The sequence below is a fragment of the Pseudomonas sp. FP1742 genome (assembly GCF_030687145.1).
GTDB lineage: Bacteria > Pseudomonadota > Gammaproteobacteria > Pseudomonadales > Pseudomonadaceae > Aquipseudomonas > Aquipseudomonas frederiksbergensis_D.
The window spans coordinates 2,010,755-2,241,440 of the sequence record NZ_CP117460.1 but is presented as its reverse complement, the minus strand read 5'-3'; the positions used below and the strand labels follow the sequence as shown (position 1 = coordinate 2,241,440).

Sequence of the window (230,686 nt, the reverse complement as noted above, 5' to 3'; positions counted from 1 at the left end):
TTGCAACGCCTGAAACGCAGCAGCCTGGTCACGCAAATCATCATCGGCCTGATCGCCGGGATTGCCCTGGCCCTGTTCGCGCCTGAGTTGGCCAAATCCACCGCCTTCATTGGCAAAGTATTCGTCTCGGCGCTCAAGGCTGTCGCGCCGATTCTGGTGTTCGTGCTGGTCATGGCTTCGATTGCCAACCATAAGCACGGCCAGGAAACCCACATCCGGCCCATTCTGTTTCTGTACCTGCTGGGCACCTTCGCCGCGGCCGTGGTGGCGGTGATCGCCAGTACGTTGTTTCCGTCGAGCCTGGTGCTGTCGACCCAGGACGTCGCGGTGACTGCCCCGGGTGGCATCAGCGAGGTGCTGCAAAGCCTGGCACTGAGCGTGGTGGATAACCCGGTCAGCGCACTGATGAACGCCAACTTCATCGGCATTCTGGCGTGGGCGATCGGCATGGGCATTGCGATCCGCCATGCCGGCGAGACGACGCGCGAAGTGCTGGGCGACCTGTCTAATGGCGTGACCGTGATCGTGCGCCTGGTGATCCGCTTTGCGCCACTGGGGATCTTCGGCCTGGTGGCTTCGACTCTGGCCACTTCCGGTTTCGGTGCGTTGATCGGCTACATGCATCTATTGGCCGTGCTGCTGGGCTGCATGCTGTTCGTGGCGTTGGTGATGAACCCGGTCATCGTGTTCTGGAAGCTGCGCCGCAACCCGTATCCGCTGGTGCTCACCTGCCTGCGCGAGAGCGGTATCACTGCCTTCTTCACCCGCAGTTCGGCGGCGAACATTCCGGTCAATCTGGAATTGAGCAAGCGTCTGGGCCTGCACGAAGACACGTATTCGGTATCGATCCCCCTCGGCGCCACCATCAACATGGCCGGTGCCGCGATCACCATCACCGTGCTGACCCTGGCCGCCGTGCACACCCTGGGCATCGCCGTGGATATTCCGACGGCCATCCTGCTCAGCATCGTCGCGGCGATCTGTGCCTGTGGCGCTTCGGGCGTGGCGGGTGGTTCGTTGCTGTTGATTCCGCTGGCGTGCAGCCTGTTCGGCATCCCGAGCGAAATCGCCATGCAGGTGGTGGCGGTCGGCTTCATCATCGGCGTGTTGCAGGACTCGGCGGAAACCGCGCTGAATTCCTCCACCGACGTGCTGTTCACCGCGGCGGCGTGCCAGGGTGAGGAACAGAAGACCCAGAAAGCCCGGGAAGCCCAGCGTCTGGCATAAAAACGCACCTGTAGGAGCCAGACTGGCGCGCAACCTGTGGGAGCGGGCTTGCTCGCGAAGACGGAGTGTCAGTCGACATCATCGTTGCCTGATACACCGCCTTCGCGAGCAAGCCCGCTCCCACATTTCGCCGACAAGCCTGGCTCCTACAGAGGGCGAGACGAAAAAAGCCCGCCAAGGCTTACACCTTGGCGGGCTTTTTTGTACCTGGGAGGTTAGAACGCGCCCATGTAGTCGCGCTTGCCCACTTCCACACCGTTGTGACGCAGCAGCGCATAAGCGGTCGTGACGTGGAAGAAGAACTGCGGCAGGCCATAGCTCAGCAGGTAAGCCTGACCGGTGAAGCGCTTCTCTTTAGGAGTGCCTGGACGGGTCACGATCTCGATGCCTTCCTTGCCGTTGATCTGCTCCGGCTTGATCTCGCCGATGAAGGCCAGGACCTTGGCGATCAATGCTTGCAGTTCAGCGAAGGTGGTTTCGGTGTCGTCGTATTTCGGCAGTTCGACTTCAGCCAGACGCGCCGAAACGCCTTTGGCGAAATCAACGGCGATCTGCACCTGACGCACCAGCGGGAACATGTCCGGGTACAGACGGGCCTGCAGGAACGCGTTCGGGTCGATGTTTTTTGCAGTGGCGTGGGCTTCGGCCTTGCTCAGGTTGTTGCTCAAAGCGTTGAGCATTTGCTGGAAAACCGGAACGGAAGCGGCGTACAGGGAAATAGTCATGGCAGTCTCGTGTGGTGACAGGAGTAAAAAACGTGGAGCGATTATAGCCATGCCGGCGCGCCCTGCGACTTGTCTTTTATCCAGCAAGGATTAGGCTAGGCGGCTCGACTGCCTAGGGAAAAGCGCGATGAGCACTGAACAAGAGACGACCTTCGACGAACCGCGGCTCAATAGCACGGAAATCCGCATTCTGGGCTCGTTGATCGAAAAACAGGCCACCAGCCCGGAAACCTATCCGCTGACCCTCAATGCCCTGGTGATTGCCTGCAACCAGAAAACCAGCCGCGAACCGGTGATGAACCTCAGCCAGGGCCAGGTCGGCCAGAGCCTGCGGGCCCTTGAAGGTCGCGGCTTCACCCGGCTGGTGATGGGCAGCCGTGCCGACCGCTGGGAACATCGGGTCGACAAGGCGCTGGAACTGGTGCCGGCCCAGGTGATTCTGACGGGGCTGTTGTTCCTGCGCGGTCCGCAGACGGTCAACGAACTGCTGACCCGCAGCGGCCGCATGCATGACTTCGAAGATGCCGAACAGGTGGTGCATCAACTGGAGCGCTTGATCGCCAGAGGCCTGGCACTGTTGATCCCGCGCCAGGCCGGCCAGCGTGAAGACCGGTACATGCATGCACTGGGCGATCCGGCGGATATCGAAGCGATCCTGGCTGCCCGGCAGAACCCGGTGGAGCGTGGTGCCAGCAGCGGTGTGTCGGTTGAGCGAATCGAAGAGCTTGAAGCACGGATCGCGGCGCTGGAAGAACGCCTGGCGCGCCTCGAATAGATCGGTCGCGAAAATCTGAATGTGGGAGCGGGCTTGCTCGCGAAGGCGGCGTGTCAGTCAACATCAATGTTGAATGTGATGGCCCCTTCGCGAGCAAGCCCGCTCCCACATTGGATCTTCAGTGGTCACAAGAGCCATTAAGACTGCTGCTCCCGCGTCAACATTGTGATGCGTCTACTCCCCGTCCCAATAATCCACGCCATCGGCTTGCCTGGCGACAACAGCGAAACCTGATGCGTTGCCCTGGGCATCAACCTTGAAGTCGTCCATCACCACGTATTTGCCGGAGTCCGGGTATTCGCAAATGTCCGGTGATTGCTGGCTGCTGACCGCCAGATATCGCAATTCGCCGTTGCTGTTATTAATGATCTGATGCGCGGTTTCAGGACCGCCCGCCGGGCAGGCGATCACGTCCCCGGCGCGGATCGGAAAGCGTTCGGCGCCAAGGCGAACCTCCCCTTCCCCGGCCACGATGTAGAACATCTCTTCGTTGACCCGATGGCTATGAAACGGACTGCCACGCATGCCGGGCTCCAGGGCATACAACCGATAACCGAGCTTTTGCGCGCCCAATTGCTGGCCAATGCGGGCCAGGCGTTGCTGATAGCGGCCGGCAGCGTCACCGGTGGGGGCAAAACCTTCGGGCAGCGGCACTAGATCGACCTGATCCAGGTTGAGAATGGCGGGATGCATGAGAACCTCGGTGGCGGTAGCTGGAGAGCAAGTCTTCGCTTGCTGGCGAGCAGTATAGGCCGGGATATTCGCGGCAATGACTGGAGACCGAGTCGCAGCAATCGCGAGCAAGCCCGCTCCCGCAAAGTCAGCGCAGAACCTGTGGGAGCGGGCTTGCCCGCGAAGGGGCCGGTACGGGCAACCAATAGTCGCAATTCAGCCCCGGGCAAACGCCACGGCTTTTTGGAACTGCTCATCGGTCGGCCGCACGCCGGTGTACAACACAAACTGTTCCAGCGCCTGGATGGCAATCACTTCCAGCCCGGTGATCACCCGCTTGCCTTCGGCACGAGCGCGCACGATCAGCGGTGTTTCCGAGGGAATCGCCACCACATCGAAGACTGTTTCGGCGGCAGCGATGGCGTCAGGGGCGAACGCCAGTTGATCGGCTTCCGGGCCGCCGGTCATGCCGATCGGCGTGACGTTGATCAGCATCTGCGGGCGTTGAGCGCCCAGTTCCGCCTGCCATTGGTAGCCCAGCGATTCGGCCAGGGCACGCCCGGCGCGCTCGTTGCGGGCCACGATCAGCCCGTTGTTGTAGCCGCCATCGCGCAAGGCGCTGGCCACGGCTTTGGCCATGCCGCCGCTGCCGCGCAACGCAAAGGTCGACTCCTTGGGCACCTGGTGGGTTTCGAGCAATTGGGCGATGGCAATGTAGTCGGTGTTGTAGGCCTTGAGGTGGCCGTTGGTGTTGACGATAGTATTGATCGATTGGATAGCCTCAGCTGATGCATCCAGCTCATCGACCAGCGCGATACAGGCCTCCTTGAACGGCATCGACACGCCGCAACCCCGAATGCCCAACGCACGAATGCCGCTGACAGCCCCCGTCAGGTCCTGGCTGCTGAAGGCCTTATAGTAAAAATTCAGCCCCAGTTGTTCGTACAGATGATTGTGAAACCGCAAGCCGAAATTACCGGGGCGCCCCGAGAGTGACATGCACAACTGGGTGTCTTTGTTGGGGTTCATCTGCATCCGAATCTCCTTCAATAGCACTTTCAGATGGACGGAATTAACAATTCCACCCGATTGTGGTCGATCATAAGGGTATGTCTGTACCAGACAGCACCGTAAAGAAACCGGTACAGACCTTACACAAAATTTACCCAACGGCTGTGCTGATTTTCAAAAAATCGCTGTCTTAGAAGTATCCCCGCGACAACTTGTGTCTATTGCAGACGCAAGCGCCGGGTCGAAGAACCGAGGACTTATCATGATCCGTAAAATCCCCACAGTAGCCTTGCTGATCGGTGCTCTCGCTATCGCAGGGCAGGCAGAAGCAGGTGGTCGTGGCTGGGAAGGTCCGGCTGTGTTTGGTGCGATCGTCGGCTCGGCAATCATCGGCTCGGCAATCATTGGTCGCGACCGGCCGGTGTATGTAGAACAGCCGGTTTACGTTCAACCTCAACCGGTATATGTACAGCCACCGCCTGTCTATTACCAGCCGGCGCCGGTCTATGTGCAACAACCGATGTACTACCGCCCGGCACCGATTTATTACGGTCCACCACGCGGCTACTATGGCCCACCGCGCGGCTATTACGGCCCTCCCCATGGTTATTACCGTGGCGACCGCTGGTAACTGACTCATCAGGCCCCGCCTCAACAGCGGGGCCTTTTTTGTGGCCGCTGGGCGGGCGAAGTCTGAATAAATCTCGCCAAGGTCGCTGTCGGGACAGTACCGACCGATAAAGTCAGTCATATTTATGTCATGACAGGCCCGCAAGCTTGGATCTGTCCGTAAACAACAGGTTGATAAAAACAAGGACGACCTCATGCCCACACAAAACCCGCACCGCATTGTCGGCTTGTGCACTTCCAGCAAGGTGTACAACGCACTGACCGAGCTCAAACACCTGGAAGGCCATCGCAGCGCCAAGTTTCTCTCGCTGCTGGCGCAAAACCTGGTGCGCAAAGGCCTGCTCAATGAGCAGGAAGTCATGCATATGCTCGATCAAGTAGTGGAATGACCGCTGCAACACTCACTGGCGTCAATGACGACTATCGAAAGTGTTGATTGTCCGTCCAAGCGTCCGATCCGTAAGGTAGCCCCATAGATTGATGGAGGCACTTATGGCTCAGGTTCAGATTATGTCCGTTATCGGCAGCGCCGTTCCCGCACCGCTCAGAGCACTGGGATTGCTCGCCTGTTGGTATCTGGTGCAGGACGGCGAACCGATCAGCGGTCCGCTCACTTCGCTTCCCGACGCCCAGGCCCTGTCGCAACGTATTGGCTCGGGCCAACTCAGCGCTTAGGGCAACTGAACCCGCGGTTTGGTATCGACGAAAATCGCCCAGCTCGACATGAACAACGCGGCGATCAACGGCCCGATGACAAAACCGTTCAGGCCAAAAATCGCCAGGCCGCCCAGGGTCGAGATGAGGATCAAGTAATCGGGCATTTTGGTGTCCTTGCCTACCAGGATCGGGCGCAGGACGTTGTCTACCAGGCCGATCACGAATACTCCGAACAACGCGAGCACCGTGCCCTGCCAGATCGCCCCGCTAAGCAGGAAATACCCCGCCACCGGCACCCAGACAATACCCGCCCCCACTGCCGGCAACAGCGACAGGAACGCCATCAACACCGCCCACAGTAACGCGCTCGGAATATCCAGAAACCAGAAAATCAACCCGCCCAATGCCCCTTGCGTGATCGCCACCAACAGGTTGCCCTTCACCGTGGCTCGCACCACGCGATTGAACTTCAGCTGCAGGCGGCGCTTCTGGTTGTCTTCCAACGGTATGGATGCGCGGACTTTGCGCGCCAATTCAGAACCATCGCGCAGAAAGAAAAACAGCAAATACAACATGACGAAAAAGCCCACCACGAATTCGAACGTACCCTGACCAAAACTGAACGCCTGGGTCGCGAGAAACTGGCTGCCTTGCATCATGCTCTTGATGATTTTCTCCCGAAGACCGCTCAACTCCCCCATGCCGAATCGATCGAGCAAATACTGGATGTACGGCGGCAGGCTGTGCTTGAACTGCGACACATGCGCGGCAATGTCCAGTTCGCCGCTTTCGATTCTGCCGTAAAGCGCCGCGCCTTCCTGAACCAGCAAGGTACTGATGATGATCACCGGCAGAATCGCGATCAACACACAGACACTCAAGGTGCACAGGGCCGTCAGGTTGCGCGGCCAACCGTACTGCAAGTGCAGTTGATGCTGCAGGGGCGCAAACAGAATGGCGAGGATGACCGCCCAGAATACAGCGCCATAGAACGGCAACAGAATCCAGACGAAGGCAATGGTCACTATGGCCAGCAAGACCATCAGCGAGGTGTTCTGGAGCTTGGTTTCGTTCATGTCCGATCCATATCAGTACGCCCACAAATTGGCGTCCTGATGCTTAGTCCGCCACGGTTGACGCGAGTGCCATCTGTTTGTTGATCAAGCATAGATCCAGATCAATAAACCCCGCAGGCAGGCCGTTTACCCTTGCCGGCTTTTGCGATCGACACTGCCATGACCCGCGCCATGACACTCATACCCCCGGAACTGCTCGCCCCTGCCGGCACCCTGAAAAACATGCGTTATGCCTTCGCCTACGGCGCCGACGCGGTGTACGCCGGCCAGCCGCGCTACAGCCTGCGGGTGCGCAATAACGAATTCGATCACGCCAACCTCGCGCTCGGTATCAGCGAGGCACAGGCTCAAGGCAAGCGCTTTTATGTGGTGGTAAACATCGCCCCGCACAACGCCAAACTGAAAACCTTCCTCAAGGATCTGGAACCGGTGATCGGCATGGCGCCGGACGCGCTGATCATGTCCGACCCCGGCCTGATCATGCTGGTGCGCCGGCACTTCCCGCAGATGCCGATCCACCTGTCGGTACAGGCCAACACGGTGAACTGGGCCAGTGTCGAGTTCTGGCAGCAACAGGGCTTGAGCCGGATCATCCTGTCCCGTGAACTTTCGCTGGAAGAAATCGCCGAGATCCGCCAGCACGTCCCGGCCATGGAGCTGGAAGTGTTTGTGCACGGCGCGTTGTGCATGGCCTATTCCGGGCGCTGCCTGTTGTCGGGCTACATGAACAAACGCGACGCCAATCAGGGCAGCTGCACCAATGCCTGTCGCTGGAAATACTCGGCGACACCGGCCAGCGAAAATCAGCTCGGCGAGATCGTTCAGCAGTTCCAGCCAGAACCGACCCTGGGCCTCGGCGCGCCAACCGATCAGGTGTTCCTGTTGCAAGAAGCCAATCGTCCCGGCGAACTGATGCCGGCCTTCGAGGATGAACACGGCACGTACATCATGAACGCCAAGGACCTGCGCGCGGTCCAGCACGTCGAGCGCCTGACGCAAATGGGCGTGCACTCACTGAAGATCGAAGGGCGGACCAAGTCGCACTTCTATTGCGCGCGCACCACCCAGGTTTACCGCCGCGCGATCGATGATGCGGTGGCTGGCCGGGTGTTCGATCGCAGCTTGATGACCGACCTGGAGTCCCTGGCCCAGCGCGGCTACACCGAAGGTTTCCTGCGCCGGCATGTGCATGACGAATACCAGAACTACCAGAACGGCAGCTCGGTCTCGGAGCGTCAACAATTCGTGGGCGAACTGACCGGCGAACGCCGGGATCGGTTGGCCGAGGTACGGGTGAAGAATCGTTTCGGCCTGGGCGATCACATGGAACTGATGACCCCCAAGGGCAACTTCCACTTCGATCTGCATCAGTTGCAGAACGTCAAAGGCGAGGCAATTGAAGTGGCACCCGGGGATGGGCACACGGTGTATTTGCCGATTCCGGATGCGGTGGATTTGCGTTATGGATTGCTGATGCGCGATGTGGGTGTGAGCTAAAAATCATCAAGGGCACGACGCCGAATCTGTGGGAGCGGGCTTGCTCGCGAAGGCGGTGCGTCAGGCAACATCCACGCAAACTGACACGGCCTCTTCGCGAGCAAGCCCGCTGCCACAGGTCACTGGCGAATCAGCTGCCGCCCGCCGAAAAGCGGTCGCGACTGTTGGTCAGGTGCAACCACATGGCCGCCCGCGCCGCATCCGGATCCTGGCGTTTGATGGCGTTGAGAATCGCCTCGTGTTCGAGGTTGGCGAGTTGCCCGAGTTTGCTCAAGTCCGCCGAACCGCGCTCGGCGGCATTGACGCGGGTGCGGGGGATCATGGCATTGCCCAAGTGCTGCATGATCTCGGTGAAGCACACGTTGCCGGTGGCTTCGGCAATCAGCAGGTGGAAACGTTTGTCGGCCTCGACGCAGCTGTCGTTGTTGGCCAGCAAACTTTGATAGTCATCCAGTGCTTCACGCATCTGCGCCAATTGCTGATCGGTGCGCCGCACCGCTGCCAGCGCGGCGGCCTGGGTTTCCAGGCCCATGCGCAACTCCAGAATGCTGCGCACGCCCAGCGCGGTATCGACATTCAGCCGCAACCCCTGCTCCGGCGCCCGCTCGATGACAAAGGTGCCGATGCCGTGGCGGGTTTCCACCAACCCCGAAGCCTGTAATTTCGAAATCGCCTCGCGCACCACCGTACGACTGACCCCGTGTTCCTGAACAATCGAGTTCTCCGACGGCAGCTTGTCCCCCGGCAACATCTGGCCGAGCAAAATGCCCTGGGTCAGCTTGGCCACCAAATCATGGGCCAGGTTGTGGGCACGCTTGCGGCCAGGTGCGTCGATGTCTTCTTGCATGGTGATTATCCATAAGGCGGGGCTCTCCGGATCGTAGCACCGGGATCGACTGGAATCTTCAGGAAATAGCACTCAACTTGTATGACAACACTCAACAATTTGACCCATAAACCGCCATCACACCCCCACACCCGACTAAAAAAAGCATAGTAACTCTCAAATAAATAGCCATTTTATTGGACTACAGCGCTTGCCGGATGAAAAAAACCAGTTGTATGATGTCTATCAACATCGCAACACCCAGCCATACCCCGCATAAAAATAACGAGTGGGAGAAAACGAAGTGAATACATCCATACCCGGGATGAACGATGGCGCCGATTCGGTCCTGAAGTCCGCCATCTCAAAAGTGAAACGCCACGTCCTGCCGCTGTTCGTGATCATGTTCATCGTCAACTACATCGACCGTGTAAACATCGGCTTCGTCCGCGCCCACATGGAACATGACTTAGGGATTGGCGCTGCCGCCTACGGTCTCGGTGCCGGTCTGTTCTTCATCGGCTACGCGCTGTTCGAAGTCCCCTCCAACATCCTCCTGCAAAAAGTCGGCGCACGAATCTGGCTGACCCGCATCATGCTGACCTGGGGCCTGGTGGCCGCTTGCATGGCGTTCATCCAGAACGAGACCCACTTCTACATCCTGCGGTTTCTGCTCGGCGTGGCGGAAGCCGGGTTCTTTCCCGGAGTGATTTATTACTTCACTCGCTGGCTGCCCGGCGTGGAGCGTGGCAAAGCGATTGCGATCTTCCTCAGCGGTTCGGCCATTGCTTCGCTGATCTCCGGTCCGCTGTCGGGGCTGCTGCTGCAAATCAACGGTTTGGGCATGCACGGTTGGCAGTGGATGTACTTCATCGAGGGCATGTTCTCGGTCGGGTTGTGCGTGTTCGTCTGGTGCTGGCTGGACTCCAAACCCCACGACGCCAAATGGCTGACCCTTGCTGAACAGGACGCGCTGGTCAAAGCCATCGATGACGAACAACTGGCCCGCGAAGCCGCGACGCCGATCAAACCGTCACTGGGCACGCTGCTCAAGGACCGCCAGATCATCCTGTTCTGCCTGATCTACTTCTTCATTCAATTGACCATCTATGCCGCGACTTTCTGGCTGCCGAGCATCATCAAGAAGATGGGCGACCTGAGCGACATTCAGGTCGGCTTGTTCAACTCGATTCCGTGGCTGCTGTCGATCGTCGGCATGTACGCCTTCGCTTCGCTGTCGGCCAAGTGGAAACATCAGCAGGCCTGGGTCGCCGCGGCCCTGCTGATCGCTGCGGCGGGGATGTTCATGTCCACCACCGGCGGGCCGATCTTCGCCTTCGTCGCCATTTGCTTCGCCGCATTGGGCTTCAAGTCCGCCTCGTCGCTGTTCTGGCCGATTCCCCAGGCCTACCTGGATGCGCGGATCGCCGCTGGCGTGATTGCGCTGATCAACTCGGTGGGCAACCTCGGCGGCTTCGTTGCGCCGACCACCTTCGGTTTGCTGGAAGAGCACACCGGTTCGATTCAGGGTGGACTGTACGGTCTGGCCGCCACTTCGATCATCGCCGCGATCATCGTTTTCGCCGCGCGCAATAAACCGAAACCCGCACCGGCCGTTGCACTGGGCAAACCAGCGCCGAATCACGCTTGAACATTGGTTTAAAGGACAAAAAAATGAACCCACAAGAAGCCGCCAAAGCCCCGATCATCACCAGCATGCAGGTTGTGCCGGTGGCCGGCCACGATGGCATGCTGCTCAATCTGAGCGGCGCCCATGGCCCGTTCTTCACCCGCAATATCGTGATCCTCAAGGACAACGCCGGTCACACCGGCGTCGGCGAAGTACCCGGTGGCGAGCGCATTCGCCAAACCCTGGAAGATGCACGCTCTCTGGTGGTCGGCAGCCCCATCGGCACCTACCAGAAGATCCTCAATCAGGTGCGCCAGACTTTCGCCGATCGCGATGCCGGCGGGCGTGGCCTGCAGACCTTCGACCTGCGCATCACCATTCATGCCGTCACTGGCCTGGAAGCGGCCCTGCTCGACCTGCTCGGCCAGCACCTGGATGTACCGGTCGCCGCCCTGCTCGGCGAAGGCCAGCAGCGCGACGAAGTGAAGATGCTCGGCTACCTGTTTTACGTCGGTGATCGCAACGAAACCGATCTGGCCTATCGCGATGAACCGGACGCCGACAATGACTGGTTCCGCGTGCGCCATGAAAAAGCCATGAGCGCCGACGCCGTGGTACGCCTGGCGGTCGCCGCCCACGCCCGTTATGGCTTCAAGGACTTCAAACTCAAGGGCGGCGTGTTGCGCGGCGACGAGGAAATCGAAGCGGTCACCGCACTCGCCGAACGCTTTCCCGATGCGCGCATTACCCTCGACCCGAATGGCGCCTGGTCGCTGAAAGAAGCGATCCGCCTGTGCCGGGATCAGCATCACGTTCTGGCTTATGCCGAAGACCCCTGCGGGGCGGAAAACGGTTACTCGGGCCGTGAAGTCATGGCTGAGTTTCGTCGGGCCACGGGCCTGAAAACCGCGACCAACATGATCGCCACCGACTGGCGGGAAATGGGCCACGCGATCCAGTTGCAGTCAGTGGACATTCCGTTGGCCGACCCGCACTTCTGGACCATGCAGGGCTCGGTGCGAGTAGCGCAGATGTGTCACGAGTGGGGCCTGACCTGGGGCTCGCATTCCAACAACCACTTCGATATTTCCCTGGCCATGTTCACCCACGTCGCGGCCGCCGCACCCGGCGAAATTACCGCCATCGACACCCACTGGATCTGGCAGGACGGCCAGCGCCTGACCAAGGCGCCGCTGCAAATCGTCGACGGTTGCGTGCAGGTGCCGAAGAAACCGGGCCTGGGGGTTGAGCTGGACGTGGACCAACTGGCCAAGGCCCATGAGCTGTACAAAGGCATGGGATTGGGCGCACGGGATGACAGCGTGGCGATGCAGTTTCTGATTCCGGGATGGAAGTTCGATAACAAGCGGCCGTGCCTGGTGCGCTAGGCTTTTGAAAGCACCGCAATCCCTGTGGGAGCGGGCTTGCTCGCGAAGGCGGCGTGTCAGTCAACATCAATGTTGAATGTGATGGCCCCTTCGCGAGCAAGCCCGCTCCCACAGGTTTTTGTACTAAAGCGAAGCTTGCAGCAACCAATCCTTGAACGCCGCCATCGCTGAGGTTTCAGGGCGCGACTGCAAGCGAGTCAGCCAATAGCTGCCCGTAGTGATCCCAATGGGGAAAGGTTGCTGGATGACATCGGCGGCCAGTTGCCGGGCAAACATCAACGGTGGCGCCAAGGCCACGCCTGCACCTTGCAACGCCGCTTCCATCATCGCCAACGAGGAGTCGAAGACGATGCTTCGGGACAGTGCTGTATGGGTTGAGAGTCCTGCAGCCTGAAGCCACTCCGGCCACTCATCCGTGCGATAGGAACGCAACAGGGTTTGCTGCAACAGATCGGCTGGCGTCTGCAATTGCCGGGCGATCTCTGGCACGCAAAGGACCGACAACGGCGCCTCGATCAACCGCAGCGCCTCAATCCCGTGCCACGCCCCCGCACCAAAGCGGATGGCATAATCCAGGCCTTCAGCGGCCACATCCACCCGGTTGTTGTTGGTCGACAGGCGTAAATCTATGAACGGATGTTTCGCCTGGAAATCCGCCAACCGCGGCAACAGCCAACCCACCGCGAAAGTCCCCACGGCTCCTACCGTCAGCACTTCGCGAAAATGCCCGCCCTCGAAACGTTCCAGGGTTTCGGCGATCCGGTCGAAGGATTCGCGCAACACCGGCAACAGGGTTTCACCTTCGCTGGTCAGCATCAGGCCGCGCGGCAGGCGTTTGAACAAGGTCACGTTAAGCTGGGCCTCAAGGCTTTTGACCTGATGACTCACCGCCGCCTGCGTAACGCACAACTCCACTGCCGCCCGGGTGAAGCTCAAATGGCGCGCCGAAGCCTCGAAAGCACGTAGCGCATTCAGCGGCAGATGAGGTCGAATCATGCCCACTCCCAAGATTTTCTAATGGCTCATCCGAAATATCGTCGTTTGTCGGTCTTCGCCAAACTGCCTAGATTTAGCTCGCCCAATAGTGGACCGGCTTGAAAAACCGCTCGGAGTGTAGCGGCTAACACCCCCTGAAATCATGGAAAGTAACTCAATCATGCCCACAAACAATCAAAAAAGACTCTTGTCCTACAGCGTTTTCTCACTCCTCCTGGGTGCCAGCCACAGCTTTGCTGACGAGCGCATCGAAACCATCGTGAAAGCCGCCGTCGAACCGGTGATGCAGCAACAGCAGATCCCCGGCGTCGCGGTCGCGATCACCGTCAACGGCCAGCCGCATTACTTTAACTACGGCGTGGCGTCGAAAGAGAACGGCAAAGCCGTCACCGAAAACACCCTGTTCGAAATCGGTTCGGTGAGCAAAACCTTCACCGCCACCCTCGCCGCCTACGCCCAGGCCACCGGCAAACTGTCTTTGTCGGACAGCGCCAGTCAGGTGCTGCCGGCCTTGCGTGGCAGCGCGTTCGACAACATCAGCGTGCTGCAACTCGGCACCTACACCGCCGGCGGCCTGCCCCTGCAATTCCCCAGCGAGGCAGACCATCAGGAGAAGATGCTCGGCTATTTCAAGCAATGGAAACCGACCTACGCCGCCGGTACTCATCGCCTGTATTCAAACCCCAGCCTCGGACTGTTCGGCTATCTGGCGGCCCACAGCATGGGGACGCCGTTCGATGAGCTGATGGAAAAAACCGTGCTGCCGAAACTCGGCCTGAAACACAGCTACCTCAAGGTGCCGCGGGATCAAATGGCGCTTTACGCCCAGGGTTACGCCAAGGACGACAAACCTGTACGGGTCGAGCCGGGCGCGCTGGATTCCGAAGCGTATGGCGTGAAAACCAGCGCCGCGGACCTGCTTCGCTATGTTGAGGCGAACATGAATCCCGCTTCGCTGGAAAAGCCCTTGCAACAAGCCATCGCCAGCACTCACACCGGTTATTACCGGGTGGGTGAGATGACTCAAGGGTTGGGATGGGAGTTCTACAACTACCCCGTCACGCTCGACACATTACTGGCCGGCAACTCGTCGCAGATGGCGTTCGAGCCCCATGAAGTCCAGTGGCTGACCCCGCCGCAACCTCAACGCGACGATGTGCTGATCAACAAAACCGGCTCAACCGGCGGCTTTGGTGCCTACGTCGCCTTTATCCCGGCCAAAGACATCGGCATCGTGATCCTGGCCAACAAAAACTACCCGAACCCGGAGCGAGTCAAAATTGCTCACGAGATTCTGAGTGCGCTAATCAGATAGCCGAGGGTAACGTTCGGGGGATAAACGAAAAATGGTCAAGGCGCAGAACCTGTGGGAGCGTGGCTTGCCCGCGAAGAACGATGACGCGGAACACCTGAAAAACCGCGGTGCATTCTTCGCGGGCAAGCCACGCTCCCACAGGATTTTCGTCGCTCAGGTTTCTTGATTTACCCGCGAAAAATCAATCATCCGGCATTTCAGGCGGCTTGGCGGGTTTCGCCGGTTTGCCTTTGGCGCCTTTGGCCGGTGCAACTTCAGCCACCGGCGCGGGCGTCGGTACCGTCGCTTCTTTCTCGGCGGTCGGCAGCTGGTCGACAGTGTTGAAAATCTCTTTCAGGTCGACCGCCTCCGATTGCTCAAGCTTCTTTTCGCCATCCTTGCCGATCAGGATGACTTTGCTCTTCGCCCCGGCACCCAGCTTGAGCGAGCGGATCAGCGCCATCGTCGATTGTGGGTCGAGGTCTTTGCCGTCCCGTTGGCCCATCGTATTGATCACGGTGTACAGCACCATGTTTCGATCGGTGAAGCCCTTGCGGTTGGCAGATTCATCCAGCGACTTTTTCAGGTTGACCCAGGTGGGGTCGACCGAACTGGGCGCGATGACAATCAGGGGGCGGGCCCTGCCCACGTCTTTAACCAGCGGGGAATCGTCATCGGCGGCGAATGAAGGACCGACGAAAGCCAACAGAGTAGCCAGGGTCAAAGACCTGATGAGCATGCGCATCTCCTTTTGATATCCACGCTCTAATGATTGCGCATCGCGGTGATCGTTCCGGGCGATGCACCGCGATTGTGTTCGCCTTGCCCAAGCTTAGGTCAGGGCGGTCATTGCGCAACAGCCTGAGCTAATCTCATAGCTGATTCACCGCGAGGGTTTCTCCATGAGCGCTCAGTTGAACCACACCATCGTCTGGTGCCGTGACAAACAGGTGTCGGCACGCTACCTGACCGACCTGCTCGGTCTACCCGATCCCGAGCCGTTCGGGCCGATGCTGGTGGTCAAGTTCGATAACGGGGTGTCGCTGGATTTCTACAACAACGACCCGCCCATCGCGTCACAGCACTATGCGTTCTTGATTGGCGACGACGACTTCGATGCGGCCTTCGCTCGCCTGCAGGCGCTCAAGCAGCCGTGGTGGGCCGACCCCGGTAAGCAGCGGCCCAACGAGATCAACGATTACGCCGGTGGCCGGCGGGTGTATTTCGATGACCCGGACGGGCATCTGCTGGAGATTTTTACTCGGGAAGCGGTATCGGATCAGAACGCCAGTTTATAGCCGATCAGCACCAGCATGGTGGCCAGGCACGGACGCAGCAGTTCGTCGGAGATGCGCCCGGTCAAATGGCTGCCCAGGTAAATCCCAGGCAGCGAACCGACCAGCAGGAAGCCCAACACGTGCCAATCCATGTTGCCCATGCTCGCGTGGCCGAGGCCGGCGACCAGGGTCAGGGGCACCGCATGAGCGATTTCGGTGCCTACCAGGCGACGGGTGGGCAGCAGCGGATACAGGATGAACAGCGCGACGGTGCCCAGGGCGCCAGCGCCGATGGAAGTCAGGGCCACCATGGTGCCTAGCACCAGACCGGTGATCACGGTCAGTGCATTCAACCGGGAACCGCTGGGGTTGTAGTGGCCGCCCGCCCGTTTGTGAGCGAAATCGAGCAAGCGTTTCTTGAAGAAAATCGCTAGCGCCGTGGCGAACAATACGAAGCCCAGCGCCTGTTTGATGACGGCGTTCATCGCCTCGGGCGAGGTTTGCAAAGTGCTCAGGAACCACAGCGTCAGGGCTACCGCCGGCACACTGCCGAGGGTCAGCCAACCGGTGATCGCCCAGTCGATGTTCTTGTTCTTGCGATGAACCAGCACACCACTGGACTTGGTAATGGCCGCGTACAGCAAATCCGTGCCCACCGCCGTGGCCGGGTTAACGCCGAACCACAGCAGGATTGGCGTCATCAACGAACCGCCCCCGACCCCGGTCATGCCGACAATAAAGCCGACCACCAGACCTGCCACGACCAACCCGAAACTACCGAAATCCATGAATACGCCCAGAAATTCGCAGGAAACAAACCGGTCAGCAGCATAGCGATTTTTCTTATAACCACATATATCGATGCGGTCTATCGTTATGCCAATTCACCGATCTGGAACAGCGCTCTCCTCCTCAACCGCATTCCCTTGTGGGAGCGGGCTTGCTCGCGAAAGCGTCGTGTCAGTCACCACGAATGTCGACTGATACACCGCTTTCGCGAGCAAGCCCGCTCCCACAGGGAATGCGTTTTATCCGACGTCTCACTGTACCGGCAAAAAATTCAAAAACAGCAGACTCTGGGCGTAGTTGAGGCCGATCCGCCGGTAGCGTTCGTCGAGCATCTGGGTCAGCAGGTCCAGCCGCGCGACGATCTTGCCGAACTCCACGGCAAAACTCAGGTTGCTGCCCTCCTCCGAGATTTCGTTGGAGAACAGCAAGGGCTCGCCCTGCTTGTTTTGCCGCTGGCTCAAGATCCAGGTGGCTTTCTCGATGTTGCGCGCGGCATTGCTGACGAAGGTCGGGTTGATCGCATCCGTCATGTAGAACTCCAGCTGATTGCCGTGGGCGGTCACCAGCATGCTACCGATGGCATAGATGAACGCGCCGACCCGGTCGCCGAGAAACTCCGGGCTCATGGCGTAGCTCAGTGCAGCGAGGTCTTTTTTGCCGCCGAGGGTGGGCAGCGGCTCTTGCTGTTCGATGGCCATGCGCACTTGTTTTTCGGCGGTACCGACATCGAGGAAGCCGGATTTTTTCAGCTCCTGGGGGTTGCGCAGGTAGAGCTTGTTCATCAGCAGGTAGAGGCTTTCGAGGTTGTCGCGCATCGTCAGGGTCGCCATGCGGTCGACGCTGGTCTGGAGGAATTCCTGGGGTTTGCCATCGCGAAACTGGCTGATGACATCGTTGCCCGGCTGATGGCTGCAACCACTGGCGAGGAGCATCGACAGGCTAATCAGCAGCAAGCAATGACGGCGAATGTGCAGGGTAAAACGGGGTAAAACTCGAGCCATGGGTTCTTGAACTTGGGCATGGGCCGGCGGTGGGGATCGCCGCGGGCTGGCCAAGGATAGAACCGTGAAAGCTGAAAAAGTGCAGTGCCGGTGGTCCGTAAGCGCGAATCATCGCGAAAGCGCTCACAAATTAGTCATACTTTATAATTGCAATACTCGATGCATAAGCTATAAATCCTTCCTTGATCGCGTAAAAACACGATCATTAGTATGACTACTTCTTAAAAACAACAAAAAGGAAGGTCAACCATGCTTCAATCCCGACACCTGCTCTCCGGCCTCGGACTGTCCCTGATGATCGCCACCCTCTCCGCTCACGCCACTGGCTTGTCCAGCGAACAGAAAGCCTTCGGCAAAACCAATGACGGCACGCCCGTCGAACAATACATTTTGCGCAACAGCCATGGCCTGCAGGCCACGGTCATTACTTACGGCGGGATTCTCCAGTCGCTGAAAGTGCCGGATAAAAACGGCAAGCTCGACGATGTGGTGCTCGGTTTCGACGACGTGCAGGGTTATCAAAGTGGCACGGCGTTTTTCGGCGCGACCATCGGCCGCTTCGGCAATCGCTTGGCCAACGGCGCCTTCGAGCTGGATGGCAAGCGCTTTCAAGTGCCGCTCAACGACGGCAGCAATTCGCTGCACGGCGGGGCTCAAGGTTTCGACAAGCGGGTGTGGAAAGCCGAACCGAGCAAGGGCAAGGATTCGGTGGGCGTGACGCTGACGTACCTGTCGGCGGACGGTGAAATGGGTTTCCCCGGCAACCTGAAAACCGAGGTCACCTACAGCCTCACCGAGAACAATGAGCTGCGCATCGACTACAAGGCCAGCACCGATAAACCCACGGTGCTGAACCTGACCAACCACAGCTATTTCAACCTGGCCGGCGCGGGTAACGGCGATGTGCTGAAGCAGCTGGCGACCTTGCACGCCGCCCGTTACACACCAGTCACCGGCAAACTGATCCCTACCGGCGAACTGGCCCCGGTCGCCGGCACGCCCATGGACTTCACCCAACCGACCGCCATTGGTCAACACATCAAGGCCGATCACCCGCAGTTGAAATTCGCCGAGCCGAAACAAGGCGGTTTCGACTTCAACTGGGTGCTGGATGCCAAGGGCGACGTGGGTAAACTCGCCGCCGACGTCAGCGACCCGCAATCCGGACGTCGCCTGCAGCTCTACACCACTGAACCCGGCGTGCAGTTCTACACCAGCAACTTCCTCGACGGCACGGTCAAGGGCAAGGCCGGCAAGATTTACCCGCATTGGGGTGCCTTTACTCTGGAAACCCAGCATTATCCGGACTCGCCGAACCAGCCGAACTTCCCGTCCACACGGCTGGATCCGGGCAAGACCTATGCCCAGACCACGGTGTTCAGGTTCTCCGCCCGGTAAGGTCAAAGGATCGCAGCCTGCGGCAGCTGCTACGCCACCCCCAATATCGCGGGGACACCCCGCCCCGGCAGGCTGCGATCTTTCATGATGACGACGGAACCACCGTGTTATTTTGCTGCCCACTGTAGTATCGATCGGGCTTCGGAAGGAGGATTCATGCGCACTCTTGAGCTGGCCGGCAGCCATGTGCCGGTCATCGGCCAAGGCACCTGGCACATGGGGGAGGAGCGCTCCCGACACACCAAGGAAGTTGCAGCGCTGCGCCTGGGCATCGAGTTGGGCATGACCCTGATCGACACCGCTGAAATGTACGCCGAAGGGGGCGCCGAAGAGGTAGTGGGTGAAGCTATCACCGGTCTGCGTGACCAGGTTTTCCTGGTCAGCAAGGTCTACCCCCACAACGCCAGCCGCAGAGGTATCCCCCAGGCCTGCGAACGCAGCCTACGCCGGCTGAACACCGATTACATCGATCTTTATCTGTTGCACTGGCGCGGCGAGTATCCCCTTGAGGAAACCGTCGAAGCCTTCGAACGCCTGCGTGAAGACGGCAAGATCAGCCGTTGGGGCGTGTCCAACTTCGACCTGGACGACCTGGATGAACTGGCCTCACCGGCCTGCGCCACCAATCAGGTGCTGTATAACCTGGAAGAACGCGGCATCGAATTCGATCTGCTGCCCTGGAGCCAACGGCAAAAGATGCCGGTGATGGCCTACTGTCCGATCGGCCAGGGCGGGTACATGCTGGCCAATCCAATACTCAAACAGGTTGCCGCCCGTCACGAGGCGACACCTGCGCAGGTAGCGCTGGCATGGATTCTGCGTCAGAACGGGGTGATCGCCATCCCCAAAGCGGTCCACCCCGAGCATGTGCGGCTCAACGCACAAGCGGCGCATTTGCGCCTGGAGGCTGGGGATCTGGAGGCGCTGGACCAAGCGTTTCGCGCGCCACAACGCAAGCAGCGGTTGGCCATGGTCTGAGCCATCGCGGTTCTATCAGAGGGCATCGGCATGAGAAGTACCGATCAGCTCGACGCTTTCAATTTGCCACGCTTCGTCCAGGCGCAGGATCCTGTGTTCGAGTGGGTGCAGGAGGAACTGCGCGCCGGCCAGAAACGTCGGCACTGGATGTGGTTCATCTTTCCGCAGTTTGCCGGGTTGGGTGATAGCGAAATGTCCCGCTACTTTGCCATTCGCTCCAGTGAAGAAGCCACGGCGTACCTGGAGCATCCGTTGCTGGGTCCACGCTTGCGCATGTGCACGCAACTGGTTCTGGACATCCCGCAAAGCTCGATCACCAGGATTTTCGGTCACCCCGACAACCTCAAGTTCCACTCATCGATGACGCTGTTCGCCCAGGTTTCGCCAAAAGGCAGCCTGTTCCATCAGGCGCTGGATCAATATTTTCACGGCATACCGGACGACTGGACGCTGTCGCTGCTGGACTCAAAACAGGCCCAGTTGCCCCCCAATCAGCGTTGAAAAATCGTCATCCACGAACGGCAGGATAGCGTCCGCCACCGGTTGCAGCTGCCGGGTGACGTAATGGTCGTAGTCGATGGGCGCGCTGCGGATTTCCAGCGGCTCGGGGCCGGCGACAGTGATCACGTAGCTGATCCAGCCGCCGTTGTGATACTGCCGTGGGCGCCCCTGTTGGTCGTTGTAGTCATCGGCGATCCGCGCGGCCCGCACATGGGGCGGCACGTTGCGCTGATAATCATCGAGGGGACGACGCAGGCGTTTGCGGTAGATCAGGCGCTCGTCGAACTCACCGGCCAGAGTCTTGCGCACATAGTCACGCACGTAATCCTGATAGGGCTTGCGGTTGAAAATGCGCAGATACAGTTCCTGCTGGAACTGCCGGGCCAACGGCGACCAGTCGGTGCGCACGGTTTCCAGGCCTTTGTAGACCATCTCGTCGGTGCCGTCGGCGCGGGTGACCAACCCGGCATAGCGCTTCTTGCTGCCCTCCTCGGCGCCGCGAATGGTCGGCATCAGAAAGCGTTTGTAGTGGGTTTCGAACTGCAACTCCAGGGCACTTTCCAGCCCATATTCCTGTTTCACATGCTCGCGCCACCACTGGTTGACGTGGTCCACCAGCGCGTGGCCGATCTGCGCGGCTTCGGCCTGACCATGGGGGCGGCGCAGCCAGACGAAAGTCGAGTCGGTATCGCCGTAGATCACCGCGTGGCCCTGCGCTTCGATGAGTTGGCGGGTACGCAGCATGATCTCGTGCCCGCGCAAGGTGATGGACGAAGCCAACCGGGTATCGAAGAAGCGACAACCGCTGGAACCCAGTACCCCGTAAAACGCATTCATGATGATTTTCAGCGCCTGGGACAGCGGCGCATTGTGTTCACGCTTGGCGGTTTCGCGGCCTTCGGCGACCCGGGCGATGATGGCTGGCAGGCAATGCCGGGTACGGGAGAAACGGGCACCGCGAAAGCCTGGCACCGACTCGCTGTCGTCGGGGTGCTTGAGCCCTTCGATCAAACCCACCGGGTCGATCAGGAAGGTGCGGATGATCGACGGATAGAGGCTTTTGTAGTCGAGCACCAGCACCGATTCGTACAGACCAGGCTGCGAGTCCATGACAAAACCGCCGGGGCTGGCCTGCGGTGGTTTATTGCCAAGGTTCGGCGCAACGAAGCCCTGACGATGCATCAACGGCATATACAGGTGCGTGAATGCCGCCACCGAACCACCGCTGCGGTCCGCCGGCAAACCGGTGACGCTGGCGCGTTCGAGGAGGAAGGTTAGTAACTCGGTCTTGGCGAAGATCCGCGTCACCAGTTCGCAGTCCTTGAGGTTGTACTTGGCCAGGGCCGGTTTGTCCTCAGCGAACATGCGGTTGATTTCGTCCATGCGCTGGTACGGGTTGTCGATCGACTTGCCCTCACCCAACAGCGTTTGCGCAACGTTTTCCAGGCTGAACGAGGGAAAGCTCCAGGTCGCCGAACGCAGCGCCTCGATGCCGTCGATGATCAACCGGCCGGCGGCCGAGGCGAAATAATGATTGCCGCTGCCGTGCTCGCGCCACTGCATTTCTTCGCCGCCACGCCCCAGCTTCAACGGCACCGCCAGGCGGCGGGCATGTTCGTGCAGGACGCGCAGGTCGAACTGCACGACGTTCCAGCCAATGATGGCGTCGGGGTCGTGCCGGGCGAACCATTCATTGAGTTTTTTCAGCAGCAGGGTTCGCGAATCGCAGTATTCGAGCTGGAAATCCACCCCGCTGTCATCGCCATTGGGCGACCCGAGCATGTACACCTGACGCTCACCGCAGCCTTCCAGGGCGATGGAATACAACTCGCCCTGCGCGGTGGTTTCGATGTCCAGCGAGACCAGCCGCAGGTTCGGCCGGTAGCCGGGGGCGGGTTTCATTTGCGCGTCGAGCAGCAGGCCTTCGGCGCCGGGGGTACCGCCGAACAAAACCGGCGCGGTGATGAAACGCTCCATCATGTAGCGTTCCGGCGGGCGGATGTCGGCTTCGAATACCTCGACGCCCGATTTGCGCAGGGCGGTTTCCAGACGCATCAATTGGCCGTGCTGCTGGCAATACAGGCCGAGCACCGGGCGGTGCTCGAAATCCTGAAGGGCCAACGATCGCAGTTCGACGTTCTTTTCGCCACGCAATACCGTTTCGGCTTGCTCGCGCTGGGTTGCCGGAATGAACGCGACCGACGGTTGATGGGGCAGGCGGATGCGCCGGGGACCGGCATCGGTCGCCAGCCAGAACTCGACTTCGGTGCCGGCCGGGGTATCGCGCCAATGCCGGGTCAGGACGAAGCCCTGCTGTAAATCCACCACTGCAACCTCAACGATTTGATTCAAGGGGTGATTCTACGCGTGATCGACCTGTGGGAGCGGGCTTGCTCGCGAAAGCGGTGTGTCAGTCGACATTAATGTTGCCTGACGCACCGCTTTCGCGAGCAAGCCCGCTCCCACAGGTTCCATACCTTGACTGACACCGGGCTTTTACAAAGAAAAATCCCTGAATGACGCTATTTGCGTGTTATCTGCCGCTTTCTCCCTTGCTCTGTGAGCCTGTCTCTACGATTCTTCAAGAACAACGACAACACCCGAGAAGCCGTCATGAAAACCGTCGCCCAACTGCTCAAGTTAAAGGCCCAACAGAATCAGGCAGTCCACACCATTGCGCCTCATCAAATGGTGCTGGAAGCGCTGATGCTGATGGCCGCAAAAAACGTCGGCGCGTTGCCGGTCCTGAAAGAGGGAAAGGTGGTCGGCATCATCAGTGAGCGGGACTATGCGCGCAAACTGGTGCTCAAGGGGCGCTCCTCCGTCGGCACACCGGTCAGCGACATCATGGTGTCGCCGGTGATTACCGTGGACACCCATCAAACCGTCGAAACCTGCATGGGCATCATGTCCGACAAACGCCTGCGGCACTTGCCGGTAGTGGAAAACGGCGAGTTGCTGGGCTTGTTGTCGATCGGCGACCTGGTCAAGGAAGCCATTGCCGAGCAGGCTGAACTGATTCGGCAGCTGGAGCAGTACATTCGCGGCGAGTGATTGCGCGACACACCACAATTCCCCCAGTGGGAGCCGGGCTTGCTCCGAAGACGGTATGTCAGTCGACACTTATGGTGACTGACACACCGTCTTCGCGAGCAAGCCCGCTCCCACATTTGTTTGGCGGTGTTCCTATGGCCAATGCCGTGAAAAGACCGGCGCCAATGCAGGGTGCCGGTCGAAGCGTTCGAGCCAGGCGAAGAACCCCGGCCGTGCAACACGCAAGTGCTCCCGCGTACCGGCCCACCGTGTCACCACCGCCGCCAGAATATCCAGCGCGCCCGGCTTCCCATCGTCCAGGTACAACTTGCCGGCGAACTGATCGGCAAACACCTCCCAATGCCAATGCAAGCGCCGGCGGGCTCCGGCCATGAGGTTTTGCCGGGACGACTCGTCCGCCTCGGCCAGCCAGCGCTCGGGGTAATCGATGATGCCGATGGCGGCATAGCAATTGCTGACGATGTACACCAGGCCATGAATCACCTGATCGCGCTTGAGCGGGTTTTCCGGCAGCAGGTTCGACTCCGGGAATGTGAGGCCCAGATGGATGAGGATGGCCGCACTCTCGGTGAGCACACCACCATCGGGCATTTGCAGCGTGGGAACCTGCTTGAGCGGGTTGAGCTTCTCCAACGCCTGCACCGCCTCCGGGGACGATGAAACGTCGATGAAGCGATAAGGAACCTCGCACAGTTCCAGCGCGGCTTCGATGGCAGCCGCACCCGAATTCTGATGCCCATAGAGCTGGTACATGACTAAATCTCCTCTGCGACTCTCTCTTTGTAGCAGCTGCCGAAGATTGTGCTCGAATGCCTTATCAACCCAATACCCATCAGTCAGAGCGCAATCCCTGTGGGAGCGGGCTTGCTCGCGAAGACGGTGTGTCAGGCGACGTCAATGTTGAGTGTGCCGCCGCCTTCGCGAGCAAGTCCGCTCCCACAATTTGCGCGCCTTGACTGACAGGTTTTGGCCTGGCTCGTTACTTCCCCGCGCGCGTCATGCAACGCCGATAACGCTCATCGACCCGCTTGGCGAACCACGCCGTGGTGAGCTTGCGGGTGATTTTCGGGCTTTGCAGCACGATCCCCGGCAACACCGCCCGGGGTAATGGCCGGCCTTCGGCCTGTTCAGCCAGGGCGAAGACACGCCGATAGAGCCGTGTGTCCTCGAATTCGAGACCTTTACCCTCCTCCAGCTGATCCCGAATGGTCGGGTTGCGCATGTCCAATTGCTTGCCGAGGGTGCGCACTGCCAATTCCGTGGTGCCGGGCATGATCGAGTCGTAGCGCACCAGATCGCCATCCAGCGCCAGCGGGATGCCGGTGGCACGACTGACCGCATTCTGAAACGCCGCATTGCGGCTGGCGTACCAACCGGCGTTGAAATCGGCGAAGCGATACAGCGGCTGCTCGTAACTCACCGGGTAACCGAGCAAGTGGGCAATACCGAAGTACATACCGCCGCGACGGGTGAACACTTCACGGCGAATCGAGCCGGACACCGGGTAGGGATAATCCCGCGCCTGCTGCTCGGCGAAGTCGATGCTGACCTGCATCGGCCCGCCGGTGTGCACCGGGTTGAACCCGCCGAACAAGGTCCGGCCCATGGGCACCATGCCGATGAAGTCATCGAAAATCGCGCTGAGTTCTTTTTCGCTGCGCGCGGCGTTCAGCCGGTCGCTGTAGCTTTTGCCGTTAGGCGAACGCACCTGCAAGGCACCGCTGACCAACAGGCTGGGGATATGGGCCTTGTCGGCGCGGCGGTCGATTTCGTCCCGGGCGATCTTGCCCAGGCCCGGCACCGGTGGATCAGCCTGAAATGTCGACTCCTGTTCAGTGACCGCGAGTACCGAACACAGGTTTTGTGTGGTTGGCGAAATCTTTTGCGCGGCAAACGCCGCGTAAATGTCCGTGGCCCAGCCCTGAGGGTCGACTGTCTTGGTCGGCAGCAGGCGCACGATCTCGGCCTTGACCTCGGCAGGCTTGCGGGCCGGCGGCTCCTGAGTGCGCTGAGTGCCGCAACCGGCCAGTACCGACAGCGCGGCCATCGTCATGATCAATCGATTGGCTTGCATGGTGCTCCATCAAATCCGTTGAGCCGGGTTAACCATACGACCAATGGCATGGCGCAGGCTATGACTGTCGCCGGCCTCTCACTGTTCCGTGAACACTCCGGCGTTTTCCGTTGAGCAGTCGGCCCGCGAGTGCACTTCGGTTGAACCATACTTGATCCACACACCGAGGAGGACAGGCCCATGAACCGTAGCGACGTGCTGATCATCGGCGCCGGCCCGACCGGGCTGGTCCTGGCGCTATGGCTGAGCAAACTGGGGATCAGGGTGCGGATTATCGACAAGACTTCCGCCCCCGGCACCACCTCACGCGCGTTGGCGGTACAGGCCAGGACGCTGGAACTGTATCGCCAGCTCGACCTCAGCGAAGCCGTGGTCCAGAACGGCCATAAAGTGTGCGCAGCGAATTTCTGGGTCAAGGGCGAACCGGTCGCACGCCTGCCGTTGAGCACCATCGGCGAGGGTTTGACGCCCTATGCATTTCTGGAAATCTATCCGCAAGACGAGCACGAACAACTGCTGATCGAACGCCTGGAAACCTTCGGAGTTACGGTGGAGCGCAACACCGAACTGCAAAGCTTCGAAGAGGCCGGCGACGGCATCAGCGCCCGGTTGCGCTTGCCGGATGGCCAGCAGGAAACCTGCCAGGCCTGTTACCTCGCAGGCTGCGATGGCGCCCGCTCGATTGTGCGCAAGACCCTGGACACCGATTTTCCGGGGGGCACCTACCAGCAGATTTTCTACGTAGCGGATGTGCAGGCCCGCGGCCCGACGTTCAACGGTGAACTGCACGTGGACCTCGACGAAGCCGACTTCCTCGCCATTTTTCCTTTGTCCAGCGAAGGTCGCGCCCGGCTGATCGGCACGGTTCGCGACGAACGCGCCGACCGCGCCGAAACCCTCCAGTTTGCAGATGTCAGCAGTCGGGCCATCGAGCATTTAAAAGTGCAGATCGATCAGGTGAACTGGTTCTCGACCTACCGCGTGCATCACCGGGTAGCGGATCACTTTCGCACCGGGCGCGCGTTTCTATTGGGTGACGCCGCCCATGTCCACAGCCCGGCGGGTGGCCAGGGCATGAACACCGGGATTGGCGACGCAATCAATCTGGCCTGGAAACTCGCGGCGGTGTTAAGCGGTAGCGCCACGACCAAACTGCTCGACAGTTATGAAACCGAACGCATCGCCTTCGCCCGGCGCCTGGTGGCCACCACTGACCGGGTGTTCAATTTCGTCACCGCCGATGGGCCAATTGCCGACGTGATCCGCATGCGTGTGGCACCGTTTTTGATCCCGAAAATGATCTCGTTCGAGGCGGCCCGGGAGTTCATGTTTCGCACGGTGTCGCAGACCACGCTCAACTATCGCGGCATGCCGTTGAGTGAGGGCGTTACCGGCCATATTCACGGCGGTGATCGCCTGCCCTGGGCCCACGACGATGAAGGGGACAACTTCGAATCGCTGAAATACCTGACCTGGCAGGTGCATGTGTATGGCGAAACCAGCGACGAGATGATCGCTTGGTGCAGCGCGCATCACCTGCCGTTGCAGGTGTTCGACTGGCGGCCGGTGTTTGACACCGTGGGGCTGGCGCGCAACGGGTTTTACCTGCTGCGCCCGGATACCTATGTGGCGATCGCCGACTACAGCGCCGATCCGAAGGTGATCGAACGGTATTTCCGCGATCATGGGATACGGCCTTTCATCAGCTGACCCCGAGGCCGCCGAAGATCAAATGTGGGAGCGGGCTTGCTCGCGAAGGCGGTGTGCCAGTCGATACTTATGGTGACTGATACACCGCCTTCGTGGGCAAGCCCGCTCCCACAGGGTTATGGGATGATCTTTAGATCCCGGCCAGGGCCAGGTCCATCGCGAAGTAAGTGAAGATCAAATCCGCCCCCGCCCGCTTGATCGCCCCAAGGCTTTCACGCACGACGCGATCTTCATCGATCGCCCCGGCCTGGGCGGCGAATTTGATCATCGCGTATTCGCCGCTCACCTGATACGCCGACAACGGCAGGCGCGAGGCTTCACGGATGTCGCGAATAATGTCCAGGTACGCGCCGGCCGGCTTGACCATCAGCGCGTCGGCGCCTTCCTGTTCGTCCAGCAACGATTCACGCACCGCTTCGCGGCGGTTCATCGGGTTCATCTGATAGCTTTTGCGGTCGCCCTTGAGCGCACTGCCGCCGGCTTCGCGGAACGGGCCATAGAGCGCCGAGGCGAACTTGGTCGAATAGGCCATGATCGCGGTCTGGCTGAACCCCGCTGCGTCGAGCGCCCGGCGAATGGCCTGGACCTGCCCGTCCATGGCCGCCGACGGCGCGATCACATCGGCACCGGCCCGAGCGGCGGCCACGGCTTGCTTGCCGAGGTTGATCAGGGTCTGGTCGTTGTCGACTTCGTGCCGGTGCAAAACGCCGCAATGGCCGTGGTCGGTGTACTCACAAAAACAGGTGTCGGACATCACGATCATTTCCGGCACGGCGTCTTTGGCAATGCGCGACATGCGCGACACCAGGCCATTGTCGTTCCAGGTGTCGCTGCCGCTGCTGTCCAGATGGTGAGACACGCCAAACGTCATCACCGACTTGATCCCGGCCCGGGCATACCGCTCGATCTCACCGGCCAGTTTCGACTCGGGAATGCGCATCATCCCGGGCATGCTTTTGATCGGCACGAAATCATCGATTTCTTCCTCGACGAAAATCGGCAACACCAGATCGTTCAAGGTGAATTCGGTTTCCTGGAACAGGCTGCGCAGGCTCGCATTGCGGCGCAGACGGCGTGGACGTGCTTCGGGGAACTGACTGGACATGGGCCTTCCTGAAAAACGGCGAATGAGACAAAGGTCGTAGGGGGCGAAGCTTATGCCCTGCAAGGCGTGGGGTACAAACCTCAGACACGGAACAAAGCGTTACCGGTTCGGCAACAATCCCCGCAGCCAGCACAGAACCCTGTGGGATCGGCAGTACGGCGGTCCGACTTGCTCGCAAAGGCTGACTATCATTCAACATTAATGTCGACTGACCCACCGCATTCGCGAGCAAGCCCGCTCCCACAGGTTAAAGCGTCAGTATGCCGCTGATGCAGGTCACCACCGCGCCACCCACCCAAATCTCATCCCCCACCTGCTCCACCCGAATCCGTCCGGCGCGGCCCATGCTCAGGCCCTGGCTGACGACGTAGGACGTCGGGGCCAGCCCTTCACCGAGCAACCATTGAGCGATCCCGGCGTTCAGGCTGCCGGTGGCCGGGTCTTCCGGCATGCCGTCGCCGGAGATGAACGCCCGCACTTCGAACTGCGCGTCAGTGCCGTCGCGCTCGGGGTGCCACGGCGCAATGATACCGACGGCGAGGCCGAGCAGCTGCGAATGATCCGGTTGCAAGTCCAGCACCTGCTGCCGATCCTCGACCATCACCGCCAACCAGCCGGCGCCATTGTCGACCCATTGCGTACGCACAATCGCCCACGGTGCCAAGCCGAGGCCCCGCCGCACGCGCTCGACCAGCTCGGCGTCCACCGGGCCGGACTTGAGCAACGGTGGTGCGAGAAACGCCAGCTCCGCGCCCTGTCGACGCACTCGCACCAACCCGACACCGCACTCCTGAATGATCTCCTCGCCCTTGGGCACCCCACCGGCCTCGAGCCAGGCATGGCAGGTGCCCAGCGTCGGATGACCGGCGAACGGCAACTCTTGCTGAGTGGTGAAGATACGTACCCGATAGTCGGCCCTGGGGTCTCGAGGCTCGAGCACGAAAGTGGTTTCGCTGAGGTTGGTCCAGGTCGCGAATGCCGCCATGCGCTCATCGCTCAGCCTGTCTGCGCCGAACACCACCGCCAGCGCATTGCCCTTGAGCGCCACACGGCTGAAGACATCTACTTGCTTGAAATCGAATGAGCTCATTGCCTGCCTTGGTGATGAGGGGTTCAAAGGAGTTGCTTGGGGATTTCCAGCCCGCGAATCACCGCCGGCCTTGCCAGGAAACGCTCCAGCACGCGAGTGACATTGGGGAAATTCTGGATGCCGACCAGATCACCCGCTTCGTAGAAGCCGATCAGGTTGCGCACCCATGGAAAGATCGCGATGTCGGCGATGGTGTAGCGCTCGCCCATGATCCAGTCGCGCCCTTGCAAGCGGCCATCAAGGACCTTGAGCAAGCGTTTGCTTTCGTCGACGTAACGATCACGGGGACGCTTGTCTTCGTAGTCCTTGCCGGCGAATTTGTTGAAGAAACCGAGCTGGCCGAACATCGGCCCGATACCGCCCATCTGAAACATCAACCACTGAATGGTCTCATAACGCGCCGCCGATTCCTGGGCCAGCAGTTGCCCGCTCTTGTCGGCGAGGTAGATCAAAATCGCCCCCGACTCGAACAGTGCCAGCGGTTGATCGTCCGGACCGTGGGGGTCGATGATCGCCGGAATCTTGTTATTGGGGTTCAGCGACAGAAACTCGGGAGACAGCTGATCGTTGGTTTCGAAGCCCACACGATGCGGTTCGTAGGGCAGCCCGATCTCTTCGAGCATGATCGAAACCTTGACACCATTGGGCGTGGGCAAGGAATAGAGCTGGATCCACTCCGGGTACTGGGCCGGCCATTTTCGGGTGATGGGGAATGCAGACAAATTGGTCATAAAGGGCATCCATGGGAAAAACGGAGTGAAGATCATAAGGGGGACGGGGATACGATGTGTACTGTGTCCATAAAACCGAAACATCCTGTCAATAACCTTTCCGCAAATCTGCTCAAGGTTACCGCTAAAGTGCCAGGCACTTCGCTCGGATCGAAGCTCGAATCGAACCAAAAGGGCTTCAGTTGACTCTGAGCATTGCCCTGTTAGAAATGGACCGGGTCAACGACATGGAAAACACCCTATGCTCGGAGCTTGCGGTGTCAAGGTTTGTCAGCCTTAACCGAATGCGCTGAAGATCACCTATTCGATGATGAATCCTTTGAAAATCACCAATCGCTTCAACCATCGTGCTTATATCTTCCTACCCACTCTATTGGCGGCCGGCGCGTTGTTTTTGTCGCTGGAATCCAGTGAAAGTCGCGCCCAACCAGCGGACGGTACACAGACGCTAGTGTTTTTACGCCACGCGGAAAAGCCGGCCGGCGGCCTGGGTCAGCTCAATTGCCAGGGACTGAACCGCTCCATCGACCTGGCCACCTTGTTGCCGGAAAAATTCGGCAAGGCCAACTACGTGTTTGCCGCCAACCCGACGCGCAATGTCGAGGAAGGCGAGCTGGACAACTCCTACAGTTACATCCGCCCCCTGATGACCATCAACCCCAGCGCGATCAAGCTCGGCTTGCCGGTAAACATCGAGTTTGCGGCCAACGACACCAGCGACCTGGCCGATGAACTGCTTCGGGACAAATATCACAACTCGATCATCTATACCGCCTGGTCCCATGGCTACCTGCCCGAGCTGATCAACAAGGTCGCCGGGGAAGCCGTCGGCTCAAAACAGAACATCGCCAATGACTGGGCCTCCAACGACTATGACTCGCTGTACGTGCTCACCCTGACCTGGCACAACGGCAAGGCCAGCCTGCAGAGCCACAGTTACAAGCAAGGGCTGAATAACGGTCAGGAAGCTTGTCCGATGTAAGGTCGGGGTGGCTGTGTTTCAAGAAATGGGTGCCTGTCAGGGCCCCTTCGCGAGCAAGCCCGCTCCCACATTGGGTCTCTGTTATGCACAAAGTCTGTGTTCACTGAAGATCCAATGTGGGAGCGGGCTTGCTCGCGAAGAGACCGGCAAAAACAACATCACCCCCGCTGATTACCCCGCTCCCGCAGGTACTCAAGCACCGCCCCCCGCTCCCCGACAAACTCGATCCGCGCGCCCTTCTTCTCCCGCTGAAACACATACATCGGGTCGTAATACTCGCGCAGCAGCCCTTCGATCCAGCCCCGGTGCAAGTCCACCGCACCGCTGTTGGCCTGTTCCGCCAGCGCGTCTTCCATCAAGGTCAGGATCCGCTGGTGACGTTCGCCACCCAGGCGTTTCTGGACATTGTTCAGGCTCGCCAACATCCGCTCGGAAAACAGCGTGAAGCCTTCATCGCCATACACCTCGGTGAATTCGGCGCATAAATCCACCACGTAATCGCGCAGGATCCGCTCGACGCGCCCTTCCAGGCTGTCTTCAAGCCAGACCATCGGAAACTGCTGCATGCCCTGATACAGCGGTAACGGCAGCGCGCAACTGCCGATCGCGCGGCTCTCGTCTTCGAGCACAAACTGCTCGATACCGTTGGCGCGTTTTTTCAGCACGTCCACGGCCAGGCGGTTTTCAAAGTCGATGTTGGAGGGCTGGCCGGTGGCGCGCTTGCCGAAACTGGAGCCGCGATGATGGGCGTGACCTTCAAGGTCCAGCGCGTTGCCCAATTGCGTGAGCACCTCGGTCTTGCCGGTGCCGGTCATGCCACCCAGCAAGACGAAATCACACTGGGCAACGGCCTGGTCGAGCGTGTCGAGCAAGAAGGTGCGCATGGCCTTGTAGCCGCCACCGACCCGCGGATAGTCGATGCCCGCTTCGTCCTTGAGCCACTGCTGGGTGATCTGCGAACGCAGTCCGCCGCGAAAACAATACAAATAACCATCCGGATGCGCCCGGGCAAAATCGGCCCAGGCCTGGATGCGCTCGGCCTTGATCTGGCCGGCCACCAACTGATGCCCCAGCGTGATCGCCGCTTGCTGGCCGTGTTGTTTGTAGCAAGTGCCGACCCGTTGCCGCTCGTGGTCATTCATCAGCGGCAGGTTGACCACGCCGGGGAATGAGCCCTTGAGGAATTCGACCGGCGCGCGCACATCCATCATCGGCCGGTCGTTGAGGAAGATGTCGCGGTAATCGGTGAAGTCTCTGGACATCAAACCACCTCAACCGCGTAGGTCTGTCGCTCTACCAGTTCGCCGATCGGCTCAAGGTTCAGGCCAAGCTCGGCGGCAGCGTTGAGGAACTGTTCGTTGCCTTCAGGGGTGACTGCAATCAGCAGGCCACCACTGGTCTGCGGGTCGCAGAGCACACGTTTGTGCAACTCCTGGAGCCGGCCGACCTTGCTGGCGTAGCTGTCGAAATTGCGCAGCGTGCCGCCGGGCACGCAGCCCTGGTCGAGGTAATACTCGACGCCCGGCAGGCGCGGCACACGGTCATAGCCGATGCGGGCGGTCACGTTGCTGCCATCGGCCATTTCCACCAAGTGCCCGAGCAGGCCGAAACCGGTGACGTCGGTCATCGCGGTCACGCCATCGAGCTTGCCGAAACGGCTGCCGGGTTTGTTCAGGGTGCACATCCAGTCGCGGGCCAGGCCGATGTCGGCATGACGTAACTTGCCCTTCTTCTCGGCGGTGGTGAGGATGCCGATACCCAAGGGTTTGGTGAGATAGAGCAGGCATCCGGCGGTGGCGGTGTCGTTGCGCTTCATGTGGCGCTTTTCCACCAGTCCGGTCACGGCCAGGCCGAAGATCGGCTCAGGCGCGTCGATGGAATGGCCGCCGGCCAGGGGGATTCCCGCTTCATCGCAGACCGAACGCCCGCCGCGAATCACTTCCCGGGCGATCTCCGGCGCCAGCACATTGACCGGCCAGCCGAGGATCGCAATCGCCATCAACGGATCGCCGCCCATGGCGTAAATGTCGCTGATGGCGTTGGTGGCGGCGATACGGCCGAAATCGAACGGGTCGTCGACGATCGGCATAAAGAAGTCAGTGGTCGACACCACGCCACGTTCTTCGTCGATGGCATACACCGCCGCGTCATCGCGCGAGGCATTGCCGACCCAGAGTTTCGGGTCCAGATTCTGCGCGCCGCTACCGGCCAGAATCACCTCCAGCACCTGGGGCGAAATCTTGCAGCCGCAACCTGCGCCGTGGCTGTATTGGGTCAGACGAATCGGCTCGCTCATGGGATGCACCTTGTGAAGTCAATGCCCAGGATTCTACAGCAACCCCCATTTGTAGGAGGGCGCGTAAGTACGATCTTTGTGCAACGACACTCGCTTTGGTGCACTCAGGTAAGTCTCCTTTCCCCCACCGTCCGAAATCCTTGACCAAAAGGACAGCAAAACCGCCAATTCCTCCGGCTTTTCAGCGCTTTGAGAAAATTGGTATAGCTTGTGCAAACGTTTGCGAGTCGCCGATACCGGCCTGTTCGCCACTTAACCGCACAAGCCCGCACCACCGGGGCTTCGATCCGCACGAAAAGGGACTTTTAATGCATTGCACCTCCAGTCGCGTGACTTGCTCGCGCACGTTTGCTGTTTCCTTGCTGTTGGCCAGCGTTACAGGACTACTCAGCAGCTCCGCGTTGGCCCAACCGGCCGCCACCGAAGAATCCGCCCAGGGCGAAGCCCTCAGCCCTGAAGCCCACCCGCCGAAAAAAGGTGCGTACCTGTCGGACTGGTTCAATCAGGACCTGACCGTCATCGGCAGCAAGGACATCAGTTTCGGCCCGCAACCGGCCGACGATATTTACCTGGAATACGAATACTTCGGCCGCAAGGGGCCGTTCGAGTTGTACGGCTACATCGACATTCCGAAGATCTTCGACATCGGCAACAGCCATGACAAAGGCGTATGGGACCACGGCTCGCCAGTGTTCATGGAGCACGAACCGCGGATTTCCATCGACTACCTCGCCGGCCGCAGCCTGGCCGTCGGGCCGTTCAAGGAATGGTACGTGGCGTTCGACTGGATCTACGACCACGGCAGCAACAGCGCCAACCGTGCCAACACGCTGTACAGCGGCCTCGGCACCGACATCGATACCCATTCGCGGGTCAACCTGTCGGCCAACTTCTACGGTCGCTACCAGTGGGAAAACTACGGCGCCAGCAACGAGTATTCGTGGGACGGCTACCGCGCCCAACTCAAATACATCGTGCCCATCAGCAGTTTCAGCAACGGCGCTTCGCTGACCTACATCGGCTTCACCAACTTCGACTTCGGCTCCGACCTGCACAAGGACAACCCAGCCCGCACCGCCAACGCCACCGTGGCCACCAACGTGTTGCTCTACGCCTTCACCCACTTGCGTTTCACCCTGGTCGGCCGTTACTTCCACAACGGCGGCAACTGGGAGGACGGCAGTGAGTTGAATTTCGGCGACGGCGACTTCCGCGCCCGTTCCAACGGCTGGGGTTACTACGCCGGTGTCGGCTATCAGTTTTAAGGCTCATTTGAATCAGGAGGTTTTATGAAGGCAATGACGCGTCTTTCCCTGTCTGTCGGTTTTGCACTAGGTACCCTGCTCCCTTGCGCTGCATGGGCAACTGAAGCACCAATCCAGCCGAAAGTGATGCTGATCACCATGTTCGCCCCCGAGGCGCAAAACTGGATCGATCGCCTGGAACTCAAGCAAGAGGTGCGCGTACCGGGGCTGGCCGCCGAGTACCCGAACATTCGCTGCAACACCCAACAGGTGTGCCTGATGGTCACCGGCATGGGCCAGACCAACGCGGCGGCCTCAACCCTGGCCCTGGCGCTGTCGCCGAAATTCGACTTGCGCAAAAGTTATTTCCTGATCGCCGGGATTGCCGGCATCAGCCCGAAACACGGGACCATCGGCACCACCGCGTGGGCGCACTATCTGGTGGAATTCGGCACCCAGTGGGAACTCGATTCCCGGGACGCGCCGAAAGACTGGCCGACCGGCTACCTGGGCATCAACACCAAAGGCCCGAACGAAAAACCGCCGCTGGATTACAAGACCGAAGTGTTCGAGCTCAATCCGAAGCTGCAGGCCAAGGCGTTCGCCCTGAGCCACAAAGTCGAGCTGAGCGAGAGCAAGGAATCGGCGGCGTGGCGCTTGAAGTATCCGTCGGCCCCGGCCAATCAGCCGCCGGTGGTGACTCAGTGCGACACGCTGGCGGGCAATACCTGGTTTTCCGGGACGCGCTTGAGTGAGCGCGCGGAAGTCTGGACCCAGCTGCTGACCAACAATGAAGGGGTCTATTGCACGACTCAGCAGGAAGACAACTCCACCTACGAAGCGCTGCTACGGGCCAGCCGCGAGGGCCTGGTGGATGTCCGGCGACTGGCGGTGGTGCGCGCCGGTTCCGACTTCGACCGGCCGGCGCCGGGCCAGAGCGAGGTGGATAACCTGCTCAAATACGCCGATCAGGGCGGCTTTGTGCCGGCACTGGAGAACCTGTACCGCACAGGGAATCCGTTGGTGCAGGAAATTTTAAACAATTGGTCAGTTTGGGAAAAAGGCGTGCCTGAGGTCTGATCCGACACTACACATCCCATGTGGGAGCGGGCTTGCCCGCGAAGGCGGCAGCACATCCAGCATTAATGCGACTGACAGAGCGCTTTCGCGAGCAAGCCCGCTCCCACATGGGTATTTCAAGGCAACAAAATCACCTTGTCGCCGCTGCCCTGATTCACCTCGGCATACCGCTCCAGCCCTTCGGCCAATGGCGATTCAACCAACCCGTCCGGCAATGGCAACAGGCCCTGATCGAAAAACGCGCCGAATTGCTCAAGCATCGCGGCACACGCCTGAACCCCGTACAGCAACGAATTGATCCCCACCACCGAACCGCCCTTGCGATACAGCGCCAGGGCCGGCAATTGTACATGCCCATCGGCCGGCGCGGCGATGATTGCGATGCGGCCGAACGCGGCCAGCGCCGGGACCGAGGCCGGCAGCCAGAAACCGGTGGTGTCGAAAATCACGTCGGCACCGCCGGCATATACGGCACTGACCTGTGCGCCCAGGTCCTCAGGCTTATCCAGTTGCAGCGTCTGATAACCCTGCGCCTGCAAATCCTTGACCTGCTCCGGCCGCCGCGCCGCCGCCAGCACTTGGGCACCCCGGACTTTTGCCAGCGCCAGTGCCGCACTGCCCACCGCCCCGCCGCCGATCACCAACAGCCGCGTTCCGGTCGTCACAAGGCTGCGTTCCAGCGCATCCCACGCCGTGGTGTACGGCACGCCAAGGCTGGCGGCCTGGGCAAAACTCAAGTGCGTCGGCTTCAAGGCCACGCCATTGGCCGGCAGTTTGACGAATTGCGCGTGGGAGCCGTCGGCAAAGAAGCCCAGCTCCCGGCCGGTGCCCCAGACTTCCTGGCCGATCAGCGCCTGCGGACCCTCGACGACGATGCCGGCGAAATCACGGCCAGGGATCCGTGGCAACGTGGTGTAGGGAAACCGTCCCAGTACGTTTTTCACATCGCTGGGATTGAGGCCCGCCGCCTTGATCTGGACCAGTACTTCATCGGTGCCGGGGATGGGGGTAGGAACCTCAACGTAGCGCAGGGCCGAGAGGTCGCCGGTTTTGTCGAATTGCAGTGCTTTCATGGAAGTTTCCACCGAATGGATAAAGGGTTTCAGGAGATCCAGCCCGCCACCAGTTGTCGACCCAAGGGCCACAACTGTTCACCGGCGAGCATGCCCAGCAGGCCCACCAGCGCAATGGCCGGCGGTGCGGGGGAACGAAAATCCAGCGCGCCGTAGAGCAGACCGACGCCCAGGCCGATACCCAACGAGATGAGGTAATTCATGGCAGACTCCGTGGCATAAGGGGTATGCACAGAGTCTAGAGAGAGGTCGCCACGGACATCGGCCAAGTGCTTCTGAATGTCGGCCAAAACGCTTTTACGCGCCTGAGCCTCCACGCGGGCTCGCGCAAAACTGCGAGGGCGCGACGCCCAGTTCCCGGCGGAACATGTCGCTGAAGCTGCTCGGCGAATAACCCAGCTCCCGGGCAATGGTGCTGACCGCCACCCCCTGAATCAATTCGGCCGCCGCAGTCGCCAGTTGCACCTGCCGCCGCCACTCGGCGAAACCCATGCCCAATCCATCCTTGAACAGCCGCGCCAGGGTGCGCACGCTGGCACCGGCGTTTTCGGCGTGTTGCTCGAAAGAAATGTCCAGCGACGGCGCCGCCATGACCGCCTGGCACAGGTTCATCAGGCGCCGGTCGGAGTCATCCGGCAACGGGATTTTCAGCAATGAACGCCGGGCGCGCTTGAGTTCCAGCAAGGCCAGGCCGACCAACGCGTCGTAGTAATCCGGGGCCCCGTTGTCGCCCTGCTCCACCAGCCCGACGATCAGTTCGCGCAGCAAGCCGCCGACTTCAATCACTTGCACACTGTCGTCCAGCGTCGCCGCCAATGACGGGCGCAGGTAGATGTTGCGCATCTGCAAGTCAGAGACCACGCGAATCCCGTGCGGCACACCCGGCGGCAGCCAGACCGCCCGTTGCGGCGGCACCACCAGCGCTTCATGGGGCGTCTCGACCCACATCACGCCGCTCATCGCGTACAGCAACTGGCCCCAGACGTGCTCATGAGGCTCGATATACAACCCACGCGGGTAAGTACGTGCCAGCGGTTGCACGGGCACATCGGTATCGCTCAAATCAGGCGGCGCGGCCTTGGCCATAGGCTAGGATCATTGGGGGGCGGGAAGGTCCCATGGTAGCGAGGCATGCGGCGTGTTGCCAGTCACTGTAACCGCCTGACAATCCGACTGAATTTTTCGCGCGCCTCGCGATCCTTCTATTACAACAGGGAGGAATACAGGCTTTATGAACAACGCAAAACTTTTCGTCATTGAATACACCCTTCACGGCCAGCCCAAGTCTTTCATTATTCGCCTGGACAAAATGGACAATGCAGAGGCCTGGCACTGGGCAAGTTGCGACGCCGGAGTCGGCCGGATCCCGCGCTTTGGCCGTGAGAGGGTGCAAAAGACCAGTAAACCGCTGGCGGAGAAATTCGGCGTCGAGAACGTTACCTGGCGACCGGCGAAATGAGCTTTGAAAGGGAGGGTGATTATTCAAACTGAAAGTGGAGCCGCTGAGGCTCCACTTTTTTGGGTGAGCGGTCAGGGCTTAGCGCACTTGCAGCCTTTGGTGGAGCATTCTTCGCCGTGTTGGTGATGGTGGGCGCAGGCTTCACAGCAATAGTGCTTGCCGTGACGCACGATGGGGTGATCGCCCAGTTTGCAGGAGCATTTCGGGCAGTCGCAGGTACCGTCGTTCATGAGTCTGACTCCATGGTTAGGGTCGTCCGGGTGCCGCGGGTGCGCGGCACCTGAAGCAAATGACCGCCCGTTGCAGAAACCGGTTCAAACAGATGCCTGGACGGAGTTTGCTTACTATTGAGGGTAGTCGCGATGTTGCCACTCATGGGCGAACACTGCCCTGTGGCGAGGGGCAAGCCCTAATGCCGGTCAATCAAGCCACACTCCCACAGGATTTTCGTCGCTCAAATCTCTTGATTTGCCGCCATCGGGGCAACAATCAAATACGGAATTGCCCGACCAGTTGCCCCAGGCGCTGACCGAGATCGGCCAGGCTGCGCGAGGTTTGGGCGCCGAGTTGGGTTTCGTCGGCAACGCTGTCCACGGCCACGGCGATCTGGTGTACGCTGCGGTTGATCTCCTCGGCCACGGCGGTTTGCTCTTCGGCGGCGCTGGCGATCTGCGCGTTCATCGAGTTGATCGTGCCGATCAGCTGGGCCATGGCGTCCAGCGACGCCCCGGCCTCGTTGGCCTGGGCCGAGGTGCCGTCGCCGGCTTCGCTGGAGCGGCGCATGGACTCGACCGCCGATTGGGTGCCGGCCTGCAAGCGGTCGATCATGCCCTGGATTTCCTGGGTACTGATTTGCGTGCGGCTGGCCAGCGCCCGCACTTCGTCGGCGACCACCGCAAAACCACGCCCGGCCTCACCGGCGCGGGCCGCTTCAATGGCGGCGTTGAGCGCCAGCAGGTTGGTCTGTTCGGCAATCGAACGGATCACCCCGAGCACGCTGACAATCGACGACACGTCTTTCTGCAGGCTGTCGAGGGACACGCCGCTGCTGCGAATATCGTTCACCAACGCATGAATCTTCACGATACTGCCGGCCACCACGCGCTTGGCCGCCTGGCCTTCTTCGTCGGTCTGCTGGGCAGCGACCGCCGCGTTTTGCGCGCTTTTGGCCACTTCCTGGGCCGCCGCCGACATTTGGTTGATCGCCGTGGCCACCTGATCGGTTTCGTGACGCTGGCGCTCCATGGCCTGATCCGAGCGCTGGGCCTGTTCGGACACCTGATTCACCAGCCCGGTCAACTGCGAGGTCATTTCAGTGATCTGACGTACCAGGCCGTGGATCTTGTCGACAAAACGGTTGAACGAGCCGGCCAGTTCGCCGAGTTCATCCTGGCTGGTGATGGTCAGGCGCCGGGTCAGGTCGCCCTCGCCCGCCGCGATGTCGTCGAGGTTGGCTTTCATCAGGTTCAGCGGACGCAGAATCGTGTTGGCCAACAACATCCCGGCAGCGGCAATCACCAGCAGCACCACCACGGCAATCCCGACAATGCTCAGCACCACGCCTTGCATGCGTTCCTGGACCTTGGCCTCGACCACCGCCACTTGAGCTTCGATGCCGTCCAGGTTGACCGAGGTGCCGACCGCCATGTCCCACTTGGCCAGGTATTCGGTGTAGCCGAGCTTGGGCACCAGCACTTGAGTGTTACCGGGCAGCGGCGAGCTGTATTGCAGGTAGTGGGTACCGTCCTTGGCGACTTTCACCAGGTCGCGGTTGACGTAGACGCCGTTCGGGTCGCGGTTGTCCTTGAAGCTCTGGCCCACGCCTTCGGGGCTGTTGGCCTTGAACAGGCGCACGGTGTTGGAGTCGTAGCCGAAGAAGTAGCCGTCCTTGCCGTAGGTGATACTCGACAGCAACTTGATCACCTGCGCCCGCGCCGCGTCATCGCCGGGAGCGGCGGCGTCGTAGAGCGGTTTGATCGTGGTCATGGCCACGGCAACGTAACTTTGCAGGGTCGCCTTGGCATCGCTGAGCAGGCGCTGACGGGTTTCCTCGACTTCCTTGCGGGCCTGTTCCTGCAGAATGAACAGCGTGGTCAGGCTGATGACCAGCGCAAAGAGCAACACCGGGAGGACGGCAAGGGACAGGACTTTGGCCTTCAGGCTCATGCGCATGACGTTCACTCTTTTGATTTTATTGGCGTGGTTAAAGGCTTTAACGGCCGGCCAATTCAAAAGTTGAGTGAAGGGCACAGCAATCAAGTGTGGGAGCGGGCTTGCTCGCGAAGGCGGCGGCGCATCCAGCATTGATGTGTCTGACCGATCGCTTTCGCGAGCAAGCCCGCTCCCACATTTGATCCGGGGTGTTTTACAGGACCATCGCGGCCACCCAACCGAACGCCAGCAACGGCAGGTTGTAGTGCAGGAAGGTCGGGACCACGGTGTCCCAGATGTGGTGATGCTGGCCGTCGATGTTCAGACCGGAGGTCGGGCCCAGGGTCGAGTCCGAGGCGGGTGAACCGGCATCGCCCAGCGCGCCGGCGGTGCCGACGATGCAAACGATGGCGATCGGGCTGAAGCCCAGTTGCACGCACAATGGCACAAAAATCGCCGCCAGAATCGGTACCGTGGAAAACGACGAGCCGATGCCCATGGTCACCAACAGCCCTACCAGCAACATCAACAGCGCACCGATGCCTTTGCTGTGGTCGATCCACGAGGCCGAGGACTCCACCAGCGTCTGCACATGACCGGTGGCTTTCATCACTTCGGCAAACCCGGACGCCGCGATCATGATGAAGCCGATCATCGCCATCATCTTCATGCCTTCGGTGAACAGGTCGTCGGTTTCACGCCACTTGACGATGCCCGACGCCGAAAAGATCAGGAAACCCGCCAGCGCTCCGATAATCATCGAGTCCAGCAGCAGCTGAATAATGAACGCGGCGGCAATTGCCAGGCCGGCGACCATCAGGCTCAACGGGTTGTACTGCACCGCGACCTGCTCGACTTGCTCGATCTTTTCCAGGTCGTAGACACGTTTCTTGCGGTAGCTGATGAACGCTGCCCCGAGGCCGAACACCATGCCCAGCGCCGGAATGCCCATGGCATGGGTGACGTTGATACCGCTGATGTCCACCCCGCTGCGGGCGACGTTGGCCAGCAGGATTTCATTAAGGAAGATGTTGCCGAAGCCCACGGGCAGGAACATGTATGGCGTGATCAAACCGAAGGTGATAACACAGGCGATCAACCGACGATCCAGTTGCAGTTTGGTCAGCACATATAAAAGAGGCGGCACCAGCAACGGGATAAAAGCGATATGAATCGGCAAAATGTTCTGCGAAGCGATGGCCACCACCCACAGCAAACCGATCAGCAGCCATTTGACATTGCCGCCGCCGTTGGCGTGCTGGCGATCGACCATGGCCAGGGCTTTGTCGGCCAGGGCATGGGCCAGGCCGGATTTGGCGATGGCCACGGCAAACGCGCCGAGCAAGGCGTAGGACAACGCCACCGTCGCCCCACCGCCGAGACCGCTGTTGAAGGCTTTGAGCGTCGCTTCGATGCCCAGGCCACCGGTCAAGCCACCGACCAGCGCGCCCACGATCAGCGCGATCACCACATGCACGCGGGACAGGCTGAGTATCAGCATGATGCCGACCGCGGCAATTACTGCATTAATCATCGTTACCTCAAGGCAAACGGAAAGAGTCCGGCCGGCAGTCTGCGTGAGCCGCCAGCGGAATAAAGGAAGGGTTTTATTAGAGGGCGCGCACTGTGCCGCAGCATCGGCCCCTTGTCAAAGCGAACGGCCATTGCCGATGTATAACGGATTGCGATAACTCTGTGGGAGCGGGCTTGCTCGCGAAGGCGTTGTATCAGGCGACATCGATTGTTGACTGTACCGCCGTTTTCGCGAGCAAGCCCGCTTCCACAGGTTCTCCAGGGTCCTTCAAAGTGGTGTCAGCGCTTGGGCAGTTCGATGGTCACCTTCAACCCGCCCCACTCGCTTTCCTCCAGCCGCAACACCCCGCCCCATGTATCGACAATATCGCGCACGATGCCCAGCCCCAGCCCATGCCCATCGGTCTGTTCATCGAGCCGGGTGCCGCGGCTGAACACCTGAGCGCGCTGGTCGTCGGGAATCCCCGGACCATCATCTTCCACGCTCAACTCAAATCTTTGCGTCGTTTCGACCACGCTCAACCGGACCTCGGCATCCGCCCATTTGCAGGCGTTGTCCAGCAGGTTGCCCAGCAACTCCAGCAGATCTTCGCGATCCCACGGCAATTGCAAAGCGGCCGGTGCGCGGTAACTCAGGTCGAGGTGTTCGCCGTGAATCATGTTCAGGGTGGCCAGCAATCCCGGCAGCTCGGCATCGCAATCGAACAATGCCCCCGGTAGCGCATCGCCTGACAATCGGGCACGGTTGAGTTCGCGATTGAGTCGTTGCTGGACCTGCTCAAGTTGCGCCTGCATGACTTTGCGCAGTTCCGGGTAAGCATCGAGCTTTTCGTTTGAAGCCAGGCTCAACAACACCGCTAACGGGGTTTTCAATGCATGACCTAGGTTGCCCAGGGCATTGCGCGAGCGCTTGAGGCTGTCTTCGGTGTGGGCCAGCAAATGGTTGATCTGCGCCACCAGCGGTTCCAGCTCAACCGGCACGGCGTCATCAAGTTGCGAGCGCTGGCCCTGCTGCAACTGGGCGATTTGTTCGCGGGCCTTTTCCAGCGGGCGCAAGGCGCGGCGCACGGTGAGCCGTTGCAACAGCAAAATCAGCAACAACCCCGCCAACCCCAGCCCCAGGCCGACCTGTTGCATACGCCGGAAGCTCTCGCGCACGGGCGTGTAGTCCTGGGCAACGCTGATGGAAATCGCCTGGCCCAACCGGCGGTAATCCGAACGCAGCACCAGCAGCTGCTGCCCCTCAGGCCCCAATTGCAGGTTGCTGTGCAGGCCTGGATGCTCAAGCCGCGGCAGGTCCTGATCCCATAACGAGCGAGAGCGCCAATGGCTGTCGGCAAAGTCGATGCGAAAGTAATGCCCGGAAAACGGCCGCTGATAGGCCGGCGCCAAGTGCCGCTCATCCAGTTGCAACCCCTGCGGACCGCGCACCAGTGCCACCAGCAGGTTTTCACTGTCGTTGCGCAGCCCGGCTTCGAAGTAGCGCTGCAATCCCATTTCGAACAACCACAGACTGGTTTGCGCCAGCACCAGGCCAACGATCACCATCACGCTGATCAGGCCCAGGCTCAAGCGGCGCTGGATCGACCTCACTGCGCTTGCCCGCCGAACAGGTAACCCTGACCGCGACGGGTTTCGATCACGCTCCGGCCGAGCTTGCGGCGCAGATGGTTGACGTGGACTTCCAGCACGTTGGAGTCACGCTCGGTTTCACCGTCGTAGAGGTGTTCGGCGAGGTGGCTTTTGGAAAGGATCTGTTCGGGGTGCAGCATGAAATAGCGCAACAAGCGGAATTCGGCGGCGGTGAGCTGGATGTCGACATCGTCGCGGGTTACGCATTGGCGCCCTTCATCCAGATGCAAACCTGCAGCTTTGAGCGTTGGCTGATTGGCCTGGCCATGGGAGCGGCGCAACAATGCCTGAATGCGCAGGTGCAGTTCTTCCGGGTGGAAGGGTTTGCTCAGGTAATCGTCGGCGCCGGCCTTGAGGCCTTCGATCCGCTCGGCCCAGGAACCGCGCGCGGTGAGGATCAGCACCGGCGTGACCAGGCCACCGGCCCGCCACTGCGCCAGCACCTCGAGCCCCGGCAACCCCGGCAAGCCGAGGTCGAGGACGATCAGGTCATACGGCTCACTGCTGCCCTGGTACACCGCATCGCGGCCATCGGCCAGCCAGTCCACGGCGTAACCTTGGCGGTTGAGGCCGGCCATCAACTCGTCGGCCAGCGGCACGTGGTCTTCCACCAGAAGCAAACGCATCGGTCAATCTTCCTTGTCTTTCAGTAAGTGCCCGGTGATGGCGTCGACGTCCAGTTCGCGCACTACGCCTTCGGTGGTCAGCAACTCGACCTCATAAACATAAACGTCGCGTTTTTCTTCAAGCTCGGCTTCCAGCAGCTTGGCCCCCGGATAGCGGTCCAGCGCTTGCTGCAAGAGCTGCTCCAGCGGCAGGATCACGCCTTGTTGGCGCAGGCGCAGGGCTTCGTCCTGATCCAGATCGCGGGCCATGACCACCGAGCAAAAAACCAGAAGCGCCAGCCCCATGCCTGAAAATGAAAGCACCTTCATTACGTATCCTGATGATCCTTGAGAACCTGCCCGCTGACAGCATCCAATTCCAGGTCCCACTCAAGGCCCTGCGGGTCGCGCAACTCCACCTGGTAGATGTACTTGCCGTACTCTTCTTCGAGCTCGGTTCCGGTGACGGTCGAGCCGGGGTGTTTGACCAGCGCGGCGGCGTTGAGCTGCTCGAAAGACACAATGGTACCAGCGTCGCGCAGTCTCAGGGCTTCGTCGGGACCCAGGTCGCGGGCATGGCCGAGGCTGGCGGTCATGCCGATGATGGATGCGGTGAACAGGGCAGTCAGGATTTTCATGGGCATCTCCGTATTTTTTATGTGTTGCCTACGGGAGGTGACCTTAGCGATTCGAACTTAATTGAAACTGAATTGCCATCATTGATGACCTCAATGCGCCATCACCGACAAGCGCAAAACCTGTGGGAGCGGCGGTGCGGCGATCCGACTTCTCGCGAAGGCTGCTTAACATTCAACAAAAATGTCGACTGTCATACCGCTTTCGCGAGCAAGCCCGCTCCCACATAATCCCCGTTCGCCAGACATCGAGCCCGGTATGACTGCTATCCACATCAAGTTCCCTTCCCTGACGCTCAAGGCCGGCCCGCGCGCCCTGGCGCGCATCCGTGCCAACGGCTTGAGCGCCGCCGATGTGGGCACGTTGCCGGGTGCCGCCGGTGGCCCGAAAGCGTTGGGGATTCAGGGGCTGGATCTGGCACTGTTCGGCGAATGGCTGCCGGCGGCGCCCCGGGAGCGTTCGCTGATCGGCGCCTCGGTGGGTTCCTGGCGGTTCGCCAGCGCCTGCCTGCCGGATGCCGCCGAAGGCATCCGCCGCCTCGGTCATCTGTACACCGAGCAGAACTTCGCCAAGGGCGTGACCATGGCGCAGATCAGCCAGAGTTCCCGGCGCATGCTCGATGACTTGCTCGACGGCCGCGATGCCTCGATTCTGGCTAACGCCGACTACCGACTGAACATCATGGTGGTCAAAAGCCACGGCCTGTTGGCGGACGATCATCGTGGCCGACTGGGGCTGGGCCTGTCGTCGGTGATCGCCGACAACCTGCGCGGTCGGGCGCGGCTGTCGCGGCATTTCGAGCGGCTGATCATCCACGACCCGCGCCTGGCGCCACCGGTCAACGCGCTGAACGACTTCCCGTCGCGCTTCATCTCACTGAATGCCGGCAACCTGCGCCAGGCCCTGCTTGCCTCGGGTTCGATCCCGATGGTCATGCAAGGCGTGCGCGACCTGCCGGGCGCAGGCGCGGGGACGTTCCGCGATGGCGGTCTGCTGGACTATCACCTCGACCTGCCCTACAGCGGCAACGACATCGTGTTGTATCCGCATTTCACCGACCGGGTGATCCCCGGCTGGTTCGACAAGACGCTGCCATGGCGCCGCGCCTGCCCCGAGCGCCTGCAGGATGTTCTGCTGCTGGCGCCGTCGAAGGAGTACCTGGCACGCCTGCCCTACGGCAAACTGCCGGACCGCAACGACTTCAAGCGCTTCATGGGCGATGCCCCGAGCCGGCAGAAGTACTGGCGCGCGACGATGGATGAAAGCCGTCGTCTGGGCGATGAGTTCCTCGAACTGACCGCCAACGGTCGCCTCGGCGAGCGCTTGCTGACCCTTTAGTCAGTGTTTTGCCCGGAGCTCTGGTAAACTCGCCACCTGCCCACATCGCCGCGGCGATCGCCACCTGAAAGAGCTGAACATCACTGTGGAAATATTCAAAGAGTTTACCTTCGAATCCGCCCATCGCCTGCCCCACGTACCGGACGGCCACAAGTGCGGCCGCCTGCACGGTCATTCGTTCAAAGTGGCGATTCACCTGAGCGGCGACCTCGATCCGCACACCGGCTGGATCCGCGATTTCTCTGAAATCAAAGAGATCTTCAAGCCGCTCTACGAGCGCCTCGATCACAATTACCTGAACGACATTCCCGGCCTGGAAAACCCGACCAGCGAAGTGCTGGCCAAGTGGATCTGGAATGAGTTGAAGCCGTTGTTACCGGAACTCAGCGCGATCCGCATCCACGAGACCTGCACCAGCGGTTGCATCTATCGCGGTGAGTAAACCGATCTAAAGACACCGAAAATCCCCTGTGGGAGCGGGCTTGCTCGCGAAGGCGGCGGCACAGTCAATATCGATATCGCCTGACACGACGCCTTCGCGAGCAAGCCCGCTCCCACAAAGGGCAACTGCGTTTCGTCAGTGATATGAAAAACAGCCTTCAATGGCTGTTTTTTTATGCCTATGCTTTTGGCCTTGCACACGCCAAGAGGACGCACCCATGACTGACTGGCCGCTGGCTCAAACCTATCGTTTCAACGGGCACTCCGTCCGCTACGCCGTACGGGGTGACGGCCCTCCTCTGGTGTTTGTGCACGGCACGCCCTTCTCCTCTTATGTGTGGCGCCGGATTGCCCCGCACTTCATCACCACGCACCGGGTGTACTACTTCGATTTGCTGGGTTACGGGCAATCCGCACAGCCGGACGGCGATGTGTCGCTGGGCGTGCAAAACCAACTGTTGGCGCAATTGCTGGAGCACTGGGGGCTGGAGCGGCCAGACGTGGTGGCCCACGATTTCGGCGGTGCCACGGCGTTGCGTGCACACCTGCTCAATGGCAAGGATTACCGCAGCCTGACGCTGATCGACCCGGTGGCGCTGTCGCCCTGGGGCTCGCCGTTCGTGCAGCATGTGCGTCAGCATGAGGCGGCGTTCAGCGGATTACCCGATTACATTCAGCGAGCAATCGTGCCGACCTACATTCGTGGCGCGATCAAGCGCGAGATTCCCGATCATGAACTGGCGCCCTATGTGCAGCCCTGGCTGGGCGATCCGGGGCAAGCAGCGTTCTATCGACAGATCGCGCAGATGGATGAGCGTTATACCCGCGAGGTCGAAACGCTGTACCCGACGATTCGCTGCCCGGTGCAGATTCTCTGGGGGGAAGACGATCAGTGGATTCCCATTGAACGCGGGCGGGCGTTGCATCAGATGATTGCGGGGTCGCAGTTTCATCCCGTTGCGAATGCCGGGCATCTGGTACAGGAGGATGCACCGGAGGCGATCATGACGGCGATATTGCGGTTTCTGCCGTTGGCACAGAACGCCTGATCGACGGAGACCCTGTGGCGAGGGGGCTTGTCGGAACGCCGCATCGCCCCGTTGGGTCGCGAAGCGGCCCCAAAATCTCTGATATACCAAAGATCTCGTGAGCGCTACGCACTCAAACGGGGGCAAGCCCCCTCGCCACAGGACTTTGTGACTACCTGATTGCTGCGTCCCAATTTGAACCATAGCCGCACTGCTTTCGTGCCCCTCTTCAGGCCAAATCCGCCTGCTCGGCTATAAATAACAGCACCCTCGCGCCATTGGCACGAGCACTGCAACACCCTCGCGTCCCCATCCAGCAAGGAACGCCACATGACGCAGAACGATCCGGGCAACGATTACCCTTTAAGCGAAGTCCCGATGCATGCCCGCAAGGGGCTCGCCTCCACGGCCATGGTGCTGCTGGGTTTTACCTTCTTCACGGCGACCATGTTTGCCGGCGGCAAACTGGGGGTGGCGTTCAGTTTCAGCGAGATGCTGGCGGTGATCATCGCCGGCAATCTGCTGTTGGGAATCTACGCAGCCGGGCTTGGCTACATCGCCTTCAAAAGCGGCCTCAATTCGGTGTTGATGGGCCGTTTCTGCTTCGGCGAAGTGGGCAGCAAGCTCAGCGACCTGATCCTCGGCTTCACCCAGATCGGCTGGTACGCCTGGGGCACCGCGACCGCCGCCGTGGTCCTCGGCAAATATTTCGAACTGGGCGAAGGCACCGTTCTGGGGCTGATGGTGCTGTTCGGCCTAGGCTTCTGCGCCACGGCGTATATCGGCTATCGCGGGCTGGAGATTCTGTCGTACATCGCCGTACCCGCCATGATGTTGCTGCTGATGCTGTCGATGTGGGTCGCGACGGTGAAGGTCGGCGGGCTCGAGGGTTTGCTCGCGGTGGCGCCGACGGCAACACTGGACTGGTCGACCGCGATTACCCTGGTGTTCGGCACCTTCGTCAGTGGCGCGACCCAGGCGACCAACTGGACACGCTTCTCCCGTTCGGCGCGGGTGGCGGTACTGGCGAGCCTGATCGGATTTTTCATCGGCAATGGTCTGATGGTGCTGATCGGTGCCTATGGCGCCATCGTCTATCAGCAACCGGACGTGGTCGAAGTGCTGTTGCTGCAAGGTTTCGCCATGGCCGCGATGGCGATGTTGCTGCTCAACATCTGGAGCACTCAGGACAACACCATCTACAACTTCGCGGTCGCCGGTTGCAACCTGCTGCGCACCGGCCGCCGTAAAACCGTGACCCTGGCCGGCGCGGTGATCGGCACGCTGCTGGCGCTGCTGGGCATGTACGACATGCTGGTGCCCTACCTGATTCTGTTGGGTACGGTGATTCCGCCGATTGGCGGGGTGATCATGGCGGACTTCTTCTTTCGCCATCGTGGTCAATATCCACGCCTGGCCGATGCACGGCTGCCGGCGTTCAACTGGTGCGGCTTGAGCGCCTATGCGGTCGGCACGGTCGCGGCATTCAGTTCGCCGTGGGTCGCGCCGCTGGTAGGGATTGCCGCCGCCGCGCTAACGTATGTGCTATTGACCGGCGTACTCGGCGCTCGAACCGCCAACGCACCACTACAAGATCTCTAAAAGGACTCGCCTGATGCACATCATCAACGCCCGCCTGCGCAACCAAGAAGGCCTGCATGAGTTGCACCTGGAAAACGGCCTGATTCACAGCATTGCCCGACAAACCGAAGCCCCGTCCCTGGGACCTGACGATCTGGATGCCGGCGGCAATCTGGTGATACCGCCCTTCGTTGAGCCGCACATTCACCTCGATGCCACACTCACCGCCGGCGAACCACGCTGGAACATGAGCGGCACGCTGTTCGAAGGCATCGAGTGCTGGGGCGAGCGCAAGGCCACCATTACCCAGGAAGACACCAAGACCCGCGCCCAAAAAACCATCCAGACCCTCGCCGCCCACGGCATCCAGCATGTGCGCACCCACGTCGACGTTACAGACCCGGAACTGACGGCGCTCAAGGCGATGCTCGAAGTGCGCGAGGAAAGCCGCCACCTGATCGACCTGCAAATCGTCGCGTTCCCCCAGGAAGGTATCGAGTCGTACCGCAATGGCCGGGAGTTGATGGAAGAAGCGATCCGCCTGGGCGCCGATGTGGTCGGGGGCATTCCGCATTTCGAATACACCCGGGACCAGGGCGTGAGCTCGGTGAAGTTCCTGATGGACCTGGCCGAACGCACCGGTTGTCTGGTGGACGTGCATTGCGACGAAACCGACGACCCGCACTCACGCTTCCTTGAAGTGCTGGCCGAAGAAGCCCGCAGCCGCGACATGGGTTCGCGCGTCACCGCCAGCCACACCACGGCGATGGGCTCCTACGACAACGCCTACTGCGCGAAACTGTTTCGCCTGCTCGGGCACTCGGGGATCAGTTTTGTTTCTTGCCCCACCGAAAGCATTCACCTGCAAGGCCGCTTCGACAACTTCCCGAAACGCCGTGGCGTGACCCGGGTGAACGAGTTGCTCGAAGCGGGGATGAACGTGTGTTTCGGCCAGGATTCTATCGTCGACCCGTGGTATCCGTTGGGCAATGGCAACATCCTGCGGGTGCTCGAGGCCGGGTTGCACATCTGTCACATGCTCGGTTATCGCAATTTGCAGAGCGCACTGGACCTGGTCACGGACAACAGTGCCAAGGCCATGGCGTTGGGAGATCGGTATGGGCTGGAACCGGGGCGGCCGGCGAATTTGCTGATTCTGTCGGCGGACAGCGATTACGAGGTGATCCGTAGTCAGGGGCTACCGCTGTATTCGATTCGCGAGGGCAAGGTGTTGATGAAGCGGCAGATGCCGGTGGTGGAATGGGCGGATCGGCTCTAGAAAGTCGCTGACCAGACGGGCCTCTTCACGGGCAAGCCCGCTCCCACGGGTTCAGCGTGCTCCCTGTGGGAGCGGGCTTGCCCGCGATGGCGATCTTGAATTCACCCCATCGACCGCGCCGTACCAAACAACCTGACCCGACTCAATTCGCCCTCCACTTCTTCCAGCAGAATCGGCGCCGTGCCGCCGGGCATGACCACTTGCACTTCCCCTGCCGCCACCCACCCTACGCGCCACGCCGCACACGCCACCGCACTGGCGCTGGTGCCCGACGACGCGGTCGGCCCTTCGCCGCGCTCGAACACCCGCGCAACGATTCGCCCTTCGGATTCAAGCATCGCCCATTGCAGGTTCACCCCGGCCACGCATGGCTGCCCTGCCCCGGGCGGCGTGGCGTAAGCGATGCGGGTCAACCCTCCAGACAACTCCGGCTCACGCATTTGCGCGTTGCTCGGCAACGCATCGGTGCCTGTCACTAACGTCACACAATGGGGATTACCGATGCGCACGAACTGACTGCGGTGCCAGGCGGGGTCGAGCGCAGACAATGCTCGCACATGGCTGACATCACGCCCGTTCAACACCCCGGCTTCGACCCCTTGCGCACCCACCGCTTCAGGCCCGAACGAAGGCTGCCCCAAGTCCAGCCAGAACCCTTGCACGCCATCTATTTCGGCGGGTTTCACCGAAGTCTCCACCGGCGAAACCGCATCGCTCTTGTCGTGATGCACCCTGAGCAGGCAGGCCTCCTCCCTCGGCATCAGCCCTTGCTCACTCAGGGCCTGGGAAAAAATCGTCAGGCCATTGCCACTGCGCTCGGCCAGGCTGCCGTCGGTGTTGACGATCAGCAGGTCAAACGGCGGCGACGATTGAAACGGCCCCACCAGCAAGCCATCGCAACGATGCGCCTTGCTGCCGGGCGGTTGTGTCCCAGGCGCCCAGCCGCAGAATGCCTCGATGGCTGACACGGCCCAGGTCTCACGGGTTTGCGCGGCCTGGCTGGCGTGGTCAGGCAGGTCGATACCACTACCGCACAGGACGGCTGGCGCCACGACTGCGTAGATATTGCCTCGAGCATCGTAAAACGGCGTCATGGTTCGTTCCTGAAGTCAGCCAGAAAAAGACACCGTACTTTAGACGCTGACAAGAAAAACAACACCTGTCGAAACCTGGCTAAGGTCAGATCGACGTTCGAACCATCAATACGCCATCTCCGTGCAAGGACTGCTGGATCGCCCGATGAAAATGCCGGAGGGCAGGTTCGTTCCTGCCGAAAGTCAGGTGTTGCTGTGCGCCAGAGTGAAACCCCTGTTGTATCTGTTCGCTGACCTTGAAGTCCTCCTCAACGACCGTTTCAAGGAGCAAGGCCATGTTTTTATCCCAATGTGCACGCTCCCGGGTCGAGGTCGCGGCATGTCGCGTATAAAGAGCGACTTCGGCCAGACATTGGCCAGGCTTGTCCGGCACTGGATACACCCGCCAGACCTCCAGGTGATCGCCCTGCCAGAGCAAGAGTGTGTTGGGGAACAACAGATAAATGACCAGGGAGTGCTTGAGCAAATCCCACTTTTCCTGCGGTTGGTCACGCAAGGTCAACAGTGATCGGCGCGGCATGATCAGCCGGGCATCGTGGCCAAACGGTTCAAACTGACTGATGGCCGGAAGGAAAATCGACAATACCGTCTGGCGATGCAAAAACGGGAAATGCCAATTTTCAAGAAAGGTTTCAATCACGATCTTCCAGTTGAATGACTTGCGCAGGAGTCGCGTTTCGTAATGAGAAAAGCTCTGGAAGCCATAATGGCCAATTTCATCCGCAAGCGCGCCTGACAGGCACGGAGATGCAATACGTTGACCGGGTACGGGATGCACCCAGATCAGACCGTCCTGTTCAAGCACCGAAAGGCGCACCAGATTACGCTCGGCGCACTGCAGGCCCTGGAAACTGTCGTTTGGCAGCAACTGCCTGAGTCTGCCGTGCAGGTCGTAGACCCAGCCGTGGTAAGGGCATGACAAGGTGGCCTTCAACGTACCTCGCCCATCGAGCAACCGGGCACCGCGATGTCGGCAGACGTTGATGAAGGCACTCAGCCCTCCTTCGGATGTTCGCACAATAGCGATGGGCACCCCGCTCAGATCATCGGTGAGGTAATCGCCAGGCCCGGCCAATTGGCAGCTCAGTCCAATCATCAAGGCGCTTGAACGAAACAAGCGGGCTTGCTCCAGTTCCAAATGTTCTGGGCAGGTGTAGGACGACACTGGATTCAGGAAAATCGATTCGGCCAGACTGGTGCTGCCCTGTTCCAGCAAATCCAGGATTTTTCGTGTGAGTGAAACTTGTGTGTGATGATCCATCATCGCCTCCGAACGCTGATCAGGCAGAGACACAGCGGGAGTCTTTGCAGTGTGAAGCAGCCTCCGTTTTAGGCGCAATTTCCAACGCCGTAAACTGTAATAACTAACAGGTCCAATGGCTTTTCAATGCCCCCGACAGGACCGAATCGAGAACATCGAGGTCGCTGCACTGCCATTGATATGCAACGATGTTGCCCTGCCTGTCGTCAGCAACCCGCAACACCAAGGACTTTTCATGACTGCCTTCAATACTCCCGCGCCCGTCGTCCCCGGACGTCTGGAACAGATGTCCACGCGCATCGCCTTCTTCATCGCCGGGTTCGGCATCGCGGCCTGGGCGCCGCTGGTGCCTTATGCCAAGGCGCGGGCCGGGCTGGATGAAGGCACCCTCGGGCTGTTGCTGTTGTGCCTGGGCGTGGGTTCGATTCTGGCGATGCCGATGGCCGGGATTCTGGCGACGCGCTTCGGCTGCCGCCGGGTGTTGAGCGGCGGCACCTTGTTGATCTGCGCGGCGCTGCCGCTGTTGGCGACGGTGTCTTCGATTCCGGCGTTGATCGCGGCGTTGTTCATGTTCGGCGCCGGCCTGGGCACGGTGGATTCGACGGTGAACCTGCAAGCGGTGATCGTCGAGCGGGCCAGCGGCAAGACCATGATGTCGGGTTTTCATGGGCTGTTCAGCCTCGGCGGGATCGTCGGCGCGGCGGGTGTCAGCGGCCTGCTCGGTCTGGGTTTTTCGCCGCTGGGGGCGATGTGCGTGGTGATCGTGGTGCTGGTGCTGGCATTGCTTAAAGCCGCTCCGCACCTGTTGCCTTACGGCAGTGAAAGCTCCGGCCCGGCGTTTGCCGTGCCCCATGGCATCGTGCTGTTTATCGGCGGGATGTGCTTCATCGTGTTCCTGGCTGAAGGCGCGGCGCTCGACTGGAGCGCGGTGTTCCTGGCGCAGGAGCGCGGCATCGACACGGCGTATGCAGGCCTGGGTTATGCGGCGTTTGCGCTGACCATGACGCTCGGGCGCTTGACCGGCGACAGGATTGTTCGGCGTCTTGGTTATACGCGAGTGATTGTGTTCGGTGGCTTGATGGCCGCATCGGGCCTGGCGCTGGCGACATTCGCACCGGCATGGGAAGCGGCGCTGGTGGGTTATGCGTTGTTGGGGGCTGGCTGTTCGAACATTGTGCCGGTGCTCTATACCGCTGTCGGCAAACAGACCGTCATGCCCGAAAGCATTGCCGTGCCGGCTATTACCACATTGGGCTATGCCGGGATTCTCGCCGGGCCGGCGGTGATCGGCTTTATCGCCCATGGCAGCAGTTTGAGTTTTGCCTTTGGGTTGATGGCGGTGTTGCTGGTGGCGGTGGCGATTGGTGGCAAGGTGTTGAAGGTTTAAAAGCTTCGCGGGCAAGCCCGCTCCCACAGGATCGTTGGCGTACACAAAATCTGTGTTCACTGAAGATCCATGTGGGAGCGGGCTTGCCCGCGATAAAGTTAACTCGGTCGATCAGAACCCAACGCTGGCCTGCACAAAGAACGTGCGTGGCGCGCCGACGTACATCCCCGAGTTGTTGTCGCTGGAACGGGTGAAATACTGCTTGTCGAAAATGTTTTTCACCCCGGCGCCAACTTTCAGGTTCGACAGCTGCGAACCGAAGTCATAACCGCCGCGCACGTTCCAGGTCACGTAACCCGGAATATCGCCGTACTGACCGTCTGCGGAACCTTCGGTGATGTAGTTGCCGCTGAAGCTGCCATCGGCATTCACACCGGTCCCCGGCGAACGCTGTTTGGACTGGGCAAAGGCATCGAGGTTGTAGGTCCAGCGGTTGATGTCGTAACGCAGCCCGGCGGTGGCCACCTGACGCGAGTAGAACGGCAGATCACGGCCCTTGAAGCCCGGGATCTCGCCTTCGTAGGTGGCGCGGGTGTAGGTGAAACCGGCGTTGGCGGTCAGGCCGTCAAGCATCGGGTTGAGCGCCGACAGGTCGTAATGCACCGACGCTTCAAGGCCCTGGTGCTTGGTGGCGCCAAGGTTGGTCCAGCCCACGTCGTTGCTGATGTATTGCAGTTCGTCATCGAAGTCGATGTAGAACAGCGTCACTTCCCCGCCCCACACGTCATCGTTGTAGCGCGTACCGAGCTCGTAGGTCTTGGCCTTTTCCGGGCTCAAGCCATTGGCGGTGTTGTCACCCGAACCACCCTGGCCGAGCTGGAAATATTGCAGGCTGCCGAACGAGGTTTCGTAGTTGGCGAACAGTTTCCAGGCCTCGGACAGGTGATACATCACGCTCAGGGCCGGCAGCGGCTCGTTGCTGTCGATGCTGCGGCGTTTTTCCTGTACAGGTTTGCCGGCGGTGTCGAGCACCGGTCTGTCGTGCCATTCGGTGCTGATGCTTTCAAAACGGATGCCGGGGGTCACGGTCCAGTTGCCGACGTCGATCTTGTCATCGAGGTAAACGGCGTGGGCTTCGGTGCCCCCGGTGCGGTCCTGGAACACATGACCATCGGAAGTTTTGCTGACCACCGGCTGATTGTTCACCAGTGCCAGACGGCTCGACTCTTCGTGCATGCCTTCTTTGAGGTAGCGATAACCGACGCTGGCTTCCTGCGTGGTCGGGCCCAGGTCGAACACATGGGACACCCGCGGTTCGATACCGAAGGTGTAGTACGTGCGTGGATAAGAGCTGAGGGTTTTCTGGTCGCGCGCGGCGATGGTGCTGCCACGGAAGCTGTCGGAATAGTAGGTCAGCACTTCGGCCTGGGTACGGTCGTCGATCTGCCGCGCCCACTTGAACGACACGTCCTTGCGGCGGCCGCTGAAGTTGTCATGGTCGCGGTCGGACTGGAACGGATCGGCGTCGTACTGCTTCTGCGTCAGGCCGCCGGGCATGTCGGCGCTGGCATCGTAGTAATGGAAGTTGAGGCTGAAATCGTCCTGATCAGTGGGCGCCCAGTGAGTCTTGAGGATCACGTCGTCGATGTCATTGCCGTTGTTGCTTTTGCGATAACCGTTGCCGTTCACCCCGGAATACAACAGCGCCACGCCCATGCCGTTATCAGCAGTGCCGCCGAGAAACGCGGTGTCGATGTGTTTCCAGCCACCGCGCTGGGTGGTTTCCAGGGTGGTGCCGATTTCACCGGTGGCTTTCTCCGGAATCGCGCGGGTGACGAAGTTGATCACGCCACCGACGTTCTGCGGCCCATAACGCACCGAACCGGCACCGCGCACCACATCGATGCTGTCGAGGTTGCCGGAGGAAATCGGCGCCATCGACAGCTGTGGCTGGCCGTAAGGGGCGAAGGCAGCCGGCACGCCGTCGATCAGCACGGTGGAGCGTGGCGACAGGCGCGAGGTCAGGCCGCGCACGCCGACGTTCAGGGAAATGTCGCTGCCGCCGGTGCCGTTGGCGTCCTGCACTTGCACGCCGGGTACACGCCGCAATACGTCGCCGACGTTCATGGCGCCCTGCTCGACCATCGCTTCACGGCGAATCACCGTGCGCGCGCCAGGATGGTTTTGCACCACGGCGGCATCGGCGTCACCGAGCCAGTCACCAACTACCTTGATGTCGGTCACACCCAGTTCCAGCGGGCCATTTGAGGCGGAAGTCGGTGCCGGCGTCAGCGTGACCGAACCTTCATCGATCTGGTATTGCAGACCGCTGCCTTGCAGCAATTGGCGCAAAGCCTGTTCCGGCGAGAGGTTACCGTCCACTGCCGGGGCCTGTTTGCCGGCCACCAGTTCCGGGCTGAAAAAAACCTGCAGCGAGGTTTGCTGGCCCAACTGACTCAAGGCCTGGCCCAATGGCTGCGCCTGAATATGAATGGCGTCGGCGGCGAATGCCTGAGGCAGCGCCGAGCTGACCGCCAGGGCGAGCGCGAGGGGCAGCCAGGATGATTTGTTATTTTTAGCGGTGGTTTTCTTCACGTCGAACGTTGTCCTGTGGATCGCAAGAGTGTGCGTCTGTTAATGCAAACCAGTTGCAGTTGGACAAGAAGACGAAGAACTCGAAAAAAACCTGAATCTATCGGGCAACTATTTCCTGGCTGCCGTCATCGAGGGTGCGGATGGCCACCGGCAGAATGCTCGGCAAGGCCTTGAGCAGCGCGTCGGTGTTGTCGGATTTGAACACGCTGGTCAGGCGCAGGTTGCCCACGTTGGCGCTGCCGACCGTCAGCGGTTTCTCCCGATAGCGCGACACTTCCTCGGCCACATCGCTGAGGCTGGCGTTGTTGAACACCAGTTTGCCGCTGCGCCATGCGGTCAGTTCCGCCGGGTTGACCGCATAGGCGGCGGCCACCTTGCCCTGGGCATTGATGCGAGTGCCGAAGCCGGCGGTGAGGCTGACGAAATCATCGCCGCCCCCTTGAACCCTGACCGTGCCCTGCTCCACCGCGACCCTGGTTTCGGCGCTGTCGCGGCGCACATCGAACCGGGTGCCGGTGACCGTGACCTTGCCGCTGCCCGCCTCGACCACGAACGGTCGACTGCTGTCGTGCTCGACGCTGAACATCGCCTCGCCTTGCGTCAACTCGATGCCGCGACGATCCTTTTCATAGCGCACCTGCACCCGGCTGCGGCTGTTCAGGTCGATCACCGAACCGTCCGGCAACGCCACATGACGACGCTCGCCAAGGGCCGTGGAATATTCAGCCGTGTAGGTCGCCGGAGGGTTCAAGCCGCTGAACAGCCCCAGGCCGAGCGCCACCGCCAACACGCTGGCGGCTACCGCGTAACGCACCAGCGGACGACGTTTACGGAGTGCCACCGGGGTTTCACACAAGGCGTGCAGGCGCTTGGCCGGCAATCGATCGGCCGCCGCCCACAGGTTCTGCAGTATCTGATATTCGTTGCGATGCTGAGGATGTTCGTCCAGCCAGATCTCGAAGCGGCGCTGCTCTTCGGCGCTGACGGCAGGTTCCTGCAAACGCACAAACCACCGCGCCGCGTCGTCGCGAACCGTTGTTTGCCCGCACGCACAATCACGAGTATCCATCATGGAAAGTCCTGCTTGGCTGGGGATGAGAAGCCGGCGATCTGTTCGGGACGACGCAACATCATGGCTGTGACCCGTCCAGACGATCACGCAGATGCCGCAGGGTGCGGATCATATACTTTTCCACCATGTTCCTGGACAGCCCCAGTCGCTCGGCGATTTCGGCCTGGGTCAGGCCTTCGATCTTCTGCCAGACGAACACTTTGCGGCAGTTGAGCGGCAACTCGGTGAGCGCCCGTTCGATGGAATCGGCCAACTGGATCGCGTGCATGAAATGCTCCGGGTCGCCGGACGACGACACACTGTGATCGATCGCCTCCGACTCCATGGCGCCCCGCCGATCCTCACGCCGATAACCGTCCACCGCAATGTTGCGCGCAGTCTGGTGCAAATACGCCCGAGGTTGCTGCACCGCCGCCGAATCGGACTCGAGCACCCGCACGAAGGTGTCATGGGCCAGGTCCTCGGCCTGCTGACGATTTCGCAGGCGACGGGTCCAGGTGCCGATCAACTCTTCGTAATGCTCGAAAAAGCCGGGTCTGCGGGGCAGTTTGGGGGTCATTGCGGCGTGCTGTAGGGATAAGGTGCGAATAGTAATGCTTCCTATTAACTGGAAGCAATGGATTCCACTTGGGAGGAGCACCAGACGACCGGTAACAAAAACCCATTGTCACAAAATATTACCTGCGTCATATTACACGCATAATAAAGCCTCGTTTCCCATAGGTATTTCTCCATGACCAGCATGCCCAGCCTCGAACCCGACCTTGCCGTCGCAGCGACCCCACCCAAGCCTCCCCTGCTGAGACGGCTGGTGCTGCTGACGGCAACCATCGCTGCCCTGATGTTTATCGGGCTGTACGCGAACCATTGGTGGACTGCCGGACGCTTCATCGAAGAAACCGACGATGCCTACATTGGTGGCGACGTCACGGTGATCGGCCCGAAGGTTGCCGGCTATATCGAAGAAGTGCTGGTGACCGACAACCAGAGGGTCAAGGCCGGCGATGTGCTGATCCGGCTCGACGCCCGTGACTATCGCGCCAACCTGGCCAAGGCCGAAGGCGCGGTGGCCGCTGAAGAAGCGTTGCTCGCCAACCTCGACGCCACCGAACAACTGCAACACGCGGTGATCGGCCAGGCCCGCGCCGGTATCGATGCCGCGGGCGCCGAAACCGCGCGCTCGCGGGACGATAACGCCCGCTACAAACGCCTGGTGGGCAGCAATGCCGTCTCGGTGGAAAGCGCGCAACGGGCCGACGCCACCTTCAAGACGGCCCAGGCGCAGAGTGCCCGGGCCCAGGCCGAACTGCTGGCCGCGCAACGCCAGTTGAACGTGATCGAAACCCAGAAACAACAAGCCCGTGCCGCATTGGTACAGGCGCGGGCCGAGCGTGATCTGGCGCAGTTGAACGTCGGCTACACCGAGTTGAAAGCCCCCGTCGATGGCGTGATCGGCAATCGTCGGGCGCGGGTCGGCGCTTACGCCCAGGCCGGTTCGCAGTTGTTATCGGTGGTGCCGGCCAGCGGGCTGTGGGTCGATGCCAATTTCAAGGAGGATCAGCTAGCGCGGATGACGCCGGGCCAACGTGTGATCGTGCATGCCGACGTGCTCAAGGGGCGTGAATTCCACGGGCATCTGGACAGCCTGGCGCCGGCCAGCGGTTCGCAGTTCAGCGTGCTGCCACCGGAAAACGCCACCGGTAACTTCACCAAAATCGTCCAGCGGGTGCCGGTGCGGATCCTGCTCGACCCGGCGGATGGCGTACTCGGTCATCTGCGTCCAGGCCTGTCGGTGACGGCCGAAGTGGACACCCGCGCCGAGCCTGAAGCACAAACCCCAACCGTGGCCAGCGCGCCATGAGCCGCGCCCTCGCCGCCCCCGCGCAACCGTTCAACGCCGCCAACATGGCGACGGCGACCAAGGTGTTCGCCTTCGCCACGATGTGCATCGGCATGTTCATTGCGCTGCTGGATATCCAGATCGTCTCGGCGTCGCTGCGTGACATCGGCGGCGGGCTCTCGGCCGGCACCGACGAAACCGCCTGGGTGCAGACCAGTTACCTGATCGCCGAAATCATCGTGATTCCGCTGTCGGGCTGGTTGTCCCGGGTGTTCTCGACCCGTTGGCTGTTCTGCGCCTCGGCGATTGGCTTCACCCTGGCCAGCCTGCTCTGCGGCGTGGCCTGGAACATCCAGAGCATGATCGCCTTCCGCGCCCTGCAAGGGTTTCTCGGTGGCTCGATGATCCCGTTGGTGTTCACCACCGCGTTCTTTTTCTTCACCGGCAAGCAACGGGTGATCGCCGCCGCGACCATCGGCGCCGTGGCCTCGCTGGCACCGACGCTGGGGCCGGTCATCGGTGGCTGGATCACTGACATTTCGTCCTGGCACTGGCTGTTCTACATCAACTTGGTGCCGGGGATTTTCGTCGCGGTGGCGGTGCCAATGCTGGTGAAAATCGACCAACCGGAACTGTCGTTGCTCAAAGGCGCCGACTACCTGAGCATGCTGTTCCTGGCGGTGTTTCTCGGCTGCCTGGAGTACACCCTCGAAGAAGGCCCGCGCTGGAACTGGTTCAGCGACAGCACGATTCTGACCACCGCGTGGGTCAGCGGCCTGGCCGGACTGGCCTTCATCGGTCGAACCTTGCATGTGGCCAACCCGATCGTCGATCTGCGCGCCTTGAAGGACCGCAACTTCGCCCTCGGCTGCTTTTTTTCGTTCGTCACCGGGATCGGCCTGTTCGCGACGATTTACCTGACGCCGCTGTTTCTCGGCCGGGTGCGTGGCTACAGCGCACTGGACATTGGCCTGGCGGTGTTTTCCACCGGGGTATTCCAGATTATGGCGATTCCGCTGTACGCCTTTCTGGCCAATCGCATCGACCTGCGCTGGATCATGATGACCGGCCTGGGGCTGTTCGCTCTGTCGATGTGGGATTTCAGCCCGATCACCCATGACTGGGGCGCCAGGGAATTGATGCTGCCGCAAGCCTTGCGCGGGATCGCGCAGCAACTGGCGGTGCCGCCAGCGGTGACCCTGACCCTGGGGGGACTGGCGCCAGCGCGGCTTAAACATGCTTCGGGGTTGTTCAACCTGATGCGCAACCTTGGCGGTGCGATGGGCATCGCCGCCTGCGCGACGATTCTCAATGACCGCACCAACCTGCACTTCACCCGGTTGGCGGAGAATCTCAACAGCACCAACGAGGCGTTGAATCAGTGGCTGTCCCAGGTCGGCCATAACTTCGCCGCCCTCGGCCAGAGCGGTGACATCGGCGTCACCGCCAGCCTGCGTCAGCTGTGGCTGCTGACGTACCGCGAAGCGCAGACGCAAACCTACGGCGACGCGTTCCTGATGATCATGGTCTGCTTCATTCTCGCCACGGCGATGGTGCCCTTGATGCGCAAGGTACAACCACCGGCCGCGCCGAGTGCCGATGCTCATTGAGCCAGCTTGTTACTCCTGAGGCATCTTGCGGAAACCCACGGCCAGGCGGTTCCAGCTGTTGATGGTGGAAATCGCCACGGTCAGGTCGATCATTTCCTTGGGGCTGAACTCGGCGCTGAGCTGCGCATAGTCTTCGTCCGGCGCGTGGGTCAAGCTCAGTTGGGTCAAGGACTCGGTCCAGGCCAGCGCGGCGCGCTCACGATTGGTGAAGAACGGCGCCTCGCGCCAGGCTGTCACGGCGAACAACCGGCGTGGCGTTTCCCCGTCCTTGATGGCATCGGCAGTGTGCATGTCGATGCAGAAGGCGCAGCCGTTGATCTGCGAGGCGCGCAGCTTGACCAGTTCGATCAGCGACTTTTCCAGCGGCAGTTTCGAGACAGCGGTTTCCAGGGCCATCATGGCTTTGAGGGCGTCCGGGGAAGCGGTGTAGAAATCGATACGGGTTTGCATGGCGAGCTCCAATCACAGTGGGTGTTGGCGCTACGTTAATGCGGCCCCGAGGTTGAACAAATAGCCAATTATTGGGAAGTTGAGGATGCCAATAGACCAGAAGAATTTCAGTGATGGTGCCGCCTTCGCGAGCAAGCCCGCTCCCACATATGATCTTTGCCGAACACAGAACTTGTGTTTCTGAAGATCTAATGTGGGAGCGGGCTTGCTCGCGAAGAGGCCGGAACAGGCAACCAACACATCAGCCGCTACGCTTGCGCAACCACTGCAAAAACCCTTTCTTCTGCACCACCTTGGGTGTTTCCTGAATCAGCGCCTGCGCCTTGTTCAAGCGGAAATCCAGTAACGCCTTCATCGCTTCGCCAATGTCATGCCGCGCATCCAGGCATGGTTGGAGGTATTCCTTTTCGATCCGGTACAAGCTGCAGGTCGTCTTGGCTTTAAAGTCCGCCGGCATCGCCATATCGGACAAAATCCCGCCCTCGCCGATCACCTCTCCCGGCCCCATGCGCCCGCTTTCGATCTTGACCCCGCCGCGGCTCAGCTCCACCGACACGACGCCGGATTCGATAATGAACAAATGATCGCTGACCTCCCCCGCCGGCAGGATCATTTCTCCGGCGCGGAAGGTTTGCAGTTTCATGTTCTGGCTGAAGGTTTCTTTCTCTTCCTGACGCAGGGTCGAGAAGATGCTCGAGCTGTCCAGCAACGCCCGTTGCCGTGACAAGGCCGCAGGAGCGTTGGGCTCGACGTTCGACAACAGGATGACGCCGGACGCCTGCAAGTGCCGGAACGCCAGGTCGAACAGCAGATTGCGCACCATGCGCTTCTGATCCATGGAGACCACGAAGCCGCTGATTTCATATTCCACGCCGGTGCTGCCGGAGCTTTTCAACGCCACGCACGGTGCCGGTTGGTCCAACAGAAAGCGGCACCCCTGCATGGCCCGCTCCAGGGCATCGATCACCGTTTGCGGACGCGCATGGGGGCTCACTTGCAAACTGATCGAGACGCCGAAAATGTCGCTGGGCCGGCTGAAATTGATGATCTTGGCCTTGGCCGCCAGGGAGTTGGGGATTACCGCCATGCTGCCTTGGGAGGTTTGCAGGCGTGTGGCGCGCCAATCGATGTCGGTGACCCGACCTTCGGTGCCATCGATGGAGATCCAGTCACCCAGTTGATAGGGTTTGGTGGTGTTCAGGACGATCCCGGAAAACACGTCGCTGAGGGTACTTTGCAAGGCCAGGCCGACGACGATCGCCAACGCGCCGGATGTCGCCAGCACGCCCTTGACCGGCAATTCGAGCACGTACGCCAGGGCAGCAATGACCGCGATCAGGAAAATCACCGCGCCGAGCAAGTCCTGCAACAAGCGCCCGGTGTGCCCGACCCGTTGCATCATCACCGCGCCGAGCAATACCGTCAGGGTGCGCGCCGCGTATAGCCACCAGCCGATCTGCAAACCGGTTGCCGCCAGGTGCAACGGCACGTTGTCGGCCCATGGCGCCGGCGCCATGGGGTTCAAGCCTTCGTTGAACAGCAGCACGCTGAACAACGCGAAAATCACCACTCGCGCGGCCAGTTTCCAGTTGCTGCTACTGGCCGTGATCAAACGCCACAACACCAGATCGATCAGGATCAGGATCAGCGCGCTAAGCAACGGGTGATTGGTGAGCAGTGACAGCATCAAGCAACTCCAACAAAGGCCAATGGCGTGAAGATCTCACAGATTGTAGGAGCTGGCGAAGCCTGCGATCTGCAAAACACCACAAAACCAATGTGGGAGTACCAGGTTGCAGAGCAACCCACTACTGCGTTGAATTCAACCGCTCATCCGGCCGAACCGGCCCGACTGGAAGTCGCTGAAGGCCTGATGGATTTCCTGCTCGGTGTTCATTACAAACGGGCCGTGGCCGACGATGGGCTCGTCGATCGGCTCGCCACTGAGCAGCAGCACGACTGCATCGTTGTCGGCTTCGAGGCTGAGCTGATCACCGTTGCGTTCGAACAATGCCAACTGCCCGTCACGCACCAGTTCCTGACCATTGACCTGAACCGTACCGCGCAGCACCACCAGTGCGGTGTTGCGTCCTTCATGCAGATCCAGGGTCAGCAACTTGCCGGCGTTCAAGCGCACATCCCACACGTCGATCGGCGTGAAGGTCCGCGCCGGGCCTTTGTGGCCGTCGAACTCACCGGAGATCAAGCGCAGGCTGCCGGCATTGTCTTTCAGCGGGATACGCGCAATGTCGCCGTCGAGAATCGTCTGGTAACCGGGCTCGGCCATCTTGTCCCTGGCCGGCAAGTTGACCCACAGCTGCACCATTTCCAGGGTGCCGCCGGTTTTGGCGAAACCTTCGGAGTGAAACTCCTCATGAATGATCCCCGAGGCCGCGGTCATCCATTGCACATCGCCGGGGCCGATCTTGCCGCCGCTGCCGGTGGAGTCACGGTGCTCCAGTTCGCCCTTGTAGACGATCGTCACGGTCTCGAACCCGCGGTGCGGATGCTGACCCACGCCACGACGCTCGGTGGTCGGAGTGAATTCGGCGGGACCTGCGTGATCCAGCAGCAGGAACGGGCTGATGTGTTTGCCCAGGTTGTCGTAGGAAAACAGCGTGCGAACCGGAAAACCGTCGCCGACCCAATGAGGTCGTGGACTGGTGTAGATACCGATGATGTTTTTCATCTTTGCCTCTGAATCTGTTGTGTGACGCGATGGATAAAGCTTAAAACCGTGACCTTTGGTGCACTAGACTGCAAAAATCAGCCTCATCGTTCTATCTGGAGAACGATGGAGGAAGATTTTTTGATCTTCCAACAGCCCATTCATGACTTGCGGTAAACAGTGCTTTGCCAAACCAGCGGTTTTTCTCAAGGGTGCAGCCGGGGATACTCCCGCCCATTCCCACTGCAACCCCTGGAGTCATTGATGTCTATTCCCGCATTCGGTCTTGGTACGTTTCGCCTGCAAGGCCAAGTGGTCATCGATTCGGTAAGCACCGGTCTTGAACTGGGTTACCGGGTCATCGACACCGCGCAAATCTACGAAAACGAAGCCGAGGTTGGCCAGGCTATCGCTGCCAGCGGCATTGCCCGTGAAGAGCTGTTCATCACCAGCAAAATCTGGGTCGCCAATTTTGCCAAAGACCGGTTGATCGACAGCCTCAAAGAGAGCCTGGATAAGCTGCAAACCGACTATCTGGACCTGACGCTGATCCACTGGCCATCGCCGGAAGATCAGGTGCCGGTCGAAGAGTTCATGGGGGCGCTGCTCGAGGCCAAACGACTGGGCCTGACCCGTCGGATCGGCGTGTCCAACTTCACGGTCGACCTGATGAAGCAAGCCATCGCTGCGGTCGGCGCCGAGAACATCGCCACCAACCAGATCGAGCTGCACCCGTACCTGCAAAACCGCAAGGTCGTCGAATTTGCGCAAAGCCAGGGCATCCAGATCACCTCTTACATGACCCTGGCCTATGGCGAAGTGCTGAAAGATCCGCTCATCCAGCAGATCGCCGATCGCCTGCAGGCAACACCGGCCCAAGTTACCCTGGCCTGGGCCATGCAACTGGGGTACGCGGTGATCCCCTCTTCCACCAAACGCGCCAACCTGCAAAGCAATCTGCAAGCCTGCGCCCTGACCCTGAGCGACGCCGACATGGCGCTGATCGCAGGCCTGGATCGCGGCCAGCGGCTGACCAGCCCCAACGGCATTGCACCACAGTGGGATTGAGTTTCAGCCTTGTTTCAAGTGTTCTTCCAGCGATGACATCGCGCGCTGCAATTGATCGACGGCTTCCTTGAGCAGCTCCGGATCTCCCCCGTTGATGACGAGCTCCAGCTGCTCGCAGCCCTCGATCAAACGCTGCGCCCGAACCATGCGCGCACCGCCCTTGATGCGGTGCGCCAGGTCGCGCAGCACACGGTGATTGCCATTGGCGTGCGCCTGGAGCAGATCATCCCGATCCACCCGGTTGGTCACCGTCAGTTCGCGCACTAGGCGATCAATCAACGTGCGGTCCGCACCGACGTATTGCTCCAGGCCACTCAAGTCCATCTCCGGCGTTGAGGGTTCTGCGACAGGTTCTGGCGCCTGGTTCAAAAACCTGGACGCCAGCCAAGCGTGCAAATCCGCCAGCAGGATGGGTTTGAACAAGCAATCGTCCATGCCCGCCTCCAGGCAGCGGGCCTTCTCCTCGGGCCGTGCATTGGCGGTAAACCCCAGAATCAACGTCGGCGGCAATCCCTGGGCGCGCTCCTCATCGCGTATTGCACCCGCCAGTTCATAACCGCTGAGTCTGGGCATATTGCAGTCGGTAACCACCAGATCGAACTCATGTTTGCGCCACAGCTTAAGCGCCCGTGCGCCCTCTTCGGCCTCCAGAACACAATGCCCCAAGTGGCTCAATTGCCGTGAAAGCAACAGTCGATTGGCCGGGTGATCATCGACCACCAGAATAGTCAGTGGCCGTGTCGGCGCCTGCAACCCGCTATCCACCCCGCCACTGGAAGGTAACGGTGACAAGGCGGTCAGCTCAAGGTCAATGTCCACTCGCGTGCCTTGTCCAAGGACGCTGTCGAGTTGCAACCGCCCGCCCATCATTTCGCACAGCGTGCGGCTGATCACCAACCCCAGGCCAGAGCCGCTTCGGGCTGACTGTCGGCCGTTATCGGCCTGGATGAACGGGCTGAACAACCGCCGTCGGTCGACGGTGCTGATGCCAATGCCGGTGTCTTCAATGTGCACGCTGACCGCCAGATGTCCTGACATGACGGCCGCCACTCGCAGCGTCAGGCTCACTTCACCCTCATGGGTGAACTTGATGGCATTGCTCAGCAGATTGGACAGCACCTGTTTGAAGCGGGTGGGATCGATCAACACATCACAGTCACTGTGTTCGTCCAGATAGATTCGCCACGCCAGCTCTTTCTGCCGCGCAAGGCCTTCGAAAACCCGACACACCGACTCCACCAGCCCCCGCAGATTGGCGCGCTCAGGGGTCAGGGATAAATGCCCTGACTCGATCCGCGCGATATCCAGAATGTCGCCGATCAGCGCCAGCAATTGTTGTGCGGCGCTGGACGCCACCTCAATGGCGCTACGGTCGGTGACGCCCTCGTCCGCACGCTTCAAGGCCAGTTCGAGCATGCCGATCAGGGCGTACAACGGTGTGCGTAGCTCGTGGCTCATGGTTGCCAGAAAAGTGGTTTTGGCGCCATTGGCATCCTCCGCCTCAGCCTTGGCGTCCTGCAATTGCCGCAACCATTGCTGGCGCTGGCGGATCTGCCGACGCTGCCAGGCGATCCAGCCCAAGGCGAGCAACAGCAAGGCTCCCGCCACGGCAAACGCTTGAACAATGCCTTGGCGATGACGCAACCAATAGCTGTCATCCACCACCACGTCATTGCTCCAGCGGGCCACCAGATCGTCCATCTCCTGGGGCGAGATGCTCAGCAATGCCTTGTTCAGTATCGAGTGCAGCTCCAGCGCATCACTTCCGGTCGCCAGAGCGATGCGTGCCGGTTCATCGCCCACGGTACTGCTGATGCGCAGACGCCCGCTGTAATACCGGGCAATCAGGTAGCGGGTCATGAACAATGAACTGAGCGCGGCATCGGCTTCCCCCTTCATGACCATTTCCAGGCCTTGGGCCGGGCTTTGCACATCCAGCATCCGCACCTGCGGTGCCCTGGCAAGAATGAATGCGCGCATGGGATGACTGTGATAAATCGCCAGGCGTTTGCCGGCCAGATCATCCAGAGTTCTCGGGCTGCCGGGGGTGACTGCACTGACCAGCGTGTATGGATTGGTGACGTAAGGGCTGGTAAAACGCAGCCCGGCCACACCTTCAGTCGTGGGGATGAGCGCCGGCAATATGTCGATCTCGCCAGCCTTGAGTCGCTGGATCTGCTCGTCCAGGGATTGGCCCCGCTGCACGTCAAAGTTCAAACCGCTACGCTGGCTGATCAGCGTCAACAATTGCGCGGTCAACCCGCTGAATCGCCTTTCGGCATCATAGAAAGTCAAAGGCGCAAAATCCCCGACCACTCCGACCCTCACCGTCGGATGCTGATCCCGCCAGTGCTGTTCACTGGCGCTCAGACTCACCCGCTGCAGACCCAGTCGATTGGCGCGGCCGGCACTCCATCGTTGCTCGATGGCAGAGCGTTGCTCCATCGGGATCGCCGCCAGTGCCTGGTCGACGATGTTTTTCAGGCGCGTATTGTCCCGCACCAATGCGAAACCGAACGGGTTGGCGTCAAGGCCGGATGGCCCCATCAACTGAACGTTATTGTGGTAGTTGTTGTTGATCAGGTAATTGGCACTGATAAGGTCGCCGAGATACACATCATCCTGCCTGTATGCCACGGCTCCGAGTGCATCGAGCGCCGACGGGTAACGTTGCAGATCAGCCTTGGGATAGAAGGCTTTGACGGTCTGCTCCGGCAGATAGTCGGCGACCATGGCGATGCGTTTACCCTCCAGATCCTCGGGCATGCGCTCGTCCAGTCTGGTGACCAGCATCGGCTGATCTTCGGCATAGGCGCTGGTTCGATTCAGTTCGGGATCGGCGGCCTCGAAGCTGTTGGAGGTTCCCAGCAGATCCAGGTCTTTGCGTTTGAGTGCCTCCATCGCCGACTCGCGTGTGCCATAGCGCAGCACCTCGACGTTGACGTGCAGCAGTTGCGCAAGCAACTCGACGTAATCGGCGGTAATGCCCTCCAGCTCATCGTGATTGCGCGTCAATTCGAAGGGCGGGTAGTCCGGCCCCGTTACTCCGACGCGCAACACCCTTTTGCTGACCAGCCAATTGCGATCATCCATACCCAGCTGGACGGCATAGCCCTCCACCGTGGAGCGCCCCAGCAGGCGCAATGGCTTAGGCTCGTCGGCTACCGCGACCAGGGCCTGCGATACAAGACATAGCATCAAGCCCCACTGGAAGATGCGCACGGTCGAGTTCACTCAGAGATCAGAAGATTACGCTTGGCGAAATCGCGCAGGTGTACCGCAGCGTTCACGCCCAGTTTTTCGATCAAGCGGGTCTTGTAGGTGCTGACGGTCTTGTGACTCAGGTGCATACGTTCGGCGATCGCCTTGTTGCTCATGCCCTGGGCCAAATACCGCAGGATTGTCAGCTCGCGGTTGGAAAGTTTATCGATCATCTCTTTTTCGCTGCGTTGCCGGGGGTCCTGCGATCCCGCAGGCAACCGCGCGAAAAAGGTGTAACCGGCCATGACGGCGTGCACGGCTTTTTGCAATTGACTCAGGACATTGGTCTTGGCGACATACGCCATGGCCCCGGCGCGCATGCAACGCTCTTGAAAAAACAGCGGATCCAGGGAAGTGAAAACCAGTACCAGACATAGCCAACCATTGGCCCTGATCCGGTCCAGCAGCTCCAGCCCATCGCCACCGGGCATAACCAGATCCAGTATCACCAGATCGACTGCATGCTCACGAAGTATCGATAAGGCCTCGCCAACACTGGACGCCTCAAAAATGAGTTTGAAGCCTTCCCGCTCCAGTACAAGTGTGACTGCGGCACGTACCACCGGATGATCGTCCACAATCAGCGCTTTCTTCATGGCAATTCCTTTGCAAAAACTCAACGATTGCCCGCCGGTAACCGCCGGGATAGACGCAGCGGCTGCGCAATGACTTTTGCACGTAAAGCAGGAGAAATGTACCTATCAGAAATGATAGTACCGACGAACGGTAACCCTGGACTCAACCGATCCGTTGTCGATTCCGCGCCTGATCCAGTGGCGATGCAGCTTCATACTCAGGCGGATCGATGAGCTCCATCAGCCGTCGAATGGCGGCTAAATCCGGCAGCGCGTCGTCGTCGTAGATCAAGGCGTGGTGAACCTGGCGGTTATCGCGCAAGAACCCGGACAGATCCAATGCCCCTGCCGCCAGAGAGGCATTGATGATCACCAGGTCGAACGGCTCGCATCCGTACTCGACCAGATTCAGCATGTCGGCAAGACTTTGCACCGGCGCCACTCGGTAATAACCGAGCTGGTTGAACAACCGCTCGGTTCTCATCCGGTGAAAATGCTGTTCGTCGGCGATCAGAATGCGCAAGGCTTTATTTGGCAAAACAGGTCCCCTGGGGGTGCGGATTCGTGGGGAAGCAAGGCTACGGAAGACATGTCGTACTTTCTGTAGGACTTTTCCTAAAGTTAAGTGCCTCTCTTAAAAATCAGGCCCGAGGAGCTGGCAGCATTACTGCCAGCCAAACCGCCGAATATAGAAACCTTTCACCGCCTGGGTCAGTGCCATGTACGCCAGCAGAATCACCGGCAGGAACACGAAATACAGCGACGGCAGCGCCTGCAGTTTGAAGTAATGCGCCAGCGGCCCCATCGGCAGGAAAATCCCCACGGCCATGATCACCCCGGTCATCACCAGCAGCGGCATGGCGGCGCGGCTTTGCAGGAACGGCACCTTCGGCGTGCGGATCATGTGCACGATCAGTGTCTGGGTCAGCAACCCGACCACGAACCAGCCGGACTGGAACAGGGTCTGGTGGTCCGGGGTGTTGGCATCGAACACGTACCACATCAACGCAAAGGTGCTGATGTCGAAGATCGAACTGATCGGGCCGAAAAACAGCATGAAGCGTCCGACGTCCGCTGGCTGCCAGCGTTGGGGCTGTTTCAGCATGTCTTCATCGACGTTATCGAACGGGATGGCGATCTGCGAAATGTCGTAGAGCAGGTTCTGCACCAGCAGGTGCATCGGCAGCATCGGCAGGAACGGAATGAACGCACTGGCCACCAGCACCGAGAACACGTTGCCGAAGTTCGAGCTGGCGGTCATTTTGATGTACTTGAGCATGTTGGCGAAGGTCCGTCGCCCTTCCAGCACGCCCTCCTCCAGCACCATCAGGCTCTTTTCCAGGAGGATGATGTCCGCCGCTTCCTTGGCGATGTCCACCGCGCTGTCCACAGAAATACCGATGTCGGCGGTGCGCAGGGCCGGCGCATCGTTGATGCCGTCGCCCATGAAGCCGACCACATGACCGTTACCCTTGAGCAAACGGACGATGCGTTCCTTGTGCGACGGCGTGAGTTTGGCGAAGACGTTGGTGGTCTCCACCGCCACCGCCAGCTCGGCGTCGCTCATGCGTTCGATGTCGTTGCCCATCAGCAGGCCTTGCTGCTCCAGCCCGACTTCACGGCAGATTTTCGCGGTCACCAGTTCGTTGTCGCCAGTCAGCACTTTCACCGCCACACCGTGCGCGGCCAGGGCCTTGAGTGCCGGCGCGGTGCTTTCCTTCGGTGGATCGAGGAAAGCCACATAACCGATCAGCGTCAGCGCCTGTTCATCGGCCAGACTGTAAGTGTCGCGGCCCTCGATCATCGGCCGCGCCGCCACCGCCACCACCCGCAGGCCTTCGGCATTGAAGGTGGCGGTGACCTGGCGAATCCGCGCCAGCAATTCATCGCTCAGCGCCTCGTCGGCATCGCCGTGGCGCACCCGGGTGCACACCGCCAGCACTTCCTCCACCGCACCTTTGCAGATCAGCAAGTGCGGCTGATCACGCTCGGCCACCACCACCGACATGCGTCGACGGGTGAAGTCGAACGGAATCTCGTCGACCTTGCGAAACGCCGTGCCGACTTTCAGCTCGCGGTGGATTTCCACGTGCTCCAGCACGGCCACGTCCAGCAGGTTTTTCAGGCCGGTCTGGTAGTAGCTGTTGAGGTAGGCCATTTCCAGCACGTCATCGGAATCGTTGCCCCAGACATCGACGTTGCGCGCGAGGAAGATTTTGTCCTGGGTCAGCGTGCCGGTCTTGTCGGTGCAGAGCACGTCCATGGCGCCGAAGTTCTGGATCGCATCAAGGCGTTTGACGATGACTTTTTTGCGCGACAGGAACACCGCGCCCTTGGCCAGGGTCGAGGTGACAATCATCGGCAGCATTTCCGGGGTCAGGCCCACGGCGATCGACAGCGCGAACAGCAATGCTTCGGTCCAGTCACCCTTGGTGAAACCGTTGATGAACAACACCAGCGGCGCCATGACGAACATGAAGCGGATCAGCAACCAGCTGACTTTGTTGACCCCGGTCTGGAACGAGGTCGGTGCGCGATCGGTGGCACCGACCCGCTGCGCCAGCGCGCCGAAATAGGTGTTGTTGCCGGTGGTGAGAATCAGCGCCATCGCCGTGCCGGACACCACGTTGGTGCCCATGAACAGGATGTTGTCGAGGTCCAGCGGGTTGTGGGTGTGGTTGTCCTGCTGACGGGGAAACTTCTCCACCGGCATCGATTCACCGGTCATCGCGGCCTGGCTGACGAACAGGTCCTTGGCGTTGGCCACCCGGCAATCGGCGGGAATCATGTCGCCGGCCGAGAGCACGATCAGGTCCCCCGGCACCAGTTGTTTGATCGGCAATTCGAGGCGTTGCGCACCGTTGTTCACCACCTCCCGACGCATCACCGTGGCGGTGTTGCTGACCATCGCCTTGAGCGCGTCGGCGGCCTGGTTGGATTTGGTTTCCTGCCAGAAACGCAGCAAGGTCGAGAGCACCACCATCGAGAAAATCACGATGGCGGCTTTCATGTCTTCGGTCAGCCAGGAGATCACCGCCAGCAAGGTCAGCAGCAGGTTGAACGGGTTTTTGTAGCAGTGCCACAGGTGCGTCCACCATGGCAGCGGCTGCTCGTGCTCGACTTCATTGAGGCCATGTTGCTCGCGCAGGGCATCGGCCTCGGGTTCAGTCAGGCCGTCAGGGTGGCTGCCGAGGTTATCCAGCAATTGGCCGGTGTCGCTGTTGGCAGCGGCGACCAGGGTTTGCGCGAGCGTCGGCGGGACTTCGCGGCTGACGGTGGTGTCGGTGAAGCTTTCCAGCAGCGCCAGTCGACGGAAGTGCCGGGCGATGTGACGGTTTCGCAGGAATCCGGCGAAGAATTCTTTCAGCCAGGTCAGGTTCATGGCAGTGCCCCCCAGGGTCAGCCGGGAAACCGTCGAGCAGGCGAGTCGAGGCGCTGCGATGACGACACGGGGTCGAACATCACACGCTGTTCAGCGTCGATGAGAGAGACGTCGGGAGTCGGGCCGGAACCGGCCACGATCGGGATGCCGCTGCTCGCTTTACGGCGAGACAACGGCACAAAAGGCTGCGCGTTATCTTGCCGGGAAAATGCCGGTTACCGAGACCGGCCGACAACTGTCACTCGAACAAGTACCCACTGTGGGTCTCCGCTAATTGATGAAAACGCGCGAAGCTTACGCCGCGATTTCCAGAGAGTAAACGCTGCGCAGGGGTGTTGTGGGGGGAATCGCGGGGTTCTTCAGGAAGGGTTCAGCTTTCAGGATTTTTGGTGTTCTTTCGGCCCTTTCGCGAGCAAGCCCGCTCCCACATTAGTCCTGCAAACACAGGTTAAATGTGGGAGCGGGCTTGCTCGCGAAAGCGGCTTAACAGACGCCGAAAATCTCAGCTGGCAGTTGCCAACAACACGTCCCTCACCGATCGGCCACGGGATTTGCCATGGTCATACAACGAGCCGGCAATTTCATCGGCGCGGATCGGCAGGATCGACAGCAAGGTGTCGCTCAAGCCGTGGCTGGCCTGGCAGAAACCCTGCATGTAGATCCCGGCCTTGCAGCGCTCGTCGGTGATCAGCCTGTAGTTGCGATCGACCTCAAAATCGCCGAGGTATTGCTCCAGCGGCGCCAACAGTTTGCGGTGCATCTGCCGCTCGTAACCGGTGGCCAGTACCACGGCGTCGTAACGCCGAACCGTGACTTCACCGGTAGCATTATTGCGCACCGTCAATTCGATACCGTGCTCGGTGGCGGTGGCTTTTTCGACGGTGGTCAGGGTACGGAACGCATGGCGCGCGACGCCCGAGACTTTCTGCCGGTAGAAAATCCCGTAGATACGTTCGATCAGGTCGATGTCCACCACCGAATAGTTGGTGTTGTGGTACTCGTTGACCAGACGCTCGCGTTCGCTGCTGGCCTGCTGGAACACCAGGTCGGTGAATTCCGGCGAGAACACTTCGTTGACGAAGGGGCTGTCATCGGCCGGCTTCAGGGCCGAGCCGCGCAGGATCATGTCCACCTGCACCGTCGGGAAGCTGTCGTTGAGGTCGATGAAGGCCTCCGCCGCGCTCTGCCCACCGCCGATGATTGCGATGTTCATCGGTTGGTTGTTCACGCACGGTTGCCTGGCCATGCGCTCCAGGTACTGGGAATGGTGGAACACCCGACCGTCATCCTTCAGTGCCTTGAACGCTTCGGGAATGCGCGGTGTACCGCCGGCGCTGACCACCACCGAACGGGTGGTGCGCACATGCTGCAACCCCTGAGTGTCCCGCGAGATCACCCGCAGCGCCTCGACCTGCTGGTTGTGCAGCACCGGCTCGATGGTCAGCACTTCCTCGCCGTAGCGGCTCTGCCCGGTGAATTGCCCGGCGACCCAGCGCAGGTAGTCGTTGTACTCCATGCGGCACGGATAGAAGGTGCCGAGGTTGATGAAGTCCACCAGACGACCATGATGCTTGAGGTAATTGACGAAGGAGTACGGACTGGTCGGGTTGCGCAGGGTCACCAGATCCTTGAGAAACGAGATCTGCAGTTCGCTCTGGGTGACCAGGGTATTGCCGTGCCAGCGGTAGTCCGCCTGCTTGTCGAGAAACAGCACATCCAGCTCGCCCTGGCTCGGCCCGCGCTCTTGCAGGGCGATGGCCAGGGCCAGGTTGGAAGGGCCGAAACCGACGCCGATCAGGTCGTGAACGATGGGCGATGCAATTGCCTGTGTCATTTCCAGTGTCCTCTGGATAAACCCCGCAGCTGCGGGGATAAAGCCTGGGTGACCTGACCGGCCTTTTGCGGCGGCAGATCGTCTGTTGAATAGGAACGAGGACAATGAAAAAAAATTTAACGAGGCCGACTCAAGCGACGTCCCACTGGCGCATGCGCATGCGGCAATGCTTCATGGCGTTGACGATGTGCTTTTCCACCAGCGCCTTGGAAATACCCAGGTGCTCGGCGATTTGCGGGTGGGACAGGCCTTCGATCTTGCGCAGCAGGAAACTCTCGCGACACAGCCGTGGCAATTCCGCCAGCGCGCGCTGCAGCATGTCCAGGCGCTGACCATGATCGAGGCTGTTGTGGGGCGATGGGATGAAGTAGCGCTCTTCGCTGTCGAGCACCTCCAGGGGTTCGACCTGACGCAAGACATTGCGACGGTGATCGTCGATCACCAGGTTGAGCGCGGTGCGATAAAGGAACGCCCGGGGTTGCTCGATCGGCGTGTCGCTGGAACGCTCCAGCACCCGCAGATACGCGTCATGCACCACATCTTCGGCCACCTGGCGGTTGCCTAGCTTGGCGTTCAGGAAACACACCAGCTCGCGATAGTAGTTTTCCAACATGACTCCCGGCCGCACGGGGGGCGGTTTCTATCCTTGAGCCAGATCCGCGACCGCCAGGCAGGCAGGCAGTGGCACGATGATGGCGATTTCGAGTGTGTAATTTATAGTAATTCTCATATAGATTTAAAGTGCTGTTTCTATTTGCCTGCTAAATAGTGCTGTCCTATACCTATAACTTTGTCTGTGACTCAAAGCCTCAACGCTTAAATTCCCCGCCCCTTCCCTCGTCTACAGGACAGCTCCCCGTGTCTGTCGGTCCTCCGACAGCGTTCAGCCGTCGGCAGATATTGCGCGCCCACTGAACGACGGGCCGAATCCCATTGGCCGGAACCCTGCATGAAACGTCCCCGTCACACCCGACGCGCCCTGCTTGTAGCCCTTTGTCTGATCCCCGTTATCGCCGTCGCGGCCTGGCAGGTTTTGCCGCCCGGTCGTGATCGGTTCGCCACGGTCCAGGTCGCGCGCGGCGACATCGAAAGCAGCGTCACGGCGCTGGGAACCCTGCAGCCGCGACGCTATGTCGATGTCGGCGCCCAGGCCTCCGGGCAGATCCACAAGATCCATGTGGAAGTCGGTGACGTGGTCAAGGAAGGCCAGTTGCTGGTGGAAATAGACCCGTCCACGCAACAAGCAAAACTCGACGCCGGACGTTTCTCGATCGACAACCTCAAGGCGCAGCTGCAGGAGCAACGGGCACAGCACGACCTGGCCCGGCAGAAATATCAGCGTCAACAGAACCTCGCCGCCGGCGGCGCGACACGGGACGAAGATGTGCAAACGGCCCAGGCCGAACTGCGCACCACCCAGGCGCGCATCGACATGTTCGAGGCGCAGATCCGTCAGGCCCAGGCCAGTCTGCGCAGCGATCAGGCCGAACTCGGCTATACGCGCATTTACGCACCGATGAGCGGAACGGTCGTGGCCCTCGATGCCCGCGAAGGCCAGACCCTCAACGCGCAGCAGCAAACGCCGCTGATCCTGCGCATCGCCAAACTGTCGCCGATGACGGTCTGGGCCGAGGTCTCGGAGGCTGACATCGGTCACGTCAGACCCGGCATGAGCGCCTGGTTCACCACGCTCAGCGGCGGTAACCGGCGCTGGAGCAGCACGGTGCGGCAGATTTTGCCGATACCGCCCAAACCGCTGGACCAGGCCAGCCAGGGCGGTGGCAGCCCGGCCAGTTCCAATAAAAGCGGCACGGGTCGCGTGGTGCTGTACACGGTGCTGCTGGACGTCGACAACGCCGACAACGCATTAATGGCGGAAATGACCACCCAAGTATTTTTCGTCTCCCATCAGGCAAAAAACGTCCTGACCGCGCCGATCGCGGCCTTGCAGGATGGCCCGTTGGCCGACCGTCAAACGGCTCGGGTCGTTGCCCAAAACGGTGACATCGAGCAAAGGACCGTGCGCACCGGCATCAGCGATCGCCTGAAGGTGCAGATCCTCGACGGACTGGCCGAAGGCGATCACCTGTTGATCGGCCCCGCCGACGGCAGCGGAGACTGAATGCAAACGCCCCTGATCGACCTGCAGGACATTCGTAAATCCTACGGCGGCGGCGACGCGCCTGAAGTTCATGTGTTGCGCGGCATCGACCTGTCGATCCACGCCGGGGAGTTCGTAGCGATCGTCGGCGCTTCCGGCTCCGGCAAATCGACGCTGATGAACATCCTCGGCTGCCTCGACCGGCCCACGTCCGGCGAATATCGGTTCGCCGGCGAAAACGTCGCAGCACTCGACAGCGATGAACTGGCCTGGCTGCGCCGCGAGGCCTTCGGTTTCGTGTTTCAGGGGTATCACCTGATTCCGTCCGGCTCGGCCCAGGAAAACGTCGAGATGCCGGCGATCTATGCCGGCACCCCAGCGGCCGAACGCCACGCCCGCGCCGCCGCCCTGCTCGACCGCCTCGGCCTGGCTTCACGCACCGGCAACCGTCCGCACCAGCTCTCCGGTGGTCAGCAGCAACGGGTGTCCATCGCTCGCGCATTAATGAATGGCGGCCACATCATCCTCGCCGACGAACCCACCGGCGCCCTCGACAGCCACAGCGGCGCCGAGGTCATGGCGCTGCTCGACGAACTGGCGAGCCAGGGCCATGTGGTGATCCTCATCACCCACGACCGCGACGTGGCGGCGCGGGCCAAACGCGTGATCGAAATCCGTGACGGCCTGATCATCAGCGACAGCGCCCGCGACAACCCCGCCGTGCAGGCCTCGGCCAATCCCGGTGCGTTGCAAGCGGTGGATTTGCGCAAGCGGCTGAGCGAAGGCAGCGAAGCCACCGGTGCCTGGAAAGGCGAATTGGTGGATGCCATGCACGCGGCCTGGCGGGTGATGTGGATCAACCGCTTCCGCACCGCCCTGACGCTGCTGGGGATCATCATCGGCGTCGCCTCGGTGGTGGTGATGCTGGCGGTCGGCGAAGGCAGCAAGCGTCAGGTCATGGCGCAGATGGGCGCGTTCGGTTCGAACATCATTTACCTCAGCGGCTCCGCCCCCAACCCGCGCACGCCGCCCGGTATCGTGACCCTGGATGACGTCGCGGCGCTGGCCAGTTTGCCGCAAGTCATGCGAATCATGCCGGTCAACGGCGCCGAAGCCGGGGTGCGCTTCGGCAACCTCGACCATCTGAGCTACGTCGGCGGCAACGACACCAACTTTCCGGCGATCTTCAACTGGCCGGTGGTCGAGGGCAGTTACTTCACTGAGGCCGATGAGCGCAACGCCGCAGCGGTCGCGGTGATCGGTCACAAGGTGCGCACCAAGTTGCTCAAGGATGTTGCCAACCCCATCGGCCAATACATCTTGATCGAAAACGTGCCCTTTCAGGTCGTCGGTGTGCTCGCAGAAAAAGGCGCCAGCTCCGGCGACTCCGACAGCGACAACCGGATTGCCGTGCCCTACTCGGCGGCCAGTGTCCGGCTGTTCGGCACCCACAACCCCGAATACGTGGCCATTGCCGCAGCCGATGCGCGCAAGGTCAAAGAGACCGAAAAGGCCATCGAGCAGTTGATGCTGCGCCTGCACAACGGCAAACACGATTTCGAACTGACCAACAATGCCGCGATGATTCAGGCCGAGGCGCGCACGCAAAATACGCTGTCGCTGATGCTCGGTTCGATTGCGGCGATCTCGCTGCTGGTGGGCGGCATCGGCGTGATGAACATCATGCTCATGACCGTGCGCGAACGGACCCGCGAGATCGGTATCCGCATGGCCACCGGCGCCCGTCAGCGCGACATTTTGCGCCAGTTCCTCACTGAAGCGGTGATGCTCTCGGTGGTCGGCGGGATCGCCGGCATCGCCTTGGCGCTGATCGTCGGCGGCGTATTGGTGCTCAGCAAAGTCGCGGTGGCCTTTTCCCTGGCGGCGGTCATCGGCGCCTTCGCCTGCGCACTGATCACCGGCGTTGTCTTCGGCTTCATGCCGGCCCGCAAAGCTGCCCGGCTCGACCCGGTCACGGCCCTTACCAGTGAATGATCGATCTATGAAACCGCAACTGAGCCTGTTGACCCTTTGCCTGCTGCTCGGCGCCTGCAGCCACCCGGCTCCGCGCCCGGACAGCGGCATTCAACCACCGTCGGCCTGGCAATCGCCATACGATGAAAGCGCCTCCCGGACGAGTCGGCAATGGTGGACGCAGTTCGGCAGCCCGCAGCTTGATCGCTTGATCGAACAGGCCCGCGTCGGCAGTTATGACCTGGCCGCCGCCATCGCTCGGGTGCACCAGGCCCGGGCCGACACAGTGATTGCCGGCGGCTCGCAGTTGCCGGAGATCAAGGCCGGCATGAACGCCAACCGCCAGAAATTGCTGCGCGGCGACGGCTATAGCCAACTCGATGCCGACAGCAGCAACAAGGCCGTGGACTACTTTGACGCCAACCTCAGCGCCAGTTACGAAATCGACTTCTGGGGCGGCAAACGCGCGTCCCGGGACAATGCGCAATTCGGGCTGCGCGCCAGCGAGTTCGATCAGGCCACGGTCGAATTGACCTTGCTCAGCGGCGTGGCCAACAGCTACGCGCAAGCCTTGTCGCTGGATGAACAAAGTCGCATTGCCGCGCTGAACCTGGCCAACGCACAGAACGTTTTGAAACTGGTGCAGACCCGTTTCGACTCAGGCTCGGCCACCGCACTGGAACTGGCTCAACAGAAAAGCCTGGTGGCGGCGCAACAACGGCAACTGCCGCTGATTCGCCAGCAAGCCGAGGACGCCCGGATCAGCCTCGCCGCCCTGCTCGGCCGACCGGTCCAGCAACTGCCGCCCAGCCACGAATCCTTCGATCAACTGCAATGGCCTGCCATCGATGCCGGATTGCCCAGCGAACTGCTCAGCCGCCGCCCGGACATCGCCCGCGCCGAAGCGCAACTGGCCGCCGCCCAGGCCAACGTCACGGTCGCACGCGCGGCCATGTTGCCCGCCGTGACCCTGAGCGCCAGCATCGGCTCGGGCGCCAACACGGCCAACGATATTCTGCGCAGCCCGTTCTACAACCTCACCGCCGGGCTGGTCGCGCCGATCTTCAATAACGGCCGCCTCGGCGCCGAGCGCGACAAGGCCACGGCCCGGCAACAAGAACTGCTGGAAGCCTACCGAGGCGCGATCATCAATGGCTTTGCCGACGTCGAAAAAGCCCTCAACAGCATTCGCGGCCTGGATGAGCAGCGGCAATGGCAACGCGAAGAGCTGGACCAGGCCCAGGCCGCGTTCAACATTGCGCAAAGCCGCTATCAGGCTGGGGCCGAGGATTGGCTGACGGTGCTGGAGACACAGCGCACACTGTATGCGGCGCAGGATGCGAATGTGCAACTGCGGTTGTCGCGGTTGCAGGCGAGCATCGCGTTGTACAAGGCGTTGGGTGGGGGGTGGCAGGCGTTGTAACAGTGGTGACCGTTAAACCGCTTTCGCGAGCAAGCCCGCTCCCACATTTGATCGGCGTCGAACACACATTCTAAGTTCGCTGAAGATTAAATGTGGGAGCGGGCTTGCTCGCGAATGAACGATAACGTGGTCTTAACGGGTAATCGGCTTGACCTTCAGATTCCGCGCATACCATGGCCGTTGCGGCACCCGCCGGAACAAATCCGCGAGTTTCTTTTCGTCAGTGCCGAAGGTGATGCGCAGCGCCAGCTTCATGGTTTCCGGGTCCATTTCCACCGATTTGCCGACCTGCAATCCCGGCGTGGTGCTGCAACCGTGGGTGCTCGGGCCGAGCCATGGATCATCGACTTCAACCCAGCGCCCCGGGGCGAACCAGGGCACGCCGTTGACCTCAAGCCGACTGACTTCCCCCGGATGAAAACGCTCGTGGGCGCGGAACCAGTCTTCCAGGCGATCGTCGATCCAGCCATGGAAGTGCCAGAACACCGGGTTCACGTGGGATGAAAACGGGTCACCGAGGAAGTCGTTTTCCGGCGCATACCAACGCGCGGAAAAGTCCGCCGGATCCCGGGCGAAAGGCACCGGCTGACCGTTGGAAGGATCCCGTGGCACCGAGGCCCAGCGCATGTGCAGCCAGTCGTGCAAGCCCAGTTCGATTTCCGAACCGAACTGCCCCAGGGTCAACTTCGACAGATAACGCGGGTCGCGGTAACGGGATTCCCATACCTGAAAATTGCTGTGGTAGGTCTCGGCAGTCTTGATGTCGCTGACCCACTGGGTGTACTCGGTGTCTTCGGCGGCCAGCCAGGTGGGCGGCAGCGCCGTGCCATCGTGATTGTCGAAATAGCGGGCGAAGCCCTGACGGTCGCGCTCAAGCTCCGGCTGCGGCATCGGAAAGCTCGACCAGGACGGCAGGTCCTGCATCGAACGCGCCGTGCCGAGCATGTGCCGGTGCATGAAGAAAAAGTCGATTCCCGAACCATTACGGTCTTTGCGCGGCCCCCGGGCATCGCGCTCGTTACCCCGTGGGCCCGGCTGCCAGCCGATGCCGCGCAAGGCACCTTGTTGGTCCATAGAGAGTTTGTGCCATTTGTCCCGCGTGGCGTGCCAGAGCTGGTGGAACAAGCGGTGCTCGGGGGAAATCAGCCACGCCAGCAACGGCGGATTCAACCCCACACGCTCACGGGCTTCGGGAAACAGCCGTTTGCGCGCGACAAAGCGATTGTCCAGTTCCAGCAAACCGAGCGGGCGATCCAGACGCAGGATCCGCCCGCTGAGGGTGCCACTGCCGGCATTGCCGAAATCGGCCCAGACCTCATCGAGCGTGACCGCCAGCTCATAAGCCGGCGCGCCGTTGGCCGATTGCCGATCGATCAGGCGCCAGTACAGCTGGCTGGCGTCCGGCGACACCAGGTCGCCGATCACCCGGTAACGCGGCTCGGCTTCACCGCGTAACTGCTGCGCGGTATCGAGGCAGCCACGCAGGCCACGGCCGCGCTGGGCGATGTCGAGAAACAGCTCCAGCCCGTGCTGCGGTAAACCGTCGAGGCCCGCTTGCGAACCTTCGAAGCGGATATCCCAGATGCCGCGCAGCGAGTTGGCCAACTGCTGACCCGCAGTGTCCGCCAGGTCGACGGTCGCCTCGCCGGGGGTAATCGTCGGGTCCGGCTTCGTCCATTCGCGATGCCCATAATAAGCCGCAGGCACGGCAGCGCCAGTCAGCGCCAGGCCTGCCATGAACCATCGTCGAGAAATCGTCATTGCCCTACCTGTGTCAGCCATGAAGCAGGCTTTATCCAAGCTAGAACGTTTGTTGCCTCTACAAATTTAAAAGCTTCGCGAGCAAGCCCGCTCCCACAAGGACAGCGCAATACCTGTGGGAGCGGGCTTGCTCGCGAAGAGGCCCGCAAGGCCACCTAAATTTCCCTGCCAGCCACTCGTTCCTCCCAGATAGCAAAGGCCCCTGCGCCTGCACCGGGGCGGCGAACCTGACAGAGATGGCAATGACAAAACCACGTTCGAAAAAGGCTCTTTACATCGGCCTGCCGCTGGCCCTGGCGATCAGCGCCGGCGCGGGCTTCGCAGTCTGGTATTACGGGTTCAAGGACAACCCCGGTTACCCGATCAAGGTCATGCAACAGGCCGACGAGTTGCACGAGCGCATGCTCTCCTTCGATAGCCACATCAGCCTGATGCAGAACTTCGGCACCCAGGGCAATGAAGCCGACAAGGATGGCGAGGGCCAGTTCGACCTGGTCAAGGCCAACCGCGGACGCCTGTCCGGCGCGGCCCTGACGATTTTCGGCTGGCCGGAACTGTGGAATGGCGCCAACGCGCCGCACAAGCCCACCGCCGGTTTTGTCGAAGAGGCGCGCAACCAACAGGAGATCCGCTACAAGATTATTTCCGGGATGGTCCGCGACTTTCCCAATCAGGTCGCCATTGCCTACACCCCCGACGATTTCCGTCGTTTGCACGGCGAAGGCAAGTTCGCGATTTTCATCAGCATGCTCAATGCCTACCCGCTGGGCCACGACCTGAACCTGCTGGACCTGTGGACGGCACGCGGCATGCGCATGTTCGGCTTCAGCTATATCGGCAATAACGACTGGGCCGACTCCTCGCGCCCCTTGCCGTTCTTCAACGATTCGCCGGATGCCCTCGACGGCCTCTCGGACCTGGGCAAGCAAGCGGTACATCGCTTGAATGATCTGGGCGTGATCATCGACGTGTCGCAAATGTCGACCAAGGCCCTGGAGCAAGTCGCGCAATTGAGCCGCACACCGATGGTCGCCTCGCACTCGGCGCCGCGAGCGATGGTCGATATCCCGCGCAATCTCAGCGACAAGGAAATGCAGCTGATCAAGAACAGCGGTGGCGTGGTGCAGGTGGTCGGTTTCTCCCAATACCTGCGCCCGCTGACCCAGACCACCCAGGACAAACTCAACGAACTGCGCAAAGCGTTCGACCTGCCGCCCCTGCCGAACCTCGCCATGGCATTGATGCCGGGCGATCCGGTCATCGCTGCCTGGCCCGAGAAAAAATTCGGCCAGTACGCCAGCCGTCTCTACGCGATTCTCGAAGAAGAACCCAAAGCCAGCCTCAAGAACCTCGGCGACGCCATCGATTACACGGTGCGCAAAATCGGCGTTGACCATGTCGGCATCAGCTCCGACTTCAACGAAGGGGGCGGCGTCAAAGGCTGGGAAAACGTCGGTGACATTCGCAATGTCACGGCGGAACTGATCTCGCGCGGCTACTCCGAAGCAGACATCGCCAAGCTCTGGGGCGGCAACTTCCTGCGAGTCTGGGATCAGGTGCAGAAAGCCGCCAAGCCAGCGCTGATTTCACAACAAGGCACGAGCACACCATGAGCGATCGTCGCACCTTTCTGAAACAGGCCGGAATCCTCGCCGCCGGCCTGCCGTTGACTGCCGGCCTGGACAACGTCGCCAACGCCACGCCAGTGCCCTCGCTGCCTGGGGACAAATGGGCACAACTGCGGCAGCTGTTCGACCAGGATCCGGATTACCTGCATTTCTCCAATTTCCTGATCACCTCGCACCCCAAGCCTGTGCGTGAAGCGATCGAGATGCACCGTGCCGCCCTCGATAAAAACCCCGGGTTGGCGATGGACTGGGACCTGGGCGTGATCGAGCAGCGTGAAGAAGAGGTGCGTGTCTGGGCCGGCCGTTACCTGCAAGCCAATGCCAGACAGATCGCCTTGACCGGCAGCACCACCGAAGGCCTGGCGATGATTTACGGCGGCGTTCATGTACGCCCCGACCAGGAAATCCTCACCACCGCCCACGAGCACTACGCGACCCACACCATTCTCGATCTGCGCACCCAACGGGACGGCACCCGGGTGCGCAAGATCAGGTTATTCAAGGATCCGCAGACGGTCTCCAAAGCGGAGATCCTGGCCTCGATCGAGCAGAACATCAAACCGCAAACCCGTGTGCTCGGCATGACCTGGGTGCACTCCGGCAGTGGCGTGAAACTGCCGATCGCTGACATCGGCGCGCTGGTGGACAAGCACAACCGCAATCGCGCCGACCACGACCGCATTATTTACCTGGTCGACGGCGTGCACGGCTTTGGTGTCGAGGACTTGAGTTTTCCCGCCATGAACTGCGACTTCTTCATCGCCGGCACCCACAAATGGCTGTTCGGCCCCCGTGGCACCGGCATCGTTTGCAGCCGCAGTGAACAGGTCAAATACGTCACGCCAATCATCCCGACCTTCTCCGAAGCCACGGCGTTCTCCACCACCATGACACCGGGCGGCTACCACTCGTTCGAGCACCGCTGGGCACTGAACGAAGCCTTCAAGCTGCATTTGCAATGGGGCAAGGCCGATGTTCAGGCGCGTATCCATGCGCTGAACAGCTATATGAAAAAACGCCTGCAAGCGCACCCGCAGATCGAACTGGTCACACCCCTGAGTCCCGAGCTGTCATCGGGTTTCAGCTTCTTCCGGGTCAAGGGCCAAAGCAGCGACAAGATCGCCGCCTGGCTGATGCAGAACCGCGTGATCGCCGATGCCGTGGAGCGCGACGTGGGCCCGGTGATTCGCACGGCGCCGGGGCTGCTCAACAACGAAGCTGAAGTCGACCGCTTCATCGCGTTGCTCGGCAAACAGCTCTGATCGCCAGCCCCATGGTTAATGTCAGTCAGTTAAGTCGTAACGCGATCTGTAGCAGCTGGCGAAGCCTGCGTTCGGCTGCGAAGCAGTCGTGAATCCGACTGACTCGGTCTGCCTGACACACCGTAATCTCTGGTTTTACGACTGCTTCGCAGCCGAACGCAGGCTTCGCCAGCTGCTACAGAGATTGCGGCGTGGCGGAAGTTGCCCCCCCTGATTCCCTTTAACTTTTTATCGAGAGCAATGATGAACAGTGAGCTGCGTAGTTTTTCCTTGAAGACGCTCCCCGCACTGGCCTTCGCCGCCGTGGTTGCAGGCCTGCTGCCCGGCGCTGCTCAGGCCGCAGCACCCGCCCAGCCCGGCAAAGTATTCAAGGACTGCAAGGACTGCCCGGAAATGGTCGTGCTGCCCACCGGCACCTTCACCATGGGCACTCCGGACAATGAGGTGGGCCGCGAGCCCGACGAAGGTCCGTTGCACCCGGTGACCTTCGCCAAACCGCTGGCCATCAGCCGCTTTCAAGTGCTGGCCGGCGAGTGGGACGCGTACCTGCGCGACAGCGGTTACGTCATGCCCGACGGCGACACCCGGCCGGGCCGCGAGTGCAAGGCCGGCGTGCCGCGCTATGAACGCACGGCCCGGCATCCGGCGGTGTGCATGAACTTCCCCGAGGTCAATGCCTATGTGGCCTGGCTCTCGAAGAAGACCGGCAAGCACTATCGGTTGGTCAGCGAATCGCTGCGTGAGTATGCCGCCCGCGCGGGCAGCAGCGGCCCGTTCCCCTTCCCGTTCGATGAAGGCAAGGAATACGGCATCGCCAAACACGCCAACACCTACGGTGCCGCCGATGGCTACAACTTCACCTCACCGGCGGGCAGTTTCCCGGCCAACGCCTTCGGCGTGTACGACATGCACGGCAACGTCTATGAGTGGACCGCCGATTGCTACAACGACAACTACGTCGGCGCACCGAGCGATGGCAGCGCCTGGTTGACCGGCGAATGCACCGCCCGGCGCATTCGCGGCAATGACTGGGGCGAAGCTCCGGTGTTTTCGCGTTCGGGCAACCGTAATGCCACCTACCCCGATACCCGTGGCGACTGGCTCGGTTTTCGCGTCGCGCGGGATCTTTGAGGCTCCCACCTCCTGTCGCATGACCTGCAACAAACCCGTGCGCGGCTAAATCGCCGCCCACGGGTTTCGTCTTTTAAGCAGCCAAACTCTTGAACCTTTGCCCTTTAGCGGCACTTGAAGCGGAAACTTCCATGACCTCAAAATCCCGCGGAGCCTTCAGTGAAGTCCTCGGCCTGCTCAGGCCTTTCCGGGTCATCGTTGTGGTGTCGATCATGCTCGGCATGCTCGGTGGCCTCAGCATCACCGCGCTACTGGCGACCATCAATGACGCGCTGAACGCCGCCGACACCCCGTCGACCCGGGTGTTGGCAACGTTTATCGGCCTGTGCGCAGTGGCGTTGCTGACGTCGATCCTGTCGGACATCGGCACCAACCATGTCGGGCAGCACATCATTGCCGGGCTGCGTAAATCCCTGGGGGAAAAAGTCCTGTTGGCACCGATCGAACAGATCGAGCGCTTCCGCAGTTATCGGCTGATTCCGGTGCTGACCCATGACGTCGACACCGTCAGTGATTTCGCCTTTTCCTTCGCGCCGCTGGCCATTGCGTTCACCGTCACCCTCGGTTGCCTGAGCTACCTGGCCTACCTGTCGTTGCCGATGTTTGCCTTGCTGCTGGTGGCCCTGGTGATCGGCACCGCGCTGCAATACGTGGCCCGGACCAAGGGCATCAAGGGTTTCCAGGCGGCTCGCGAAGCCGAGGACGAACTGCAAAAGCATTACAGCGCGATTGCCGCCGGCGCCAAGGAACTGCGCATCCATCGTCCGCGCCGCCAACGCATGTTCAGCCAACGCATCGAAGGCACCGCTGATTTCATCTGCAACACGCACATCCGCGCGGTCAACACCTTCGTGGTGGCCAAGACCCTTGGCTCGATGCTGTTTTTCGTGGTGATCGGCCTGGCGCTGGCCCTGCAATCGCTGTGGCTGGGCACCGATAAAGCGGTGCTCAGCGGGTTCGTGCTGGTGCTGCTGTACATGAAGGGCCCGATGGAATACCTGGTCACCACCCTGCCGGTGGTCAGCCGCGCCAACATTGCGTTCAAGCGCATCGCCGACCTGGCGGAGCAGTTTTCCTCGCCGGAACCGCACCTGCTGCTCAGTGACAAAGACGCGCCGAAACCGGTGGTCGAACACCTTGAAATGCGCGACGTGCATTTCGCCTTCCCGACGGTGGACGGCAGCAAGCCCTTCGCCCTCGGGCCGGTCAACCTGTCCATCGCCCAGGGCGAGATCGTGTTTATCGTCGGCGAGAATGGCGGCGGCAAGACCACGCTGATCAAGTTGTTGCTGGGGTTGTATGCGCCCCAGGGTGGGGAAATCATCCTTAACGGCAAGCCGGTCCTGGCGCATAACCGCGACGACTATCGCCAGTTGTTCACCACGATTTTCGCCGACTACTACCTGTTCGACGAATTGGTACAAGGCGAGCAGAACGTTCCCGAAGACGCCAACCGTTACCTGGAACGCCTGGAAATCTCGCACAAGGTCAGCATCCGCGATGGCGCCTTCAGCACCACCGACCTCTCCACCGGTCAGCGCAAACGCCTGGCCCTGTTGAACGCCTGGCTGGAAGAACGCCCGGTGCTGGTGTTCGACGAGTGGGCGGCCGACCAGGACCCGGCCTTCCGGCGCATCTTCTACACCGAGCTGTTGCCGGAACTCAAATACCTGGGCAAGACCATCATCGTCATTTCCCACGACGACCGTTACTTCGATGTCGCCGACCAATTGGTGCGGATGGAAGGCGGCAAGCTCGTCGCACAAAAAAAACCGTTGGCGACCGCCTGAACGATCCACCGCCGACTACGAGAGCCCCGATGAACGACTTGATCGATGATGATGTACTGGCGCTGTTGCTGGCCGATGCCGGTGATCAACCCCAAGGGATAACCGCCCGCGCCAACCAGCGTCCGGCGCCGCTGTCTTTCGCCCAGCAGCGGCTGTGGTTTCTCCAGCAACTGTCACCGGACAACGCCGCCTACAACCTGCCCCGTGTCATGCGCATCACCGGCCCCCTGGCGCCCCGGCGGCTGGAAACAGCCCTGAACAAGGTGCTTGAGCGTCACGATATCTTGCGCAGTGCCTTCGTCGAAATCGATGGTTGCGCAATGCAGGTGGTCGATGCGCAGGCAATACTGGTGCTCGACCATGAAGACCTGTCGGGTCTGTCGGACGAGGCCCGCGCCAAGCGGATCGCGCTACGTATCGAGGCCCAGGCCGGCACGCCGTTCGATCTGCGTCAGGCACCGCTGATGCGGGCGACGCTGCTGCAGATTTCGGCCGACGAGCATCTGTTGCTGATGAACATGCACCATATCGTTTCCGATGCCTGGTCCAATGCCATTCTGATGCAAGACCTGACACGGGCCTTTGCCCAGGCCGGCAGCGGCGATACATCACCCTTGCCTCGCCCGGCCATCCAGTACGCCGACTATGCCGCCTGGCAGCGTGGCGAATACCTGCACAGCGCAACCTGCGCCAGCAGCGCCGAATACTGGCAAGAGTATCTGGGGCAAACATTGCCGGCCCTCGATCTGCCGGTGGACTTCCCACGAAATGCCCAGCACAGCCACCCTGCCGGGCAGTATGACTTCAGTGTGCCAGCGCCCCTCGCGCAAGCCCTGAACCGCTTCTGCCAGCAGCAAAAACTGACGCCTTTCGTCGTGACCCTCGGGGCCTGGCAATTGTTATTGAGCCGCTACAGTGGCCAATACGACTTTACCGTCGGCGTACCCAACGCCACCCGCAATCGCAGCGAAACCCAGGGTCTGGTCGGCTTTTTCGTCAGCTCCCAGGTGTACCGGGCGCGCATTGATCCGCTGCTGTCCTGCGCAGACTTTCTCCAGCGGCTGCGGCGCGAATCGTTGGCGGCGCTGGACCATGGCGATTACCCGCTGGAATTGAGTTTCGACGCGTTGCGATTGCATGCCAGCGAACACGCCAATCCGTTGTTCCAGGTGCTGTTCAACTGGCGCACTGACACCGGGCAACCGGACCGGATCGACCTGGACGGACTGGCGCTGGAGTTCCTCGGCGCGGGTCCCGGCCAGGCCAAATTCGATCTGTCCCTGGACGTCGGCTATTCGCTCGATGGCATCAGCGCGAGTCTCGAATACAGCCGGGACCTCTACGCCCCCGCCACCCTCGAACGCCTGGCCCGGCACTGGCTGAACCTGCTCCATGCACTCACGGAAGATCCGCTGCGTGCGCTCGGCGAATTGCCGTTGCTGGCAAGCGACGAACGCCAGGTTCAGTTGCAGCAGTGGAATCCGCCCGCGTCGGCCATGCCTGAGGACGGCGTGCATCAGTTGTTCGAACGCCAGGCGCTGGCAACCCCCGACTCGGTGGCCCTGATCTTCAACGACCTTGAGCTCAGTTATGCCCAGCTCAACGCCGCCGCCAATGGCCTGGCCCACTCGTTGATTGCACAGGGTGTCGGACCGGAAGTGCTGGTGGGCATTGCCGTGGAGCGTTCGGCGCAGATGATTGTCAGCCTGCTGGCGGTGCTCAAGGCCGGCGGCGCTTATGTGCCACTGGACCCCGATTATCCGCAGGAACGCCTGGCCTGGATGATTGAAGACAGTGGCCTGAGCGTGTTGCTGAGCCAGCGTTCGCTGCTTGATCGGCTGCCATCGATGCCCGGCGTTCAGCAACGCTGCGTCGACGACATCGATGTCCGGGGGACGCTGCCCGCACTTGACCCGCCCTGCCGCACCACCGGCCAAAACCTCGCCTATGTGATGTTCACGTCCGGCTCTACCGGTCGCCCCAAAGGGGTCGGCATCACCCAGGCGGCGTTAACCCGTCACGCCCAGGTGGCGCTGGAGTTTCTCGGCCTGAGCGCACAGGACCGGTCCCTGCAGTTCGCCACGTTCAACTTCGATGCCTTTGTCGAGCAGCTTTACCCGGCGTTGATCTGCGGCGCCTCGGTGGTGCTGCGCGGGCCGGATATCTGGGACAGTGAAACCTGGTACCGCGAACTGCTCGACAAACAGTTCAGCGTCAGCGACCTGACCACCACCTACTGGAACATGCTGGCCAAGGACTTCGCCGCAGCCGGTCAGCGCGACTACGGTGCACTGCGGCAAGTGATCGTCGGTGGCGAAGCGATGCCACCGGAGGGCGTGGCGGCCTGGGGCAAGGCCGGCCTCGGGCACGTGAAGCTGCTGAACACCTACGGGCCGACGGAAACGACAGTCAGCGCCACGGTGCTGGATTGCAGCGACTACGTGACAGGGCAAATCGCCCTCCCCAAAAGCATGCCGATCGGCCAGCCTCTGGCCGGACGGGCGATTTACCTGCTCGATGCCGGCGGCCAGCCAGTGCCAGTGGGTGTCGTCGGTGAACTGATGATTGCCGGCGACCTGCTCGCACGCGGCTACTTCAAGCGACCTGAGCTCACGGCCGAGCGCTTCATCCCCGACCCGTTCGATGTTCAGGGCGGCGGTCGTCTCTACCGCACCGGCGATCTGGCGCGCTATCGCGCCGACGGCGTGATCGAGTATGCAGGCCGGCTGGATCACCAGGTGAAGATCCGCGGCTTCCGCATCGAACTCGGGGAAATCGAGTCATGCCTGCTGCGATCGCCGCAGGTCCGCGAGACGTTAGTGGTTGCCCGGGAAGGCGCAGTGGGTTTGCAGTTGGTCGGCTATGTCGTGGCCCAAAGCGACTCGCTGAGCGAGCAGCAACAATTCGACCTGCGCGAAACCCTCAAGGCTGAGCTCAAGGCCAATCTGCCAGACTACATGGTGCCCAGTCATCTGCTGGTACTGGCCGCCATGCCGTTGAGCCCCAACGGCAAGCTCGACCGCAAGGCCCTGCCGCAGCCCGACCTCAGCCAGACGCAGCGCCACTTCATTGCCCCCGAAACGCCACTGGAAAAGGCGCTCGCCGAACTCTGGCAAGAAGCGTTGCAGGTCGAGCGTGTCAGCCTGGACGACAACTTTTTCGAACTCGGTGGCCACTCGATTCTGGCCATTCAATTCATCTCGACCCTTAACGCGCGCCTGGGCATCAAACTGGCGTTGCAACACATGCTGGCTCACCCCAATGTCCAGGCACTGGCCAGATTCATCGCCCTGGAGCATCAGCAGCATGTGCAATGCGTGGTCGAACTCAATGCCTCGACAGCGTCGGCGCCGCCGCTGTTCTGCCTGCACCCCAGCGGCGGTATCGTGTTCTGTTATCAGCCGCTGGCGAAAAAACTCAGTGCCCATGCCCGGACCTTCGGCGTGATGCACAAGGGCTTTGCCGACAAAGACTCGAACGCTCAGACATGGGCCGAGATGATTGCCGACTACAGCGCACAGATCGTCGAGAAGCAGCCCCACGGCCCCTACCGATTGATGGGCTGGTCATTGGGCGGCGCCATTGCCATGGACGTCGCCGCCCACCTGGAGCGCCAGGGCAAGGAAGTGACCTTCCTCGGCCTCGTCGACACCACTCTGCCGGAACGTGACCTGCCCGCCGACCTGCCGCGCAAGCCTCTGGAAAAAGACAACCCGAACCACCTCAGCGCGGAAAACGAACTGCTGGCAGCACTCGAAGTCTTCAACCTGATGTTCGCGCATCTGGAACCGGCGGCGGCGAACTTCATCGCCCGGAACCCGACGGCCGACCTTAAGGCCTTCTATCGCTGGGCCAGCGAACAGACGGCCACCGGCGAGCAAGAGATGATCGCGACCCTGGAAGGCATCAAGCAGGAAGTCATGAACGCCCAGGCCTATGCGATTCATGATCGCCTGGTGGACGCGTTCAATGCCTTCTCGCTGCCGCTGCTCAAGGTCAAGGCCAGTTGCTGGTGGTCGCTGTCGCATAAAACCCTGAAACAAGTGCTGTATTCGGAACAACTGCTCAGGGCCCACAATGTGACAGGCCAATTGCACACCTCGATCCACTCACCACTGCCGCACCGCAGCATGATCTACAGCGAGTCGCTACTGGAGTCGTTTACCGAAGTGCTCCTCGGCTGCCAGGGCGAGTCATGTAGCTGACCGGGTGACGGCAAAAAAAACGCAGAAGCCATGGCTTCTGCGTTTTTGTTTGTGCTTCAGGCAATACCGTAGCAGCTGCCGAGCAGCGCGAGGCTGCGTTCGGCTGCGCAGCAGTCGTAGACCCTAAATGCACGGTGTATCTGACAGACTGCAGTGCCTGATTTCACGACTGCTTCGCAGCCGAACGCAGCCTCGCGCTGCTCGGCAGCTGCTACAAGATTAGCCCGCGCCCCTGGTAAAAGGGCGCGGGCCGGGACTTTGACGCTAGTGCAAAGGGCTCAGAACTGCGGTGTGTATTTCACGCTGAACATCACGTTGCGTGGATCACCGTAGTTGTTGTTGCCGTTAATCTGGTTGTAGGCCGCTGCGAAGTAGGTCTTGTCAAACAGGTTGTTGGCATTCATCGCCAGCTCGATTTCCGGGGTGAGCTGGTAACCGACGCGGGCATTCCACACGGTGTATCCCGGAACGTTGACGGAGTGGTCGAAACCTACTGTGTGGGTTTGTGCGGTAAAGCCCAGGCCGGTACTCACACGACTCCAGTCGCCGGTCATCTGATAATTGCCCCACACACGCAGCATGTGTTTAGGCGTCCACCAGCTGAAGATCTTGCCTTCGTTGTCAGGGTCGTCGAGGTATTTGGTGGTGTTGTAGGTGTAGCCGGCAAACAGTTGCAGATTGTCGATCACTTCGCCGCTGATTTCAGCGTCCAGACCCTGGCTGCGCACTTTGCCCGATGCCGTCGAGCAATACCAACCGTCACAGGTTTGCGCACCCTGCGTATCGAGAACGGCACGGTTTTCCTGGTCGTAACGGAACAGGGCCACGGAGGTATTGATCCGGCCATCCATCAACTCGCCCTTGAGGCCAATCTCGTAGTTACTGCCGACAATCGGTTTGAGTACCGCGCCGGCGGTATCGCGTTCGGTTTGCGGTGTATATACGTCGGTGTAACTGGCGTAGACAGCCCATTCGCGGCTCAGGTCATAGACGATACCGGCATAGGGCGTGACTTCTCCGGTTTCAGTGGCGGTGCTTTTTGGATCTTCTGTAATGCCGGTCGCGGTCTGGGTCGAAGACTTGTAATTGTAGTCGTACCAACTGACGCGCGAGCCGAGCACCAGGGTCAGGTCTTCAACAGGCTTGACCCTCCAGCTGCCGTACAGGCCTTTCTGGCGGATGTCGTATTGGCTGGGAGTCCCACGGCCACCGGGGCTATTGATCAAGCCTTCGTAGCTGATCTCCGGACGGTTGTGATCAATGTCGAAGATGTTGTCGGAGCTGTCATTGAAGGTTCGGGCGTATTTGTCGTCCGAGGTGTATTTGGAATAGTTGCCGCCCACCATGATTTCCTGCGGCATGGACAAGGCTTCGAACTTGCCGGTGAGGTTCATGTCCAGCGCGACTTTGGTGGAGTCCATGTCCGTCACGAAGTCAGCGTATTGCACGCCGCTGCCATCGGGATTGATGCCATCGCCGGTGGATTGCACCCGCTGGTTCTTCGCCTTGTTGGTTTCCGTCATGCGCACGGCGCCGACCTTGAAGGCCCAGTCGTCGTTGAAACGGTGTTCCAGGTCGGTATAGAGCGTAGTGACGTCGATATCCGAATGGTTCCACTTCGCCCCGGTGTACGTGCTGCGCGGCAGGTCGATGGGTTTACTGTCGGAGTAACGCGGGAAGCCGCGGACATTCGAGCGCGATTCGCCGTCGGACTGGCTGACCGCCACGCCCACGGTGGTGGCTTCGCTCAGGTCGAAGTCCAGCGCGCCGTACAGCGAGGTGGTCTTGTACCATTCGGAATCAACGAACGTGTGGGTGTCGTCCTGGTCGGCAAGGAAACGTCCACGGATGGTGCCGTTCTGGTTCAACGGCCCGCCGGCGTCCAGTTGCAGACCGTAGTGATCCCAGGAGCCAGCCTTGCCGGTCAGGGTCACGGTCGGTGTGGCCTGACCGCGCTTGCGCACCAGGTTGACCGCGCCACCCGGGCTGCCGGTGCCTTGCAGCAAGCCCGACGCACCACGCAGCACCTCCATGCGATCGAAGAAAATCAAGTCCTGCGTGGCCCAGTTGCCCAGCGCGTAAGTGTTGCGCGGGATCGGCACACCGTCGTACTGCCAGTCATCGATCTGGAAACCGCGCGAAGAGAGGATCAAACCTCTGCCGACGCCTTGGGCACCGACCAGTCCGGTGGTCTTGTTGGCCGCGTCCTTGAGATCGACGATATCCTGATCATCCATTTGCTTGCGGGTCATCACCGTGACCGACTGCGGAATTTCCTTGAGGGTGTGGGTGCCCTTGCCGATGGTCACGGCATTCGAGGTGTAGGAATTCGAACCTTCGGTGGTCGCGCCCACCTGTTGCGCATTGATGGTGGTGGCGCCCAGTTCCAGACCCTCGGTCGAACTGCCGCGTACCAGCATCAGCGTGTTGCCTTCAAAGCTGTAGTGCACGCCCGTGCCCTTGAGCAGTTGGGCAATCGCCGCTTCGCTGCTCAACTTGCCGCTGACGCGTGTGCTGCGCAGGCCGGCCATGTCATCGGCGTTGTAGATCACCTGCTGATTGGTCTGCGTGCCAAACGCCTGCAGCGCCTGGGGCAAAGGCTGGGCAGGAATGTCGAGGGTGAAGTCTTCGGCGTGGACCTGCGCGCTGAGCGGCAGCAGGCAAGCCATGCCCAGACCGGCCAACGAGCGACGCGAGCGCAGGGTTCGGGCAATGACCAAGGCCTTGAACAGAGGTTTCAACTCATGAATTGCTGACATCGTGCTCTCTATTTTTAATTGAAATGGATAGGATCCATGGGCAACCGAGTGCCCTGCCGCTGCCTGGACCTGTGAACCGCCTGGATCGGCTGCCCTCTCGGGCAACACGTCGCAAGTCGATGACCGGCCCCTCCCCGGGCTCGATCGTTTGTCCGGGCAGCGGTAAAAATGTGTACGGCTGGGAAAAACTGAGCCCTGTGGCTACCCTGCCCGGCTCGATTTATCTGCTTACGTAAGTAAGACGCAGCACCGTGCAAAAACCGGAATGAGTTTATTTATCATTTGCGCAAAAATTCAAAAAAAAGGCCGACGCATTGGGCGTCGGCCTTTTTTTCTGCTACTTCAACCGTTTTGTGCAGCCTTGGCGTTTTGCAGTTGCCGGGCTTTTTCGGTGAGCAACGCTTTTTCTTCGGGGCTCATATTGTCCAGACGCAACCGCGCCTGGGCGATTTTCTCCAACTGACCCGGACTGCTTTCCCGAGAGCGCAACGCCGCCGCCAGCCCCGCCACGGTCGGATGGTCAAACACCACACCCGGCTGGATTTCGCACTGCAACAACTTGCGAATGCCGGCCACCAGTTTGATCACCAGCAAGGAATGGCCCCCGGCGGCGAAAAAGTCCCGGTCGATGCCCAGACGCTCAACCCCCAGCAACTGCGCCATGCGCGTCACCAGCAGTTGCTCAAGAGCATCGCGGGGCTGCATGGCTTCATCGTCAGCCGAAGTGGACGCGAGTTGTTGCAAGGCCTTGCGGTCAACCTTGCCGTTGGCCAGTCGCGGGAAGCTGTCGATCAACTGCAAGTGCTGCGGCAGCATCACACTGGGCAGGCGCAGCGCCAGTTCGTCGCGAACGGCATCGAGCAACGTCGCCGAAGGCGCCTGATGCGGCACGATGAACGCGAGCATCCCGTCTTGCGCGGACGGCCCCGGCAACACCAGTGCTTGCGCGACCTGTGGCACACGCAGTAACTCGGCTTCGATCTCTGCCAGTTCGATACGGAAACCCCGCACCTTGATTTGCTGATCGCGCCGACCGTGCAACGTAATCGCCAGATCCGGGCGATAGCGGGCCAGGTCGCCGGTGCGGTACAGGCGATCCTGCGGATTGAACGGGCTCTGGATAAACACTTGCGAATCGGCCTCGACATTCACGTAGCCGCGACACAACTGCGCGCCGCCGAGGTACAACTCGCCCAGCACACCGACCGGCGTCAGTTCCAGGTTATCGTCGAGTACAAACACCTGATTGTTGCCCAACACCCGGGACAGCACGCCGGCGTCAGGCACAGCCGCCTCCAGATCCAGCGGATGAACCAGCACGCCGACCGTGGCCTCGGTCGGGCCGTAGTGATTGAACACCCGGCAATCACTGCGCAAACCGGCGATCCGTTGCACCAATGCCTGGGCAATCGGCTCGCCGCCCAGCACCAGCGTGCGCGGCAGTTGCGCGCGCTCACTGTCGAGCAGCGCGGCCAGGTGCGACGGAACGATCTTCAGGCAATCGATGGCCTGCCGTTGCAGGAAATCGGCAAACAAATTGCCGTCCTGCATGTGCTCATCGCTGGCCACATGCAGCGCGGCGCCGTTGAACAAGGCGCCGAACAGCGCCGTGTTGCCCAGGTCCGCCGCCACCGTGGAGGTGAAACCGAACTGCTGGCATTGATCCAGCCCCAGGGCCTGGCTGACGTGAGCGGTGTAATTGAGCAATTGCCGGTGCTCGATGACCACGCCTTTCGGCATACCGGTGGAGCCGGAGGTGAACAACACGTACGCCGCCTGATCGCCCTGTGTGTCGTGGGTGATGGCCGACGTGCTCGCCGGGGCCGACTGCAGCACACGATCCACGGTCGCCAGAGGCAACGGATAATCGTGCCATTGCGCGATGTGCCCGGCGTCGACCAGCAGCAACGCAGCGCCGGCCTGTTCCAGCATCAAGGCTTGACGGGCTTGCGGCCATTGCGGGTCCAGCGGCAGGTACGCGGCGCCGATGCGCCACGCCGCGAGCATGGCGATCACCAGCTCCGCCGAGCGTGGCAAGGCCAGCGCGACAATAGCCCCCGGCCCGATGCCCTGGGCTTTTAATGCCTGGGCCAACACCTCGACCTTCGCCTGCAACTGCCCGTAACTCAGGCGTCGATCGCCGTCAGTCAGGGCGATGGCTTGCGGCGTGGTCCGGGCCCAGTCGGCAATGCGTTGCGGCAAGAACCGGCTATCGCCCCGTGCTCGCACTGGCGGGTTGATCGCCAGCAAGCGCTGTTGTTCGGCGGCTCCCAACACGTTCAGTTGACCGAGTTCGGCGTGACGATTGGCAACGATGTTTTCGAGCAATACGCGCAACTGCTCCAGCAACCCTTCCATCGCCTGAACCGAGTAGCGGGACGGGTTGTAATGCAGGTGGAACCCGTGGGCGTTGCCCGCCTCGTCCGTTTCCAGTTCAAGCATTAATTCAAACAGCGCTTCGCGCACTGCCGAACGCGGAGTCCATTGCAGATCAGCGGACGTCGCGGCTTGCATGGCCCGGCACACGGCAAAACCATACGCCGGGCGAGCCGCCGTCGGCGCCAGTTCAGGCGCCCAGTATTCCTGCCACGTACGATGCTCATCCAGACGCGCCGCCAACTCCGCCACCCAAGTGCTGAACCCTGCATTCGCCGTCAGTGACAAGTTCAGCGGCAGGGTTTTCTCGAACACGCCCACGGCATCGCTGAAGTATTGGTAATCTTCGCGACTGTCATGCCGCACACCGACCAGCACCTGTTGATGCCCGCTGAGCCGACCCAGCAACAGCCACCAGGCCGCTTGCAGCACCACACTCGGCGATTGCTCCAACGCCCCGGCCACTTGCTGCAAACCGCTGCGCAGCGCCGGATCGAGCGTGAGCGCCAGCGATTCAGTGGCCGACGACAATCCAGGATTCCCGTTGCGATAGGCCAGCCACGGAGTACTCAAATCGGGATCGGCGCCTTGCAGGTGTTCCTGCCAGTAAGTACGTGCGCCGGCCGCGTCTTCGTCGAGCACCACTTCACTGTGCCATTCCAGGTACTGGGTGAATTCACCGGTCTCTTCGTCGTCCGCCGCCGCTGGTTGCCCATAGGCCCGCACCAACTGCTGATACAACAACCGCACGCCGCTTTGATCGAGGCTGTGCCGGGCCAGGCCCAAGACCAATTGCCATTGATCATCGGCCAGGCGATAGAGCACCGCTTGCGCGCCCTCGGACTCACCGACGACAAAAGCACGTTCCGCCCATTCGCTGAGCTGAGCCTGAATACCGGCCGGGGTATCGACCCGCGCCTGCACGCTCAGCGGGAAGCGCTCAGCCTCCCCGACGAACTGCCGGACACCATGGAAACCCGGCGCCTTGCCCAGCCGCCCAACCAGCATCGGCTGTTGCGCCAGCAAGCGATCCAGTGCGTTTTGCACCCGCTGCGGATCGAGGGCGCCGCGGAGCTCGACCTCCAGGAAATGCAGCGCATCACCACAGGCCGGGGCCTTGGGCAACTGCTCCAGCAACCGTTGCTGTTCAGGCGTCAAGGCGTAACCCAGGTCCTGCTGGTCCATCGATACCTCGTTCATGCTCCGGTTTCCTCGGTGTTCATTACGCGTTCAAGGGCGCTGCGGTCGAACATGTCGCCCATGGCCACGACAATCTTGCGCGGGCCTTCGAACGGATCACGGGCATGGGCCACCAGCATGTTGTCGAGCAGGATGGCGTCGCCTTTTTGCCAGTCGAAACGCACCGCGCATTCTTCGTACAAGTCACCGATGCGTTGCATCACTTCGTCTTCGATCGGCGTGCCGTCGCCGTAGAACACGTGGCGCGGCAAGCGGTCCAGGCCGAACATCGACAACAGGTCTTCCCGCACGTCCGGCTCCAGCCAATAGATGTGATGCAGTTGCACCTGGTTGAAGAACGATTTGGCGCCGGTCACCGGGTGACGAATGATGGCCGGCCCTGGGGTGCGGGTTTGCAATTCGTTGTTGTCGAGCCAGCGCCATTCGATGCCGCCGGCCCGGCAGCGGGCCTCGACTTCGGCACGATCTTCAGTCTTGAAGAAGTGCTGCCAGGACACGTCGAGGTTGTCGGTGAAGGTGCGCACGTAAAGCAGGCCTTTTTCCTCGAACTTGTCGCGCAGGTCCGCCGGCAGTTTTTCGTACATCAACCGGCAATCCACCACCGGAGTCGCTCCGCCAATTGGCGCGGCTTGCTCGCAATAGAACATCTGCTTGCGCGGCCAGCGGTCCTGATGGGAGCTCTCGTTGTGGAACAGGATCATCTTGCGTTCCGGGTACGGCGTGGAGCGGTAGGTGTTCTTGCCGCCCTCTTTCTTCGGCAGATCGCCGTACTGGCCGTAGAGCCCTGGCTGGATCGCTTCGGCAAACGCCTCGAAGCCCTGAATGCCATCCAGCTCGAAACCACGGAACAGAATCCCGGCATGCCTGGCGAGTTTTTCTTCGATCAGCGGCCGGTTATTGTTGATCCACTCGATCAAGTCCAGGTGCGGCTCGTTCGGTTCCAGCAGCAGCGGGAACGGCTGTGGCGCGGCGATCAGCGATTCGCGGATCGGCGCCGGTCGGGCCTTGGCCGCCGGGACGGCGCCGCGCTTGAGGAACTTGCCGAGTTTGTCGGCCTTGGGTCCGGGGACGGCAGGCTTGGCGGCCACCGCTAAATTGTCGACTGGCATGCTGATAGCTCCCAATAGAATGTCCTGATCAGCGACGATCTGTTCCAACAGGGCTATCCAGGCCTTCACCAGGTGCTGAATGCGCTCGTGTCCGAACAAGGTTGTGGCGAATTGCCAATTACCCAGCAATTGCCCTGCTTCATCGTCAACGAACAACGCCATGTCGAATTTAGAATGGGTCTCCAGCGCCGGCAGCGATTCCACGCTCAAACCGCCCAGGGCCTGGGTGCGTCCCGGCAGGTTGTTCATCACGAACAACACTTGCACCAACGGGTTCATGCCCTTGTGCCGCGGCACGTCCGAGGCGTCGACGATCATGTCGAACGGCAGGTCCTGATGCTCCAGGGCACTGAGCAGGGATTCCTGGGTCTGGCCCAGGAATCGGGCGAACGGCGTGGCGGCGTCGAACTGCGAACGCAACGGCAAGACGTTGACGAAGAAGCCGATCAACCGTTCAAGCTCCGGCTGTTCACGCCCGGCCACGTCGGCACCGACCAACACATCCGCAACGCCACTGACCCGGTGCAACAACACCTGGAACGAGGCCAGCAGCGTGCTGTACAGCGTGACGCCCGCGTCCATCGACAACTGGCGCAAGGCCGTGCTGAGTGGCGTGGTGAGCTGGAACTGCACCGAGTCACCCGCATAGGACGGTGTCAAACCACGGGGGTTATCCGATGGCAACTTCAGTTGCCCGTCATAGCCCGCGAGCCGCGCTTTCCAGTACTCGGCCTGACGCGCCAGCACGCCTTGCTGTTCCAGTTCCTGCTGCCACAGCGCGAAGTCGGAATACTGCACCTCCAGCGCCGGCAACGGGGTCAGGTCACCGGCCTTGGTGCGGTGGTAAATCTCCACCAGTTCGTTGATCAGCAAGCCCATCGACCAACCATCGGAAATGATGTGGTGCATCGCATAAAGCATCACATGCTCGGTCGGCCCCAGGTGCAGGATCCGCCCACGCAACAGTGGCGCGTGTTCCATATCAATCGGCGTGCGCGCGTTTTCCAGTGCCGCTTGTGCCACCCATTCTTCCTGGGCACTGCGGGACAGACCGGACAAATCGATCACCGGGAAATCCAGTTCAACCTGCTCGGCGATCACGGCTATCGGGTCACCTTCATCGTCCTGGGTATACGCGGTGCGCAGCACTTCATGGCGGCGCACCACCTCGGCGAAACTGCTGATCAGTCGTTCCACCGACAACTCACCACGCAAACGCAAGGCCATCGGCATGCCATAGGCCGCGGTGCCGCCGGACAATTGCTCGGCGATCCACAAGCGACGCTGCACCAGCGACAACGGTGCGCTGTGCCGGGTGCCATGGGCCTTGAGCACCACACCGTGATGGCCGTTCGGCTCAGGTGTGCCCTGCTGCCGCGCGATCCACGCCGCCAGGTCCTTGAGTCGCGGATGGCTGAACAGGTCGCGCAGGCTCAACGTACAGGCCGTGAGTTTGCGCAGGCGCGACACCGCTTGCGTCGCGAGCAGAGAATGCCCGCCCAGTTCGAAAAAGTGATCGTCGCGGCCGACCTGTTGCAGTTCCAGCACGTCCTGCCAGACCGTAGCGATCTGCTGTTCCAATGCACCTTCAGGCGCGACAAAGTCCAACGCCACCAGATTGGCATCGACGCCCGGCAAGGCCTTGCGATCGATCTTGCCATTCGGGCTCAGGGGCAGGCATTCGAGGAACAGCACATGGGCCGGAACCATGTAATCCGGCAGGCTGGCCTTCAGGCGTGCCTTGATGTCATTGCGCAACGCCGCCAGCATAGATGAATCGGCGCTGGCTTGCGCCGGATCGTCGAACACCACGTACGCCACCAATTGCTGACCGATGGCGCCCGGTTGCGCCACCACCAGTGCCTGACGCACCGCAGGAACCCGCAGCAGATGGGTTTCAATTTCACCGAGTTCGATGCGCAAACCACGAATCTTCACTTGATGATCGACCCGCCCGACGTACTCAATCACGCCGTCGGCGCGATAACGCGCGAGGTCACCGGTGCGGTACACGCGGCCACCGCCCAGTGGATCGAACGGGTCGGGAATGAAGCGTTCGGCGGTCAATTCCGGGCACTGGAAGTAGCCCCGTGCGAGCAGCTCACCGCCAATCACCAGTTCACCGACCACACCGGCCGGCGCCGGTTGGCCCAGGGTGTCGAGTACATGAATCGCCCGGCCGCCCAACGCCCGGCCAATCGGCATGGTCACCGGCAACGGGTCGCGGCCGGACACGTAGTCGCTGCAATCGAGCAGCGTGGCGCTGACCGTGGCTTCGGTCGGGCCGTAGGTGTTCAGCAGGCGCACATGGCCCAGCCCGGCCTGGCCCCAGGCGGCAACACCTTCCGGCGGCATGGCTTCGCCACCGACAATCACCTGGCGCAACGCGCCATAGTCACGATGACCCGTCGCCGCGAGGTCCTTGGCCAACATATTCCAGTAGGCGGTGGTCAGGTCGCTGACGCTGAACTGCTTGTCGCGCAATTCGCGATACCAGGTCTCGCTGTCCCAGATGTCCGGCCCGCGCAGCACCACCGAGGCACCGCAAATCAGTGCCGGGTAAAGCTGCTCGACAAAGGCATCGAAGTTGAACGTGGCAAATTGCAGCGAGCGGTCCTGTGGTGTGAGGCCGAGGAAATCCAGGGCCACCCGGGCATGACGGGTCAGCGCCGATTGAGTGATGCCGACCCCTTTCGGGCGCCCGGTGGAGCCCGAGGTGAACATCACATACGCCAGGTTTTGCGGGCCGCTGCGCTGCGGCAGATTGTCGGTCTGGGTCGGGTAAGCCAGTTGATCCAGGCTCAGGACGGTCACGCCCGCAGCTTCTGGCAACTTCGGCGCGAGGTGGCTTTGGGTCAACAGCACACGCAGACCGCTGTCCTCGATCATCGCGCCCAGTCGCTCGGCCGGGTACTCCGGGTCCAGCGGCACGTAGGCGCCACCGGCCTTGAGCACTGCCAGCAGGCTGATGATCATCTGCGTCGAACGCTCGACCGCAATGCCCACCAGCACTTCGGGGCCGACGCCGTGTTGCAGCAGCACCCGGGCCAATTGGTTGGCCTGGGCATTGAGCTGGGCATAACTCAGGCGTTGCTCGTCGAAAATCAGCGCCAGCGCTTGCGGTGTGCGCTCGGCTTGCCGTTCAAACAAACGCTGCACGCACACCTCATCGACCGGCAGCGCCAGCGGCTCGCGCGCAGCGGTCGAGACCAGGGCCAGATCGCCCACGGCACTGGCGGCAGGTGCCTCGACCATCTGCAACAGCAGGTGCGCGAGATGCCCGGCCAGTTGTTCAATCGCAGCGTCATCGAACTGCTGACGATCGAAACTCAGTTGAAACGACAACTCGGCGCCGAGGTTCGCCGACAAGGTCAACGGGTAATTGGTTTGCTCGAAGTTACCCACTTCACCGAAGCGCAGATCTTGTGGCGCACCCTGTTGCAGGGCTTCGGAGATCGGGTAGTTCTCGAACACCAGAATGTTGTCGAACAGGGCTTCGCCGCCCTGCCCGGCCCAACGCTGGATGTCGAACAGCGCGGTGTGTTCTTGCTCACGCAAGGCCAGGTTCTGCGCCTGCACCTGTTGCAGCCACTGCGCCAACGGCTGTTCGGCCCGTGGGCTGGCGACCACCGGTAAGGTGTTGATGAACAGGCCGATCTGCTGCTCGACCCCGGTCAGTTGCGCCGGACGTCCGGACACCGTGGCGCCGAAGCTGACCGTGTCCAGCCCGGTATAGCGTTGCAACAGCAGCAGCCAGGCTGCCTGCACCAGGGTGTTGAGGGTGACTTTCTGTTCCCGCGCAAAGCCATTGAGCCCGGCGGTCTGCGCCTGGTCCAGGGTCAGGAAGTGCTCGCCCTGGGCGGCGTTGGCCGCTTCGCTTCCGGTCCACACCAGCGCCTTGGCCAACCGGGTCGGCTCATCGAACGCGGCCAACTGGCCCTTCCAGAAACCTTCGGTGACCTGCGCGTCCCGTTGCGTCAGCCATTCGATATAGTCGCGATAACGCCCCGCTGTGTTCGCCGGAACCTGGCCGCTGTAGCGTTGCAGCACTTCCCCAAGCAGCTGCGAATTGCTCCAGCCGTCCATCAAGATGTGATGGCTGGTGTAGATCAGGTGAAAACGCGCGGTGTCGAGACGCACCACCGTCAGGTTCAGCAACGGTGCGGCGGCAAGGTCAAAACCCTGCTGGCGCTGCGCGGCCGCCAGTTCACTGAGCGCCAGGGCCACATCACTCTGGTCGCGCCAGTCATGGAAGGTGAACGGCACGGCCAGTTGCTTGTGAATCACCTGCAACGGACGCTTGAACTCGCCGTCCCAGACAAAACTGCTGCGCAGCACATCGTGCGCATCCATTGCCGCTTGCCAGGCCTCGCGGAAACGTTCGACGTTCAAGCCTTCGACATCCACGCACAGCTGATTGATGTAATCGCCGGCCTGCTGCTCGTAGAGGGTATGGAACAGCATGCCTTGCTGCATCGGTGACAGCGGGTAAATGTCTTCGACCTGGCGTGGCGTCACGGGCAATGAATCAAGCTGGCGTTGCGTCAACCCGGCCAGCGGGAAGTCCGACGGCGTCAGCCCCTGATGCCGAGCCTCACAGCAGTGCTCGATCAACAGCCCCAGTTCCTGCGCATAAGCCTGCGCCAATCGTTCGATGGTCGACGGATCGAACATCTGCCCGCTGAACGTCCAGCCGATACTCAATTCGCCGCCATACACCCGGCCATTGAGGGTCAGCCAGTTGTCCAGCGGCGCCAGCGGACTTTGCTCCGCCCCCGCCGATTCGCTGGCCGGGGTGAACAGTGCACCCGCCTCGTCGCCGAACCCGGCATCGAACTGGCCCAGGTAGTTGAAGGTAATGCGCGGCACGGGCAAGGCTTGCAGCGCCTGGCGGGTGCGGTCGTTGCCCAGGTAGCGCAGCGCGCCAAAGCCCAGGCCTTTATCGGGGATCGCCCGCAGTTGCTCCTTGATCGTCTTGATCGAGTCCTGCGGCGTGCTCGCCGGGGTCAGCCGAACCGGGAACAGGCTGGTGAACCAACCCACGCTGCGGCTCAAATCGAGTTCGTCGAACAGCGCCTCGCGGCCATGGCCTTCGAGCTGGATCAGGGTCGATGGGTCGCCCGTCCAGTCCGCAATCACCCGCGCAAGCGCCGTCAGCAACAGGTCATTGACCTGCGTGCGATAGGCCGCCGGTGCCTCCTGCAGCAGCTGGCGGGTTTGCTGTTTGTCCAGACGGGTGTGCGCATGCAAGGCGTGGCGGTTATGCAACTCGCCCTGGGGTCGATCGCAGGGCAAGTCATTGCGTGCATCCTGCAACTGTTCTTGCCAGAACCTCAGCTGAGCCTGCATCGCCGAGCTGTCGGCATGTTGTTGCAAGCGTCGCGCCCAGGCCTGGGTGGCGCTGGTCTTGGCCGGCAATTTGAGCGTTTGGCCGGCCTGCAACTGCTCGTAGGCCTGTTGCAGGTCTTCGAGCAGAATCCGCCAGGACACGCCGTCGACCACCAGGTGATGGATCACCAGCAACAGTCGCTGACTGCCATCGTCCATGTTCGCCAGCACCGCGCGCAGCAGATTACCGCTCGCCAGTTCGAGGCTACGCTGTGCCTGTTCGCCCAACTGTTCGAGTGCCGCCGCATCGGCAACCTCGGCGGTCCACAGCAGCGGCGACTGTTGCCAGAGTGCCTGTTGCGCGGCCAGGGAGCGATGCTGCGCGGTCCAGTTATCGCCCTGACGGGTGAAGGCCAGACGCAACGCGTCGTGATGGCTGACCAGTGCCTGCAACGCACGCTCCAGGTGTTGGGCGTGCAGCGGTTTGGCGGGCTTGAGCAGCACCGACTGGTTCCAGTGGTGCGGCTCGGCCATCTCGCGTTCAAAGAACAACTGCTGGAATGGCAGCAGCGGCGTGTCGCCAGTGACCGGGCCCTGGTCGATGCGCAAGTCGCTGTCGCCGACCTTCGCCACCGCCGCGAGGCTTTGCACGTTCTGGTGCAGGAACAGGTCTTTGGGGCTGAAATGTATCCCCGCCTGACGCGCCCGGCTGACCACCTGGATCGAGATGATCGAATCGCCGCCCAGCTCAAAGAAGTTGTCGCTGATTCCCACCTGCGGCCGCCCTAGCACGCTTTGCCAGATCTCCACCAATGCTTGTTCGATGGCGCTGGCCGGGGCGACGTAAGCCTTGTTGCTGACCGTGGTGTCGGTCTTGGGCAACGCCTTGCGTTCCAGTTTGCCGTTGGGGCTGACCGGCATTTTTTCCAGCCACAGCCAATGCTGCGGGACCATGTAGTCCGGCAAGGTCTGGCTCAGGTGTTCCTTGAGACGGCGCTGCAAGGCGCTGCGAGTTTCATCGTCGGCCTGCAGCAATGCGTCGCGGGCCGGCACCACATACGCCACCAACAGCGTGCCGTCCTGGGCGATGACCACGGTTTCCCGGACTTCGTCGTGTTCGGCCAAGCGCGCTTCGATCTCGCCCAATTCGATGCGCAGGCCACGGATTTTCACCTGATGGTCCATGCGCCCGGCGTATTCGATCACCCCGTCGGCGCGATAACGCGCCAGGTCGCCGGTGCGGTACAGACGCTGGCCGTCACCGAACGGGCTGGTCGCGAAGCGCTCTGCTGTGAGCGACGGGCGACGGTGATAACCCCGGGCCAGGCCTTCGCCGCCCAGGTACAACTCGCCAATCACGCCCACCGGCACCGGCGACAACTCATGATCGAGAATGTAAGTGCCCAGGTTGGCGATCGGCTGGCCGATCGGCACGCTGTCGCGCCCTTCGTCGATGCACGTCCAGTGCGTGACGTCGATGGCCGCTTCGGTCGGGCCGTAGAGGTTGTACAGCCCGGCATTCGGCAGCTTGGCAAACACTTGCTGCTGCGCGTCCACTGGCAGGGCTTCGCCACTGCAGACGATCCGGGTCAAGCTGGCGCATTGGTGCACCGCAGGGTCTTGCAGGAATGCCTGCAACATCGACGGCACGAAATGCAGCGTGGTGATGCGTTGCGCGGTGATCAGCTCGATCAACTGCGCCGGATCACGATGAATACCCGGCGCGGCCACCACCAGGGTCGAACCGGTCAGCAGCGGCCAGAAGAACTCCCAGACCGACACGTCGAAACTGAACGGCGTTTTTTGCAACACGCTGTCCGTGGCGTCGAGCCGATAGGCCTGCTGCATCCAGCACAGGCGATTGACCAGTGCCGAATGACGGTTGCCCGCGCCTTTCGGTTTACCGGTGGAGCCCGAGGTGTAGATCACATAGGCAAGGTTTTCCCCGTCGAGATCAACGCCAGGGTTGGCATCGCTGCGGCCTTCCAGCCAGTCGCCGTCCTGATCCAGCACCAGGCTGCGAATGCCGGCCGGAATCGGTAATTGCTCAAGCAAATGGCTCTGGGTCAGCAGCCATTGGATGCCGCTGTCTTCAAACATGTAGGCCAGGCGTTCCTGCGGGTATTCCGGGTCCAACGGCAAATAGGCACCGCCGGCCTTGAGAATCGCCAGCAGGCCCACGACCATTTCCACCGACCGCTCGACCGCGATGCCCACCAGTACATCCGGGCCGACGCCCTGCTCGATCAGCACGTGAGCCAGTTGATTGGCGCGGCCATTGAGCTCGGCGTAGCTCAAGCGTTGCTCGGCAAACACCAGCGCACACGCCTGCGGGGTTTTACCGACCTGTTCTTCGATCAGCGCCTGCACGCTGCGATGCAACGGGTAGTCGACAGCGGTGGCGTTCCAATCGACGACCGTCATTTGCCGCTCGCGGTCATCGAGCAACGCCAATTGCCCGACCGGACGGTGGATGTCCTCGACCAGGCCCTGCAACAGATTCAGCCAGTGCCGGCCCATGCGTTCGATGGTCGACGGCTCGAACAAATCAGTGGCGTAGGTCAGCGACGCGTGCAGGCCTTGCGGGTTATCGCTGGTGTCCAGGGTCAAGTCGAACTGCGCGGTGCGGTGTTCCCAACTGAGGTTTGCCATCTCGATGCCCGGCAACGATTCGGCCAGCGTTGAGGCCGCTTCGCTGCGATGGTTGAACATCGCCTGGAACAGCGGGCTGTGACTCAGGTTGCGTTGTGGTTGCAGCGCATCGACCAGTTGCTCGAACGGCAGGTCTTGATGCATCTGCGCCGCCATGGCCGTCTGCTTCGCCTGTTGCAGCAGTTGAGCCCCCGTCAGCTGGACGTCGAACTCGGCGCGCAGCACTTGGGTATTGACGAAGAAACCGATCAGACGCTCGGTTTCCAGACGGTTGCGGTTGGCAATCGGCACGCCGACGCGGATATCCGCCTGGCCGCTGTAGCGATGCAGCAAGGTCTGGAACGAGCCGAGCAACAGCATGAACAGCGTGACGTTTTCGCGCCGGGCCAAGGCCTTCAGGGCATTGCCCAGGGATTCGTCGAGGGTGATCGGCAGACGCGCCCCGCGAAAACTTTGCTGCGCCGGACGCGGATGATCCAGTGGCAGCTCCAGCAGCGGCTGTTCGCTGCCCAGTTTTTCGCGCCAGTAGGCCAATTGCCGATCCCGTTCGCCGGCGACCATCCACTGACGCTGCCACACCGCGTAGTCGGCGTACTGCACCGGCAATGGCGGCAGCTCGGCCGGCCGGCCTTGGCTGATCGCCGCATACAGGGCCATCAAATCATCGATCATCACCTGCAACGACCAGGCATCGGAGACGATGTGGTGCAGGGTCAGAATCAGCACGTGATCCTGCTCGCCCACCTGCAACAGAACGAAGCGCACCAACGAGCCGTCGAGCACATCGAACGGGCGTTGCGTCTCCTGTTCGACGAAGGCCTTGATGCTCGCTTCATCGCTGGCAGCCAGACGTTGCTCGACAAAGCTCACGCGACCTTGCGGGCGGATCACCTGCCAGGTGCGGCCATCTTCCTCGACGAATGCCGTGCGCAAACTTTCGTGACGCTCCACCAACGCCTCGAAGCTGCGTTGCAGGGCGTTTTTGTCCAGCGCGCCGCGCATCCGTAGCGCGGTCGGGATGTTGTAGGCGGCGCTGTCGGGGTCCATTTTCCACAGGAACCATTGGCGCTCCTGGGCAAAGGACAGCGCCAGCGGTTGGTCACGGTCGACCCGGGTCATCGGCGATGACTGTTCGCCCGGTTCGGCGCCCAATGCCTGGACGAAATCCTTCAGGGTGCTGTGCTCGAACAGGCTGCGCAGCGGCACCTGAATGTCCAGCACCCGCCGCACCCGGGACACCACTTGGGTCACCAGCAGGGAGTGCCCGCCCAGCTCGAAGAAGTTGTCGGTCAGACCCACGCGCTCCAGCTTCAGTACGTCCTGCCAGATGGCAGCGATTTGCCGTTGCCGTTCGCTCTGCGGCGCGACATAACGCGCCTGCAACTGGCTCGAGTCCACCGCCGGCAAAGCCTTGCGATTGAGTTTGCCGTTAGGTGTCAGCGGCAGGCTGGCGAGAAACAGCAGGTGCGCCGGGACCATGAATTCCGGCAGGCACTCCTTGAGCCGCGCCTTGAGTTCATCGCGCAGGCGCAGTTGCTCGTCAGCGGCATCGAGGTCCAGTTGCGGCGCGACTACATAGGCCACCAGTTGCTGGCTGCCCAGGGCTTCCTGCGCCAGCACCGCCACTTCGCGGACCGCTGGCTGCTCCAGCAGACGCGCTTCGATTTCACCCAGTTCGATGCGGAAACCGCGGATCTTCACTTGATGATCGATGCGCCCCATGTATTCGAGCACGCCGTCGTGACGATGGCGCGCCAGGTCGCCGGTGCGGTACAGCCGCGCGCCGTTGCCGAACGGGTCGGGCAGGAAGCGCTCGGCGGTCATCGCCGCTCGGTCGTGATACCCACGGGCCAGGCCGTCGCCGCCGATCAGCAGTTCGCCAATCGAGCCCGCCGGGTTCGGTGCCAGGTCATCGCCCAAAATGTACAGCGTGGTGTTGGCAATCGGTTTGCCCAGGTACGGCTGGCGCTGCTCGCGGGTCAGCTGCCAGGCCGCCGACCAGATGGTGGTTTCGGTCGGGCCATAAAGGTTCCAGACCTGCCCCGCCAGACCGAGCATGCGTTGGGCCAGGTCATCGGCCAGCGCTTCGCCGCCGCAGAGGAATTTACAACCCTGAAGGGTGGGCGCCTGCTCGTGGTCGAGCAACATGCGCCAGGTCGACGGCGTGGCTTGCACCACCGTGACTTGCTGTTGCCGGATCATCTCCAGCAGCGCTTGCGGATCCTGGGCGGTGTGCTTGTCCACCAGCACCACACGGGCACCGCTGAGCAGCGGGCCGTAGATTTCCAGGCCGAAAATATCGAACGAAAACGTGGTCAGCGACAGCATGCGGTCCTGGGCCTCGATGCCCGGCGCTTTGACCATGCTCACCACGAAGTTCACCAGCGCCTGATGGCGCACCATCACCCCTTTGGGCTTGCCGGTGGAACCGGAGGTGTAAATCGCATACGCCAGGTGTTCACCGCTGAGCGCTACCTGCGGATCGGCCTCGCTGTAACCACGGGCGTGTTCGCCTTGCGGGTCGAGCAACAGGGTCTGCACGCCGGCCGGAATCGGCAATTGCCCGATCAAATGCGCCTGGGTCAGCAGCAGTTGCAAGCCACTGTCTTCGATCATGTGCGCCAGACGGTCTTCAGGGTATTGCGGGTCCAGCGGCACGTAGGCACCGCCCGCCTTGAGAATCGCCAACAGCCCGATCAGCATTTCCAGGCTACGGTCGATGGCGATACCGACCAACTGATCCGGGCCGACGCCCCATTCGATCAGCCGATGGGCCAACTGGTTGGCCTGGCGATTGAGTTGTGCATAACTCAGGGATTGCCCGTCGAACACCAACGCCGTGGCCTCTGGCGTGCGCCGGGCCTGGGCTTCGATCAATTGATGAATGCAGCGGTCGGTCGGGTATTCGGCGGCGCTGCGGTTCCAATCGACCAGCACCCGCTGTTGTTCGGTTTCGTCGAGCAGTGCCAGTTCGCCCACCCGTTGCTGCGGATCGGCAACCAGGCTGCCGAGCAGGTTTTGCCAATGCCGTGCCAGACGCTCGATGGTCGCGCCGTCAAACAGGTCGGTGGCGTAGGTCAGTTGTGCGCCGAGGCCCTCGGGGCCGTCGAAGGTTTCCAGGGTCAGGTCGAATTGCGCGGTGCGCGAGGGCTGATGCAAGTGGCGGATCGTCAGCGCTGGCTCGCCGGTGCCCTGGCGGCTTTGGCTGGCGCCGGTGCTCTGGTGGTTGTACATGACCTGGAACAGCGGGCTGTAACTCAGGCTGCGTTCCGGCTGCAGAGCCTCGACCAGTTGTTCGAAAGGCAGGTCCTGATGCGCCTGGGCGGCCATCGCGGTCTGTTTGACCTGGGCCAGCAGCGTGGTGAACGTGGCCTGAGCGTCGAACTCGGTCTTGAGCACCTGGGTGTTGACGAAGAAGCCGATCAGCCGCTCGGTCTCGACCCGGTTGCGGTTAGCGGTTGGCACGCCGATGCGAATCTCGGCCTGGCCACTGTAGCGATGCAACAAGGTCTGGAACGACGCCAGCAACAGCATGAACAGGGTGACGTTTTCGCTTTTGGCCAAGGCCCTCAGGCGCTCGCCCAGTGCTGGCGGCAACGCCAGCTCATGACGGGCGCCACGCAGGCTCTGCACCGCCGGACGCGGGTAATCGGTGGGCAACTCCAGCACCGGATGTTCGCCGCCCAAGTGCGCCTGCCAATACTCCAGCTGCCGCTCGCGCTCCCCGGCTTCCATCCAGTGCCGTTGCCAGATGCCATAGTCGGCGTACTGGATCGACAGTGGCGGCAAAGCGAGTTCCTGGCCCTGGCGGTAAGCGCCGTACAGTTGCAGCAACTCATCGACCATGACCCGCATCGACGCGCCATCCGAGGCGATGTGGTGCTGGGTCAGGGTCAGCACGTGCTCCTGCGCGCCAAGGCGCAGCAGGCTGACGCGCAACAGCGGCCCGTTGATCAGGTCGAACGGCTGCCCGGTCTGTTCGGCGACGAACGCTTGAATCTGCGCCTCTGGCGGCAGGGCATCGGGGCTTTCATCCAGTTCATGCACGGCGACGGCCAGGTTCATGTGCGGATGAATCACCTGCACCGCTTGCTCATCCTGCTGCCGGAATGTGGTGCGCAGGCTTTGATGACGGGCAATCAGCGCATTGAAACCGCGTTCGAGTGCTGCTACGTCAAGTTCGCCCTGCAAATGCATGGCACTGGGGATGTTGTAGGCGGCGCTGTCGGGGTCCATCTGCCAGAGGAACCACTGGCGTTCCTGAGCAAAGGACAATGGCACCGGATCGAACTGCGACCGGGTTTCGGGAATCGGCAGGTTCGCCGGCGAAACGCCCTCCTCGAGCATCTTCTGCAGATAGACCCTGCGCTTGTCGAGCGGCAAAGTAATGAAGCGCCGGGCGATCTTCAAAGCGACATTGGTATCCATCAAGCTTCCTCCATTTCGTCAAGCAGGGCGTCCAGCTTGCTCAGTTTCAACGTATCGACCTGCTCACCCGCGGTGGCCAGACGGCTGACGAAATCCGTGAGTACGGGGTGTTGAAAAATCAGTTGTGGGGTCAGTTTCAGGCCCAGTTCCAGTTGCAGGCGTGAAACCACATTGACGGCCAGCAACGAGTGGCCGCCCAGTTCGAAAAAGTGATCCAGCAGGCCGACACGCTCGACTTTCAGTACGTGCTGCCAGATCGCCGCGACCTGTTGCTCGCGCTCGCTCTGCGGGGCGAGATAACGCACCTGCAAATGACCGCCCTCCACCGTCGGCAACGCCTTGCGGTCGAGTTTGCCGTTGGGCGTCAGCGGCAATTGTTCGAGGAACAGCAGGTGCGCCGGGACCATGAACTCCGGCAAAGACTCCCTGAGCCGTGCCTTGAGTTCATCGCGCAGGGACTGCTGATCATCGAGCTCCAGTGGTGAAGCGACCACGTAGGCCACCAGTTGCTGATTGCCCAGGGCTTCCTGCGCCAGCACCGCCACTTCGCGAACCGCTGGCTGCTCCAGCAGGCGCGCTTCGATTTCACCCAGCTCGATGCGGAAACCGCGGATCTTCACCTGATGATCGATTCGGCCTCGGTACTCGAGCACGCCATCGGCCTGATAACGGGTCAAATCGCCGGTGCGGTACAGGCGCTCGCCGTTGCTGGCGAACGGATTCGGCACGTACTTCTCGGCGGTCATGCCCGGCCGCCCCAGGTAACCCCAGGTGATGCCGGCACCGGCCAGGTACAACTCGGCCGATACGCCCTGTGGCACCGGGTGCAGATCGGCGTCGAGCAAATAGCTGGCGGTGTGTTTGAGCGGGCGACCAATGTTCGCCGTGCCACCCGCCTCGCGACGGGTCCAGGTGGAATAGGTGGTGTCTTCCGACGGGCCGTAAAGGTCGTAGACGTGCTCGATGGTCGGCTGCTGATACAGCGCTTCGACCAGCGACTGTTTAAGCGGCTCACCGGCGAGGTTGATGATGCGCACACTCGGCGGAATCTGCCCGGCACTGTGCAGCGCATTGATTGCCGACGGCACGCTGTTGATCAGGCGCACCTGATCGCGGGCCGGCAATTGCGGTAACTCCAGGGCGTTGCGGGCGATGATCAGCGAGCCGCCGTTGGCCAGGGTGACAAACAGCTCCCACACCGACAGGTCGAAACACACCGATGTCGAGGCCAACACGCCCTGAATATCGTCGCGGCTGTACACCGATTGCGACCAGTCGATCAGCGCCAGCACGTTGCGATGGGCGATGGCCACGCCTTTGGGCTTGCCGGTGGAACCAGAGGTGTAGATCACGTAGGCCAGGTTATCCGGCGTGACGCCGGTCACCGGTGCGCTGCTTGGGTAAGTGGCCAGCCATGGCTCGGCGCTGTCCATCAACAACACTTGTGTCTCGGCAGCGATACTCAATGTTGCCGCAACAGCCTGCTCGGTCAGCAGCACCAACGCGCGGCTGTCGTCGAGCATGTAGGCCACGCGGTCGGCCGGGTAATCCGGGTCCAACGGCACATAGGCACCGCCGGCCTTGAGCACCGCCAGCAACGCCACCAGCAGACTGTCGGAACGCTGCATCGCCACGCCGACCCGCACTTCCGGGCCCACGCCCAACTCGATCAGCTTGTGGGCGAATTGGTTGGCGCGGCTGTCGAGTTCGGCGTAAGTCAATTGCTTGGTTGCGAAGGTCACCGCCAGCGCATCCGGCATGGCCGCGACCTGCCTGGCGATCAGCTCATGGATGCACAGATCATCGGAGAAACCTTCGTCAGCAGGGTTCCAATCCAGCAACACTTGTTGCTGCTCGGTTTCATCCAGCAGCAACAACTCGCCGAGACAGCGTTCACCGGCGTCGATCATCTGGCTCAACAAGTGCTGCAAATGAGCCGCCAATCGCCTCACCGTCGCCGGCGCAAAACTGCCGCGCTGATAACTGAAGTGCAGCGACAGTTGCGCGTCGAGGCTCACCAGCAGGGTCAGCGGATAGTTGGTCTGCTCCTGACTGGCCACCGGACCAAAACGCAGCCCTTGCGGGGCGCCCTGCTCCAGGGCCTGGGCAATCGGGTAGTTCTCGAACACCAGAATGTTGTCGAACAGCGCTTCACCGCCCTGCCCGGCCCAGCGCTGGATATCGAACAGCGCGGTGTGTTCGAACTCGCGCAAGGCCAGGTTTTGCGCCTGCACCGCTTGCAGCCAACCAGTAAGCGATTGCTCGGCCCGTGGACTGGCGATCACCGGCAAGGTGTTGATGAACAGCCCGATCTGCTGCTCGACACCCGGCAAGTCCGCCGGACGACCAGCGACCGTCGCGCCGAAGGCCACAGTGGTTTTGCCGGTGTAGCGTTGCAGCAACAGCAACCAGGCCGCCTGCACCAGCGTATTGACGGTGACTTTCGCGGCCCGGGCGAACTCGCCCAGACGCAGGGTTTGATCGGCCTCCAGCACCTGGAAGTGATCGCCGTAACCTTGGGTTTCGGTAGACGCTTGCGGCACTGCGACGGTCTGGGCCAGGCGCGTCGGCTCTTCCAGCGCCAGCAGCGCCGGGGTCCAGAACGCTTCGCTGGCGGCCGAGTCCTGGCGTTGCAGCCAGGCGATGTAATCGCGGTAACGTCCGCTGTGAGCGCCGTTGAACTGGCCGCTGTAACGCTGCAGCACTTCGCCGAGCAACTGCGAGTTGCTCCAGCCGTCCATCAGGATGTGATGGTTGGTGTAGATCAGGTGATGACGGTGGTCGTCGATGCGCGCAATCACCAGTCGCAACAAGGTCGGTGCGCTCAAGTTGAGGGCTTGGCGTTCCGTGTCGGCGAGCGTCTGCAAGGCCTGATCGCGCTGCGGATGGGCGCGTAAATCATGCAGGCTGTAAGGCATCTGCGCGTGTTTGCCGACCACCTGCACCGGGTTTTCCAGTTCGCCCTGCCAGACAAAGCGTGTGCGCAGAATGTCGTGGGCATCCACCGCTGCTTGCCAGGCCTGATGGAAACGCTCGGGGTCGAGCCCTTCCACATCCAGGCGAATCTGGTTGACGTAATCGCCGGTGGTTTCCTGGTACACGGCATGGAACAACATGCCCTGCTGCATCGGCGACAGCGGATACAGGTCTTCGATCGACTGCGGTGCCAGCGGCAAGCCGTCCAGTTGCGCCTGGCTCAAGCGCGCCAGCGGGAAGTCCGACGGGGTGACGCCGTGCTGCCCGGCCCGGCAGCAATGGGCGATCAGCGCTTGTAGTTCCTGAGCGTAATCGTCGGCCAGCGCCTGAATGGTCGACTCATTGAACCGTTCGCGGCTGAAGGTCCAGCCCAGGTTCAGTTCACCGCCATACACCTGACCATTGAGGGCCAACTGGTTGGCCAATGGCGCACGAGCATCCAGTTCATCACCGGCCGCGTCACTGCACGGTACGAACAAGGCGCCGTCGGCTTCGGTGAAGCTACCGTCAAACTGGCCCAGGTAGTTGAAGGTCAGGCACGGCACCGGCAATTGGCTGAGGATTTGACGTGCAGCGTCGTCACCCAGATGGGCCAGCGCGCCAAAACCGAGGCCCTTGTTCGGGACCGCGCGCAGCTGTTCCTTGATCTGTTTCAGCGAGCCGCCCAGGTCAGCGACCGGCGTCAGTTTCGCCGGGTACAGGCTGGTGAACCAGCCGACGGTGCGGGTCAGGTCAACGCCGTCGAACAGCTCTTCACGGCCATGACCTTCGAGCTGGATCAACGCGCTGTCGGTCCCGGTCCAGCGCACCATGACGCGGGCCAGAGCGGTCAGCAGCAGGTCGTTGACCTGCGTGCGATACGCCGCCGGGGCGTCTTGCAGCAGTTGCCGGGTCACTTCCTTGTTCAGTTGCGTGCGCACCGTCAGTGCATGCTTGTTCTGCTGCCCGCCCTCGGGATTGTCCACCGGCAACGCCACGTCGGCGCCGTGTAACTGCTGTTGCCACCAGGCCAGTTCGCTGCGCAATTCAGCACTGCGGGCGTAGGTTTGCAGGTGCTCGGCCCAGACCTTGGCCGCACTGGTTTTGGCCGGCAATTGCAGGGGCTCGCCGCTCAACAGCTGACGGTAAGCGGTTTGCAGATCGTCAAACAGAATCCGCCACGACACGCCGTCCACCACCAGATGGTGGATCGCCAGCAACAGGCGCTGAGTGCCGTCATCGAGGTTCGCCAGCACCGCGCGCAGCAGCGGCCCGTGTTGCAGGTCCAGGCTGCGTTGCGCTTCATTGGCCACCGCTTCCAGTGCCGTGGCGTCAGCGACGTCGACCGCCCAGAGCAACGCCTCGGTCTGGCTGCCCGGCGCACGGTACTGCGCCCGCCAGCCCTCGGCCTGTTCGACGAAGCTCAAGCGCAAGCCATCGTGGTGCGTAACCAGCGCGCCCAACGCCTGCTCAAGTAGCGCAGCGTCGAGGGTTTGCGTCGGCTTGAGCATCACCGCCTGGTTCCAGTGCTGACGCTCGGGGATGGTCTGTTCGAAGAACACCTGTTGCACCGGCAACAACACCAATTCGCCGGTCACCGGCCCTTGATCGATGACCTGAGCCTGCTCACCCAACCGCGCCACCGTGGCCAGTGCCTGGATGGTCTGGTGCTGGAACAGGTCTTTTGGGGTGAAGCGGATGCCGGCCTGACGGGCGCGGCTGACCACTTGGATCGAGATGATCGAATCGCCGCCCAGTTCGAAGAAGTTGTCGCTCAAACCAACCTGATCGAGTTTCAGCACGTCTTGCCAGATCGTCGCCAGTTGCTGCTCCAGTACGCTTTGCGGCGCCACATAGGCTTGCTGCAATTGGCTGACGTCTGGCTTGGGCAGGTTCTTGCGGTCGAGTTTGCCGTTGGGGGTCAGCGGCAGATGCTCAAGCAGCAGCAAATACGCCGGGACCATGTGCGCCGGCAGCGCGACTTTGAGTTGCTCGCGCAGGCTGTCGGCGAAATCAGCACGCTCGGCGTTGAGTGCATCGGCGACCACATAAGCCACCAGACGCTTGCCGCTGCCAGCGGTGCCTTCCTGGGCGACCACCACCGCTTCGCGTACCCCGTCGAGGGTTTGCAAGCGCGCTTCGATTTCCCCCAGTTCGATGCGGAAACCGCGAATTTTCACCTGATTGTCGATGCGATCCAGGTAATCGAACGTGCCATCGGCACGCTGCCGCACCAGGTCGCCGGTGCGGTACAGCAAGCCACCGACCGCGCTGAACGGATCGGCGACAAAGCGCTCCGCCGTCAGCCCGGGACGGTTCAGGTAACCCCGGGCCAGGCCGGTGCCGCCCAGGTACAGCTCACCGGCCATGCCTTGGGGCAGCAGGTTCAGGTCGGCGTCCAGCACGTAAGCGCTGCGGTCACCGATGCGACTGCCGATCGGCGCGTAGGCCGCGCCGCACTCTACGTCGCGCCCGGCCTTCCAGATCAGCGGCGTGACCACGGTTTCGGTCGGGCCGTAGCCGTTGATGATGTAGTCCGGATCGAGCGCACGCTTGACCCGTTCGAAACTGGCGTTGGGCACGGCATCACCGCCGAAGCAGTAGATCCGCACCTTCGGCGGGTGGCCTTCACGCTCGGCGTGTTCGGCCAGTTGTTGCAGGTAGACCGGCGGGAACGCCACCACCGTCACGCCGTGTTCGCGCATGGCGTTGTAGGTCTGTTCCGGGGTCCACAGGCTGTCGTCGCGAATCAGCAGCGAGGCGCCGTGGGTCAGGCTGGTCAGCCAACGCTCATGGGCGCCGTCGAAGGCGAAGGACATGAAGTGGAATTCGCAGTCGCTGTCACGCATTTCATAGCGTTGGCCGATGGCCTGGCAATGCATCGCCAGCGGGCCATGGGCGACGCTCACGCCTTTGGGGTTACCGGTGGAGCCGGAGGTGTAAATGACGTAAGCGAGGTTCTGCGGATCGAGCGGCACCTTGGGTGCGGTAAGGGATTGGCTGCGCAGATCGAGACGGTCGAGCTCCAGCACCGGGACCGCATCATCCACCGGCAACTGCGCAGAAACCGACGAATCGCTGAGCAACAACGCCAGCCCCGAATCCTCGATCAGATAAGCCAGACGCTCGCGCGGGTAACTGGTGTCCAGCGGCACATAGGCACCGCCGGCCTTGAGCACCGCCAGCAGCGCGACGATCACCCCTTCACTGCGCGGCAAGGCCACGCCGACCCGGCTTTCCGGGCCGACACCCCGCGCGATCAAAGCGTGGGCCAACTGATTGGCGCGTTGGTCGATGTCGCCATAGCTGAACCGCTGACCGGCGAAGATCACTGCTGTGCGCTCGGGGCGTTGGGCGGCGAGTTCGGCGATGCGTTGGTGCACGGCGACATTCACCGGATACGGCTGCGGCTGGTTATTGGCCTGTTGCTGCGCCCGTTCGGCGGCGCTGGCCAGGGCGATTTCACCGAGGTTGCGTGCGGCCGACTCGGCGAACTGCTCCAGCAGTTGCAGCAGGTGTGCACCGATGCGTTCGATCGCAGGTGTGGAGAAATGCGCCCGGTCGAAGCTGTAATGCAGCGCCAGGGTCTGGCCCAATGTCACGGCCACGCTCAACGGATAATGGGTTTGCTCAAGGTTGGCGACGTCGCCGAACACCACGCCTTGCTCCGCGCCCTGTTGCAGCGCCTGGGCAATCGGGTAGTTCTCGAACACCAGAATGTTGTCGAACAGGGCTTCGCCGCCCTGCCCGGCCCAGCGTTGAATGTCCGCCAACGGCGTGTTCTCGAACTCGCGCAGGCTGAGGTTTTGCGCCTGTACCGCTTGCAACCAGCGGCCGACGCTCTGGTCCGGACGCGGCGTGCCGATCACCGGCAAGGTATTGATGAACAAGCCGACCGCTTGCTCGATGCCGGACAAGTCTGCCGGTCGCCCGGCCACCGTGGCGCCGAACACCACGGTTGGGTGACCGGTGTAGCGTTGCAACAACAGCAGCCACGCGGCTTGCACCAGGGTGTTGAGGGTGACTTTCTGTTGCCGGGCAAAGGCTTCAAGGCCTTGGGTGCGACTGATGTCCAGGGTCTGGAAGTGATCGCCATGCCCGCTCAGGGTTTCGTTGCCGGACAGCACACGCGCCAGTCGGGTCGGCTCTTGCAAGGAGGCCAATGGCTCGCGCCAGAAATCCTGGCTCAGTTGTACATCCTGACGCTGCAACCAACCGATGTAATCGCGATAGCGCCCGCCGGTGGCCATCGGTACGCGACCGCTGTAACGCTGCAAGACTTCGCCGAGCAACTGCGAGTTGCTCCAGCCATCCATCAGGATGTGGTGATGGGTGTAAATCAGCTGCCAGCGATCGGCTGCGGTGTGCACCAGCACCAGTCGCAGCAATGGCGCCTGGCTCAGGTCGAACCCTTGTTGGCGCTCGGCATCGGCCAGTTCACTCAAGGCCTGAAGCTGATCGTCACGCTCACGCCAGTCGAGCACGGTGAACGGCAACTGCACCTGCTTGTGGACGATCTGCACCGGATGTTCCAGCTCGCCTTGCCAGACAAAACCTGTGCGCAAGATGTCCTGAGCATCGACCGTGGCCTGCCAAGCGGTGCGGAAACGCTCCGGTTCGAGGCCTTGCACATCCACCCGCAACTGATTGATGTATTCACCCGCCGCCTGTTCATACAGGGTGTGGAACAACAGCCCCTGTTGCATCGGCGACAGCGGATAGAGGTCGTCGAGTTGGCCGATGGCCACCGGCAATGCATCGAGTTGCGCCTGGGTGATGCGCGCCAGCGGGAAGTCCGACGGTGTGGCCTGTGGCACCTCAAGGGTGCAGCAATGCTCGATCAATGCGTTGAGTTCAACAGCGTATTGATCAACCAGCTGCTGGATGGTCACGGTGTCGAACATCTCGCGGCTGAAGCCCCAGCTCATCGACAGCTCGCCGCCGTACACCTGGCCTTCGACCGTCAGCCAGTTGGCCAACGGTGCCGACGGATCCTGGGCCGCGCCGCTGCCTTCGCTGGACGGCACAAACAACGCCGCTTCGTCGAACTGACGGTCGAACTGCCCCAGGTAGTTGAAGGTGATGCGCGGTTGCGGCATGGCTGCCAGTGCGGCGCCAACCTGCGAGTCGGCCAAATAGCGCAGCACGCCGTAGCCCAGTCCTTTGTCCGGCACCGCGCGCAGTTGCTCCTTGACCGTTTTGATCGATGCGCCGAGGTCGCCGGCCGGGCTCAGGTTGACCGGGAACAGACTGGTGAACCAGCCCACGGTGCGGGTCAAATCGATGTCGTCGAACAGGTCTTCACGGCCATGTCCTTCGAGCTGGATCAACGTGCTGCCCTGCCCGGTCCAGCGGCACACGGCCCGCGCCAACGCGGTCAGCAGCAAATCATTGACCTGAGTGCGATAAGCCGCCGGCGCCTGTTGCAGCAGTTTGCGGGTTTGTTCGGCATCGAAGCTCAGTTCGACTTTCTGCTCGAAACGGTTTTGCAGTGCGCCGTCAGGGCGGTCGCACGGCAAGTCGGTTTGCGGCGCATCGCCCAGTTGCGCCTGCCAATAATCGACACTGTTGTGGAACGTTGGCAGGTGGCTTTGCAGACGCGCCACCCAGCGCTGGTATGAACTGGTTTTCGCCGCCGTCGTCAGCGTCGAGCCGTCGCGTGCCTGGCGATAGAACTGCTGCAGATCTTCCAGCAATACCCGCCACGACACACCGTCCACCGCCAAGTGGTGAATCACCAGCAGCAGCCGCTGAGCGCCGTCGGCCACGTCCACCGACAACGCTCGCAGCAACGGGCCGTTGCCCAGATCAAGACTGCGCTGGGCTTCGTCGCACAACGCATTCAGCTCTTCGAGCGATTGCGCCGAGCGTTGCCACAACACCGACTCAACAGACGCTGCGCCATAAGCCTGCTGCCAACCGGCGTCGGTCTGTTGATAACGCAGACGCAAGCCGTCGTGATGCTGGAGCAACTGCGCCAACGCCTGATCCAGCGCCCCGGCATCCAGCGCTTCACGCGGCACCAGCAGCAGCGACTGGTTCCAGTGATGACGCTCAGGAATGGCTTGCTCGAAGAACCAGTGCTGCACCGGCGCCAGGGCCACCGCGCCAACCGCCGGACCTTGATCGATCAGCTTCTGCTCGCCGTTGCGGGCCACTTGCGCCAGGCTGCGCAGGGTCTGGTACTGGAACAGGTCTTTGGGGCTCAACAGGATGCCCGCCTGACGCGCGCGGCTGATCACTTGCATCGACACAATGGAGTCGCCGCCCAGCTCGAAGAAGTTGTCTTCCAGGCCGACATTGTCGATGGCCAGAATGTCTTGCCAGATCGTTGCCAGCGACTTTTCCAGCGCCGTGCGTGGCGCCACGTGTTCACGTTGCTGCAGAGTGCCGTCGACTGCTGGCAAGGCCTTGCGGTCGAGCTTGCCGTTGGGGGTCAACGGCAATTGTTCGAGGAACAGCAGATAAGCCGGGACCATGTAGTCCGGTAAATGTTGGCGCAGCGCGGCTTTCAGGGTTTCGCGCAGGTTCGCTTGAGCATCGACATTGTCCGCGAACAGCGCTGCATCGGCGGGCACGATGTAGGCGACCAGTTGCTGACCACTGGCGCCATCCTGGGCCAGCACCGCCAGTTCGCGTACCGCGTCCTGTTGCAACAGCCGTGCTTCGATTTCACCCAGCTCGATGCGGAAACCACGAACCTTGACCTGATGGTCGATGCGACCGACGTATTGCAACGCGCCGTCGACCTGATAGCGGGTCAGATCACCGGTGCGATACAGACGCTCGCCGTTGCTGGCAAACGGGTTCGGCACGTACTTCTCGGCAGTCATGCCCGGTCGCGCCAGGTAACCCCGGGTGATGCCCGCGCCGGCCAGGTACAGCTCAGCCGATACGCCCTGCGGCACCGGTTGCAAATCGGCGTCGAGCAAATAGCTGGCGGTGTGTTTGAGCGGCCGGCCGATGTTGGCGCTGCCGCCGGACTGGCGACGGGTCCAGGTGGAATAGGTGGTGTCTTCCGACGGGCCGTAAAGGTCGTAGACATGCGCCACGGTCGACTGCCCGTAAAGCCCGTCGACCAGCGACTGCTTCAGCGGCTCACCGGCCAGGTTGATGATGCGTACGCCTGGCGGAATCTGCCCGGCACTGTGCAGCGCATTGATCGCCGACGGCACCGTGTTGATCAGGCGCACCTGATCGCGGGCCGGCAATTGCGGCAACTCCAGGGCGTTGCGGGCGATGATCAGCGAGCCGCCGTTGGCCAGGGTGACAAACAGCTCCCATACCGACAGGTCGAAACACACCGAAGTCGAAGCCAGCACACCCTGAATGTCGTCGCGGCTGTACACCGATTGCGACCAGTCGATCAGCGCCAGCACGTTGCGATGGGCGATGGCCACGCCTTTGGGCTTGCCGGTGGAGCCGGAGGTGTAGATCACGTAGGCCAGGTTATCCGGCGTGACACGGGTGACCGGGGCGATGCGCGGATAATCCGCCAGCCACGACTCGACGTTGTCCATCAACAGCACTTGAGTGCCCGCCGTGACGCTCAATGTTTTAGCAACAGCCTGCTCGGTCAGCAGCACCAGCGCACGGCTGTCGTCGAGCATGTAGGCCACGCGGTCGGCCGGGTAATCCGGGTCCAATGGCACATAAGCGCCGCCGGCCTTGAGCACCGCCAGCAGCGCTACCAGCAGGCTGTCGGAACGCTGCATCGCCACGCCGACCCGCACTTCCGGGCCCACGCCCAACTCGATCAGCTTGTGGGCGAGTTGGTTGGCGCGGCTGTCGAGCTCGGCGTAAGTCAGTTGTTTGGCCGCGAAGGTCGCCGCCAGCGCATCCGGTTGGGCGGCGACCTGGCGGTCGATCAATTGATGGATGCACAGATCATCGGCGAAACCTTCGTCAACGCGGTTCCAGTCATGGACGATGCGCTGGTATTCCTCGGTTTCAAGCAGCGGCAAATCGCTGATGCGCTGCTGGCTGTCGCTGACCATGCCGTGCAGCAGATGGGCCCAGTGCCGCGCCATGCGCTCGATGGTCGGCGCATCGAACAGGTCATTGGCGTAGGTCAGCGCGGCATGCAGTGTGCCGGCCTTTTCATAGGTGTCCAGGGTCAGGTCGAACTGGGTGGTGCGCCCTTCCCATTCGATCACGCCCAGTTCCAGGCCCGAGGCGGTGGTCACCGTGGAAATGTCCGCCACCTGCGGCTGATGGTTGTACATCACCTGGAACAACGGCGTGTGGCTGAGGCTGCGCTCCAGCTTCAACGCTTCCACCAGCCGCTCGAATGGCAAGTCCTGATGGGCCTGGGCGCCGAGAGCGGTTTCCTTGATATCACTGAGCAAATCGGCCACGCGGGTCTGGCCGTCGAGCCGGGTGCGCAGCACTTGGGTGTTGACGAAGAAACCGATCAGGCCTTCGACTTCGCCGCGATTGCGGTTGGCGATCGGCACGCCGACGCGGATGTCGGTCTGCCCGGTGTAACGGTGCAGCAACGCGTTGAACGCGCCAAGCAACAGCATGAACAAGGTGATGTTGTGCTTCTGCGCGGTGGCTCGCAGTTGCTCGGCCAGTGGGCCGTCGACGCCGAACTCATAACGCGTGCCGCGATAGCTGGGCATCGCCGGGCGCGGATGATCGGTGGGCAGCTCCAGCACCGGATGCTCGAAGCCCAATTGGGCTTGCCAGTATTCCAGCTGCCGCGCCTGCTCCCCGGCTTCCAGCCAGCGGCGTTGCCACAAGGCATAGTCGCTGTATTGAATCGGTAATGGCGCGAGCTGCGGTTGCGCGCCGGCATCATGGGCGTCGTAGCAGCGGATGAACTCGTCGATCAACACGTTCATCGACCAGCCATCGGACACGATGTGGTGCAGGGTCAGCAGCAGCACGTGCTCCTGTTCGGTGAGTTTGAGCAGCTTGACCCGCAGCAACGGCCCAACGGCAAGGTCGAACGGCAGCAACGATTGCTGTTGGGCGGCCTCGGCCACGGCCTGTTCGCGCTCAAGGGCCGGCAACGCGCTGAAATCAATTTGCTCGATCACCAACGGCGAACTGGCAGGTGCCTGTTGCAGGGACTCGTCGGCCTGGCGCTGGAACACCGTGCGCAGGGTTTCATGACGCGCCACCAGGCTGGCGAACGCCTGCTCCAGGGCCGGCAGGTTCAGTTGCCCAGTCAGGCGCACCGCGCCCGGCAAATTGTAGGCGCCGCTGTGCGGGTCCAGTTGCCAGAGAAACCACATGCGTTGCTGGGCGTAGGACAGCGCTTGCCGATCCTCGGCCTCGACCCCTTGCGGAATCGGAAAACGGGCGAAGTCCACGCCCTCCTTGTGCAAGGCCGCAAGGAACATCTGGCGCTTTTCCAGGGGCAACCCGATAAACCGGCGAGCAAGTTTCAAGGAGTCTTCAGCATTCATTTCTTAGCATCCGGATCAGTAGGCAGGAAGCACAAAGGCACGTCGTCCCTATGAAACGAATGCAGACCGGAAAAATTAGCGTTTGAGAACAAGTATCAGAAAGGAGGGTGAAGCGAGGAAAAACAGGCAAATACAAATCTACTGTGGGAGCGGGCTTGCTCGCGAAAGCGGTGTGTCATTCAACATTGAAGTTGGCTGATCCAACGCCTTCGCGAGCAAGCCCGCTCCCACAGGAAAAGCAGGTCAGGCAGTTACCGCCAAGGCATGCCGCCGATGATGAACCTCCAACTGATCCTTGATCACCCGCAGCACCCTGGCTTCGTGCTCATGAATGAAGAAGTGCCCGCCGGCCAACATGTCCACCGAAAAGCTGCCGTGGGTTTCCCTGCTCCAGCCGATCAGCTGTTCGGTGGTGGCCTTGTCAGCCTTGCCGCCCAGCACATGCACCGGGCACTTGAGCAAGGGCCGCTGCACCGGCTGAAAACGACCGCACAACAGAAAGTCTGCGCGCAGAATCGGCAGTGTCAGGCTCATCAACTCTTCATTGGCCAGCACCTCTTCGCTGGTGCCATTGAGGGTGCGTAGCTGCTCGATCAACTGCGCATCGGTTTTCGGCTCGGCAAAGCCGCGATCGTAGTCGGCGCGCATCGTTGGCGCCGCCGTTCCCGAGGCAAACAGCGCCACCGGCTCCGGGCAACCCAACGCACGAAAGGCGTGGGCCAGCTCACACGCGAGCAAGGCGCCCAAGCTATGGCCAAACAGTGCATAGGGTGCCTTGAGCGTCGAACGCAACTCCCTGGCCAATTGCATCGCCAGCGCGCGCATGTCGGTGTGCAGCGGTTCGCCGAACCGTGCGCCCCGCCCCGGCAGCTCCACCGGTTGCAACTGCAGCCACTGCGGCAACTTGCGTCGCCAACGGCTGTAGACCATGGCACTGGCGCCAGAATACGGCAGACACAGCAGGGTCAACTTGGTCACCACGTTTACCTCGAAAAATCGTCTGTATGGGAAGACGACCCGCAAGGGGCGCGAATTAGTCTGCGCCGGTAAATCCCGCCTGGGAGAAAGCGTCGAATTATTGGTTGAGTGTGAAGGCCGGTTCGCCGTCAAATGAACTCTCCGCGGCTTAAACCAGTCAGCTGGTTAGGCCCTCAGTCCCCGGAGTTCCACCGCAATGGCTGATCATTCCGAACGACAAAGCGCCATCGACGCCCACGGCATCATTGGCGACATGCGCAGCGCGGCGCTGGTCAACGACAAGGGCAGCGTGGATTTTTTCTGCTGGCCGGAATTCGATAGCCCGTCGATCTTCTGCGCGCTACTGGACAGCCCCGAAGCCGGCATTTTCCAACTGGCCCCGGACCTGCCAGACGCCCGCCGCGAGCAGATCTACCTGCCCGACACCAACGTCCTGCAAACCCGCTGGCTCAGCGATCATGCAGTGGTCGAAGTCACCGATCTGCTGCCCATCGGCGACAGCGAGGATGATTGGCCGATGTTGATGCGTCGGGTGCGCGTGGTCAGCGGTCAAGCGACGATTCAGATGTTGTGCAACCTGCGTCATGACTATGCGCGGGCTCATACCAAGGCCCGGGCGCGTGGTCAGAGTGTGTATTTCGAGGCCTCCGGGCAGCCGCCCATGCAGCTGTGTTCGGATCAGCCCTTGCACGTCGAAGGCAACGCAGCGATTACCGAATTCACCCTCGAGCAGGGCCAGAGCGCCGAGTTTCTGCTCGGCGGCGTTGACGATCCGCGCTTCAAGGAAGGCGCCGCCGATCTGTGCCTGGAGCGCACTCTGAAGTTCTGGCGCGACTGGATCGGCCAGTCCAATTACCGCGGGCGCTGGCGGGAAATGGTCAATCGCTCGGCCCTGGCGCTGAAGCTGCTGACCTCGCGCAAACACGGCGCCATCCTCGCCGCCGCCACCTTCGGCCTGCCGGAAACACCTGGCGGCGCACGCAACTGGGACTACCGCTACACCTGGATCCGCGACGCCTCGTTCACCGTCTACGCCTTCATGCGCCTGGGCTTCGCCGGGGAAGCCAACGCCTACATGCGCTGGCTGCGCGGCAGGGTCAGTGATTGCCGTGGTAAACCGATGAAACTCAATATTCTCTACGCCATCGATGGCCGCCAGGAGTTGCCGGAAGTCGAACTGGCGCACTTGTCCGGCTATGGCGGCGCGACGCCGGTACGCATCGGCAATCAGGCCTACGAGCAAATCCAGCTCGACATCTTCGGCGAGCTGTTGGACGCGGTGTACCTGGTCAACAAGTACGGTGAGGCGATCTCCCACGAAGGCTGGAAACACACCGTGGAAGTGGTCGATCAGGTCTGCGAAACCTGGCAGCAAAAAGACGTCGGCATCTGGGAAATGCGCGGCGAGCAGTATGATTTCCTGCACTCGCGATTGATGTGCTGGGTGGCGCTGGATCGGGCCATCCGGCTGGCCTCCAAACGCTCGCTGCCCGCCCCGTTCGCCCGTTGGGACCAGACCCGTCAAGCGATCTACAGCGATATCTGGAGCAACTTCTGGAACGAAGAACGCGGGCATTTCGTCCAACACATCGGCGGCACCGGCCTCGATGGCTCGATGCTGCTGATGCCGCTGGTGCGCTTCGTCAGCGCCAAGGATCCGCGCTGGATTGCGACCCTTGAGGCCATCGAGAAAACCCTGGTGCGCGCGGGCATGGTCTACCGCTACCGCAACGACGACAGCCAGATCGACGGCCTGCCCGGCACCGAAGGCGCCTTTGCCGCCTGCTCGTTCTGGTACGTCGAATGCCTGGCCCGGGCCGGTCAGGTAGAAAAGGCGCATCTGGAGTTCGAGCAATTGCTGAAGTATGCCAACCCGTTAGGGTTGTACGCCGAAGAGTTCGACAGCCACGCCCGACACCTGGGCAACACTCCGCAAGCATTGACGCATCTGGCGCTGATCAGCGCGGCGAGCTTTCTGAACAGGAAGCTGAGCGGGGAGAAAAACGTCTGGCAGCCTTGAGACCGAGGCGCCTGCTTCGCTACTACAGATGCACACCGTTCAACTGTGGGAGCGGGCTTGCTCGCGAAAGCGGGGTGTCAGGCGACTTCAATGTTGAATATGAAATCGCCTTCGCGAGCAAGCCCGCTCCCACAATGGATCAGCTGTGTGGCGCAGGCTCCGAGCACCCGATTCATCGACATAGGCGGCAATGTCGGTGGTGGGCGGTACGCAGGTTGGCCAACCGGGAAGTCAGGCACCCGGCGCACTCGAAAGTGCCCCGCGCACAGCCCACCGCGAAGCATACCGACAAGCACAAGAAAAAGCGCCGACATGCTCACGTTGGCGCTTGCACGCCTGACATTGCACGGGTGACCAAACCCGGTCGCTGAATTTGCAACGCCCCCCAAAGCCTAGCGGCTCCCTTTCCTAACCTACAACCGCCAAAACTCGTCGGAAATGTCCCCTTTTACGACGCTTTTTGTAGGATCCAAGCTTACAAGCAATGAACTTAAACACCCTCCGCCTGACACTACTGACGACCTGTGGCGAGGGAGCTTGCTCCCGTCGGGGTGCGCAGCGCCCCCCTGAATGTTCGACCACAGACCTCCAGAAACACTGTGTTTCCTGGCTTTACGACTGCTGCGCAGCCGAACGGGAGCAAGCCCTCTCACCACAGGATCGTGTAGGCCAACTCCCTACAAACGCCAAACAAACCCGCCCAATCAATAAGCAGTAACTCTTTCCTACATCCGGAAATACCTTGTTGCCAGCACCTGCATCCATCCCTACCATCCACGCTCAACGGGCACAGCGGAGCTGTCCAACAAAACCCGAATTCAAGGAACCAGAATGACCCAGCGCATCCATCGCAGCATTGATACCCCACTCCGATCGGGCCTGAACCGGACTGAACTGTGGGAAGGCCCCGACAAAGGCTTGATCAAATGCTGGGAAATCGGCCGTCAGCGCGCCGCCCGCTTCCCCGACCTCGCCCACCAATGCCTCACCGGCGAACTCCCGGTGCTGGGTTGGAAAGGTGGTGTCAGCCGCAGCCTGAAGAAACTCGAAAAATACGGCTCCCTCAAATACCTCGCCCAATGGCAGGGGTTGCGCGGGGAAGATCTGGATATTGATCTGAGCGCGGAACGGGCACTGACCTGTTCCCGGACCAAAATGGTCGTGACATTTACGCCGGATCGGTCGAAGTATTTCAACCAGGTGGCGGACGTGGAAGCCTGAGAAGCAAGACCTCAGGTCGATCTGAATCAGCCGTTGACCGGCCCTTATGAACGCCGAGTGCTGACGGGCATCGGGCATAACATTCCCGAGGAAGCGCCCGAGGCGACGCTCAAGGCATTACTGGATCTGCTGAAGGGCTGACGGAAAACCGCTCGCGATAGGCTTGCGGTGTCACGCCCATGGCCCGCAGAAAACTGCGGCGCAGGGTCTCTTCGCTGCCAAACCCGCATTGCACCGCGACCCGTTTGATCGGTACGCCGGTGTCGCTGAGCAGCCGTCGCGCGGTCTCGACCCGAATCAGTTCGATGGCTCGGGCCGGGGTCTGGCCGGTGTCGGCGCGGTAGTGACGGACGAAGCTGCGTTCGCTCATGCCGGCCTGCAAGGCCAAGGTCGGGATGCCAAGGTCTTTAGTGAGGTTTTCGCTGATCCAGGCGTGAAGCTCGTCGAATCGGTTGCCTTCCTTTTGCAAAGACAAGGTCACGCTGAACTGCGACTGCCCCCCCGGACGCTTGAGAAACACCACCAATTGCCGGGCGACATCCAGGGCCATGGTCCGGCCGAGGTCTTGTTCGACCATGGCCAGGGCCAGGTCGATGCCCGCGGTGACCCCGGCCGAGGTCCAGACCGGGCCGTCATTGATGAAGATCGGGTTGGGTTCGACCTGCAGTTTGGGATGCTGGTGTGCCAATTGCTCGCAGCGGGTCCAGTGTGTCACCACCCGTCGACCGTCGAGCCAACCGCTGGCCGCCAGTAAAAACGCCCCGGTGCATACCGACGCCACCCGCCGGCACCCGATCGCATGCTCACGTACCCAAGCCACCAGCGACTCGTCCTGTGCCGCTGCGTAAACACCCCAGCCACCGGCAATGATCAAGGTGTCGCTGCCCCCATCCGGCAGCGGCTCCGCCAACAGCGCCAACCCCGCCGACGACATCACCGCCCCGCCACCGCTGGCAATCACCGACGGCGCATAGGGTGGCGGCAAACCTTGCTGGCGGGCAATGTCATTGGCCGAGGCGAACACCTGCAAGGGGCCAGTGACGTCGAGCAGTTGCGCGTTGGCAAAGGCCAGCACATGGATGGTTTTCGGGTTGTTCGGCATGTTTGGCGTAATTCGTGGGGTTATTGGCGTATGCGCCAGATCCTACGAGCCTACAGTGAAGTCGTCCACCCCAATCAGGAGAAAAAACGCCATGACGTTGCAGATCGGTTTTCTGTTGTTTCCACAGGTTCAACAACTGGACCTGACCGGGCCTTATGACGTGTTGGCCTCGCTGCCGGATGTGAAGGTGCATCTGATCTGGAAGGATCTGGTGCCGGTCACCGCGAGTACCGGGCTGGTGTTGAAACCGACCATCACCTTCGACGATTGTCCGCCGCTGGATGTGATCTGCATTCCCGGTGGCGGCGGGGTCGGGCCGTTGATGGAGGATGAGCAAACCCTGGCCTTCATCAAGACTCAGGCCGCCACGGCGCGGTATGTCACCTCGGTCTGCACCGGCGCCTTGGTGCTTGGCGCGGCGGGGTTGCTCAAGGGCAAGCGCGCCACCACTCATTGGGCGTATCACGAATTGCTCGGGCTGTTGGGGGCGACCCCGGTGAAGGATCGGGTGGTGCGCGACGGCAATCTTCTGACCGGTGGCGGGATTACCGCGGGTATCGATTTTGCCCTGACCCTGGCCGCTGAATTGTTCGATAAGGACACCGCGCAACTGGTGCAGCTGCAACTGGAATACGCCCCGGCACCACCGTTTGCTTCAGGGAACCCCGAGACAGCTCCGGTCAGCGTGCTCCAGGAAGCCCGTAAACGCGCTGCCGACTCGTTGAAATTACGCTCGGAAATCACCGAGCGTGCAGCGGCGAAACTCGGCCTCCAGTGAAAGAAATGGCTGCGGGAGCTATCGCCCCCGCAGCCCGGTCGTTTTCTGCAGACGAAAAAAAACCCGCCGAAGCGGGTTTCTCAAGACCATTGCGACATCCTGTCGGCAGCCATCCTGGCGTATGGTCGATCATCCGTGATCCTGAGCACGTCCTGTGCTTCAGTTGATGGATCCAGATTAAACATGTCGGTGAAGCATCAAAAGACGACATACCACCGACTGCGTGTAAGCCATTGACCACTCGACACCTGAACCTGCCCTTGTAGGGAATCAGGTTGAAGTTTTCTCAAGACGAAAAAAAACCCGCCGAAGCGGGTTTTCCCAAGACCATATCGACTCCCTGTCGGCAGCGATCCTTGCTTATGGTCGATCATCCGTGACCCTGGAGCACTTCCTGTGCTTCAGTTGATGGAGCCAGATTACGCTTCGGATCCAATCCGCAATAGACGACATAGCTACTACCGCGTGTAAGACATTCGCTATAGCTACCCTTCCGAAAACCCTTAGACGTGTCCGCCATCATGCTCTGAAGCCACGAGTTCCGTGGCCTGCAGCCATTAGCCTCCCTGACGCTCGTGGGGCTTGGTGATTTCTGCCAGAAACTGTTCGATGTTGTTCATCTGCTCATCCCAGCCACGACTATCCATGCGGAACGCCTTGAGCCTGCGCGACTGGGGAATGTGATCGAAACCGGACTCGACGACCGTCAACAGCGTGCCATCGTCCATATCCTGGAGTTCGAACTTCACCAGCGTGGTGGGCTCCTGGGAGTAATCGACTTCCGGTTCCACCGCATACGGGTGCCAGCGAAACGAAAACACCCGCTCCGGCTCGACCCGCTCCACCAGTACATTCCACAACAAGTGCTCATAACCAGGGTACGTGATCTGCCCCTGTGTCCACTCGCCGGCAACAAAGCGTTTACCTTCGAGTGCCACGCCGAACCATTGCCCGAAGGCCTCGGCATTGGCCAGCACGCGCCAGACCTGCGAGCGCGGGGTCTTGAGCAGGATCTTCCTTTCGATGCGATCTGATGCTGGGTTCATAAGTCACCTCCTGTATTGAACAGTAGGCCTGTAAAGACCATAAGACCACCCTAAAAGTTGTATCAAACGGGTGCCGCAATCAAGCGTGCCTGAAGTATTCGGCCTCGGTTCCGGCCATAAGTTCTGGTTGCACGTGAGGGGCGGCAAGCCGATTTGTGGACTGGCGCCACCCCGCTACACTGCACGTCAACTTTCCATTACCACCGCGAGCCCACCATGCCCCCACGTTTGCTCCTTGCACTGACGCCGCTGCTGTTCACTCCCCTTGCGCATGCCGTCGACTGCGACAACGCCACCGACCAGACGACGATGAATCAGTGTGCGGCGCAGCAGAACAAGGCGGCCGACAAGGAGCTGAATGCGCTTTACCAGCAGATCACCACACGATTGAAGGACAGCCCCGACACCAAGAAACTGCTGGTCGGTGCCCAGCGCTCATGGATTGCGTTTCGCGATGCCGAGTGCAAGTTCTCGGCGTCCGGGGTGGAGGGCGGCAGCGTGTATCCGCTGATCTACAGCAACTGCATCACGGCGCTGACCAAGGCGCGGGTCGAAGCGTTCAAGACTTACTTGAAGTGTAAGGAAGGGGATTTGAGCTGTCCGGTGCCTGAGGCTTGATGCTGCTGCGGTGTTCTTGAGGGCCTCTTCGCGGGCAAGCCCGCTCCCACAGGGTTCAGTGATGTTCACACAATAGTGATCACGCTGAAGATCACTGTGGGAGCGGGCTTGCCCGCGAAGGCGTCCGCTCAGGCGCCGCAGTTACCGAACAAACACCTGCGCCGTGGTAATCGCCATATCCCCACCCGGCAATTTGACGCTGCCGATCTGCTTCAGGCTGTCGGCATCGAAAATCGCCACATCGTTGAACGTCCCGGCCAGGTAGATCTTGCTGCCATCCTTGTTGAAGGAAATGCAGTAGTAGGAGTGATCAAGCGTCGCCGCCTGCAGCATTTTCTTCTGCTTGATGTCGTACTTGGCCAAGCGATTGAGCACGCCGAACATCAGGTTCGGGTCCTTGGGCGAGCGCATGCCGCTGAAGTAGATTTCCGTCAGCGGGCCGAAGTCGGTGGTTTCAGTCTTGCCGGTTTTCAGGTCGATGCTGAACAGCCCGTAGAGGTACTCGGCGGTCAATGGATCCTGCTTCTTGTCCTTGAATTTCGCGGTGGTATAGAGCAGCGAGAAGTTATGTCGATAGGTCTGCTGGTTCCACACATAGAGCACGTCCGGCGCGGCGTAGTTCGGGCGTTTCCAGTGACGGCTGGGGATCAGCACGTCGAACTTGCCGGTGTCCACATTAACCTTGTAAACATCCGCGCCTGCCACATACAACGTGCCGTCGTCACCGCTCTGCATGATGGTCAACTGCCGTGGCGCCGGGAAACTGCGCACGGGTTTGGCGTCCATGCCGGCGTCGGTCGCGTACACATCGAGACGCGGCTGCTGCACTTCGTAGCGATCGTTGAGCATCAGCGTCGGGTTGGCGATGGTGAACAGTTCCTTGCCGTCGTGGCTGAGGGTAAAGGCAAACATCGAGCGTGCTTTCTCCCCCGGTTTCTGGGTGATGCTGGCGTGGAATACCTGCTTGCAGCTGTCCAGCTCGACGCCGTAGACATCCGCATAGTGGTTGTTCAATACGTAAGCGGTCTTGCGATCCAGCGACAGCTGCACAGTGCCAGGGCCGAAGGCGTCCGGCATTTTGCAGGTCTTGAACAACGTGTCCGTCGCCAGGTCGATGACGTGCAGATTGTTCGGGTAATTGGTGGTCAACATGTACTCGTGACCCTCTTGCAAAGCGGTGTTTTCATCGGCCAGAACGGCGAGCGAGCAGACGTTCAGGACGGCAAACGCGGCGAGGCCGCAAGCTTTAATACGCAGCATGCTGGAATCCTTCTTCTGTTCGATCATTTGTCTTTTGGAAAGACAGTGCCGAGGTTGCGCCAGTTTTCGTTGGACGCCTGGGCATCCTTGTTCCAGTCCGGGTAGGTGCTCATCATGTCCGGCACCTGGGCCGGCCACCAGCACGGGTCGGAGCAGCCATACAGGTCAGCTTCCATCGGCTGGCACAGCGAAGACACACCACCAAAGGCGTCGATCTCCCAACCCGGGTCGGTGGTCGAAGCGCAGCCGGCAACGGAACTCATCGCCACCACTTCTTCGATGCGGTTTTCATCCGCGGCCTGATCCAGCTTCAACGCTTTGTTATTGATTGCCTTGAGATGTTTCATGTCAGTGAGCCTTGCGCGGAGTGATGTAACTGCTGATAAACGCAGGGTTGTGAGCCATGATCCGGGTGTAGACCTCGATGCCGAAGTCGACCCAGTCACGCATCAGTTCGCAGTAGTGATAGGTCGGGTGCGTCGGGTCGCCGTAGCGGGCGTAACTCTCGTGGTAACAGCCGCCGGAGCAGAGATTACGGATCTGGCAGTCCTCGCAACCGGTGTTGGTGCGGTCCAGGCGTTGTGACAGGAAGTCGTTCAACTCGACCTGCTTCACGCCGCTGTGCACATTGCCGAAGGTCGGCAGGCTCGAACCGGTGAAGCGATGGCACAGGTTCAATTCGCCCTTGTGGTCCACCGCCAGCATCTTCAGGCCCGCGCCGCACGGCAGGGCTTTTTTGTGGCCTTCATGGATGTCGGTGATCAACTGGTGCAGGTTGGAGAAGCCGATGTTGCGATGCTCCAGCGCCGCTTCCAGATACCGCCGACCGAGCTTCTTCATGTTGGCGAAAACTTCGATCAGTTCGTCGCTGGACAGGTTGAAGGTGCTGATGTCGCCGGAGGTCACCGGGGCAAACCCGACTTCGGCAAAACCCAGCTCGTTGAACAGGTGATCCCAGATGGTCTCGACGTCGGTGACGCCGGTGGTCAGGGTCACCCGCGCGCCTACCGGGCGGCTGTTGTAGCGCGACAGCAGCATTTCGGCCTTGCGCCGCACCACGTCGTAGGTGCCCTGCCCGCCCACGGTGATGCGGTTGCGGTCGTGCACGGTTTTCGGCCCGTCGATACTGACTGACAAACCGAAACGGTGAGCGTTGAGGTAGTCCACGGTCTCTTCGGTGAGCAGCGTGGCGTTGGTGGTCATGACGAACTCGACGAACTTGCCCGCCTCGGCAAAGCGCTTTTCACAGTAGTCGACCATGTACTCGATCAACTTGCGATTGCTCAGCGGTTCCCCCCCGAAGAACACCACGGTGAAACGTTCTTCGTCCGGGGATTCGCGCAGCAGCATTTCCACCGACGCGACCGCAGTTTCGACGTCCATTTTCTTGCCGGCCGACGGTTTGTCCAGGTCTTCCTTGTAGCAGTAGGTGCAGCTCAGATTGCAGCCGGTATTGACGTTGAGCACCACGGTATTGATCGCGGTGCGCTCGACCCGCTTGGTGCCGATGTCCGGGGTCAGTGGCGAACCGTCGCTGACCAGCTCCAGCGAGATCAACTCACGCAGGGTCTCGGTGATTTCTTCGCCGTTGAAGCGTGCGGCCAAGCGCTGGATCAGCTCGTCCGAGGAACAGCCGGGACCGCGCAAGGTATCAATGATGGTGCCGGTCAGCTCATCGCTGGCGAACAGCGAACTGCTGGGAATGTGAAACAACATGCGGTCGGCGTCGACGTGCACTTCGTGCAGATTCCGCTCGACCAGATTCAAGATAGCGCCCATGGCAAACCTCCTGTGCAAGCCCCGTCTTACGGGGTCTGCGGTCATTCCAAAAAAGTGTCTGAAACCGTATGGGTCAGCAAAATCACGGAATGGGTGGATTGTTCCAGCGTTGCACGGTGACGATCATGTGGCCTTCACCGGTCAGGGATTTCCCTGCGTCGTCGACGGCGGCGATCACCTTGAGGTTGCCGGCATTGTTGGTGGACATTTTGCGCGCCGGGTTCGGCCCGGCATCGCCCGGGGTGAACACGCCCGCGTCGGCCTGCATGGTGCCGGCAAACTTGACGTCTTCGTCTTCCCTGGCGCGGTCGTCGAAGGCTTCGACTTTCCACTGCGCCGGGAACACGCCGATGCGATACGGCTTGCCGTCAGCGCCCTTGCCCCAGGCTTCGGCATCGAAGCGGCCCTGGACTTTCGGCGTGGAACCACCGCCCTCGCCGATCCGCGCCACCGAGAATTCCGGCACCACTTTGACCGATTCGATCTTGCTGTAGACCGACAGGGTCGGGCCTTTCAGGTTGCCAACCGTCACCGCGCGCAGGCCCGGCTGGGCATTGGCGGCGGCCTTGAGCTTGACCGTGATCCGCTCCGGGCTCTGTTCGACGACTTCGAGCACTTCCACGCCTTTGCCGAAGTTCGGTTTGCCGGTGAGGCCACTGCCGACCAGTGTCACCTGCGTCTCGACGCCCGCCTTCAGATAACCCGGCTGCACCGCCAGCAAACGCGGGGAACCCTGTTTGGCGGCGACAAAGTCCAGACCGCGCTCGTCGTGCTCGGCCTCGAACATCCTCCCCTGCATCGCATTACCTTGGGCGGCGAACACCTGGCGCATGGTCACGCCGTCGATGGTCACGTTGCCGCGCCATTCATAGCCGGTGTAGAGAATTGCGCTGCCGTCACCGTTGAACGGTGTGCCGTCGGCGTATTGGCCCTTGACGCTGACCTTGAAGGTATCGTTGCCGTCGGCGGTCACGCTCATCACCCCGGCCAATTCACCTTTACCCGGCAAATGGCCGCTGAAGCTCCAGTCACCCACCAGCGTCTGGGCTTTCGGCGCGCTGCTCAGCCATTTTTTCCAGGCTGGGTTGTCCAGCGGATAACGCTTGGCCAACAGCGGCACCATGTCTTTGCGGGCGATATCAAACCAGTCACGATCCCGCGCCAGCGCCTGGTACTCCAGCGACGGCCATTGGCCGAGGTGGAAGTTCACCAGACGCTCCCATTCCTGTGCCGGACGGCGTTGCAGGGCCACCCGCGCTCCGGAGTGGCAACGACCGCACATCTGGCTGGTCTGGTCGTCAAACTTCTCGACGGTATTGAGCCGCCGCTCCAGCGCATAACGCACACCATCGGTCTCGCTCGGCGCCAGGCCTTGGGTGTCGGCCAGGTATTTGACCAGTGTCCGGCGGTCGTCATCGCTGATCTGCAAACCGTGCATGGTCTGCATCCGGGCGATGCTCATCAGCCAGCCTTCCGGAGTTTTGCGCTGGTGGCTGATGCGGCTCAGGGCGTTATCGGCTTCGGGGGTGTGACAGCCCTGACAGGTTTCCTTGAGGATGGTCTGGGCGTCGCGGGCTGCCAGGCTATGGGGTGAGTGCAGCGCCATACAGGCGGCCACGGCCAGCAGACTGGCGCTCATGCCTGATCGGAGTTTTCTCTTCATCAACGTCGAACCTCGCACGGTGCTTTCTTATTGTTGTGGCTTATCGTTTTTATGGTTTCTGCCGTCGGCTTTGATCCGCTGACGGAGGCAAGAGAAACGTCTGCGATGAGCAATACACGGAGCGTGCCAGCTTAACGATCACCATAAAATTCAATTAGTTACGTTAAAACACTGGCTATTGAGCGCGTCTGAACGAGATCGCCCGCGTCTAATATCGCGACACCTGTTGCAGTGTGAGACAAGCATAGATGCCCGCGACCGGAACACTTCATCGCCCGGCGATTGACGATGCTCCGGTGCAGGCGCGAAATGGGGGTTCACCGATTGCCAGTCAGAGGGTAAGAACATGGCAAGCATAACGGTCCTGGCGGGGGACTTTCTGCAGGGTGATGGAGAGTACCGAGACGGCGTTTTCACGCTCAGAACGTCGCTTCACCCGTGGCCCGGCATCACCCTCCCGCTCTCATTGTTCAAGAGCGTAGAAGTGGCTAACGAGGATTCGATCAACAACATCAAGGATGTCATCGGCTTCGGCGTGGCGGGGGCCATGTTGCTGGGGCCGATCGGCGCGTTTGCCGGCTTCATGTTGGCAGGCAAGGAAACCGAGGTAACCTTTCTGGCCACACTCAAGGATGGAAGAAGATTGCTGGCCGCTGTAGATAGCGACACGTTCGAGGAGATTTCTCAAAAAATCCCGTCATGACACGACGGACGCACGCCGCACCACCGACGGGTGCGGCGTGACATCGGTTCAGCTGTAGAACGTCGGGTGAACGCCTTTGTGAGCCTCGATTTCCAACCGCATATCAGCCACCAGCGATGCAATCGCATGGGGGCTGTCCAGTGTCCATACCGGTACGTGAGTAGCCACCAGATCCACTTTGCCGGTCATGCAATCGCAGACCCGAATCGTCAGAAACTGGTCTGCCTCCATGCTGCAGGTGCACACGGCGGGCAGAAAACTTTGCTCGATGATGTTTTGGATTTCCAGGGGTGATAGAAACATCGCTACCTCCCTCACGCCAGATGGATGCCGGGCAAATGCTCCGTCATTTCACCCTTTAGCCTGAAAATTCTAGTCCTCAATAGCGGGTGTCTCAAGACTGTGACAGGTTGCTCGTCGTCTCATCGGGCTGTCGCGATTTGCGACACCTCCAAGCGAGTCGCCCGCCCCCTCGCATCACTCAAAACCCCGCCGACACTGGGCGATCAGCCCCTTCCCGACACTTGGCACAGCCATTGCCAAACAGTGAGCAAGCTCCCGTTTTCCCGCACAACAAGAGGTCTTGCCATGCCCCTCCCTTATTTGCTTCCCGCCACCTCGGCGTTCATCCAGCGCGCACCGCGCATGCTCATTGGAGGTGACTGGGTCGAGGCCGCCGACGGCCAGACCATGCCCCTGCACAACCCGGCCACCGGCGAGGTGCTGTGCTCAGTGCCACGGGCCACGCCCGAGGATGTCGACCGCGCGGTGCTTGCCGCCCGCCAGGCCTTCGACGATTCGCCCTGGACCCGCACTCGCCCCCGGGAGCGGCAAAACCTGTTGTGGAAACTCGCCGACCTGATGCAGCGCGACGCCGAACTGCTGGCGCAACTCGAATGCCTGAACAACGGTAAAAGCGCGGCCGTGGCCCAAGTGATGGACGTGCAGTTGTCCATCGATTTCCTGCGCTACATGGCCGGCTGGGCGACCAAGATCGAAGGCTCCAGCGTTGACGTGTCGTTGCCGCTGATGCCCGACGATCAGTTCCACAGTTTCATCCGTCGCGAAGCGGTGGGTGTGGTCGGCGCCATCGTCGCCTGGAACTTCCCGCTGCTGCTGGCCTGCTGGAAACTCGGCCCGGCCCTGGCCACCGGTTGCACCGTGGTGCTCAAACCCGCCGACGAAACCCCGCTGACCGCCCTGAAACTCGCCGAACTGGTGCTCGAAGCCGGTTACCCCGAGGGTGTGTTCAACGTGGTCACCGGCACCGGCATCACCGCGGGCTCCGCCCTGACCCACAACCCGCTGGTCGACAAACTGACCTTCACCGGCTCCACCGCCGTGGGCAAGCAGATCGGCAAAATCGCCATGGACTCCATGACCCGGGTCACCCTGGAACTGGGCGGCAAGTCGCCGACCATCGTCATGGCCGATGCCGACCTCAAGACCGCCGCCGCGGGTGCCGCCAGCGCGATTTTCTTCAACCAGGGCCAGGTCTGCTGCGCCGGCTCCCGGCTGTATGTACAGCGCAAGCATTTCGACAACGTGGTGGCGGACATCAGCGACATTGCCAACGCCATGAAGCTGGGCAACGGCCTGGACCCGAGTGTTGAAATGGGCCCGTTGATCTCCGCGCGTCAACAGGAACGGGTTTACCGCTACATCGAAATGGGCCGGGAAAGCGGCGCGACCATCGCCTGCGGCGGTGAGCAATTCGGGCCGGGGTATTTCGTCAAACCGACGGTGATCGTCGACGTCGATCAGCGGCACTCATTGGTGCAGGAGGAAATCTTCGGCCCGGTGCTGGTGGCGATTCCGTTCGATGATGAAGCCGATGCGTTGCGCATGGCCAATGACAGCCCTTATGGGCTGGGGGCGAGTATCTGGTCGAATGATCTGGCGGCGGTGCACCGGATGATTCCGCGAATCAAATCAGGTTCAGTATGGGTCAACTGCCACAGCGCCCTGGACCCGGCACTGCCGTTTGGCGGCTACAAGATGTCGGGGGTCGGACGTGAGATGGGGTATGCGGCGATCGAGCATTACACCGAGTTGAAGTCGGTGTTGATCAAGTTGTAATAGCGGCGCCCTCTCGGGCGCCTCAACTATCAGGGCTTATACCCCTGAGCCAACAACCAACCGCGAACCATCCTCCCCTGTTCCACCGTCAGCCCGGCCAGCACCTGCTCGGCCGGCGCGCTGCGCAACCGTCGCACCAACGGCGCCAGCTCAACCCCTTGCACATGCCAGATCCCCAGTGGCTGATCCGCCGTAATCACCACCTCGGCCTCATCCACAAAACCATCACGCAACACCGGCGCTCGCTCAATCCTCAGCGAGGAAAAATCCGCCTCGGCATGGGCCACTTGTGCATCCGGCCATTGCCGTCGCGCCTGCCAGAACGGCTGCTCCGGCCAGCGCTGCTCATCGGCATAAAAGTCCCGGCCAATCCGCGCAAAACGCAAAAACAACTGCTCGACCCGCTGCTGATGAAAACGCTGTGCCAGCAATGCCCGCTCTGGTTTGCGCAACAACGTATTGATCACCGTCGGAGCCTGCAACGCCGAAGACAATGATTGAAAGATGCCGTTGCCCGACAGCGGGTCCACCGCCATCGCCGCATCACCGACCCGAATCCAGTGATCGCCGCACACCCGTGACGACAAAATCGCCGTGCTGCTGCGCGCATGCAGGTGCAGATCGGTTTCCGGTTCATTCCCGAAAAACGCCCGGGCCACCGCCGAACCCTGGCGCCGCTGACGGCAGTAATCGAGCAACATGGCCTTGCCCGGCAGCTCGGCGCTGGCCACGTCCACCGTCCATTGCCAATAGCACTGGCCGTCGGCTCGCCGCGCCATCCACGCCCAACCGTCCTGAAGGCTTTCCACGGCGCTGGCGGTGGCGCCCGGCGCGCCCTGCCAACGATTGAGCAAGCTGAGCGTCTCCGGCCCGCGCCGGCCTTTGCCGAGGACCGGCGCCCGGCGTCCACGGGCCTCCACCAGAAAATCCGCGACCAGCGCTTCGCGCCCTTCAATGTCGATTCGATGCCCCGCTGCCGACGACTGCACCGTCAGCACCCGGCCTTCGATCAGCTCGACACCGGCCAGCCGCAAATCCTCGCGCAAGCCTCGATCAAAGCTCGGCCGATCCAGTAGAAATTCGATGTTCTGCGCATGCTGCCGACCGTTCCAGGACACCTGCCGCTGGGAAGGCAGCGTCGCGTCCGCCAACGCTTGATGCAGCCCCGCACCGCGCAACGCATCCAGCACCCGCACGGAAACCCCTTCCAGCGCGGCAAACCGCCGCCATTCACTGACCAGCGTCACGGCGTACCCGAGCCGTCGCAGCCCCAGGGCCACCGCCGCCCCCGCAGGCCCGGCGCCCAGAATGACAATCGCCGTCATGCGCCAACGCGCCGTTCAGGACCACGATAACGGGCATTCTCCCGCAGCCAGGCAACCACCTGTTCGTTGCTCGCCTCGGGGTTTGCCACGAGGAAGCTTGCGATGTGCCCGCTCAATGCCGCACAGCCGAGGCTCGCGCCGGACTGCCCCGGGTAGGTGCCGTGAACACACGCGGCGAAGTCCGCCTGGGCGCTGTCGAGCCACGACCATTCCTGCTCGGCGCAACGCGCATCACCAGTGACCCGCAGCACCTGCGGATAATTGGCCGGAAACACCCCTTCGCCCTGGGCCGGGGCGGATGCACAGAGCAACACACCTCGTGCCATCGCTGCCGCGCAGGCTTCACGCAACAGACTGCGATCCTGCCGCAAACCGAGGCTCAAATTGATCAACCGCACATCCTGCGCCACCAGCCAGTCAATCGCGGTGGCGATCTGCAAGGCGCTGGTGACCCCGCGCTGGTCGAACACCTGGGCCACGCAAAAAACCGCCGAAGGCGCCCGTCGGCCGATGGCCTCAATCACTGCGCTACCGTGACCAAGCGGGTCATCGCGTAACTCACTTTCCGCCAGCCCATCCTCAAGAAGCGAGAACCGCCGACCGGCAACCACTTGCACCCGTTGCGCTGCCGAGTGACCGCTGTCCACCACGCCAATCCGCAGCTCAGGCTTCATGCTGCACCGTTTTTGAGGTGAGCACCCCGTCCAGCAATTCAAAGCGCAGATCGGCATCGGCCAGGGTCGAGGGACGATGGCTGATCAGAATCCGCGTACGCCCGGCAAACAGTCGGTCGATCGCCTCGATCACTTCACGTTCAGTGGCCTCGTCGACCGCCGAGGTCGCTTCGTCCAGCACCAGAATCAACGGGTCCTGCAACAGCGCCCGGGCAATGGCGATGCGTTGTTTTTGCCCGCCGGACAACTGCTGGCCGCGTTCGCCCAAAGGGCTGTCGAGGCCTTCGGGCAACGACTCGATCAGGCTGTCGAGCTGCGCCAGCCGCGCGACTTCGGTAATCGCTTCGCGACTGGCGTCCGGCACAGCGTAAGCCAGGTTGTCGGCGAGGCTGCCGCGAAACAGCACGATGTCCTGGCTGACCACGGCAATCCGCCGACGCAGCTGGAACAGGTCCAGTTCCCGCAGATCGACCTCACCGAGCAACACCCGACCGGACTGCGGATCGTGGTGGCGCTGCAACAGGTCGATCAGGGTCGATTTTCCGACACCGGAGCCGCCGCTCAGGGCGACTTTCAAACCATAAGGAATGCGCGCCTCGATGCCACGCAAGGTCGTCGGGCGGCCAGGATGGCTGAAGTGCACGTCGTCGAAGCGCAACTCGCCAGAGGTCGGCATCGGCTGTGGCGTAACCGGCGTGAGGACGGTCGGCTCTTCACCGCGCAACTCCATGACCCGCCCGAGGCTGACGGTCATCCGTTGAATCGCCACATAGAGCCCGAGCAGGCTCTGAACCGGGCCGACCGCCATGCCCAGATAAGTCGAAAACGCGATCAGCGCGCCCAACTGCCAAGTCCCTTGCACCACCCAATAACCGCCAATCAAAAAAGCACAGGCCCGCGACAGCGAGGTCAGCGTGCCGGGCACCGCTTGGGTGAAAAACTCGGTGACTTGCAGGCGCAACAACTGGCTCATATACCCGTGGCCCAACCCCTCCAGCCGCCGCGCTTCTCGCTGTTGCTGGCCGGCGGACTGGATGAATTTCATCACCGGCAAGGTCTCGACCATGAACGACGACATGTCCGCCGAACGCTCGCGCAACTGCCGCACATCCCGCTCGACCTTACGCCGCATCCAGCGTAGCCAGAGCACGTCGAGCGGAATCAGCACCAGGGCCAGCAGCGACAGTTTCCACGACAGGGTCACCAGCATCGCCACGGCCACCACCAGACCGATCACGCTCGACACCGCAGAGAACAGCGAGTCCACGGCAAAGCGCTGGATCTCCGCGACATCGCCATCGAGGCGCGACATCAGATCGCCGATGCGCCGCTGGCCGTAGAAACCCGGCGAGAGCCTCTGCAAATGCCGATAAAGGTCATCGCGCAGGGCAAACAGAATCCGTCCGGACAGTCGCGTGTGCAGGTATCGATTGATGCCCGACAGTGCCGTCCCCAACAACCCGGCGACGATCATCAACCCGGCGATCAGCACCAGCATTGGAAAGTTGCGTGCCAGCAGACCGTCGTCGATCAGCAGTTTGGTCAGCCAGGGCTGTACCAGCACCAGCGACGAGGCACAGACCGACAACCCGAGCAGCCCGGCAATCGCCAGCCGATGGGGCCGCACGAAGCTGTACAGCCAGCGCAACGCCGCTTGCAGGGCGGCGGGGTTCTGGCTGTCGATCAGCCGCACGATCAGGCGCTGCATCACGAGCGCAACTGCTTGAGCTTACGGTACAGGGTCGCGCGGCTGATGCCCAAGGCATCGGCGGCGGCCGAGACGTTGCCTTGGTGAGCGTCCAGGGACTGGCGGATCAGCTCCAGTTCATGTTCACGAATACTGCCGCTCTGGGGACGTTCGCCGGCAGTCAATTCGTCGAGCATGCTGTCGGGCAAATGGTCGAGGGTGAGCACGGTGTCTCCCGGCTCGCGCATGGCCAGCGCGGTGCGCAACACCATCTCCAGTTGGCGGATGTTGCCCGGCCAGTGATAGCCGCCGAGCAAGCGACTCAAATCGTCATGCAAGACGACGGTCGGTGCGTCGAGTTTGCCCAGCAAACGATCGACCAGGCCGCTGAAATCGTCACGCTCACGCAGCGCCGGAAGCATCACGCTGATGCCATTGACCCGGTAGAACAAGTCTTCACGGAAGTGTTTGTCTTCCACCAGACGCTTGAGGTCGCGGTGAGTGGCGCAGATCAGCGCCACATCGATGTCTTGCTCTTCGCCGGCACCCAGCGGGGCGACTTTACGGTCTTGCAGCACGCGCAAGAGCCGGGCTTGCAGGGCCAGCGGCATGTCGCCGATTTCATCGAGAAACAAGGTGCCGCCATGGGCCTGTTGCAAGCGACCGATCATGCCCCCGCGACGGGAACCGGTGAACGCGCCTTCGCGGTAGCCGAACAGCTCCGACTCGATCAGGCCTTCAGGAATGGCCGCGCAGTTCACCGCGATGAAGGGTTTGTCGCAGCGCGTTCCGGCCATGTGCAGCGCCCGGGCAACGACTTCTTTACCGGTGCCGGTTTCGCCCAGCAACAACACCGGCAGTTGATTGGCCAGGCCTTGGCGGGCCATGCGCAAGGCCCGGGCATAACGGGCATTGCTGCCGGCCAGGGATTCGAGATCGGGTTGCGGTTTGACAGTTTTGGCTGGGGTGCGCGCCGGGGTGCTGACGTTGATCGACCGCTGCGGTGCCCGCAGGGTTTTGTAGAAGAATTCGCCTTTGGCGGTTTGCAAGCTGCCGATGCCGCCCTGATGCAGACGCGACAACAGTTGCAGGCCATCGACGCCCAGAAACTCTTCGCAGCGCCGACCGACCAGCGCCGAGCGTTCGGCATGCAGCAACTGGCAGGCCTGGGCACTGACCGCGAGAATCTGCCCGCCGAGGCTCACCGCCAGTAAGCCCTGCCAAGGGGATTCGAGGTATTGCCGACGGCTGTGGAAGGCCAGCACGATCTGGTCCGGATAGCTGGCGTTGAACACGCGACTTTCGATCTGGCTGACAGCCATGGCCAGCAGCGCGGTGCTGTCGTGAACGCGGCCGAGCGGGCCTTCGCGGGTCAGGTCGAGCACGCCGAGGATGTCGCCTTGGGGGCAATAAATCGGCACCGAGGTGCAGGAAAAATCGGTCAGACGATCGAGGTAATGTTCGCCACAATCGATCATCGTCGGCCGGGCTTCCACCAGCGCGGTGCCCAGCGCATTGGTGCCGCGAGCGGCTTCGCTCCAGCAGGTGCCGAGGGTGATGTCTTGCAGGCCGCTGCCCTTGAAACGGTCGGCGCGACCTTCGACGGCGAGGATGGTGGCGTCGGAACTGGCCAGGATGATAAGCCCTTCCTTGCCCTGACGCTCGGCCAGATAGTCGATGGCCGGTATCGCCGCATCGATCAACAACCGGTTGCTCTCCAGCAGCACGTCGAGGCTGGCGGCCGATTCCAGCGCCAGCTCATGCTTGGCATTGAAATGCACACCGTGGCTGAGGCTGCGCCGCCACGACGCATCGATTTCCGCTCGCAACACGCCATCGGGGACGGCGCCTTCGAGATGCAGTTTTTCCCGCGCCAATCGAGCTTCGCGGTGCAGCTTGGGGGAGGTTGTTTTTATTAGCGTCATCAAGCGCTCCGGATCGGTCCGCCCTGCGCTTTTTTAAGATCAGCGCCCTGCCGCAATCTTTACGTTAACGTCAGGGCGATGGCAAGTGCCTTACGGCGCTTGTATTTCACGATCTGGTCATGACTGAAACGAGCTTAGCCTTTCAATACCCGCGCCAACGTCGACTTCACTTTGCCCATCCCGTCATGCAATGCCTGTTCGATCTCGGCCATGGTAATCACCGCCGTCGATTTGCCCGCCGCCGGGTTTACCACCAGCGCCAGACAGGCGTAATCCAGTTCCAGCTCGCGTGCCAATGCGGCTTCCGGCATACCGGTCATGCCGACGATGTCACAACCGTCACGTTCCAGCTTCGCGATTTCAGCGACCGTTTCCAGACGCGGCCCCTGGGTGCAAGCGTACACGCCATGACTGCTATAGCCGACGCCTTCAGCCGCCAACGCCGCGATCAATTGCTGACGCAGGGATTCGCTGTAGGGGTAGCTGAAGTCGATGTGTGTAACCTGTTCCAGGTCATCGGCGAAATAGGTGTGTTGGCGGCCGCTGGTGTAGTCGATCAATTGATGCGGCACGCAGAAATGCCCGGTGCCCATCGCGGCATGAATCCCGCCCACGGCGTTGACCGCGAGAATCGCTTCGGCACCGGCCTGCTTCAAGGCCCACAGGTTGGCGCGGTAGTTCACCTGATGCGGCGGAAAACGGTGTGGATGCCCGTGACGCGCGAGAAACAGCACTTCCTTGCCAGCGTACTCACCGATCTGCACCTCGGCCGAAGGCGCGCCGTAAGGGGTGTCCACCGCCAATGACTGACGAATGCTCAAGCCTTCGAGTTGAGTCAGGCCGGTGCCACCGATAATCGCGTAAACCGTCATTACGAAAAATCCTTAATCAATCAATTGAGCTTCTTTGAGTGCGCCAATGGCCGTCAGCCAGCGCGGGTCTTGACGGTATTCGGTGGTGGCATATGCCTGCCCACGCATCCGCGCAATACGCGCCGAAGGCTTGACCTTCAACCGCTGGGCGGCACTCAAGGCCAACTCGGCCGCCGCGCGGTCGTTGCACACCAGGCCCATGTCGCAACCGGCGGTCAAGGCCGCCTCGATGCGACTGGCGGCATCGCCCACCACGTGCGCACCGGCCATCGACAGGTCGTCACTGAAGATCACGCCATCGAACTGCAGCTCGCCGCGCAGGATGTCCTGCAACCAGCGACGGGAGAAACCGGCAGGCTGGGAATCGACTTGTGGGTAAATAACGTGGGCCGGCATGACCGCCGCCAGTTGTTTGCTCAATCGCGCGAACGGCACCAGGTCGTTGGCGCGGATCTCATCAAGACTGCGCTCATCGTTGGGAATCGCAACGTGGGAATCGGCCTCGGCCCAGCCATGACCGGGGAAATGCTTGCCAGTGGCAGCCATTCCGGCGCTGTTCATGCCGCGGATGAACGCACCGGCGAGCAAGGCGGCGCGCTCTGGATCGCTTTCGAACGAACGGGTGCCAACCACCGCACTGCGCTGGTAGTCGAGGTCCAGTACCGGCGCGAAGCTCAGGTCGAGGCCGACCGCGAGCACTTCGGTCGCCATGATCCAGCCGCACTGCTCGGCCAGGTATTCGGCATTCGGGTTGTCGGCGATGGCGCGCATGGCTGGCAGTCGGACGAAGCCCTGACGCAGTCGCTGAACCCGACCGCCCTCCTGATCCACCGCCAGCAGCAGATCGGGTCGAATGGCGCGGATCGCGGCGCTCAACTCGCGCACCTGACGCGGGTGTTCGATGTTGCGCGCAAAAATGATCAGGCCGCCCACTTCGGGCTGGCGCAACAATTGGCGATCTTCAGCCGTCAGCCAGGTACCGGCGACGTCCACCATCAACGAGCCTTGCAGGCCAGCAGTCATAGAGATTCCTTGATTACGATAAACCCGGCTCGCACGAATTCGCCGCCAAAGGCTAGGCCTGGCAGGTCGGCGATATCAATGAGGAGCGGGTTCAGAACGAGAGTCGGCATGGGCGGCTAGCTTAGCGGATGTCAGCTGCCGCGCCCACCCGTGTGCGGTTAAACCTTGGCGGCCACCGGGGTCGATTTGCTGCGCGGACGCAGTTGCGCAGTGGCCATGGCGGTATCGGTGACACCGGTTTCGGCACGCATGCCCGCGGCCAGGAAAGGCACCATCAGGCGCATCACTTGTTCGATGGAGGTGTTGACGCCGAAATCGGTCTCGGCGATCGCACGCAAGGCTTTGATCCCCGACATGCTGAACGCCGCAGCACCGAGCATGAAGTGCACGCGCCAGAACAGTTCGATCGGCGGAATGCGCGGCGCGGCCTCGTTGACCAGCATCATGTAGCGACGGAAAACCTTGCCGTACATATCTTCCAGATAACGACGCAAGTGCCCTTGGCTCTGACTGAAGGCCAGCCCCAGCAAACGCATGAAAATGGACAGGTCGTTGCCACTGCGTGGCTGCACCACCAGGGCTTGCTCGACGAGGATCTCCAGCAGCTCTTCGAGGGTCGGTTTGTTCTCCGGCTTGGCCTGACGGCGCTCCAGCTCTTTATCGAGACTGATGCAGAACGGCCCGAGAAAACGCGAGAATACGGCCTGAATCAGCGCCTTCTTCGATCCGAAGTGATAGTTCACCGCCGCCAGATTGACACCGGCCTTGCTGGTGATCAGACGCAACGAGGTTTCAGCGAAACCTTTTTCCGCGAACAACTGCTCGGCAGCATCGAGAATGCGTTCAACGGTTTCCGACTGGGCCATGGCTACTCCGCCTGACAAACACTTGTTTGAAACATACGTTTCAGCCCAGGCCTTGTCAAGTCTGGCGGTTCGTTTTCGGAATGGTCGGTCAGCTATTTAACCATACAACGGCGCAGCTTCAATCAGTGAGCAGAATGACCGTCCAGCGGCCGGAAAAAAAAGGGGCATTGCCAAGACCTGTTCACTGTATATAATCCCAGTCACTGTATAAAAAGACAGAGCGATCAATATGCTAAAGCTGACGCCACGCCAAGCAGAGATTCTGGCCTTCATCAAACGCTGCCTCGAAGACAACGGCTACCCGCCCACCCGCGCGGAAATCGCTCAGGAACTGGGCTTCAAGTCGCCCAATGCGGCGGAAGAACACCTCAAGGCCCTGGCCCGCAAGGGTGCAATCGAGATGACCCCGGGCGCCTCCCGTGGCATTCGCATCCCCGGCTTCGAAGCCAAGGCCGACGAATCCAGCCTGCCGATCATCGGCCGAGTGGCGGCAGGCGCGCCGATCCTCGCCCAGCAGCACATCGAAGAATCCTGCAACATCAACCCTTCGTTCTTCCACCCTCGCGCTGACTATCTATTGCGGGTCCATGGCATGAGCATGAAGGACGTCGGCATTTTCGACGGCGACCTGCTGGCCGTCCATACCACCCGTGAAGCCCGTAACGGTCAGATCGTGGTGGCACGGATTGGCGACGAAGTGACCGTCAAGCGCTTCAAGCGCGATGGCAGCAAAGTCTGGTTGATTGCCGAAAACCCTGAATTCGCCCCTATCGAAGTCAACCTGAAAGATCAGGAACTGGTGATCGAAGGCTTGAGCGTCGGCGTGATTCGCCGCTAAAGGAGGCTTTATGCAGTTCCCACACACCTCACAGCAAGCCCAATTGCCATTGTTCGAGGCATTCATGGCGCAGCCGCTGGCGCCGATCCTGAAAGACGTGGTCGAGTCGCCCTGGAGCGCCGAGCCCGAAGTCTTCAGCGAGCTGTCACTGCGCGGCGCGGCCGGGAACTGCCTGAACCTTCTGGCACCGATTCTCAGGGAACTGAGTCAGGATCAGGATGCTCGCTGGCTGACTCTGATCGCCCCGCCCGCCAGCCTGACCCAGGCCTGGTTGCGGGACGCCGGCCTGAACCGTGAACGCATTCTGCTGCTGCAACCACGCGGCACACAGAGCGCTCAGCAGCTGACCTGTGAAGCCTTGCGACTTGGTCGCAGCCATACGGTCGTCAGTTGGCTAAATCCGTTGAGCACATCGTCGCGGCAGCAGCTGATCAGCGCCGCCCGTACCGGGGATGCGCAAAGCCTGAATATTCGATTGGGTTAGGTGATAAACACTGTGCGCGCTGAACAGCGCGGGGCTTCTCCAAGGATAGAGAAGCCGATCTGTAGAGGTGTCCGCAAATTCCGACGGGCGGGATCAATGAAGAACCCGTGGCCCCTCTTCCTTATCAAATTCGCCTTCGACCAGGCGCCCTGCCATCTGAACACCGACGCTCAACATCGCCTTGGCGACTTCAACGTGCTGGCCTTGCAGGAAAGCCTTGGCATCCTCGGAGAAATCCAAAGTAACCAGAGAACCCTCGTCCTCAGCCCTACGCAGCTCGATTCGGCCGTCTGGTAACTCGACAATTTCTAGAAAGGACGTTGGCATAAAGGTCTGTTCTCCACGAAAGGCGGGGATTATATAGGCATCGGCCAAGCTTCGCTCGGGATCTTGACCAGATGCCATCACGAAGAGAATTTTCTTACAGCACGCTATCTTGAGCGGACCATTCGCCAATCACTCAATCGCTCAACACTCGTTCAGCCCGTCACGAAACCGGATCGCCAGGCTTTTCAGGTTCTGGCGCCAGCTCTCCAACTCTTCGCGGCTCAGCTCCTCAGGCGCTTCTTCTTCATCCAGATTGACCGCCAGAATGAGCGGCTGTGTCACATCGCCCTTAGGCTTGTGCGGAGCGCGAGGCGGTTGAAACAGTGCGGCATAAGCCGACAGCAGCTTGGCCAGCCATGTTTCAGGGTTCTGCGCCAACTCGACCATCTCGGCCATTTCCGGAATAGCGATGGTTTCGAGCACTTCACGGGTCAGCAGCATCTCTGCCCGCGGCGCATTGGCCTGAGGCAGGCGATAGAAACCGGCGATTTCATGGCACAACCCCAACAGCGCTCCGTACAGGTGAAACAACGCCGATTCGCGCCCGGCCTGAATCAGCGCCAGGGAGTTCATCGCCCGCCCCTCTTCTGCCTTGGCGAGCGCTTCCAGCGACAGGCCGGCGAAATAAATCTTCTGGTTGGTACGGGTATAGAGTTCGTGGGCCATGACGGCAGCCTCCACAACGAAATAATTGCTTCACACAGATCAGACAGTGTCGTGGATCACCCAAGCTCACCGCAAGCCCAAAACAAAAAGGCCGCATGAAAACCCGAGGGTTGTCATGCGGCTTTTTGTGTACAGCGGCTTTTAAGCCTTGGCTGCTGGACGCTTGTCTTCAACCGTCCACTTACCGCCATCGTAATACGCCTTCCAGCCAGTCGGCTTACCGTCGACTTCTGTCTGCACGTATTGCTCTTTGGTCTTGCGGCTGTAACGGATCACCGCTGGCAGGCCGTCTGGATCTTTCTTCGGCGCTTCGCAGAGGAAGTGGTACTTCGGATCGATCTCATCCTTGTGCGGCACGATCTCCATGACCAATGGCGCACGGGTCTCGCGGTTTTTCGGGAACTGGCTGGCCGCCAGGAACAGGCCCGAAGCACCGTCGCGCAGGATGTAGGTGTCGTTGACCTTTTCGCATTTGAGCTCAGGCATCTTCACCGGGTCCATCTTCGGCGGCGCCGCGTCACCGCTTTTCAGCAGCTTGCGGGTGTTCTTGCACGTCGGGTTGGTGCAACCGAAGAACTTGCCGAAACGGCCGGTCTTGAGCTGCATCTCGCTGCCGCACTTGTCGCACTCCAGGCTCGGACCTTCGTAGCCCTTGATGCGGTAAGTACCCTCTTCGATCTCGTAACCTGCGCAATCCGGGTTATTACCACAGATGTGCAGCTTGCGCTTTTCGTCGAGCAGGTAAGCATCCATTGCCGTGCTGCAGATCGGGCAACGGTGCTTGCCGCGCAGAACCAGCGACTCCGACTCACCCTCGTCGTCCGCAGCGATTTCGTCGCCCGGCACCAGGTTGACGGTGGCTTTGCAGCGTTCTTTCGGCGGCAGGCTGTAGCCCGAGCAACCAAGGAACACACCGGTCGATGCAGTACGAATCTGCATCGGACGACCGCACACTACACAAGGAATATCAGTCATCACCGGCTGGTTGGCACGCATGCCGCCTTCGGCGCTTTCGGCTACTTCGAGTTTTTTCTTGAAGTCGCCGTAGAATTCGTCGAGCACGTTTTTCCAGTCGCGCTCGCCCTGGGCCACGTCATCGAGATTCTCCTCCATGCCGGCGGTGAAGCCGTAGTCCATGAGATTGGAGAAGCTCTCGGCCAGACGCTCTGTGACGATGTCGCCCATCTTTTCCGAATAGAAACGACGGTTGTGCAGCGCCACGTAGCCGCGGTCCTGGATGGTCGAAATGATCGCCGCGTAGGTCGAAGGACGACCGATGCCGCGTTTTTCCATTTCCTTTACCAGGCTCGCTTCCGAGTAACGCGCCGGCGGCTTGGTGAAGTGCTGGGTCGGATCAAGCTTGATCAGCTTCATCGCGTCGCCCTGAGCCATGTCTGGCAGCACGTCATCATCGCCTGGCTTGGTGATTTGCGGCATGACGCGGGTGTAACCGTCGAACTTCAGGATGCGGCCCTTGGCGCGCAGCTCGAAGTCCCCGGCACCGACGGTGACTGTGGTCGACAGGTATTGGGCCGGCAGCATCTGGCAGGCGAGGAACTGGCGCCAGATCAGCTCGTAAAGCCGCTCGGCATCACGCTCCATGCCCGACAGCTTGCTTGGCTCGGTATTGGCGTCAGACGGACGAATCGCTTCGTGAGCCTCTTGCGCGCCTTCTTTGCTGCTGTAGACGTTCGGGGTTTCCGGCAGGTATTTCTTGCCGAATTCGCCTTCAATATAAGTACGCGCCATCGCCACGGCATCGGTCGAAAGGTTGGTGGAGTCGGTACGCATATAGGTGATGTAGCCGGCTTCGTACAGACGCTGGGCCATCATCATGGTTTTCTTCACACCGAACCCCAGGCGGTTGCTCGCGGCCTGTTGCAGGGTGGAGGTAATGAACGGTGCCGAAGGCTTGCTGCTGGTCGGCTTGTCTTCGCGCTTGACGATGCTGTAGCTGGAAGCCTTGAGCTTTTCCAGCGCGGCCATGGCCTGGGCTTCGTTGAGCGGCTTGAAGGCTTCGCCTTTCTCGCGAGCCACGTCGAAACGCACGGTCGCGCCCTTGGTGGTGCCGAGGTCGGCGTGAACTTCCCAGTACTCTTCCGGGTTGAACGCGCGGATTTCACGCTCACGCTCGACCACCAGCTTCACCGCAACCGATTGTACGCGACCGGCGGACAGGCCACGGGCGACCTTGGCCCAGAGAAGAGGCGAGACCATATAACCCACCACGCGGTCGAGGAAACGACGCGCCTGCTGAGCGTTTACGCGATCGATGTCCAGCTCGCCCGGTTGGGAGAAAGCTTCCTGGATCGCTTTTTTGGTGATTTCGTTGAACACCACGCGCTTGTAGCGGCTGTCGTCACCACCGATGGCTTCGCGCAGGTGCCAGGCAATGGCTTCCCCCTCGCGGTCCAAGTCGGTTGCGAGATAGATGGTGTCAGCATCTTTGGCGAGCCGGCGCAGCTCTTCGATGACTTTTTCCTTGCCCGGGAGGATCTCGTACTTGGCTTTCCAGCCATGATCGGGATCGACACCCATGCGCGAGACCAGCTGCTTGCGCGCTTTCTCTTTCGGCGTGAGCACCGGACCTTCACCTGCGGCGGCCTTGCCGCGCTTGGCGGCTGGCTCTTTGCTGGCGCTAGCCGAACCGCTGGTGGGCAGGTCTCGGATATGGCCGATACTCGACTTCACCACGTATTGGTTACCCAGATACTTGTTGATGGTCTTGGCCTTAGCCGGGGATTCCACAATGACCAGCGATTTGCCCATGGATCAGAAAATTCCTGAATTCTAGAAGTGAAAGGCGGTTGGCGCCTGACGCGGCACCGCTATATATAGTGGCTACAAGGTGAGGTCAAGCGCAGGGTTCTGCGCGCACTCCCCTTATGGCTGAGGAAAAATGCTCGGTTCGGCTTGCACCAAAGCAAAGCGTGGCACCTGTTCGCCGTCAACCTCGACCGACTCCAGGAACATGCTCAAGGGACGCACCCAAAAGCCGTAATCGCCATACAGGGCTTGGTAGAAGACCACTTCCTCTTCGGTTTCCGAATGCCGCGCAACAGCGAATACGCGGTACTGCGGACCTTTGTAATGTTCGTAGAGCCCAGGTTGTATCGGCATGCTTTGGCCCTCACTCAAATCTTTTCAAAATAAAAACAAAAATAAATCCGGAAAAACAAAAACCGGGGCACTTGGCCCCGGCTTCCATCAACGAACGCTTAAACGCGTTCGAAGACGGTGGAGATACCTTGGCCGAGACCAATGCACATGGTAGCCACCCCGAAGGTGCCGCCATTTTGCTTCATCACGTTCAGCAAAGTGCCGGAGATACGGGCACCGGAGCAACCGAACGGGTGACCCAGGGCGATCGCGCCGCCGTGCAGGTTAACCTTCTCGTTCATCTTGTCGAGCACTTTCAAATCTTTCAGCACTGGCAGGGCCTGTGCGGCGAAAGCTTCGTTGAGCTCGAAGAAGTCGATATCGTTGATTCCAAGGCCCGCGCGCTTCAGTGCTTTCTGCGTTGCCGGTACTGGACCATAGCCCATGATCGCCGGGTCCACACCTGCCACTGCCATCGAGCGAATCACCGCCATCGGCTGGATGCCCAGATCCTGCGCACGCTGCGCCGACATCACGATCATGCACGAAGCACCGTCGGTGATCTGCGACGAAGTACCGGCGGTCACGGTGCCGCCCTTCGGATTAAACGCTGGCTTGAGAGCCGCCAGGCTTTCCAGGGTGGTTTCCGGACGAATGGTTTCGTCGTAGTCGAACAGCTTCAGGAAACCGTTCTCGTCGTAGCCCTGCATCGGGATGATTTCGTCCTTGAACTTGCCTTCCACGGTCGCCTTGTGGGCGAGTTGGTGGGAGCGCACGCCAAAGGCGTCCTGCTGTTCGCGAGTAATGCCGTGCATTTTGCCAAGCATTTCCGCGGTCAGGCCCATCATGCCCGAGGCTTTCGCCGCGTACAGGGACATGTGCGGGTTCGGATCGACACCGTGCATCATGCTCACATGACCCATATGCTCGACGCCGCCAACGACGAACACGTCACCGTTGCCGGTCATGATTGCTTGCGCGGCAGTGTGCAGCGCACTCATCGACGAGCCACACAGACGGCTGACGGTCTGGCCGGCCGAGGTGTGCGGGATCTGAGTCATCAGGGACGCCATGCGGGCGATGTTCCAACCCTGCTCCAGGGTCTGGTTCACACAGCCCCAGATCACGTCTTCGACTTCGCTCGGGTCGACCTTGACGTTGCGTTCCAGCAACTTGCTGATCAGGTGCGCCGACATGTCTTCAGCGCGGGTGTTGCGGTGCATGCCGCCCTTGGAGCGGCCCATCGGCGTACGACCGAAGTCGACAATCACGACGTCTCTAGGATTCAAGCTCATATACGTTCACTCTCGCTCTAGTGTGGGCGCTTAACCGAAGAAGCTCTGACCGTTTTTGGCCATTTCACGCAGCTTCGCGGTCGGGTGGTACAGCGCGCCCAAATCAGCGTACTGGTCAGCCAGGGCAACGAACTCTGCCACACCGATCGAATCGATGTAGCGCAGCGCACCGCCACGGAATGGAGGGAAACCGATACCGTAGACCAGACCCATGTCGGCTTCGGCGGCGGTCTCGACAATACCGTCTTCCAGGCAACGCACGGTTTCCAGGCACAGCGGGATCATCATCCAGTTGATGATGTCTTCGTCAGTGACTTCGCGCTGTTCGAACACGATCGGCTTGAGCACTTCCAGCACCGACGGATCGGCGACTTTCTTCTGCTTGCCGCGCTTGTCGGTCTCGTAGGCGTAGAAGCCCTTGCCATTTTTCTGGCCCAGGCGCTTGGCTTCGTAGAGCACGTCGACGGCCGAACGGCGATCGTCCTTCATGCGATCCGGGAAGCCTTCGGCCATGACGTCACGACCGTGGTGGCCGGTGTCGATGCCGACCACGTCCATCAGGTATGCCGGGCCCATCGGCCAGCCGAATTTTTCCATGACCTTGTCGATGCGAACGAAGTCCACACCGGCGCTGACCAGCTTGGCGAAACCGCCGAAGTACGGGAACAGCACGCGGTTGACCAGGAAGCCCGGGCAGTCGTTGACGACGATCGGGTTCTTGCCCATTTTCTTGGCGTAGGCAACGGTGGTGGCAACGGCCACTTCGCTGGACTTCTCGCCACGGATCACCTCAACCAGCGGCATCATGTGCACCGGGTTGAAGAAGTGCATGCCGACGAAGTTTTCCGGACGCTTGAGGGCTTTGGCCAACAAGGTGATGGAAATGGTCGAGGTGTTGGATGCGAGGATGGTGTCCTCTTTGACCTTGTCTTCGACTTCGGCCAGAACGGCTTGCTTGACCTTCGGGTTCTCGACAACAGCTTCGACGACCAGGTCGACGTGACCGAAATCGCCGTAGGACAGGGTCGGACGAATGCCATTGAGCACTTCGGCCATCTTCGCCGGGGTCATGCGACCTTTATCAACGCGGCCCACCAGCAATTTGGCGGCTTCGGCCAGACCTTGCTCGATGCCGTGCTCGTTGATGTCCTTCATCAGGATCGGCGTGCCTTTGGAGGCCGACTGATAAGCGATACCGCCGCCCATGATGCCGGCGCCCAATACGGCGGCCTGCTTCACGTCCTTGGCGATTTCGTCGTAGGCCTTGGCCTTTTTCTTCAGTTCCTGATCGTTCAGGAACAGACCGATCAGGCTCTGCGCGGCAGAGGTCTTGGCCAGTTTGACGAAGCCGGCAGCTTCGACTTCCAGCGCCTTGTCGCGACCGAAGTTCGCGGCTTTCTGGATGGTCTTGATCGCTTCAACCGGAGCCGGGTAGTTCGGGCCTGCTTGACCGGCCACGAAACCTTTGGCGGTTTCAAACGACATCATTTGCTCGATGGCGTTGAGCTTGAGTTTTTCGAGCTTCGGCTGACGCTTGGCCTTGTAGTCAAACTCGCCGGAGATGGCGCCCTTGATCAGGTTCAGCGCCGCTTCGTGCAACTTCTGCGAGTCGACCACGGCGTCGACGGCACCGACTTTCAGTGCGTCTTCGGCGCGGTTTTCCTTACCGGCGGCAATCCATTCGATGGCGTTGTCGGCACCGATGATGCGCGGCAGGCGCACGGTACCGCCGAAGCCCGGGTAGATGCCCAGCTTGACTTCCGGCAGACCGATTTTGGCGGTGCTGGCCATGACGCGGAAATCTGCCGCCAGGCACATTTCCAGACCGCCGCCCAGTGCGATGCCATTGATCGCGGCGACAGTCGGGACGTTGAGGTCTTCGAAATCGCTGAAAATCCTGTTGGCTTCGAGGTTGCCAGCAACAAGCTCTGCATCCGGCAGCTTGAAGTTGTCGACGAATTCGGTGATGTCGGCGCCGACGATGAACACGTCCTTGCCACTGCTGACGATCACACCCTTGATCGAAGCATCTGCCTTGATGGTGTCTACGGCCTGACGCAATTCGTTCAGGGTAAGACGGTTGAACTTGTTGACGGACTCACCCTTGAGGTCGAATTTCAGTTCGACGATGCCACTTTCAAGAGCCTTAACCGTGATGGCTTTACCTTCGTAAATCATCAACTGATCTCCACGATATGGAAGCTGAACAGTACACGTCGGACGCAGGCGACTGGCTCGGCAAGGACGTTTATCGTCAATGCTAACGCCAACTCACCCGGCACACCCGCCAACGCGATAGTCGGGATTCTGTAGGAGCGATGTGTAATACAAACGCTCAATTCATACGCCCGTTTGATTTGGGTGTGTCACCTTCACGGAATTTCCGGCAATTGTCAATCGCCCAAAATACTGGTTGAAACGCGACTTTCCGGTCACTTCCGTACCACGAAGCCCTGCAACACGCTGATGCATGTGAGGCCATTCATAGAATCAATAGTTAGAAAAGTCGCCCTAATTTGCGGCAGCCTGTGTTTAACAAGCTACGCTGGCGGGACCCTGAAGAAAAAATTTGAACGCTTTGACGAATGCCCAGCGTAAGATCTGTGCCACAAAGAATTACCGGCCTGCCTGGCCACCCCCAGCCCGATGATGATGTCGGGCTTTTTATTGCCTGCAGATCGAGGTTCAGGCGAGCGCCTTGAGCGTGGCGTCGATCTGCTGCAGAACCTCCGCTTCGCCCTTCTCGCCCCAATACAGGGCAATCATTTGCTTGTCTGCCTCGATCTTGTAGACATTGGCAGGCAATTTTTCGAAATGATTCAGTAACGCTCCATCCTCGCAAACCTCCTGCCACTGATTGACCCACACACCGGGCGCCTTCTGCCAATAGCTCCAGCACGCCGGTTGCGTGCCACGACGCGGCCGATGGTACTGGGCGCAAGGGCTTGGCGGCTCCTGGCTCAGCCAGTGCGGCCACTCCTGGGGCGCCAGTTGCATGGCAAGGCCAATGCGTCGCGCCTCCATGCGCAGGGCCATGCGACCGCTCTGGGCACGAGACGGTCGCAACCAGGCCAGCGGGCTCAGCACCACCAGCAGGATTGACACCACTATCCAGACCGTCATATCTGTACTCCCGATTCTTGATGAGCCCATTGGGTCACTTTGAAACCAATGCGCTTGAAACCAGCCATACTTACCAATGTTGCAATCCTCAGGAGGAGCACCTCATGCCCTACCACCACATTCTGGTCGCTGTAGATCTAACCGAAGAGTGCGATCCTGTAATCCACCGCGCTCGCGAACTCTCGGTGAGCAATGGTGCGAAGCTGTCTCTGGTGCATATTGTCGAGCCGATGGCCATGGCCTTTGGCGGCGACGTGCCGATGGACCTTTCCCAATTGCAACAGCAACAGTTCGATCAGGCCAAGGAGCGCCTTGAACGGTTGATCGTGAAATACCCGGAGCTCTCCAAGGAATACAGCCACTTGACCTACGGCCAGCCGCGCCAGGAGATTCATCACCTCGCCAAGGAGCAAACGTGCGACCTGATCGTGGTGGGCAGTCATGGTCGACATGGCCTGGCGCTATTGCTGGGCTCCACCGCCAATGATGTGCTGCACGGCGCGCCTTGCGATGTACTTGCGGTGCGCCTGCAAAAAAGCTGACTACATAAAACCCTGTGGGAGCGGGCTTGCTCGCGAAAGTGAACTGACAATCACCAAAGATGTTGAATGTTATGACGCCTTCGCGAGCAAGCCCGCTCCCACATTGGATCTTTAACGATTTCCAGATTGCATACCCTACGAAAAACCCGGCATTCACACGAGTGAAGCCGGGCTTTTTTTATAGCCGGATCAATCAGGCATCCAGCTCGGCCCAGCGCTCGACCATCACGTCGAGTTCTGCTTGTAACTGCTCAAGCTGAGCGATCACCGCAGCCGTCTCGGCAGGAGGGCGCTGATAGAAGCCGGCATCCGCCATTTGCGCTTCAACCACTGCGATCTGCTGCTCCATGGCTTCGATCTGACCCGGCAAGGCTTCCAGCTCACGCTGCAACTTGTAGCTGAGCTTCTTTTTAGCCGCCGGCGCTGGTGTTTCCACCGCAGCCACCGGCGCAGGTTCGGCCGTCACCACTGCCGAGTTCAGGTCGGCCTTGCCGGACTTGCTCTCGGTCACGCCCAGCAGGCGCGGCGAGCCCCCCTGACGCAGCCAGTCCTGATAACCGCCAACATATTCGCGAACCTTGCCTTCACCTTCGAAGACCAGGGTGCTGGTGACCACGTTATCGAGGAATGCCCGGTCGTGGCTGACCATCAGCACGGTGCCGTTGAAGGTCAGCAAGACCTCTTCCAGCAATTCGAGGGTTTCCACGTCCAGGTCGTTGGTCGGCTCGTCAAGCACCAGCAGGTTCGCCGGTTTGCTGAACAGCTTGGCCAGCAACAGACGGGCACGCTCACCACCCGACAACGCCTTGACCGGCGTGCGGGCACGCTGCGGGCTGAACAGGAAGTCGCCGAGGTAGCTCAGCACGTGTCGGCTCTGACCGTCGATATCGATAAAGTCGCGACCTTCGGCCACGTTGTCGATCACGGTCTTTTCCAGGTCCAGCTGATGGCGCAACTGGTCGAAGTAGGCCACGTCGATGCGCGTCCCCTCTTCCACTGTGCCGCTGGTCGGTTGCAGACCATTGAGCATCAGCTTCAACAGCGTGGTCTTGCCGGTACCGTTGGCACCCAGCAGACCAATGCGGTCGCCGCGCTGCAGGACCATCGAGAAATCCTTGATCAGGAACGGGCCGCCCGGGTGAGCGAAGCTCACGTTCTCGAGCACCATCACCTGCTTGCCGGACTTGTCGGCGGTATCGAGCTGGATATTGGCCTTGCCGGTGCGCTCACGACGCTCGCTACGCTCGACGCGCAGGGCTTTCAGTGCGCGGACACGGCCTTCGTTACGGGTGCGACGCGCCTTGATGCCCTGGCGGATCCAGACTTCTTCCTGGGCCAGCTTTTTATCGAACAGCGCGTTGGCGGTTTCTTCAGCGGCCAGTGTGGCTTCTTTGTGCACGAGGAAGCTGGCGTAATCGCCATTCCAGTCGATCAAGCCGCCGCGATCCAGTTCCAGGATGCGGGTTGCCAGGTTCTGCAGGAATGAACGGTCGTGCGTGATGAACAGCACGGCGCCCTGGAAATCCTTCAGCGCTTCTTCAAGCCAGGCAATGGCACCGATATCCAGGTGGTTGGTCGGCTCATCGAGCAGCAGCAGGTCCGGTTCGGAAACCAGGGCCTGGGCCAGCAGGACGCGACGACGCCAGCCGCCGGACAATTCGGCGAGGGTCTTGTCGGCCGGCAACTGCAGACGGCTCAAGGTGCTGTCGACCAGTTGCTGCAAGCGCCAGCCATCGCGGGCTTCGAGGTCGTGCTGGACGTGCATCAGTTTGTCCAGATCGGCGTCGGTGACGATGTTCTGGCTCAGGTGGTGATATTGCGCGAGCAACTCGCCGACACCATCCAGGCCTTCGGCCACCACGTCGAACACGGTCCGCTCGTCGGCTACCGGCAATTCTTGCGGCAATTCGCCGATCTTGAGGCCGGGTGCGCGCCAAACGGAGCCATCGTCAGGCCTCTGGTCGCCCTTGACGAGCTTCATCATGCTGGACTTGCCAGTGCCGTTGCGGCCGATGATGCACACCCGCTCACCACGGGCGATCTGCCAGGACACCTTGTCCAACAACGGCATAGCGCCGAAAGCAAGGGACACATCGCTGAATTTGAGCAGGGTCATGAGCTTCTCCAAAAACCGGGCGCGCATTCTACCTGACTTGAGGCTACAGAAGGCCGGCAATTTCAATGTCGAAGCACTCTGCACAACATTTGTTGCGAACTGATGCCGGCACGTCGGCAAAGCTTTCGCCCGCTGCTGGCAAAAGGCTAAGCTACAGATAATTAGGTGCCGGTCTTACCGGCACTTGTCATGATTTCTCTGCCCGGATGTCTCATGCGCAGTCGCCTTTTCAGTCTTTTTTCATGTTTGCTTCTTACAGCCGCTGCCGTTCAATCCGCCCAGGCGGTAGACCTGTCTACCCAACGCCAGTATTACGACGAAGCCAAGCGTGCCCTGGCCAAGGGCGATTCCGGCCCTTATTTCCGTTATAGCCAGGCGCTCAGCGATTATCCGCTGACCCCCTACCTGGCCTATGACGAACTGACCGCGCGGCTGAAAACCGCGGATAACACCGAAATCGAGAATTTCCTTGCCGAACACGGCGACCTGCCCCAAGCCAACTGGATGAAATTGCGCTGGCTGCGCTGGCTGGCCGAACGCGGCGATTGGGCGACCTTCGTCAAATATTATGACCCCAAGCTCAATTTCACCGAACTGGACTGCCTGAACGCGCAGTATCTGATCAGCCATAACCGTAAGGTCGAAGGCTACGCCAACGCCGAAAAACTCTGGCTGAGCGGCAAAACCCAGCCCGAGGCATGCGACGCGGTGTTCGGCATGTGGGCCGCCGATGGTCAACTGACTGAACAGAAACGCTGGGAACGCACCAAGCTCGCTGCCCACGTCCGCAACTACCCGCTGGCCAACAGCCTGATCAATGGCCTGACGACCCTCGCCCCGCGCGGCCGTCTGCTGGTGGAGGTGGCGCAAAAACCTGAGCTGCTGGACCAGCCGTCGCGCTTCATCCCGGCCGATGAGCCGATGTCCGACATCGTCAGCCTCGGCTTGCGCCGCCTGGCCCGTCAGGATCCGGACAAGGCCATGGCCCTGCTCGACGGCTACGCCAGCAGCATGCACTTCTCCCGGGACGAGAAAGTCGCGATTGCCCGGGAAATCGGCCTGACCCTCGCACGTCGTTTTGACAGCCGCGCGCTGGACGTGATGACCAAATACGACCCGGAACTGCGGGACAACACCGTTTCCGAATGGCGCTTGCGCCTGCTGTTGCGCCTGGCCCGATGGGACGATGCCTATCAGTTGACCCGCCGCCTGCCTCAGGACCTGGCCACCACCAACCGCTGGCGTTACTGGCAGGCTCGCAGCCTGGAACTGGCGCAGCCACAGAATCCGCAAGCGCAAACGCTTTACAAGGGCCTGGCTCGCGAGCGTGACTTCTACGGTTTCCTGGCGGCCGACCGTTCGCAGTCGCCCTATTCGCTGATCAACAAGCCGCTGGTGCTCAGCCAGGCGCTGATCAACAAGGTGCGCAATACCCCAGGTGTGCGCCGCGCGCTGGAGTTCCATGCACGCGGGCAGATCGTCGACGGCCGACGCGAGTGGTACCACGTCAGCCGGCACTTCAGCCGTGATGAAATGGTTGCCCAGGCGAAACTGGCTTACGACCTGAAATGGTATTTCCCGGCGATCCGCACCATCAGTCAGGCGCAGTACTGGGACGACCTGGACATCCGCTTCCCGATGGCTCACCGCGATACCCTGGTGCGTGAAGCCAAGGTCCGTGGCCTGCACTCGAGCTGGGTGTTCGCGATCACTCGTCAGGAAAGCGCCTTCATGGACGACGCCCGTTCCGGCGTTGGCGCCAGCGGCCTGATGCAACTGATGCCCGGCACTGCCAAGGAAACCGCTCGCAAGTTCAGTATTCCCCTGGCCTCGCCACAGCAAGTGCTCGATCCGGACAAAAACATCCAGCTCGGCGCCGCTTATCTGAGCCAGGTCCACAGCCAGTTCAACGGCAACCGCGTGCTCGCCTCTGCCGCCTACAACGCCGGCCCCGGCCGCGTGCGTCAATGGTTGCGCGGCGCCGACCACCTGAGCTTCGATGTGTGGGTGGAAAGCATCCCGTTCGACGAAACCCGCCAGTACGTGCAGAACGTGCTGTCATATTCGGTGATCTACGGCCAGAAGCTCAATTCACCGCAGCCGCTGGTGGATTGGCATGAACGTTACTTTGACGATCAATGAGCCAGCTTTGAGACGCTGACAAAAATGCCCGCATCGATTGATGCGGGCATTTTTTATGGTGCTCTACTTGGTCGGTTACTTAGTCAGTTACTTGGTCGGTTGGGGCATGGCGCCCATCACTAAACTGCAACGCCGCCAATCGCGCATACAGCGCGTTGCTCGCAATCAACTCCTGATGCGTCCCCACGGCCACCAGTTTTCCTTGATCCATCACCGCGATCCTGTCGGCGTTTTTCACCGTGGCCAGCCGGTGGGCGATGACCAGTGTGGTGCGGTTTTTCATCAGGCTGGGCAGGGCTTGCTGGATCAGGTGTTCACTCTGTGCATCGAGGGCGCTGGTGGCTTCGTCCAGCAGCAGGATCGGCGCGTCCACCAACAGTGCCCGGGCGATGGCCAGGCGTTGGCGTTGCCCGCCGGACAAACCGAGCCCGGCGTCTCCGAGGTGGGTCTGGTAGCCATTGGGCATTTGTTCGATGAATTCGTGGGCGTAGGCAATTTTCGCGGCCTCCTGGACCTGCGCCGATGTCGCCGTCGGATGGCCATAACGAATGTTCTCTTCAATGCTGCCGAAGAACAACGCCGGGGTTTGCGAGACGAGGGCGAAGCAGCGGCGCAGATCCAGAGGATCGAGTTGTGTCAGCGGCACACCGTCCAGCAGGATGCATCCTTCGGCAGGGTCGTAAAAACGCAACAGCAGGTCATACACCGTCGATTTTCCCGCACCGGACGGCCCGACCAATGCGAGGGTTTCGCCGGCGTTGATGGTCAGACTCAAGCCATCGACAGCATAGCTTTCAGGACGCGACGGGTAGGAAAAGCGCACATCGCGCAGCTCCAGATCGCCTTTCACCCGTTCAGGCAAGGTCACCAGCCCATGGGTCGGTGGCTGGATAATGTTTTCCGATCGCAGCAATTCGGCAATCCGTTCGGCCGCCCCTGCCGCTCGCTGCAGTTCGCCGATCACTTCACTCAATGTGCCGAAAGCGCCGCCGACGATCAGGCTGTAAAAGACAAACGCCGCCAGTTCACCGGCGGAAATCCGCCCCGCGATGACATCCATGCCGCCGACCCAAAGCATCACGCCGACCGCACCCAACACCAGCAGGATCACCAGGGTAATCAACCAGGCCCGCTGGAAGATGCGCTTGCGGGCAGTGTTGAACGCCTCTTCCACGGTCGCGGCAAAACGCTGCTCGTCCTGCACCTGATGGTTATAGGCCTGCACGGTTTTGATTTGACTCAGGGTTTCGGAAACATAACTGCCGATATCGGCAACCCGATCCTGGCTCTGTCGCGACAGGGTGCGCACCCGGCGACCAAAAATCAGGATCGGTGCGACCACCAGCGGCAATGCAATCACCACAATGCTGGTCAGCTTGGGATTGGTGATAAACAGCAAGACAATCCCACCGATCACCATCAGCCCGTTACGCAGGAACAGCGACAACGAAGAACCGATCACCGATTGCAGCAACGTGGTGTCGGCAGTCAGCCGTGACTGGATCTCGGAGCTGCGGTTGTCTTCATAGAAGCCTGGATGCAGGTAGACCAGGTGGTTGAACACCCGACGGCGGATATCCGCGACTACGCGCTCGCCGATCCACGACACCAGGTAAAACCGCACAAAGGTGCCGATCGCCAGACCAATCACCAACAGCATGAACAGGCCGATGGATTGATTGAGCAAATGCGGCGACTGGGTCATGAATCCCTGATCCACCAGCAGGCGAATCCCCTGCCCCATGGACAAGGTGATGCCGGCAGTGACAATCAACGCCAGCAAGGCACCTAAGGCCGGCCAGCGATAAGGCGCGATAAAACGGCTGGCCAGACGAATGGCGCGGCGATGACGGGCAGAGAGCATGGAGATCATCCGGTGAGGCAACCAATGGCTTTGACCCGATCAAGCCTACACCGACCGACGGGGTAGAACGCTGTAAATCACAATGAGTCAGGTTAATTATGACCGCCAAGACTAGTGGCTAGAGATTATTGGTCTAAAGTCCGGGTGGAAACGTCAGGGTATTTCTGATGGACTGGGGATGCCGACCTGAAGATCGCAGGGAATTGTCACAGCCCGGTCACCTGGCGGTTCTACAGTAAGCACACAACCTGATGAGGAGACAGGCCATGTCCTTGCAAAACAGCAGCGATGACAAGATTCAAGTGATCCGCACACAGCCAGACCAGTCTCTGGGTTGCTCGATAATTGATAAGGATGGGCGCGAAGTACCGATCACTGAAAACATGATCCAGGACGCTTGCCGCGAACTGGAAAAGCGATTGGTCAAGCCTGCCGAACAAGAGTGATATAGCCACCGTCTTCTTGACCCGGCCTTGTTGGCCGGGTTTTTTATGGGTGCCTTTTGAGGGGGCAAGTCCGCTCCCACAGGGTTACCGCGACTCCAAAATTGATGCATGACCTGTGGGAGCGTGGCTTGCCCGCGATTGGGCCGACACGGTTCTTCAGACCGCCGAAGCCCCCAAAGCCGCGACGATCTTCTGCAACACCGGCGAATCCCCCTCAATCCGCACCTTCAACCCATCAATCTCACGTCGCAGCGGGTAATGTTTGCGCAGCGCATCGAACGCCGCACGCTGTTCACTCACATTGCCTGCAAGGCTGCGGCGGAAATCCGCGTCGTCACGGCGCGGGTCGTACACGCCACGGCACAACATCGCCAGCGCCCAGGCCGGATCGGTGTCAGCATTCAACGTAACAGCCGACAGCCATGGCGCTGGCAGCAAATCGTTCAGGCTGACCTGTTCCGGTTGCCCAAGAAACTTGCAAAACGCCTGATAGATCTGCGCAGTCCCGCGCTGCTTGCCGTCGAGGCTGTAGCCGGCAATGTGCGGCGTCGCAATGACGCACAACTCTGCCAGCGCCACATCGACTTCAGGCTCAGCCTCCCAGACATCCAGCACCGCTTGCAGGTCTTCACGCTGCAACAGCACCTGGCGCAGCGCGGCATTGTCGATCACCGGGCCACGACTGGCGTTGATCAGCCAGGTGCCGGGCTTGAGTTGGTTCAAACGGCTCTTGTCGAACAGATGCCAGGTTGCCTGGGGGCCTTGTTTTTCCAGCGGCGTGTGCAGGCTGATGACGTCGCATTGCGCGATGATCTGCTCGAGGCTGACGTAATCGCCTCCTTCAGCGGCTTGCCGGGGTGGATCGCAGACCAATACGTTCCAGCCCAGACCTTGCAGAACCTTGACCAGGCGCCCGCCCACTTCACCGGCACCGACCACGCCGTAAGTGCGCTGGGTCAGGTCGACACCTTCGATTTCGGCCAGGGTCAGCAGGCTGCCCAGCACGTAATCGACCACACCCCGGGCATTGCAGCCTGGCGCGCTGGACCAGGTGATGCCGGCCTGTTGAAAGTAGTCCAGATCCAGGTGATCGGTGCCGATGGTGCACGTGCCGACAAAGCGCACTTTGCTGCCTTCGAGCAATTCACGGTTAACGTTGGTCACGGAGCGCACCAGCAGCACATCGGCCTGCTCGACAGTGGCGCGGTCGATGGAACGTCCCGGCACTCGGCGGATTTCACCGAAACCTTCGAAGAAGGCATCGAGCAACGGGATATTTTCGTCGGCAACAATCAACATGGCAGGCTCCTTTGGCGGACCGGCAGTTTAGGCGCAGATGCCTGCAATCGGCCAGCGGGCAATGTCCACTTTGAATACGAATGGACCACTCATCCTGTGGGAGCGGGCTTGCTCGCGAAGACGGCATCACCGTCAACATCGACGCTGCCTGACACACCGCATTCGCGAGCAAGCCCGCTCCCACAAGGGCCTCAAACACCGCAAGCAACCCTTTACAAATCCGCAACACAGGATTTTTCCTGACCATTGTGTCAAGGCGTAGAATGCGCCGCCTCGCGCATCAAAATCCTTTGGACGTTTCGCCTTGAATTCCGTGACTGACCACACTGCCGCTATTTCCCTCAACCGCCCGGCCCGGGTTCGCCTGGAGCTGAAAAACCTGCTCGGCCTGGCGTTGCCGATCATGATCGCGCAACTGGCGACCACCGCCATGGGCTTCGTCGATGCGGTGATGGCGGGCCGGGTCGGGCCTCGCGACCTGGCAGCCGTCGCGCTGGGCAACTCGATCTGGGTACCGGTGTTTCTGCTGATGACCGGCACGCTGCTGGCCACCACCCCGAAAGTCGCCCAGCGCTTCGGTGCCGGCACTCACAGTGAGATCGGCCCGATCGTGCGCCAGGCCCTGTGGCTGGCACTGGTGGTGGGCTTGATGGCGACCGGCCTGCTGTTCAGCGCCGAACCGATCCTGCACATCATGAAGGTCGATCCCGAACTGATCGGCCCATGCATGCAGTATCTGCACGGCATCGCCAGTGGCCTGCCGGCCGTCGCGTTCTATCATGTACTGCGCTGTTTCAGTGACGGCCTGGGCCGCACGCGCCCGGCCATGGTCCTTGGCCTGTGCGGGTTGGCGCTGAATATCCCGCTCAATTACATCTTCATCTATGGCCATTTCGGTGTGCCGGCCATGGGGGGTGTCGGCTGCGGCTGGGCCACGGCAATCGTGATGTGGGTGATGGCGTTGGGCATGGCCGGCTGGGAGCGCTGGGCGCCGGCCTATCAGTCGAGCCAGTTGTTCAGCCGTTTCGACTGGCCGCAGTGGGCGGTGATCAAACGCTTGCTGGGCATCGGCCTGCCAATCGGCATCGCGGTGTTCGCCGAGTCGAGCATCTTTGCCGTGATCGCCCTGCTAATCGGTAGCCTCGGCGCCACTGTGGTCGCCGGGCACCAGATCGCCCTGAATTTCAGCTCACTGGTGTTCATGATCCCCTACTCCCTGGGCATGGCCGTGACCGTGCGGGTCGGCCAGGCACTGGGCCGTGAAGAACCACGCGAAGCACGCTTCGCCGCCGGGGTCGGTATGGGCACGGCACTGGCTTATGCGTGTATTTCCGCAAGCATGATGCTGTTGCTGCGTGAACCCATCGCCGCGATCTACACCGCCGACCCGACGGTGATTCACGTAGCCGCGATGCTGATTGTGTACTCGGCGCTGTTCCAGTTTTCCGATGCGATCCAGGTGACAGCGGCCGGCGCGCTACGAGGCTATCAAGACACGCGAGTGACGATGATCCTGACGCTGTTCGCTTATTGGGGTATCGGTTTGCCGGTGGGTTATGCCCTGGGCCTGACCGATTGGTTCGGCGCGCCGAGCGGCCCGAGCGGGTTGTGGCAGGGATTGATCGTCGGCTTGAGTTGCGCGGCCCTGATGCTGTCGATCCGCCTGGCGCGCAGCGCACGCAAGCGAATCCGCATCAGCCGTTCGGCCGGTTAAGCGAGCGCAAAAAAAGGGCCTGCACATGCAGGCCTTTTTTTGTGCCCGTTAAGCGAGCTTCTTGCGGATCCAGTACAGGTAGGTGCCTGCCTCTTCGTGCTGCGCCACCAACTCGTGGTCGAGGAACACGCAGAACTTGGGAATGTCGCGACGGGTCGACGGGTCGGTGGCGATCACCTTCAGCAGGCCGCCGGGCACCAGGTCACGGATGTGCTGGTGCAGCATCATCACCGGTTCCGGGCAATTGAGGCCGGTGGCGTCGAGGGTGCCGTCAACCGGCGTATCGATCATTTCACTCATGGTTTACTCCTGAAACTTGCCGGCATTGTCGCGCATTGCCGGGTGTTCGGTCACCTATGGGAGCAGGACCGTGTGAATCAGCGGGATTTCGGTTTTTTCACGTCAAGCCGGCGCAAATGGCAGGTCACTTCTTCACGGTCGTGATACAGCTGCTTGCAACCGATTTCTACCCGAATGCCCCGCGCCTTGAACCCCTCGGCAATACGCTCCAGCAAGCGTTTCACTTCGGCATAACGCTGTTTCATCGGCAGCTTGAGATTGACCACCGCCTCCCGGCAATGCCCCTCGCCGATCCACTCTTCCAGCATCGCCGCGTTGCGCGCCGGTTTCTCGACAATGTCGCAGACCATCCAGTCCACCGGCTGCTTGGGCTTGAAGGTGAAACCGTCGGCCATCAAGTGTTGCACCAGACCGGTATCCATCAAGCTTTCGGCCATCGGGCCGTTGTCGATGGCGGTCACCAGCATGCCGCGGTTGACCAGTTGCCAGGTCCAGCCGCCAGGGGCGGCGCCGAGGTCGACACCGGTCATGTCGCTGTGCAGGCGCTCGTCCCACTGGTCGCGGGGGATGAAGTGATGCCAGGCCTCTTCCAGTTTCAACGTCGAACGGCTCGGCGCTTCACGGGGGAACTTCAGGCGTGGAATGCCCATCGGCCACATCGCCGAATTGTTCGACTCCGCCAGGCCCATGAACACTTCGCGGCCGCTCTTGAAGGTCAGCAACAGCCGCGGCTTGTGGGCGTCTTCCACCAGTTTGCCGGCCGCCAGCAGCGCCTTGCGCAGGTGCACTTCGAATTTCTTGCAGAAGTTCGACAGCTCTTTGCCATCATTGGTGTCGACCATTTCCAGCCACAGGCTGCCACATACCGGGAAGTCCGCCATGTGGGCGAGGATCACGCTGATGCGGTCGGTTTCCGGCAGATCGATAAAAATCCCGCGGGCCCACTGGCGCGGAAAGATCAGATCGGCGAAACGCTGGCCACGCATCAGGCGTTCGGCGCCGTCTTCTTCGGTGCAGATGAATTCGGCATAGGCGCTGGCGGTCTTGGCCTTGGCATAACCGGCCACGTTCAGCCGCGCGGCATGTTCGGAAATCTCGGAACAGACTTCGCCTTCGAAGCCCGGCCGGCAATGCATAAAGAGGGTGTTCATTCTTACTCCTGGGCAGTTGGCGGAAAAATTGCGCCACTGCGCGATGCCCAGACTTGCGTTGAAGCAAAGCCTGTCACGAAAACCGGCGCATGATAGCCGAGTTCGGAACCTTGGACTTGCCCTTAGGGTCCAGTTATTAGCCTTAAGCACCAAACAGGACTAGGTTTAAACCTCTGCCCGTCCCTCCGTCCGTAGCCGTGCGGACTTAAAGGAGTCATTTCAATGCCGTCCCTCGATAGCCTGAAAACCCTTAAAACCTTACAAGTCGACGACAAGACCTATCACTACTTCAGCCTGCCCGAAGCCGCCAAGAGCCTGGGTGATCTCGACAAGCTGCCCATGTCGTTGAAAGTGCTGCTGGAAAACCTGCTGCGCTGGGAGGACGAGAAAACCGTCACCGGCGCCGACCTCAAGGCGATTGCCGCCTGGCTCAAGGAGCGTCGCTCCGACCGCGAAATCCAATACCGCCCCGCGCGGGTATTGATGCAGGACTTTACCGGCGTCCCGGCCGTGGTCGACCTGGCCGCCATGCGCGCCGCCATGGCCAAGGCCGGTGGCGACCCGCAGCGCATTAATCCGCTGTCACCGGTGGACCTGGTGATCGACCACTCGGTGATGGTCGACAAGTTCGCCAGCAGTAGCGCCTTCGAACAGAACGTCGACATCGAAATGCAGCGCAACCACGAGCGTTACGCCTTCCTGCGCTGGGGTCAGAGCGCCTTCGCCAACTTCAGCGTGGTGCCGCCGGGCACCGGTATCTGTCACCAGGTCAACCTTGAATACCTGGGGCGCACGGTCTGGACCAAGGATGAGGACGGGCGCACCTATGCCTTCCCGGACACCCTGGTCGGCACCGACTCCCACACCACCATGATCAACGGCCTCGGCGTACTCGGCTGGGGCGTCGGCGGGATCGAAGCGGAAGCGGCGATGCTCGGCCAACCGGTGTCGATGCTGATTCCGGAGGTGATCGGCTTCAAACTCACCGGCAAGCTCAAGGAAGGCATCACCGCCACCGATCTGGTGCTGACGGTGACCCAGATGCTGCGCAAGAAAGGCGTGGTCGGCAAATTCGTCGAGTTCTACGGCGACGGCCTCGCCGATCTGCCGCTGGCCGACCGCGCGACCATCGCCAACATGGCCCCGGAATATGGCGCCACCTGCGGCTTCTTCCCGGTGGACGAGGTGACACTGGAGTACCTGCGCCTGTCCGGCCGTACCTCGGAAACCGTGAAACTGGTGGAGGCCTACAGCAAGACCCAGGGCCTGTGGCGCCTGCCCGGCAAGGAGCCGGTGTTCACCGACAGCCTGGCGCTGGACATGGGCAGCGTCGAGGCCAGCCTCGCCGGGCCGAAGCGCCCGCAGGACCGCGTCTCGTTGCCGAATGTGGCGCAAGCGTTCACTGACTTTCTCGGCCTGCAAGTCAAACCCTCCACCAAGGAAGAGAGTCGCCTTGAAAGTGAGGGCGGCGGAGGCGTCGCGGTGGGCAACGCCGATCTGATCGGTGAAGCGGACTACGCCCACGAAGGCCATACGCATCGGCTGAAAAACGGTGCGGTGGTGATTGCCGCGATCACCTCCTGCACTAACACCTCCAACCCCAGTGTGATGATGGCGGCCGGGCTGGTGGCGAAAAAAGCCGTGGAAAAAGGCCTCAAGCGCAAACCCTGGGTCAAGAGCTCCCTGGCCCCCGGTTCGAAAGTGGTCACCGACTATTACAAGGCAGCCGGCCTGACCCAATACCTCGACCAACTCGGCTTTGCCCTGGTCGGTTATGGCTGCACCACCTGCATCGGCAACTCCGGTCCGTTGCCGGAGCCGATTGAAAAAGCCATCCAGAAAGCCGACCTGACCGTCGCCTCGGTGCTGTCGGGCAACCGCAACTTCGAAGGCCGCGTGCATCCACTGGTGAAAACCAACTGGCTGGCCTCCCCGCCCCTGGTCGTCGCCTATGCATTGGCCGGCACGGTGCGCATCGACATCAGCAGCGAGCCCCTGGGGCACGACAAGGACGGCCACCCGGTTTATCTGCGAGACATCTGGCCGAGCACCAAGGAAATCGCCGACGCGGTGACTCAGGTGAACACCGCGATGTTCCACAAGGAGTACGCCGAAGTGTTCGCCGGCGACGAGCAGTGGCAAGCCATCGAAGTGCCGCAGGCGGCGACTTATGTCTGGAACAACGATTCGACGTATATCCAGCACCCGCCCTTCTTCGATGACATTGGCGGCCCTGCGCCGGTGGTCAAGGACGTCGAAGGGGCGAAAGTCCTCGCGTTGCTCGGCGATTCGGTAACCACCGACCACATCTCCCCCGCCGGCAACATCAAGGTCGACAGCCCTGCCGGCCGTTACCTGCGCGAACAAGGGGTGGAACCGCGGGACTTCAACTCCTACGGCTCGCGTCGAGGCAACCACCAAGTGATGATGCGCGGCACCTTCGCCAACATCCGCATTCGCAACGAAATGCTCGGTGGTGAAGAAGGCGGCAACACGATTTACATTCCGACCGGGGAAAAGCTGCCGATCTACGACGCGGCCATGCGTTACCAGGCCTCGGGCACGCCGCTGGTGGTGATCGCCGGGCAAGAATACGGCACCGGCTCAAGCCGTGACTGGGCGGCCAAGGGCACCAACCTGCTGGGGGTCAAAGCCGTCATCGCTGAAAGCTTCGAGCGGATTCACCGTTCAAATCTGGTGGGCATGGGCGTGTTGCCGCTGCAGTTCAAGCTGGATCAGAACCGCAAGAGCCTGAACCTCACCGGCAAGGAAACCCTGGACATTCTTGGCCTGACGGGCGTCGAACTGACTCCGCGGATGAACCTGACGCTGGTCATCACCCGTGAAGACGGCAGCCAGGAGAAGGTCGAGGTATTGTGCCGGATCGATACTCTGAACGAAGTGGAGTACTTCAAGGCCGGAGGGATTTTGCATTACGTGTTGCGGCAGTTGATTGCCTCGTAAAGGCCGACTGACAATGACACCGCCTTCGGGCGGTGTTTTTGTTTGAGTGGCATACGTCTCTATAATCGCGCGCCCATTAGTTTTGTATCGATCACAGATCAGATGTGGGAGCCCTGTGGCGAGGGGGCTTGCCCCCGTCGGGCTGCGAAGCAGTCCAAAGATCTCTGATGTACCAAAAATCTTGTGAGTGCTACGCACTCAAACGGGGCGGTGCGGCGTTCCGACAAGCCCCCTCGCCACAGTGCTCCCACATGGACTGAGGCAATCCGCAGAATCTCTGAAACAAGGACTTCAAATGATCGCTCTGCCATGGACCTATCTGGCACTTCTCTCCCTCGGATACAGTCTGGCGTTGATCTACGGCCATCTCGGCTGGCTGGCCGCCATTTCTTTCGGGTTACTGCTGATCGCCGGTTTCGCCGTTCGCCAGCAACAGGTTCCGATTGGCCGCTACCTCGGCCATGGCTTGTTCTTCGTCCTGGCGGTGGCGCTGGCGACACACTGGCTTCCCGGTTTCTATAACGGTCGCGCCATCGATCCCCAGCGTTTCACCGACGATGCCGTGCCGTTTGCCATGTACCTGAATCAGGACAAACCTCTGATCGGCTTCTGGCTGTTGCTCGTTTGCCCGTGGATTGTCGGCCGGCGCTCCCTGCGACTGACCGTTTATGCCACCGCCCTCGCCCTGGCCGTAAGTGCCGTGCTGGCTCTGGGTGGTGCACTATTGCTGGGCGTGATCAGTTGGGCACCGAAATGGCCGGATCAGGCTTGGCTGTGGATGCTGAACAATCTGTTGCTGGTGACGCTGGTGGAAGAAGCGCTGTTTCGCGGCTACATCCAGGGCGGTCTGAGCCGGCAGTTTAAACACCTGCCTTATGGCGAAAGCCTCGCGCTGGTGCTCGCATCATTGCTATTTGGCCTCGTTCATCTGGGCGCTGGCTGGCAATGGGTGTTGCTGGCCAGCCTGGCCGGTGTCGGCTATGGCCTGGCTTACCGTTTCGGTGGGTTGGCCGCGGCCATCGCCACCCATTTTGGTTTGAATCTGCTGCATTTCGGCTTGTTCACGTATCCGATGCTCGCAGGATGATGACGCAGCGGTCGTTTTGCGACGCGTTACTGATTTATTGAAAAAAAACTTCAATAAATGCCCGACGATGCCGATACCCCATCAAAGCCTTGCGGATTGAAAAAGCCATGCGTAACAACCAGCCCATTACACAACGCGAACGGACCTTCCCGGCGCAGCAACGGTTGATTTCCACCACCGATGCCAAGGGCATGATCACCTACTGCAACGATGCTTTCGTCGAAATCAGCGGGTTTTCTCGTGAGGAACTGATCCGTGCGCCGCATAACCTGGTTCGTCATCCCGACGTCCCGTCTGCGGTGTTCGCGCACATGTGGGGCACACTGAAACAAGGCTTGCCATGGATGGGCATTGTCAAGAATCGCTGCAAGACCGGTGACCACTACTGGGTTAACGCCTATGTCACACCGGTGTTCGACGGCAATCAGGTGATCGGTTACGAGTCGGTACGGGTCAAGCCCACCGCCGAGCAGATCCGCCGTGCCGAAGCGCTCTACCAACGCATCAACCAGGGCAAGTCCGCCGTTCCTCAAAGGGATAAGTGGTTGCCGGTGCTTCAGGACTGGCTGCCGTTCATTCTGGTCAGCCAGTTGAGCTTCATGATCGGCGCCACCCTGACGTCGCAATGGGGCTTCGCCCTCGCCGCCGGTCTTTCGGTGCCGTTGGGCTTGATGGGCTTGAGCTGGCAACAGCGCGGTATCAAGCGCTTGCTGCGCCTGGCCGAACAGACCACGTCCGACCCGCTGATCGCGCAGATGTACACCGACAGCCGCGGTGCCCAGGCACGCTTGGAAATGTCCATTCTCAGCCAGGAAGCTCGCCTGAAAACCTGCCTGACGCGCCTGCAAGACACCGCCGAGCATCTGAACGAACAAGCGAAACAGTCCGACACCCTGGCTCACAACAGCTCCACCGGCCTGGAACGTCAGCGCGTCGAGACCGAGCAAGTGGCGACCGCCGTCAATCAGATGGCCGCTACCACTCAGGAAGTCGCCAGTCACGTGCAGCGCACCGCCGACGCCACTCAGGAAGCCAATCGCCTGACCGGTCGCGGTCGCGATATTGCCGGGGAAACCCGCGAAGCCATTCAGCGCCTGTCGGTGGTGGTCGGTGAAACCGGTCTGACGGTCACGCAACTGGCCAAGGACAGCGACGAAATCGGCGGCGTGGTCGATGTGATCAAAGGCATCGCCGACCAGACCAACCTGCTGGCCTTGAACGCGGCGATCGAAGCCGCGCGCGCCGGTGAGATGGGCCGTGGTTTTGCGGTGGTGGCCGACGAAGTGCGCCAATTGGCGCAGCGCACCAGCGAATCCACCGGACAGATCCACGCCCTGATCGCCAAGCTGCAGCAAACCGCCAGCACCGCCGTGCAAACCATGGAAGCCGGGCATCGCCAGGCTGAAGAAGGCGTGGCGCGGGTATTGGAAGCGGATCAGGCGCTGGTGGGCATCAGCGAAGCGGTAGCCAACATCACCGACATGACCACCCAGATCGCCGCCGCCACCGAAGAGCAAAGCGCGGTGGCCGAAGAAATCAGCCGCAACATCAGTAACATCTCGCAACTGGCTGACCAGACGTCGGAACAGGCACAGAACTCGGCGTTGCTGAGTGAAGAACTGACCAAGACGGCGAATACCCAGTATTCGTTGGTGGAGCGGTTTAACCGCTGATCGTGGTCGAAAAACAAAAAACCCGGACAGCGAAAGCTTCCGGGTTTTTTTATTGTCATTCTGAAAGGTCTGGTGCCGCGAGACCGCCGCCTCAGATTACACATCTATGCGCCCCTGCCTACAACCGGCCCAGAATCCCCCGACTTGTCCACCTCAGAGTCCGACTCTATTGTTTGCCGGTAAAAACTCAATCACTTAAGCTGGTCAGCATGAATACATCTCCTTCGGAGGCTCCGATGGCCACCACTAGAAAGATCGGCAAGCCCGACAAAAAGGTCGTTCGCGATGAACTGACGTTCCTTGATGTTCAGCAAGCCGCGCGTGATGGGCAAAAAGCGTTCGATAAATTTGTGATCACTGGCAAGCTACCTATTAGAAAGTAGCCATGGATGCCAGCTGTCAAAATCTCTGCACTTTTTGAACAAATAAACAACTGGCAAAACTTCGCCGCACACTTTTACAACTACAAAGTGTGCGGCGAACTGCCGACTATTTTCGGGCGAGACGAACGGCTCGACCTCAGCGATATGCACCACATCCACCTGGCGAGCACTCAAGCGATTCAAGCCCAATGGGCAAAAATCGACCGCCAGTATTACCGAACCGCTCTGGTTGAAGATCCTGACAATGACTTCTGGCTGATCTATGCCTTTGACGCCTTTCGGGATGAATACCTTTTGCTGACTGTCACCGGCCCTGATGCCCTAAAGATCGCAGGCTGCGCCAGCTCCTACATTTGAACGGCGTACACCCTGGAGCTGACGAAGGCTCGGGCCGCGTTCGGACGATCTTTTGATCTTGCTTCTCACAGAAACTCGGCGACCCTCTTCGCTGTCGCGTCCAAATGCTGCTCATGCGTAAACCCTGAAGCCTTCAACGGCTTCAAATCATGATCCCCCGCCGCCAGCCAGAACACCTCGATACCCGGCGTCAACGTGTAAGCCTCAACCGCTTCACGATTGCCCAACGCATCCCGTTCCCCCTGCACAATCAACGTCCGCGTCTTGAGCGCAGCCAAATGCTCAACCCGGGGTTTCTCCGGTTTGCCGACGGCATAAAACGGATAGCCGAGACACACCAGCGCATCCGCCCCCAATTCATCGGCTAAAAGACTGGCCATCCGCCCGCCCATGGACTTGCCGCCAATGGCCAGACGCCCAGCGACATGACGTCGCACCACGGCGTACACCTCACGCCAGCACTCGAGCAGTTTCGGGGCCGGGTTCGGTGGGCGTTTGCCGCCATCGACACGCCGTTGCGCCATGTAGGGAAACTCGAAGCGCAGCACATTGACGCCTTGAGCAGCAAGGCGCGCAGCCATGTCGCTCATCCAGCCGCTGTCCATCGGCGCACCAGCGCCATGAGCGAGAATCAGCGTCACCGGTTCAGCCGAGGCCTTGGAAACCGCCTCATTCCACAACCATCCGTGATCCCGCACGCACTGCGCCCATTGATCCCCGTCAATACTGGCCTTGTGCTGTTTGTCCATGCTTGCCTCGCTTTTAGTCTGCCTATAACTCCAGGCGAAGGGAGCGTCTGCCTTGCGCGGCTTACTCGCAAAGACGAACCCTCACTTCGGCTGAACCGTGGATGGGGAACCATGAACACTTCTATCAGTACCGCCTACAACTACAAGGTGGTCCGCCAATTCGCCATTATGACGGTGGTGTGGGGCATCGTCGGCATGGGGCTCGGGGTTTTTCTCGCCGCCCAGTTGGTCTGGCCCGAACTCAACTTCAATCTGCCATGGACCAGTTTCGGCCGGTTGCGCCCGCTGCACACCAACGCGGTGATCTTCGCCTTCGGCGGCTGCGCGTTGTTCGCCAGTTCGTTCTACTCGGTACAGCGTACCTGCCAGACTCGATTGTTTGCGCCGAAAATCGCCGCGTTCTGCTTCTGGGGCTGGCAACTGGTGATCCTGTTGGCGGCGATCAGCCTGCCGCTGGGTTACACCAGTTCCAAGGAATACGCCGAACTGGAATGGCCGATCGACATCCTGATCACCATCGTCTGGGTGGCGTACGCCATCGTGTTCTTCGGCACGATCATGCAGCGCAAGACCAAGCACATCTATGTCGGTAACTGGTTCTTCGGTGGATTCATCATCACCGTGGCAATCCTGCATATCGTCAACAACCTGGAATTGCCGGTGAGTCTGACCAAGTCCTACTCGCTGTACTCCGGTGCGACCGATGCCATGGTGCAGTGGTGGTACGGCCACAACGCCGTAGGCTTTTTCCTCACCGCCGGTTTCCTCGGGATGATGTACTACTTCGTGCCGAAACAGGCCGAACGCCCGGTGTATTCCTATCGCTTGTCGATCGTGCACTTCTGGGCGCTGATCACCCTGTACATCTGGGCCGGTCCCCACCACTTGCACTACACCGCGCTGCCGGACTGGGCACAGTCGCTGGGCATGGTGATGTCGCTGATCCTGCTGGCGCCCAGCTGGGGCGGGATGATCAACGGCATGATGACCCTGTCGGGTGCCTGGCATAAGTTGCGCAGCGACCCGATCCTGCGCTTCCTGGTGGTGTCCCTGGCGTTCTACGGCATGTCGACCTTCGAAGGGCCGATGATGGCGATCAAGACGGTCAACGCCCTCTCCCACTACACCGACTGGACCATCGGCCACGTTCACGCCGGCGCGCTCGGCTGGGTGGCGATGATTTCCATTGGCGCGCTCTATCACATGATCCCGAAAGTCTTCGGCCGCGAGCAGATGCACAGCATCGGCCTGATCAACGCGCACTTCTGGCTCGCCACCATCGGCACCGTGCTGTACATCGCCTCGATGTGGGTCAACGGCATCGCCCAGGGCCTGATGTGGCGCGCAGTCAACGAGGACGGCACGCTGACCTACTCCTTCGTCGAAACCCTGGTGGCCAGCCACCCCGGCTTCATCGTGCGACTGGTGGGCGGCGCGATCTTCCTCAGCGGCATGCTGCTGATGGCTTACAACACCTGGCGCACCGTGCGGGCCTCGCAGCCTGCCGAAGCCGTCGCTGCCGCGCAGATCGCCTGAGGAGTCCGCCATGAAACACGAAACAATCGAGAAAAACGTCGGCCTGCTGATGTTGCTGATGGTGTTCGCCGTGAGCATCGGCGGCCTGACCCAGATCGTCCCGCTGTTCTTCCAGGACGTGACCAATAAACCGGTGGAAGGCATGAAGCCCTACACCGCGCTGCAACTGGAAGGTCGCGACATTTACATCCGCGAAGGCTGCGTCGGTTGCCACTCACAGATGATCCGCCCGTTCCGCGCCGAAACCGAACGCTACGGCCATTACTCGGTGGCCGGGGAAAGCGTGTGGGATCACCCGTTCCTGTGGGGCTCCAAGCGCACCGGGCCGGACTTGGCGCGAGTCGGCGGGCGCTACTCCGAAGACTGGCACCGCGCGCACTTGTACAACCCGCGCAACGTGGTGCCGGAATCGAAGATGCCGGCGTATCCATGGCTGGTGGCCAACCCGCTCGACAGCAGCCACACCGAAACCAAGATCCGCGCCATGCGCACCCTCGGCGTGCCGTACACCGACGAAGACATTGCAGGCTCAGTCGCTTCGCTCAAGGGCAAGACCGAAATGGACGCGCTGGTTGCCTACCTGCAAGTGCTCGGCACTGCCATCAAGAGCAAGAGGTGAGTCATGGTCATTGATATGAGCACAGGCCTGATCCGCGGCCTCGGCACAGTCGTGGTGTTCGTGGCCTTCGTCGGCCTGACACTGTGGGTGTTCAACAGCAAGCGCAATCCGCAATTCGCCGAAGCGCGCCTGCTGCCGTTCGCTGACGAGCCGCAACCCGAAACTACCCAAGAATCTGCAACAACAAGGAGTGCCCGGCCATGACCACCTTCTGGAGTGCGTGGATCTGCGTACTGACCATCGGCAGCCTGATCGGCCTGACCTGGCTGCTGATCGGCACGCGCCGGGGCGAAACCAAGGGCAGCGTCGACCAGACCATGGGCCACAGCTTCGACGGCATCGAGGAGTACGACAACCCGCTGCCGCAGTGGTGGTTCATGCTGTTCGCCGGCACGCTGGTGTTCTCGGTCGGCTACCTGATCCTTTATCCGGGCCTGGGCAACTGGAAAGGCATATTGCCCGGTTATGAAAACGGCTGGACCGGCGTGCACGAGTGGGAAAAGGAGATGAGCAAGGCGGACGCGAAGTTCGGGCCGATCTTCGCCAAATTCGCGGCAATGCCGGTGGAAGAAGTAGCGAAAGACCCGCAGGCGCTGAAAATGGGCGGACGCCTGTTCGCCTCCAACTGCTCGGTGTGCCACGGCTCGGATGCCAAGGGCGCGTTCGGTTTTCCCAACCTGGCTGACAACGATTGGCGCTGGGGCGGCAATGCCGAGACCATCAAGACCACCATCATGGGCGGTCGCATGGCGGCCATGCCGGCCTGGGGGGAAATCCTCGGTGAAGCTGGCGTGAAAAACGTCGCCGCGTACGTGCGTCACGAATTGGCCGGCCTGCCGCTACCAGCCGACAGTGGCGCCGATGTGCAAGCCGGACAGCAACTGTTCAGCACCACCTGCGTAGCCTGTCATAGGGCAAACGGCCAGGGCACTGAAGCCATGGGCGCGCCGAATCTGACGCACCCGGCCGGTTTTATCTACGGTACCAGCCTGGCGCAACTGCAACAGACTATTCGCCATGGCCGCCAGGGCCATATGCCGGCGCAAAACGAACTGCTGGGCAACGACAAGGTGCAATTGCTGGCCGCTTATGTGTACAGCTTGTCCCACGGAGTCGGCACCGAGCGTTTGCAGGCACAAGGCAAAAGCGAATAATTTTTCACCGCTCTGCTGCCGCATTCTGCGGAATGCGGCAGTTCCCTGCCTCTTTGCGACCCATTGTCGCACCCTCCCATTCCCCTTCCTTTCGGTTCACCAGATTCGGGTCTAAGCTTCCTCGGTGCGGACTGGCATGAGCCGGTTCCAGGTCGATTTTACCCGATGTGTTCGACGATTCCGTTCGATGACAGGCCGCAAAGGCTGGTAGATACCGGCTGTCGCGCAAATTGCCGTCTGCCCCTCGATCGTTGCGTTTGAACACACCCCGTTACATCTGACTTGAACCCCTCGCCTTTTTCATCCGCTGCGACATTTTGTCAGAGGGCAATTTTGTCCTTACGCGGCGCATGGAAAGGCCGCAGAATCAGGTTTTGAAAGCATTGACCCAGGTCATGGCGCGTTGCAATGCCCCCCCGCTTTCTCCATACTTGCGGCCGATTTTTACTCCTAATAAAACACCCAAACCGTGGAACCTTAGAATGAGCACAGCAATCAGTCCGACTGCTTATAACTATAAGGTAGTCCGCCAGTTCGCCATCATGACGGTGGTCTGGGGGATCCTTGGCATGGGGCTTGGTGTCTTCATCGCCTCACAGCTCGTATGGCCGGAATTGAACTTCGGTCTGCCGTGGACGACTTTTGGACGCTTACGCCCGTTGCACACCAACCTGGTGATTTTCGCCTTCGGTGGTTGTGCTCTGTTTGCCACTTCTTATTACGTCGTGCAGCGAACCTGCCAAACGCGACTGATTTCCGACAGCCTCGCGGCCTTCACCTTCTGGGGTTGGCAAGCGGTGATCGTCGGCGCGATCGTGACCTTGCCGCTGGGTTACACCACCACCAAGGAATACGCGGAACTGGAATGGCCCCTGGCCATTCTGCTGGCTATCGTCTGGGTCACCTACGGTCTGGTGTTCTTCGGCACCATCGTCAAGCGCAAGACCAAGCACATCTATGTCGGTAACTGGTTCTACGGTGCCTTCATCGTCGTGACCGCGATGCTGCACATCGTCAACCACATGTCGCTGCCGGTCAGCCTGTTCAAGTCCTACTCGGCCTACTCGGGTGCGACCGACGCGATGATCCAGTGGTGGTACGGCCACAACGCCGTCGGCTTCTTCCTGACCACCGGCTTCCTGGGGATGATGTACTACTTCGTGCCGAAACAGGCCGAGCGTCCGATCTACTCCTATCGCCTGTCGATCGTGCACTTCTGGGCGCTGATCACCCTGTACATCTGGGCAGGTCCCCACCACTTGCACTACACCGCACTGCCGGACTGGGCTCAGTCCCTGGGCATGGCGATGTCGATCATCCTGCTGGCTCCGAGCTGGGGCGGCATGATCAACGGCATGATGACCCTGTCGGGCGCCTGGCATAAGCTGCGCACCGACCCGATCCTGCGCTTCCTCGTGGTATCGCTGGCGTTCTACGGCATGTCGACCTTCGAAGGCCCGATGATGGCCATCAAGACCGTCAACTCGCTCTCGCACTACACCGACTGGACCATCGGCCACGTACACGCCGGCGCCTTGGGCTGGGTAGCGATGATCTCGATCGGCGCCATCTACCACATGATTCCGAAACTGTTCGGCCGTGCACAAATGCACAGCACCGGCCTGATCAACGCGCATTTCTGGCTCGCGACCATCGGTACCGTGCTGTACATCGCGTCGATGTGGGTCAACGGCATCACCCAGGGCCTGATGTGGCGTGCAATCAACGACGACGGCACCCTCACCTACTCCTTCGTGGAAGCACTGCAAGCCAGCCACCCTGGTTTCATCGTTCGTGCCCTGGGCGGCGCGTTCTTTGCCAGCGGCATGCTGTTGATGGCCTACAACGTGTTCCGTACCGTTCGCGCCTCGGACCCGGTTGAAGCCGAAGCCGCTACCAAGATTGCTGTAGTTGGAGCTCACTGATGAAGCATGAAGCAGTCGAGAAGAATATTGGCCTGCTGGCCTTCTTCATGGTTATCGCCGTCAGCATCGGCGGCCTGACCCAGATCGTTCCGCTGTTTTTCCAGGACGTTACCAACAAGCCGGTCGAGGGCATGAAGCCTCGTACCGCCCTTGAACTGGAAGGCCGCGACATCTACATCGCCAACGGTTGTGTCGGCTGCCACTCGCAGATGATCCGTCCGTTCCGTGCTGAAACCGAACGCTACGGCCACTACTCGGTCGCCGGTGAAAGCGTCTGGGACCACCCGTTCCTGTGGGGTTCCAAGCGTACCGGTCCGGACCTGGCCCGTGTCGGCGGTCGTTACTCCGATGACTGGCAGCGTGCGCACTTGTACAACCCGCGCAACGTGGTGCCCGAGTCGAAAATGCCGGCTTACCCGTTCCTCGTAGAAAACAAGCTCGACGGCAAAGACACCGCGAAGAAAATGGAAGTCTTGCGCACGCTCGGCGTCCCTTACACCGACGAAGACATCGCCGGCGCCAAGGATGCCGTGAAGGGCAAAACCGAAATGGACGCGCTGGTGGCCTATCTGCAAGGCCTGGGCACCATCATCAAAAGCAAACGGTGATTTAGATGGATATCGGGATGATTCGTGGCCTGGGCACCGTTGTTGTGATGGTGGCCTTCATCGGTCTGGCGTTGTGGGTATTCAGCCCCAAGCGCAAGTCGGAGTTTGAAGACGCGACCTTGCTGCCTTTCGCGGATGATCCCGAAGCCATCAAGCACGTCGAGCAAGCTTCTAGGAGTAACAAAGAATGACTACGTTCTGGAGTCTGTACGTCACAGTCCTCAGTCTCGGCACCATCTTCGCCCTGACCTGGCTGCTGCTGTCCACCCGCAAGGGCCAGCGCGCCGAGCAGACCGACGAGACTGTCGGCCACTCCTTCGACGGGATCGAGGAGTACGACAACCCACTGCCGAAATGGTGGTTCATGCTGTTCGTGGGCACCATCATCTTCGCCCTTGGCTATCTGGTCCTGTACCCGGGCCTGGGTAACTGGAAAGGCCTGTTGCCAGGTTACAACTACCTGGATAACGAGAAGCAGACCGCGTTCGCCAACGGCCAGACCGGCTGGACCGGCGTCCACGAGTGGGAAAAGGAAATGGCCAGGTCGGACGCCAAGTTCGGCCCGATCTTCGCCAAGTTCGCTTCCATGCCAATCGAAGAAGTCGCCAAGGACCCGCAAGCCCTGAAGATGGGTGGCCGCCTGTTCGCCTCCAACTGCTCGGTCTGCCACGGTTCCGACGCCAAGGGCGCCTATGGCTTCCCTAACCTGACTGACGCCGACTGGCGCTGGGGCGGTGAAGCGGCAACCATCAAGACCACCATCATGGGCGGCCGTCACGCCGTGATGCCGGCCTGGGCCGAAGTGATCGGCGAACAAGGCGTCAGCGACGTTGCCGCTTACGTGCTGACCAGCCTCGATGGCCGCAAGTTGCCGGAAGGCGCGAAGGCTGACCCGGTTGCCGGCCAGAAACTGTTCGCCGCCAACTGCGTGGCGTGCCACGGTCCGGAAGGCAAAGGCACGCCAGCGATGGGTGCGCCTAACCTGACCCATCCGGCGGCATTCATCTACGGCTCGAGCTTCGCTCAACTGCAGCAGACCATCCGTTACGGCCGTCAGGGCCAGATGCCTGCGCAGGAACAGCTGCAAGGCAACGACAAGGTTCACCTGCTGGCCGCTTACGTCTACAGCCTGTCTCACGGTGAGAAAGCGCCGGTGGCAGACGCCCAGTAAGGCAAACGCTTGATGCAACAAAAAAGGCCCCGCCAGTGATCTGGCGGGGCCTTTTTCATGGGCGACTGGCGAAAATTGATTTCACCGGCACTTTCGCCACAAGCTTGCGGTTTTGCCACTGGTTGTTATCGACCAGATCGACCTGTAGTTGTTTGCGATCCGCGGAAAAACTGGCGATCAGATAGGTTTCCTGGGAAGCGCTGCCACTGAGGAAAACGGGCACGCTCCCCTTATAGGACATGGAACCGCCGTTTTCATGAAGATGACCGGCGAATATGGCCGTCACCTCATATTTTGCGATCATATCCCTGAAACGACTTTCCTGACTCCAGTCACCCTGCCAGTCATAGGGTTTATGCATGTTGATAATGATCGCGTAGCCTTGGGTCCGGGCGACTCGCAAATCATTTTCAAGCCAATCCAGCGCAGCGGTAATGTTAAAAGTTGTAGGATTCAGGGGATGGGAAATTTTGGTTGCATAAGTCGGCTCATTATTAAGCTGGACCAGATGAACCTCCCCTATGTTTTTGGAATAGGCAAGGCTACCCGAATACGTCTTATCGAACAAAAAACCCGTAATCTTCAAATCGAAGTCATCTACCTTGTCGGCATGATGCTCTTGATATTCGACAATACTGCCCGCCGCACAACTATTAGTAAAACAATCATCGACATTATTCTGATAGTCATGATTACCCAAGCCGTACAGATAGTCTTTATTAAAGTACTTCTGCAGCGTCGAATTGATATACGAACGCTGCCAACCATGACCAAACGCCGTCATGTCACCGTTGATCATCAGCGGCACCTGCGAGTGCCCGCCCATCTTGCTTCTGAAATCCGCAATACTCGCGAACTGGGTCTCCACCAGCCATTTGGCACGCTGTTCAAACTCGCTGTCAGATTCATATTCCTCACTGTCCGTTTTATCCGTCCACGGATACTGCGGATCAGACGCGAAGACCATATGAACAGGTGTACCTTCATTTGAATGTGCGATAGATGTCAGCGACAAGATCCACATGCACGCGAATAATTTCGCACTTTTTACAATGTTCATAGAATTCCATTTCCGTAATATTAGATAGGCATACCGTTATTTAACAACTGCATGCCAGAACAACTTATTCCAGAAGACAGAAAACCGCAAACATCAAACAGCGAGTAATTCAGTTAATATATTTCCGACTTGCTTATAACAACTGACAGCGTTGCTTTCGCCAGGAGCATTGTGATTCCGCACAGGAAAACGTAATGCGCACCTGACTGAAGCGCCACCACGCCATACCGCCTTCCGATGCCAGGATTTTGCCGGTCGATGCCACCGTAGCGCTCGAATGAGCTCGCCGCTCTCGCAAAACCGTCCATAATTCACAAGTCAATTGATTCAAGTCATTACACCGTCAGTTCATTTCAACCAACGTGACCAAAGGTCGCACCCTTGAGCCAGAGCGACAGGCGTATCATTGCGCCACTGCAACACCTCTTTTTGACCGCGGTCGGCACGTACTGACCGGGGCATTTTTCCACTGCCGTGGGATGCAATGATGAGCAATCAGATTCCGGTACACGACGTTACTCCGCCTGCCAAGAACGCGAACAACAGCGTCGACCTCTACGCCTCTCGAGAAAAGATCTACACCCGCGCCTTCACCGGTCTGTTCCGCAATCTGCGGATGGCGGGCGGTGCTGCACTGTTTCTGCTGTATTTCGGCACGGTGTGGCTGGACTGGGGCGGTCATCAGGCCGTCTGGTGGAACCTGCCGGAGCGTAAGTTCTTCATTTTTGGCGCGACCTTCTGGCCCCAGGATTTCATCCTGCTCTCGGGCATTCTGATCATCAGTGCCTTTGGCCTGTTCTTCATTACCGTGTATGCCGGTCGGGTCTGGTGCGGCTACACCTGCCCGCAAAGCGTCTGGACGTGGATTTTCATGTGGTGCGAAAAGGTCACCGAAGGCGACCGCAACCAGCGCATCAAGCTCGACAAGGCGCCGATGAGCGCCAACAAATTCCTGCGCAAATTCAGCAAGCACTCGATGTGGCTGTTGATCGGCTTTGTCACCGGCATGACCTTCGTCGGTTACTTCTCGCCCATTCGCGAACTGGTCATCGATTTCTTCACCGGCGAAGCCGATGGCTGGTCGTACTTCTGGGTCGGTTTCTTCACCCTCGCCACCTACGGCAACGCCGGCTGGTTGCGCGAGCAGGTATGCATTTACATGTGCCCCTACGCACGCTTCCAGAGCGTGATGTTCGACAAGGACACCCTGATCGTCTCCTACGACCCGCGCCGGGGTGAAAGCCGTGGCCCGCGCAAGAAAGGCATCGACTACAAGGCCCAGGGCCTGGGCGATTGCATCGACTGCACCATGTGCGTCCAGGTCTGCCCCACCGGCATCGACATCCGCGACGGCCTGCAAATCGAATGCATCGGCTGTGCGGCGTGCATCGACGCCTGCGATAACATCATGGACAAGATGGATTACCCGCGCGGCCTGATCAGCTACACCACCGAACACAACCTGTCGGGGCAAAAAACCCATAAACTACGCCCGCGCCTGATCGGCTACGCCCTGGTGTTGCTGACCATGATCGCGTTGCTGGTGACCGCGTTCTTCATGCGTTCGCTGGTCGGTTTCGATGTCAGCAAGGACCGCGTGCTGTATCGCGAAAACGCCGAAGGCCGGATCGAAAACGTCTACAGCCTGAAGATCATGAACAAGGACCAGCGCGACCACACCTACGTGCTGGAAGCCACCGGCCTGCCGGACCTCAAGCTGCAAGGCAAGCGCGAGATCAAAGTCGCGGCCGGGGAAATTTTCAGCCAGCCGGTCGAGTTGTCCAGCTCACCGGAGCAACTGCCGTCGAGCACCAACGAGGTGAAATTCATCCTCAAGGATGCCGAGGACGCCAGCGTCCACGTTGAAGCCAAGAGCCGATTCATCGGCCCACAAATTCGTTGAGAGAAGTGATCATGCCCGCAGCAACTGCCGCCAGTCCCTGGTACAAGCACCTTTGGCCATGGATCATCATCGCCATCCTGGCCTGCTCGGTGACCTTGACCCTGTCGATGGTGACCATCGCGGTGAATCACCCGGACAACCTGGTCAATGACAACTATTACGAGGCCGGCAAAGGCATCAACCGTTCCCTGGACCGTGAACTGCTGGCCCAGACTCTGCAGCTGCGTGCCAGCGTGCACCTGGATGAGTTGACCGGCGAAGTCGACCTGCGCCTGAGCGGCAACAGCACACCTGCAACCCTTGAACTGAACCTGATTTCGCCGACCCAGCCGGAGAAGGATCGCAAGATCACCCTGGCCCGCAGCGAAACCGAACAGGGCCGCTACATCGGCCAGCTGAGCGACAAGGTTGAAGGCCGACGCTTTGTTGAATTGTTGGGTGTGCAGGACGACAAGACCTGGCGCATGTTCGAGGAAGAACAGGTCAGCCATGCCAAGGATCTGTTGCTGGGTGATGAGCCGCTGCAAGGCGCCGAAGACCTGAAGAAGTAAAAAGCTGCGCTTCGCGCATTCGCGAGCAAGCCCGCTCCCACATTGGATCATTGGTGTACCCACACTTCGTGTACGACGCAGATCCAATGTGGGAGCGGGCTTGCTCGCGAAGAGGCCCTACCTGACGACAGAGATTCATCGGCACTAGTGAAAACCTCATGACCACCCCAACCCCCTGCTACCACTGCGCCCTGCCCGTCCCGGCCGGCAGCCGCTTCACCGCCGCCGTCCTCGGGGATACCCGCGAGTTCTGCTGCCCGGGGTGCCAGGCAGTGGCCGAGGCCATCGTGGCCGGTGGGCTGGAAAGTTACTACCAGCATCGCAGCGAAGCCTCGGCCAACCCCGAAGCCTTGCCGGTGCAGTTGGTAGACGAGTTGGCGCTGTATGATCGCGCCGATGTGCAACAACCCTTTGTCCGCCACGAAGGCGAACTCGCCGAAACCACCCTGTTGATGGAAGGCATCAGTTGCGCCGCCTGCGGCTGGCTGATTGAAAAGCATCTTCGCAGCCTGCCGGCGGTGGCCGAGGCGCGCCTGAACCTGTCCAACCATCGCCTGCACGTGCGCTGGGCCGACGCGCAATTGCCGTTGAGCCAGGTGCTCAGCGAATTGCGCCACATCGGTTACGCCGCTCACCCGTACCAGACCGACCGCGCCAGCGAACAACTGGCCAGCGAAAACCGTCTGGCCCTGCGCCAACTCGGCGTTGCCGGGCTGTTGTGGTTCCAGGCAATGATGGCAACCATGGCCACCTGGCCGGAATTCAACATCGACCTCAGCCCCGAGCTGCACACCATCCTGCGCTGGGTCGCACTGTTTCTCACCACGCCCATTGTGTTTTACAGCTGCGCGCCGTTCTTCAAAGGGGCGATGCGCGATCTGCGCACCCGGCACCTGACCATGGACGTCTCGGTGTCACTGGCGATCGGCAGCGCGTATATCGCCGGGATCTGGACCTCGATCACCGGGGTCGGCGAACTGTATTTCGATGCGGTAGGGATGTTCGCACTGTTCCTGCTGGCCGGGCGTTATCTGGAACGCCGCGCCCGGGAACGAACCGCCGCCGCGACCGCACAACTGGTCAATCTGTTGCCCGCCTCCTGCCTGCGGCTGAGTGCCGACGGCCAGAGCGAGCGGATTCTGCTCAGCGAGTTACGCGTGGGCGATCAGGTGTTGGTGCACCCCGGTGCGATCCTGCCGGCCGACGGCAAGATCCTCGACGGTCAGTCGAGCATCGACGAATCCCTGCTCACCGGCGAATACCTGCCGCAACCACGGACCCTGGGTGACGCTGTCACCGCCGGCACCCTGAACGTCGAGGGTGCGTTGACCGTGGAAGTCCTGGCGCTGGGTCAGGACACGCGCCTGTCGGCCATCGTCCGCCTGCTGGATCGCGCCCAGGCCGAAAAGCCGCGACTGGCGGAAATCGCCGACCGCGCCGCGCAGTGGTTCTTGCTGCTGACGCTTATCGCAGTGGCCGCCATCGGCCTGCTCTGGTGGGAGCTGGATTCATCGCGAGCGTTCTGGATTGTCCTGGCGATGCTGGTTGCGACCTGCCCGTGCGCCTTGTCCCTGGCCACGCCGACCGCCCTTACCGCCGCCACCGGCACGCTGCACAAACTGGGGCTTTTGCTGACACGCGGCCATGTACTGGAAGGCCTGAACCAGATCGACACGGTGATTTTCGACAAGACCGGCACCCTCACCGAAGGTCGGCTGGCCTTGCGTTCGATCCGGCCGCTTGGGGCGCTGGCGAGCGATCAATGCCTGGGCCTCGCCGCCGCCCTGGAAAACCGTTCCGAACACCCGATCGCCCGGGCTTTTGGCCGCGCGCCGCTGGCCGCCGAAGAGGTCCACAGCACGCCGGGCCTGGGTCTCGAAGGCTTGGTCGGCGCGCAACGCCTGCGCATTGGCCAACCGGGTTTTGTCTGCGAGCTCAGCGGTGCTCAAATGCCGGTGATGCCCGATGAGCCCGGACAATGGCTGCTGCTCGGCGACAGCCAGGGACCACTGGCGTGGTTCGTCCTCGACGACCGTTTGCGCGCCGACGCCCCCGCCCTGCTGGCGGCCTGCAAGGCTCGCGGCTGGCGCACCTTGCTGCTGTCCGGCGACAGCTCGCCGATGGTCGCCAGCGTCGCCGCCGAATTGGGCATCGACGAGGCCCGTGGCGGTTTGCGTCCGGACGATAAATTGCAGGTGTTGCAACAGCTGCACCAGGAAGGCCGCAAGGTGTTGATGCTCGGTGACGGAGTCAACGATGTGCCGGTGCTGGCCGCCGCCGACATCAGCGTGGCGATGGGCTCGGCCACCGATCTGGCGAAAACCAGTGCCGATGCGGTGCTGCTGTCGAACCGCCTCGACGCGCTGGTGCAGGCCTTCAGTCTGGCTCGGCGCACCCGTCGGGTCATCATCGAGAACTTGCTGTGGGCAGCACTGTACAATGGCCTCATGTTGCCATTCGCCGCCCTCGGCTGGATCACTCCGGTATGGGCCGCGGTCGGCATGTCCATCAGTTCGTTGACCGTGGTGTTGAATGCTTTGCGCCTGACTCGCCTGCCGAGCGCGCCTGCCGCCAGCGCCACGCCAGAAACCCGTCCGCTGCCGGCCTGAGCCGCGCGGGCATGGAGTCCATATGCCAGCGCTCTACGTGATGATCCCGGCCGCGCTGCTGATCGTGGCCATCGCTATCTATATCTTCTTCTGGGCGGTCGATAGCGGTCAGTACGATGACCTCGACGGCCCGGCCCACAGCATCCTGTTCGACGATCAGGACCCGAACCACAAGGCAGCGGTCGACGAGGCCAGCGGCCATCCGGCCAAACCGGACGACAAGGCGCCGCCCCATGCTTGATTTGGCGCCACTGCTGGTGTCTGCGTTGATTCTCGGCCTGCTCGGCGGCGGTCATTGCCTGGGTATGTGCGGCGGCTTGATGGGCGCGTTGACGCTGGCCATCCCCAAGGAACAACGCAGCCGGCGCTTTCGACTGTTGCTGGCCTACAACCTGGGGCGAATCCTCAGCTACGCCGCTGCCGGCCTGTTGATCGGCCTGGCTGGCTGGGCCGTGGCCAATAGCCCGGCGGCGATGTTCATGCGCATCCTCGCCGGGTTGCTGCTGATCGCCATGGGGTTGTACCTGGCCGGCTGGTGGAGCGGCCTGACCCGCATCGAAAGCCTGGGTCGCGGCCTGTGGCGGCACATCCAGCCGGTTGCCAACAAACTCTTACCGGTCTCGAACCTGCCCCGCGCCTTGCTGCTCGGCGCGCTGTGGGGCTGGCTGCCGTGCGGGCTGGTTTACAGCACGTTGCTGTGGTCGGCGAGCCAGGGCAATGCGCTGGACAGTGCGTTGCTGATGCTGGCATTCGGGCTGGGCACCTGGCCGGTGCTGCTCGCCACAGGGCTGGCGGCCGAGCGGGTCACGGCGCTGTTGCGTAAACGCAGCGTGCGCATGACCGGCGGCTTGCTGGTAATGGTTTTCGGCATCTGGACCTTGCCGGGGCCGCATCAGCATTGGCTCATGGGGCATTAGATCAACGCGCCCCTTGTAGCAGCTGCCGAAGGCTGCGTTCGGCGGCGAAGCCGTCGTAAACCATTCACCTCAACATTTCAGGTATACCGGGTAGCCGTTCTTGCGAGGACTTCGTCCTCGAACGCAGCCTTCGGCAGCTGCTACAAAAGTGCGGCGCACATCCAATCACCGTTGATGCAAATCAAGATGCCGCAACGCCGCAGCCCCTAGACTCGCCGACACTGCCAGCCTATCCGGGGGAATGCCCGCATGCTCGACGCCATTCGTTGGGACACAGATCTGATCCGCCGTTACGACCTGGCGGGACCGCGCTACACCTCGTACCCGACCGCCGTGCAATTCGACAGCCAGGTCGGCACCTTCGACCTGTTTCACGCCCTGCGCGACAGCCGCAAGGCCCTGCGGCCATTATCGCTGTATGTGCATGTGCCGTTCTGCGCGAACATTTGCTACTACTGCGCCTGCAACAAAGTCATCACCAAGGACCGCGGCCGCGCCCTGCCCTATTTGCAGCGCCTGGAGCAGGAAATCCAGCTGATTGCCTGCCACCTCGACCCCGCGCAAAAAGTCGAGCAACTGCATTTCGGCGGTGGTACACCGACCTTTCTCAGTCACGATGAACTGCGCCAACTGATGGCCCAGTTGCGTAAGCATTTCAACCTGCTGGACAACGATTCCGGTGACTATGGCATCGAGATCGACCCTCGCGAGGCCGACTGGTCGACCATGGGCCTGCTCCGGGAACTGGGCTTCAACCGGGTCAGCATCGGCTTGCAAGACCTCGACCCGGCGGTGCAACGGGCAGTCAATCGCCTGCAAAGTCTGGAAGAAACCCGTGCGGTGATCGACGCTGCCCGAACCCTGCAGTTTCGTTCGATCAATATTGATCTGATCTACGGTCTGCCGAAGCAGACTCCCGAGAATTTCGCCCGCACGGTCGACGAAGTCATCAACCTGCAACCGGACCGGCTCTCGGTGTTCAACTACGCCCATCTTCCGGAACGCTTCATGCCGCAACGGCGGATCAACAGCAACGAACTACCGGCGCCGGCGCAGAAGCTGGAAATGCTCCAGCGCACCATCGAACAACTGACGGCCGCCGGTTATCGCTACATCGGCATGGACCACTTCGCCCTGCCCGACGATGAATTGGCGATTGCCCAGGAAGAATCGACCCTGCAACGCAACTTTCAGGGCTACACCACCCATGGTCATTGCGATCTGATCGGTCTGGGGGTATCGGCCATCAGCCAGATCGGCGACTTGTATTGCCAGAACAGCAGCGACCTGAACCAGTATCAGAACGCTTTGGCGTCCGCACAGCTGGCCACCAACCGTGGCCTGGTGTGCAACGCCGATGATCGCTTGCGCAGAGCGGTGATCCAGCAACTGATTTGCCATTTCGACCTGGAATTCGCGGAAATCGAGCAGGCCTTCAACATCGATTTTCGCGGTTACTTCGGCGAGCTCTGGCCACAACTGCAGGACATGGCCGAGGACGGATTGATCAAGTTGGACAATGAAAGAATCACCGTGCAGCCCGCAGGCCGGCTGCTGGTGCGTTCGGTGTGCATGGTGTTCGATGCATATCTGGAACTCACCAATCGCCAGCGCTTTTCACGCGTGATCTAGTCCCCTGTGGATAAATTGCCGCAGGCTGGCCCGAACGTCCTCCCGTGGGTTACCCTTACGGCTTATGTGTGTTTTCCCACAAGGATCAAAGAAATGTCCGAGCCAGTTAAACTGCGCGCTCATAACCAGGCCCATTGCAAGGATTGCAGCCTGGCCCCTCTCTGCCTGCCACTTTCTCTGAATCTGGAAGACATGGATGCGCTGGACGAAATCGTCAAACGTGGTCGCCCGCTGAAAAAAGGCGAATTTCTGTTTCGCCAGGGCGACACGTTCGATTCCGTTTATGCAGTACGCTCCGGCGCCCTGAAGACTTTCAGCCTGAGCGATGTCGGGGAAGAACAACTCACCGGCTTCCATCTGCCGAGTGAACTGGTCGGTCTGTCGGGCATGGACACCGAAAAGCACCCGGTCTCGGCGCAAGCCCTGGAAACCACCTCGGTATGTGAAATCCCTTTCGAACGCCTCGATGAACTGGCCCTGCAACTGCCGCAGCTGCGTCGTCAGCTGATGCGGGTGATGAGCCGCGAAATTCGTGACGATCAGCAAATGATGTTGCTGCTGTCGAAGAAGACCGCCGACGAGCGCATCGCCACCTTCCTGGTCAACCTCTCGGCCCGTTTCCGCGCCCGGGGCTTCTCGGCCAACCAGTTCCGGCTGAGCATGTCGCGCAACGAAATCGGCAATTACCTGGGCCTGGCGGTGGAAACCGTGTCCCGGGTGTTCACCCGCTTCCAGCAAAACGAACTGATCGCTGCCGAAGGCAAGGAAATCCACATCCTCGACCCGATCCAACTCTGCGCCCTGGCCGGCGGTTCGCTCGACGGTTGACCCTGGCAACGGCGGCTGAGCGAAACGGTTCAGCCGCCGTTATACTGCGACGTTTGCAGCCCGCCAGGACACTTCGACGATGGTCATCGACTCCTTCGACATCAAATCCCTGATCCGCCCCGTGATCGACTTCCCCAAGCCGGGCGTGATCTTTCGCGACATCACCCCATTGTTCCAGTCGCCCAAGGCCCTGCGCCTGGTAATGGACAGTTTCGCCCATCGTTATGTCGAGGCCGACTTCACCCACATTGGCGCCATGGATGCGCGCGGATTCCTGATCGGTTCGATAGTGGCGTATCAGCTGAACAAGCCATTGGTGCTGTTCCGCAAGCAGGGCAAATTGCCCGCCGACGTGCTGGCCGAAGGTTACGCGACCGAGTACGGCGAAGCCTTCCTCGAAGTCCATGCCGACAGCCTGTGCGAGGGTGATTCGGTGGTGCTGTTCGATGACTTGATCGCCACCGGCGGCACGCTGATTGCAGCGGCCAACCTGGTTCGGCGCATGGGCGCGCGGGTGCATGAAGCGGCGGCGATCATTGACTTGCCGGAGCTGGGTGGTTCGCAGCGGCTGGAAGACGTGGGTATTCCTACTTTCTGTCTGACGCAGTTTGCGTTGAGCGATAAGTAAGGCAGCGTCTGGAAGGCCGCCATCGCGGGTAAGCCCGCTCCCACAGGGTTTTATGCTACCCGCACATTCAATGTGGGAGCGGGCTTGCTCGCGAAGGCGTCAGCCTAGACAGCACCGTTACAGCGAAATCGGCTTACGCCCTGCAAACGAATGCGCCAATGTCCCGCCATCCACCAGTTCCAACTCGCCACCCAACGGCACGCCGTGGGCGATGCGCGAGGCGATCAGGCCTTTGTTGCTGAGCAACTGGGCGATGTAATGCGCCGTGGCCTCGCCTTCCACCGTCGGGTTGGTGGCAAGGATGACTTCGGTAAACGTGCCCGCCTCTTCGATCCGTGCCATCAGTTGTGGAATGCCGATGGCCTCCGGCCCCAAACCGTCCAGAGGCGACAAGTGTCCCTTGAGCACGAAGTAGCGACCGCGGAAACCAGTCTGCTCCACCGCGTACACGTCCATCGGACCTTCCACCACGCATAGCAAGGTGTCGTCACGGCGTGGATCGGCGCATTGCGGGCACAGATCGTCTTCGGTCAGCGTGCGGCACAAGCGGCAGTGACCCACCCCTTCCATGGCCTGGCTCAGCGCCTGGGCCAGTCGCGAGCCGCCGCTGCGATCACGCTCAAGCAGTTGCAACGCCATGCGCTGGGCAGTTTTCTGACCCACACCCGGCAAAATTCGCAGGGCATCGATCAGTTGGCGAATCAAAGGGCTGAAGCTCATGGAGAAAAGTCCGACATAACAACGAGACGCGGTTTATACCCGCGCCTCTGTTTAGCGTCAAATCGCAGCGTCAATTACTCAACCCGCACCACCAGTTTGCCGAAGTTGCGTCCCTCCAGCAGACCAATAAATGCCTCGGGCGCGTTCTCCAGGCCGTCGACCACGTCTTCGCGAAACTTCACCTTGCCGTCACGCACCCAAGGCGCCATGGCGCTGGTGAATTCTGGCTGACGATCGCCGTAGTCGTCGAACACAATGAAACCCTGAATCCGTACGCGCCTGGTCAGCAGCGTGCGCTGCAACTGTGGCAAGCGATCCGGCCCACTCGGCGTTTCATGGGCGTTGTAGGAAGCGATCAGGCCGCAAAGAGGAATCCGTGCCTTGGGGTTGAGCAGCGGCAGCACCGCATCGAACACCTTGCCGCCGACGTTTTCGAAGTAGATATCGACACCTTTGAAACAGGCCAGCGCCAACTCGTCGGCGAAGTCCGGGCGCTTGTGGTCGATGCAGGCATCAAAGCCCAGCTCTTCCACTACATAACGGCACTTTTGCGCGCCTCCGGCCACACCCACCACCCGCAGGCCTTTGATCTTCGCCACCTGACCGACCACCGAACCCACCGCGCCGGACGCGGCCGCCACCACCAGGGTTTCACCCTCTTTGGGTTGGCCGATGTCCATCAACCCCATGTAGGCAGTCATGCCGGGCATCCCCAGCACACCCAGGGCCATCGACGGACTCTGCAGCCCGGACGGGACCGGAATGATGTTGCGGCCGTCACTGATGCTATGGCTCTGCCATCCCGTGGCGCCGACCACCAGATCGCCCACCTGGAATTTCGGATGGAGCGAACGCTCGACACGACTGACAGCCCCACCGGTCATCACCTCGCCGATTTCTACCGGTGCCGCGTAGGACGGCGCGTCACTCATACGTCCGCGCATGTAGGGATCCAGCGACAGATAAAGGCTCTTGAGTAGCACCTGACCATCGGCCAGGTCCGGCAACGTTACCCGTTCCAGGCGGAAATTCTCCGGTGTCGGCGCGCCCACCGGGCGAGACACCAGGACGATTCGTTGGTTGAGGGTCAATGCTTGTGGCATGTGAGCATCTCCTTGATCGATGAATTTCAACGGTATAGGGAGCAGACCTTTGTGGCTGTGTCGCGTTCGATGTTTCTTCTGGTGGACCGAGTCGACTTCTTCGCGAGCAAGCCCGCTCCCACATTAGAACTCGGTCAAATGTGGGAGCGGGCTTGCTCGCGAAGGCAGCCTCACAGGCACAAGATTTCCAACAGACAGAAACAAAAATGCCAGGCGCGATGCCTGGCATTTTTTTGTAACCCATCCAACACGCGTTGGCGAATCAGAATGGCAGTTTCATACCCGGTGGCAATTGCATGCCAGCGGTCATGCTGCCCATTTTTTCCTGGCTGTTGGCTTCGATCTTGCGCACGGCGTCGTTGACGGCGGCGGCGAATACAGCTTCCAGCATCTCTTTGTCGTCTTCGCTCAGGCCTTCGACCAGGCTTGGGTCGATGGTCACGCGCTTGACGTCGTGACGACCGGTCATCACCACGGTGACCATATCGCCACCGGCTTTACCGGTGACTTCGGCGTTGGCCAGCTCTTCCTGCATCTTGGCCATTTTTTCCTGCATCTGCTGCGCCTGCTTCATCAGGCCGGCCATGCCACCTTTCATCATGGGAATCACCTCAAAAGTACTTGGATAAAAACAGCGCCCGGCGAATGCGGCCAGGCGCCTTCAGTTAATTAGCCCTGACTGACCAGGGCTTCGACAGGTTCAATAGTATCGTGACGGACCACCGCCTCGAACTGCTGCTTCATTTGCTGGATGAACGGATCGCCATGGATCGATTCCTCGGCCTCGCGCTGACGGTCGACCCGACGCCGGGACGCGGCCTGGGCCGGGGTCTCCTGCTCAGGCTTGATCAGCTCGATGCTCAGGGTCAGCGTGCGCCCGTGATGCTGGTTCAGCGCATCGTTGAGGCGACGTTGTTGCGTCGCGTTGAACAAGGCGCTGTGGGCCGGGTCCAGGTGCAACAGCCAGTTGTCGCCATCGACGGCGATCAGCGTGCAGTTGGCGGCAATGCTGCCGGTCATGCCGGACACCGGCAGTTTCGGGAACAATTCCAGCCATTGCAGGGCCAGGCCGGTGGCCGGCATCGCGGCCGGCTCAGGCTCGGGCTGCGCCGCGGGCTCGGCAGTGTGCTCGCTGGCCAGATCATCGAGGTAGCTGTAGGCCGAATCCATGTCCGGCTCGATGTAGTCCTCGTCCAACGGCGGTTCGTCATCCAGGTCAATGCCTGGCGTGGCGGCATCGACTTCGGCCACGGACGGTTCCGGAATCGGCGCAGCGGCCCACTCGGGCGCATCCGGCACCACGCTGTCCGGCGTCGGCATGGGCATCGGTGGTAATTCGGGTTGTTCGCCGGCCGTCTCCAGCATCGGCTCGACGGCGGGCAGCTGGACAACCTCAGGCTCTACCGGATCGTTCCAGGGCAGATCGACGACTTCTTCGACCGTTGCGGGCTCGACCACTGGCTCGGGCTCAGGCACGACCACCGGCGCGACGGATTCAGGCGCAACAGCCGGGACAGGCGCTGGTGCAACCACGGGCGCAACTGGAACCGGTGCAACGGCCGCTGCAACTACCGGCGCAATAACCTGCGCGGCAGCCACTGAGTTTGCGGAATCAACTGTGGCCTGGCTGATCCCCACTGGCTTTAGCGGTTGCCTCGGAGCGTCCTCGGTGTCTGCCGGTCGGAACGCGAGCATTCGCAGCAGGACCATTTCGAAGCCGCCGCGCGGATCCGGCGCCAGGGGCAAATCCCGGCGACCGATCAGCCCCATCTGGTAATAGAACTGCACATCTTCGGCCGGCAGGGCCTGGGCCAGCGCCAATACGCGATCGCGGTCGCCATGGCCGTTGTCGACGCCTTCAGGCAGGGCCTGGGCGATGGCGACACGGTGCAACACGTTGAGAATTTCCGAGAGCACGCCGTTCCAGTCCGGACCTTGCTCGGCCAGATGGCGCACGGCCTCGAGCAATGCCTTGGCATCGCCTTCGATCAGCGCATGCAGAACGTCGTAGACCTGACCATGATCGAGGGTGCCGAGCATCGCCCGCACGTCGGCGGCCAGGACCTTGCCTTCACCGAAGGCGATGGCCTGGTCGGTCAGACTCATGGCGTCGCGCATCGAACCGTCGGCGGCGCGGCCCAGCAGCCACAGTGCGTCGTCTTCGAACGGTACGTTCTCGACGCTCAGCACATGGCTCAAATGCTCGACCACGCGTTCCGGGGTCATGTTCTTCAGGGAGAACTGCAGGCACCGCGAAAGAATCGTTGCCGGAAGTTTCTGCGGATCGGTGGTGGCCAGGATGAACTTGACGTAGGGCGGCGGCTCTTCGAGGGTTTTCAACAGCGCATTGAAGGAATGGCTGGAGAGCATGTGCACTTCGTCGATCAGGTAGACCTTGAAGCGCCCGCGGCTCGGCGCGTACTGCACGTTGTCGAGCAGTTCGCGGGTGTCTTCGACCTTGGTCCGGCTCGCGGCGTCGATCTCGATCAGGTCGACGAAGCGGCCTTCATCGATTTCGCGGCACACCGAACACTCGCCGCAGGGGGTCGAAGTGATACCTGTTTCACAGTTCAGGCATTTGGCGATGATCCGCGCGATAGTGGTCTTGCCGACCCCACGGGTACCGGTAAACAGATAGGCGTGGTGCAGCCGCTGGCTGTCCAAGGCATTGATCAGAGCCTTGAGCACATGGGTCTGGCCGACCATTTCGCGGAACGAGCGCGGACGCCATTTACGTGCAAGAACCTGATAACTCATCGAAAACCGTCGCAGCGAAGGAAGCAGAAGCGGCTAATGCTAGCGGAGCAAGGCCAAAATTGCATCCGGTGCGCTCGTCTATTCTGGCTAAGCTGCACTTTGGGGAGCTTTTATAGGCTCAGGTTCGAGCCGTACCGGAGCGTTTATATCCGTCTCTATGCCGGCACCCCGGCCCCGTAGCAGCCTTCGGCAGCTGCTACATCGAGCGAGTCAGGCCGTCTGGTCGAGTGCCCGCCATTGCGGTGGAACGTCAAACCCCGCCACCCAGTCCGGCACCTCCGCGGGGGGCATGGGTCGGGCGATGAAATAACCCTGAGCGACTTCGCACCCCAGCCGCAACAACAGTTCACCGTGCTCAACGCTTTCCAGTCCCTCGGCAATCACCTGCCGGCCGAACGCCCGAGCCAGGCCAATCACCGCGGTGGTCAGGGCCAGGTCATCCCGGTCTATCAGAATGTCGCGCACGAATGACTTGTCGATCTTGATGGTCTGGGTTTGCAGACGCTTGAGGTAGCTCAGGGACGAGTAACCCGTGCCAAAGTCACCCAGGGAAAACTGCACTCCCAACGCCTGACAGGCCTGCAAACAGGCGCTGACGTGCTGGATATTCTCGATCGCCACCGACTCGACGATTTCCAGATCGAGCATCCGCGGAGCAACTTGCGCGTGCCGAGCAAGCACCTGTTTGAGCCGGTCGACGAAGTCCGCGCGCTGAAAATGTCGCGCCGCGATGTTGATACTCACCGGCCAACCCTGCCCCGCCTGCTGCCAGCGATGTAATTGCGACAGCACCTGGTCCATCACCCATTCGCCGATATCGATGATCAGATCGGTGTCTTCCACCAGCGGCAAGAACTCCCGAGGCGGCAGCATGCCGTTTTGCGGATGCTCCCAACGCAACAACGCCTCGAAACCGACAACCTCACCACGGCGCATGTTCACCTTGGGCTGAAAATGCAGGCGCAACTCACCGGCGACCAGCGCCTGACGCACCCGCTCGACGGTCTGGTGCGTGGCCTTGACCTCCTGATCCCGGGACACATCGAACAGATGAAAGCGGTTTCTCCCGCGTTGCTTGGCCACGTACATCGCCTGATCGGCGTGCCGCAGCAAGGTTTCGGCATCTTCTTGGTCATAGGGAAACAGGGTGACGCCAATACTGGCAAACACATTGATGTCCTTGCCGTGCAGCGTGTAAGGCGCCGAAATCGCCCCCAGCACGCGGTTCAGCGCCGCGCGCAATTCCGGCAGATCCCGCACGTAACGCAACACCAGCACGAACTCGTCACCGGCCAGCCGCGCCACCACATCTTCGCCACGCACAATGTCGCGCAGACGCTTGGCCACTTCCACCAGCAACATATCGCCACTGGCATGACCGTAGCCGTCGTTGACCGCCTTGAACCCGTCAAGGTCAAGCATGCACACCGCCAGTGGAATGTTTTCTTGCCGGGAGAATTCCAGCGCCTGATCCAGCAATTCCGACAGGAACGCGCGATTGGGCAATCCGGTCAGCACATCATGTCCGACCCGCCATTGCAGGGATTGCAGCAATTGGCGTTTTTCGCTGATATCGAAACGAATCGACAGGTATCGGTGAACCCGGCCGGTGGCGTCATCGAGCACGGGCACCATCGTGCTGTCGACCCAATACAGGCTGCCATCCTTGGCGCGATTACAGATCTCGCCCTTCCAGATATTGCCCAGGGCGATGGTGCGCCACATGGCGGTGAAGAAGTCGGTGGAATGCAGGCCGGAGTTCAGCAGGCGATGATTCTGCCCCAGCAGCTCCTCGCGGCTGTAGCCGGATACGGCGCAAAATTGATCGTTGACGTAAGTGATCCGACCGTTCAGATCGGTCTCGGAAAATATAGCGGCAGCATCCACGGCCCTGCGGTATTTCTCATCCATGAGTGAGGCTCACTGTCGCTAGCGGAGGTACCGCTCGACCAGCGCAGGATGCCCGGAAGAGATGTTTTGAGACGTACAGCGCAGAGACACGTTATCACTCCATGAACAGCATTTGATGGCCCCCGGATAGCCGAAGATCAACTAGCCTCGGGCAAGGTAGCAACACCGACTCTGGTAATATTTCGCGAGGGTTTCAAACCGCTGACGGCTTCTGCGCAAACCCGGCAAGGGAAGACGGTGCTGGCTGTTTCATATCGCCTAAACTTCAGAAAGCAGATCACCAAAAACTCCCTCGAAGCGGCGATTCTACGAAATGCATCACATTTTGCAAAGCAAGGTGATGGATCATGCAGTTGCCTAATGCAAAAATCTATCGTTAAGTTCTTGATTCTAAATGGGAATTGAGCGATGCAAATTTCAAGTTTGGGTCCAGCCATCCGACGCTACCGTAAGGTCGCAGGGCTTACTCAGGCTGAACTCGGCGAAAAAACCGGTTTTGACCCCAAAACCATCAGCCGCTTCGAAACCGGCACCTATACCCCCAGCGTGGAAGCATTGTTTTTGCTTGCCGACGTGCTGGGCGTGAAGCTGAAAGCCTTTTTCGCAGATCTGGGCGACGAAGATGAACAGCGGGCGTACCTGTTCAGCGTCATACACAAAGCCACCCCGAAGGATCTGGGAAAGCTGATCGCAGCGGTTGACCAGGCCTTGTCCAAGCCTTGATGCCAAAAAACGAAAAAGGAGGCCGACCTGTCGAATGCGACAGATCGGCCTCCTTTTTATATCCCGCCGTTTCATTCGGAAACGACGAAACACCGCTCTGGATGAGTTCCATGGCTGGGAAAGCAAAACAGTATTTTTAGGTAGAAAACACGAAAGAGGATTCGTGTTGCGTTATGGAGGCAACCCCACCAGCCACACCCCGGCACACAATGTCACCGCTGCGGCTGCTCCCTTCCAGGCCTGACCGGGTTCACGGCTGATCGTTGCGGGGGGACCGATGGGGTCACCATAACGATGCTCACCTGACGGCGAGCCGCGCCATTGTACCTATCTGAGACGAAGTTACAACCGTTCAGGCGGATTAAAAAATATGAGCCGCTTCAAGGACATGCGCCGGCCTTGAAAAAGCCGCAGCCTTGTAGCAGCTGGCGCAGCCTGCGTTCGGCTGCGAAGCAGTCGTAAACCCGAGATTCGCGGCTTACCTGAAAAACGGGTTGCCTGATTCACGGCTGCTTTGCAGCCGAACGCAGCCTTCGGCAGCTGCTACAGGTCGCGATCTTTTTGATACTACTGCGCCAACACCTCATCCGCCCGGCCGCCTTCCTGCTGAATCACCAGGTGAATGAAGTGCAGCTTGGCAATCACCGCCGGAGGCAGGACGAACGGATAGAAATCCGGCTGGCCCATGCTGCGTGACAATTCGTTGAGCATGCCGGCCAGTTCAATCCAGGCATTGACGAACGCCAGGAACGCCGGAGCGCCGGGGTGCTGCGGATCGAATAACGTGCTGGGCGCAAACGGCTGGTAATCGAAATCCATTTCCTGCGCACTCATGCCAAAACCCAGGGCAGTGTCCACCGCATCCATCATGTGCAAGTAGTGAGCCCAGGTTTCCGCCCAGTCTTCCCAAGGGTGCATGGTGGCGTAGGCGCTGACGTAATGTTGCTGCCAGTCGAGTGGCGCACCTTGTTGATAATGCTGTTCAAGAGCCTCCGCGTAGCTGGCACGCTCGTCGCCGAACAGGCCGCGGAACGGTTCCAGCCAGGCACTGTTGGCGATCAGCCGATCCCAGTAGTAATGCCCCGTTTCATGGCGAAAATGCCCAAGCAGCGTGCGATAGGGTTCGTGCATCTGCACGCGCACCTGCTCGCGGTGCGCATCATCGGCTTCTTTGATATCGAGGGTAATCAGGCCATTGGCGTGGCCGGTGGTCGGCGGCTTGCCTTCAGGGTCGACACCGATGAAGTCGAAGGCCAGGCCGGATGCTTCGTCCATCGTCTTGGGAATGACCTGCAATCCCAGACTGATCAGTTGCGCCACCAGACGACGCTTGGCGGTTTCCACTTTACGCCAGCGCTCGTGATTCTCGGGAATCGACAGATCGGGGATGGTGCGATTCAGACGGCAGGCGATGCACAAGCCATCGTGATCATTGGCTGGCAGCAGCCAGTTGCACGCGGCCGGGGAATCGAGATTGGCGCAGCGTCGGAACACTCCGGCGTCAGGATCGGCATCGAGCCACCAGGTATCCGCCTGCGGGCCGGGTTGCAATGATGACAAGCGACTCTGCTGCGGCTGGTAACCCAGCGCCCCCGAACAGGCCAGGCACTGGCTGTTGCGAAAGAACAGCGACTGCCCGCAGCGACAATGCCAGACCTTGCTGTTGCGCGAACGCTCACCCATGAAGGGCGCGGCGATGCGTGAACTGAGCTGTTCGAAAAAACGGTACATGGCGATCTCTCCCTGGGGCCTGCCAAGACTAGATCATTGCTCAGACATGATCGTTCCCATGCTCTGCTTGGGAATGCCGCCCCGGACGCTCCGCGTCCGCTGTGACGCAGAGCGTGGGAACGCTCAGTTAAACCGAGATATTGTGCTTGCGAAGAAACTCGACAAACGCCTCTTCATCCAACACCTTCAACCCCAGCTCATTGGCCTTGGTCAACTTCGAGCCCGCGCCTGGGCCGGCGACCACGCAATGGGTCTTGGCCGACACCGAACCGGCCACCTTGGCCCCGAGGCTTTCAAGCTTGTCCTTGGCGATATCGCGACTCATCAGTTCCAGCGATCCGGTCAACACCCAGGTCTGCCCGGCCAGCGGCAGCCCTTCCACGACTTTCTTCTCGCTCTGCCAATGCATGCCGAAATCGCTCAGCTGCTTTTCGGCCGCCTCGGCGAGTTGACGGTTTTGCGTCTCTGCAAAGAATTCCCGAACCGAGGTCGCCTGTTTCTCCGGCAGTGCCTGACGCATGTCCAGCCAATCTGCATTCATCACTGCTTCAAGCGAGCCGAATTTGTCGGCGAGCTTCTGCGCCCCGCCCGGCCCGACCGAAGGGATGTTCAGCTTGTCGAGGAAACCGCCAAGCGTGGTGCTGGCAGCAAACTCGGCACCCAACTCGCCCTGATCCTGAATCTGCAGGCCGTGCTTCAACAGATTGGCAATCACCTGCCGGTTATGCGCATCTTCAAAGAAGCTGTGAATCTCGTGAGCCACTTCCAGCCCGACATCCGGCAAGTAGGTGAGCACTTGTGGCAACGCCTGCTGAACCCGCTCCAGCGAGCCGAGAGAACGCGCGAGCACCTTGGCCGTTTCTTCGCCGACATCAGGAATGCCCAAGGCGTAGATGAACCGTGCCAGGCTCGGTCGCTTGCTGTCTTCGATGGCGCTGAGCAGGTTCTTGCTCGAGAGCTCGGCAAAGCCTTCCAGATCGACGATCTGCTCGAACGTCAGGGCATAGAGATCGGCCGGCGAACTCACCAGGCCTTCATCCACCAATTGCTCGACGCTCTTCTCGCCCAGCCCTTCGATGTCCATGGCGCGGCGCGATACGAAGTGAATGATTGCTTGCTTGAGTTGCGCGCCACAGGCCAGACGGCCGACGCAGCGATACACCGCGCCTTCGCTGATGGTCTCACGACCCTTGCTGCGCTTGACCAGTTGCGTGCGCTCGACATGGGAGCCACATACCGGGCACTGCTGGGGAATCTGCACCGGCCGGGCATTCTCCGGACGGCGTCCGGCAACCACTTGCACCACTTGCGGAATCACATCACCGGCACGACGGATGATGACCGTATCGCCGATCATCAGGCCCAGGCGCGCTACTTCATCCATGTTGTGCAGGGTCGCGTTGGCCACGGTGACCCCCGCGACCTTGACCGGTTTCAAACGCGCCACGGGGGTCACGGCACCGGTGCGCCCGACCTGGAATTCCACGTCGAGCAACTCGGTGAGTTCTTCCATCGCCGGGAATTTGTGAGCAATCGCCCAACGCGGTTCGCGAGCGCGGAAACCCAGCTCACGCTGGGACGCAATGCTGTTGACCTTGAACACCACACCGTCGATTTCGTAAGGCAGCGCATTGCGGCGCTCACCAATGTCACGGTAGTAAGCCAGGCACTCATCGATGCCATGGGCCTTTTTCAGCTCATGACTGATCGGCATACCCCAGGCTTTGAGCTGCTGCAGATTGCCAATGTGCGTGTCAGCGATATCGGCGGAAATCTGGCCGATGCCGTAGCAGCAGAATTCCAGCGGGCGGTTGGCGGTGATCTTCGAATCCAGCTGCCGCAAGCTGCCTGCCGCCGCGTTACGCGGGTTGGCGAAAGTCTTGCCGCCGACTTCCAGTTGCGTGGCGTTGAGCCGCTCGAAACCGGCCTTGGACATGAACACTTCACCGCGCACTTCCAGGGTCGCCGGCCAGCCGGTGCCATGCAGCTTGAGCGGGATATTGCGCACGGTGCGCACGTTGACGCTGATGTCTTCGCCCGTGGTGCCATCGCCGCGAGTGGCGCCGCGCACCAGCACACCGTCCTGATACAGCAGGCTGACCGCCAGGCCATCGAGCTTGGGTTCACAGCTGTACTCCACCGCTGCGCCGGCGCCGAACAGGTCGCCGACCGGCAGGTCCAGACCTTCCGTCACCCGGCGATCGAACTCGCGCATGTCGGTTTCTTCGAAGGCGTTGCCAAGGCTGAGCATCGGTACTTCATGACGTACCTGGGTGAACGCCGACAGCGCCGCGCTGCCGACACGCTGGGTCGGCGAGTCACTGGTGATCAATTCGGGATGGGCTGCTTCGAGCGCCTTGAGCTCATGGAACAAGCGATCGTATTCGGCGTCCGGAATGCTCGGCTCATCCAGCACGTGGTAGCGATAGTTGTGCTGATCGAGCTCGGCGCGCAGCTCTAGAATGCGGGTTTCGGCGGCAGTCATGGGTGTTCTCTCATAAAGCAAAAGAGCAGCCGAGGCTGCTCAATCTGTTGATGCTGTACAAATCATTGCAGGAGCCAGCGGTACGGCAAACCTGGCTCCTACAGATCAACGCTTCTGGGTCAGGGCGCGACGCTCGAACTCGACGATGCGCTGACGGTAGTGCTCAATCGTCTGGGCGGTCAGCACGCTGCGCTGGTCGTCTTTCAGCTCGCCGTTCAGCTCCTGGGACAGCTTGCGCGCCGCCGCGACCATCACGTCGAAGGCTTGCTTCGGATGACGCGGGCCTGGCAGACCGAGGAAGAAGCTCACCGCCGGAGTGCTGAAATGATCGATGTCGTCCAGATCGAAGACGCCCGGCTTGACCGCGTTGGCCATCGAGAACAGCACTTCGCCGTTACCAGCCATGCTTTCGTGGCGGTGGAAAATGTCCATCTCGCCGAAACGCAGACCGCTTTCCAGAATGTTCTGCAACAGCGCCGGGCCCTTGAAGCCGGCCGGGTCGCGGCAGATCACGCTGATTACCAGCACTTCTTCGGCTTGCGGCTGCTCTTTGTCGGCAGGGCTGGCGGACTTGGTGTCATCCGGGAAATCGTCACGGCTGCTGAAGCTCGGGCCGCCGTCCAAGTCCAGGCTGAGGTTCATATCGCCTTGCGACGGCTCGCCATGACCACGCTTGCCGCGCTTGGAACCCGACTCGCGGGGCTCACGGGCAGGCATGCTCACCGACGGCAGGTCGTGCTCGTCCAACTGCGGTTCTTTCTGGGTGTCCAGCACGCGGGGCGGCCCCAACAGCTCGGCGCTGGTGTCCTCGTCCGGCAGGTTGGACAGACTTCGGTCGAGACGGAATTTCAGTTTCCCCTTGCCGCCGCGCATGCGGCGCCAGCCATCGAAAAGAATACCGGCAATGACAATAATGCCGATGACGATCAGCCACTCGCGCAGACCGATTTCCATGTAATCCCGTGCCTCTATAAAAAATGCTGAAAAATAAGGGGTTTACACTGTGCAAACCGCTTTAAAACGTGGCGCCAACTCTATGTTCTGACAGGCGTTTTGCCCACGTATACGAAAAATTGACATTAAACTAGCACGACCAAAGGCAACTTTACACCGTCTGTCACATTGGCTGGCGCGAATATGTCGATTGGCCATCAAATCAAGGCAGGTAAAAAAGCCCTACAGCTCAAAATTACTTGCCCTACACCCAATGACTCAGGCGTCCACCATGGCCATCGCCTCCTCCACATCCACCGCCACCAGACGCGAGCAACCCGGCTCGTGCATCGTAACCCCCATCAGTTGATCAGCCATTTCCATGGCGATTTTGTTGTGGGTGATATAAATGAACTGCACCGTCTGCGACATTTCTTTGACCAGCCGTGCGTAGCGTCCAACGTTAGCGTCATCCAATGGCGCGTCAACCTCATCGAGCATGCAGAACGGCGCCGGATTCAACTTGAAGATGGCAAATACCAGGGCCAATGCGGTCAGGGCTTTTTCGCCACCGGAGAGCAAATGGATGGTGCTGTTCTTCTTTCCAGGCGGCTGCGCCATGATCGTTACCCCTGTATCGAGTAGATCTTCGCCCGTCAGTTCCAAATACGCGCGTCCTCCACCGAAAACTTTTGGAAAAAGGGCCTGTAAACCGCCATTGATCTGATCAAAGGTATCTTTGAAGCGATTTCGGGTTTCCTTGTCGATCTTGCGGATCACGTTCTCGAGGGTGTCCAGCGCCTCCACCAGATCGTCGTTCTGGGCATCCAGATAACGTTTACGCTCGGATTGTTGCTGGTATTCGTCGATGGCCGCGAGGTTGATCGCGCCCAGGCGCTGAACCCGCGCGGCAATGCGTTCGAGTTCTTCTTCGGCGTCCTTCTCGCTGACTCCGGCCACCAGGGTGGCGAGTACGCCATTGAGGTCGTAGCCGTCTTCGAGCAATTGATCCTGCAAGGTCTTGCGCCGCACCGTCAGCGCTTGCCATTCCATACGCTGCTGTTCGAGCTGGCTGCGAATCAAATGGGATTGCTGCTCGGCCTGGGTCCGGCGCTTTTCGGCGTCGCGCAGTTCGCGGTCGGCGTCTTCCATGGCGATTTGCGCGGTCTTGAGTTCTTCGTCGACGGTCATGCGTTTGTCGAGCAACTCTTCGAGCTTGAGCCGCAACTCTTCCAGCGGTGCCTCGCCCTCCTCCAGGTTGAGGCTCAGCTGTTCGCGCTTCTCGGTCAGGCGCTCGGACTGCATTTCCAGGCGCTCAAGGGCCTGACGAGTGGAATCGTGTTGGGCCTTCAGCGAACCAAGGCGTACCGCCAATTGATGTGCATGATCCTTATGCTGCCGGGCTTCCTGACGCACCCGGTCGAGACGCTCGCGCAGACTGTCGCGCTGGGCCAGCAGCAACTCGCGCTGCTCGGTGTCCAGCGCCATGCTGTCGAGGGCTTCCTGCAATTGCAGGCGCGCTTCACCGATATTTTCGTGTTCCAGGGCACGCTGCTCGCTCAGCTCGGTGAGCTCTTCATCGAGACGGGTGCGGCGCAGGGTCAACTGTTCGACCTTGGCTTTGCCGGCGGACAACTGGGCTTTCAATTCGCCTTGCTGACGGGCTTCGTCTTGCAGCAGACGGCGCAAATGTTCGCGGCCGTTTTCCTGCTGACGCTGCTGCGCCCTGAGATTCTGAAGTTGGGTTTCCAGGGTTTCGACCGTGGCTTCACGCTCTTCGCGCTCAAGGCCCAGGCGCTGGATTTCCTGGCCACGGGCAAGCACGCCGCTTTCCGCTTCACTGGCCCGACGCACGCGTAAAAAGTGCCTGCCGACCCAGTAACCGTCGCGGCTGATCAGGCTTTGCCCGGCGGCCAATTGCCCGCGCAAGGCCAGGGCCTGTTCCAGACTGTCGACCGGTTTGACCTGCCCCAGCCACGGCGACAGATCGATTTGCGCCTCAACCTTGTCGAGCAGACTGCCGGGCATGCGCACGCCATCGCTGGCCGGGCTGAGCAGGCGCAAATCGCCTTGGGCAAACCCGGCCAGATCGAAATCACCGAAGTCGTCCACCAGCACCGCTTGCAGGTCGGCGCCGAGTACGGTTTCCACCGCCAGCTCCCACCCGGCCTCAACCTTCAGGCCTTCGGCCAGACGCGGACGATCCGCCAGGTGCTGTTCGCGCAGCCATTCGGCAGTGCCGGTGCCCGGATCGAGCGCGGCTTGCTGCAAGGCTTCCAGCGAGGCCAGCCGACCGTTGAGCCGCTGCAAATCACCCTGGGCCTGCTGCTGCGCCGAAAGGGCTTGCTGCAACTCCTGACGCAGTTGCTCAAGGCGTTCGACCTGAGCCTCTTCACTGGCCTGCAAATCTTCCAGCGTCGCTTCACTCGCGGCCAATTGCTCGCTGAGTTCCATGATCGCCGCATCTTCCGGGTCCGCCGAAAGCAACGCACGCTCTTCGGCCAGACGCTTCTGGCGATCGGCCAGACGCTCCATGCTGGTTTCCAGCTGCTGGATCCGCGACTGCTGAACTTCCGCCTGGCGACGCGGCTCGGCGGCGGTGAGGTTGAAGGTGTCCCACTGCTCCTGCCAGCCGTGCATGGTGGTCTCGGATTCTTCCAGTGCGGCAGCGGCCTCTTCGGCGGCGGCGCTGGTGACTTCCTGTTCCGGCGTGAGCATGTCCAGCTCTTCGCCCAGGGTCAGCAGCAAGGTGCGGTCGTGGCCCAGGTGAGACTCGGTTTCCAGCCGCGCGCGCTCGGCTTCTTTCAGGTCATCCTGCAATTGACGCAAGCGCTGCTGGCCGTGCTGGATGCTCTGCTCGACCCGAGCGATGTCGCCGCCGACCGAATAGAAGCGCCCCTGCACCAGATTGAAGCGCTCGGACAGGTCGTGATGACCGTCACGCAGGCGCTCGATGGCCGCGTCGGCATTGCGTTGCTCGGCCACCAGCGCTTCGAAAGTGATTTCCTGGGTGCCGATAATCGCTTCGCGCTGGCCGACCTGCTCGTTCAGCGCTTGCCAGCGCAGGGCCGACAACTGGGCCTTGAGCTGACGCTCTTCGCCCTTGTATTCCTGATACTTCTTGGCGGCCTCGGCCTGGCGGTGCAAGCGTTCAAGCTGACGCTCGAGCTCTTCGCGCAGGTCGGTCAGGCGGGCAAGGTTTTCGTGGGTGCGGCGAATACGGTTTTCAGTCTCGCGCCGACGCTCCTTGTACTTGGAAATACCGGCGGCTTCTTCGATGAAATTGCGCAGGTCTTCGGGCTTGGACTCGATCAGCTTGGAGATCATCCCCTGCTCGATAATCGAATAGCTGCGCGGGCCGAGGCCGGTACCCAGAAAGATGTCGGTGATATCGCGGCGGCGGCATTTGGTGCCGTTGAGGTAGTAGGTGGTCTGGCTGTCGCGGGTCACTTTGCGGCGAATGGAAATTTCCGCATAGGCCGCCCATTCGCCGAGCAAGGTGCCGTCGGAGTTATCGAACACCAGCTCGATGCTCGCCTGGCTCACCGGTTTACGGCTGGTGGAACCGTTGAAGATGACGTCGGTCATCGACTCGCCGCGCAAGTTCTTGGCCGAGCTCTCGCCCATCACCCAGCGCACGGCGTCGATGATGTTCGACTTGCCGCAACCATTGGGCCCGACCACCGCCGCCATGTTACTGGGGAAGTTCACCGTGGTCGGGTCGACGAAGGATTTGAACCCCGCCAGCTTGATGCACTTGAGCCGCACGCTTAAGCGACCGTCAACGCAGAAACCACCAGATCACAACTGCGCTGGGCATACGCTGTCAGCACCACGCGGATCTGCGCAAAATCACGGGCCAGCACGGCGGCCAGCAGGCGTTCGAACAGTTCCAGGAACTCGCTCATCGAGGCCTTGCGCTGGTCCAGCGCGAGGAAATACGCGCGGCTCATGGCCGGCTGCAGATTCTCGACGGTTTCCTGCAAGTACGGGTTGTTGGCGAACGGATACGCAGCGCGCATCACGCTGAAGCTGTCGTCGACGAACGTACGGATGTCCTGGCGTTCGTAGCTGGCGGTCAGGCGCTGCTGGATCTGCAGGAACGGCGCCATGTCGGCCTGGACCTGCCAGCCGCTGGCCACGGCATTGCCGAGCAAGATGTACAACTCGCTCATCAGCGCGCACAGGCTCTTTACCTTGTGCGCCGTCAGTTCGGTCACGTGGGCGCCACGTCGCGGCAAAATCGCGATCAAGTGGCGACGCTCGAGGATCAACAAGGCCTCACGGACCGAACCGCGGCTGACATTGAGGGCCAGCGTGACCTTCTGTTCCTGGATGCGCTCCCCCGGCTTCATTTCGCCGCGAATGATACGTTCGGCGAGGTGGTGAGCGATTTGCTCGGCGAGGCTGTCCGGCGCCTTGAACGTCATGGTTGTCCTTCAAACTCTTCGATCTGCACAAGCGGCGCAGTGTAGCGCAATTGATGGGTCATGGCGGAGTGCCCACCCAGCGGTTTTTGGCACGATTCAAGCAAAAAGCAGGCTATCCCGTGAGGGTCAATAATGAACAAAGGAGTCGTTGATCGACAAAATGCCATTTCCTGACCTTTAAGTCAGAAAACCATTGACCGAAAAGTCAGACCTGATAAATTCGGCTCATGTCGGTTAACAACAATAATGAGTTTGCGAGGCCTTCCGTGATCCAGTTTTTATTAAACCAGGAACTCCGTAGCGAGCACGCCCTGGACCCGAACCTGACCGTGCTCAATTACCTGCGCGAACATGTGGGCAAACCCGGCACCAAAGAAGGCTGCGCCAGCGGTGACTGTGGCGCGTGCACTGTGGTGGTCGGCGAACTGCAAACAGACGAAAGCGGCCGCGAACACATTCGCTATCGCAGCCTCAACTCGTGCCTGACCTTTGTTTCGTCGCTGCACGGCAAGCAACTGATCAGCGTCGAAGACCTCAAGCACCAAGGCCAACTGCACAGCGTGCAAAAAGCCATGGTCGAGTGCCACGGCTCGCAATGCGGCTTCTGCACACCGGGCTTTGTCATGTCGCTGTTCGCCCTGCAAAAGAACAGCGATCAACCGGACTCCCACAAGGCCCACGAAGCCCTGGCCGGCAACCTCTGCCGCTGCACCGGTTATCGGCCGATCCTGGCCGCCGCCGAGCAATCCTGCTGCGACAAGCAACCGGATCAGTTCGATGCTCGCGAAACGCAAACCATCGCTCGCCTGAAAGCCATCGCCCCCACCGACATCGGTGAACTCAACAGTGGCGACAAACGCTGCCTGGTGCCGTTGACCGTGGCCGATCTGGCCGATCTCTACGACGCTTATCCACAGGCCCGCCTGCTGGCCGGCGGTACCGACCTGGCGCTGGAAGTCACCCAGTTCCACCGCACCTTACCGGTGATGATCTATGTCGGCAACGTCGCCGAAATGAAGCGCATCGAACGCTTCGACGATCGCCTGGAAATCGGCGCCGCCACCGCCCTCTCCGACTGTTACGACGCTTTGAAGGCCGAGTACCCGGACTTCGGCGAATTGCTGCAGCGCTTCGCCTCCCTGCAGATTCGCAACCAGGGCACCCTGGGCGGCAACATCGGCAACGCCTCGCCGATCGGCGACTCGCCACCGCTGCTGATCGCCCTCGGCGCGCAGATCGTGCTGTGCAAAGGCCAGACTCGCCGCACCCTGGCCCTGGAAGATTACTTCATCGATTACCGGGTCACCGCGCGTCAGGAAAGCGAGTTCATCGAGAAGATCATCGTGCCCCGCGCCAGCGCTGAACAACTGTTCCGTGCCTACAAGGTGTCGAAGCGTCTGGACGACGACATTTCCGCAGTCTGCGCAGCCTTCAACCTGCGCATCGACAATGGCGTAGTCGCCGATGCCCGCGTTGCTTTCGGCGGCATGGCGGCGATCCCGAAACGCGCGAAGAACTGCGAAGCCGCGCTGGTTGGCGCACCGTTCAACAACGCCACCATTGAACGCGCCTGCGCCGCACTGGCCGAAGATTTCACACCGCTCTCGGACTTCCGCGCCAGCAAGGAATACCGCCTGCTCAGCGCGCAGAACCTGCTGCGCAAATACTTCATCGAACTGCAAACACCGCACATCGAGACTCGGGTGACCGCTTATGTCTAATCATCACGCCGTAGAGAAGACCCAAGCCGAACTGGCTGAATTGTTCGCCAAGGACCTGACCACCGGCGTCGGCCGCAGCGTCAAGCACGACAGCGCCGCCAAGCATGTGTCCGGAGAAGCGCAGTACATCGACGATCGGCTGGAATTCCCCAATCAGCTGCACGTTTACGCACGGCTGTCGGACCGCGCCCACGCGAAAATCATCAGCATCGATACCAAGCCCTGCTACGCCTTTGAAGGCGTGCGCATCGCCATCACCCACGAAGACGTGCCGGGCCTCAAAGACATCGGCCCGCTGTTGCCGGGGGATCCGCTGCTGGCCATCGATGACGTGCAGTTCGTTGGTCAACCGGTGCTCGCTGTCGCGGCGAAAGACCTGGAAACCGCGCGCAAAGCCGCGATGGCGGCGATCATCGAATACGAAGACCTCGAACCGGTTCTGGACGTGGTCGAAGCCCTGCGCAAACGCCATTTCGTGCTCGACAGCCATACCCACCAGCGTGGCGATTCGGCCAATGCCTTGGCCACTGCCGAGCATCGCATCCAGGGCACGCTGCACATCGGCGGCCAGGAACACTTTTATCTGGAAACCCAGATCTCTTCGGTGATGCCAACTGAAGACGGCGGGATGATTGTTTACTGCTCGACCCAGAACCCCACCGAAGTGCAGAAACTGGTGGCGGAAGTGCTGGACGTGTCGATGAACAAGATCGTCGTCGACATGCGCCGCATGGGCGGTGGTTTCGGCGGCAAGGAAACCCAGGCGGCCAGCCCGGCGTGCCTGTGCGCGGTGATCGCGCACCTGACCGGTCAACCCACCAAAATGCGCCTGCCACGGGTCGAAGACATGCTGATGACCGGCAAGCGTCACCCGTTCTACATTGAATACGACGTGGGCTTCGACAGCACCGGTCGCCTGCACGGCATTGCTCTGGAACTGGCTGGTAACTGCGGTTGCTCGCCGGACCTGTCGGCGTCGATTGTCGACCGTGCGATGTTCCATGCCGACAACTCTTATTACCTGGGCGATGCGACCATCAACGGTCACCGCTGCAAGACCAACACCGCGTCGAACACCGCTTACCGTGGCTTCGGCGGCCCGCAAGGCATGGTCGCCATCGAAGAAGTGATGGACGCGATTGCCCGGCATTTGGGCCTCGATCCCCTGGCGGTGCGCAAGGCCAATTACTATGGCAAGACCGAACGCAACGTCACCCATTACTACCAGACCGTCGAGCACAACATGCTCGAGGAAATGACCGCCGAACTGGAAGAAAGCAGCCAGTACGCCGAGCGCCGCGAAGCGATCCGTCGCTACAACGCCAACAGCCCGATCCTGAAAAAAGGCCTGGCACTGACCCCGGTCAAATTCGGCATTTCCTTCACCGCCAGTTTCCTCAATCAGGCCGGTGCGCTGATCCACGTCTACACCGACGGCAGCATCCACCTGAACCACGGCGGCACCGAGATGGGCCAGGGCCTCAACACCAAGGTTGCACAAGTGGTGGCTGAAGTATTCCAGGTGGAAATGGACCGGGTTCAGATCACCGCGACCAACACCGACAAAGTGCCGAACACCTCGCCGACCGCCGCTTCCAGCGGCGCCGACCTCAACGGTAAAGCCGCACAGAATGCCGCGGAAATCATCAAGAAACGCCTGGTGGAATTTGCCGCGCGGCAATACAAGGTCAGCGAAGAAGACGTGGAATTCCACAACGGGCATGTGCGGGTTCGCGATCACATCCTGACGTTCGAAGCGCTGATCCAGCAGGCGTATTTCGCCCAGGTATCGCTGTCGAGTACCGGTTTCTACAAGACCCCGAAAATTTACTACGACCGCAGTCAGGCTCGCGGTCGGCCGTTCTACTACTACGCCTTTGGCGCGGCCTGCGCCGAGGTGATCGTCGACACCCTGACCGGCGAGTACAAGATGCTGCGCACCGATATCCTCCACGACGTCGGCGCCTCGCTGAACCCGGCCATCGACATCGGCCAGGTCGAGGGCGGCTTCATCCAGGGCATGGGCTGGCTGACCATGGAAGAACTGGTGTGGAACGACAAAGGCAAACTGATGACCAACGGCCCGGCCAGCTACAAGATCCCGGCCGTGGCAGACATGCCGTTGGACCTGCGGGTGAAGCTGGTGGAAAACCGCAAGAACCCGGAAGACACGGTGTTCCATTCCAAGGCCGTGGGTGAGCCACCGTTCATGCTCGGCATCGCCGTGTGGTGCGCGATCAAGGACGCCGTGGCGAGCCTGGGCGACTACCGGCATCAACCGAAAATCGACGCGCCGGCGACGCCGGAGCGGGTGTTGTGGGGCTGTGAGCAGATGCGGCGGTTGAAGGCGGTGAAGGCCGTCGAAACTGAGCCAGAGTTGGCTTCGCTCTAGACCGAGGCGCGGCCTTCGCGAGCAAGCCCGCTCCCACATTGAAATGCATTCCAAAGTGGGAGCGGGCTTGCTCGCGAAGACGGCCGAACAGACAACAGAGATGTTGAGGTGAACCATGTACAACTGGATCGACGCCCTCGCCGACCTGCAAACCCGGGGTGAACCCTGTGTGTTGGTGACCATCATCGAAGAGCTCGGCTCGACGCCGCGCAATGCCGGCTCGAAGATGGTCATCAGCGCCACGCAAACGTTCGACACCATCGGTGGCGGGCATCTGGAATACAAGGCCATGCAGATCGGCCGCGAGATGCTTGCCAGCGGCCGGCAGGACACTCATCTGGAGCGCTTCAGCCTCGGCGCCAGCCTGGGTCAGTGTTGCGGTGGCGTGACCGTGTTGCTGTTCGAACCGATGGGTCAGGTCCAGGCGCAGATTGCGGTGTTCGGCGCCGGCCACGTCGGTCGGGCGCTGGTGCCGCTGCTCGCCAGCCTGCCCTGCCGGGTGCGCTGGATCGATTCGCGGGAAGCCGAATTCCCCGAGCAGATCCCACACGGCGTGCGCAAAATCGTCACCGAAGAGCCGCTGGATGAAGTCGATGACCTGCCCGCCGGCAGCTATTGCATCGTCATGACCCACAACCACCAGCTCGACCTTGAACTCACCGCCGCGATTCTCAAACGCAACGACTTCGCCTACTTCGGCCTGATCGGTTCGAAGACCAAACGGGTGAAGTTCGAACACCGCCTGCGTGATCGTGGTTTCGACAGCGCCGTGCTGCAACGCATGCGCTGCCCGATGGGGCTGGGCGAAGTCAAAGGCAAGTTGCCTGTAGAAATTGCCATCTCCATCGCCGGCGAAATCATCGCCACCTATAACGCGAATTTCGGCCTGCACACCGCCAGCGCCGGATCATCGATCGCCAAACTGCTGCCTGCTTCACGCCGCAGCCAAGCTTCTAACTGAAGAGCTTCGAACTGAAAAGCCTCGAATTGAAAAGCTTCGAACTAATTGAGAACCCCATGCCAATGACTCGCAAAGCCTACCGCGCCGCCATTCTGCACAGCATCGCCGACCCTGCCGAAGTGGGCATCGAAGCCTCTTACGAATATTTCGAAGACGGCCTGCTGGTGGTCGAGAACGGCCAGATCAACGCCATCGGCCACGCCAGCGAATTGCTGCCGACCCTGCCGGCCGACATCGAAATCACCCATTATCAGGACGCACTGATCACTCCCGGCTTCATCGACACCCACATTCACCTGCCGCAAACCGGCATGGTCGGCGCCTACGGCGAGCAACTGCTGGACTGGCTGAACACCTACACCTTTCCGTGCGAAAGACAGTTCGCCGACAAGGCCCATGCTGACCAAGTGGCGGATATTTTCATCAAGGAACTGCTGCGCAACGGCACCACCACTGCGCTGGTCTTCGGTAGCGTGCATCCGCAATCGGTGAATTCGTTTTTCGAGGCCGCCGAACAGCTGGATCTGCGGATGATCGCCGGCAAGGTGATGATGGACCGCAATGCGCCGGACTACCTGACCGACACCGCCGAATCGAGCTATGTCGAAAGCAAGGCGCTGATCGAACGCTGGCACGGCAAGGGCCGCTTGCATTACGCCGTCACCCCGCGCTTCGCCCCGACCAGCACCCCGGAACAGCTTGCACTGGCGGGGCAGTTGCTCAGCGAATACCCGGATCTGTACATGCAGACCCACATCAGCGAAAACCTCAAGGAAGTCGAGTGGGTCAAGGAACTGTTCCCGGAGCGCAAGGGCTACCTGGACGTCTACGATCACTACCAACTGCTCGGCGAGCGCTCGGTGTTCGCCCATGGCGTGCACCTGTGCGACGACGAATGCGCGCGCCTGGCGGAAACCGGTTCGGCCATCGCCTTCTGCCCGACCTCGAACTTCTTCCTCGGCAGCGGCCTGTTTAATCTGCCGATGGCCGAGAAGCACAAACTCAATGTCGGCCTCGGGACCGACGTTGGTGGCGGCACCAGTTTCTCGCTGCTGCAAACCCTGAACGAAGCCTACAAGGTCATGCAACTGCAAGGCGCACGGTTGAGCCCGTTCAAGTCGCTGTACCTGGCCACCCTCGGCGGCGCCCGGGCGCTACGCCTGGAAGACAAGATCGGCACCCTGCAACCGGGCACCGACGCGGACTTCCTGGTGCTGGACTACAACGCCACGCCCCTGCTGAGCTATCGCTTGAAGCAGGCGAACAACATTGCCGAGACGTTGTTTGTGTTGATGACGCTGGGGGATGACCGGACGGTGTTGCAGACATATGCGGCGGGGAGTCTGGTGCATCAGCGCTAAAGTCTTTCAGGCATAAAAAATCCCCCGTCGCTTATAGCCCGGGGGATTTTTATTGCCTGTCATATCGCCTTCGCGGGCAAGCCCGCTCCCACAGGGTTCGGTGCGGGATGCAAACCTTGTGAACACCACAGATCTCTGTGGGAGCGGGCTTGCTCGCGAAGGGCGCGACTCGGTCTGACTTAAAGCTTGGCGACAGGCCGCCCAGGCTTCTTGGTCTGCAACAGATGCGAGAACACCGCATGCAAATCATCCGACGCACTTTCTTCGTCGAGGTTGAGTTTGCTATCGATGTGGTCCATGTGGTGCATCATCAAATCCACTGCCAGCGTCGCGTCCCGTGCTTCGATGGCGTCGATCAGTTGGGTGTGTTCATCGTAGGAACAGTGCGAACGGTTGCCGCTCTCGTACTGGGCGATGATCAGCGACGTCTGGGACACCAGGCTGCGCTGGAAGCTGATCAAAGGCGCGTTTTTCGCCGCTTCGGCCAGTTTCAGGTGGAACTCGCCCGACAGACGAATACCGGCACCGCGATCGCCACGGGAGAAGCTGTCGCGCTCGTCGTTGACCATCTGCCGCAAGTCGGCAATCTGCTCGGCAGTGGCGTGCTGCACCGCCAGTTCAGTGATCGCCCGCTCCACCAGACGCCGCGCCATGAACACCTGACGAGCCTCCTCGACACTCGGGCTGGCGACGACAGCGCCGCGATTCGGTCGCAGCAACACCACACCTTCATGGGCCAGACGCGACAGCGCGCGGCGAATGATGGTGCGGCTGACCCCGAAAATTTCCCCCAGCGCTTCTTCGCTCAACTTGGTGCCGGGCGCCAGACGCTGTTCGAGGATGGCCTCGAAGATATGCGCGTAGACGATATCGTCCTGGGTACCGCTGCGGCCGGCTTTGCCTGCTCGCGGTTGTTTCTTGAGGGGTTGCAACTGTTCGTTCATGGGCACTCGAGTCGGGAGAACTGCGGCGAATTGACCGTGACTGTAATACGGCACAGTGGGTCGCTGGCAAGTATCGCGTAAAAAACATCGCGATTGTACACAATGGAAGGTGGCAACACGACTGTACGGCTGTTTGTCGCCCTCGCTGTATTGCAACGACCGGTTACTTTTCAGTTTAGGCTTGATCGCAGAATCCGCAGCCCAAACACAATCCCCTGTAGGAGCCACACTCCCACAGGGTTCAGCGTTGCTACGGACATCTTTACCAGAACAAAAGGAACACCGCTGTCATGACCGACGCCACGCACACGCAGCTTCGCCCCCTGACCGACACGTCGCCCTCGGCCATCGTCGCCGGGTTCATCGCCATGATGACCGGCTACACCAGCTCGCTGGTGCTGATGTTCCAGGCAGGGAAAACGGCGGGCCTGACCAGCGGGCAGATTTCGTCGTGGATCTGGGCAATCTCGATTGGCATGGCGGTGTGCTCGATCGGCCTGTCCCTGCGTTATCGCACCCCCATCACCATTGCCTGGTCGACCCCCGGCGCGGCGTTACTGATCACCAGCCTGGGGGGTGTCAGCTACGGCGAGGCCATCGGTGCCTACATGACTTGCGCGGTATTGGTGACCGTGTGCGGCCTGACCGGCAGTTTCGAACGGCTGGTGAAAAAGATTCCGGCCTCGTTGGCGGCGGCGCTGCTGGCAGGGATTCTGTTCAAGATCGGCAGCGAGATTTTCGTCGCGGCCCAGCATCGTACCGCGCTGGTCCTGGGGATGTTCTTCACGTATCTGCTGGTCAAGCGCCTGTCGCCCCGCTATGCCGTGCTCGCGGCGCTGTTGATCGGCACTGCCTTGTCGGGGTTCATGGGGTTGCTGGATTTCAGTGGCTTTCACCTGGAAGTCGCGACCCCGGTCTGGACCACACCGCACTTCTCCCTGGCCGCGACCATCAGCATCGGCATCCCGCTGTTCGTGGTGGCGATGACCTCGCAGAACATGCCGGGCATCGCCGTTTTGCGCGCCGACGGCTACAACGTACCGGCCTCGCCGCTGATCACCACCACCGGCATTGCCTCGTTGCTGTTGGCACCGTTCGGTTCCCACGGGATCAACCTGGCCGCCATCAGCGCAGCGATCTGCACCGGGCCGCATGCCCATGAGGACCGCAACAAGCGCTACACGGCCGCTGTCTGGTGCGGGATTTTCTACGGAATTGCCGGGGTGTTCGGCGCGACGTTGGCGGCGTTGTTTGCCGCGTTGCCTAAAGAACTGGTGCTGTCGATTGCCGCGCTGGCGCTGTTCGGCTCGATCATCAATGGCTTGAGCATCGCCATGGCGCAAGTGCAGGAACGGGAAGCGGCGCTGATTACCTTTATGGTGACGGCATCGGGGCTGACGCTGTTTTCCATCGGTTCGGCGTTCTGGGGGATTGTCGCGGGGGTGTTGACGCTGGTGATTCTGAATTGGCGTAAAGCCTGAAAAAAAACGGCGCCCCTTGGGGTCGCCGTTTTTTAGAACATCAGGCTACCGGATTGATCGGCTTTTCCGGGTACCAGACGTCGATCAGCGGGCTGACGGTTGCTTCGGTCAGTTCGCTGCGGGCCTTGAGCCAGGCTTCAACAGCGGCACGCTGCGCTTCGGTCACCGAGCCACGCTTCTGCAGGCAGACCAGACCGAAGTCGTCGCCGCCGACATAGCCCAGACCATTGGCTTCCATGGCTTCTTTCAGGAACGCGTCGAGGAAAGCATCAATGGCTTCATCAGCCAAATCTTCTTTGAAATCCAGGTTCAGTTCGAAACCCAGCTCTTGAAATTCATCGACGCACAGTTTTTTGCGCAGACGCTGGGAACGGTTAGTCGCCATTGGAACAATCCTCATAAGTAATAACGGGCGGCACTTTAGCAGTTTAAGGCGCCGATTACCCGCCTCAGAACGGTGCGACGTCTACCGTCGGTAAAAAAATAGCGGATTAGACGACCAAGGTGCGGCACAAGCCCTTACACCTTGGGGCATAATGCCGACACTTTCATGACCGCTGAGGGAATTTATCGCCATGCCCTCGTCTTTTTCCCCCTCGGCTGTAGGGTTTTATTTCAAATGATCAAATCTTTGCGTCCATTGCTGCTGGCCAGCCTTCTTCTGCCTCTGGCCCTCTCCGTTTCCGCCGCGCCGATCAACACCGCGCTTTCGCCCAATGTCGAAAAGGCCCTCAAGGCCAGCAAATTGCCGGACAGCGCCTTGTCGCTGGTGATGATCCCGCTTAACGGCCCGGGCACCCCAACCGTTTATAACGCTGACGTTTCGGTCAATCCGGCCTCGACCATGAAACTGGTCACCACCTATGCCGCCCTGGAAATGCTCGGCCCGAACCACCAGTGGAAAACCGAGTTCTACACCGACGGCACCCTCAGCGGTGGCATCCTCAACGGCAACCTCTACCTCAAGGGTGGCGGCGATCCGAAGCTGAACATGGAAAAGCTCTGGCTGCTGATGCGCGACCTGCGTGCCAACGGCGTGACCCAAGTCACCGGCGACCTGGTGCTGGACCGCGGCTTCTTCGTGCAACCGCAACTGCCCGAGTTCAACGACGACGGCAATGACGAGAACAAGCCGTTCCTGGTCAAGCCCGATTCACTGCTGGTCAACCTCAAGGCCCTGCGCTTCGTGGCCCGCAACGACTCGGGCAAGGTCCTGGTGTCGGTCGAACCGCCGATTGCCAACATCCGCATCGACAATCAGGTCAAGGCGCTCAATTCCAAGCAATGCACCGGGGGCGTGCGCTACAACCCGGTGACCCAGGCTGATGGCAGCGTCACCGTGACCGTCGGCGGCCAGTTGGGCGAAGGTTGCAGCTCCCAGACTTACCTGTCGCTGCTCGACCACGCGACCTACACCGCCGGGGCCGTGCGGGCGATCTGGAAAGAACTGGGCGGCAGCATCCAGGGCCAGGATCGTCTGGCACCGACGCCGAGCAGCGCCAAGGTGCTGGCCCGGGCCTACTCGCCGGACCTGGCGGAAATCATTCGCGACATCAACAAATACAGTAACAACACCATGGCTCAGCAGTTGTTCCTGAGCCTGGGCCAGAAATTCCGCACCGACGCCGACGGTGATGACGCCAAAGCGGCCCAGCGCGTGGTGCGCCAGTGGCTGGCGCAGAAAGGCATCACCGCACCGCACCTGGTGATGGAGAACGGCTCCGGTCTGTCCCGCGCCGAACGGGTCAGTGCCCGTGAAATGGCCGCGATGCTGCAAGCCGCCTGGCGCAGCCCGTACGCCGCCGAGTTCATCAGTTCGATGCCGATTGCCGGTACCGACGGCACCATGCGCAAACGCCTGAAGCGCACGGCCATGGCCGGCGAAGCCCACGTCAAGACCGGCACCCTGAACACCGTGCGAGCGATCTCCGGCTTCAGCCGCGATGTCAATGGCAATACCTGGGCGGTGGTGGCGATCCTTAACGACAAGGCTCCATTTGGCGCGTCTTCGGTGCTGGATCAGGTGCTGCTGGACCTGTATCGCCAGCCGAAACTGCCGACCACGGCGTCGGTGTTGTAACCAAACCCTAGAGATCAAATGTGGGAGCGGGCTTGCTCGCGAATGCGGTGTTTCAGTCGGCATTAATGCTGAATGACACGCCGTATTCGCGAGCAAGCCCGCTCCCACAGGGATTGCATACAACCCGGTTTAGCTCATCTGCTCCTCAACCCGATCCCTTCCCGCCTGCTTCGCCGCATACACCCCCGAATCCGCCCGCAACAGCAACGCATCCGCGCCCTCTCCGGCCCGCCAACTGGCGATCCCGAAACTGGCGGTGACGATCCCCACCTCGTCGATCGGCGAACTGCGCAACCCTTGCCACAATTCCACGGCCAATACATGAGCCTGTTCGCCGTCGATATCCGGGCAGAGCACCATGAACTCTTCGCCCCCCAGGCGACAGAACACATCGGTGCGCCGCAGACGACCGCCAATGCGCTCACACACCGCCTGCAACACCCGATCGCCCACGGCATGGCCGTGATGGTCATTGATGCGCTTGAAATGGTCGATGTCGAGCATGATCACCGACAACTCGCCACCGCCGCGCTCGACCCGGGCCATTTCGGTGGTCAGGCGCTCCTGGAAGAAGCGGCGGTTATGGATCCCGGTCAACGAGTCGGTCACCGACAGTGCGCGCAATTCCTCCTCCACCCGCTTGAGGTCGGAAATGTCCGAAATGTAGCCATGCCACAGCACGCCGCCACCGGGCAGTTCTTCCGGCGTCGCTTCACCACGGACCCAGCGCAAACCACGCTCGGGCAATTTCACGCGATACTCTTCGCGCCAGGGGCTGAGGGTATCCGCCGACGCCTGGATCGACGCGCGGACCCGGCGCGCGTCCTGAGGATGAATCCGCGCGAATACCGCTTCGGCATCGCGCAATAGTACGTCCAGCTCGAGCTCGTAGATCTCGCGCATCCCGTCGCTGGCGTAGATCACACTGAAGCGCCCGTCGAATTCCATCTTGAACTGGTAAATCCCGCCGGGCACATGGGCACTGAGTTTCTTCAACAACAAGTCCCGCGCCGCCAGAGCCTCGTGGACACGCTTGCGCTCGGTGACGTCGATACAGATCGCTAGGTGCCCGACCCACAAGCCCTGCTCGTCGAGAACCGGGGTCGCCAGCATGTTCACCGTCAAATGGCTGCCGTCGCGGCGCACCAGCGTCCACTCCCGGGCTTCGTGACCGCCCTCTTCCCCGCCTTCGACCAGCATCGACTGACAGGTTGGTATCGGCTTGCCATAGCGCACGCTCAACTCCGCCGAGCGCGCCTCGAGTTCTCGGGGCAAATGCAGGTTTTCCAGGGTCATGTGGCCCACGGCCTGCGCACTGGAGTAGCCGAGCATGTGTTCCGCGCCGGCATTGAAGGTGCTGATGATTCCGCGCAGGTCGGTGGCGATGATCGCCACCTGAGTCGCGGCATCCAGCACGCCGCGCAATTGGCCGTGCGTGCCGCGCAGCTCTTGCTCACGGGCGTGCAGTTCCTCGGTCCGTTGCTCGACCATTTTCAGCGCCCGTTGGCGCTGGCTGACCAACACATAGAGAAACACACTGAGCAGCAGGCTGAGCAAACCACCGAGCACTACCTGGCTGATCACCGAGGAGTGGTTGGCTTGCAGGAACGCGGCGCTGGGACGCATCTCCACTTGATAGTCGTGGTCGGCCAGATGTAGCAATCGCGTGGAAGACAAGTCGCTGGCCCCCGTCGCGTTGCTCGACTCGTACAGCACTTCATGTTGGTCATTGGTGGACAGGTCGAGGATACGCACTGAAAGAGAGTCGTGATTCTCTTCCGGCAGACCATCCGCCAGCAGCTGACGCATGCTGATCACCGCCATGACGTAACCGTCGGGGGTGGCATTCGAGGGGTTCCGACGGATGACCGGCGCTACCAGCAACACGCCTCGCGAATAGGCGGGCTCGATGCCTACCAGATGCAGCGGTTGCGACACGGCCATGCTGCCATTGCGATCGGCGCGCTCCAGGGTCGAACGGCGCAGGGGTTGGGCCAGCAAGTCGTAACCCAGCGGCGTGGGCAGACGGCTTTGGGTTTGGGTGTAGAGCACCGGCACGTACTCGTCCCGTTCCGCGGCCGGTTGCAACTGGCCGTCGGCGGTGAGTTCGCGAAAGGTGAAATTGCTCAAGCCTTCGTCATGCACGAAGCGTTCAAGCAAGGGGCGTTCGGCGCGGGAAACCCGAGGTGCCCAGGAATAGGCTTGGGTGCGCCGCAAAAGAGGTTTGGCGTAACCGTCGAATTCCTCGCGGGACACCGACTCGGAATTGGCGAAGAACCGGCGCAGGCCATCGAGGCGCTGCTCCTGATCTTCGAAACGCTCTTCGATACGGCTGTAGCGTTCACTGGCGAGCAGCTGGAAACGTTGCCGCATTTGCTGATGGAACTGATTGAGTGTTGCCCAGGCCAGCAATCCCGTGAGAATCCCGCCGACGAGCAATACCAGCAGCGCGACCAGCCAGGCCGAAACATCTTCGCTGATAAAACCCAGGATCTTGGGGCGCACGGCGTGTAACGACATAGAGGCAACTCAAAACGCCAGGTGCCGGAAAAGCCCATTGGCCATGAGTTGAGTTATAGCTATTAGCCACTAATTTGACCAGCACTGAAAGAACCAAAGAGCCTTTAAAAATCAAGGCTCTGTGGATCCAATCAGGCTCAAGTGTCAGCGAGCAGTGATCTTCCAGGCACGGTGGATCTTGCCATTACGGGCGAAATCCGGATCGATGGTCTGGGCGGTGATTTCTTCAACGGCATAACGCTCGGTGAGGTTTTCCTCGAGCTGGAACTTGCGGAAGTTGTTGGAGAAATACAGCACTCCGCCCGGTGCCAGACGCGCCATGGCCAGGTCGATCAACTGCACCTGGTCACGCTGCACGTCGAAGATCCCTTCCATGCGCTTGGAGTTGGAGAAGGTCGGCGGGTCGATGAAGATCAGGTCGTATTCGTCACGGCAGGCGTCGAGCCAGGCCATCACATCACCCTGCTCCAGACGGTTCTTGTCGGAGAAACCGTTCAGCGACAGGTTGCGACGCGCCCAGTCCAGGTAGGTTTTCGACAGGTCGACGCTGGTGGTGCTACGGGCGCCACCCTTGGCCGCATGCACGCTGGCCGTGGCGGTGTAGCAATACAGATTGAGGAAGCGCTTGCCGGCCGCTTCTTTCTGAATCCGCATGCGCATCGGCCGGTGGTCGAGGAACAGCCCGGTGTCGAGGTAGTCGGTCAGGTTGACCAGCAACCGCACGCCGCCTTCGCTGACCTCATTGAACTTGCCCTGGGCGCTCTGGCGTTCGTACTGCTTGGTACCGCTCTGACGCTCGCGACGCTTGACCACCACGCGGCTCTTGTCGATGTTCAATGCCTGCGGGATCGCCGCCAGGGCATCGAACATCCGCGCCGAGGCTTTTTCCGGGTCGATGGATTTCGGCGCGGCGTATTCCTGAACGTGGACCCAGTCGTGATACAGGTCGATGGCCATGGAATATTCCGGCATGTCGGCATCGTAGACGCGATAGCAGTCGATGCCTTCACGCTTGACCCACTTGCTCAGCGCCTTGACGTTCTTTTGCAGGCGGTTGGCAAACATCTGCCCACCCTCGCTCAGACGCGGCTGCTCGATCACCGGGGCGGGTGCCGGAGCCGGTTTGATCGGATTGCCGTTTTTGTTGTACTTGCGCTCTTGCGGCTCGCTCGGTGCTTCATCGTAGGCCGCCTGTTCACGCTCGGCCTGACGCTGTTCCGGGGTACGGCGCTCACCAGTGACGAACTGGTCCGGCGTGACCTTGATCAGCAGCAACTTGCACGGCAACGCACCGTTCCAGAACGAATACTGCTTGTGGCTGCGGATGCCCATGCGCTTGCCCAGGTCCGGGGCGCCGGTGAATACCGCCGCTTCCCAGTTCAGGCACGCCTGACGCAGACGTTCGCCGAGGTTCTGGTAGAGGTAGAGCAGGCTCGCCTCATCGCCCAGACGCTCGCCGTACGGAGGGTTGCAGATCACCAGGCCTTTCTGGTTCTGGTCCGGGCGCGGCTCGAACGTCGCCACTTCGCCCTGATAGATTTTGATCCACTCGCTCAGGCCGGCACGTTCGACGTTGTTGCGGCCCGGTTGAATCAGGCGTGGATCGGCTTCGTAACCGCGAATCCACAGCGGTGGCTTGGCCAGGCCGGCCGCGGCGCGTTCGGTGGCTTCTTCGTGGAGTTTTTTCCACAGTGCCGGCACGTGACCGAGCCAGGCGGTGAAGCCCCATTGCTCGCGACGCAGGTTTGGCGCCATGTCGGCGGCAATCATGGCGGCTTCCACCAGGAACGTGCCGACACCGCACATCGGGTCAGCCAGCGCGCCGCCATCGGCGGCAATGCGCGGCCAGCCGGCACGGATCAGAATCGCCGCCGCGAGGTTTTCCTTCAGCGGCGCCGCGCCTTGCTGCAAGCGATAGCCACGCTGGTGCAGGCTGTGGCCGGACAGGTCGAGGGACAGGATGGCTTCGCCACGGTCCAGACGCAGATGAATGCGCAGGTCCGGGTTGAGCTTGTCGATGGACGGGCGATCACCTTGCGGGGTGCGCAGTTTGTCGACGATGGCATCCTTGACCTTCAAGGCGCCGAAGTGCGTGTTGTCGATACCCGAACCGTGACCGCTGAATTCGACGGCCAGGGTGCCGTCATTGAGCATGTGGTCTTGCCACTCGATATCCAGCACGCCGTGGTAGAGGTCTTCGGCGTCCTTCATCGGGAAGCGCTTGAGCACCAGCAGCACACGGTTCGCCAGACGCGACCACAGGCACAGGCGATAAGCGGTTTCCATGGTGGCCATGCCGCGCACAGCCGAGGTGTGCTCGCGTGCTTCCTCAAGGCCAAGCCCGACGGCTTCCTCGATGAGCAGACCTTCAAGGCCTTTCGGGCAAGTGAGGAAGAGTTCGAAACGATCGGACATGGTAGTTCCAGAGCCTTTAGCTAAGTGAACCGGCAACGCGTTGCCGATCCGGTTTTCAATCAGGCGCTTTTCTGACAGAGCGCCCGCGTGGCACGAAGGTGTGCCGTCCCACCCTGACTGCTCGGGTTAAAAGAGCTTAGATGCCAGGGCAGATAAAAAAGTTGATGCAACAAAATGTCATAAGTCGACCCTTCGTCGAATAATCCCCAAGGGCAACAGGTGTCATTCTCGTTAAGGCGCACCCCCATCATCCAGCGCAGGGCCGATCATACCGGGGTTTGGCCAACCAACACGGGACAAATATCGTGTTGCTTATGGCCTTAGCATCTTTATGGTTACGTTCTTATGACAAAACGGTCATTCCCTCGATGTGACGCATTGGTTAGAACTCAACTCAGGTTGACGTCGCAACGGCGTCAACACCTTGGCTCGCGACGCCGGCAGCGAGCCACCAACGGCAGAGTTTTTCTGCCTGACCTCGATTGAGGTCGACGCGATACATACAGTCAACAAGTGAGGGAAACACCCTATGAGAAGACTTAAGCGTGATCCGTTGGAAAGAGCATTTTTGCGCGGATATCAATATGGCGTTGGTGGTAAATCCCGTGAGCTTTGCCCTTTTACTCTACCGTCGGTACGCCAAGCCTGGATCAATGGCTGGCGAGAAGGACGCGGCGACAATTGGGACGGTATGACCGGCACTGCGGGAATCCACAGACTCAACGAACTTCACGCCGTCGGCTAATACAGGGCACACACTCCGACACGACAATCTGAATACGCAACGACTTAACCACGCACGTCCCATCCGGACGGCGGGCTTCGGCCCAGGGGCTCCTTCGGGGAGCCCTTTTTTATGCCTGCATAAAACTCTCAAGCTGCAAACACATTACCTGTGGGAGCGGGCTTGCTCGCGAAAGCGATTTAACATTCAAAAATGATGTTGACTGACCCAACGCTTTCGCGAGCAAGCCCGCTCCCACAGGGTTCAACGCAGCGCGGCGATGGCGTCTACCGATTCACGAATCAGCGCCGGGCCTTTATAGATGAAGCCCGAATAGATCTGCACCAGGCTCGCACCCGCGGCGATTTTCTCAGCCGCGTACTTGCCTTCGGTGATGCCGCCCACGGCGATGATCGGCAAGCGACCGGCCAGCTCCGCCGCCAGCACCTTCACGGTGTGGGTGCTCTTGTCGCGTACCGGTGCGCCGGACAACCCGCCCGCCTCGTCACCATGCTCCAGGCCTTCGACGCCAACGCGGCTCAGGGTGGTGTTGGTGGCGATCACCGCATCCATCCCGGTTTCGATCAACGCCTGGGCGACTTGAGCGGTTTCTTCGTCGGTCATGTCCGGCGCGATCTTGATCGCCAGCGGTACATGTTTGCCGTGGCGCAGGGCCAATTCCGCCCGGCGCGTGGCCAGGTCGGCGAGCAATTGCTTGAGCGAATCGCCGAATTGCAGGCTGCGCAGGCCCGGGGTATTCGGCGAGCTGACGTTGACGGTCACGTAGCTGGCGTGGGCGTAAACCTTGTCCAGGCAGATCAGGTAATCGTCCACCGCGCGCTCGACCGGCGTATCGAAATTCTTGCCGATATTGATGCCCAGCACGCCCTTGTACTTGGCTGCCGCCACGCGAGCGAGCAAGTGATCGACGCCGAGGTTGTTGAAGCCCATGCGGTTGATGATCGCTTCGGCCTCAGGCAAACGGAAAATCCGTGGTTTCGGATTACCCGGTTGCGGACGCGGGGTAATGGTGCCGATTTCGATAAAGCCGAAACCCAATTGGGCAAACCCGTCGATCGCCGCACCGTTCTTGTCCAGACCGGCTGCCAGCCCCACCGGGTTCGGGAATTCCAGGCCCATGACCGTCACCGGCATTTTCGCCGGGGCCTTGCACAGCAAGCCGTTGAGGCCCAAACGCCCGCCCGCGCCGATCAGGTCCAGGGACAAATCGTGGGAGGTTTCCGGGGAAAGTTTGAACAACAGCTGACGGGCCAGGGTGTACATGGGCAGGCTTGACTCGGGTGGCGATGAGAGGCGGCGATTATAGCCGCGCATCGAGTCCACAGGCGAGGCGCACGACAAAATCAGCCAGCGATGGCATATGCCTTGCACCGTCACAGGCATCAGCACTCATGCCAACGACGGGATGAGTGGAAGGACAATGGCGTCGTCACCCGGCTTTGCCCACGCAAGGGCCTTGGGACGACGCTTTTTTTTGGAAGGTGCGAAATCGATGAACGAACCATCAGCCGGCCCACTGGCCTGGGTCAACGGCAGCGATGCCCCGGAAAAAACCGAAATCAACCTTGGCTTCATGGCCCTCAGTGACTGTGCCTCAGTGGTGGTCGCCGCCACCCAGGGCTTCGCCCAGCCTTACGGCCTGACCCTCAATCTCAAGCGCCAGTCATCCTGGGCCAACCTGCGGGACAAACTGGTCAGCGGCGAACTCGATGCCGCCCACAGCCTGTACGGCCTGATCTACGCCGTGCATCTGGGCATCGGCGGCGTAGCCTCCACCGACATGGCCGTGCTCATGGGCCTGAACCAGAACGGCCAGAGCATCAACCTCTCCCATGGATTGCAGGCCTTGGGCGTGACCAGTCCTGAAGCACTTCATCTGCATGTGCACCAAAGTCGCCCAAAACTGACCTTCGCCCAGACATTTCCTACGGGTACCCACGCCATGTGGCTGTATTACTGGCTGGCGAGTCAGGGCATTCACCCGTTGCAGGATGTCGACAGCGTGGTCGTACCGCCACCGCAAATGGTCGCGCACCTGCAAGCCGGGCGCATTGACGGGTTCTGTGTCGGCGAGCCATGGGCTGCCAGTGCGGTGCAGCAAAATCTCGGGTTCACGATGGCCACCACCCAGACGATCTGGCCCGATCACCCGGAAAAAGTCCTTGGCTGCACTCGCGCCTTTGTCGAGCAATACCCCAATACCGCAAGGGCATTGGTGATGGCGATCCTCGAGGCCAGCCGATTCATCGAAGCCAGCCGCGAAAATCGCCGCAGCACCGCGCAACTGTTGAGTGCTCCCGAATACCTCGATGCCCCGCTCGACTGCATCGAACCGCGCTTGCTTGGTGACTACGCCGACGGCCTGGGCCATCGCTGGCAAGACCCGCACGCCATGCGTTTCCATGGTGACGGCGAGGTCAATCTGCCGTATTTGTCCGACGGCATGTGGTTCATGACCCAGTTCCGTCGCTGGGGTTTGCTGCGCGACGACCCGGACTACCTCGGCGTGGCCCGTCAAGTCCAGCAACTAGACTTATACCGTGAGGCCGCCACCGCTGTCGGTGTAGCCGCCCGGAGTCAGGAAATGCGCAGCAGCCAACTGATCGACGGCAAGGTCTGGGACGGTTCGGACCCGGCCGGCTATGCCCGCAGCTTTACGCTGCACGCCATGAGCGACAGCGCTCCCCTTCTCGCCAGCCGCTGACAGGAGCCTGCGAATATGTTGCGTATCCTGCTGATCAACGACACCGCGAAAAAAGTCGGGCGTCTGAAAGCGGCCCTGACCGAAGCCGGGTTCGAGGTCATCGACGAGTCCGGCCTGACCATCGACCTGCCCGCGCGCGTCGAAACGGTGCGTCCGGACGTGATCCTGATCGATACCGAGTCACCGAGCCGCGATGTGATGGAGCAAGTGGTGCTGGTCACCCGTGACCAACCACGGCCAATCGTGATGTTCACCGACGAGCATGACCCCAGCGTGATGCGCCAGGCAATCAAGTCCGGCGTCAGTGCCTACATCGTCGAAGGCATTCACGCACAACGCCTGCAGCCGATTCTCGACGTGGCCATGGCGCGCTTTGAAAGCGACCAGGCCCTGCGCGCGCAACTGCACGCCCGCGACCAGCAACTGGCCGAGCGCAAGCGCATCGAGCTGGCCAAGGGGCTGCTGATGAAGATGAAGGACTGCAACGAAGAAGAGGCCTACACCCTGATGCGCCGCCAGGCCATGAGCCGCCAGCAGAAGCTGATCCAGGTGGCGGAGCAGATCATTGCCATGAGTGAACTGCTTGGCTGAAGCCTTGCGGTGAATGATCGATCGCCTTCGCGAGCAAGCCCGCTCCCACATTTGATTGTGTCGAACTTCAATGTTGTGAACGACGCGATTCCCCTGTGGGAGCGGGCTTGCTCGCGAATGGCCGCGACTCAGTCTCACGTGTTGGCACAAATCTCGCTAAGTAAATCACTGCAAGGTAACCAACGGCGGTTGCCCCACCTACGACAAAGACGTCGCTCACCTCATTCGCCCCCTGGCGGATCGGGTAGCGGCGTTTTTCCGTTTTGGCCCCAGAGACCGGGGCTGGTGGTGCGGCCGTAGTGGCGCCCCACCTGCAAGCTCATGACTCCTTCTTGATACGCCTGACAGCTGAGGTGCGCGATGAATTCAAGCTTCTGGAAATCCGGCCATACCCCGACACTGTTCGCAGCCTTCCTCTATTTCGATCTGAGCTTCATGGTCTGGTACCTGCTCGGCCCTCTGGCGGTGCAGATCGCCGCTGACCTGCACCTGACCACCCAACAGCGCGGGCTGGTGGTGGCCACGCCGATTCTGGCCGGGGCCGTACTGCGCTTTGCGATGGGCCTGCTGGCTGATCGCCTGTCGCCAAAAACC

170 protein-coding genes, 1 other RNA gene and 4 pseudogenes (2 of these 175 cut by a window edge) are annotated in these 230,686 nt (G+C 60.9%); 82 read left to right on the top strand and 93 right to left on the bottom strand.

The annotated features are described in order from the left end of the window. Positions 1-1,227, top strand: partial view of a serine/threonine transporter SstT gene (gene sstT, locus PSH64_RS09960; RefSeq protein ID WP_105344099.1) — the 3' portion only. Its footprint begins 24 nt before the window's first position; 1,227 of the gene's 1,251 nt are visible here — the last part of the coding sequence; its start codon lies beyond the left edge, outside the window; it ends in the stop codon at positions 1,225-1,227. 215 nt (positions 1,228-1,442) lie between these two features. On the opposite strand, the gene PSH64_RS09955 is transcribed toward sstT, so the two are convergent. Then, positions 1,443-1,952: a DUF1993 family protein gene (locus tag PSH64_RS09955; RefSeq protein WP_095633963.1), complete on the bottom strand. Its 510-nt coding sequence runs from the start codon at positions 1,950-1,952 to the stop codon at positions 1,443-1,445. A gap of 127 nt (positions 1,953-2,079) precedes the next feature. Between PSH64_RS09955 and PSH64_RS09950 the strand changes: the two genes are divergently transcribed. Next, on the top strand, positions 2,080-2,727 hold the full coding sequence (locus PSH64_RS09950; protein ID WP_305480573.1) for a YceH family protein: 648 nt from the start codon (positions 2,080-2,082) through the stop codon (positions 2,725-2,727). 174 nt (positions 2,728-2,901) lie between these two features. Here PSH64_RS09950 and PSH64_RS09945 read toward each other — a convergent pair whose 3' ends face one another. Together PSH64_RS09945 and PSH64_RS09940 are read right to left on the bottom strand one after the other, a co-directional pair. After that, positions 2,902-3,420: a cupin domain-containing protein gene (locus PSH64_RS09945; protein ID WP_305480572.1), complete on the bottom strand. Its 519-nt coding sequence runs from the start codon at positions 3,418-3,420 to the stop codon at positions 2,902-2,904. Positions 3,421-3,615: 195 nt separating this feature from the next. Further along, the gene (locus tag PSH64_RS09940) at positions 3,616-4,434 is read right to left on the bottom strand and encodes a shikimate 5-dehydrogenase (RefSeq protein WP_305480571.1); all 819 of its coding nucleotides are present in this window, start codon (positions 4,432-4,434) and stop codon (positions 3,616-3,618) included. 238 nt (positions 4,435-4,672) lie between these two features. Here PSH64_RS09940 and PSH64_RS09935 point away from each other — a divergent pair, with 238 nt between their 5' ends. From PSH64_RS09935 to PSH64_RS09925, 3 genes are all read left to right on the top strand, one after another. Next, complete coding sequence (locus tag PSH64_RS09935) at positions 4,673-5,041, top strand: hypothetical protein (protein ID WP_105344116.1); 369 nt, start codon at positions 4,673-4,675, stop codon at positions 5,039-5,041. Positions 5,042-5,234: 193 nt separating this feature from the next. Then, positions 5,235-5,429 carry a hypothetical protein gene (locus tag PSH64_RS09930; protein WP_105344118.1) on the top strand — a complete coding sequence of 65 codons (195 nt, stop codon included), beginning with the start codon at positions 5,235-5,237 and terminating at the stop codon, positions 5,427-5,429. A 103-nt stretch (positions 5,430-5,532) separates the two neighbouring features. Further along, positions 5,533-5,715, top strand: a complete 183-nt coding sequence (locus PSH64_RS09925; protein WP_007940423.1) for a hypothetical protein — start codon at positions 5,533-5,535, stop codon at positions 5,713-5,715. Here the strand turns inward: PSH64_RS09925 and PSH64_RS09920 are convergent. Further along, positions 5,712-6,773: an AI-2E family transporter gene (locus tag PSH64_RS09920; protein WP_105344119.1), complete on the bottom strand. Its 1,062-nt coding sequence runs from the start codon at positions 6,771-6,773 to the stop codon at positions 5,712-5,714. The genes PSH64_RS09925 and PSH64_RS09920 overlap by 4 nt on opposite strands. Before the next feature lie 171 nt (positions 6,774-6,944). Between PSH64_RS09920 and yegQ the strand changes: the two genes are divergently transcribed. Continuing rightward, the gene (gene yegQ, locus PSH64_RS09915) at positions 6,945-8,270 is read left to right on the top strand and encodes a tRNA 5-hydroxyuridine modification protein YegQ (protein WP_305480570.1); all 1,326 of its coding nucleotides are present in this window, start codon (positions 6,945-6,947) and stop codon (positions 8,268-8,270) included. A 130-nt stretch (positions 8,271-8,400) separates the two neighbouring features. Here yegQ and PSH64_RS09910 read toward each other — a convergent pair whose 3' ends face one another. After that, positions 8,401-9,117 carry a FadR/GntR family transcriptional regulator gene (locus PSH64_RS09910; RefSeq protein WP_305480569.1) on the bottom strand — a complete coding sequence of 239 codons (717 nt, stop codon included), beginning with the start codon at positions 9,115-9,117 and terminating at the stop codon, positions 8,401-8,403. Positions 9,118-9,400: 283 nt separating this feature from the next. Between PSH64_RS09910 and PSH64_RS09905 the strand changes: the two genes are divergently transcribed. Further along, positions 9,401-10,747, top strand: coding sequence for an MFS transporter (locus tag PSH64_RS09905; protein WP_105344124.1), 1,347 nt, complete (start codon positions 9,401-9,403; stop codon positions 10,745-10,747). A gap of 23 nt (positions 10,748-10,770) precedes the next feature. Continuing rightward, a complete protein-coding gene (gene gudD, locus PSH64_RS09900) occupies positions 10,771-12,114 on the top strand; it encodes a glucarate dehydratase (protein WP_305480568.1) in 1,344 nt (447 codons plus the stop codon). 123 nt (positions 12,115-12,237) lie between these two features. On the opposite strand, the gene PSH64_RS09895 is transcribed toward gudD, so the two are convergent. Further along, positions 12,238-13,110, bottom strand: coding sequence for a LysR family transcriptional regulator (locus tag PSH64_RS09895; protein ID WP_305480567.1), 873 nt, complete (start codon positions 13,108-13,110; stop codon positions 12,238-12,240). 160 nt (positions 13,111-13,270) lie between these two features. Here PSH64_RS09895 and ampC point away from each other — a divergent pair, with 160 nt between their 5' ends. Both ampC and PSH64_RS09885 read left to right on the top strand, forming a co-directional pair. After that, positions 13,271-14,425 (top strand): class C beta-lactamase, encoded by a 1,155-nt coding sequence (ampC, locus tag PSH64_RS09890; RefSeq protein ID WP_305480566.1) that lies wholly within the window; start codon positions 13,271-13,273, stop codon positions 14,423-14,425. 31 nt (positions 14,426-14,456) lie between these two features. Then, a complete protein-coding gene (locus tag PSH64_RS09885) occupies positions 14,457-14,591 on the top strand; it encodes a hypothetical protein (protein ID WP_305480565.1) in 135 nt (44 codons plus the stop codon). A gap of 15 nt (positions 14,592-14,606) precedes the next feature. On the opposite strand, the gene PSH64_RS09880 is transcribed toward PSH64_RS09885, so the two are convergent. Continuing rightward, on the bottom strand, positions 14,607-15,143 hold the full coding sequence (locus PSH64_RS09880; protein ID WP_105344132.1) for a DUF4174 domain-containing protein: 537 nt from the start codon (positions 15,141-15,143) through the stop codon (positions 14,607-14,609). 163 nt (positions 15,144-15,306) lie between these two features. On the opposite strand from PSH64_RS09880, the gene PSH64_RS09875 reads away from it, so the two are divergent. Beyond that, positions 15,307-15,702, top strand: coding sequence for a VOC family protein (locus PSH64_RS09875; RefSeq protein WP_105344134.1), 396 nt, complete (start codon positions 15,307-15,309; stop codon positions 15,700-15,702). Here the strand turns inward: PSH64_RS09875 and PSH64_RS09870 are convergent. Both PSH64_RS09870 and PSH64_RS09860 read right to left on the bottom strand, forming a co-directional pair. Next, positions 15,684-16,469 carry a sulfite exporter TauE/SafE family protein gene (locus PSH64_RS09870; RefSeq protein WP_105344136.1) on the bottom strand — a complete coding sequence of 262 codons (786 nt, stop codon included), beginning with the start codon at positions 16,467-16,469 and terminating at the stop codon, positions 15,684-15,686. The genes PSH64_RS09875 and PSH64_RS09870 overlap by 19 nt on opposite strands. 252 nt (positions 16,470-16,721) lie before the next feature. Continuing rightward, the gene (locus tag PSH64_RS09860) at positions 16,722-17,471 is read right to left on the bottom strand and encodes a hypothetical protein (RefSeq protein ID WP_305480564.1); all 750 of its coding nucleotides are present in this window, start codon (positions 17,469-17,471) and stop codon (positions 16,722-16,724) included. A 249-nt stretch (positions 17,472-17,720) separates the two neighbouring features. Between PSH64_RS09860 and PSH64_RS09855 the strand changes: the two genes are divergently transcribed. From PSH64_RS09855 to PSH64_RS09845, 3 genes are all read left to right on the top strand, one after another. Further along, positions 17,721-18,869 (top strand): aldose epimerase family protein, encoded by a 1,149-nt coding sequence (locus tag PSH64_RS09855; RefSeq protein ID WP_105344140.1) that lies wholly within the window; start codon positions 17,721-17,723, stop codon positions 18,867-18,869. Positions 18,870-19,025: 156 nt separating this feature from the next. Next, positions 19,026-19,847, top strand: coding sequence for an aldo/keto reductase (locus tag PSH64_RS09850; protein ID WP_305480563.1), 822 nt, complete (start codon positions 19,026-19,028; stop codon positions 19,845-19,847). Between the two features lie 30 nt (positions 19,848-19,877). Continuing rightward, positions 19,878-20,348: a DUF1810 domain-containing protein gene (locus PSH64_RS09845; protein WP_105344151.1), complete on the top strand. Its 471-nt coding sequence runs from the start codon at positions 19,878-19,880 to the stop codon at positions 20,346-20,348. Here the strand turns inward: PSH64_RS09845 and PSH64_RS09840 are convergent. After that, on the bottom strand, positions 20,313-22,673 hold the full coding sequence (locus PSH64_RS09840; protein ID WP_305481130.1) for a DNA polymerase II: 2,361 nt from the start codon (positions 22,671-22,673) through the stop codon (positions 20,313-20,315). The two genes, PSH64_RS09845 and PSH64_RS09840, sit on opposite strands and share 36 nt — an antisense overlap. A gap of 288 nt (positions 22,674-22,961) precedes the next feature. On the opposite strand from PSH64_RS09840, the gene PSH64_RS09835 reads away from it, so the two are divergent. Next, positions 22,962-23,402, top strand: coding sequence for a CBS domain-containing protein (locus PSH64_RS09835; RefSeq protein ID WP_305480562.1), 441 nt, complete (start codon positions 22,962-22,964; stop codon positions 23,400-23,402). A 132-nt stretch (positions 23,403-23,534) separates the two neighbouring features. Here the strand turns inward: PSH64_RS09835 and PSH64_RS09830 are convergent, their stop codons facing one another. Both PSH64_RS09830 and PSH64_RS09825 read right to left on the bottom strand, forming a co-directional pair. Continuing rightward, positions 23,535-24,155, bottom strand: a complete 621-nt coding sequence (locus tag PSH64_RS09830) for a glutathione S-transferase N-terminal domain-containing protein (protein WP_105344157.1) — start codon at positions 24,153-24,155, stop codon at positions 23,535-23,537. A 226-nt stretch (positions 24,156-24,381) separates the two neighbouring features. Further along, entirely contained in the window at positions 24,382-25,476 is a 1,095-nt protein-coding gene (locus PSH64_RS09825; RefSeq protein WP_105344166.1) for a DUF1615 domain-containing protein, read from the bottom strand. Between the two features lie 180 nt (positions 25,477-25,656). Here PSH64_RS09825 and PSH64_RS09820 point away from each other — a divergent pair, with 180 nt between their 5' ends. Continuing rightward, complete coding sequence (locus tag PSH64_RS09820; protein WP_305480561.1) at positions 25,657-27,186, top strand: FAD-dependent oxidoreductase; 1,530 nt, start codon at positions 25,657-25,659, stop codon at positions 27,184-27,186. A 130-nt stretch (positions 27,187-27,316) separates the two neighbouring features. On the opposite strand, the gene hemB is transcribed toward PSH64_RS09820, so the two are convergent. The 3 genes from hemB to PSH64_RS09805 all read right to left on the bottom strand — a co-directional run bounded on the left by hemB (position 27,317) and on the right by PSH64_RS09805 (position 30,112). Then, the gene (gene hemB, locus PSH64_RS09815) at positions 27,317-28,291 is read right to left on the bottom strand and encodes a porphobilinogen synthase (RefSeq protein WP_305480560.1); all 975 of its coding nucleotides are present in this window, start codon (positions 28,289-28,291) and stop codon (positions 27,317-27,319) included. Between the two features lie 247 nt (positions 28,292-28,538). Next, entirely contained in the window at positions 28,539-29,381 is an 843-nt protein-coding gene (locus PSH64_RS09810) for a PhzF family phenazine biosynthesis protein (RefSeq protein WP_105344172.1), read from the bottom strand. A gap of 23 nt (positions 29,382-29,404) precedes the next feature. Then, positions 29,405-30,112, bottom strand: a complete 708-nt coding sequence (locus PSH64_RS09805) for a glutathione S-transferase family protein (RefSeq protein ID WP_305480559.1) — start codon at positions 30,110-30,112, stop codon at positions 29,405-29,407. 307 nt (positions 30,113-30,419) lie between these two features. On the opposite strand from PSH64_RS09805, the gene PSH64_RS09800 reads away from it, so the two are divergent. Then, positions 30,420-31,094: a histidine phosphatase family protein gene (locus tag PSH64_RS09800; protein ID WP_305480558.1), complete on the top strand. Its 675-nt coding sequence runs from the start codon at positions 30,420-30,422 to the stop codon at positions 31,092-31,094. 158 nt (positions 31,095-31,252) lie between these two features. Here PSH64_RS09800 and mnmH read toward each other — a convergent pair whose 3' ends face one another. Together mnmH and selD are read right to left on the bottom strand one after the other, a co-directional pair. Beyond that, the gene (gene mnmH / locus PSH64_RS09795; RefSeq protein WP_305480557.1) at positions 31,253-32,356 is read right to left on the bottom strand and encodes a tRNA 2-selenouridine(34) synthase MnmH; all 1,104 of its coding nucleotides are present in this window, start codon (positions 32,354-32,356) and stop codon (positions 31,253-31,255) included. After that, complete coding sequence (gene selD, locus PSH64_RS09790) at positions 32,356-33,390, bottom strand: selenide, water dikinase SelD (protein WP_105344183.1); 1,035 nt, start codon at positions 33,388-33,390, stop codon at positions 32,356-32,358. The genes mnmH and selD overlap by 1 nt, the downstream gene beginning before the upstream one ends. Before the next feature lie 308 nt (positions 33,391-33,698). Between selD and PSH64_RS09785 the strand changes: the two genes are divergently transcribed. Continuing rightward, positions 33,699-34,655 (top strand): nucleoside-specific channel-forming protein Tsx, encoded by a 957-nt coding sequence (locus PSH64_RS09785; protein WP_305480556.1) that lies wholly within the window; start codon positions 33,699-33,701, stop codon positions 34,653-34,655. A 24-nt stretch (positions 34,656-34,679) separates the two neighbouring features. Then, positions 34,680-35,714, top strand: coding sequence for a purine nucleoside permease (locus PSH64_RS09780; protein ID WP_305480555.1), 1,035 nt, complete (start codon positions 34,680-34,682; stop codon positions 35,712-35,714). A 116-nt stretch (positions 35,715-35,830) separates the two neighbouring features. On the opposite strand, the gene PSH64_RS09775 is transcribed toward PSH64_RS09780, so the two are convergent. The 3 genes from PSH64_RS09775 to PSH64_RS09765 form a co-directional block, all read right to left on the bottom strand. Further along, entirely contained in the window at positions 35,831-36,787 is a 957-nt protein-coding gene (locus PSH64_RS09775) for a zinc-binding alcohol dehydrogenase family protein (RefSeq protein ID WP_305480554.1), read from the bottom strand. A gap of 29 nt (positions 36,788-36,816) precedes the next feature. After that, a complete protein-coding gene (locus PSH64_RS09770; protein WP_007933035.1) occupies positions 36,817-36,990 on the bottom strand; it encodes a DUF1427 family protein in 174 nt (57 codons plus the stop codon). A gap of 94 nt (positions 36,991-37,084) precedes the next feature. After that, positions 37,085-37,873: a helix-turn-helix transcriptional regulator gene (locus tag PSH64_RS09765; RefSeq protein WP_305480553.1), complete on the bottom strand. Its 789-nt coding sequence runs from the start codon at positions 37,871-37,873 to the stop codon at positions 37,085-37,087. Positions 37,874-38,018: 145 nt separating this feature from the next. Between PSH64_RS09765 and PSH64_RS09760 the strand changes: the two genes are divergently transcribed. Next, positions 38,019-38,246 carry a DUF6555 family protein gene (locus PSH64_RS09760; protein ID WP_105344194.1) on the top strand — a complete coding sequence of 76 codons (228 nt, stop codon included), beginning with the start codon at positions 38,019-38,021 and terminating at the stop codon, positions 38,244-38,246. A 71-nt stretch (positions 38,247-38,317) separates the two neighbouring features. On the opposite strand, the gene PSH64_RS09755 is transcribed toward PSH64_RS09760, so the two are convergent. The 8 genes and pseudogenes from PSH64_RS09755 to PSH64_RS09725 form a co-directional block, all read right to left on the bottom strand. Next, the gene (locus PSH64_RS09755) at positions 38,318-38,476 is read right to left on the bottom strand and encodes a metallothionein (RefSeq protein ID WP_018925378.1); all 159 of its coding nucleotides are present in this window, start codon (positions 38,474-38,476) and stop codon (positions 38,318-38,320) included. A 259-nt stretch (positions 38,477-38,735) separates the two neighbouring features. Continuing rightward, positions 38,736-39,323: pseudogene (locus tag PSH64_RS30390) on the bottom strand (methyl-accepting chemotaxis protein); the annotation flags it as partial. Between the two features lie 318 nt (positions 39,324-39,641). Further along, positions 39,642-40,412, bottom strand: a pseudogene (locus PSH64_RS30385) (cache domain-containing protein); the annotation flags it as partial. 199 nt (positions 40,413-40,611) lie between these two features. Then, the gene (locus PSH64_RS09745) at positions 40,612-41,928 is read right to left on the bottom strand and encodes a Na+/H+ antiporter family protein (RefSeq protein ID WP_181150683.1); all 1,317 of its coding nucleotides are present in this window, start codon (positions 41,926-41,928) and stop codon (positions 40,612-40,614) included. Positions 41,929-42,209: 281 nt separating this feature from the next. Continuing rightward, positions 42,210-43,523 (bottom strand): sensor histidine kinase, encoded by a 1,314-nt coding sequence (locus tag PSH64_RS09740; protein ID WP_305480552.1) that lies wholly within the window; start codon positions 43,521-43,523, stop codon positions 42,210-42,212. After that, positions 43,520-44,188 carry a response regulator transcription factor gene (locus tag PSH64_RS09735; RefSeq protein ID WP_105344205.1) on the bottom strand — a complete coding sequence of 223 codons (669 nt, stop codon included), beginning with the start codon at positions 44,186-44,188 and terminating at the stop codon, positions 43,520-43,522. Before PSH64_RS09735 ends, PSH64_RS09740 begins: the two co-directional genes overlap by 4 nt. A gap of 3 nt (positions 44,189-44,191) precedes the next feature. Beyond that, positions 44,192-44,497 carry a PepSY domain-containing protein gene (locus tag PSH64_RS09730; RefSeq protein WP_305480551.1) on the bottom strand — a complete coding sequence of 102 codons (306 nt, stop codon included), beginning with the start codon at positions 44,495-44,497 and terminating at the stop codon, positions 44,192-44,194. Next, complete coding sequence (locus tag PSH64_RS09725; protein WP_305480550.1) at positions 44,497-44,805, bottom strand: PepSY domain-containing protein; 309 nt, start codon at positions 44,803-44,805, stop codon at positions 44,497-44,499. The genes PSH64_RS09730 and PSH64_RS09725 overlap by 1 nt, the downstream gene beginning before the upstream one ends. A gap of 256 nt (positions 44,806-45,061) precedes the next feature. Between PSH64_RS09725 and PSH64_RS09720 the strand changes: the two genes are divergently transcribed. The 5 genes from PSH64_RS09720 (at position 45,062) to codA (ending at position 50,470) form a co-directional block, all read left to right on the top strand. After that, on the top strand, positions 45,062-46,141 hold the full coding sequence (locus PSH64_RS09720) for a patatin-like phospholipase family protein (protein WP_105344212.1): 1,080 nt from the start codon (positions 45,062-45,064) through the stop codon (positions 46,139-46,141). 85 nt (positions 46,142-46,226) lie between these two features. Further along, the gene (queD, locus tag PSH64_RS09715; protein ID WP_007933061.1) at positions 46,227-46,583 is read left to right on the top strand and encodes a 6-carboxytetrahydropterin synthase QueD; all 357 of its coding nucleotides are present in this window, start codon (positions 46,227-46,229) and stop codon (positions 46,581-46,583) included. Between the two features lie 217 nt (positions 46,584-46,800). Further along, positions 46,801-47,631, top strand: a complete 831-nt coding sequence (locus PSH64_RS09710; protein WP_305480549.1) for an alpha/beta fold hydrolase — start codon at positions 46,801-46,803, stop codon at positions 47,629-47,631. A gap of 309 nt (positions 47,632-47,940) precedes the next feature. After that, complete coding sequence (gene codB, locus PSH64_RS09705; RefSeq protein WP_305480548.1) at positions 47,941-49,212, top strand: cytosine permease; 1,272 nt, start codon at positions 47,941-47,943, stop codon at positions 49,210-49,212. 13 nt (positions 49,213-49,225) lie between these two features. Further along, on the top strand, positions 49,226-50,470 hold the full coding sequence (gene codA, locus PSH64_RS09700) for a cytosine deaminase (protein ID WP_305480547.1): 1,245 nt from the start codon (positions 49,226-49,228) through the stop codon (positions 50,468-50,470). Positions 50,471-50,571: 101 nt separating this feature from the next. Here the strand turns inward: codA and PSH64_RS09695 are convergent, their stop codons facing one another. Further along, positions 50,572-51,564: a diaminopimelate epimerase gene (locus PSH64_RS09695; protein ID WP_305480546.1), complete on the bottom strand. Its 993-nt coding sequence runs from the start codon at positions 51,562-51,564 to the stop codon at positions 50,572-50,574. An 85-nt stretch (positions 51,565-51,649) separates the two neighbouring features. Beyond that, complete coding sequence (locus PSH64_RS09690) at positions 51,650-52,729, bottom strand: SRPBCC family protein (protein WP_305480545.1); 1,080 nt, start codon at positions 52,727-52,729, stop codon at positions 51,650-51,652. Positions 52,730-53,060: 331 nt separating this feature from the next. Between PSH64_RS09690 and PSH64_RS09685 the strand changes: the two genes are divergently transcribed. Further along, positions 53,061-54,212, top strand: a complete 1,152-nt coding sequence (locus tag PSH64_RS09685) for an MFS transporter (RefSeq protein WP_305480544.1) — start codon at positions 53,061-53,063, stop codon at positions 54,210-54,212. A gap of 111 nt (positions 54,213-54,323) precedes the next feature. Here PSH64_RS09685 and PSH64_RS09680 read toward each other — a convergent pair whose 3' ends face one another. From PSH64_RS09680 to PSH64_RS09670, 3 genes are all read right to left on the bottom strand, one after another. Continuing rightward, positions 54,324-56,747: a TonB-dependent receptor gene (locus PSH64_RS09680; protein ID WP_305480543.1), complete on the bottom strand. Its 2,424-nt coding sequence runs from the start codon at positions 56,745-56,747 to the stop codon at positions 54,324-54,326. 97 nt (positions 56,748-56,844) lie between these two features. Further along, positions 56,845-57,819, bottom strand: coding sequence for a FecR family protein (locus PSH64_RS09675; protein ID WP_305480542.1), 975 nt, complete (start codon positions 57,817-57,819; stop codon positions 56,845-56,847). A 58-nt stretch (positions 57,820-57,877) separates the two neighbouring features. After that, a complete protein-coding gene (locus PSH64_RS09670; RefSeq protein WP_019579957.1) occupies positions 57,878-58,378 on the bottom strand; it encodes a sigma-70 family RNA polymerase sigma factor in 501 nt (166 codons plus the stop codon). Between the two features lie 174 nt (positions 58,379-58,552). On the opposite strand from PSH64_RS09670, the gene PSH64_RS09665 reads away from it, so the two are divergent. After that, positions 58,553-59,680: an HlyD family secretion protein gene (locus tag PSH64_RS09665; RefSeq protein WP_305480541.1), complete on the top strand. Its 1,128-nt coding sequence runs from the start codon at positions 58,553-58,555 to the stop codon at positions 59,678-59,680. Then, the gene (locus tag PSH64_RS09660) at positions 59,677-61,269 is read left to right on the top strand and encodes a DHA2 family efflux MFS transporter permease subunit (RefSeq protein WP_305480540.1); all 1,593 of its coding nucleotides are present in this window, start codon (positions 59,677-59,679) and stop codon (positions 61,267-61,269) included. Before PSH64_RS09665 ends, PSH64_RS09660 begins: the two co-directional genes overlap by 4 nt. 9 nt (positions 61,270-61,278) lie before the next feature. Here the strand turns inward: PSH64_RS09660 and PSH64_RS09655 are convergent, their stop codons facing one another. From PSH64_RS09655 to PSH64_RS09645, 3 genes are all read right to left on the bottom strand, one after another. Beyond that, positions 61,279-61,719 carry a carboxymuconolactone decarboxylase family protein gene (locus PSH64_RS09655; protein WP_305480539.1) on the bottom strand — a complete coding sequence of 147 codons (441 nt, stop codon included), beginning with the start codon at positions 61,717-61,719 and terminating at the stop codon, positions 61,279-61,281. A gap of 241 nt (positions 61,720-61,960) precedes the next feature. Next, positions 61,961-63,406 (bottom strand): mechanosensitive ion channel domain-containing protein, encoded by a 1,446-nt coding sequence (locus PSH64_RS09650; protein WP_305480538.1) that lies wholly within the window; start codon positions 63,404-63,406, stop codon positions 61,961-61,963. Positions 63,407-63,541: 135 nt separating this feature from the next. Next, positions 63,542-64,408, bottom strand: coding sequence for a pirin family protein (locus tag PSH64_RS09645; protein ID WP_105344242.1), 867 nt, complete (start codon positions 64,406-64,408; stop codon positions 63,542-63,544). A gap of 243 nt (positions 64,409-64,651) precedes the next feature. Here PSH64_RS09645 and dkgB point away from each other — a divergent pair, with 243 nt between their 5' ends. Continuing rightward, complete coding sequence (gene dkgB, locus PSH64_RS09640) at positions 64,652-65,455, top strand: 2,5-didehydrogluconate reductase DkgB (protein WP_305480537.1); 804 nt, start codon at positions 64,652-64,654, stop codon at positions 65,453-65,455. Positions 65,456-65,458: 3 nt separating this feature from the next. On the opposite strand, the gene PSH64_RS09635 is transcribed toward dkgB, so the two are convergent. The 6 genes from PSH64_RS09635 to PSH64_RS09610 all read right to left on the bottom strand — a co-directional run bounded on the left by PSH64_RS09635 (position 65,459) and on the right by PSH64_RS09610 (position 75,120). After that, on the bottom strand, positions 65,459-68,653 hold the full coding sequence (locus tag PSH64_RS09635; protein ID WP_305481129.1) for a transporter substrate-binding domain-containing protein: 3,195 nt from the start codon (positions 68,651-68,653) through the stop codon (positions 65,459-65,461). A 32-nt stretch (positions 68,654-68,685) separates the two neighbouring features. Then, positions 68,686-69,312 carry a response regulator transcription factor gene (locus PSH64_RS09630; RefSeq protein ID WP_305480536.1) on the bottom strand — a complete coding sequence of 209 codons (627 nt, stop codon included), beginning with the start codon at positions 69,310-69,312 and terminating at the stop codon, positions 68,686-68,688. Positions 69,313-69,454: 142 nt separating this feature from the next. Continuing rightward, on the bottom strand, positions 69,455-69,829 hold the full coding sequence (locus PSH64_RS09625; RefSeq protein WP_305480535.1) for a response regulator: 375 nt from the start codon (positions 69,827-69,829) through the stop codon (positions 69,455-69,457). 126 nt (positions 69,830-69,955) lie between these two features. Continuing rightward, positions 69,956-72,673, bottom strand: a complete 2,718-nt coding sequence (mgtA, locus tag PSH64_RS09620) for a magnesium-translocating P-type ATPase (protein WP_305480534.1) — start codon at positions 72,671-72,673, stop codon at positions 69,956-69,958. Between the two features lie 502 nt (positions 72,674-73,175). Next, a complete protein-coding gene (locus PSH64_RS09615) occupies positions 73,176-74,507 on the bottom strand; it encodes a lysine N(6)-hydroxylase/L-ornithine N(5)-oxygenase family protein (protein ID WP_305480533.1) in 1,332 nt (443 codons plus the stop codon). 130 nt (positions 74,508-74,637) lie between these two features. Next, a complete protein-coding gene (locus tag PSH64_RS09610; protein ID WP_105344256.1) occupies positions 74,638-75,120 on the bottom strand; it encodes a sigma-70 family RNA polymerase sigma factor in 483 nt (160 codons plus the stop codon). A 336-nt stretch (positions 75,121-75,456) separates the two neighbouring features. Here PSH64_RS09610 and PSH64_RS09605 point away from each other — a divergent pair, with 336 nt between their 5' ends. The 3 genes from PSH64_RS09605 to PSH64_RS09595 are packed head-to-tail and all read left to right on the top strand — an operon-like array spanning position 75,457 to position 80,005. Continuing rightward, positions 75,457-76,629 carry an efflux RND transporter periplasmic adaptor subunit gene (locus PSH64_RS09605; RefSeq protein WP_305480532.1) on the top strand — a complete coding sequence of 391 codons (1,173 nt, stop codon included), beginning with the start codon at positions 75,457-75,459 and terminating at the stop codon, positions 76,627-76,629. Further along, positions 76,630-78,603, top strand: coding sequence for a MacB family efflux pump subunit (locus PSH64_RS09600; protein WP_305480531.1), 1,974 nt, complete (start codon positions 76,630-76,632; stop codon positions 78,601-78,603). 7 nt (positions 78,604-78,610) lie between these two features. Beyond that, entirely contained in the window at positions 78,611-80,005 is a 1,395-nt protein-coding gene (locus PSH64_RS09595) for an efflux transporter outer membrane subunit (protein WP_305480530.1), read from the top strand. A gap of 132 nt (positions 80,006-80,137) precedes the next feature. Here the strand turns inward: PSH64_RS09595 and PSH64_RS09590 are convergent, their stop codons facing one another. Next, the gene (locus tag PSH64_RS09590; RefSeq protein ID WP_305480529.1) at positions 80,138-81,766 is read right to left on the bottom strand and encodes a PvdJ/PvdD/PvdP-like protein; all 1,629 of its coding nucleotides are present in this window, start codon (positions 81,764-81,766) and stop codon (positions 80,138-80,140) included. Positions 81,767-82,008: 242 nt separating this feature from the next. On the opposite strand from PSH64_RS09590, the gene pvdM reads away from it, so the two are divergent. The 5 genes from pvdM to PSH64_RS09565 all read left to right on the top strand — a co-directional run bounded on the left by pvdM (position 82,009) and on the right by PSH64_RS09565 (position 91,782). Then, on the top strand, positions 82,009-83,379 hold the full coding sequence (pvdM, locus tag PSH64_RS09585; protein WP_305480528.1) for a pyoverdine-tailoring dipeptidase-like protein PvdM: 1,371 nt from the start codon (positions 82,009-82,011) through the stop codon (positions 83,377-83,379). Continuing rightward, entirely contained in the window at positions 83,376-84,656 is a 1,281-nt protein-coding gene (locus PSH64_RS09580) for an aminotransferase class V-fold PLP-dependent enzyme (RefSeq protein WP_305480527.1), read from the top strand. Before pvdM ends, PSH64_RS09580 begins: the two co-directional genes overlap by 4 nt. 243 nt (positions 84,657-84,899) lie before the next feature. Further along, positions 84,900-85,787, top strand: coding sequence for a formylglycine-generating enzyme family protein (locus PSH64_RS09575; protein WP_305480526.1), 888 nt, complete (start codon positions 84,900-84,902; stop codon positions 85,785-85,787). Between the two features lie 131 nt (positions 85,788-85,918). Then, positions 85,919-87,577, top strand: a complete 1,659-nt coding sequence (locus PSH64_RS09570) for a cyclic peptide export ABC transporter (protein WP_018925345.1) — start codon at positions 85,919-85,921, stop codon at positions 87,575-87,577. A 29-nt stretch (positions 87,578-87,606) separates the two neighbouring features. Beyond that, the gene (locus tag PSH64_RS09565) at positions 87,607-91,782 is read left to right on the top strand and encodes a non-ribosomal peptide synthetase (protein WP_305480525.1); all 4,176 of its coding nucleotides are present in this window, start codon (positions 87,607-87,609) and stop codon (positions 91,780-91,782) included. 278 nt (positions 91,783-92,060) lie between these two features. Here PSH64_RS09565 and PSH64_RS09560 read toward each other — a convergent pair whose 3' ends face one another. From PSH64_RS09560 to PSH64_RS09535, 6 genes and pseudogenes are all read right to left on the bottom strand, one after another. Beyond that, positions 92,061-94,541 (bottom strand): TonB-dependent siderophore receptor, encoded by a 2,481-nt coding sequence (locus tag PSH64_RS09560; protein WP_305480524.1) that lies wholly within the window; start codon positions 94,539-94,541, stop codon positions 92,061-92,063. Positions 94,542-94,883: 342 nt separating this feature from the next. Beyond that, positions 94,884-98,117 (bottom strand): amino acid adenylation domain-containing protein, encoded by a 3,234-nt coding sequence (locus PSH64_RS09555; RefSeq protein ID WP_305480523.1) that lies wholly within the window; start codon positions 98,115-98,117, stop codon positions 94,884-94,886. Then, positions 98,114-111,634, bottom strand: coding sequence for a non-ribosomal peptide synthase/polyketide synthase (locus PSH64_RS09550; RefSeq protein WP_305480522.1), 13,521 nt, complete (start codon positions 111,632-111,634; stop codon positions 98,114-98,116). Before PSH64_RS09550 ends, PSH64_RS09555 begins: the two co-directional genes overlap by 4 nt. Further along, complete coding sequence (locus tag PSH64_RS09545) at positions 111,634-124,005, bottom strand: non-ribosomal peptide synthetase (RefSeq protein WP_305480521.1); 12,372 nt, start codon at positions 124,003-124,005, stop codon at positions 111,634-111,636. Before PSH64_RS09545 ends, PSH64_RS09550 begins: the two co-directional genes overlap by 1 nt. 141 nt (positions 124,006-124,146) lie before the next feature. After that, a pseudogene (locus PSH64_RS09540) lies at positions 124,147-124,236 on the bottom strand (metal ABC transporter ATP-binding protein); the annotation flags it as partial. Between the two features lie 12 nt (positions 124,237-124,248). After that, positions 124,249-124,986: a thioesterase II family protein gene (locus PSH64_RS09535; RefSeq protein ID WP_105344283.1), complete on the bottom strand. Its 738-nt coding sequence runs from the start codon at positions 124,984-124,986 to the stop codon at positions 124,249-124,251. Positions 124,987-125,179: 193 nt separating this feature from the next. Between PSH64_RS09535 and PSH64_RS09530 the strand changes: the two genes are divergently transcribed. The 3 genes and pseudogenes from PSH64_RS09530 to PSH64_RS09520 form a co-directional block, all read left to right on the top strand. Then, positions 125,180-127,003, top strand: coding sequence for a glycoside hydrolase family 15 protein (locus PSH64_RS09530; protein WP_305480520.1), 1,824 nt, complete (start codon positions 125,180-125,182; stop codon positions 127,001-127,003). 831 nt (positions 127,004-127,834) lie between these two features. Next, positions 127,835-128,224, top strand: a complete 390-nt coding sequence (locus PSH64_RS09525) for a hypothetical protein (RefSeq protein ID WP_105344287.1) — start codon at positions 127,835-127,837, stop codon at positions 128,222-128,224. Between the two features lie 36 nt (positions 128,225-128,260). Next, positions 128,261-128,365: pseudogene (locus tag PSH64_RS09520) on the top strand (alpha/beta hydrolase); the annotation flags it as partial. On the opposite strand, the gene PSH64_RS09515 reads toward PSH64_RS09520, so the two are convergent. After that, a complete protein-coding gene (locus PSH64_RS09515) occupies positions 128,334-129,326 on the bottom strand; it encodes a GlxA family transcriptional regulator (RefSeq protein WP_105344289.1) in 993 nt (330 codons plus the stop codon). The pseudogene PSH64_RS09520 and the gene PSH64_RS09515 sit on opposite strands and share 32 nt — an antisense overlap. 91 nt (positions 129,327-129,417) lie before the next feature. On the opposite strand from PSH64_RS09515, the gene inhA reads away from it, so the two are divergent. After that, the gene (gene inhA / locus PSH64_RS09510; RefSeq protein WP_305480519.1) at positions 129,418-130,104 is read left to right on the top strand and encodes an isonitrile hydratase; all 687 of its coding nucleotides are present in this window, start codon (positions 129,418-129,420) and stop codon (positions 130,102-130,104) included. A 557-nt stretch (positions 130,105-130,661) separates the two neighbouring features. Here inhA and PSH64_RS09505 read toward each other — a convergent pair. Beyond that, a complete protein-coding gene (locus PSH64_RS09505; RefSeq protein ID WP_105344293.1) occupies positions 130,662-131,150 on the bottom strand; it encodes an SRPBCC family protein in 489 nt (162 codons plus the stop codon). Between the two features lie 216 nt (positions 131,151-131,366). Here PSH64_RS09505 and PSH64_RS09500 point away from each other — a divergent pair, with 216 nt between their 5' ends. Further along, positions 131,367-131,768, top strand: a complete 402-nt coding sequence (locus PSH64_RS09500; protein ID WP_305480518.1) for a lysozyme inhibitor LprI family protein — start codon at positions 131,367-131,369, stop codon at positions 131,766-131,768. Positions 131,769-131,909: 141 nt separating this feature from the next. On the opposite strand, the gene peaD is transcribed toward PSH64_RS09500, so the two are convergent. The 4 genes from peaD to peaA form a co-directional block, all read right to left on the bottom strand. Continuing rightward, complete coding sequence (peaD, locus tag PSH64_RS09495; RefSeq protein ID WP_305480517.1) at positions 131,910-133,028, bottom strand: quinohemoprotein amine dehydrogenase subunit beta; 1,119 nt, start codon at positions 133,026-133,028, stop codon at positions 131,910-131,912. Positions 133,029-133,051: 23 nt separating this feature from the next. Then, positions 133,052-133,375, bottom strand: coding sequence for a quinohemoprotein amine dehydrogenase subunit gamma (qhpC, locus tag PSH64_RS09490; protein WP_007971075.1), 324 nt, complete (start codon positions 133,373-133,375; stop codon positions 133,052-133,054). Between the two features lies 1 nt (position 133,376). Next, positions 133,377-134,807, bottom strand: coding sequence for a quinohemoprotein amine dehydrogenase maturation protein (peaB, locus tag PSH64_RS09485; protein WP_105339547.1), 1,431 nt, complete (start codon positions 134,805-134,807; stop codon positions 133,377-133,379). Between the two features lie 82 nt (positions 134,808-134,889). Continuing rightward, complete coding sequence (gene peaA / locus PSH64_RS09480) at positions 134,890-136,470, bottom strand: quinohemoprotein amine dehydrogenase subunit alpha (RefSeq protein WP_305480516.1); 1,581 nt, start codon at positions 136,468-136,470, stop codon at positions 134,890-134,892. Positions 136,471-136,816: 346 nt separating this feature from the next. Here peaA and PSH64_RS09475 point away from each other — a divergent pair, with 346 nt between their 5' ends. Next, positions 136,817-137,173 carry a hypothetical protein gene (locus tag PSH64_RS09475; RefSeq protein WP_105339549.1) on the top strand — a complete coding sequence of 119 codons (357 nt, stop codon included), beginning with the start codon at positions 136,817-136,819 and terminating at the stop codon, positions 137,171-137,173. Positions 137,174-137,221: 48 nt separating this feature from the next. Here the strand turns inward: PSH64_RS09475 and PSH64_RS09470 are convergent, their stop codons facing one another. After that, entirely contained in the window at positions 137,222-137,476 is a 255-nt protein-coding gene (locus PSH64_RS09470; RefSeq protein ID WP_018925324.1) for a DUF1652 domain-containing protein, read from the bottom strand. Between the two features lie 285 nt (positions 137,477-137,761). On the opposite strand from PSH64_RS09470, the gene PSH64_RS09465 reads away from it, so the two are divergent. After that, positions 137,762-139,252 (top strand): aldehyde dehydrogenase, encoded by a 1,491-nt coding sequence (locus tag PSH64_RS09465; RefSeq protein ID WP_305480515.1) that lies wholly within the window; start codon positions 137,762-137,764, stop codon positions 139,250-139,252. A 29-nt stretch (positions 139,253-139,281) separates the two neighbouring features. Here PSH64_RS09465 and PSH64_RS09460 read toward each other — a convergent pair whose 3' ends face one another. The 7 genes from PSH64_RS09460 to PSH64_RS09430 all read right to left on the bottom strand — a co-directional run bounded on the left by PSH64_RS09460 (position 139,282) and on the right by PSH64_RS09430 (position 147,624). Then, a complete protein-coding gene (locus PSH64_RS09460) occupies positions 139,282-140,577 on the bottom strand; it encodes an FAD-dependent monooxygenase (RefSeq protein ID WP_305480514.1) in 1,296 nt (431 codons plus the stop codon). Then, positions 140,574-141,251, bottom strand: a complete 678-nt coding sequence (locus tag PSH64_RS09455; RefSeq protein WP_305480513.1) for a S8 family serine peptidase — start codon at positions 141,249-141,251, stop codon at positions 140,574-140,576. Before PSH64_RS09455 ends, PSH64_RS09460 begins: the two co-directional genes overlap by 4 nt. Continuing rightward, positions 141,241-142,959, bottom strand: a complete 1,719-nt coding sequence (locus PSH64_RS09450; RefSeq protein ID WP_305480512.1) for an ABC transporter ATP-binding protein — start codon at positions 142,957-142,959, stop codon at positions 141,241-141,243. Before PSH64_RS09450 ends, PSH64_RS09455 begins: the two co-directional genes overlap by 11 nt. After that, positions 142,959-144,863, bottom strand: coding sequence for a sigma-54-dependent Fis family transcriptional regulator (locus PSH64_RS09445; protein WP_305480511.1), 1,905 nt, complete (start codon positions 144,861-144,863; stop codon positions 142,959-142,961). Before PSH64_RS09445 ends, PSH64_RS09450 begins: the two co-directional genes overlap by 1 nt. A gap of 134 nt (positions 144,864-144,997) precedes the next feature. Then, the gene (locus PSH64_RS09440) at positions 144,998-145,735 is read right to left on the bottom strand and encodes an S-methyl-5'-thioinosine phosphorylase (protein ID WP_105339555.1); all 738 of its coding nucleotides are present in this window, start codon (positions 145,733-145,735) and stop codon (positions 144,998-145,000) included. 12 nt (positions 145,736-145,747) lie between these two features. Further along, positions 145,748-146,746 carry a beta-N-acetylhexosaminidase gene (gene nagZ / locus PSH64_RS09435; protein WP_305481127.1) on the bottom strand — a complete coding sequence of 333 codons (999 nt, stop codon included), beginning with the start codon at positions 146,744-146,746 and terminating at the stop codon, positions 145,748-145,750. A 170-nt stretch (positions 146,747-146,916) separates the two neighbouring features. After that, a complete protein-coding gene (locus PSH64_RS09430) occupies positions 146,917-147,624 on the bottom strand; it encodes a TetR/AcrR family transcriptional regulator (protein WP_105339557.1) in 708 nt (235 codons plus the stop codon). A gap of 229 nt (positions 147,625-147,853) precedes the next feature. On the opposite strand from PSH64_RS09430, the gene lexA reads away from it, so the two are divergent. Both lexA and sulA read left to right on the top strand, forming a co-directional pair. Then, positions 147,854-148,462: a transcriptional repressor LexA gene (gene lexA, locus PSH64_RS09425; RefSeq protein ID WP_007907770.1), complete on the top strand. Its 609-nt coding sequence runs from the start codon at positions 147,854-147,856 to the stop codon at positions 148,460-148,462. A gap of 10 nt (positions 148,463-148,472) precedes the next feature. Next, positions 148,473-148,946, top strand: a complete 474-nt coding sequence (gene sulA / locus PSH64_RS09420; protein ID WP_007933172.1) for an SOS-induced cell division inhibitor SulA — start codon at positions 148,473-148,475, stop codon at positions 148,944-148,946. Between the two features lie 93 nt (positions 148,947-149,039). On the opposite strand, the gene PSH64_RS09415 is transcribed toward sulA, so the two are convergent. From PSH64_RS09415 to PSH64_RS09385, 7 genes are all read right to left on the bottom strand, one after another. Beyond that, a complete protein-coding gene (locus PSH64_RS09415; protein WP_007933173.1) occupies positions 149,040-149,273 on the bottom strand; it encodes a hypothetical protein in 234 nt (77 codons plus the stop codon). Positions 149,274-149,414: 141 nt separating this feature from the next. After that, complete coding sequence (locus tag PSH64_RS09410; protein ID WP_105339558.1) at positions 149,415-149,939, bottom strand: DUF6586 family protein; 525 nt, start codon at positions 149,937-149,939, stop codon at positions 149,415-149,417. 141 nt (positions 149,940-150,080) lie between these two features. Then, positions 150,081-152,708: a type I DNA topoisomerase gene (topA, locus tag PSH64_RS09405; protein ID WP_105339559.1), complete on the bottom strand. Its 2,628-nt coding sequence runs from the start codon at positions 152,706-152,708 to the stop codon at positions 150,081-150,083. A 114-nt stretch (positions 152,709-152,822) separates the two neighbouring features. Continuing rightward, positions 152,823-153,059, bottom strand: a complete 237-nt coding sequence (locus PSH64_RS09400; protein WP_105339560.1) for a DUF1653 domain-containing protein — start codon at positions 153,057-153,059, stop codon at positions 152,823-152,825. A gap of 98 nt (positions 153,060-153,157) precedes the next feature. Then, positions 153,158-154,333 carry an acetyl-CoA C-acyltransferase FadA gene (fadA, locus tag PSH64_RS09395; protein WP_105339561.1) on the bottom strand — a complete coding sequence of 392 codons (1,176 nt, stop codon included), beginning with the start codon at positions 154,331-154,333 and terminating at the stop codon, positions 153,158-153,160. Positions 154,334-154,363: 30 nt separating this feature from the next. Then, complete coding sequence (gene fadB / locus PSH64_RS09390; RefSeq protein WP_105339562.1) at positions 154,364-156,511, bottom strand: fatty acid oxidation complex subunit alpha FadB; 2,148 nt, start codon at positions 156,509-156,511, stop codon at positions 154,364-154,366. Between the two features lie 507 nt (positions 156,512-157,018). Then, entirely contained in the window at positions 157,019-157,456 is a 438-nt protein-coding gene (locus PSH64_RS09385) for a hypothetical protein (protein ID WP_105339563.1), read from the bottom strand. Positions 157,457-157,560: 104 nt separating this feature from the next. On the opposite strand from PSH64_RS09385, the gene PSH64_RS09380 reads away from it, so the two are divergent. Next, positions 157,561-157,998 carry a universal stress protein gene (locus tag PSH64_RS09380; RefSeq protein ID WP_105339564.1) on the top strand — a complete coding sequence of 146 codons (438 nt, stop codon included), beginning with the start codon at positions 157,561-157,563 and terminating at the stop codon, positions 157,996-157,998. Between the two features lie 193 nt (positions 157,999-158,191). Here PSH64_RS09380 and PSH64_RS09375 read toward each other — a convergent pair whose 3' ends face one another. Continuing rightward, positions 158,192-160,114, bottom strand: coding sequence for an ATP-binding cassette domain-containing protein (locus PSH64_RS09375; RefSeq protein WP_105339565.1), 1,923 nt, complete (start codon positions 160,112-160,114; stop codon positions 158,192-158,194). A gap of 213 nt (positions 160,115-160,327) precedes the next feature. Between PSH64_RS09375 and PSH64_RS09370 the strand changes: the two genes are divergently transcribed. Further along, positions 160,328-162,256 carry a transglycosylase SLT domain-containing protein gene (locus PSH64_RS09370; RefSeq protein ID WP_105339566.1) on the top strand — a complete coding sequence of 643 codons (1,929 nt, stop codon included), beginning with the start codon at positions 160,328-160,330 and terminating at the stop codon, positions 162,254-162,256. 79 nt (positions 162,257-162,335) lie between these two features. Here the strand turns inward: PSH64_RS09370 and PSH64_RS09365 are convergent, their stop codons facing one another. Further along, complete coding sequence (locus PSH64_RS09365) at positions 162,336-164,129, bottom strand: ABC transporter transmembrane domain-containing protein (RefSeq protein ID WP_181150604.1); 1,794 nt, start codon at positions 164,127-164,129, stop codon at positions 162,336-162,338. 257 nt (positions 164,130-164,386) lie between these two features. Here PSH64_RS09365 and PSH64_RS09360 point away from each other — a divergent pair, with 257 nt between their 5' ends. Continuing rightward, positions 164,387-164,566 carry a PA1571 family protein gene (locus PSH64_RS09360; protein ID WP_105339568.1) on the top strand — a complete coding sequence of 60 codons (180 nt, stop codon included), beginning with the start codon at positions 164,387-164,389 and terminating at the stop codon, positions 164,564-164,566. Between the two features lie 156 nt (positions 164,567-164,722). On the opposite strand, the gene pdxB is transcribed toward PSH64_RS09360, so the two are convergent. Further along, on the bottom strand, positions 164,723-165,865 hold the full coding sequence (pdxB, locus tag PSH64_RS09355) for a 4-phosphoerythronate dehydrogenase PdxB (protein ID WP_105339569.1): 1,143 nt from the start codon (positions 165,863-165,865) through the stop codon (positions 164,723-164,725). A gap of 304 nt (positions 165,866-166,169) precedes the next feature. Here pdxB and PSH64_RS09350 point away from each other — a divergent pair, with 304 nt between their 5' ends. Beyond that, positions 166,170-167,579, top strand: coding sequence for an MATE family efflux transporter (locus tag PSH64_RS09350; protein ID WP_305480510.1), 1,410 nt, complete (start codon positions 166,170-166,172; stop codon positions 167,577-167,579). 48 nt (positions 167,580-167,627) lie between these two features. Here the strand turns inward: PSH64_RS09350 and tusA are convergent, their stop codons facing one another. Both tusA and rlmM read right to left on the bottom strand, forming a co-directional pair. Further along, complete coding sequence (gene tusA, locus PSH64_RS09345) at positions 167,628-167,879, bottom strand: sulfurtransferase TusA (protein ID WP_007907805.1); 252 nt, start codon at positions 167,877-167,879, stop codon at positions 167,628-167,630. A gap of 77 nt (positions 167,880-167,956) precedes the next feature. Then, on the bottom strand, positions 167,957-169,030 hold the full coding sequence (gene rlmM, locus PSH64_RS09340) for a 23S rRNA (cytidine(2498)-2'-O)-methyltransferase RlmM (RefSeq protein ID WP_305480509.1): 1,074 nt from the start codon (positions 169,028-169,030) through the stop codon (positions 167,957-167,959). 222 nt (positions 169,031-169,252) lie between these two features. Between rlmM and acnA the strand changes: the two genes are divergently transcribed. The 5 genes from acnA (at position 169,253) to PSH64_RS09315 (ending at position 175,494) form a co-directional block, all read left to right on the top strand. Continuing rightward, a complete protein-coding gene (gene acnA / locus PSH64_RS09335; RefSeq protein ID WP_305480508.1) occupies positions 169,253-171,994 on the top strand; it encodes an aconitate hydratase AcnA in 2,742 nt (913 codons plus the stop codon). 295 nt (positions 171,995-172,289) lie between these two features. Beyond that, a complete protein-coding gene (locus PSH64_RS09330) occupies positions 172,290-173,081 on the top strand; it encodes a CPBP family intramembrane glutamic endopeptidase (protein ID WP_305480507.1) in 792 nt (263 codons plus the stop codon). A gap of 107 nt (positions 173,082-173,188) precedes the next feature. Further along, positions 173,189-174,754 carry a PAS domain-containing methyl-accepting chemotaxis protein gene (locus PSH64_RS09325; protein ID WP_305480506.1) on the top strand — a complete coding sequence of 522 codons (1,566 nt, stop codon included), beginning with the start codon at positions 173,189-173,191 and terminating at the stop codon, positions 174,752-174,754. A 236-nt stretch (positions 174,755-174,990) separates the two neighbouring features. Next, positions 174,991-175,137, top strand: coding sequence for a hypothetical protein (locus tag PSH64_RS09320; RefSeq protein WP_007942217.1), 147 nt, complete (start codon positions 174,991-174,993; stop codon positions 175,135-175,137). Positions 175,138-175,143: 6 nt separating this feature from the next. Beyond that, the gene (locus PSH64_RS09315; protein ID WP_305480505.1) at positions 175,144-175,494 is read left to right on the top strand and encodes a type II toxin-antitoxin system YafO family toxin; all 351 of its coding nucleotides are present in this window, start codon (positions 175,144-175,146) and stop codon (positions 175,492-175,494) included. Positions 175,495-175,559: 65 nt separating this feature from the next. Here PSH64_RS09315 and PSH64_RS09310 read toward each other — a convergent pair whose 3' ends face one another. Beyond that, positions 175,560-176,243 carry an alpha/beta family hydrolase gene (locus PSH64_RS09310; RefSeq protein ID WP_305480504.1) on the bottom strand — a complete coding sequence of 228 codons (684 nt, stop codon included), beginning with the start codon at positions 176,241-176,243 and terminating at the stop codon, positions 175,560-175,562. A gap of 111 nt (positions 176,244-176,354) precedes the next feature. Here PSH64_RS09310 and ccoN (PSH64_RS09305) point away from each other — a divergent pair, with 111 nt between their 5' ends. The 8 genes from ccoN (PSH64_RS09305) (at position 176,355) to ccoP (PSH64_RS09270) (ending at position 183,256) form a co-directional block, all read left to right on the top strand. Next, complete coding sequence (ccoN, locus tag PSH64_RS09305; RefSeq protein WP_007942213.1) at positions 176,355-177,779, top strand: cytochrome-c oxidase, cbb3-type subunit I; 1,425 nt, start codon at positions 176,355-176,357, stop codon at positions 177,777-177,779. 10 nt (positions 177,780-177,789) lie between these two features. Beyond that, positions 177,790-178,398, top strand: a complete 609-nt coding sequence (gene ccoO / locus PSH64_RS09300) for a cytochrome-c oxidase, cbb3-type subunit II (protein WP_007942211.1) — start codon at positions 177,790-177,792, stop codon at positions 178,396-178,398. Positions 178,399-178,401: 3 nt separating this feature from the next. Next, positions 178,402-178,602 carry a cbb3-type cytochrome c oxidase subunit 3 gene (locus tag PSH64_RS09295; protein ID WP_018925303.1) on the top strand — a complete coding sequence of 67 codons (201 nt, stop codon included), beginning with the start codon at positions 178,402-178,404 and terminating at the stop codon, positions 178,600-178,602. Further along, entirely contained in the window at positions 178,599-179,552 is a 954-nt protein-coding gene (ccoP, locus tag PSH64_RS09290) for a cytochrome-c oxidase, cbb3-type subunit III (protein WP_305480503.1), read from the top strand. Before PSH64_RS09295 ends, ccoP (PSH64_RS09290) begins: the two co-directional genes overlap by 4 nt. 482 nt (positions 179,553-180,034) lie before the next feature. After that, positions 180,035-181,477 (top strand): cytochrome-c oxidase, cbb3-type subunit I, encoded by a 1,443-nt coding sequence (ccoN, locus tag PSH64_RS09285; protein WP_105339579.1) that lies wholly within the window; start codon positions 180,035-180,037, stop codon positions 181,475-181,477. Further along, a complete protein-coding gene (gene ccoO / locus PSH64_RS09280) occupies positions 181,477-182,085 on the top strand; it encodes a cytochrome-c oxidase, cbb3-type subunit II (protein ID WP_018925301.1) in 609 nt (202 codons plus the stop codon). Before ccoN (PSH64_RS09285) ends, ccoO (PSH64_RS09280) begins: the two co-directional genes overlap by 1 nt. Before the next feature lie 5 nt (positions 182,086-182,090). After that, the gene (locus tag PSH64_RS09275) at positions 182,091-182,276 is read left to right on the top strand and encodes a CcoQ/FixQ family Cbb3-type cytochrome c oxidase assembly chaperone (RefSeq protein ID WP_003175465.1); all 186 of its coding nucleotides are present in this window, start codon (positions 182,091-182,093) and stop codon (positions 182,274-182,276) included. Then, positions 182,273-183,256, top strand: a complete 984-nt coding sequence (gene ccoP / locus PSH64_RS09270) for a cytochrome-c oxidase, cbb3-type subunit III (protein WP_018925300.1) — start codon at positions 182,273-182,275, stop codon at positions 183,254-183,256. Before PSH64_RS09275 ends, ccoP (PSH64_RS09270) begins: the two co-directional genes overlap by 4 nt. Before the next feature lie 55 nt (positions 183,257-183,311). On the opposite strand, the gene PSH64_RS09265 is transcribed toward ccoP (PSH64_RS09270), so the two are convergent. Then, positions 183,312-184,316, bottom strand: coding sequence for a metallophosphoesterase (locus PSH64_RS09265; protein ID WP_305480502.1), 1,005 nt, complete (start codon positions 184,314-184,316; stop codon positions 183,312-183,314). Between the two features lie 487 nt (positions 184,317-184,803). Here PSH64_RS09265 and ccoG point away from each other — a divergent pair, with 487 nt between their 5' ends. The 8 genes from ccoG to PSH64_RS09225 all read left to right on the top strand — a co-directional run bounded on the left by ccoG (position 184,804) and on the right by PSH64_RS09225 (position 193,384). Further along, entirely contained in the window at positions 184,804-186,219 is a 1,416-nt protein-coding gene (gene ccoG, locus PSH64_RS09260) for a cytochrome c oxidase accessory protein CcoG (RefSeq protein WP_305480501.1), read from the top strand. Between the two features lie 11 nt (positions 186,220-186,230). After that, positions 186,231-186,770, top strand: a complete 540-nt coding sequence (locus tag PSH64_RS09255) for a FixH family protein (protein ID WP_105339584.1) — start codon at positions 186,231-186,233, stop codon at positions 186,768-186,770. A 158-nt stretch (positions 186,771-186,928) separates the two neighbouring features. Further along, positions 186,929-189,379 carry a heavy metal translocating P-type ATPase gene (locus tag PSH64_RS09250; RefSeq protein WP_305480500.1) on the top strand — a complete coding sequence of 817 codons (2,451 nt, stop codon included), beginning with the start codon at positions 186,929-186,931 and terminating at the stop codon, positions 189,377-189,379. A gap of 22 nt (positions 189,380-189,401) precedes the next feature. Next, positions 189,402-189,620: a cbb3-type cytochrome oxidase assembly protein CcoS gene (gene ccoS, locus PSH64_RS09245; RefSeq protein ID WP_007905420.1), complete on the top strand. Its 219-nt coding sequence runs from the start codon at positions 189,402-189,404 to the stop codon at positions 189,618-189,620. Then, positions 189,613-190,296 carry a sulfite exporter TauE/SafE family protein gene (locus PSH64_RS09240; RefSeq protein ID WP_105339586.1) on the top strand — a complete coding sequence of 228 codons (684 nt, stop codon included), beginning with the start codon at positions 189,613-189,615 and terminating at the stop codon, positions 190,294-190,296. The genes ccoS and PSH64_RS09240 overlap by 8 nt, the downstream gene beginning before the upstream one ends. A 249-nt stretch (positions 190,297-190,545) precedes the next feature. Beyond that, positions 190,546-191,928: an oxygen-independent coproporphyrinogen III oxidase gene (gene hemN, locus PSH64_RS09235; protein WP_305480499.1), complete on the top strand. Its 1,383-nt coding sequence runs from the start codon at positions 190,546-190,548 to the stop codon at positions 191,926-191,928. A gap of 93 nt (positions 191,929-192,021) precedes the next feature. Further along, on the top strand, positions 192,022-192,756 hold the full coding sequence (gene fnr / locus PSH64_RS09230) for a fumarate/nitrate reduction transcriptional regulator Fnr (protein ID WP_105339588.1): 735 nt from the start codon (positions 192,022-192,024) through the stop codon (positions 192,754-192,756). 79 nt (positions 192,757-192,835) lie between these two features. Further along, complete coding sequence (locus PSH64_RS09225) at positions 192,836-193,384, top strand: adenine phosphoribosyltransferase (protein WP_105339589.1); 549 nt, start codon at positions 192,836-192,838, stop codon at positions 193,382-193,384. Between the two features lie 117 nt (positions 193,385-193,501). On the opposite strand, the gene recR is transcribed toward PSH64_RS09225, so the two are convergent. The 5 genes from recR to PSH64_RS09200 all read right to left on the bottom strand — a co-directional run bounded on the left by recR (position 193,502) and on the right by PSH64_RS09200 (position 199,875). After that, the gene (gene recR, locus PSH64_RS09220; protein ID WP_007933351.1) at positions 193,502-194,104 is read right to left on the bottom strand and encodes a recombination mediator RecR; all 603 of its coding nucleotides are present in this window, start codon (positions 194,102-194,104) and stop codon (positions 193,502-193,504) included. Positions 194,105-194,178: 74 nt separating this feature from the next. Beyond that, positions 194,179-195,207 carry an NADP-dependent oxidoreductase gene (locus tag PSH64_RS09215; protein ID WP_305480498.1) on the bottom strand — a complete coding sequence of 343 codons (1,029 nt, stop codon included), beginning with the start codon at positions 195,205-195,207 and terminating at the stop codon, positions 194,179-194,181. 262 nt (positions 195,208-195,469) lie between these two features. After that, positions 195,470-195,808 (bottom strand): YbaB/EbfC family nucleoid-associated protein, encoded by a 339-nt coding sequence (locus PSH64_RS09210; RefSeq protein ID WP_018925290.1) that lies wholly within the window; start codon positions 195,806-195,808, stop codon positions 195,470-195,472. Between the two features lie 68 nt (positions 195,809-195,876). Continuing rightward, positions 195,877-197,964, bottom strand: coding sequence for a DNA polymerase III subunit gamma/tau (gene dnaX, locus PSH64_RS09205; RefSeq protein ID WP_305480497.1), 2,088 nt, complete (start codon positions 197,962-197,964; stop codon positions 195,877-195,879). Positions 197,965-198,174: 210 nt separating this feature from the next. Beyond that, positions 198,175-199,875 carry a bifunctional diguanylate cyclase/phosphodiesterase gene (locus PSH64_RS09200; RefSeq protein ID WP_305480496.1) on the bottom strand — a complete coding sequence of 567 codons (1,701 nt, stop codon included), beginning with the start codon at positions 199,873-199,875 and terminating at the stop codon, positions 198,175-198,177. 408 nt (positions 199,876-200,283) lie between these two features. Between PSH64_RS09200 and PSH64_RS09195 the strand changes: the two genes are divergently transcribed. Next, positions 200,284-200,598 (top strand): helix-turn-helix domain-containing protein, encoded by a 315-nt coding sequence (locus tag PSH64_RS09195; protein WP_007933342.1) that lies wholly within the window; start codon positions 200,284-200,286, stop codon positions 200,596-200,598. Between the two features lie 183 nt (positions 200,599-200,781). On the opposite strand, the gene ffs is transcribed toward PSH64_RS09195, so the two are convergent. The 6 genes from ffs to PSH64_RS09165 form a co-directional block, all read right to left on the bottom strand. Beyond that, positions 200,782-200,878, bottom strand: an RNA gene (gene ffs / locus PSH64_RS09190) — signal recognition particle sRNA small type. Positions 200,879-201,165: 287 nt separating this feature from the next. After that, on the bottom strand, positions 201,166-202,329 hold the full coding sequence (locus PSH64_RS09185) for a putative zinc-binding metallopeptidase (RefSeq protein WP_305480495.1): 1,164 nt from the start codon (positions 202,327-202,329) through the stop codon (positions 201,166-201,168). A gap of 127 nt (positions 202,330-202,456) precedes the next feature. Further along, entirely contained in the window at positions 202,457-204,814 is a 2,358-nt protein-coding gene (ligA, locus tag PSH64_RS09180) for an NAD-dependent DNA ligase LigA (protein ID WP_105339595.1), read from the bottom strand. Positions 204,815-204,919: 105 nt separating this feature from the next. Further along, complete coding sequence (gene zipA, locus PSH64_RS09175) at positions 204,920-205,768, bottom strand: cell division protein ZipA (protein WP_105339596.1); 849 nt, start codon at positions 205,766-205,768, stop codon at positions 204,920-204,922. 258 nt (positions 205,769-206,026) lie between these two features. Then, on the bottom strand, positions 206,027-209,515 hold the full coding sequence (gene smc, locus PSH64_RS09170) for a chromosome segregation protein SMC (RefSeq protein ID WP_305480494.1): 3,489 nt from the start codon (positions 209,513-209,515) through the stop codon (positions 206,027-206,029). A 2-nt stretch (positions 209,516-209,517) separates the two neighbouring features. Further along, positions 209,518-210,177, bottom strand: coding sequence for a GntR family transcriptional regulator (locus tag PSH64_RS09165; RefSeq protein ID WP_105339598.1), 660 nt, complete (start codon positions 210,175-210,177; stop codon positions 209,518-209,520). Positions 210,178-210,443: 266 nt separating this feature from the next. Here PSH64_RS09165 and xdhA point away from each other — a divergent pair, with 266 nt between their 5' ends. The 4 genes from xdhA (at position 210,444) to guaD (ending at position 216,612) form a co-directional block, all read left to right on the top strand. Beyond that, entirely contained in the window at positions 210,444-211,898 is a 1,455-nt protein-coding gene (gene xdhA / locus PSH64_RS09160; RefSeq protein WP_305480493.1) for a xanthine dehydrogenase small subunit, read from the top strand. Further along, entirely contained in the window at positions 211,891-214,290 is a 2,400-nt protein-coding gene (xdhB, locus tag PSH64_RS09155; protein WP_105339600.1) for a xanthine dehydrogenase molybdopterin binding subunit, read from the top strand. The genes xdhA and xdhB overlap by 8 nt, the downstream gene beginning before the upstream one ends. Positions 214,291-214,405: 115 nt before the next feature. Next, positions 214,406-215,251: a xanthine dehydrogenase accessory protein XdhC gene (gene xdhC / locus PSH64_RS09150; protein WP_305480492.1), complete on the top strand. Its 846-nt coding sequence runs from the start codon at positions 214,406-214,408 to the stop codon at positions 215,249-215,251. A 62-nt stretch (positions 215,252-215,313) separates the two neighbouring features. Next, the gene (gene guaD, locus PSH64_RS09145; RefSeq protein ID WP_305481126.1) at positions 215,314-216,612 is read left to right on the top strand and encodes a guanine deaminase; all 1,299 of its coding nucleotides are present in this window, start codon (positions 215,314-215,316) and stop codon (positions 216,610-216,612) included. 179 nt (positions 216,613-216,791) lie between these two features. Here the strand turns inward: guaD and PSH64_RS09140 are convergent, their stop codons facing one another. After that, positions 216,792-217,556, bottom strand: coding sequence for a GntR family transcriptional regulator (locus PSH64_RS09140; protein ID WP_105339602.1), 765 nt, complete (start codon positions 217,554-217,556; stop codon positions 216,792-216,794). A 290-nt stretch (positions 217,557-217,846) separates the two neighbouring features. On the opposite strand from PSH64_RS09140, the gene PSH64_RS09135 reads away from it, so the two are divergent. Beyond that, entirely contained in the window at positions 217,847-219,037 is a 1,191-nt protein-coding gene (locus tag PSH64_RS09135; RefSeq protein ID WP_305480491.1) for a benzoate/H(+) symporter BenE family transporter, read from the top strand. 40 nt (positions 219,038-219,077) lie between these two features. On the opposite strand, the gene PSH64_RS09130 is transcribed toward PSH64_RS09135, so the two are convergent. Beyond that, positions 219,078-219,422, bottom strand: a complete 345-nt coding sequence (locus tag PSH64_RS09130; protein ID WP_105339604.1) for a YggL family protein — start codon at positions 219,420-219,422, stop codon at positions 219,078-219,080. A 234-nt stretch (positions 219,423-219,656) separates the two neighbouring features. Here PSH64_RS09130 and dacB point away from each other — a divergent pair, with 234 nt between their 5' ends. Next, on the top strand, positions 219,657-221,117 hold the full coding sequence (gene dacB, locus PSH64_RS09125; RefSeq protein ID WP_105339605.1) for a D-alanyl-D-alanine carboxypeptidase/D-alanyl-D-alanine-endopeptidase: 1,461 nt from the start codon (positions 219,657-219,659) through the stop codon (positions 221,115-221,117). A 129-nt stretch (positions 221,118-221,246) separates the two neighbouring features. On the opposite strand, the gene PSH64_RS09120 is transcribed toward dacB, so the two are convergent. Beyond that, complete coding sequence (locus PSH64_RS09120; protein WP_305480490.1) at positions 221,247-223,637, bottom strand: diguanylate cyclase; 2,391 nt, start codon at positions 223,635-223,637, stop codon at positions 221,247-221,249. Positions 223,638-223,781: 144 nt separating this feature from the next. Further along, entirely contained in the window at positions 223,782-226,052 is a 2,271-nt protein-coding gene (rlmKL, locus tag PSH64_RS09115) for a bifunctional 23S rRNA (guanine(2069)-N(7))-methyltransferase RlmK/23S rRNA (guanine(2445)-N(2))-methyltransferase RlmL (protein ID WP_105339607.1), read from the bottom strand. 529 nt (positions 226,053-226,581) lie between these two features. Here rlmKL and rmf point away from each other — a divergent pair. Then, positions 226,582-226,797, top strand: coding sequence for a ribosome modulation factor (gene rmf, locus PSH64_RS09110; RefSeq protein ID WP_003223300.1), 216 nt, complete (start codon positions 226,582-226,584; stop codon positions 226,795-226,797). A 243-nt stretch (positions 226,798-227,040) separates the two neighbouring features. On the opposite strand, the gene PSH64_RS09105 is transcribed toward rmf, so the two are convergent. Continuing rightward, the gene (locus PSH64_RS09105; RefSeq protein WP_305480489.1) at positions 227,041-228,060 is read right to left on the bottom strand and encodes a quinone-dependent dihydroorotate dehydrogenase; all 1,020 of its coding nucleotides are present in this window, start codon (positions 228,058-228,060) and stop codon (positions 227,041-227,043) included. Positions 228,061-228,289: 229 nt separating this feature from the next. Between PSH64_RS09105 and PSH64_RS09100 the strand changes: the two genes are divergently transcribed. The 3 genes from PSH64_RS09100 to PSH64_RS09090 all read left to right on the top strand — a co-directional run. Then, complete coding sequence (locus PSH64_RS09100; protein WP_105339608.1) at positions 228,290-229,501, top strand: CmpA/NrtA family ABC transporter substrate-binding protein; 1,212 nt, start codon at positions 228,290-228,292, stop codon at positions 229,499-229,501. A gap of 15 nt (positions 229,502-229,516) precedes the next feature. Then, positions 229,517-230,092 (top strand): ANTAR domain-containing response regulator, encoded by a 576-nt coding sequence (locus PSH64_RS09095; protein WP_105339609.1) that lies wholly within the window; start codon positions 229,517-229,519, stop codon positions 230,090-230,092. A 360-nt stretch (positions 230,093-230,452) separates the two neighbouring features. Further along, positions 230,453-230,686, top strand: partial view of a NarK/NasA family nitrate transporter gene (locus PSH64_RS09090; RefSeq protein ID WP_105339610.1) — the 5' portion only. It continues 978 nt past the right edge of the window; only the first 234 of its 1,212 coding nucleotides appear in the window; it begins with the start codon at positions 230,453-230,455; its stop codon lies beyond the right edge, outside the window.

What these genes read in the sequence shown, in the direction of transcription:
- PSH64_RS09955 (WP_095633963.1), bottom strand. Translation starts at nt 1,952, where the DNA reads ATGACTATTTCCCTGTACGCCGCTTCCGTTCCGGTTTTCCAGCAAATG.
- PSH64_RS09950 (WP_305480573.1), top strand. Translation starts at nt 2,080, where the DNA reads ATGAGCACTGAACAAGAGACGACCTTCGACGAACCGCGGCTCAATAGC.
- PSH64_RS09945 (WP_305480572.1), bottom strand. Translation starts at nt 3,420, where the DNA reads ATGCATCCCGCCATTCTCAACCTGGATCAGGTCGATCTAGTGCCGCTG.
- PSH64_RS09940 (WP_305480571.1), bottom strand. Translation starts at nt 4,434, where the DNA reads ATGCAGATGAACCCCAACAAAGACACCCAGTTGTGCATGTCACTCTCG.
- PSH64_RS09935 (WP_105344116.1), top strand. Translation starts at nt 4,673, where the DNA reads ATGATCCGTAAAATCCCCACAGTAGCCTTGCTGATCGGTGCTCTCGCT.
- PSH64_RS09930 (WP_105344118.1), top strand. Translation starts at nt 5,235, where the DNA reads ATGCCCACACAAAACCCGCACCGCATTGTCGGCTTGTGCACTTCCAGC.
- PSH64_RS09925 (WP_007940423.1), top strand. Translation starts at nt 5,533, where the DNA reads ATGGCTCAGGTTCAGATTATGTCCGTTATCGGCAGCGCCGTTCCCGCA.
- PSH64_RS09920 (WP_105344119.1), bottom strand. Translation starts at nt 6,773, where the DNA reads ATGAACGAAACCAAGCTCCAGAACACCTCGCTGATGGTCTTGCTGGCC.
- yegQ (WP_305480570.1), top strand. Translation starts at nt 6,945, where the DNA reads ATGACACTCATACCCCCGGAACTGCTCGCCCCTGCCGGCACCCTGAAA.
- PSH64_RS09910 (WP_305480569.1), bottom strand. Translation starts at nt 9,117, where the DNA reads ATGCAAGAAGACATCGACGCACCTGGCCGCAAGCGTGCCCACAACCTG.
- gudD (WP_305480568.1), top strand. Translation starts at nt 10,771, where the DNA reads ATGAACCCACAAGAAGCCGCCAAAGCCCCGATCATCACCAGCATGCAG.
- PSH64_RS09895 (WP_305480567.1), bottom strand. Translation starts at nt 13,110, where the DNA reads ATGATTCGACCTCATCTGCCGCTGAATGCGCTACGTGCTTTCGAGGCT.
- ampC (WP_305480566.1), top strand. Translation starts at nt 13,271, where the DNA reads ATGCCCACAAACAATCAAAAAAGACTCTTGTCCTACAGCGTTTTCTCA.
- PSH64_RS09885 (WP_305480565.1), top strand. Translation starts at nt 14,457, where the DNA reads ATGGTCAAGGCGCAGAACCTGTGGGAGCGTGGCTTGCCCGCGAAGAAC.
- PSH64_RS09880 (WP_105344132.1), bottom strand. Translation starts at nt 15,143, where the DNA reads ATGCTCATCAGGTCTTTGACCCTGGCTACTCTGTTGGCTTTCGTCGGT.
- PSH64_RS09875 (WP_105344134.1), top strand. Translation starts at nt 15,307, where the DNA reads ATGAGCGCTCAGTTGAACCACACCATCGTCTGGTGCCGTGACAAACAG.
- PSH64_RS09870 (WP_105344136.1), bottom strand. Translation starts at nt 16,469, where the DNA reads ATGGATTTCGGTAGTTTCGGGTTGGTCGTGGCAGGTCTGGTGGTCGGC.
- PSH64_RS09860 (WP_305480564.1), bottom strand. Translation starts at nt 17,471, where the DNA reads ATGGCTCGAGTTTTACCCCGTTTTACCCTGCACATTCGCCGTCATTGC.
- PSH64_RS09855 (WP_105344140.1), top strand. Translation starts at nt 17,721, where the DNA reads ATGCTTCAATCCCGACACCTGCTCTCCGGCCTCGGACTGTCCCTGATG.
- PSH64_RS09850 (WP_305480563.1), top strand. Translation starts at nt 19,026, where the DNA reads ATGCGCACTCTTGAGCTGGCCGGCAGCCATGTGCCGGTCATCGGCCAA.
- PSH64_RS09845 (WP_105344151.1), top strand. Translation starts at nt 19,878, where the DNA reads ATGAGAAGTACCGATCAGCTCGACGCTTTCAATTTGCCACGCTTCGTC.
- PSH64_RS09835 (WP_305480562.1), top strand. Translation starts at nt 22,962, where the DNA reads ATGAAAACCGTCGCCCAACTGCTCAAGTTAAAGGCCCAACAGAATCAG.
- PSH64_RS09830 (WP_105344157.1), bottom strand. Translation starts at nt 24,155, where the DNA reads ATGTACCAGCTCTATGGGCATCAGAATTCGGGTGCGGCTGCCATCGAA.
- PSH64_RS09825 (WP_105344166.1), bottom strand. Translation starts at nt 25,476, where the DNA reads ATGCAAGCCAATCGATTGATCATGACGATGGCCGCGCTGTCGGTACTG.
- PSH64_RS09820 (WP_305480561.1), top strand. Translation starts at nt 25,657, where the DNA reads ATGAACCGTAGCGACGTGCTGATCATCGGCGCCGGCCCGACCGGGCTG.
- hemB (WP_305480560.1), bottom strand. Translation starts at nt 28,291, where the DNA reads ATGTCCAGTCAGTTCCCCGAAGCACGTCCACGCCGTCTGCGCCGCAAT.
- PSH64_RS09810 (WP_105344172.1), bottom strand. Translation starts at nt 29,381, where the DNA reads ATGAGCTCATTCGATTTCAAGCAAGTAGATGTCTTCAGCCGTGTGGCG.
- PSH64_RS09805 (WP_305480559.1), bottom strand. Translation starts at nt 30,112, where the DNA reads ATGACCAATTTGTCTGCATTCCCCATCACCCGAAAATGGCCGGCCCAG.
- PSH64_RS09800 (WP_305480558.1), top strand. Translation starts at nt 30,420, where the DNA reads ATGATGAATCCTTTGAAAATCACCAATCGCTTCAACCATCGTGCTTAT.
- mnmH (WP_305480557.1), bottom strand. Translation starts at nt 32,356, where the DNA reads ATGTCCAGAGACTTCACCGATTACCGCGACATCTTCCTCAACGACCGG.
- selD (WP_105344183.1), bottom strand. Translation starts at nt 33,390, where the DNA reads ATGAGCGAGCCGATTCGTCTGACCCAATACAGCCACGGCGCAGGTTGC.
- PSH64_RS09785 (WP_305480556.1), top strand. Translation starts at nt 33,699, where the DNA reads ATGCATTGCACCTCCAGTCGCGTGACTTGCTCGCGCACGTTTGCTGTT.
- PSH64_RS09780 (WP_305480555.1), top strand. Translation starts at nt 34,680, where the DNA reads ATGAAGGCAATGACGCGTCTTTCCCTGTCTGTCGGTTTTGCACTAGGT.
- PSH64_RS09775 (WP_305480554.1), bottom strand. Translation starts at nt 36,787, where the DNA reads ATGAAAGCACTGCAATTCGACAAAACCGGCGACCTCTCGGCCCTGCGC.
- PSH64_RS09770 (WP_007933035.1), bottom strand. Translation starts at nt 36,990, where the DNA reads ATGAATTACCTCATCTCGTTGGGTATCGGCCTGGGCGTCGGTCTGCTC.
- PSH64_RS09765 (WP_305480553.1), bottom strand. Translation starts at nt 37,873, where the DNA reads ATGGCCAAGGCCGCGCCGCCTGATTTGAGCGATACCGATGTGCCCGTG.
- PSH64_RS09760 (WP_105344194.1), top strand. Translation starts at nt 38,019, where the DNA reads ATGAACAACGCAAAACTTTTCGTCATTGAATACACCCTTCACGGCCAG.
- PSH64_RS09755 (WP_018925378.1), bottom strand. Translation starts at nt 38,476, where the DNA reads ATGAACGACGGTACCTGCGACTGCCCGAAATGCTCCTGCAAACTGGGC.
- PSH64_RS09735 (WP_105344205.1), bottom strand. Translation starts at nt 44,188, where the DNA reads ATGCGTTTGCTTCTGGTGGAAGACCACGTGCCGCTGGCCGACGAGTTG.
- PSH64_RS09730 (WP_305480551.1), bottom strand. Translation starts at nt 44,497, where the DNA reads ATGAAGGTGCTTTCATTTTCAGGCATGGGGCTGGCGCTTCTGGTTTTT.
- PSH64_RS09725 (WP_305480550.1), bottom strand. Translation starts at nt 44,805, where the DNA reads ATGAAAATCCTGACTGCCCTGTTCACCGCATCCATCATCGGCATGACC.
- PSH64_RS09720 (WP_105344212.1), top strand. Translation starts at nt 45,062, where the DNA reads ATGACTGCTATCCACATCAAGTTCCCTTCCCTGACGCTCAAGGCCGGC.
- PSH64_RS09710 (WP_305480549.1), top strand. Translation starts at nt 46,801, where the DNA reads ATGACTGACTGGCCGCTGGCTCAAACCTATCGTTTCAACGGGCACTCC.
- codB (WP_305480548.1), top strand. Translation starts at nt 47,941, where the DNA reads ATGACGCAGAACGATCCGGGCAACGATTACCCTTTAAGCGAAGTCCCG.
- codA (WP_305480547.1), top strand. Translation starts at nt 49,226, where the DNA reads ATGCACATCATCAACGCCCGCCTGCGCAACCAAGAAGGCCTGCATGAG.
- PSH64_RS09695 (WP_305480546.1), bottom strand. Translation starts at nt 51,564, where the DNA reads ATGACGCCGTTTTACGATGCTCGAGGCAATATCTACGCAGTCGTGGCG.
- PSH64_RS09685 (WP_305480544.1), top strand. Translation starts at nt 53,061, where the DNA reads ATGACTGCCTTCAATACTCCCGCGCCCGTCGTCCCCGGACGTCTGGAA.
- PSH64_RS09675 (WP_305480542.1), bottom strand. Translation starts at nt 57,819, where the DNA reads ATGATGGATACTCGTGATTGTGCGTGCGGGCAAACAACGGTTCGCGAC.
- PSH64_RS09670 (WP_019579957.1), bottom strand. Translation starts at nt 58,378, where the DNA reads ATGACCCCCAAACTGCCCCGCAGACCCGGCTTTTTCGAGCATTACGAA.
- PSH64_RS09665 (WP_305480541.1), top strand. Translation starts at nt 58,553, where the DNA reads ATGACCAGCATGCCCAGCCTCGAACCCGACCTTGCCGTCGCAGCGACC.
- PSH64_RS09660 (WP_305480540.1), top strand. Translation starts at nt 59,677, where the DNA reads ATGAGCCGCGCCCTCGCCGCCCCCGCGCAACCGTTCAACGCCGCCAAC.
- PSH64_RS09655 (WP_305480539.1), bottom strand. Translation starts at nt 61,719, where the DNA reads ATGCAAACCCGTATCGATTTCTACACCGCTTCCCCGGACGCCCTCAAA.
- PSH64_RS09650 (WP_305480538.1), bottom strand. Translation starts at nt 63,406, where the DNA reads ATGCTGTCACTGCTCACCAATCACCCGTTGCTTAGCGCGCTGATCCTG.
- PSH64_RS09645 (WP_105344242.1), bottom strand. Translation starts at nt 64,408, where the DNA reads ATGAAAAACATCATCGGTATCTACACCAGTCCACGACCTCATTGGGTC.
- dkgB (WP_305480537.1), top strand. Translation starts at nt 64,652, where the DNA reads ATGTCTATTCCCGCATTCGGTCTTGGTACGTTTCGCCTGCAAGGCCAA.
- PSH64_RS09635 (WP_305481129.1), bottom strand. Translation starts at nt 68,653, where the DNA reads ATGCTATGTCTTGTATCGCAGGCCCTGGTCGCGGTAGCCGACGAGCCT.
- PSH64_RS09630 (WP_305480536.1), bottom strand. Translation starts at nt 69,312, where the DNA reads ATGAAGAAAGCGCTGATTGTGGACGATCATCCGGTGGTACGTGCCGCA.
- mgtA (WP_305480534.1), bottom strand. Translation starts at nt 72,673, where the DNA reads ATGAACCTGACCTGGCTGAAAGAATTCTTCGCCGGATTCCTGCGAAAC.
- PSH64_RS09615 (WP_305480533.1), bottom strand. Translation starts at nt 74,507, where the DNA reads ATGACACAGGCAATTGCATCGCCCATCGTTCACGACCTGATCGGCGTC.
- PSH64_RS09610 (WP_105344256.1), bottom strand. Translation starts at nt 75,120, where the DNA reads ATGTTGGAAAACTACTATCGCGAGCTGGTGTGTTTCCTGAACGCCAAG.
- PSH64_RS09605 (WP_305480532.1), top strand. Translation starts at nt 75,457, where the DNA reads ATGAAACGTCCCCGTCACACCCGACGCGCCCTGCTTGTAGCCCTTTGT.
- PSH64_RS09600 (WP_305480531.1), top strand. Translation starts at nt 76,630, where the DNA reads ATGCAAACGCCCCTGATCGACCTGCAGGACATTCGTAAATCCTACGGC.
- PSH64_RS09595 (WP_305480530.1), top strand. Translation starts at nt 78,611, where the DNA reads ATGAAACCGCAACTGAGCCTGTTGACCCTTTGCCTGCTGCTCGGCGCC.
- PSH64_RS09590 (WP_305480529.1), bottom strand. Translation starts at nt 81,766, where the DNA reads ATGACGATTTCTCGACGATGGTTCATGGCAGGCCTGGCGCTGACTGGC.
- pvdM (WP_305480528.1), top strand. Translation starts at nt 82,009, where the DNA reads ATGACAAAACCACGTTCGAAAAAGGCTCTTTACATCGGCCTGCCGCTG.
- PSH64_RS09580 (WP_305480527.1), top strand. Translation starts at nt 83,376, where the DNA reads ATGAGCGATCGTCGCACCTTTCTGAAACAGGCCGGAATCCTCGCCGCC.
- PSH64_RS09575 (WP_305480526.1), top strand. Translation starts at nt 84,900, where the DNA reads ATGAACAGTGAGCTGCGTAGTTTTTCCTTGAAGACGCTCCCCGCACTG.
- PSH64_RS09570 (WP_018925345.1), top strand. Translation starts at nt 85,919, where the DNA reads ATGACCTCAAAATCCCGCGGAGCCTTCAGTGAAGTCCTCGGCCTGCTC.
- PSH64_RS09565 (WP_305480525.1), top strand. Translation starts at nt 87,607, where the DNA reads ATGAACGACTTGATCGATGATGATGTACTGGCGCTGTTGCTGGCCGAT.
- PSH64_RS09560 (WP_305480524.1), bottom strand. Translation starts at nt 94,541, where the DNA reads ATGTCAGCAATTCATGAGTTGAAACCTCTGTTCAAGGCCTTGGTCATT.
- PSH64_RS09555 (WP_305480523.1), bottom strand. Translation starts at nt 98,117, where the DNA reads ATGAACGAGGTATCGATGGACCAGCAGGACCTGGGTTACGCCTTGACG.
- PSH64_RS09550 (WP_305480522.1), bottom strand. Translation starts at nt 111,634, where the DNA reads ATGGATACCAATGTCGCTTTGAAGATCGCCCGGCGCTTCATTACTTTG.
- PSH64_RS09545 (WP_305480521.1), bottom strand. Translation starts at nt 124,005, where the DNA reads ATGAATGCTGAAGACTCCTTGAAACTTGCTCGCCGGTTTATCGGGTTG.
- PSH64_RS09530 (WP_305480520.1), top strand. Translation starts at nt 125,180, where the DNA reads ATGGCTGATCATTCCGAACGACAAAGCGCCATCGACGCCCACGGCATC.
- PSH64_RS09525 (WP_105344287.1), top strand. Translation starts at nt 127,835, where the DNA reads ATGACCCAGCGCATCCATCGCAGCATTGATACCCCACTCCGATCGGGC.
- PSH64_RS09515 (WP_105344289.1), bottom strand. Translation starts at nt 129,326, where the DNA reads ATGCCGAACAACCCGAAAACCATCCATGTGCTGGCCTTTGCCAACGCG.
- inhA (WP_305480519.1), top strand. Translation starts at nt 129,418, where the DNA reads ATGACGTTGCAGATCGGTTTTCTGTTGTTTCCACAGGTTCAACAACTG.
- PSH64_RS09505 (WP_105344293.1), bottom strand. Translation starts at nt 131,150, where the DNA reads ATGAACCCAGCATCAGATCGCATCGAAAGGAAGATCCTGCTCAAGACC.
- PSH64_RS09500 (WP_305480518.1), top strand. Translation starts at nt 131,367, where the DNA reads ATGCCCCCACGTTTGCTCCTTGCACTGACGCCGCTGCTGTTCACTCCC.
- peaD (WP_305480517.1), bottom strand. Translation starts at nt 133,028, where the DNA reads ATGCTGCGTATTAAAGCTTGCGGCCTCGCCGCGTTTGCCGTCCTGAAC.
- qhpC (WP_007971075.1), bottom strand. Translation starts at nt 133,375, where the DNA reads ATGAAACATCTCAAGGCAATCAATAACAAAGCGTTGAAGCTGGATCAG.
- peaB (WP_105339547.1), bottom strand. Translation starts at nt 134,807, where the DNA reads ATGGGCGCTATCTTGAATCTGGTCGAGCGGAATCTGCACGAAGTGCAC.
- peaA (WP_305480516.1), bottom strand. Translation starts at nt 136,470, where the DNA reads ATGAAGAGAAAACTCCGATCAGGCATGAGCGCCAGTCTGCTGGCCGTG.
- PSH64_RS09475 (WP_105339549.1), top strand. Translation starts at nt 136,817, where the DNA reads ATGGCAAGCATAACGGTCCTGGCGGGGGACTTTCTGCAGGGTGATGGA.
- PSH64_RS09470 (WP_018925324.1), bottom strand. Translation starts at nt 137,476, where the DNA reads ATGTTTCTATCACCCCTGGAAATCCAAAACATCATCGAGCAAAGTTTT.
- PSH64_RS09465 (WP_305480515.1), top strand. Translation starts at nt 137,762, where the DNA reads ATGCCCCTCCCTTATTTGCTTCCCGCCACCTCGGCGTTCATCCAGCGC.
- PSH64_RS09460 (WP_305480514.1), bottom strand. Translation starts at nt 140,577, where the DNA reads ATGACGGCGATTGTCATTCTGGGCGCCGGGCCTGCGGGGGCGGCGGTG.
- PSH64_RS09455 (WP_305480513.1), bottom strand. Translation starts at nt 141,251, where the DNA reads ATGAAGCCTGAGCTGCGGATTGGCGTGGTGGACAGCGGTCACTCGGCA.
- PSH64_RS09450 (WP_305480512.1), bottom strand. Translation starts at nt 142,959, where the DNA reads ATGCAGCGCCTGATCGTGCGGCTGATCGACAGCCAGAACCCCGCCGCC.
- PSH64_RS09445 (WP_305480511.1), bottom strand. Translation starts at nt 144,863, where the DNA reads ATGACGCTAATAAAAACAACCTCCCCCAAGCTGCACCGCGAAGCTCGA.
- PSH64_RS09440 (WP_105339555.1), bottom strand. Translation starts at nt 145,735, where the DNA reads ATGACGGTTTACGCGATTATCGGTGGCACCGGCCTGACTCAACTCGAA.
- PSH64_RS09430 (WP_105339557.1), bottom strand. Translation starts at nt 147,624, where the DNA reads ATGGCCCAGTCGGAAACCGTTGAACGCATTCTCGATGCTGCCGAGCAG.
- lexA (WP_007907770.1), top strand. Translation starts at nt 147,854, where the DNA reads ATGCTAAAGCTGACGCCACGCCAAGCAGAGATTCTGGCCTTCATCAAA.
- sulA (WP_007933172.1), top strand. Translation starts at nt 148,473, where the DNA reads ATGCAGTTCCCACACACCTCACAGCAAGCCCAATTGCCATTGTTCGAG.
- PSH64_RS09415 (WP_007933173.1), bottom strand. Translation starts at nt 149,273, where the DNA reads ATGCCAACGTCCTTTCTAGAAATTGTCGAGTTACCAGACGGCCGAATC.
- PSH64_RS09410 (WP_105339558.1), bottom strand. Translation starts at nt 149,939, where the DNA reads ATGGCCCACGAACTCTATACCCGTACCAACCAGAAGATTTATTTCGCC.
- topA (WP_105339559.1), bottom strand. Translation starts at nt 152,708, where the DNA reads ATGGGCAAATCGCTGGTCATTGTGGAATCCCCGGCTAAGGCCAAGACC.
- PSH64_RS09400 (WP_105339560.1), bottom strand. Translation starts at nt 153,059, where the DNA reads ATGCCGATACAACCTGGGCTCTACGAACATTACAAAGGTCCGCAGTAC.
- fadA (WP_105339561.1), bottom strand. Translation starts at nt 154,333, where the DNA reads ATGAGCTTGAATCCTAGAGACGTCGTGATTGTCGACTTCGGTCGTACG.
- fadB (WP_105339562.1), bottom strand. Translation starts at nt 156,511, where the DNA reads ATGATTTACGAAGGTAAAGCCATCACGGTTAAGGCTCTTGAAAGTGGC.
- PSH64_RS09385 (WP_105339563.1), bottom strand. Translation starts at nt 157,456, where the DNA reads ATGACGGTCTGGATAGTGGTGTCAATCCTGCTGGTGGTGCTGAGCCCG.
- PSH64_RS09380 (WP_105339564.1), top strand. Translation starts at nt 157,561, where the DNA reads ATGCCCTACCACCACATTCTGGTCGCTGTAGATCTAACCGAAGAGTGC.
- PSH64_RS09375 (WP_105339565.1), bottom strand. Translation starts at nt 160,114, where the DNA reads ATGACCCTGCTCAAATTCAGCGATGTGTCCCTTGCTTTCGGCGCTATG.
- PSH64_RS09370 (WP_105339566.1), top strand. Translation starts at nt 160,328, where the DNA reads ATGCGCAGTCGCCTTTTCAGTCTTTTTTCATGTTTGCTTCTTACAGCC.
- PSH64_RS09365 (WP_181150604.1), bottom strand. Translation starts at nt 164,129, where the DNA reads ATGATCTCCATGCTCTCTGCCCGTCATCGCCGCGCCATTCGTCTGGCC.
- PSH64_RS09360 (WP_105339568.1), top strand. Translation starts at nt 164,387, where the DNA reads ATGTCCTTGCAAAACAGCAGCGATGACAAGATTCAAGTGATCCGCACA.
- pdxB (WP_105339569.1), bottom strand. Translation starts at nt 165,865, where the DNA reads ATGTTGATTGTTGCCGACGAAAATATCCCGTTGCTCGATGCCTTCTTC.
- tusA (WP_007907805.1), bottom strand. Translation starts at nt 167,879, where the DNA reads ATGAGTGAAATGATCGATACGCCGGTTGACGGCACCCTCGACGCCACC.
- rlmM (WP_305480509.1), bottom strand. Translation starts at nt 169,030, where the DNA reads ATGAACACCCTCTTTATGCATTGCCGGCCGGGCTTCGAAGGCGAAGTC.
- acnA (WP_305480508.1), top strand. Translation starts at nt 169,253, where the DNA reads ATGCCGTCCCTCGATAGCCTGAAAACCCTTAAAACCTTACAAGTCGAC.
- PSH64_RS09330 (WP_305480507.1), top strand. Translation starts at nt 172,290, where the DNA reads ATGATCGCTCTGCCATGGACCTATCTGGCACTTCTCTCCCTCGGATAC.
- PSH64_RS09325 (WP_305480506.1), top strand. Translation starts at nt 173,189, where the DNA reads ATGCGTAACAACCAGCCCATTACACAACGCGAACGGACCTTCCCGGCG.
- PSH64_RS09320 (WP_007942217.1), top strand. Translation starts at nt 174,991, where the DNA reads ATGGCCACCACTAGAAAGATCGGCAAGCCCGACAAAAAGGTCGTTCGC.
- PSH64_RS09315 (WP_305480505.1), top strand. Translation starts at nt 175,144, where the DNA reads ATGCCAGCTGTCAAAATCTCTGCACTTTTTGAACAAATAAACAACTGG.
- PSH64_RS09310 (WP_305480504.1), bottom strand. Translation starts at nt 176,243, where the DNA reads ATGGACAAACAGCACAAGGCCAGTATTGACGGGGATCAATGGGCGCAG.
- ccoN (WP_007942213.1), top strand. Translation starts at nt 176,355, where the DNA reads ATGAACACTTCTATCAGTACCGCCTACAACTACAAGGTGGTCCGCCAA.
- ccoO (WP_007942211.1), top strand. Translation starts at nt 177,790, where the DNA reads ATGAAACACGAAACAATCGAGAAAAACGTCGGCCTGCTGATGTTGCTG.
- PSH64_RS09295 (WP_018925303.1), top strand. Translation starts at nt 178,402, where the DNA reads ATGGTCATTGATATGAGCACAGGCCTGATCCGCGGCCTCGGCACAGTC.
- ccoP (WP_305480503.1), top strand. Translation starts at nt 178,599, where the DNA reads ATGACCACCTTCTGGAGTGCGTGGATCTGCGTACTGACCATCGGCAGC.
- ccoN (WP_105339579.1), top strand. Translation starts at nt 180,035, where the DNA reads ATGAGCACAGCAATCAGTCCGACTGCTTATAACTATAAGGTAGTCCGC.
- ccoO (WP_018925301.1), top strand. Translation starts at nt 181,477, where the DNA reads ATGAAGCATGAAGCAGTCGAGAAGAATATTGGCCTGCTGGCCTTCTTC.
- PSH64_RS09275 (WP_003175465.1), top strand. Translation starts at nt 182,091, where the DNA reads ATGGATATCGGGATGATTCGTGGCCTGGGCACCGTTGTTGTGATGGTG.
- ccoP (WP_018925300.1), top strand. Translation starts at nt 182,273, where the DNA reads ATGACTACGTTCTGGAGTCTGTACGTCACAGTCCTCAGTCTCGGCACC.
- PSH64_RS09265 (WP_305480502.1), bottom strand. Translation starts at nt 184,316, where the DNA reads ATGAACATTGTAAAAAGTGCGAAATTATTCGCGTGCATGTGGATCTTG.
- ccoG (WP_305480501.1), top strand. Translation starts at nt 184,804, where the DNA reads ATGAGCAATCAGATTCCGGTACACGACGTTACTCCGCCTGCCAAGAAC.
- PSH64_RS09255 (WP_105339584.1), top strand. Translation starts at nt 186,231, where the DNA reads ATGCCCGCAGCAACTGCCGCCAGTCCCTGGTACAAGCACCTTTGGCCA.
- PSH64_RS09250 (WP_305480500.1), top strand. Translation starts at nt 186,929, where the DNA reads ATGACCACCCCAACCCCCTGCTACCACTGCGCCCTGCCCGTCCCGGCC.
- ccoS (WP_007905420.1), top strand. Translation starts at nt 189,402, where the DNA reads ATGCCAGCGCTCTACGTGATGATCCCGGCCGCGCTGCTGATCGTGGCC.
- PSH64_RS09240 (WP_105339586.1), top strand. Translation starts at nt 189,613, where the DNA reads ATGCTTGATTTGGCGCCACTGCTGGTGTCTGCGTTGATTCTCGGCCTG.
- hemN (WP_305480499.1), top strand. Translation starts at nt 190,546, where the DNA reads ATGCTCGACGCCATTCGTTGGGACACAGATCTGATCCGCCGTTACGAC.
- fnr (WP_105339588.1), top strand. Translation starts at nt 192,022, where the DNA reads ATGTCCGAGCCAGTTAAACTGCGCGCTCATAACCAGGCCCATTGCAAG.
- PSH64_RS09225 (WP_105339589.1), top strand. Translation starts at nt 192,836, where the DNA reads ATGGTCATCGACTCCTTCGACATCAAATCCCTGATCCGCCCCGTGATC.
- recR (WP_007933351.1), bottom strand. Translation starts at nt 194,104, where the DNA reads ATGAGCTTCAGCCCTTTGATTCGCCAACTGATCGATGCCCTGCGAATT.
- PSH64_RS09215 (WP_305480498.1), bottom strand. Translation starts at nt 195,207, where the DNA reads ATGCCACAAGCATTGACCCTCAACCAACGAATCGTCCTGGTGTCTCGC.
- PSH64_RS09210 (WP_018925290.1), bottom strand. Translation starts at nt 195,808, where the DNA reads ATGATGAAAGGTGGCATGGCCGGCCTGATGAAGCAGGCGCAGCAGATG.
- dnaX (WP_305480497.1), bottom strand. Translation starts at nt 197,964, where the DNA reads ATGAGTTATCAGGTTCTTGCACGTAAATGGCGTCCGCGCTCGTTCCGC.
- PSH64_RS09200 (WP_305480496.1), bottom strand. Translation starts at nt 199,875, where the DNA reads ATGGATGAGAAATACCGCAGGGCCGTGGATGCTGCCGCTATATTTTCC.
- PSH64_RS09195 (WP_007933342.1), top strand. Translation starts at nt 200,284, where the DNA reads ATGCAAATTTCAAGTTTGGGTCCAGCCATCCGACGCTACCGTAAGGTC.
- PSH64_RS09185 (WP_305480495.1), bottom strand. Translation starts at nt 202,329, where the DNA reads ATGTACCGTTTTTTCGAACAGCTCAGTTCACGCATCGCCGCGCCCTTC.
- ligA (WP_105339595.1), bottom strand. Translation starts at nt 204,814, where the DNA reads ATGACTGCCGCCGAAACCCGCATTCTAGAGCTGCGCGCCGAGCTCGAT.
- zipA (WP_105339596.1), bottom strand. Translation starts at nt 205,768, where the DNA reads ATGGAAATCGGTCTGCGCGAGTGGCTGATCGTCATCGGCATTATTGTC.
- PSH64_RS09165 (WP_105339598.1), bottom strand. Translation starts at nt 210,177, where the DNA reads ATGACGTTCAAGGCGCCGGACAGCCTCGCCGAGCAAATCGCTCACCAC.
- xdhB (WP_105339600.1), top strand. Translation starts at nt 211,891, where the DNA reads ATGTCTAATCATCACGCCGTAGAGAAGACCCAAGCCGAACTGGCTGAA.
- xdhC (WP_305480492.1), top strand. Translation starts at nt 214,406, where the DNA reads ATGTACAACTGGATCGACGCCCTCGCCGACCTGCAAACCCGGGGTGAA.
- guaD (WP_305481126.1), top strand. Translation starts at nt 215,314, where the DNA reads ATGACTCGCAAAGCCTACCGCGCCGCCATTCTGCACAGCATCGCCGAC.
- PSH64_RS09140 (WP_105339602.1), bottom strand. Translation starts at nt 217,556, where the DNA reads ATGAACGAACAGTTGCAACCCCTCAAGAAACAACCGCGAGCAGGCAAA.
- PSH64_RS09135 (WP_305480491.1), top strand. Translation starts at nt 217,847, where the DNA reads ATGACCGACGCCACGCACACGCAGCTTCGCCCCCTGACCGACACGTCG.
- PSH64_RS09130 (WP_105339604.1), bottom strand. Translation starts at nt 219,422, where the DNA reads ATGGCGACTAACCGTTCCCAGCGTCTGCGCAAAAAACTGTGCGTCGAT.
- dacB (WP_105339605.1), top strand. Translation starts at nt 219,657, where the DNA reads ATGATCAAATCTTTGCGTCCATTGCTGCTGGCCAGCCTTCTTCTGCCT.
- PSH64_RS09120 (WP_305480490.1), bottom strand. Translation starts at nt 223,637, where the DNA reads ATGTCGTTACACGCCGTGCGCCCCAAGATCCTGGGTTTTATCAGCGAA.
- rlmKL (WP_105339607.1), bottom strand. Translation starts at nt 226,052, where the DNA reads ATGTCCGATCGTTTCGAACTCTTCCTCACTTGCCCGAAAGGCCTTGAA.
- rmf (WP_003223300.1), top strand. Translation starts at nt 226,582, where the DNA reads ATGAGAAGACTTAAGCGTGATCCGTTGGAAAGAGCATTTTTGCGCGGA.
- PSH64_RS09105 (WP_305480489.1), bottom strand. Translation starts at nt 228,060, where the DNA reads ATGTACACCCTGGCCCGTCAGCTGTTGTTCAAACTTTCCCCGGAAACC.
- PSH64_RS09100 (WP_105339608.1), top strand. Translation starts at nt 228,290, where the DNA reads ATGAACGAACCATCAGCCGGCCCACTGGCCTGGGTCAACGGCAGCGAT.
- PSH64_RS09095 (WP_105339609.1), top strand. Translation starts at nt 229,517, where the DNA reads ATGTTGCGTATCCTGCTGATCAACGACACCGCGAAAAAAGTCGGGCGT.